Source organism: Paraburkholderia fungorum, assembly GCF_003610895.1.
In the GTDB taxonomy this organism is placed as follows: domain Bacteria; phylum Pseudomonadota; class Gammaproteobacteria; order Burkholderiales; family Burkholderiaceae; genus Paraburkholderia; species Paraburkholderia fungorum_B.
The window spans coordinates 1-230,686 of the sequence record NZ_MCAS01000069.1 but is presented as its reverse complement, the minus strand read 5'-3'; the positions used below and the strand labels follow the sequence as shown (position 1 = coordinate 230,686).

General features: G+C 62.9%; 202 protein-coding genes, 1 tRNA gene, 1 other RNA gene, 1 pseudogene and 1 riboswitch (1 of these 206 cut by a window edge). Of the genes and pseudogenes, 114 read left to right on the top strand and 91 right to left on the bottom strand.

Annotation, left to right across the window (positions count from 1 at the left end; genetic code table 11):
• Positions 1-5,025: the 3' portion of a YadA-like family protein gene (locus BCY88_RS39290; RefSeq protein ID WP_120349444.1), read on the top strand. 894 nt of this gene lie to the left of the window's left edge; the window shows 5,025 of its 5,919 coding nt (coding positions 895-5,919); the start codon falls outside the window, past its left edge; the stop codon is at positions 5,023-5,025.
• 275 nt (positions 5,026-5,300) lie between these two features.
• Here BCY88_RS39290 and BCY88_RS39285 read toward each other — a convergent pair whose 3' ends face one another.
• The gene (locus tag BCY88_RS39285; protein ID WP_120349443.1) at positions 5,301-6,146 is read right to left on the bottom strand and encodes a MurR/RpiR family transcriptional regulator; all 846 of its coding nucleotides are present in this window, start codon (positions 6,144-6,146) and stop codon (positions 5,301-5,303) included.
• A gap of 294 nt (positions 6,147-6,440) precedes the next feature.
• Here BCY88_RS39285 and edd point away from each other — a divergent pair, with 294 nt between their 5' ends.
• From edd to BCY88_RS39265, 4 genes are all read left to right on the top strand, one after another.
• Positions 6,441-8,303 carry a phosphogluconate dehydratase gene (gene edd / locus BCY88_RS39280; protein ID WP_120349442.1) on the top strand — a complete coding sequence of 621 codons (1,863 nt, stop codon included), beginning with the start codon at positions 6,441-6,443 and terminating at the stop codon, positions 8,301-8,303.
• An 11-nt stretch (positions 8,304-8,314) separates the two neighbouring features.
• Complete coding sequence (gene eda, locus BCY88_RS39275) at positions 8,315-8,956, top strand: bifunctional 4-hydroxy-2-oxoglutarate aldolase/2-dehydro-3-deoxy-phosphogluconate aldolase (protein ID WP_120349441.1); 642 nt, start codon at positions 8,315-8,317, stop codon at positions 8,954-8,956.
• Positions 8,957-9,208: 252 nt separating this feature from the next.
• Positions 9,209-10,573, top strand: coding sequence for a GntP family permease (locus BCY88_RS39270; RefSeq protein ID WP_120349440.1), 1,365 nt, complete (start codon positions 9,209-9,211; stop codon positions 10,571-10,573).
• 10 nt (positions 10,574-10,583) lie between these two features.
• The gene (locus BCY88_RS39265) at positions 10,584-11,087 is read left to right on the top strand and encodes a gluconokinase (RefSeq protein WP_120349439.1); all 504 of its coding nucleotides are present in this window, start codon (positions 10,584-10,586) and stop codon (positions 11,085-11,087) included.
• 141 nt (positions 11,088-11,228) lie between these two features.
• On the opposite strand, the gene purB is transcribed toward BCY88_RS39265, so the two are convergent.
• The gene (gene purB / locus BCY88_RS39260; RefSeq protein WP_120349438.1) at positions 11,229-12,617 is read right to left on the bottom strand and encodes an adenylosuccinate lyase; all 1,389 of its coding nucleotides are present in this window, start codon (positions 12,615-12,617) and stop codon (positions 11,229-11,231) included.
• A 129-nt stretch (positions 12,618-12,746) separates the two neighbouring features.
• Between purB and BCY88_RS39255 the strand changes: the two genes are divergently transcribed.
• The 6 genes from BCY88_RS39255 (at position 12,747) to BCY88_RS39230 (ending at position 18,574) form a co-directional block, all read left to right on the top strand.
• Positions 12,747-13,709, top strand: a complete 963-nt coding sequence (locus BCY88_RS39255; RefSeq protein WP_120349437.1) for a LysR family transcriptional regulator — start codon at positions 12,747-12,749, stop codon at positions 13,707-13,709.
• Positions 13,710-13,847: 138 nt separating this feature from the next.
• Positions 13,848-15,161, top strand: coding sequence for a Glu/Leu/Phe/Val family dehydrogenase (locus BCY88_RS39250; RefSeq protein ID WP_120349436.1), 1,314 nt, complete (start codon positions 13,848-13,850; stop codon positions 15,159-15,161).
• A gap of 297 nt (positions 15,162-15,458) precedes the next feature.
• The gene (locus BCY88_RS39245) at positions 15,459-16,352 is read left to right on the top strand and encodes a glutamate/aspartate ABC transporter substrate-binding protein (RefSeq protein ID WP_120349435.1); all 894 of its coding nucleotides are present in this window, start codon (positions 15,459-15,461) and stop codon (positions 16,350-16,352) included.
• An 82-nt stretch (positions 16,353-16,434) separates the two neighbouring features.
• Positions 16,435-17,175, top strand: a complete 741-nt coding sequence (locus tag BCY88_RS39240; RefSeq protein WP_120349434.1) for an amino acid ABC transporter permease — start codon at positions 16,435-16,437, stop codon at positions 17,173-17,175.
• The gene (gene gltK, locus BCY88_RS39235) at positions 17,175-17,852 is read left to right on the top strand and encodes a glutamate/aspartate ABC transporter permease GltK (RefSeq protein WP_120349433.1); all 678 of its coding nucleotides are present in this window, start codon (positions 17,175-17,177) and stop codon (positions 17,850-17,852) included. The genes BCY88_RS39240 and gltK overlap by 1 nt, the downstream gene beginning before the upstream one ends.
• Positions 17,849-18,574, top strand: coding sequence for an amino acid ABC transporter ATP-binding protein (locus BCY88_RS39230; RefSeq protein ID WP_074282222.1), 726 nt, complete (start codon positions 17,849-17,851; stop codon positions 18,572-18,574). The genes gltK and BCY88_RS39230 overlap by 4 nt, the downstream gene beginning before the upstream one ends.
• A 123-nt stretch (positions 18,575-18,697) precedes the next feature.
• On the opposite strand, the gene BCY88_RS39225 is transcribed toward BCY88_RS39230, so the two are convergent.
• Positions 18,698-19,624, bottom strand: a complete 927-nt coding sequence (locus BCY88_RS39225; RefSeq protein ID WP_120349432.1) for a class II glutamine amidotransferase — start codon at positions 19,622-19,624, stop codon at positions 18,698-18,700.
• Positions 19,625-19,813: 189 nt separating this feature from the next.
• Here BCY88_RS39225 and pyrC point away from each other — a divergent pair, with 189 nt between their 5' ends.
• The 3 genes from pyrC (at position 19,814) to rnpB (ending at position 22,193) form a co-directional block, all read left to right on the top strand.
• The gene (gene pyrC, locus BCY88_RS39220; protein WP_120349431.1) at positions 19,814-20,893 is read left to right on the top strand and encodes a dihydroorotase; all 1,080 of its coding nucleotides are present in this window, start codon (positions 19,814-19,816) and stop codon (positions 20,891-20,893) included.
• 35 nt (positions 20,894-20,928) lie between these two features.
• Entirely contained in the window at positions 20,929-21,738 is an 810-nt protein-coding gene (locus BCY88_RS39215) for a DUF3025 domain-containing protein (protein ID WP_259461683.1), read from the top strand.
• Positions 21,739-21,779: 41 nt separating this feature from the next.
• Positions 21,780-22,193: RNase P RNA component class A (gene rnpB, locus BCY88_RS39210), an RNA gene on the top strand.
• A gap of 91 nt (positions 22,194-22,284) precedes the next feature.
• On the opposite strand, the gene BCY88_RS39205 is transcribed toward rnpB, so the two are convergent.
• Positions 22,285-22,707, bottom strand: coding sequence for an OsmC family protein (locus tag BCY88_RS39205; RefSeq protein ID WP_120349429.1), 423 nt, complete (start codon positions 22,705-22,707; stop codon positions 22,285-22,287).
• Positions 22,708-23,392: 685 nt separating this feature from the next.
• Here BCY88_RS39205 and rplM point away from each other — a divergent pair.
• The 3 genes from rplM to erpA all read left to right on the top strand — a co-directional run bounded on the left by rplM (position 23,393) and on the right by erpA (position 24,860).
• A complete protein-coding gene (gene rplM, locus BCY88_RS39200) occupies positions 23,393-23,821 on the top strand; it encodes a 50S ribosomal protein L13 (protein ID WP_007180422.1) in 429 nt (142 codons plus the stop codon).
• An 11-nt stretch (positions 23,822-23,832) separates the two neighbouring features.
• Positions 23,833-24,225, top strand: coding sequence for a 30S ribosomal protein S9 (gene rpsI, locus BCY88_RS39195; RefSeq protein ID WP_007180423.1), 393 nt, complete (start codon positions 23,833-23,835; stop codon positions 24,223-24,225).
• Between the two features lie 269 nt (positions 24,226-24,494).
• On the top strand, positions 24,495-24,860 hold the full coding sequence (erpA, locus tag BCY88_RS39190; RefSeq protein ID WP_007180424.1) for an iron-sulfur cluster insertion protein ErpA: 366 nt from the start codon (positions 24,495-24,497) through the stop codon (positions 24,858-24,860).
• Between the two features lie 95 nt (positions 24,861-24,955).
• Here the strand turns inward: erpA and BCY88_RS39185 are convergent, their stop codons facing one another.
• On the bottom strand, positions 24,956-26,086 hold the full coding sequence (locus tag BCY88_RS39185; protein WP_120349428.1) for an anhydro-N-acetylmuramic acid kinase: 1,131 nt from the start codon (positions 26,084-26,086) through the stop codon (positions 24,956-24,958).
• A gap of 206 nt (positions 26,087-26,292) precedes the next feature.
• Between BCY88_RS39185 and tyrS the strand changes: the two genes are divergently transcribed.
• The 3 genes from tyrS (at position 26,293) to BCY88_RS39170 (ending at position 28,844) form a co-directional block, all read left to right on the top strand.
• Positions 26,293-27,537, top strand: a complete 1,245-nt coding sequence (tyrS, locus tag BCY88_RS39180; protein ID WP_120349427.1) for a tyrosine--tRNA ligase — start codon at positions 26,293-26,295, stop codon at positions 27,535-27,537.
• A gap of 61 nt (positions 27,538-27,598) precedes the next feature.
• Positions 27,599-28,057 (top strand): D-aminoacyl-tRNA deacylase, encoded by a 459-nt coding sequence (gene dtd / locus BCY88_RS39175; protein WP_120349426.1) that lies wholly within the window; start codon positions 27,599-27,601, stop codon positions 28,055-28,057.
• A gap of 109 nt (positions 28,058-28,166) precedes the next feature.
• A complete protein-coding gene (locus BCY88_RS39170; protein WP_120349425.1) occupies positions 28,167-28,844 on the top strand; it encodes a histidine phosphatase family protein in 678 nt (225 codons plus the stop codon).
• A gap of 58 nt (positions 28,845-28,902) precedes the next feature.
• On the opposite strand, the gene ruvB is transcribed toward BCY88_RS39170, so the two are convergent.
• Positions 28,903-29,967, bottom strand: a complete 1,065-nt coding sequence (ruvB, locus tag BCY88_RS39165; RefSeq protein ID WP_120349493.1) for a Holliday junction branch migration DNA helicase RuvB — start codon at positions 29,965-29,967, stop codon at positions 28,903-28,905.
• Between the two features lie 121 nt (positions 29,968-30,088).
• A complete protein-coding gene (gene ruvA, locus BCY88_RS39160; protein WP_120349424.1) occupies positions 30,089-30,670 on the bottom strand; it encodes a Holliday junction branch migration protein RuvA in 582 nt (193 codons plus the stop codon).
• A 158-nt stretch (positions 30,671-30,828) separates the two neighbouring features.
• Here ruvA and BCY88_RS39155 point away from each other — a divergent pair, with 158 nt between their 5' ends.
• On the top strand, positions 30,829-31,461 hold the full coding sequence (locus BCY88_RS39155) for a LysE family translocator (RefSeq protein ID WP_120349423.1): 633 nt from the start codon (positions 30,829-30,831) through the stop codon (positions 31,459-31,461).
• A 123-nt stretch (positions 31,462-31,584) separates the two neighbouring features.
• Here BCY88_RS39155 and ruvC read toward each other — a convergent pair whose 3' ends face one another.
• The 6 genes from ruvC to BCY88_RS39125 form a co-directional block, all read right to left on the bottom strand.
• Positions 31,585-32,127 (bottom strand): crossover junction endodeoxyribonuclease RuvC, encoded by a 543-nt coding sequence (gene ruvC / locus BCY88_RS39150; protein ID WP_120349422.1) that lies wholly within the window; start codon positions 32,125-32,127, stop codon positions 31,585-31,587.
• Between the two features lie 239 nt (positions 32,128-32,366).
• Positions 32,367-33,932 carry a bifunctional phosphoribosylaminoimidazolecarboxamide formyltransferase/IMP cyclohydrolase gene (gene purH, locus BCY88_RS39145; RefSeq protein WP_120349421.1) on the bottom strand — a complete coding sequence of 522 codons (1,566 nt, stop codon included), beginning with the start codon at positions 33,930-33,932 and terminating at the stop codon, positions 32,367-32,369.
• A gap of 67 nt (positions 33,933-33,999) precedes the next feature.
• Positions 34,000-34,233, bottom strand: a complete 234-nt coding sequence (locus BCY88_RS39140) for a Fis family transcriptional regulator (RefSeq protein ID WP_006049915.1) — start codon at positions 34,231-34,233, stop codon at positions 34,000-34,002.
• Complete coding sequence (gene dusB / locus BCY88_RS39135; protein WP_120349420.1) at positions 34,230-35,297, bottom strand: tRNA dihydrouridine synthase DusB; 1,068 nt, start codon at positions 35,295-35,297, stop codon at positions 34,230-34,232. The genes BCY88_RS39140 and dusB overlap by 4 nt, the downstream gene beginning before the upstream one ends.
• Positions 35,298-35,547: 250 nt before the next feature.
• Positions 35,548-36,783: a UbiH/UbiF/VisC/COQ6 family ubiquinone biosynthesis hydroxylase gene (locus BCY88_RS39130; protein WP_120349419.1), complete on the bottom strand. Its 1,236-nt coding sequence runs from the start codon at positions 36,781-36,783 to the stop codon at positions 35,548-35,550.
• Between the two features lie 22 nt (positions 36,784-36,805).
• Complete coding sequence (locus BCY88_RS39125) at positions 36,806-38,221, bottom strand: aminopeptidase P N-terminal domain-containing protein (protein WP_120349418.1); 1,416 nt, start codon at positions 38,219-38,221, stop codon at positions 36,806-36,808.
• Positions 38,222-38,455: 234 nt separating this feature from the next.
• On the opposite strand from BCY88_RS39125, the gene BCY88_RS39120 reads away from it, so the two are divergent.
• Complete coding sequence (locus BCY88_RS39120) at positions 38,456-39,070, top strand: glutathione S-transferase C-terminal domain-containing protein (protein WP_183081555.1); 615 nt, start codon at positions 38,456-38,458, stop codon at positions 39,068-39,070.
• A gap of 156 nt (positions 39,071-39,226) precedes the next feature.
• Here BCY88_RS39120 and lnt read toward each other — a convergent pair whose 3' ends face one another.
• From lnt to BCY88_RS39085, 7 genes are all read right to left on the bottom strand, one after another.
• Positions 39,227-40,939 carry an apolipoprotein N-acyltransferase gene (gene lnt / locus BCY88_RS39115; RefSeq protein ID WP_120349416.1) on the bottom strand — a complete coding sequence of 571 codons (1,713 nt, stop codon included), beginning with the start codon at positions 40,937-40,939 and terminating at the stop codon, positions 39,227-39,229.
• Positions 40,940-40,998: 59 nt separating this feature from the next.
• Complete coding sequence (locus BCY88_RS39110; RefSeq protein ID WP_120349415.1) at positions 40,999-41,892, bottom strand: HlyC/CorC family transporter; 894 nt, start codon at positions 41,890-41,892, stop codon at positions 40,999-41,001.
• Positions 41,893-42,097: 205 nt separating this feature from the next.
• Positions 42,098-42,778, bottom strand: coding sequence for a gamma-glutamylcyclotransferase (locus tag BCY88_RS39105; RefSeq protein WP_120349414.1), 681 nt, complete (start codon positions 42,776-42,778; stop codon positions 42,098-42,100).
• Positions 42,779-42,805: 27 nt separating this feature from the next.
• Positions 42,806-43,267 (bottom strand): rRNA maturation RNase YbeY, encoded by a 462-nt coding sequence (ybeY, locus tag BCY88_RS39100; protein ID WP_120349492.1) that lies wholly within the window; start codon positions 43,265-43,267, stop codon positions 42,806-42,808.
• Between the two features lie 120 nt (positions 43,268-43,387).
• Positions 43,388-44,461 carry a PhoH family protein gene (locus BCY88_RS39095; RefSeq protein ID WP_120349413.1) on the bottom strand — a complete coding sequence of 358 codons (1,074 nt, stop codon included), beginning with the start codon at positions 44,459-44,461 and terminating at the stop codon, positions 43,388-43,390.
• Positions 44,462-44,507: 46 nt separating this feature from the next.
• Positions 44,508-45,881, bottom strand: a complete 1,374-nt coding sequence (miaB, locus tag BCY88_RS39090) for a tRNA (N6-isopentenyl adenosine(37)-C2)-methylthiotransferase MiaB (protein WP_120349412.1) — start codon at positions 45,879-45,881, stop codon at positions 44,508-44,510.
• A gap of 207 nt (positions 45,882-46,088) precedes the next feature.
• Positions 46,089-47,072 carry a LysR family transcriptional regulator gene (locus tag BCY88_RS39085; RefSeq protein WP_120349411.1) on the bottom strand — a complete coding sequence of 328 codons (984 nt, stop codon included), beginning with the start codon at positions 47,070-47,072 and terminating at the stop codon, positions 46,089-46,091.
• A gap of 116 nt (positions 47,073-47,188) precedes the next feature.
• Between BCY88_RS39085 and BCY88_RS39080 the strand changes: the two genes are divergently transcribed.
• The 4 genes from BCY88_RS39080 (at position 47,189) to ribB (ending at position 50,896) form a co-directional block, all read left to right on the top strand.
• Entirely contained in the window at positions 47,189-47,590 is a 402-nt protein-coding gene (locus tag BCY88_RS39080) for a VOC family protein (RefSeq protein ID WP_120349410.1), read from the top strand.
• A gap of 31 nt (positions 47,591-47,621) precedes the next feature.
• Positions 47,622-48,788 carry an MFS transporter gene (locus tag BCY88_RS39075; protein ID WP_120349409.1) on the top strand — a complete coding sequence of 389 codons (1,167 nt, stop codon included), beginning with the start codon at positions 47,622-47,624 and terminating at the stop codon, positions 48,786-48,788.
• 223 nt (positions 48,789-49,011) lie between these two features.
• The gene (locus BCY88_RS39070) at positions 49,012-49,701 is read left to right on the top strand and encodes a helix-turn-helix domain-containing protein (protein WP_120349408.1); all 690 of its coding nucleotides are present in this window, start codon (positions 49,012-49,014) and stop codon (positions 49,699-49,701) included.
• A gap of 146 nt (positions 49,702-49,847) precedes the next feature.
• Positions 49,848-50,030: riboswitch (FMN riboswitch) on the top strand.
• 146 nt (positions 50,031-50,176) lie between these two features.
• On the top strand, positions 50,177-50,896 hold the full coding sequence (gene ribB / locus BCY88_RS39065; RefSeq protein ID WP_120349407.1) for a 3,4-dihydroxy-2-butanone-4-phosphate synthase: 720 nt from the start codon (positions 50,177-50,179) through the stop codon (positions 50,894-50,896).
• 115 nt (positions 50,897-51,011) lie between these two features.
• On the opposite strand, the gene BCY88_RS39060 is transcribed toward ribB, so the two are convergent.
• The 4 genes from BCY88_RS39060 to glpD all read right to left on the bottom strand — a co-directional run bounded on the left by BCY88_RS39060 (position 51,012) and on the right by glpD (position 55,989).
• Positions 51,012-51,698, bottom strand: a complete 687-nt coding sequence (locus BCY88_RS39060; protein ID WP_120349406.1) for an HAD family hydrolase — start codon at positions 51,696-51,698, stop codon at positions 51,012-51,014.
• A 221-nt stretch (positions 51,699-51,919) separates the two neighbouring features.
• Positions 51,920-52,633: an MIP/aquaporin family protein gene (locus tag BCY88_RS39055; protein ID WP_120349405.1), complete on the bottom strand. Its 714-nt coding sequence runs from the start codon at positions 52,631-52,633 to the stop codon at positions 51,920-51,922.
• Between the two features lie 85 nt (positions 52,634-52,718).
• Positions 52,719-54,218, bottom strand: coding sequence for a glycerol kinase GlpK (glpK, locus tag BCY88_RS39050; RefSeq protein WP_120349404.1), 1,500 nt, complete (start codon positions 54,216-54,218; stop codon positions 52,719-52,721).
• Positions 54,219-54,459: 241 nt separating this feature from the next.
• On the bottom strand, positions 54,460-55,989 hold the full coding sequence (gene glpD / locus BCY88_RS39045; protein ID WP_120349403.1) for a glycerol-3-phosphate dehydrogenase: 1,530 nt from the start codon (positions 55,987-55,989) through the stop codon (positions 54,460-54,462).
• 202 nt (positions 55,990-56,191) lie between these two features.
• On the opposite strand from glpD, the gene BCY88_RS39040 reads away from it, so the two are divergent.
• Positions 56,192-56,566, top strand: a complete 375-nt coding sequence (locus tag BCY88_RS39040) for a hypothetical protein (protein ID WP_120349402.1) — start codon at positions 56,192-56,194, stop codon at positions 56,564-56,566.
• An 88-nt stretch (positions 56,567-56,654) separates the two neighbouring features.
• On the opposite strand, the gene BCY88_RS39035 is transcribed toward BCY88_RS39040, so the two are convergent.
• The 3 genes from BCY88_RS39035 to BCY88_RS39025 form a co-directional block, all read right to left on the bottom strand.
• Positions 56,655-57,281, bottom strand: a complete 627-nt coding sequence (locus tag BCY88_RS39035; protein WP_120349401.1) for a TetR/AcrR family transcriptional regulator — start codon at positions 57,279-57,281, stop codon at positions 56,655-56,657.
• Between the two features lie 96 nt (positions 57,282-57,377).
• The gene (locus BCY88_RS39030) at positions 57,378-57,575 is read right to left on the bottom strand and encodes a hypothetical protein (RefSeq protein ID WP_054034465.1); all 198 of its coding nucleotides are present in this window, start codon (positions 57,573-57,575) and stop codon (positions 57,378-57,380) included.
• Positions 57,576-57,883: 308 nt separating this feature from the next.
• Entirely contained in the window at positions 57,884-58,663 is a 780-nt protein-coding gene (locus tag BCY88_RS39025) for a DeoR/GlpR family DNA-binding transcription regulator (protein WP_120349400.1), read from the bottom strand.
• Positions 58,664-59,016: 353 nt separating this feature from the next.
• Here BCY88_RS39025 and BCY88_RS39020 point away from each other — a divergent pair, with 353 nt between their 5' ends.
• The 4 genes from BCY88_RS39020 to BCY88_RS39005 all read left to right on the top strand — a co-directional run bounded on the left by BCY88_RS39020 (position 59,017) and on the right by BCY88_RS39005 (position 64,097).
• Positions 59,017-60,654, top strand: a complete 1,638-nt coding sequence (locus tag BCY88_RS39020; RefSeq protein WP_120349399.1) for a gamma-glutamyltransferase family protein — start codon at positions 59,017-59,019, stop codon at positions 60,652-60,654.
• Between the two features lie 210 nt (positions 60,655-60,864).
• Complete coding sequence (locus BCY88_RS39015) at positions 60,865-62,250, top strand: MFS transporter (protein WP_120349398.1); 1,386 nt, start codon at positions 60,865-60,867, stop codon at positions 62,248-62,250.
• Positions 62,251-62,592: 342 nt separating this feature from the next.
• Positions 62,593-63,420: a ferritin-like domain-containing protein gene (locus BCY88_RS39010; protein WP_120349397.1), complete on the top strand. Its 828-nt coding sequence runs from the start codon at positions 62,593-62,595 to the stop codon at positions 63,418-63,420.
• A gap of 152 nt (positions 63,421-63,572) precedes the next feature.
• Positions 63,573-64,097, top strand: a complete 525-nt coding sequence (locus tag BCY88_RS39005) for a hypothetical protein (protein ID WP_120349396.1) — start codon at positions 63,573-63,575, stop codon at positions 64,095-64,097.
• Between the two features lie 41 nt (positions 64,098-64,138).
• Here BCY88_RS39005 and BCY88_RS39000 read toward each other — a convergent pair whose 3' ends face one another.
• The 4 genes from BCY88_RS39000 to BCY88_RS38985 all read right to left on the bottom strand — a co-directional run bounded on the left by BCY88_RS39000 (position 64,139) and on the right by BCY88_RS38985 (position 68,711).
• Entirely contained in the window at positions 64,139-65,686 is a 1,548-nt protein-coding gene (locus tag BCY88_RS39000) for a DEAD/DEAH box helicase (RefSeq protein WP_120349395.1), read from the bottom strand.
• 234 nt (positions 65,687-65,920) lie between these two features.
• Entirely contained in the window at positions 65,921-66,541 is a 621-nt protein-coding gene (trhA, locus tag BCY88_RS38995) for a PAQR family membrane homeostasis protein TrhA (protein WP_093635539.1), read from the bottom strand.
• Positions 66,542-66,659: 118 nt separating this feature from the next.
• On the bottom strand, positions 66,660-67,958 hold the full coding sequence (locus tag BCY88_RS38990) for a c-type cytochrome (RefSeq protein WP_120349394.1): 1,299 nt from the start codon (positions 67,956-67,958) through the stop codon (positions 66,660-66,662).
• A gap of 21 nt (positions 67,959-67,979) precedes the next feature.
• Positions 67,980-68,711 carry a c-type cytochrome gene (locus BCY88_RS38985; RefSeq protein WP_120349393.1) on the bottom strand — a complete coding sequence of 244 codons (732 nt, stop codon included), beginning with the start codon at positions 68,709-68,711 and terminating at the stop codon, positions 67,980-67,982.
• A gap of 372 nt (positions 68,712-69,083) precedes the next feature.
• Here BCY88_RS38985 and copC point away from each other — a divergent pair, with 372 nt between their 5' ends.
• A complete protein-coding gene (gene copC, locus BCY88_RS38980) occupies positions 69,084-69,461 on the top strand; it encodes a copper homeostasis periplasmic binding protein CopC (protein ID WP_120349491.1) in 378 nt (125 codons plus the stop codon).
• Positions 69,458-70,387 (top strand): CopD family protein, encoded by a 930-nt coding sequence (locus BCY88_RS38975; RefSeq protein WP_120349392.1) that lies wholly within the window; start codon positions 69,458-69,460, stop codon positions 70,385-70,387. The genes copC and BCY88_RS38975 overlap by 4 nt, the downstream gene beginning before the upstream one ends.
• A gap of 106 nt (positions 70,388-70,493) precedes the next feature.
• On the opposite strand, the gene BCY88_RS38970 is transcribed toward BCY88_RS38975, so the two are convergent.
• The 4 genes from BCY88_RS38970 to dgoD all read right to left on the bottom strand — a co-directional run bounded on the left by BCY88_RS38970 (position 70,494) and on the right by dgoD (position 73,840).
• Positions 70,494-70,733, bottom strand: coding sequence for a YodC family protein (locus tag BCY88_RS38970; protein WP_120349490.1), 240 nt, complete (start codon positions 70,731-70,733; stop codon positions 70,494-70,496).
• Between the two features lie 26 nt (positions 70,734-70,759).
• Positions 70,760-71,062: a hypothetical protein gene (locus BCY88_RS38965; RefSeq protein ID WP_120349391.1), complete on the bottom strand. Its 303-nt coding sequence runs from the start codon at positions 71,060-71,062 to the stop codon at positions 70,760-70,762.
• A 253-nt stretch (positions 71,063-71,315) separates the two neighbouring features.
• Positions 71,316-72,605 (bottom strand): MFS transporter, encoded by a 1,290-nt coding sequence (locus BCY88_RS38960; protein WP_404935766.1) that lies wholly within the window; start codon positions 72,603-72,605, stop codon positions 71,316-71,318.
• 86 nt (positions 72,606-72,691) lie between these two features.
• Positions 72,692-73,840: a galactonate dehydratase gene (dgoD, locus tag BCY88_RS38955; RefSeq protein WP_074765636.1), complete on the bottom strand. Its 1,149-nt coding sequence runs from the start codon at positions 73,838-73,840 to the stop codon at positions 72,692-72,694.
• Positions 73,841-74,030: 190 nt separating this feature from the next.
• Between dgoD and BCY88_RS38950 the strand changes: the two genes are divergently transcribed.
• A complete protein-coding gene (locus BCY88_RS38950) occupies positions 74,031-74,738 on the top strand; it encodes a FadR/GntR family transcriptional regulator (protein WP_183081558.1) in 708 nt (235 codons plus the stop codon).
• Between the two features lie 44 nt (positions 74,739-74,782).
• Here BCY88_RS38950 and BCY88_RS38945 read toward each other — a convergent pair whose 3' ends face one another.
• Complete coding sequence (locus BCY88_RS38945; RefSeq protein ID WP_120349389.1) at positions 74,783-76,321, bottom strand: DHA2 family efflux MFS transporter permease subunit; 1,539 nt, start codon at positions 76,319-76,321, stop codon at positions 74,783-74,785.
• 169 nt (positions 76,322-76,490) lie between these two features.
• Here BCY88_RS38945 and BCY88_RS38940 point away from each other — a divergent pair, with 169 nt between their 5' ends.
• The 5 genes from BCY88_RS38940 (at position 76,491) to BCY88_RS38920 (ending at position 82,777) form a co-directional block, all read left to right on the top strand.
• Positions 76,491-76,934, top strand: a complete 444-nt coding sequence (locus BCY88_RS38940; RefSeq protein ID WP_120349488.1) for a MarR family winged helix-turn-helix transcriptional regulator — start codon at positions 76,491-76,493, stop codon at positions 76,932-76,934.
• A gap of 122 nt (positions 76,935-77,056) precedes the next feature.
• Entirely contained in the window at positions 77,057-77,920 is an 864-nt protein-coding gene (locus tag BCY88_RS38935; protein WP_120349388.1) for a LysR substrate-binding domain-containing protein, read from the top strand.
• A gap of 161 nt (positions 77,921-78,081) precedes the next feature.
• The gene (locus BCY88_RS38930) at positions 78,082-80,178 is read left to right on the top strand and encodes a LamG-like jellyroll fold domain-containing protein (protein ID WP_120349387.1); all 2,097 of its coding nucleotides are present in this window, start codon (positions 78,082-78,084) and stop codon (positions 80,176-80,178) included.
• Between the two features lie 13 nt (positions 80,179-80,191).
• Positions 80,192-80,539 carry a hypothetical protein gene (locus BCY88_RS38925; protein WP_259461675.1) on the top strand — a complete coding sequence of 116 codons (348 nt, stop codon included), beginning with the start codon at positions 80,192-80,194 and terminating at the stop codon, positions 80,537-80,539.
• 99 nt (positions 80,540-80,638) lie between these two features.
• Complete coding sequence (locus tag BCY88_RS38920) at positions 80,639-82,777, top strand: phosphocholine-specific phospholipase C (RefSeq protein ID WP_120349386.1); 2,139 nt, start codon at positions 80,639-80,641, stop codon at positions 82,775-82,777.
• 72 nt (positions 82,778-82,849) lie between these two features.
• Here the strand turns inward: BCY88_RS38920 and BCY88_RS38915 are convergent, their stop codons facing one another.
• The 5 genes from BCY88_RS38915 to BCY88_RS38895 form a co-directional block, all read right to left on the bottom strand.
• Positions 82,850-83,182: a hypothetical protein gene (locus BCY88_RS38915; protein ID WP_120349385.1), complete on the bottom strand. Its 333-nt coding sequence runs from the start codon at positions 83,180-83,182 to the stop codon at positions 82,850-82,852.
• 96 nt (positions 83,183-83,278) lie between these two features.
• A tRNA-Met gene (locus tag BCY88_RS38910) sits at positions 83,279-83,355 on the bottom strand.
• An 86-nt stretch (positions 83,356-83,441) separates the two neighbouring features.
• A complete protein-coding gene (locus BCY88_RS38905) occupies positions 83,442-85,100 on the bottom strand; it encodes an MFS transporter (RefSeq protein WP_120349384.1) in 1,659 nt (552 codons plus the stop codon).
• Positions 85,101-85,330: 230 nt separating this feature from the next.
• Entirely contained in the window at positions 85,331-86,869 is a 1,539-nt protein-coding gene (locus BCY88_RS38900; protein ID WP_120349383.1) for a sensor histidine kinase, read from the bottom strand.
• A 9-nt stretch (positions 86,870-86,878) separates the two neighbouring features.
• Positions 86,879-87,655, bottom strand: coding sequence for a response regulator transcription factor (locus tag BCY88_RS38895; protein WP_120349382.1), 777 nt, complete (start codon positions 87,653-87,655; stop codon positions 86,879-86,881).
• A 257-nt stretch (positions 87,656-87,912) separates the two neighbouring features.
• On the opposite strand from BCY88_RS38895, the gene recA reads away from it, so the two are divergent.
• The 8 genes from recA to BCY88_RS38855 all read left to right on the top strand — a co-directional run bounded on the left by recA (position 87,913) and on the right by BCY88_RS38855 (position 96,313).
• Positions 87,913-88,989 (top strand): recombinase RecA, encoded by a 1,077-nt coding sequence (gene recA / locus BCY88_RS38890; RefSeq protein WP_120349381.1) that lies wholly within the window; start codon positions 87,913-87,915, stop codon positions 88,987-88,989.
• A 7-nt stretch (positions 88,990-88,996) separates the two neighbouring features.
• Positions 88,997-89,692: a recombination regulator RecX gene (recX, locus tag BCY88_RS38885; RefSeq protein ID WP_120349380.1), complete on the top strand. Its 696-nt coding sequence runs from the start codon at positions 88,997-88,999 to the stop codon at positions 89,690-89,692.
• Positions 89,693-89,882: 190 nt separating this feature from the next.
• Positions 89,883-90,620, top strand: coding sequence for a DUF2889 domain-containing protein (locus tag BCY88_RS38880; protein ID WP_120349379.1), 738 nt, complete (start codon positions 89,883-89,885; stop codon positions 90,618-90,620).
• Complete coding sequence (gene sucC / locus BCY88_RS38875; RefSeq protein WP_054034438.1) at positions 90,617-91,786, top strand: ADP-forming succinate--CoA ligase subunit beta; 1,170 nt, start codon at positions 90,617-90,619, stop codon at positions 91,784-91,786. The genes BCY88_RS38880 and sucC overlap by 4 nt, the downstream gene beginning before the upstream one ends.
• A gap of 116 nt (positions 91,787-91,902) precedes the next feature.
• Positions 91,903-92,784 carry a succinate--CoA ligase subunit alpha gene (gene sucD, locus BCY88_RS38870; protein WP_030101039.1) on the top strand — a complete coding sequence of 294 codons (882 nt, stop codon included), beginning with the start codon at positions 91,903-91,905 and terminating at the stop codon, positions 92,782-92,784.
• A 146-nt stretch (positions 92,785-92,930) separates the two neighbouring features.
• The gene (locus BCY88_RS38865) at positions 92,931-93,635 is read left to right on the top strand and encodes a TerC family protein (protein WP_120349378.1); all 705 of its coding nucleotides are present in this window, start codon (positions 92,931-92,933) and stop codon (positions 93,633-93,635) included.
• A gap of 134 nt (positions 93,636-93,769) precedes the next feature.
• Positions 93,770-94,393, top strand: a complete 624-nt coding sequence (locus tag BCY88_RS38860; RefSeq protein ID WP_120349377.1) for a pilin — start codon at positions 93,770-93,772, stop codon at positions 94,391-94,393.
• A gap of 135 nt (positions 94,394-94,528) precedes the next feature.
• Complete coding sequence (locus BCY88_RS38855; RefSeq protein ID WP_120349486.1) at positions 94,529-96,313, top strand: PglL family O-oligosaccharyltransferase; 1,785 nt, start codon at positions 94,529-94,531, stop codon at positions 96,311-96,313.
• A 104-nt stretch (positions 96,314-96,417) separates the two neighbouring features.
• Here BCY88_RS38855 and moaC read toward each other — a convergent pair whose 3' ends face one another.
• A complete protein-coding gene (gene moaC / locus BCY88_RS38850) occupies positions 96,418-96,894 on the bottom strand; it encodes a cyclic pyranopterin monophosphate synthase MoaC (RefSeq protein WP_028196257.1) in 477 nt (158 codons plus the stop codon).
• Positions 96,895-97,028: 134 nt separating this feature from the next.
• On the opposite strand from moaC, the gene BCY88_RS38845 reads away from it, so the two are divergent.
• Positions 97,029-98,762 (top strand): M48 family metalloprotease, encoded by a 1,734-nt coding sequence (locus tag BCY88_RS38845; protein WP_120349485.1) that lies wholly within the window; start codon positions 97,029-97,031, stop codon positions 98,760-98,762.
• A 78-nt stretch (positions 98,763-98,840) separates the two neighbouring features.
• Here the strand turns inward: BCY88_RS38845 and BCY88_RS38840 are convergent, their stop codons facing one another.
• The 6 genes from BCY88_RS38840 to BCY88_RS38815 all read right to left on the bottom strand — a co-directional run bounded on the left by BCY88_RS38840 (position 98,841) and on the right by BCY88_RS38815 (position 103,621).
• Entirely contained in the window at positions 98,841-99,413 is a 573-nt protein-coding gene (locus BCY88_RS38840; protein ID WP_120349376.1) for a DUF2946 family protein, read from the bottom strand.
• Positions 99,406-100,548 carry a YheT family hydrolase gene (locus tag BCY88_RS38835; protein ID WP_120349375.1) on the bottom strand — a complete coding sequence of 381 codons (1,143 nt, stop codon included), beginning with the start codon at positions 100,546-100,548 and terminating at the stop codon, positions 99,406-99,408. The genes BCY88_RS38840 and BCY88_RS38835 overlap by 8 nt, the downstream gene beginning before the upstream one ends.
• A gap of 60 nt (positions 100,549-100,608) precedes the next feature.
• On the bottom strand, positions 100,609-101,055 hold the full coding sequence (locus BCY88_RS38830) for a nuclear transport factor 2 family protein (RefSeq protein ID WP_120349374.1): 447 nt from the start codon (positions 101,053-101,055) through the stop codon (positions 100,609-100,611).
• A gap of 179 nt (positions 101,056-101,234) precedes the next feature.
• Positions 101,235-102,260, bottom strand: a complete 1,026-nt coding sequence (waaF, locus tag BCY88_RS38825; protein ID WP_120349373.1) for a lipopolysaccharide heptosyltransferase II — start codon at positions 102,258-102,260, stop codon at positions 101,235-101,237.
• A gap of 170 nt (positions 102,261-102,430) precedes the next feature.
• Positions 102,431-102,625, bottom strand: coding sequence for a zinc-finger domain-containing protein (locus BCY88_RS38820; RefSeq protein ID WP_042321180.1), 195 nt, complete (start codon positions 102,623-102,625; stop codon positions 102,431-102,433).
• A gap of 72 nt (positions 102,626-102,697) precedes the next feature.
• Positions 102,698-103,621, bottom strand: coding sequence for a branched-chain amino acid transaminase (locus BCY88_RS38815; RefSeq protein WP_120349372.1), 924 nt, complete (start codon positions 103,619-103,621; stop codon positions 102,698-102,700).
• A gap of 193 nt (positions 103,622-103,814) precedes the next feature.
• On the opposite strand from BCY88_RS38815, the gene BCY88_RS38810 reads away from it, so the two are divergent.
• The 9 genes from BCY88_RS38810 (at position 103,815) to BCY88_RS38770 (ending at position 113,602) form a co-directional block, all read left to right on the top strand.
• On the top strand, positions 103,815-104,561 hold the full coding sequence (locus BCY88_RS38810; RefSeq protein WP_120349371.1) for an AzlC family ABC transporter permease: 747 nt from the start codon (positions 103,815-103,817) through the stop codon (positions 104,559-104,561).
• A complete protein-coding gene (locus BCY88_RS38805; protein WP_120349370.1) occupies positions 104,558-104,881 on the top strand; it encodes an AzlD domain-containing protein in 324 nt (107 codons plus the stop codon). Before BCY88_RS38810 ends, BCY88_RS38805 begins: the two co-directional genes overlap by 4 nt.
• Positions 104,882-105,153: 272 nt before the next feature.
• Entirely contained in the window at positions 105,154-106,347 is a 1,194-nt protein-coding gene (locus tag BCY88_RS38800) for a phosphoglycerate kinase (protein WP_120349369.1), read from the top strand.
• 427 nt (positions 106,348-106,774) lie between these two features.
• The gene (gene pyk / locus BCY88_RS38795) at positions 106,775-108,211 is read left to right on the top strand and encodes a pyruvate kinase (RefSeq protein WP_120349368.1); all 1,437 of its coding nucleotides are present in this window, start codon (positions 106,775-106,777) and stop codon (positions 108,209-108,211) included.
• A gap of 267 nt (positions 108,212-108,478) precedes the next feature.
• On the top strand, positions 108,479-109,543 hold the full coding sequence (fba, locus tag BCY88_RS38790) for a class II fructose-bisphosphate aldolase (RefSeq protein WP_120349367.1): 1,065 nt from the start codon (positions 108,479-108,481) through the stop codon (positions 109,541-109,543).
• Between the two features lie 132 nt (positions 109,544-109,675).
• Positions 109,676-110,566 carry a phosphoribosylaminoimidazolesuccinocarboxamide synthase gene (locus BCY88_RS38785; protein WP_028196245.1) on the top strand — a complete coding sequence of 297 codons (891 nt, stop codon included), beginning with the start codon at positions 109,676-109,678 and terminating at the stop codon, positions 110,564-110,566.
• A gap of 156 nt (positions 110,567-110,722) precedes the next feature.
• Positions 110,723-111,241, top strand: coding sequence for a 5-(carboxyamino)imidazole ribonucleotide mutase (gene purE / locus BCY88_RS38780; RefSeq protein WP_120349366.1), 519 nt, complete (start codon positions 110,723-110,725; stop codon positions 111,239-111,241).
• Positions 111,242-111,342: 101 nt separating this feature from the next.
• Positions 111,343-112,539, top strand: coding sequence for a 5-(carboxyamino)imidazole ribonucleotide synthase (locus BCY88_RS38775; RefSeq protein ID WP_120349365.1), 1,197 nt, complete (start codon positions 111,343-111,345; stop codon positions 112,537-112,539).
• Between the two features lie 10 nt (positions 112,540-112,549).
• Entirely contained in the window at positions 112,550-113,602 is a 1,053-nt protein-coding gene (locus tag BCY88_RS38770) for an L-threonylcarbamoyladenylate synthase (RefSeq protein WP_120349364.1), read from the top strand.
• 889 nt (positions 113,603-114,491) lie between these two features.
• Here the strand turns inward: BCY88_RS38770 and BCY88_RS38765 are convergent.
• The 3 genes from BCY88_RS38765 to dacB form a co-directional block, all read right to left on the bottom strand.
• A complete protein-coding gene (locus BCY88_RS38765) occupies positions 114,492-115,730 on the bottom strand; it encodes an SGNH/GDSL hydrolase family protein (protein WP_120349363.1) in 1,239 nt (412 codons plus the stop codon).
• Positions 115,731-115,824: 94 nt separating this feature from the next.
• On the bottom strand, positions 115,825-116,778 hold the full coding sequence (locus BCY88_RS38760) for a sterol desaturase family protein (RefSeq protein ID WP_120349362.1): 954 nt from the start codon (positions 116,776-116,778) through the stop codon (positions 115,825-115,827).
• Between the two features lie 195 nt (positions 116,779-116,973).
• Positions 116,974-118,599 (bottom strand): D-alanyl-D-alanine carboxypeptidase/D-alanyl-D-alanine endopeptidase, encoded by a 1,626-nt coding sequence (gene dacB / locus BCY88_RS38755; protein WP_259461672.1) that lies wholly within the window; start codon positions 118,597-118,599, stop codon positions 116,974-116,976.
• 276 nt (positions 118,600-118,875) lie between these two features.
• Here dacB and BCY88_RS38750 point away from each other — a divergent pair, with 276 nt between their 5' ends.
• The 6 genes from BCY88_RS38750 to BCY88_RS38725 all read left to right on the top strand — a co-directional run bounded on the left by BCY88_RS38750 (position 118,876) and on the right by BCY88_RS38725 (position 124,601).
• A complete protein-coding gene (locus BCY88_RS38750; RefSeq protein ID WP_120349360.1) occupies positions 118,876-119,538 on the top strand; it encodes a response regulator in 663 nt (220 codons plus the stop codon).
• A 4-nt stretch (positions 119,539-119,542) separates the two neighbouring features.
• Positions 119,543-120,844: an ATP-binding protein gene (locus BCY88_RS38745; RefSeq protein WP_120349359.1), complete on the top strand. Its 1,302-nt coding sequence runs from the start codon at positions 119,543-119,545 to the stop codon at positions 120,842-120,844.
• A gap of 156 nt (positions 120,845-121,000) precedes the next feature.
• Entirely contained in the window at positions 121,001-122,518 is a 1,518-nt protein-coding gene (locus tag BCY88_RS38740) for a DegQ family serine endoprotease (RefSeq protein WP_120349358.1), read from the top strand.
• 235 nt (positions 122,519-122,753) lie between these two features.
• Entirely contained in the window at positions 122,754-123,248 is a 495-nt protein-coding gene (locus BCY88_RS38735; protein WP_120349357.1) for a peptidase associated/transthyretin-like domain-containing protein, read from the top strand.
• Positions 123,249-123,414: 166 nt separating this feature from the next.
• On the top strand, positions 123,415-123,807 hold the full coding sequence (locus BCY88_RS38730; RefSeq protein WP_120349356.1) for a DUF427 domain-containing protein: 393 nt from the start codon (positions 123,415-123,417) through the stop codon (positions 123,805-123,807).
• A 32-nt stretch (positions 123,808-123,839) separates the two neighbouring features.
• On the top strand, positions 123,840-124,601 hold the full coding sequence (locus BCY88_RS38725; RefSeq protein ID WP_120349355.1) for an SRPBCC family protein: 762 nt from the start codon (positions 123,840-123,842) through the stop codon (positions 124,599-124,601).
• Positions 124,602-124,688: 87 nt separating this feature from the next.
• Here the strand turns inward: BCY88_RS38725 and BCY88_RS38720 are convergent, their stop codons facing one another.
• Complete coding sequence (locus BCY88_RS38720) at positions 124,689-125,681, bottom strand: helix-turn-helix domain-containing protein (protein ID WP_120349354.1); 993 nt, start codon at positions 125,679-125,681, stop codon at positions 124,689-124,691.
• Between the two features lie 178 nt (positions 125,682-125,859).
• On the opposite strand from BCY88_RS38720, the gene BCY88_RS38715 reads away from it, so the two are divergent.
• Positions 125,860-126,492, top strand: coding sequence for a cysteine hydrolase family protein (locus tag BCY88_RS38715; protein WP_120349353.1), 633 nt, complete (start codon positions 125,860-125,862; stop codon positions 126,490-126,492).
• Between the two features lie 26 nt (positions 126,493-126,518).
• Here BCY88_RS38715 and BCY88_RS38710 read toward each other — a convergent pair whose 3' ends face one another.
• Positions 126,519-127,178, bottom strand: coding sequence for a TetR family transcriptional regulator (locus BCY88_RS38710; protein WP_120349352.1), 660 nt, complete (start codon positions 127,176-127,178; stop codon positions 126,519-126,521).
• Between the two features lie 429 nt (positions 127,179-127,607).
• Here BCY88_RS38710 and BCY88_RS38705 point away from each other — a divergent pair, with 429 nt between their 5' ends.
• Genes BCY88_RS38705 through BCY88_RS38695 form a run of 3 tightly spaced genes read left to right on the top strand, consistent with a single transcriptional unit; the run spans position 127,608 to position 133,617 of the window.
• Positions 127,608-128,840 carry an efflux RND transporter periplasmic adaptor subunit gene (locus BCY88_RS38705; protein WP_120349351.1) on the top strand — a complete coding sequence of 411 codons (1,233 nt, stop codon included), beginning with the start codon at positions 127,608-127,610 and terminating at the stop codon, positions 128,838-128,840.
• Positions 128,841-128,858: 18 nt separating this feature from the next.
• Positions 128,859-132,068: an efflux RND transporter permease subunit gene (locus BCY88_RS38700; protein ID WP_120349350.1), complete on the top strand. Its 3,210-nt coding sequence runs from the start codon at positions 128,859-128,861 to the stop codon at positions 132,066-132,068.
• A gap of 1 nt (position 132,069) precedes the next feature.
• Positions 132,070-133,617: an efflux transporter outer membrane subunit gene (locus tag BCY88_RS38695; RefSeq protein ID WP_120349349.1), complete on the top strand. Its 1,548-nt coding sequence runs from the start codon at positions 132,070-132,072 to the stop codon at positions 133,615-133,617.
• 187 nt (positions 133,618-133,804) lie between these two features.
• On the opposite strand, the gene BCY88_RS38690 is transcribed toward BCY88_RS38695, so the two are convergent.
• Positions 133,805-135,217 (bottom strand): nucleobase:cation symporter-2 family protein, encoded by a 1,413-nt coding sequence (locus BCY88_RS38690; RefSeq protein ID WP_183081554.1) that lies wholly within the window; start codon positions 135,215-135,217, stop codon positions 133,805-133,807.
• Positions 135,218-135,643: 426 nt separating this feature from the next.
• On the opposite strand from BCY88_RS38690, the gene BCY88_RS38685 reads away from it, so the two are divergent.
• The 4 genes and pseudogenes from BCY88_RS38685 to fghA all read left to right on the top strand — a co-directional run bounded on the left by BCY88_RS38685 (position 135,644) and on the right by fghA (position 139,340).
• Complete coding sequence (locus tag BCY88_RS38685) at positions 135,644-137,095, top strand: xylulokinase (RefSeq protein ID WP_120349347.1); 1,452 nt, start codon at positions 135,644-135,646, stop codon at positions 137,093-137,095.
• A gap of 138 nt (positions 137,096-137,233) precedes the next feature.
• A pseudogene (locus BCY88_RS40855) lies at positions 137,234-137,290 on the top strand (pentapeptide repeat-containing protein); the annotation flags it as partial.
• Between the two features lie 76 nt (positions 137,291-137,366).
• Positions 137,367-138,473 (top strand): S-(hydroxymethyl)glutathione dehydrogenase/class III alcohol dehydrogenase, encoded by a 1,107-nt coding sequence (locus tag BCY88_RS38675; RefSeq protein WP_093635627.1) that lies wholly within the window; start codon positions 137,367-137,369, stop codon positions 138,471-138,473.
• A 15-nt stretch (positions 138,474-138,488) separates the two neighbouring features.
• The gene (fghA, locus tag BCY88_RS38670) at positions 138,489-139,340 is read left to right on the top strand and encodes an S-formylglutathione hydrolase (RefSeq protein WP_120349484.1); all 852 of its coding nucleotides are present in this window, start codon (positions 138,489-138,491) and stop codon (positions 139,338-139,340) included.
• Positions 139,341-139,556: 216 nt separating this feature from the next.
• On the opposite strand, the gene BCY88_RS38665 is transcribed toward fghA, so the two are convergent.
• Genes BCY88_RS38665 through BCY88_RS38655 form a run of 3 tightly spaced genes read right to left on the bottom strand, consistent with a single transcriptional unit; the run spans position 139,557 to position 142,262 of the window.
• Positions 139,557-140,339 (bottom strand): metal ABC transporter permease, encoded by a 783-nt coding sequence (locus tag BCY88_RS38665; RefSeq protein ID WP_120349346.1) that lies wholly within the window; start codon positions 140,337-140,339, stop codon positions 139,557-139,559.
• Positions 140,332-141,291, bottom strand: coding sequence for an ABC transporter ATP-binding protein (locus tag BCY88_RS38660; protein ID WP_120349345.1), 960 nt, complete (start codon positions 141,289-141,291; stop codon positions 140,332-140,334). Before BCY88_RS38660 ends, BCY88_RS38665 begins: the two co-directional genes overlap by 8 nt.
• Positions 141,288-142,262 carry a metal ABC transporter solute-binding protein gene (locus BCY88_RS38655; protein WP_120349344.1) on the bottom strand — a complete coding sequence of 325 codons (975 nt, stop codon included), beginning with the start codon at positions 142,260-142,262 and terminating at the stop codon, positions 141,288-141,290. Before BCY88_RS38655 ends, BCY88_RS38660 begins: the two co-directional genes overlap by 4 nt.
• Before the next feature lie 444 nt (positions 142,263-142,706).
• Here BCY88_RS38655 and BCY88_RS38650 point away from each other — a divergent pair, with 444 nt between their 5' ends.
• The 6 genes from BCY88_RS38650 (at position 142,707) to BCY88_RS38625 (ending at position 148,871) form a co-directional block, all read left to right on the top strand.
• Complete coding sequence (locus BCY88_RS38650; RefSeq protein WP_120349343.1) at positions 142,707-143,489, top strand: L-iditol 2-dehydrogenase; 783 nt, start codon at positions 142,707-142,709, stop codon at positions 143,487-143,489.
• 110 nt (positions 143,490-143,599) lie between these two features.
• Positions 143,600-144,922 (top strand): ABC transporter substrate-binding protein, encoded by a 1,323-nt coding sequence (locus BCY88_RS38645; protein WP_120349342.1) that lies wholly within the window; start codon positions 143,600-143,602, stop codon positions 144,920-144,922.
• A 232-nt stretch (positions 144,923-145,154) separates the two neighbouring features.
• Complete coding sequence (locus BCY88_RS38640; RefSeq protein ID WP_030101074.1) at positions 145,155-146,090, top strand: carbohydrate ABC transporter permease; 936 nt, start codon at positions 145,155-145,157, stop codon at positions 146,088-146,090.
• Entirely contained in the window at positions 146,087-146,971 is an 885-nt protein-coding gene (locus BCY88_RS38635; protein ID WP_120349341.1) for a carbohydrate ABC transporter permease, read from the top strand. Before BCY88_RS38640 ends, BCY88_RS38635 begins: the two co-directional genes overlap by 4 nt.
• Positions 146,968-147,669 (top strand): HAD family hydrolase, encoded by a 702-nt coding sequence (locus BCY88_RS38630; RefSeq protein WP_120349340.1) that lies wholly within the window; start codon positions 146,968-146,970, stop codon positions 147,667-147,669. Before BCY88_RS38635 ends, BCY88_RS38630 begins: the two co-directional genes overlap by 4 nt.
• Before the next feature lie 92 nt (positions 147,670-147,761).
• Positions 147,762-148,871, top strand: coding sequence for an ABC transporter ATP-binding protein (locus tag BCY88_RS38625; protein WP_120349339.1), 1,110 nt, complete (start codon positions 147,762-147,764; stop codon positions 148,869-148,871).
• A 90-nt stretch (positions 148,872-148,961) separates the two neighbouring features.
• Here BCY88_RS38625 and BCY88_RS38620 read toward each other — a convergent pair whose 3' ends face one another.
• The 3 genes from BCY88_RS38620 to dalD form a co-directional block, all read right to left on the bottom strand.
• Positions 148,962-149,909, bottom strand: coding sequence for a sugar-binding transcriptional regulator (locus BCY88_RS38620; RefSeq protein WP_120349338.1), 948 nt, complete (start codon positions 149,907-149,909; stop codon positions 148,962-148,964).
• 78 nt (positions 149,910-149,987) lie between these two features.
• The gene (xylB, locus tag BCY88_RS38615) at positions 149,988-151,469 is read right to left on the bottom strand and encodes a xylulokinase (RefSeq protein WP_120349337.1); all 1,482 of its coding nucleotides are present in this window, start codon (positions 151,467-151,469) and stop codon (positions 149,988-149,990) included.
• 113 nt (positions 151,470-151,582) lie between these two features.
• Positions 151,583-152,995, bottom strand: a complete 1,413-nt coding sequence (gene dalD, locus BCY88_RS38610; protein WP_120349336.1) for a D-arabinitol 4-dehydrogenase — start codon at positions 152,993-152,995, stop codon at positions 151,583-151,585.
• A 387-nt stretch (positions 152,996-153,382) separates the two neighbouring features.
• Here dalD and BCY88_RS38605 point away from each other — a divergent pair, with 387 nt between their 5' ends.
• From BCY88_RS38605 to BCY88_RS38560, 10 genes are all read left to right on the top strand, one after another.
• Complete coding sequence (locus BCY88_RS38605) at positions 153,383-154,366, top strand: AraC family transcriptional regulator (RefSeq protein WP_120349335.1); 984 nt, start codon at positions 153,383-153,385, stop codon at positions 154,364-154,366.
• Between the two features lie 126 nt (positions 154,367-154,492).
• Positions 154,493-155,446, top strand: a complete 954-nt coding sequence (locus BCY88_RS38600; RefSeq protein WP_120349334.1) for an ABC transporter substrate-binding protein — start codon at positions 154,493-154,495, stop codon at positions 155,444-155,446.
• 70 nt (positions 155,447-155,516) lie between these two features.
• Complete coding sequence (locus tag BCY88_RS38595; RefSeq protein WP_120349333.1) at positions 155,517-157,037, top strand: sugar ABC transporter ATP-binding protein; 1,521 nt, start codon at positions 155,517-155,519, stop codon at positions 157,035-157,037.
• Entirely contained in the window at positions 157,024-158,031 is a 1,008-nt protein-coding gene (locus tag BCY88_RS38590; protein ID WP_120349332.1) for an ABC transporter permease, read from the top strand. Before BCY88_RS38595 ends, BCY88_RS38590 begins: the two co-directional genes overlap by 14 nt.
• Before the next feature lie 38 nt (positions 158,032-158,069).
• Positions 158,070-159,164, top strand: a complete 1,095-nt coding sequence (locus BCY88_RS38585; RefSeq protein ID WP_120349331.1) for an alcohol dehydrogenase catalytic domain-containing protein — start codon at positions 158,070-158,072, stop codon at positions 159,162-159,164.
• A 51-nt stretch (positions 159,165-159,215) separates the two neighbouring features.
• Positions 159,216-160,760: an FGGY-family carbohydrate kinase gene (locus BCY88_RS38580; protein WP_120349330.1), complete on the top strand. Its 1,545-nt coding sequence runs from the start codon at positions 159,216-159,218 to the stop codon at positions 160,758-160,760.
• Complete coding sequence (locus BCY88_RS38575) at positions 160,757-161,494, top strand: SDR family oxidoreductase (RefSeq protein ID WP_120349329.1); 738 nt, start codon at positions 160,757-160,759, stop codon at positions 161,492-161,494. The genes BCY88_RS38580 and BCY88_RS38575 overlap by 4 nt, the downstream gene beginning before the upstream one ends.
• 523 nt (positions 161,495-162,017) lie before the next feature.
• The gene (locus BCY88_RS38570) at positions 162,018-164,378 is read left to right on the top strand and encodes a DUF6531 domain-containing protein (protein ID WP_120349328.1); all 2,361 of its coding nucleotides are present in this window, start codon (positions 162,018-162,020) and stop codon (positions 164,376-164,378) included.
• 11 nt (positions 164,379-164,389) lie between these two features.
• Positions 164,390-164,644 (top strand): hypothetical protein, encoded by a 255-nt coding sequence (locus BCY88_RS38565; RefSeq protein WP_120349327.1) that lies wholly within the window; start codon positions 164,390-164,392, stop codon positions 164,642-164,644.
• A gap of 507 nt (positions 164,645-165,151) precedes the next feature.
• Positions 165,152-165,406, top strand: a complete 255-nt coding sequence (locus BCY88_RS38560) for a hypothetical protein (protein ID WP_120349326.1) — start codon at positions 165,152-165,154, stop codon at positions 165,404-165,406.
• Positions 165,407-165,613: 207 nt separating this feature from the next.
• Here BCY88_RS38560 and kynA read toward each other — a convergent pair whose 3' ends face one another.
• The 3 genes from kynA to kynB are packed head-to-tail and all read right to left on the bottom strand — an operon-like array spanning position 165,614 to position 168,531.
• Positions 165,614-166,567 (bottom strand): tryptophan 2,3-dioxygenase, encoded by a 954-nt coding sequence (gene kynA, locus BCY88_RS38555; RefSeq protein WP_120349325.1) that lies wholly within the window; start codon positions 166,565-166,567, stop codon positions 165,614-165,616.
• Between the two features lie 10 nt (positions 166,568-166,577).
• On the bottom strand, positions 166,578-167,828 hold the full coding sequence (kynU, locus tag BCY88_RS38550; RefSeq protein WP_120349324.1) for a kynureninase: 1,251 nt from the start codon (positions 167,826-167,828) through the stop codon (positions 166,578-166,580).
• 58 nt (positions 167,829-167,886) lie between these two features.
• Positions 167,887-168,531 carry an arylformamidase gene (gene kynB / locus BCY88_RS38545; RefSeq protein WP_120349323.1) on the bottom strand — a complete coding sequence of 215 codons (645 nt, stop codon included), beginning with the start codon at positions 168,529-168,531 and terminating at the stop codon, positions 167,887-167,889.
• 130 nt (positions 168,532-168,661) lie between these two features.
• On the opposite strand from kynB, the gene BCY88_RS38540 reads away from it, so the two are divergent.
• Positions 168,662-169,171, top strand: coding sequence for an Lrp/AsnC family transcriptional regulator (locus BCY88_RS38540; RefSeq protein WP_120349322.1), 510 nt, complete (start codon positions 168,662-168,664; stop codon positions 169,169-169,171).
• Positions 169,172-169,245: 74 nt separating this feature from the next.
• Here BCY88_RS38540 and BCY88_RS38535 read toward each other — a convergent pair whose 3' ends face one another.
• Positions 169,246-169,755 carry a flavin reductase family protein gene (locus tag BCY88_RS38535; RefSeq protein WP_120349321.1) on the bottom strand — a complete coding sequence of 170 codons (510 nt, stop codon included), beginning with the start codon at positions 169,753-169,755 and terminating at the stop codon, positions 169,246-169,248.
• A 256-nt stretch (positions 169,756-170,011) separates the two neighbouring features.
• Between BCY88_RS38535 and msrA the strand changes: the two genes are divergently transcribed.
• On the top strand, positions 170,012-170,560 hold the full coding sequence (gene msrA / locus BCY88_RS38530) for a peptide-methionine (S)-S-oxide reductase MsrA (RefSeq protein ID WP_120349320.1): 549 nt from the start codon (positions 170,012-170,014) through the stop codon (positions 170,558-170,560).
• Between the two features lie 48 nt (positions 170,561-170,608).
• Here the strand turns inward: msrA and BCY88_RS38525 are convergent, their stop codons facing one another.
• The 3 genes from BCY88_RS38525 to pdxH all read right to left on the bottom strand — a co-directional run bounded on the left by BCY88_RS38525 (position 170,609) and on the right by pdxH (position 173,983).
• Positions 170,609-171,880, bottom strand: coding sequence for a DUF72 domain-containing protein (locus tag BCY88_RS38525; RefSeq protein ID WP_120349319.1), 1,272 nt, complete (start codon positions 171,878-171,880; stop codon positions 170,609-170,611).
• Positions 171,881-171,985: 105 nt separating this feature from the next.
• A complete protein-coding gene (locus tag BCY88_RS38520) occupies positions 171,986-173,200 on the bottom strand; it encodes an SAM-dependent methyltransferase (RefSeq protein ID WP_120349318.1) in 1,215 nt (404 codons plus the stop codon).
• A 141-nt stretch (positions 173,201-173,341) separates the two neighbouring features.
• Positions 173,342-173,983, bottom strand: a complete 642-nt coding sequence (gene pdxH / locus BCY88_RS38515; protein ID WP_120349317.1) for a pyridoxamine 5'-phosphate oxidase — start codon at positions 173,981-173,983, stop codon at positions 173,342-173,344.
• 245 nt (positions 173,984-174,228) lie between these two features.
• On the opposite strand from pdxH, the gene tcdA reads away from it, so the two are divergent.
• A complete protein-coding gene (gene tcdA / locus BCY88_RS38510) occupies positions 174,229-175,086 on the top strand; it encodes a tRNA cyclic N6-threonylcarbamoyladenosine(37) synthase TcdA (protein WP_120349316.1) in 858 nt (285 codons plus the stop codon).
• A 97-nt stretch (positions 175,087-175,183) separates the two neighbouring features.
• On the opposite strand, the gene trxA is transcribed toward tcdA, so the two are convergent.
• A complete protein-coding gene (gene trxA / locus BCY88_RS38505) occupies positions 175,184-176,032 on the bottom strand; it encodes a thioredoxin (RefSeq protein ID WP_120349315.1) in 849 nt (282 codons plus the stop codon).
• Between the two features lie 96 nt (positions 176,033-176,128).
• Positions 176,129-177,004 (bottom strand): pirin family protein, encoded by an 876-nt coding sequence (locus BCY88_RS38500; protein WP_120349314.1) that lies wholly within the window; start codon positions 177,002-177,004, stop codon positions 176,129-176,131.
• Between the two features lie 177 nt (positions 177,005-177,181).
• On the opposite strand from BCY88_RS38500, the gene BCY88_RS38495 reads away from it, so the two are divergent.
• Positions 177,182-178,063: an EamA family transporter gene (locus BCY88_RS38495; protein ID WP_120349313.1), complete on the top strand. Its 882-nt coding sequence runs from the start codon at positions 177,182-177,184 to the stop codon at positions 178,061-178,063.
• A gap of 86 nt (positions 178,064-178,149) precedes the next feature.
• Here BCY88_RS38495 and BCY88_RS38490 read toward each other — a convergent pair whose 3' ends face one another.
• Positions 178,150-179,727: an N-acetylmuramoyl-L-alanine amidase gene (locus tag BCY88_RS38490; RefSeq protein WP_120349312.1), complete on the bottom strand. Its 1,578-nt coding sequence runs from the start codon at positions 179,725-179,727 to the stop codon at positions 178,150-178,152.
• Positions 179,709-180,305, bottom strand: a complete 597-nt coding sequence (gene tsaE / locus BCY88_RS38485; RefSeq protein ID WP_120349311.1) for a tRNA (adenosine(37)-N6)-threonylcarbamoyltransferase complex ATPase subunit type 1 TsaE — start codon at positions 180,303-180,305, stop codon at positions 179,709-179,711. The genes BCY88_RS38490 and tsaE overlap by 19 nt, the downstream gene beginning before the upstream one ends.
• Before the next feature lie 17 nt (positions 180,306-180,322).
• Between tsaE and queG the strand changes: the two genes are divergently transcribed.
• From queG to xerD, 3 genes are all read left to right on the top strand, one after another.
• Positions 180,323-181,564: a tRNA epoxyqueuosine(34) reductase QueG gene (queG, locus tag BCY88_RS38480; RefSeq protein ID WP_120349310.1), complete on the top strand. Its 1,242-nt coding sequence runs from the start codon at positions 180,323-180,325 to the stop codon at positions 181,562-181,564.
• A 110-nt stretch (positions 181,565-181,674) separates the two neighbouring features.
• Positions 181,675-182,145 carry a methylated-DNA--[protein]-cysteine S-methyltransferase gene (locus tag BCY88_RS38475; protein ID WP_120349309.1) on the top strand — a complete coding sequence of 157 codons (471 nt, stop codon included), beginning with the start codon at positions 181,675-181,677 and terminating at the stop codon, positions 182,143-182,145.
• A complete protein-coding gene (gene xerD / locus BCY88_RS38470; RefSeq protein ID WP_120349308.1) occupies positions 182,142-183,077 on the top strand; it encodes a site-specific tyrosine recombinase XerD in 936 nt (311 codons plus the stop codon). Before BCY88_RS38475 ends, xerD begins: the two co-directional genes overlap by 4 nt.
• Positions 183,078-183,192: 115 nt before the next feature.
• On the opposite strand, the gene BCY88_RS38465 is transcribed toward xerD, so the two are convergent.
• Positions 183,193-184,755, bottom strand: coding sequence for a class I adenylate-forming enzyme family protein (locus BCY88_RS38465; protein WP_120349483.1), 1,563 nt, complete (start codon positions 184,753-184,755; stop codon positions 183,193-183,195).
• Between the two features lie 139 nt (positions 184,756-184,894).
• On the opposite strand from BCY88_RS38465, the gene ybaK reads away from it, so the two are divergent.
• Complete coding sequence (ybaK, locus tag BCY88_RS38460; RefSeq protein ID WP_120349482.1) at positions 184,895-185,386, top strand: Cys-tRNA(Pro) deacylase; 492 nt, start codon at positions 184,895-184,897, stop codon at positions 185,384-185,386.
• A gap of 114 nt (positions 185,387-185,500) precedes the next feature.
• Entirely contained in the window at positions 185,501-186,145 is a 645-nt protein-coding gene (plsY, locus tag BCY88_RS38455; RefSeq protein WP_120349307.1) for a glycerol-3-phosphate 1-O-acyltransferase PlsY, read from the top strand.
• 247 nt (positions 186,146-186,392) lie between these two features.
• On the opposite strand, the gene BCY88_RS38450 is transcribed toward plsY, so the two are convergent.
• Positions 186,393-186,878, bottom strand: coding sequence for a YajQ family cyclic di-GMP-binding protein (locus BCY88_RS38450; RefSeq protein WP_120349306.1), 486 nt, complete (start codon positions 186,876-186,878; stop codon positions 186,393-186,395).
• 185 nt (positions 186,879-187,063) lie between these two features.
• On the opposite strand from BCY88_RS38450, the gene murB reads away from it, so the two are divergent.
• On the top strand, positions 187,064-188,104 hold the full coding sequence (gene murB, locus BCY88_RS38445; protein WP_120349305.1) for a UDP-N-acetylmuramate dehydrogenase: 1,041 nt from the start codon (positions 187,064-187,066) through the stop codon (positions 188,102-188,104).
• Between the two features lie 173 nt (positions 188,105-188,277).
• On the opposite strand, the gene BCY88_RS38440 is transcribed toward murB, so the two are convergent.
• Positions 188,278-189,504 carry an argininosuccinate synthase gene (locus tag BCY88_RS38440; protein WP_120349304.1) on the bottom strand — a complete coding sequence of 409 codons (1,227 nt, stop codon included), beginning with the start codon at positions 189,502-189,504 and terminating at the stop codon, positions 188,278-188,280.
• A gap of 250 nt (positions 189,505-189,754) precedes the next feature.
• The gene (gene argF, locus BCY88_RS38435; protein ID WP_120349303.1) at positions 189,755-190,684 is read right to left on the bottom strand and encodes an ornithine carbamoyltransferase; all 930 of its coding nucleotides are present in this window, start codon (positions 190,682-190,684) and stop codon (positions 189,755-189,757) included.
• A 424-nt stretch (positions 190,685-191,108) separates the two neighbouring features.
• On the opposite strand from argF, the gene BCY88_RS38430 reads away from it, so the two are divergent.
• Positions 191,109-191,456: a DUF3579 domain-containing protein gene (locus BCY88_RS38430; protein WP_120349302.1), complete on the top strand. Its 348-nt coding sequence runs from the start codon at positions 191,109-191,111 to the stop codon at positions 191,454-191,456.
• A gap of 258 nt (positions 191,457-191,714) precedes the next feature.
• Here the strand turns inward: BCY88_RS38430 and rpsT are convergent, their stop codons facing one another.
• Positions 191,715-191,993 carry a 30S ribosomal protein S20 gene (gene rpsT, locus BCY88_RS38425; protein ID WP_054034306.1) on the bottom strand — a complete coding sequence of 93 codons (279 nt, stop codon included), beginning with the start codon at positions 191,991-191,993 and terminating at the stop codon, positions 191,715-191,717.
• Between the two features lie 545 nt (positions 191,994-192,538).
• Here rpsT and murJ point away from each other — a divergent pair.
• Together murJ and BCY88_RS38415 are read left to right on the top strand one after the other, a co-directional pair.
• Entirely contained in the window at positions 192,539-194,089 is a 1,551-nt protein-coding gene (gene murJ / locus BCY88_RS38420; RefSeq protein ID WP_120349301.1) for a murein biosynthesis integral membrane protein MurJ, read from the top strand.
• Between the two features lie 5 nt (positions 194,090-194,094).
• Positions 194,095-194,937, top strand: a complete 843-nt coding sequence (locus tag BCY88_RS38415; RefSeq protein ID WP_120349481.1) for a SirB1 family protein — start codon at positions 194,095-194,097, stop codon at positions 194,935-194,937.
• A 108-nt stretch (positions 194,938-195,045) separates the two neighbouring features.
• Here BCY88_RS38415 and BCY88_RS38410 read toward each other — a convergent pair whose 3' ends face one another.
• The 5 genes from BCY88_RS38410 to lpxK form a co-directional block, all read right to left on the bottom strand.
• The gene (locus tag BCY88_RS38410) at positions 195,046-195,804 is read right to left on the bottom strand and encodes a 3-hydroxyacyl-CoA dehydrogenase (protein WP_120349300.1); all 759 of its coding nucleotides are present in this window, start codon (positions 195,802-195,804) and stop codon (positions 195,046-195,048) included.
• A gap of 275 nt (positions 195,805-196,079) precedes the next feature.
• The gene (adk, locus tag BCY88_RS38405; RefSeq protein ID WP_120349299.1) at positions 196,080-196,745 is read right to left on the bottom strand and encodes an adenylate kinase; all 666 of its coding nucleotides are present in this window, start codon (positions 196,743-196,745) and stop codon (positions 196,080-196,082) included.
• 214 nt (positions 196,746-196,959) lie between these two features.
• Positions 196,960-197,760 carry a 3-deoxy-manno-octulosonate cytidylyltransferase gene (kdsB, locus tag BCY88_RS38400; protein WP_120349298.1) on the bottom strand — a complete coding sequence of 267 codons (801 nt, stop codon included), beginning with the start codon at positions 197,758-197,760 and terminating at the stop codon, positions 196,960-196,962.
• Positions 197,761-197,947: 187 nt separating this feature from the next.
• A complete protein-coding gene (locus BCY88_RS38395; RefSeq protein WP_007180583.1) occupies positions 197,948-198,151 on the bottom strand; it encodes a Trm112 family protein in 204 nt (67 codons plus the stop codon).
• Positions 198,132-199,148, bottom strand: coding sequence for a tetraacyldisaccharide 4'-kinase (gene lpxK, locus BCY88_RS38390; RefSeq protein WP_120349297.1), 1,017 nt, complete (start codon positions 199,146-199,148; stop codon positions 198,132-198,134). The genes BCY88_RS38395 and lpxK overlap by 20 nt, the downstream gene beginning before the upstream one ends.
• A 602-nt stretch (positions 199,149-199,750) precedes the next feature.
• Here lpxK and xseA point away from each other — a divergent pair.
• The 7 genes from xseA (at position 199,751) to BCY88_RS38355 (ending at position 208,866) form a co-directional block, all read left to right on the top strand.
• Positions 199,751-201,130 (top strand): exodeoxyribonuclease VII large subunit, encoded by a 1,380-nt coding sequence (gene xseA, locus BCY88_RS38385; RefSeq protein ID WP_120349296.1) that lies wholly within the window; start codon positions 199,751-199,753, stop codon positions 201,128-201,130.
• 220 nt (positions 201,131-201,350) lie between these two features.
• Positions 201,351-201,929: a superoxide dismutase [Fe] gene (gene sodB / locus BCY88_RS38380; protein WP_120349295.1), complete on the top strand. Its 579-nt coding sequence runs from the start codon at positions 201,351-201,353 to the stop codon at positions 201,927-201,929.
• 339 nt (positions 201,930-202,268) lie between these two features.
• The gene (tetH, locus tag BCY88_RS38375) at positions 202,269-203,060 is read left to right on the top strand and encodes a thiosulfate dehydrogenase (protein WP_120349294.1); all 792 of its coding nucleotides are present in this window, start codon (positions 202,269-202,271) and stop codon (positions 203,058-203,060) included.
• 9 nt (positions 203,061-203,069) lie between these two features.
• Positions 203,070-204,125 carry a substrate-binding domain-containing protein gene (locus BCY88_RS38370; protein ID WP_183081553.1) on the top strand — a complete coding sequence of 352 codons (1,056 nt, stop codon included), beginning with the start codon at positions 203,070-203,072 and terminating at the stop codon, positions 204,123-204,125.
• A 144-nt stretch (positions 204,126-204,269) separates the two neighbouring features.
• Positions 204,270-204,938: a c-type cytochrome gene (locus tag BCY88_RS38365; protein WP_259461692.1), complete on the top strand. Its 669-nt coding sequence runs from the start codon at positions 204,270-204,272 to the stop codon at positions 204,936-204,938.
• A gap of 38 nt (positions 204,939-204,976) precedes the next feature.
• Complete coding sequence (locus BCY88_RS38360; protein WP_310796149.1) at positions 204,977-205,879, top strand: c-type cytochrome; 903 nt, start codon at positions 204,977-204,979, stop codon at positions 205,877-205,879.
• Positions 205,880-206,457: 578 nt separating this feature from the next.
• Positions 206,458-208,866, top strand: coding sequence for a tetratricopeptide repeat protein (locus BCY88_RS38355; RefSeq protein ID WP_259461669.1), 2,409 nt, complete (start codon positions 206,458-206,460; stop codon positions 208,864-208,866).
• Here BCY88_RS38355 and BCY88_RS38350 read toward each other — a convergent pair.
• Complete coding sequence (locus tag BCY88_RS38350; RefSeq protein WP_120349291.1) at positions 208,850-212,437, bottom strand: efflux RND transporter permease subunit; 3,588 nt, start codon at positions 212,435-212,437, stop codon at positions 208,850-208,852. The two genes, BCY88_RS38355 and BCY88_RS38350, sit on opposite strands and share 17 nt — an antisense overlap.
• 231 nt (positions 212,438-212,668) lie before the next feature.
• The gene (locus BCY88_RS38345) at positions 212,669-212,944 is read right to left on the bottom strand and encodes a hypothetical protein (RefSeq protein WP_120349290.1); all 276 of its coding nucleotides are present in this window, start codon (positions 212,942-212,944) and stop codon (positions 212,669-212,671) included.
• A 357-nt stretch (positions 212,945-213,301) separates the two neighbouring features.
• On the opposite strand from BCY88_RS38345, the gene BCY88_RS38340 reads away from it, so the two are divergent.
• Together BCY88_RS38340 and BCY88_RS38335 are read left to right on the top strand one after the other, a co-directional pair.
• A complete protein-coding gene (locus BCY88_RS38340) occupies positions 213,302-213,883 on the top strand; it encodes a glycine zipper family protein (protein WP_120349478.1) in 582 nt (193 codons plus the stop codon).
• A gap of 324 nt (positions 213,884-214,207) precedes the next feature.
• Positions 214,208-215,956 (top strand): pyrrolo-quinoline quinone, encoded by a 1,749-nt coding sequence (locus tag BCY88_RS38335; RefSeq protein ID WP_120349289.1) that lies wholly within the window; start codon positions 214,208-214,210, stop codon positions 215,954-215,956.
• A 169-nt stretch (positions 215,957-216,125) separates the two neighbouring features.
• On the opposite strand, the gene BCY88_RS38330 is transcribed toward BCY88_RS38335, so the two are convergent.
• Both BCY88_RS38330 and clpP read right to left on the bottom strand, forming a co-directional pair.
• On the bottom strand, positions 216,126-217,550 hold the full coding sequence (locus tag BCY88_RS38330) for an NYN domain-containing protein (protein ID WP_120349288.1): 1,425 nt from the start codon (positions 217,548-217,550) through the stop codon (positions 216,126-216,128).
• 350 nt (positions 217,551-217,900) lie between these two features.
• Positions 217,901-218,557: an ATP-dependent Clp endopeptidase proteolytic subunit ClpP gene (gene clpP, locus BCY88_RS38325; RefSeq protein WP_120349287.1), complete on the bottom strand. Its 657-nt coding sequence runs from the start codon at positions 218,555-218,557 to the stop codon at positions 217,901-217,903.
• A 222-nt stretch (positions 218,558-218,779) separates the two neighbouring features.
• Between clpP and BCY88_RS38320 the strand changes: the two genes are divergently transcribed.
• Entirely contained in the window at positions 218,780-219,754 is a 975-nt protein-coding gene (locus BCY88_RS38320; RefSeq protein WP_120349286.1) for a sigma-70 family RNA polymerase sigma factor, read from the top strand.
• Here BCY88_RS38320 and BCY88_RS38315 read toward each other — a convergent pair.
• The 3 genes from BCY88_RS38315 to BCY88_RS38305 all read right to left on the bottom strand — a co-directional run bounded on the left by BCY88_RS38315 (position 219,710) and on the right by BCY88_RS38305 (position 224,247).
• Positions 219,710-220,984, bottom strand: a complete 1,275-nt coding sequence (locus BCY88_RS38315) for an EAL domain-containing protein (RefSeq protein ID WP_120349477.1) — start codon at positions 220,982-220,984, stop codon at positions 219,710-219,712. The genes BCY88_RS38320 and BCY88_RS38315 overlap by 45 nt on opposite strands.
• 272 nt (positions 220,985-221,256) lie before the next feature.
• On the bottom strand, positions 221,257-222,720 hold the full coding sequence (gene mdtD, locus BCY88_RS38310; protein ID WP_120349285.1) for a multidrug transporter subunit MdtD: 1,464 nt from the start codon (positions 222,718-222,720) through the stop codon (positions 221,257-221,259).
• 99 nt (positions 222,721-222,819) lie between these two features.
• Positions 222,820-224,247, bottom strand: a complete 1,428-nt coding sequence (locus tag BCY88_RS38305; RefSeq protein WP_120349284.1) for an aminotransferase-like domain-containing protein — start codon at positions 224,245-224,247, stop codon at positions 222,820-222,822.
• 205 nt (positions 224,248-224,452) lie between these two features.
• On the opposite strand from BCY88_RS38305, the gene BCY88_RS38300 reads away from it, so the two are divergent.
• The gene (locus BCY88_RS38300) at positions 224,453-224,758 is read left to right on the top strand and encodes a DUF2917 domain-containing protein (protein ID WP_120349283.1); all 306 of its coding nucleotides are present in this window, start codon (positions 224,453-224,455) and stop codon (positions 224,756-224,758) included.
• Positions 224,759-224,824: 66 nt separating this feature from the next.
• On the opposite strand, the gene BCY88_RS38295 is transcribed toward BCY88_RS38300, so the two are convergent.
• A complete protein-coding gene (locus BCY88_RS38295) occupies positions 224,825-226,063 on the bottom strand; it encodes a citrate/2-methylcitrate synthase (RefSeq protein ID WP_120349282.1) in 1,239 nt (412 codons plus the stop codon).
• Between the two features lie 134 nt (positions 226,064-226,197).
• On the opposite strand from BCY88_RS38295, the gene BCY88_RS38290 reads away from it, so the two are divergent.
• Entirely contained in the window at positions 226,198-227,589 is a 1,392-nt protein-coding gene (locus BCY88_RS38290; RefSeq protein ID WP_120349281.1) for a CoA transferase, read from the top strand.
• A gap of 106 nt (positions 227,590-227,695) precedes the next feature.
• On the opposite strand, the gene BCY88_RS38285 is transcribed toward BCY88_RS38290, so the two are convergent.
• A complete protein-coding gene (locus tag BCY88_RS38285) occupies positions 227,696-228,442 on the bottom strand; it encodes a GntR family transcriptional regulator (RefSeq protein WP_120349280.1) in 747 nt (248 codons plus the stop codon).
• A 234-nt stretch (positions 228,443-228,676) separates the two neighbouring features.
• Between BCY88_RS38285 and BCY88_RS38280 the strand changes: the two genes are divergently transcribed.
• Positions 228,677-229,522, top strand: a complete 846-nt coding sequence (locus BCY88_RS38280; RefSeq protein WP_120349279.1) for an aldo/keto reductase — start codon at positions 228,677-228,679, stop codon at positions 229,520-229,522.
• A 110-nt stretch (positions 229,523-229,632) separates the two neighbouring features.
• On the opposite strand, the gene BCY88_RS38275 is transcribed toward BCY88_RS38280, so the two are convergent.
• Positions 229,633-230,127 (bottom strand): hypothetical protein, encoded by a 495-nt coding sequence (locus tag BCY88_RS38275; RefSeq protein WP_120349278.1) that lies wholly within the window; start codon positions 230,125-230,127, stop codon positions 229,633-229,635.
• A 324-nt stretch (positions 230,128-230,451) separates the two neighbouring features.
• Between BCY88_RS38275 and BCY88_RS40060 the strand changes: the two genes are divergently transcribed.
• Positions 230,452-230,686 (top strand): hypothetical protein (locus BCY88_RS40060; RefSeq protein ID WP_183081552.1); only part of this gene is annotated, 235 nt, incomplete at its 3' end.

Genomic DNA, 230,686 nt, shown 5'->3' with positions numbered 1-230,686 from the left:
GCCAACGGGGTTAACGCCATAGGCATGGGCTATTCCGTTACCGCCGCGGGAGCGTCTTCGGTCGGCATTGGCGTTCGCGCGAACGTTGGGAGCAATGGCGTCAGTTCAACCGCATTGGGCTACGGAGCGAGCGTCAATGTATCGAACGCAGTCGCGCTAGGTGCCAATTCGGTGGCGACCCGCGCCAACACCGTCTCCGTGGGTGCGGTTGGCTCGGAACGGCAAGTTGTCAACGTAACGGCGGGTACGCAATCGACCGATGCGGTCAACTATGGTCAGTTGCAAGCAGCGGGTTTGAAGGTCGATTCAAGCGGTATCGCAACGAATGCGTTCGTCGCCTACGACGACACGACCAAAGCCACGGCGACCTTGGGCGGTGCGTCGGGCACGACGCTGAAGAATGTGGGGGCAGGCACGCTGTCCGCCTTGAGCACTGACGCGGTGAACGGTTCGCAGTTGTACGCGACGAACCAGAGCGTGGCGCAGAACACCAGTGACATCGCAACGAATGCGGGCAATATCGCCCAAAACACCAGTGATATTGCCCAGAACACGAGTGACATCGCGAAGAACACAGGCGACATTACGACGAACGCAAGCGACATCGCCCAGAACACGAGCGATATCGCAAAGAACGCAGGCGACATCACGAATATCGATTCGCGCATGACGGACGTTGAAGGCTCGGTGAGCACTATTACGAACCAGATCAACAGCGGCGAACTGGGTCTGGTGCAACAGGACCAGGTCTCACGCAACCTGACGGTTGGTGCGGCGACGGACGGCGTGCAGATCAGCATGGCGGGCACGGCGGGCAACCGCGTGGTGACGGGTGTGGCAGCGGGTGCGGTGAACGCGTCGAGTGTCGATGCGGTGAATGGTTCACAGTTGTATGCGACGAACCAGAGCGTGGTGCAGAACACCAGCGACATCAGCTCGATCAACTCGCAGATCGCGGGCCTGGGCGGTGGCGTGTCAGGTGCGGTGGCGTATGACTCGTCCGCGCACGACAAGGTGACGTTCGCCGGCATTTCGGGCACGACGCTGACCAACGTAGCGGCCGGTGACGTATCCGCATCAAGCATGGACGCGGTGAACGGTTCGCAGCTCTACACGACGAACCAGAATGTGGCGCAGAACACCGGTGACATTGCGAAGAGCGCGAGCGACATCGCCCAGAACACCAGTGACATTGCAACGAACGCCGGCAACATCGCCCAGAACACGAGCGATATTGCGAAGAACGCAGGCGACATCACGAATATCGATTCGCGCGTGACGGACGTTGAGGGCTCGGTGAGCACTATCACGAGCCAGATCAGCAACGGCGAACTGGGTCTGGTGCAACAGGATCAGGGCTCACGCAATCTGACGGTTGGCGCGGCGACGGACGGCGTGCAGATCAGCATGGCGGGCACGGCGGGCAACCGCGTGGTGACGGGTGTGGCAGCGGGTGCGGTGAGCGCATCGAGCGTCGACGCGGTGAACGGCTCACAACTGTATGCAACGAACCAGAGCGTGGCGCAGAACACCAGCGACATCGCAACGAACGCCGGCAATATCACCCAGAACACGAGCGATATCGCGAAGAATACCAGCGACATCAGCACGATTAACTCGCAGATCGCGGGCCTGGGCGGTGGTGTGTCAGGTGCGGTGGCATATGACTCGTCCGCGCACGACAAGGTGACGTTGGCCGGTACTTCGGGCACCACGCTGACCAACGTGGCGGCCGGCGACGTATCCGTATCAAGCATGGATGCGGTGAACGGTTCACAACTGTACGCGACGAACCAGAGCGTGACGCAGAACACTAGCGACATTGCGAAGAGCGCGAGCGACATCGCCCAGAACACCAGTGACATTGCAACGAACGCTGGCAATATCGCCCAGAACACAAGCGATATTGCAAAGAACGCTGGCGACATCACGAATATCGATTCGCGCGTGACGGACGTTGAAGGCTCGGTGAGCACTATCACGAACCAGATCAACAGCGGCGAACTGGGCCTGGTGCAACAGGACCAGGTCTCACGCAACCTGACGGTTGGCGCGGCGACGGACGGCGTGCAGATCAGCATGGCGGGCACGGCGGGCAACCGCGTGGTGACGGGTGTGGCAGCGGGTGCAGTGAACGCGTCGAGCGTCGATGCGGTGAACGGCTCACAACTGTATGCAACGAACCAGAGCGTGGCGCAGAACACCAGCGACATCGCAACGAACACCGGCAATATCGCCCAGAACACGAGCGACATCGCGAAGAACGCAGGTGACATCGCTCACAACACGAGCGATATCGCGAAGAACACCAGCGACATCAGCACAATCAACTCGCAGATCGCGAGCCTGGGCGGTGGTGTGTCAGGTGCCGTGGCATATGACTCGTCTGCGCACGACAAGGTGACGTTGGCCGGCATTTCGGGCACGACGCTGACCAACGTGGCGGCGGGTGATGTATCCGCATCAAGCGCGGACGCGGTGAACGGTTCACAACTGTATGCGACGAACCAGAGCGTGGCGCAGAACACTAGCGACATTGCGAAGAGCGCGAGCGACATCGCCCAGAACACCAGTGACATCGCAACGAACGCCGGCAACATCGCCCAGAACATGAGCGATATTGCGAAGAACGCAGGCGACATCACGAATATCGATTCGCGAGTGACGAACGTTGAGGGCTCGGTGAGCACTATCACGAACCAGATCAACAGCGGCGAACTGGGCCTGGTGCAACAGGACCAGGTCTCACGCAACCTGACGGTTGGCGCGGCGACGGACGGCGTGCAGATCAGCATGGCGGGCACGGCGGGCAACCGCGTGGTGACGGGTGTGGCAGCGGGTGCGGTGAGCGCATCGAGCGTCGACGCGGTGAATGGTTCACAGTTGTATGCGACGAACCAGAACGTGGCGCAGAACACCAGTGACATTGCAACGAACGCCGGCAACATCGCCCAGAACACCAGCGATATTGCGCAGAACACGAGCGACATCGCGAAGAGCGCGGGTGACATCGCCCAGAACACGAGCGATATTGCAAAGAACGCAGGCGACATCACGGATATCGATTCACGTGTGACGAACGTTGAAGGCTCGGTGAGCAATATCACGAACCAGATCAACAACGGCGAACTGGGCCTGGTGCAGCAGGACCAAAGCTCGCGCAACCTGACGGTTGGTGCGGCGACGGACGGCGTGCAGATCAGCATGGCGGGCACGGCGGGCAACCGCGTGGTGACGGGTGTGGCAGCGGGTGCGGTGAGCGCATCGAGCGTCGACGCGGTGAACGGCTCACAACTGTATGCAACGAACCAGAGCGTGGCGCAGAACACCAGCGACATCGCAACGAACGCCGGCAATATCGCGCAGAACACGAGCGACATCGCACAGAACACCGGCGATATTGCGAAGAACGCGAGCGACATCGCGACGAACGCTGGCGACATTGCGAAGAACACGAGTGACATCGCCCAGAACACGAGCGACATCGCGCAAAACACCAGCGACATCGCGCAAAACACCAGCGACATCGCCCAAAACACGACCAACATTACGAACCTCGACACGCGTGTCACGAATGTCGAAGGCTCCGTAACCGATCTGACGAACCAGATCAACTCGGGCGTCGTGGGTCTGGTGCAGCAGGATCAGACAACGGGTGCCGTAACGGTCGCCAGCAACACGGGCGGCTTGAGCGTCGACTTCACGGGTACCGCGGGTGCGCGTGAACTGCTCGGTGTGGCGGCAGGCACGACGAACACCTCGGCGGTCAACCTTGGCCAGTTGAGCCCGGTCGTGTCGTCGCTTGGCGGCGGCGCGCAGGTCAACGCCGACGGCTCGGTCACCGGTCCGACCTACCACGTGCAGGGCGGCACGCAGAATACGGTCGGCGGTGCGCTCGATACGCTCGACACCGGTCTGACGTCGCTGCAGACGCAGATCAGCAACGGCTCTATCGGGATCGTCACGCAGGATGCGACTTCGCGCGACCTGCTGGTCGGCGGTGCGACGGACGGGGTGCGGGTCAACATGGCAGGCACGGCGGGCAATCGTGTCGTGACGGGTGTCGCGGCGGGTGCGGTTGGTGCAGCGAGCGTCGACGCGGTGAACGGTTCGCAGTTGTACGCGAACGCAGCCAGCACGGCGGCAGCGCTCGGCGGCGGTTCGAGCGTCAACGCGGACGGCACGGTCTCGGCGCCTAGCTACAGTGTGGGCGGTACGACCGTAAACAACGTCGGCGCGGCCATCACCAATATCGACGGCCGGGTCACGCAGAACACCTCGGACATCGCCAGCTTGCAGAGCACGGTCGGCACCATGAGCGGTTCGGTGGCCAATGCGGTGTCGTATGACTCGTCGGCGCACAATCAGGTAACCCTCGGAGGCTCGACGGGTGCACCGGCTGTCAAGCTGACCAACCTTCAGGATGGCGAACTGTCGGCAACCAGCACCGATGCAGTGACCGGCGCGCAGTTGTGGAATACCAACCAGCAACTGTCCGATCTCACACAGTCGGTGCAGAACCAGCAGCAGACCGGCAACGCCTCAATGTCGATCAACACGGGCGGTCAGCCGGCGGCAGCAGCGACGGGCAACAACGCGGTCGCAATGGGTGGCGGCTCGCAGGCGAGCGGCGATAACTCGGTGGCGATCGGTTCGGGTTCGGTGGCGGATCAGGCGAATACCGTGTCGGTCGGCTCGCAAGGCAACGAGCGCCGGATCACCAACGTCGCGAACGGCACGGCGCCGACAGATGCGGTGAACGTCAGGCAGATGCAGTCGGCCATTGGCGAGACCGCGCGTGCTGCTTACAGCGGTGTCGCAGCCGCCACCGCGCTGACGATGATTCCGGAAGTCGATCCGGGCAAGACGCTGGCAATCGGCGTGGCCGGTGGCAGCTACAAGGGCTACCAAGCCGCCGCGGTGGGCGCATCCGCTCGTATCACGCAGAACCTGAAGGTCAAGATCGGGGCGGGTATCAGCGGCAGCGAAACGACTGTCGGTGCCGGTGCGTCGTATCAGTGGTAAGTGTTTGATGTGGTGACAGGCGGCGCAGTTTGGCCGCTTTCTGTGAGCTGGGTCTAGGCAGTTAGCAGTGCAAGTGGAACGGGCTCCCTTCGGTGAACTGAAGGGAGCCCGTTTCGTTTGTGCCTTTACGCCTGGATCTTTAGGAATACAGTCGCGCCTGATGCGCACCGTTTCAGATTCGGCGAGCCGAGCTTCGACGTTTCGCCAGGGCACGCGGCAAGCCGCGCGGCGCTGACCAGGCCGCATCCCCCTTGCTGGTTGCCGCACCACTAGCATCACCCGCGCGGATCGATCCTTCGTCGGTTGAGGATATCTTTCGCCTGCGCCAGCTTCTCAACCAGTTCCGGCCCGCGGCTCAGCGCCACGCCTACCGCCAGAATGTCGCCAATCGCCAGATGCGATACGCGCGAGGTCATCGGCGAAAAGATGTCCGTATCCTCATCCACGTTTGCAAACAGCCCTACCGTCGCGAGGCGCGCGAGCGGCGAATTGCCGTGCGTAATCGCGATCACGCTGGCGCCCGCGGCAAGCGCCGACTTCACCGCATCGACGATGTCGCGGGTGCGCCCCGTGTTCGATATCGCCACCACGACGTCGCCTTCGCCCAGCAGCGCTGCCGACATCAGAAACGTATGCGGGTCGGAATACGCAACACTCGGCATGCCGAGGCGAAAGAACTTGTGCTGCACATCGAGCGCGGCGATGCCGGACCCGCCCGCGCCGTAGAACTCAATCCGCTTTGCCTGCGTAAGCAGTGTGATGGCTGCCGCCACACTGTCCGATGACAGGTTGTTGCGCACCTGGATCAGCGCGCCGATCGTCCGGTCGAGCACCTTGGCGGCGACGCCTGGCGTCGGTTCGTCCGGCCGCACGTCACGATAGACGGCCGGCACTTCGGCGGCGATCCCCTGCGCGAGCCGGATCTTGAACTCGCGGAAACCGGAAAACCCCAAAGCATGGCAAAAGCGCGCGATGGTCGGCTGGCTCACCCCTGCGCGCGCGGCCATCTCGTTCATCGACAGATCGAGCACCTCGCGCGGCGCCTCGATCACGTAGTCGGCCAGCTTGCGCTCGGAGGGGCGCAACTGGTCGCGCATCTCTTCGACCTGGGACAGCATCATCGGAAAACTCGCACTATGCTGAAGAATGCGTGGACTATAGCTGATTGCTGGAGATGTACAAAAACTACATATCGTGCAGTAGGTGTATTCCCTAGGTGCGGCCAGTTTTCGGTTGAGACGACGCCAGGTGGTGCGCTGCGACGAATGATGAATGGTGCGGGTGCTGAAATTATCTGCGTTGCGATCGTGTAGTTTTTCTACTAAACTCTCGTGGTCGGCTTGAGTCCGACTTCCCCGCGACCCCCACCTGGCCCTGCGCGCCTGTTCGCCTCCGCCAGCGACGAAGGAGCTTCGATGGTTTCCCCGCATTCGCAATTGCTTAAAGTCACGCAACGCGTGATCGAGCGCAGCAAGCCCACTCGCGCCGCCTATCTGGCCCGCATCGATAAGGCTCAAGGCAAGTTTCCGGTGCGCGGCGCGCTGTCGTGCGCGAACCTCGCCCACGGCTTCGCCGGCCTCGAAGGCAACGACAAGCTGGTGATCAAGCAGATCCGCGAGCCGAATATCGGCATCGTGTCCTCGTACAACGAGATGCTGTCCGCGCACGCGCCGTTCAAGAATTACCCCGACATCATCAAGCAGGCCGCCCGCGAAAACGGCGGCGTGGCGCAGTTCGCCGGCGGCGTGCCGGCCATGTGCGACGGTGTCACGCAAGGCAATGCGGGCATGGAACTGTCGCTGTTTTCGCGCGAAACCATCGCCATGAGCACGGCGGTCGCGCTCACCCACAACATGTTCGACGCGGCGTTGTGCCTCGGTATCTGCGACAAGATCGTGCCGGGTCTCCTGATTGGCGCGCTGCAATTCGGCCACATCCCGACTATTTTCGTCCCGGCTGGGCCGATGGGCAGTGGTCTCTCGAACGACGACAAAGCCAAGACGCGTCAGCTCTTCGCCACCGGCCAATGCGGCCGCGACGCGCTGCTCGAAGCGGAAGCCGCGGCGTACCACAGCCAGGGCACCTGCACCTTCTACGGCACCGCGAACAGCAACCAGATGCTGATGGAAGTGATGGGCCTGCATCTGCCAGGCTCGGCCTTCGTGCATCCGCACACGCAGTTGCGCGACGCGCTCACCGCGCAAGCCGCGCGCCGCGTGCTCGATCTGACGGTGGAGCGCGGCAACTACACGCCGATCGGCCATGTGGTCGACGAGAAGGCGATCATCAACGGCATCGTCGCGCTGCTGGCGACGGGCGGCTCGACCAATCACACGCTCCACCTCGTGGCGATTGCGCGTGCCGCGGGCATCGTGATCGACTGGGACGACTTCGACCAGTTGTCGCAAAGCGTGCCGCTGCTCGCGAAGATCTATCCGAATGGCAAGGCCGACGTGAACCACTTCCACGCCGCGGGCGGCGTTGCATTCCTGGTCCGCAATCTGCTGGAAGGCGGCTTGCTGCACGAAGACGTCAACACGGTGGCGGGTAAGGGCCTGCACCACTACACCGAAGAACCCAAGCTGCTCGACGGTAAGCTGACCTGGGTGCCGGGCGCCACCGAGAGCCATGAAACGGCCGTGCTGCGCGGCATCAAGGAACCGTTCCAGCCGGACGGCGGCTTGCGGTTGATGCAGGGCAAGCTGGGACGCGGGGTCATCAAGATTTCGGCGGTTGCGGCGCAACATCGCAAGGTGAAGGCGCCGGCCATCGTGTTCGATTCGCAGGAAGCGGTGCAGGAAGCCTTCGACAAGGGCGAGCTGAAGCGCGATTTTGTCGCGGTGGTGCGCTTCCAGGGCGCCCGCGCAAACGGCATGCCTGAGCTTCACCGTTTGACGCCGTTGCTCGGCGTGTTGCAGGATCAAGGTTTCCACGTTGCGCTCGTTACCGACGGGCGCATGTCGGGCGCCTCCGGCAAGGTGCCGGCGGTGATCCACGTCTCGCCTGAAGCGCTGCTGCAAGGGCCGATTGGCAAGGTGGTCACAGGCGACATGCTGGTGATCGATGCTGAAGCCGGCGTGCTCGACGTCGAAATCGATGCGGCCGAATGGGCGGCGCGGCCGGAAGCCGTGCCGCAGCATCAGGCGGAAAACGAGGTCGGTTTCGGCCGGGAACTGTTTGGCGTCTTCCGTGCGGCGGCTGCGCCCGCGGAACTGGGCGCTTCGGTATTTGGCCCGATGGTGGGTGAAGTTCACGCAAGCCACGCGCTGCAGAATTAAGGAGTCTGACTATGACGGCAAAGAAAGTAAGCGACATCGTGCGCCTCGGCCCGGTGATTCCGGTGTTGGCGTTCGACTCGGCGGAGCAGGGCGAGAATGTCTCGCGCGCGTTGCATGCCGGCGGCGTGAAGGTGCTCGAAATCACGTTGCGCACCGCAGCAGGTCTCGAAGCGATTGAGCGCGCGAGTCATCTGGCGGAAGACATCGTCGTCGGCGTCGGCACCATCACGAAGCCGGAACACTGCGCGCAGGCTAAGAAGGCGGGTGCGCAGTTCGGCGTTTCGCCGGGTCTCACGAAGGACATGCACAAGGCCGCACAGGACGCCGGTCTGCCGCTGCTGCCGGGTGTGATGACGCCGAGCGACATCATCACGGCGCTGGAACTCGGCTACGAGATCGTCAAGTTCTTCCCGGCGCAGCAAGCCGGCGGTATTCCGATGCTACAGGCGTTTTACGGCCCGTTCCCGACGCTGAAATTCTGCCCGACCGGCGGCATCACGGCCGAAAGCGCCATCAATTTCCTCGCGCAACCGAACGTCGTGTGCGTCGGCGGTTCGTGGCTTACGCCGAAAGCCGCGCTCGCCGCGCAAAACTGGGACGAAGTTACGCGCCTCGCACGTGCCGCCAGCGAACTGGCCGCGCCTGCTCATTAAGTTGAAACGGCACGCTTTTTAACCGGCCAGCAGGGTCCGACATCAGGAGCCCCGTCGACACAGTCTTCCCGGCTGTCACGACGGGGCTCTTTTTTCGGCAGGCGCGCCGGTTTCGCGCGCCTTGAATGACGACAAACAGTAGAATTCAACGTCCGTGCGGTTGGCCGGGTTTTCAGGTCGCCGCAGGCCGCCTGGAGACAGGGTGCCAGCCGCCTTCCGCACCTAGAATCAATAACGCAAAGGAGGAGCTTCATGGAAGCTGTCCACGGCAGTACGCTGCTGGTCTTCGCGGTGATCGCCATCGCACTTCTGATCCTGCTGATCACCCGCTACAAGGTCTATCCGTTCCTCGTCCTGATTATCGTCTCGCTGCTGCTGGGTCTCGTATCCGGCATGCCGATCGGCACGATCGTCAAATCGTTCGAAACCGGTAACGGCAATACGCTCGGCCACATTGCGATCGTGGTCGGCCTCGGCACGATGCTCGGCAAGATGATGGCCGAATCGGGCGGCGCGGAGCGCATCGCGACTACGTTGATCGACAAGTTCGGCGAGAAGCACATTCACTGGGCGATGATGGTGGTGGCGATCATCGTCGGTTTGCCGGTGTTTTTTGAAGTCGGCTTCGTGTTGCTGATTCCGATCGCGTTCAACGTTGCCAAGCGCACCAACAAGTCGCTGCTGCTGATCGGCTTGCCGATGATCGCGGGTCTGTCCGTCGTGCACGGTTTGATTCCGCCGCATCCGGCCGCGATGCTCGCGGTGCAGGCGTATCACGCCGACATCGGCAAGACGATTGCATATGGGCTGATCGTGGGTGTGCCGACAGCAATCGTTGCCGGTCCGCTGTTCGCGCTGTTGATCAGCCGCTACATCAAGCTGCCGGAGAACAATCCGCTCGCTGCGCAGTTTCTCGGCGCAGCTGAAGAGAAAAAGGAACAACGCGAACTGCCGGGCTTCGGCATCACGCTGTTCACGATTCTGCTGCCGGTGATCCTGATGCTGATCGGCAGTTGGGCCGACCTCGTGTTTACGCCGAAGACGCTCGCGAACGATCTGCTGCGTTTCGTCGGCAATTCCGACGTTGCGCTGTTGATCGCCGTGCTGGTCAGTTTCTGGACCTTCGGCGCGAGCCGCGGCTTCAGTCGTGAGCAGATCCAGAAGTTCTGCGGCGACTGTCTGGCGCCGATCGCGGGCATCACGCTGATCGTGGGCGCGGGCGGCGGTTTCGGACGGGTGCTGATGGATAGCGGCATCTCGAAGGAAATCGTCGGGGTGGCAACGGCGATGCATCTGTCGCCGCTGCTGTTCGGCTGGCTGGTGGCCGCGCTGATTCGTCTGGCTACGGGATCGGCGACAGTGGCGATGACCACCGCCTGCGGTATCGTCGCGCCGATTGCCTCGGCGAGCGGGGTGCAGGTCACGCCGGAATTGCTGGTGCTTGCCACCGGTTCGGGTTCACTGATTTTTTCGCATGTGAACGACGGTGGTTTCTGGCTGGTGAAGGAATACTTCGGTATGACGGTGGGGCAGACCTTCAAGACATGGTCGCTCCTCGAAACCATCATTTCACTGATGGGCTTGGGTTTGACTTTCGCGCTCGCGACGGTCGTGTAAGGAGTTTTTGATGATTCTGATCGCAATGGGCGTGTCGGGCGCCGGCAAAACGAGGATTGGCGAGATGCTGGCGGAACGCCTGCACTGCGCGTTCACCGACGGCGACGCGTTTCACAGCGCCGCCAACAAGGAAAAAATGCACCACGGCATTCCGCTCACCGACGAAGACCGTTGGCCGTGGCTGCAAACCATCCGTGTGGCGATCGAAGAAAAGCAGAGGGCGGGCGAGAAGGCGGTGTTCACGTGTTCTTCGCTGAAACGCTCGTACCGCGACGTTCTGCGCGGCGGTAGCAACGGTGACAAGGACGTGTGCTTTGTCTATCTGAAGGGTTCGTTCGAGGTGCTGCGCGAGCGGCTGACCACGCGCACCGGTCACTTCTTCGACCCGTCGCTGCTGCAAAGCCAGCTCGATACGCTCGAAGAACCGGGTCCAGACGAGGCGATCACGGTGAGTATCGAACTGTCGCCGGAAGAAATCGTGGATGAGGTGTTGAAGCAGATGAAGCTGCGGTGAATTCCTGGCTCACGCCTTGGTGACGAAACATAGTGACGAAAATAGTGACGAAACCGAAGGCCGCAACCTAAAGACGAAAAAAAAGGCGCTCCACGTGAGCGCCTTTTTCATGCCTGAAGCCAGCCAGGCAATCAGCGAACGTCAAGCAATCCGCTTGGCCAACTCTACCGCGAGGCCGATATACGAGCCCGGCGTCATGGCGAGCAAACGATCCTTCGCATCTTGCGGAATCGCGAGGCCGCTCACGAACGTTTGCAGTGCTTCACGCGTGATGCCCTTGCCGCGCGTGAGTTCCTTCAACTGCTCGTACGGGTTCTCGATGCCGTAACGGCGCATCACCGTTTGCACCGGCTCGGCCAGCACTTCCCAGCAGTTGTCGAGGTCTTCGTTCAGACGTTGCGCATTCACTTCGAGCTTGTCCAGACCGCGGATCAGCGAGTCGTACGCGAGCAGCGAATAGCCGAACGCAACGCCCATGTTGCGCAGCACCGTCGAGTCGGTCAGGTCGCGCTGCCAGCGCGAAACCGGCAGCTTGTCGGCGAGGTGGCGCAGCGTGGCGTTGGCGAGACCGAGATTGCCTTCCGAGTTTTCGAAATCGATCGGATTGACCTTGTGCGGCATCGTGGACGAACCGATTTCGCCGGCCTTCGTGCGCTGCTTGAAGTAGCCGACCGAGATGTAGCCCCACACGTCGCGGTCCAGATCCAGCAGGATCGTGTTGGCGCGCGAGATGGCGTCGAACAGTTCGGCCATGTAGTCGTGCGGCTCGATCTGGATCGTGTACGGGTTGAAGGTGAGTTTCAGGCGCTGTTCGACCACTTCGCGCGAAAACGCTTCCCAGTCGAATTCCGGATACGCGGACAGGTGCGCATTGAAGTTGCCGACCGCGCCGTTCATCTTGCCCAGCAGTTCGACCTTCGCGATACGGTCGATCGCGCGTTCCAGACGCGCGGCGACGTTGGCGATTTCCTTGCCGAGCGTGGTGGGGCTGGCCGGCTGGCCGTGCGTGCGCGACAGCATCGGCTGTGCGGCGTGGGCATGAGCTAGCGCGACGAGACGCTGATGCACCGAGCGCAGCGCCGGCAGAATCACGTGTTCACGTGCGCCGGCGAGCATCAGACCGTGCGACGTGTTGTTGATGTCTTCCGAGGTGCACGCAAAGTGGATGAACTCGCTCGCGCGTTCCAGTTCTTCCTGACCCTTCACCGATTCTTTCAGCCAGTACTCGACCGCTTTCACGTCGTGATTCGTCACACGTTCGATGTCCTTGATGCGCGCGGCGTCGTGCGCGGTGAAGCGCTCGGCCAGTTGCAGCAGGAACTGCTCGGCCGCGTCGGAAAAGCGCGGCACTTCGGCGAAACCGGCGCGCGACAAGGCGATCAGCCAATGGATTTCAACGGTCACGCGATTGCGCATGAAAGCGGCTTCCGAGAGCCAGTCGCGCAGGGCTTCGGTTTTCGAGGCGTAACGGCCGTCGAGCGGGGAGAGCGCGTTCAGCGCGAACAGGGTGTCGGGGCGGGTGTCGGACATGATGGGGGCGTGAGCGCTCGGGGGCGGATCGGGAACGGAGGGAACCGCGAATTTTACCACTCAACCCCGTGCGCGAGCCGCGCCGCTAGAATGCTGACTCTTTCCCTCCCGCCGGCGGCAGGCTTTCGCATGGAACTGAAATGGCTCGAAGACTTCGTTTCGCTCGCGGAGACGCGTAGTTTCAGCCGTTCGGCCGAATCGCGCCACGTCACGCAACCGGCGTTTTCGCGGCGGATTCAGGCACTGGAAGCGTGGCTCGGCACGGAATTGATCGATCGTTCGGTTTACCCGACGCGTCTGACGGCGGCAGGCCAGGTGTTTTACGAGCAGGCGCTCGCCATGCTGTCGCAGTTCCACGAGGCGCGTGCCCTGCTGCGCGGACACACGGCGACACCGCAGGCGACCATCGAATTCGCGGTGCCGCACACGCTGTCGCTCACGTACTTCCCGCGCTGGTTGCAGCGCATCGAAGCGCAAATGGGCCCGATCCACACCCGGCTGCGCGCGTTGAACGTGCACGACGCGGCGCTGGCGCTGGTGGAAGGCGGCTGCGATCTGATGATGGCCTATCACCATCCGAGCCATCCCATCGCGCTCGATCCGGCGCGCTACGACATGCTCACGCTCGGCAATGAGCCAATCAGTCCGTTTTCGGCGCCGGGCCGTGCCGGTCGGCCGCGGCACACGCTGCCGGGCACGGCGCAGACCACCACGCCTTATCTGACCTACACGCCCAACGCGTACCTGGGCCGGATGACCGAGGTGATTCTCGCCAACGCGCCGGAGCGCCTCTACCTCGACCGGCTGTACGAAACCGACATGGCCGAAGGGCTCAAGGCGATGGCGCTGGCCGGCCACGGCATCGCCTTCCTGCCCTACAGCGCGGTGGAGGACGCGGTTGCCGACGGCAAGCTGATCCGCCTCGATCGCGCCACGCGTGGCACGCCCGAGGGGCAGCTCACGCTGACCATGGAAATTCGCCTCTATCGCGACAAGCTCGCCGCAAAAGGCGACGACGCGCGGCAGATACTCGTGCGGCAGTTGTGGGATGTGGTGGCGGAGGAGTTGGCGCAAGGCACGGGCGCTGCCTGAAAACCTGCGCCCCCACGACGCAAATTTGCGGCTTCTTGATGGTTATGCAAAAAAAACATAATCGGATAAGGAAACGGCATTGGATTTCAAAACGGCGTTTTTCGACAATGCTGTCATTCGATCAACGCCGGAGCGTTCATGTCATCCCAGCAACAAGCCGCACAATCCGCATCAACGTTGCAGTCCGTTCCTTCCTACCTCAATAAAGACGATCTCGGCCCGTGGGGCAACTACCTGCGCCAGGTCGACCGTGTCGCACCGTACCTCGGCTCCCTGTCCCGCTGGCTCGAAACCCTGAAGCGCCCGAAGCGCATTCTGATCGTCGATGTGCCTATCGAACTCGATAACGGCACGGTCGCGCACTTCGAAGGCTATCGCGTGCAGCACAACGTGTCGCGCGGTCCGGGTAAGGGCGGTGTGCGCTATCACCAGGACGTGACGCTCTCGGAAGTGATGGCGTTGTCGGCGTGGATGTCGGTGAAGAACGCGGCTGTGAACGTGCCGTACGGCGGCGCGAAGGGCGGTATCCGTGTCGACCCGCGCACCTTGTCGCGTGGCGAGCTGGAGCGCGTGACGCGCCGCTATACCAGCGAAATCGGCATCATCATCGGACCGAATACCGACATCCCCGCGCCGGACGTGAACACGAACGAGCAGATCATGGCGTGGATGATGGACACGTACTCCATGAACCAGGGCCAAACGGCAACGGGCGTGGTGACCGGCAAGCCGATCGCGCTGGGCGGTTCGCTGGGCCGCCGTGAAGCAACCGGCCGCGGCGTGTTCGTGGTTGCCTCGGAAGCCGCACGCCGCATCGGCGTCGACATCGAAGGCGCGCGCATCGCCGTGCAGGGCTTCGGCAACGTGGGCGGCATTGCAGCACGCCTGTTCCAGGAAGCGGGTTCGAAGCTGGTCGCGGTGCAGGATCACACCGGCTCGCTGTACAAGTCGACCGGTATCGACGCGGTTGCATTGGCGGATTACGTGGCGAAGAACGGCGGCGTGGGCGGCTTCCCGGAAGCCGATACAATCGCCAACGACGAATTCTGGAAGGTCGAATCGGACATCCTGATCCCGGCTGCGCTGGAAAACCAGATCACCGAAAAGAACGCGGGCAGCATCAAGACGAAGATCGTCGTGGAAGGCGCCAACGGCCCGACCACCACGGCGGCGGACGACATTCTGCACGACCGCGGCATTCTCGTGATTCCGGACGTGGTGGCTAACGCCGGCGGCGTGACGGTCTCGTACTTCGAGTGGGTGCAGGACTTCTCGAGCTTCTTCTGGACTGAAGACGAAATCAATCAACGCCTCGAACGCGTGATGCGCGAAGCATTTGCCGCTGTGTGGCAAGTGTCGAGCGAGCAGAAAGTGTCCGTGCGGACCGCGGCGTTTATCGTCGCGTGTAAGCGGATCCTGGAAGCGCGCGAACTGCGCGGCCTGTATCCCTGATCTGATTGCGTGAAACGGCGGGTCCGCTACCTCGCGGACCTCGCCGATCCTTGCTTCGACGCGGTTCAAAAGACCGCGTGTCTGACCCGGCGGGCGGCATCGTATCGATGCCGCCCGCCTTCGTATGTCCGGAAAGCCGACCGGCCGTCCCGCAAGCGCCGCCTGCAGCGACAACCCGCGTGGCGAGGCCGCCGGGGAGGCCACCTTCGGGCACATACGACAAACATGGTTTATAGCGATACTTTCAGAATAATTACTTTGCTAAACTGGCGCCGGTTCTTGCCAAGGAGATCACACATGAAGGTTAAAAAAGCTGCGCTGCTGCTCGCGACTCTCGGACTGTTCACGGTCGGCGCGCACGCGCAAGACGCTGGTACGCTGAAAAAGATCAAGGACACAGGCGTCATTTCGCTGGGTCACCGGGAATCGTCGATCCCGTTCTCGTATTACGACGACAAGCAGAATGTCATCGGCTACTCGCAAGAATTCGCGCTGAAGGTGGTTGAGGCGGTCAAGCAGAAGCTGAACATGCCGAACCTGAAGGTCAAGCTCACGCCGGTCACGTCGCAAAACCGGATTCCGCTGGTGCAGAACGGCACCGTCGACATGGAATGCGGCTCGACCACGAATAACGCCGAGCGTCAGCAACAGGCTGCCTTCTCGAACACGATCTTCGTGATCGGCACGCGCCTGATGACCAAGAAAGACTCCGGCATCAAGGATTGGGCCGACCTGAAGGGCAAGACGGTCGTCACAACGGCCGGCACGACGTCCGAGCGCCTGCTTCGCAAGATGAATCAGGACAAGAGCATGGGCATGAACATCATCAGCGCGAAAGACCACGGCGAGTCGTTCCTGACGCTCTCCACCGGCCGCGCTGCCGCGTTCATGATGGACGACGCACTGCTGGCAGGCGAGCGCGCCAAGTCGAACAACCCGGGCGATTTCGTGATCGTCGGCACGCCGCAATCGCATGAAGCGTACGGCTGCATGATTCGCAAGAACGATCCGGAATTCAAGAAGGTCGTGGACGACGCGATTGCGAAGGTCGAAACCTCGGGCGAAGCCGATGCGATCTACAAGAAGTGGTTCGAATCGCCGATTCCGCCGAAGGGCCTGAACCTGAACTTCCCGGAAAGCGATGACATGAAGGCGCTCTTCAAGAGCCCGAATGACAAGGCAATCGATTAAACCTTAGCCGTTTTTTTGAAACGCTGAACGAAACGGAAGGGGCCACGCGCTTCTTCCGTTTCTTTTTGCTGGAGTCTTGGTCATGTCATATCACTGGAACTGGGGCATTCTGCTGAGTCCGGTCTCCACCGGCGAGCCGACCACCTACCTGGGCTGGCTGCTGTCGGGCTTCTGGGTGACGATTACCGTGTCGCTGTCGGCATGGGTGATCGCGCTGATCGTCGGTTCGTTTTTCGGCGTGCTGCGCACGGTGCCGAACAAATGGGCGTCGGGCATCGGCACGTTGTACGTCGCGATTTTCCGCAATATTCCACTGATCGTGCAGTTCTTCATCTGGTATCTGGTGATACCGGAGTTGCTGCCGGCGTCGATCGGCAACTGGTTCAAGCAACTGCCGCCGGGCGCGCAGTTCTTCTCGTCGTCGATCCTCTGTCTCGGGCTCTTCACTGCCGCGCGCGTGTGCGAGCAGGTGCGCTCGGGCATCAACGCGTTGCCGAAGGGTCAGCGCGCCGCGGGTCTGGCCATGGGTTTCACGCAATGGCAGACGTATCGCTACGTGCTGCTGCCGGTGGCGTACCGGATCATCGTGCCGCCGCTGACGTCCGAGTTTCTGAACATCTTCAAGAACTCGGCGGTCGCGTCGACCATTGGTCTGCTGGACCTGTCGGCTCAGGCGCGGCAGCTCGTCGACTATACGTCGCAGACGTATGAGTCGTTCATCGCGGTCACGCTGGCGTATGTGCTGATCAACCTGGTCGTGATGCAATTGATGCGCTGGGTCGAACACAAAACCCGGTTGCCCGGCTATATCGGAGGTAAGTGATGCATCATTTCGACTGGAGCGGTATTCCGGGCGCACTGCCTACGCTATGGACCGGCGCTATCGTCACCATCAAGATCACACTGATCGCGATCGTGATCGGCATTATCTGGGGCACCATTCTCGCGATCATGCGGCTTTCGCCGTTCAAGCCGTTCGAATGGTTCGCGAAGGGTTATGTCACGATCTTCCGTTCGATCCCGCTCGTGATGGTGCTGCTGTGGTTCTTCCTGATCGTGCCGCAGGTGCTGCAAAACGTGCTGGGCCTGTCGCCGGATATCGACATTCGGCTGGCTTCGGCGATGGTCGCTTTCTCGCTGTTCGAGGCCGCGTATTATTCGGAAATCATCCGCGCCGGCATTCAGGCGGTGCCGCGCGGGCAGGTCAATGCAGCGTTCGCGCTCGGTATGAGCTACCCGCAGGCAATGCGTCTCATCGTGCTGCCGCAGGCGTTCCGCGCGATGGTGCCGCTGTTGCTTACCCAAGGTATCGTGCTGTTTCAGGATACGTCGCTCGTCTACGTGATCAGCCTCGCCGACTTCTTCCGCACCGCCACGAATATTGGCGACCGTGACGGCACGAATGTCGAAATGGTACTGTTCGCGGGCGCGTGTTATTTCGTGGTCTGCGTGATCGCGTCGAGCCTCGTCAAAGGTCTTCAGAAAAAGGTCGCAAGATGATCTCTATCAAGAATGTTTCGAAGTGGTACGGTCAGTTTCAAGTGCTGACCGACTGCACGACGGAAGTCAAAAAAGGTGAAGTGGTGGTGGTGTGCGGGCCGTCGGGTTCGGGCAAGTCCACGCTGATCAAAACCGTCAACGGCCTCGAGCCGTTCCAGAAGGGTGAGATCGTTATCAACGGCCAGTCGCTGACCGACAAGAAAACCAATCTGTCGAAGCTGCGTGCGAAGGTCGGCATGGTGTTCCAGCACTTCGAACTGTTCCCGCATCTGTCGATCGTGCAGAACCTGACGCTCGCGCAGATCAAGGTGCTTGGCCGCTCGAAGGACGAAGCCACCACCAAGGGCTACAAGCTGCTCGATCGCGTCGGTCTGCGCGCACATGCGGATAAGTTTCCGGGGCAATTGTCGGGCGGCCAGCAGCAGCGTGTGGCGATTGCGCGCGCGCTGTCGATGGACCCGATCGCGATGCTGTTCGACGAGCCGACTTCCGCGCTCGATCCGGAAATGATCAATGAAGTGCTCGACGTCATGGTCGAACTCGCGCAGGAAGGCATGACGATGATGTGCGTCACGCACGAAATGGGCTTTGCCAAGAAGGTCGCGCACCGCGTGATTTTCATGGACAAGGGCCTGATCGTTGAAGACGACAGGAAGGAAGATTTCTTCGCGAATCCGAAGTCGGATCGCGCGAAGGACTTTCTGGCGAAAATCCTGCATTGAGCTTGTTGCCGGGCCGCACGGGTTAGTGGCTGTGGCTCGGGCAGAAAAAAAGCCGCTTCGAAAGAAGCGGCTTTTTTGTATCTGATGACGTTTCAGGTTTTCGCGCAAGCCGCGCGGAGCGGATCAGGATTCGAAGGCCGCAGTGTCGTCCGCGGCCTCAAGGTCGACCTCGGCCGTGGCCATTGCCTCAACCGAAGCCGCGATCGTGGTTGCCGAAGCCGATGCGTCCAACGCCGGATTGCGCAGCTTCTCCAGCACCGAAGCCGGCACCGGCACGTTGACCCGGCCGATCACTTCGCCGTGCTGGAACATCAGCAGATCGCCGGGTTTGAAGGCGGACCACACCTCGTTATCGGTGAGCGGCTTGGTTGCGATCACGGCGACGCGGTCTTCAGGCGTCGTGTACTTGGCGAAATCGATCGATACATCCGCGTCGACCAGATGGGCAGTCGAGAACGGCCAGCGCCGCACGATGTAATGCAGATGCGTCGAGCAATGCGCGAACAGCGCCTGACCGTTCGACATCAGAAAATTGAATACGCCGAACTGCGTGATTTCGCGCGTGAGCGTTTCGAGTGCCGCGAACAGTTCGTCGAGCGGCGGCTGCGTGCCCGGGAAAGCCTTGCGCAAACCTTGCAGCAACGCGCAGAACGCGAGTTCGCTATCGGTCGTGCCGACCGGCTGATAGACGCCGGTCAGCGCCGGTGAATAGTCTTTCAGGTCGCCGTTGTGCGCGAAGATCCAGTGGCGTCCCCATAATTCGCGCATGAACGGATGGCAGTTTTCGAGCAGGATGTGCCCTTGCGTCGCCTTGCGAATATGCGCGATCGTGTTCTTCGATTTGATCGGGTAGCGCTTGACCATCTCGGCGATCGGCGAGGTGGCCGACGATTGATGGTCGATGAACAGGCGGCAGGCTTTGTCTTCGAAGAAGGCGATGCCCCAACCGTCCGCGTGGTGATCGGTGACGCCGCCGCGCGCCGCAAAGCCGGTGAACGAGAACGTGACGTCCGTTGGCGCGGCGCAGTTCATTCCGAGAAGTTGGCACATGTTGCAGGTAAGCCTGTGAACGGGGCGAGCCGTTACAATGATGATTTTCCAAGCATATCACCGAGCCAGAAGCGCCAAATAGCAAAATTGACGTGTGTTTAGGCTCTAGCGTTGCGATTTGCTGTGATTTGTACCGCTTTCACCACGCCGATCCGATTTATTGCCGCCGAATCTCGTTCCCCTCTCGCCATGACCGCCTCCAACGCCTCCCCCGATTCCGTCGCCTCCATCGACTCCGTCACGCTCGCCCGCCCGGACGACTGGCACCTGCACGTTCGCGACGGCGAGATGCTCGCCGCCGTGCTGCCGGATACCGCGCGCCAGTTTGGCCGCGCGATCATCATGCCTAACCTGAAGCCGCCGGTCACCACGACCGCCATGGCGCAGGCGTACCGCGAGCGCATCGTCGCCGCGATCCCGGCCGGCGCGAAGTTCGAACCGCTGATGACGCTGTACCTGACCGACAACACGCCGCCCGACGAAATCCGCCGCGCGCGTGAAAGCGGCTTCGTACATGGCGTGAAGCTGTACCCGGCGGGCGCGACGACCAACTCGGACGCGGGCGTCACCGACATCATGAAGTGCGCCAAAACGCTCGAGGTGATGCAGGAAACCGGTATGCCGCTGCTGGTGCACGGCGAAGTGACGGATTCGTCGATCGACCTGTTCGACCGCGAGAAGGTGTTCATCGACCGCGTGATGACGCCGCTGCGCCGTGCATTTCCGGCGCTGAAGGTGGTGTTCGAGCACATCACCACGAAAGACGCGGTCGACTACATCCGCGAGGCCGGTGTGGCGCCGGGGCTGCTGGGCGCGACGATTACCGCGCACCATCTGCTGTACAACCGCAATGCCATCTTCCAGGGCGGCATTCGTCCGCATTACTACTGCCTGCCGGTACTGAAGCGTGAGACGCATCGCGTGGCGCTGGTCGAGGCGGCGACTTCGGGCAATCCGCGTTTCTTCCTCGGCACCGATAGCGCGCCGCATCCGAAGGGTTTGAAAGAACACGCCTGCGGCTGCGCAGGGTGCTACACGGCGCTGCATGCGCTCGAACTCTATACGGAAGCATTCGACAAAGCCGGCGCGCTGGACAAGCTCGAAGGCTTCGCCAGCTTCTTCGGCGCGGACTTCTATGGCCTGCCGCGCAGCGAAGAGAAAGTCACGCTGCGTCGCGAGGAATGGACGCTGCCGGCGGAATTGCCGGTCGGCGACACGCCTGTTGTGCCGCTGCGTGGCGGTGAGTCGATTGGTTGGCGCCTCATCTGAGGTAGCGCCAGATGCAGGCGCAGGAGGCGGCGCGCGTGAGCCCTGGCTTTGCCGATATCGATTGGTCGAAGCCGTGGTTCGCGCAGTTCGCGGCACGCGGCGAGCGCTGGCAGCAGGCCGCGCTTCAAGGCTATGCGCCCTTGCTCGCCGAGATGAATGCGGATGCGGGTGCGATGCAGCAGCGTACTGGCCGCGGCCGGCGTCTCGCGTTCATCGCGCAGGACGATCTGCCGCCTGGCGCGGCTTACGAGGCGCACATCGCGTCGACCGGCTGCGTGCCGACGCGTCATAACCTGCATGACTTCTTCAACGGGTCGATGTGGTTCGCGTTTCCGCGCATCAAGGCGGCGCTGAACGCGCGGCAGTCGGCGGCGATCGAGGTGTTGGGCGTCGGGCCGACCCGTGGCGGCGTGCGTGACACCTTGACCTTATTCGACGAAAACGCGCTGCTGTTCGCCTGCGCCGACCCGGCATTGAGCGCGGCATTGCGTGGGTTCGATTGGCAGACACTGCTGCTTGCTCAGCGCGATGCCTGGGGCACGCGCTGCGAAGTGCGCTCTTTCGGTCACGCACTGCTGGAAAAACTGATCGTGCCGTTCAAGGCCTGCACGGGCCACGCGTGGATTGTCGACGTGCCACCCGAATACTTTGGCTGGAGTGCGGCGGCGCGCGATGCATGGCTCGACGAATCCGTCAGCGCGGCGCTGCTCGGCACCGATGCTTTGACGAGCCGCATGTTTGCGCCGCTGCCCGTGCTGGGCATTCCGGGCTGGTGCGCGGAGAACGAATCCCCGGCGTTTTACGACGACACGTCCGTCTTCCGTGCCGGCCGGCGTTCGCGTTAAAGCCGTTCTCGCGCAGTTGCAGTGTTAAAATGCGCCCCAGCAAAGCAGGCCAGGCAGTCGCGGCCTCTGCGGCTTCGGCTAAAGAGGGCGAGGAAAGTCCGGACTCCATAGGGCAGGGTGATGGCTAACGGCCATCCGTGGCGACACGCGGAACAGGGCAACAGAAAGCAAACCGCCGATGGCCCGGCGCAAGCCGGGATCAGGTAAGGGTGAAACGGTGCGGTAAGAGCGCACCGCGGCTGCTGCAAGGCAGACCGGCACGGTAACCTCCACCCGGAGCAATTCCAAGTAGGCAGGCTAGCATCTTCGAGATGCAGGACGGGGCCCCCGTCACGTCTGCGGGTAGGAAGCTTGAGCTCGTCAGTAATGGCGTGCCTAGAGGAATGACTGCTACGCGCGTCGCGTTTTCGGACGCGGCGCGTGCACAGAATCCGGCTTATCGGCCTGCTTTGCCACCCGATAAAAAAATGCCGGCGTTCATACGGACGCCGGCATTTTGTTTTTGTGCGCGCCTCGGCTACCTGCGCCGCAGCCGCGGTGCCACGCTCAGCCCGCGACGATATCGAACGAGTGCGACAGTTCGGCGGTTTTCGCGATCATGATCGACGCCGAGCAGTATTTGTCGTGCGACAGATTGATCGCACGCTCCACGGTCGCCGGATTCAGATTCTTGCCGGTCACGGTGAAGTGGAAGTGGATCTTGGTGAATACCTTGGGATCTTCGCTGGCGCGCTCGGCCTTCAGCGTCACCGAGCAGCCGGCCACTTCCTGGCGGCTTTTCTTCAGGATCATCACGACGTCGTAGGCCGTGCAGCCGCCCGTGCCGAGCAGAACCATTTCCATCGGACGCGGCGCCAGATTGCGGCCGCCGCCTTCCGGCGCGCCGTCCATCATGACCAGATGGCCGCTGCCAGTTTCTGCGGCGAACGCCATTCCGTCTTGCCCCATCCAGCTAACTTTGCATTCCATGCTGTGCTCCACCGCGCTGTGCTTGTATCGAAACGGCATTGTAGCCCGGTGTTTGAGTGTCCGCCCGGAGGGACTTTCGCTGGAACTTATGCGCGATGGCTGCTTGCGTGTTGCGGTGCGGCATGTTTCGCCGATTCGGGAATGTCCTGACTGCTTTAGGGGTTTTACTCTAGCCGATGTCCACTTCCGGGGTGGTTTGTAAAAGGCTTTGCTTTTGATTTTAAAGGGAATTTTCAGATTTTTGATCTGAAGGATGTGCTACTGCATTGTGAAATTCGATTTCACAATGCAAATGTTCTTGCGTCGCACAAGGGTGCCTCATATAATCAGTCCCATCGGTTGCAACAGTTCTGCAACCTCCGCTGTCTCCTCCACCTCCTCCTTTGGTGGATTAAACCCGAACCGCTCGTTCGGGTTTTTTTTCGCCCGCGCATAGGGCCCGTACCGATGCCGTTCGGCGGGTCACGCGAAACGGCAAACGGTGTGATTTGGCCGTCGCCGCACACGTCTTGCCGTCCAAAAGCCCGCAAGCTTTGACTTGGCGCGACAAATTCCTTTATAATTCAGAGCTTTTCCGCATCCGCGCCCGCGGAGGAAGAACCAGGGAGAGCCTGCACGCGCCTCGATGCGCACACTACAAGCAGGAAAAAAACACATTGGGCGCAGCATTTTTTTTGGATCGATCATGAAGACGTTTTCCGCAAAAGCCCATGAGGTTACGCGTGAATGGTACGTGATTGACGCGACGGATAAGGTTCTCGGGCGTGTCGCCAGCGAAGTGGCACACCGTCTTCGCGGCAAGCACAAGCCTGAATTCACTCCGCACGTCGACACCGGTGATTTCATCATCGTTATCAACGCCGGCAAGTTGCGCGTCACGGGTAACAAGGCTACTGACAAGAAGTACTACCGTCACTCGGGTTACCCGGGCGGTATCTATGAAACGACGTTCGGCAAGATGCAAGAACGCTTCCCGGGCCGTGCGCTCGAGAAAGCGGTCAAGGGCATGCTGCCGAAGGGCCCGCTCGGCTACGCGATGATCAAGAAGCTGAAGGTCTACGCTGAAGCAACGCATCCGCATTCGGCACAACAGCCGAAAGCGCTCGAGATCTAAGGGGAGCCCACATGATCGGTAACTGGAATTACGGCACGGGCCGCCGCAAGAGCGCCGTCGCACGCGTCTTCATCAAGGCTGGCAAGGGTGAGATCATTGTAAACGGCAAGCCTATCGCCGATTACTTCTCGCGCGAAACGTCGCTGATGATCGTGCGTCAGCCGCTGGAACTCACGAACCACGGCGTTACGTTCGACATCAAAGTCAACGTGAACGGTGGCGGTGAAACGGGTCAAGCCGGTGCGGTTCGCCACGGCATCACCCGCGCGCTGATGGACTACGACGCAACGCTGAAGCCGGAACTGTCGAAGGCAGGCTTCGTTACGCGTGACGCTCGTGAAGTCGAACGTAAGAAGGTCGGCTTCCACAAGGCACGTCGCCGGAAGCAATTCTCGAAGCGTTAATCGCTTCGTGTGCGATCCAGCTTTCGGGCTGGAACGCTGCAAAAGCCGCCAACGCTTTCGCGAAGGCGGCTTTTTTTATGGTTTATCCGTGTAGGCTGGCGGCAGCGGTTTACTCGCCACGGCGGCGATTTGGTCCGTTCAGGCAGGCTGACGGCGGCTAACGTGCCGGTCGATAGCATTTCCTGGAAGAACCCATTGATTTTGTGGGCTTCAGCACGATATTGAGATCAGCCCTACAATAGCGGTTAGAAGCTTTTTGGAGAGTTCGAATGAACGCAGTCACCGATACACCCGTGACCGAGATGCCCGCCCCCTTCGTTTTTACCGACGCAGCGGCTGACAAGGTCAAGCAACTGATCGAAGAAGAAGGCAATGCGGACCTCAAACTGCGCGTTTTCGTGCAGGGCGGCGGCTGCTCGGGCTTTCAGTATGGTTTTACGTTCGACGAAGCCGTCAACGAAGACGACACCGTCATGAACAAGAGCGGCGTCCAGCTGCTGATCGATTCGATGAGCTACCAGTATCTGGTCGGCGCTGAGATCGACTACAAAGACGACATCAACGGCGCGCAGTTCGTCATCAAGAACCCGAATGCCACGACCACATGTGGTTGCGGCTCGTCGTTCTCGGTTTGATGGCTGGCCGGTTGGGCGGCAGGTTGTAAAAGGAAACGGGGCTTCGGCCCCGTTTTTTATTGCCTGAGCTGAGCCAAAAAACCTGGCCGCTTCGTTCAGCGCGGGTAGATCGCCCCCAGCACGCGCTCAGCCGCCGCGCCAGTGACTGCCGGCAAATTGCCCGGCAGGCGCGCCACGCAGCGCATGGCCAGCCAGGCGAACGCCAGCGGCTCGACCTGGCTCGGCGGTACGCCTAGCGCATCGGTCGTCATCACGGGCACGCCGCTTACGCCGCTGTCCTCCAGGGCCTGTTGCAGGGCCTTCATGATCTCAGGATTGCGCGCACCGCCGCCGCACACGTAGACCGCCTTGGCGTCCGACGCATGCCGTTCGATTTCGCGAGCAACCGTTATCGCGGTCAGCGCGACCAGCGTGGCCTGTACGTCGGCGGGGGCGAGCGTGGCGAACGGCTGAAGCTTTGCATCCAGCCACTGCGCATTGAACAAGTCGCGGCCGGTGCTTTTGGGCGGTTGTTGCGAGAAGAAGGGCTCGTCGAGCAGCGCATTCAGCAACGTGCGGTCTACCTGCCCGCTCGCGGCGAAATGGCCGTTTTCGTCGAAAGGCTTGCCGAGATGGCGCTGCGCCCATTCGTCGAGCAGCGCGTTCGCCGGCCCGCAGTCGAAGCCGCGCACGCCGCCCGTCGCGTTCAATATCGTGATATTGCTGATGCCGCCGAGATTGCAGACCACCCGCGTTGCGTCTTTTGCGCCGAACACTGTGGCGTGAAACGCCGGTACGAGCGGCGCGCCCTGGCCGCCGGCCGCGACGTCGCGGCTGCGGAAGTCGGCAACCACGTCGATATTCAACATTTCCGCGAGCAGCGCGGGGTTGTTGATCTGCCGCGTGTAACCCTTTTCCGGTCTATGCCGCACCGTCTGGCCGTGGACGCCGATCGCACGCACCTCCGAAGCCGGCACGCGGCTGGCTTGCAGCAATTCGTGGCAGCACACCGTGTAGCGCGTGGCGAGCGCATTGGCGGCTAGCGCCTCGCGCTCGATTTCGTTCTCGCCCGGTTGTTGAAGCGCGAACAGCGCCTCGCGCAAACCTGCCGCGAAGCCGACAAACGCTTCGGCCAGCACCACTGGCGGCTTCCCATGGGCAAATCGGACGGCCACGCCATCGACACCGTCCATGCTCGTGCCGGACATGAGTCCAAAGTAGACGCCGTCTGCGGGGTCTTGCGCCACGTTGCTGCTCCTCTCAATGATTCGTTGCGATCTGTTTTAGCAGATTATCCGCGCAAGCGCGGTCGAATATGAAGTCCCGTGAAGCCAATTGCGCGGCCCGGCACGCCGAAATCGTGCGTCGGCAGGGTGCGTATGGCCGAGTCAGTGGGCGCGGCGGCGCGCATCTATGGGACAATCTCCTTTTTTCGCGACTTCACGTTTCCAGCATGAGCACCGAGTCCACCAAGCCCAGCCCCGCCTTCCCGATCACCGACGAAGTCCGTCACGCGCTCGCAGTCACCAAGCGCGGCGTCGACGAACTGCTGATCGAAGACGAATTCGCGCAAAAGCTCGCGAAAAGCGCCGCGACAGGCACGCCGCTGCGTATCAAGCTCGGCCTCGATCCGACGGCGCCTGACATCCATATCGGCCACACGGTCGTGCTGAACAAGATGCGCCAGTTGCAGGATCTGGGGCACACGGTGATTTTCCTGATCGGCGACTTCACCTCGCTGATTGGCGATCCGTCGGGCCGCAACGCCACGCGCCCGCCGCTCACGCGCGAGCAGATCGAATCAAACGCGAAGACGTATTTCGAGCAGGCAGCGCTGGTGCTCGATCGCGAAAAGACCGAAATCCGCTACAACAGCGAATGGTCGATGCCGCTCGGCGCCGACGGCATGATCAAGCTCGCATCGCGCTACACGGTGGCGCGGATTCTCGAGCGCGAAGATTTCACCAAACGCTTCCAGGGCGGCGTGCCGATCTCGATCCACGAATTCCTGTACCCGCTGATGCAAGGCTACGACTCGGTCGCGCTCAATGCCGACCTCGAGCTCGGCGGCACGGACCAGAAGTTCAACCTGCTGGTGGGCCGCGAACTGCAGAAGCAGTATGGTCAGGAGCAGCAGTGCATCTTGACGATGCCCTTGCTGGAAGGTCTGGACGGCGTCGAGAAGATGTCGAAGTCGAAGAACAACTACATCGGCATCAGCGAAAAGCCGACGGACATGTTCGGCAAGCTGATGAGCATCTCCGACGTCCTGATGTGGCGTTATTTCGAGCTGCTGTCGTTCCGCCCGATGGACGAGATCGCCGGCTTCAAACAAGAGATTGAAGCGGGCCGCAATCCGCGCGATTTCAAGGTGATGCTCGGTCAGGAAATCGTCGCGCGTTTCCACTCGCAAGCCGACGCCGAGCGCGCGCTCGAAGACTTCAATCATCGCGCGAAAGGCGGTGTGCCGGACGATATCCCTGCCGTGACGCTCGCGGGCGCACCGCTTGCCATCGGCCAGTTGCTCAAGCAGGCCAACCTCGTGCCGTCGACCAGCGAGGCGCTGCGCAACATCGAGCAGGGCGGCGTGAAGATCGATGGCGTGACCGTGTCCGACAAGGGCTTGAAGGTCGAGGCCGGCGAGTACGTCGTGCAGGTCGGCAAGCGCCGTTTTGCGCGCGTCACGCTGACGGCTTGACGGCCAGCTAGCGCAGCGATGAAGCGATGATGATTCGGAGCATGCACCCGGATTCGCGCCCATGATCGCGCTCATCCAGCGCGTGCGGCGCGCGGAAGTGCGCGTGGGCGAGCGCGTGACTGGCGCGATCGAGGCGGGCCTGCTTGCGCTTGTCTGCGCCGAACGCGGCGATACGGAGGCGGCCGCCGACCGTTTGCTGGCCAAGGTGCTCGGCTACCGCGTCTTTAGCGACGCGGCCGGCAAGATGAATCTTTCCGTGCAGAATCTCGACGGCGCCGGGCGTGCAGGCGGCCTGCTGCTCGTTTCGCAGTTCACACTGGCCGCGGATACCAACAGCGGCCTGCGCCCTAGCTTCACGCCCGCCGCACCGCCCGACGAGGGCAAGCGGCTATTCGACTACTTCGTCTCGGCCGCCCGCACCAGGCACCCAATCGTCGAGACCGGTGAATTCGGCGCCGATATGCAGGTGTCGCTCGTCAATGACGGGCCGGTGACGTTCTGGCTGCAGACGAACGCCTGAGCTTCAACGGGCGGCGCTTCCCACATGCGGTGGCGCGCATCCACTTCTCCAGCCGCTTTTTGCGACAATAGCGGCTCGGCATAACCGGCTACTGGCGCCCACTTATCCCATGACCACGCAGATTCTGTTCATTCGCCACGGCGAGACCGACTGGAACCAGATCAAGCGCATTCAAGGCCACATCGATATCCCGCTCGCGACGACCGGTCTCGCGCAGGCACAACGCCTTGCGCGCCGCATCGCGAATGAAGTGAAAGAGGGCGCGCGGCTCGATGCGATTTATTCGAGCGATCTGCAACGCGCGCAGCAGACCGCGCAGCCGATCGCCGACGCGCTCGGCCTGCCGCTGCAACTGCGTGAAGGCTTGCGCGAGCGCTCATACGGTGCATTCCAGGGGCATGACAGCGACGAGATCGCCGTTCGTTTCCCCGACGAATACGCGCACTGGCAAACCCGCGATCCGGGTTTTGCGCCGCCCGAGGGCGAATCGCAGCGCGTGTTTTACCATCGCGTGCTGCATGCGATCGAACCTCTGGTGGCAGCACATCCGGGCGCGCGGATCGCTGTCGTCGCACATGGGGGCGTGCTCGACTGCGTGCGTCGTTTTGCGTGTGGTTTGTCGCTCGAAGCGCCGCGTGATTATGCGTTGCTGAACACGAGCGTCAACGTGGTGGATTATGCCGACGACGGCAGCAAGGCAACGATCGCCTCGTGGGCGGATGTGGCGCATCTCGATGCGCCCAGCGCGGACGATAGCTTCAAGCGGGTGCCGGAACCGGGCCGTTAGGGCGCTCGACGACGCTACCGCGTGGGCTCGCTGCCGCCGGTTGTCGGATACGTGACGCTCAGCTCGCGGCCGAATCCCACAGGCCGGGTATGGGGCTCGAAGCGTCCGGTGCGGCGAGGCCGAAATGCCGGTAGGTGAGCAGCGTGGCGACGCGGCCGCGTGGCGTGCGCTGCAGGAAGCCTTGCTGGATCAGATACGGTTCGAGCACGTCTTCGATCGTGTCGCGTTCCTCGCCGATTGCGGCCGCCAGATTGTCGACGCCGACCGGGCCGCCGTCGAACTTGTGCAGGATCGCTTCGAGTAGCTTGCGGTCCATCAGATCGAAGCCGACCGCGTCCACGTCGAGCATTTTGAGCGCCGCGTCGGCCACCTGCGCGGTAATGTTGCCGTCGGCTTTCACCTCGGCGAAATCGCGCACACGGCGTAGCAGCCGGTTCGCGATCCGCGGTGTGCCGCGTGCGCGCTTGGCGATTTCAAACGCGCCGTCCGGGTGGATCTGCGCATTCAGCAGCGACGCCGAACGGGTCACGATGCGCGCCAGTTCTTCAGCGTTATAAAACTCGAGCCGCGCGACGATCCCGAAGCGATCGCGCAGCGGATTGGTCAGCATGCCCGCACGCGTAGTGGCGCCGACCAGCGTGAAAGGCTGCAGATCCAGCTTCACGCTGCGCGCGGCCGGGCCTTCGCCGATCATGATGTCGATCTGATAATCCTCCAACGCCGGATACAGAATTTCTTCGACAACCGGCGAGAGCCGGTGGATTTCGTCGATGAACAGGACGTCGTTGGCTTCGAGGTTGGTGAGCAGCGCGGCGAGGTCGCCGGCGCGTTCGAGCACCGGGCCGGAGGTTTGCCGCAGATTGACACCCATTTCCCGCGCGATGATGTGCGCGAGCGTGGTTTTGCCGAGACCCGGCGGGCCGAACAGCAGCACGTGGTCGAGCGATTCCTTGCGGCGCTTGGCGGCCTCGATGAAAATTTCCAACTGACCGCGTACTTTTTCCTGGCCGACATATTCGTCGAGCTGGCGCGGGCGCAACGCGCGCTCGAACGCTTCTTCGTTCGGCGAGACGGGCGTGGCCGCGATAATGCGTTCGGCGGCGAGTTTGTCGGTTTCGATCATGCGGTCATTGTACCGCGCGCCGCCCGTTGCGAAACTCGGCCGAACGGCCAGGGTGTGCATCGCGCCGCCGTATGCGAAGCTCTACTTGTCGCACGTGGCGTCGCTGTCACCGCGTGAGCGATCAGCCCTTGGACAACGCCTTCAGCGCGAGCTTGATCCCTTCGGAAACGCCGGTGCCCGCCGGCACGTTCTTGATGGCTGCCAACGCTTCTTTTTCGGAGTAGCCCAAGGCGATCAGCGCGTTCAGGATGTCGGAGGCGTGGTCGGATGCCGAAGCCGCGCCGGCCAGCGCACCCAGGTCGGCGCCGATCTTGCCCTTCAGTTCGAGGAGCAGCCGTTCCGCTGTTTTCTTGCCGATGCCAGGCACGCGCGTCAGGCGCGCTGCGTCCTGCATGGTGACGGTCTGCGCCAGTTCATGCACGCTCATGCCGGAGAGGACGGCAAGCGCCATACGCGCACCGATGCCGGTGATCTTCAGCAACTCGCGGAAGGTCGAGCGTTCCTCGGCGGTGCCGAAGCCGTAGAGCAGATGCGCATCTTCACGCACGATCATTTGCGTGAGCAGCACAACGCGCTCGCCGTTCGAGGGCAGGTTGTAGAAGGTGCTCATCGGCACATCGACTTCGTAACCGACGCCGTTGCAGTCGACGAGCAGATGCGGCGGGTTTTTTTCCAGCAGAACGCCGGCAATGCGACCGATCATGGCGGATTCAATCTCGAGAGAAAGGGCGAGTGTAGCGCAGCGAGTGCGCGACGGGAGGGGCGGGTTACGGGCAATCGCGGTTGACCGGCGTGTTCAAGCCCCCTAGACTGAGATCCCTTTTGGCGGGTTCTTGCCCGGCACAACCAGAAGGAGCTTCCATGCTGAGCCTCACCACTCTCGCGCTGTTTGCCGGCGCGTGTCTCGCATTGACCGCCACGCCCGGCCCCGACATGTTGCTGATTGCTTCGCGCAGCGTGAGCCAGGGGCGTCCCGCCGGGTTCGCCTCGCTGGCGGGCATTCTGGTCGGCACTTACTGTCATGCGCTGGCTGCCGCATTCGGTTTGTCGCAGCTGTTTCTGGCTGTGCCGATGGCCTACGACGTCGTGCGTTTCGCCGGCGCTGCCTACCTGCTGTACCTCGCCTGGAAAACGTTCCGCACGCAAGGCACGGTGCTCTCGCCGAATGCTTCGATGAGCCGTTATCCGGTTGGCCGCATTTTCCGCCAGGGTCTCTTCACCAATTTGCTGAATCCCAAAGTCGCGTTGTTCGTGCTCGCGCTATTTCCGCAATTCGTGCGGCCCGAGGCCGGCTCGGTGGCGTTGCAGATCATGGTGCTCGCGACCGTGCTGAATGTGATCGGCTTCTGTGTGAACGGCGCGGTGATTCTGATGGCGAGCAAGCTGAGCCGTAAGCTGTCGGCGGGGCGCCGGCCGTCGCGCGTGCCGCAGTATCTGCTGGGCACGGTGTTCGCCGGGCTGGCTTGCCGGCTGGCGCTGGCCAGCCGCAACTGAGCGGAACTGAATGGAACCGAGCGCTGCGGGAGAGCGGCGCATGCGTCCGCGTTTGAGCGGCGGTTGCCTGCAAGCGCTAGCGATTACGGGGCTGTGCCGCTAGCGTCGACGTCGTGCATTCTCTTACCCCACCAACCGCCCGCGCCGCACACGCAAGCCTTTCTTGGCCAAGGACGGAGCAATTCCACCAAGGGTGCTCAGCGTCGAGCCGCCATGCGCGTGGCAAATCGCCATGCCCAGGGCGTCGGCGGCGTCCGTGCTGGGCACGCCCGAGAGGTTGAGCAGCCGCACCACCATCTGCTGCATCTGCTCTTTGGTCGCGCGGCCGTAGCCGACCACCGCCTGCTTCAACTGCAAGGCCGTGTATTCGGCGACCGGCACACCGCCCGCCACCAGTCCACAGATTGCCGCGCCACGCGCCTGACCGAGCAGCAGGGTGGATTGCGGATTGACGTTGACGAACACCTTTTCGATCGCCGACTGATCCGGCGAGTGCTGACGGATCAGCGTCGAAATGCCTTCGAAAATGGTGCCGAGACGCGACGGCAGATCGGCGTCGGCGGTTTTGATCACGCCGCTTGCGACGTAGCTGAGCGTGTGTCCGGTTTGATCGATGACGCCAAAGCCGGTGACGCGCAAGCCGGGGTCGATGCCGAGAATTCTCATGAGGTGCCGCAGATGCGGTAAAAACCAAGTGCTTGCGATACTACAACGAACGCGTGGTAAGGCGGTCGGCGTGCGGCGACGCTGGCGGAATAAAAACTGCTGTCGCATGCGTTGTAAGGGCAGTGCACCCAGACGCACAAAAAAACGGCCCGGCGGAAATCTCCGCTGGGCCGTTTCGCTGAAGCTACGTTTGCGACTACCGCCTCACAAAGAATCAGGCGGTGTACGCGAAGCCGGAATCAATGCCGGAAGTGACGCACGCCGGTCAACACCATCGCGATGTTGTGCTCGTCTGCCGCGCCGACCACTTCGTCGTCGCGCATCGAGCCGCCCGGTTGAATCACGCAGGTCGCGCCTGCCGCAACCACCACATCCAGACCGTCACGGAACGGGAAGAACGCATCCGACGCCACGGCCGAACCCGTCAGCGTCAGACCGGCGTTTTGCGCCTTGATGCTGGCGATACGCGCCGAGTCCACGCGGCTCATCTGACCGGCGCCGACGCCGAGCGTCATGCCGTTGCCGCAGAACACGATGGCGTTCGACTTCACGTACTTCGCAACACGCCATGCGAACAGCAGGTCGTCCATTTCCTTCGGCGTGGGGTGACGCTTCGTGACGACGCGCAATTCGCGCGGCTGCACATTCTTCGAATCGAGCGACTGCACCAGCAGGCCGCCGCCGACGCGCTTCAGATCGAACGCGTTATGGCCTTCGCCCAAGGCGATTTCCAGCAGACGCACGTTCTGTTTTGCCGCAAACACCTGGCGAGCCGCCGCGCTGAACGACGGAGCAATCAGCACTTCGACGAACTGCTTGGCCACCGCCTGGGCAGCCGTTTCGTCGACTTCACGGTTGAACGCGATGATGCCGCCAAACGCCGAGGTCGGATCGGTCTGGAACGCCTTTGCATACGCTTCGTTCGCGTCGGCACCCACGGCCACGCCGCACGGATTCGCGTGCTTGACGATCACGCAAGCGGGCACGTCGAACGTCTTCACGCATTCCCACGCGGCGTCGGAATCGGCGATGTTGTTGTACGACAGTTCCTTGCCCTGCAACTGGTTGTAGTTCGCGAGCGCCCCCGGCTGCACCGCCAGGTCGCGATAGAACGCAGCGCTCTGATGCGGGTTTTCGCCGTAACGCAGGTCCTGCACCTTGTTGAACGCCAGGTTGAACGTAGCCGGGTAAGCGTTGCGCGACGAATGTTGCAGCTCGTCGGTCAGGCTCGTCAGGTAGTTCGTGATTGCGCCGTCGTACTGGGCGGTGTGCGCGAATACCTTGGTGGCCAGACGGAAGTTTGTCTTGTACGAGACAGCGTTGCTGTTCGCGCGCATTTCGTCGAGCACGGTCACGTAATCCGCCGGATCGACCACCACCGTCACGTCGCGATGATTCTTCGCGGCCGAGCGCAGCATGGTCGGGCCGCCGATGTCGATGTTCTCGATCGCGTCTTCCAGCGAGCACTCTTCTTTCGATACGGTCTGCACGAACGGATACAGATTCACGACCAGCAGGTCGATGGTCGGGATGTCGTGCTTTTCAAGCGCTGCCATGTGTTCCGGCAGGTCGCGGCGCGCCAGGATGCCGCCGTGCACCTTCGGATGCAGCGTTTTCACGCGCCCGTCCAGCATTTCCGGGAAGCCCGTGTAGTCGGCGACCTCGGTGACGGGAAGGCCAGCGTCCGCGAGCAGTTTCGCGGTGCCGCCGGTCGACAGGATCTTGACGCCGAGGTCCGACAGCGACTTGGCGAAGTCGACGATGCCGGACTTGTCGGAAACGGAGATGAGCGCTTGCTTGATCATGATGAAGACGAAAAGCCGAAGGGAAACGTGGCAGGGCGCGAAAGAAACTAAAACCAGCTACAACGAGCTACAGGAGACCGTGCTGTTGCAGTTTCTTGCGCAACGTATTGCGGTTGATGCCGAGATACTCGGCGGCCAGCGACTGATTGCCGCCGGCCTGCTCGAGCACCACTTCGAGCAAGGGTTTTTCCACGCATGAAATAACCATGTCGTAGACGTCGTGCGGATTGGAGCCGTCGAGATCCTGGAAATAGATGCCCAGGCTGTCGCGGACAGATTGTTCGATATTGTTCTTGCTCATGCTGCTAGTCGGTCGGTATGGTCCGGCTCGCCGTCGTTCTTGCTGAGCGTCTCGTCGACGTAGACGAGGCGCTCGGAGATCGCCTTTTGGGCGTCGAAGAATTCGTTGACGGCGAGGAGTTGTTCGCGCGTGGTGTCCAGCGTATTCATGCGGTGCCGGAACACGTTGGCGCCAGAAAGGCCGCGAGTGTACCAGCCGATATGCTTACGCGCAGTGCGCACGCCGGTAAACTCTCCGTAGAACGCGTAGTGATCTTCGAGATGCTCGTTCATCACCTGCTGGATTTCGTCGATGCGCGGCGGCAGCATCAACTCGCCCGTTTGCAGGAAATGTTCGATCTCGCGGAACAGCCACGGCCGCCCCTGTGCGGCGCGGCCGATCATGATGGCGTCGGCGCCGGTGGCGGCCAGCACCTCGCGGGCTTTTTGCGGCGACGTAATGTCGCCGTTGGCAACCACCGGAATGCGCACCGCCGCTTTGACGGCAGCGATGGTCTCGTATTCGGCGTCGCCGTGATACAGGTCGGCGCGCGTACGGCCGTGCACGGTCAGCATGGAAATGCCGGCGGCTTCGGCCAGACGCGCGACCGTCAAAGCGTTTTTATTCTGGCGATCCCAGCCGGTGCGGATCTTCAGCGTGACGGGCACCGCGTCAGGCCCGACGCCCACTGCGCCCACCACCGCCTCGACGATGCGCTGTACCAGCGGTTCGTTCTGCAACAACGCAGAACCCGCGGCCACGTTGCACACCTTCTTGGCCGGGCAGCCCATGTTGATGTCGATGATCTGCGCGCCGTTCGCCACGTTATAGCGCGCGGCTTCGGCCATCATGGCCGGATCGGCGCCGGCGATCTGCACGGCAATCGGCTCGACCTCGCCCCTGTGGTTGGCACGGCGCATGGTCTTTTCGCTTTTCCACAGCTGCGCATTCGACGCGACCATTTCCGACACCGCATAGCCCGCGCCCAGCCGTTTGCACAATTGCCGGAACGGACGGTCCGTCACGCCGGCCATGGGGGCGACGAACAGGTTATTACGCAGATTGTGGGAGCCGAGAATGGGCATGACTTGGACGCGCCTGCGGCCGATTGCTTCAGTTTCTTTTCAGAATCTGTCAATCGGAGCGTTCGCGAAATGCGAGGGAAAACCACCATTTTAGCGTTAACGGATAGCCGGCACCCGACTTGAGTCCGCCGTAACTCATTAAATCTTCTATGAAAGTGGTCCGGTTCATAGAATCGGCAGCGCTCGCGCCGTGCCGTGCGAGCTGCCTGAAAAGGCTGCAACGGCTGTGGGGCGCGAGCGGGCGGCGTGCCTAGCGGCGCTGGCCGAACATCATTTGCCGCGCCAGCGCGGTTTTTACCGGCGGGACGAATTCGAGCGCGGTAAGGGCGAGGCCGCGCAAGGCGGCGAGCGGCGGAAAGTCGACGGTAAAAAGCCGGGCGAGCGTGTCGGTCGCGCCGATCGTCAGGCGCCGGTCGAGCGCGCGGCGCTGCGCGAACGTCGCAAGAGCGAGTGGCGTAGGACCTTCCGCCGACAAGGCATCGGCCAGCGCGTGCGCGTCGCGCAAGCCCAGATTCAGCCCCTGGCCTGCCACCGGATGCAGCGTCTGCGCCGCATTGCCAATGGCGACGACATGGCCCTTTACGAGCGTGTCGACCGCGTTCAGCCCGAGCGGAAACGACGCACGCCCCTTGATGTGCGTAAAGCTACCCATGCGGCTGCCGAAGGCGGCGCCGAGTTCGCGCAGGAATTCGTCGTCCGGCAGCTGCGCGCGCCGCGCGGCTTCTTCGGGCGCGCAGCACCAGACCAGCGCGTAATTGGCGCCGCGCACGCCGCCCATCGGCAGCAGCGCGATCGGCCCTTGCGAGGTGAAGCGCTCCCACGCCACATGCGGCTGTGGCGCCGATACGGTGACCGTGCCGACCAGCGCGGTTTGGCCGTAATCGCGCGTACCGCCACCCGCGTTGTTGCCCGTGCCTGCGGCGGTCTTCTGGTCGCCGAACAGCCCCCCCTCGGCATTGACCAGAATCCGTGTGCGCAGATTGCGTGTGACGCCCGCGGTTTCGATCGGCAGCGTGACGCCGTCCAGTTCCTGGGTCGGCGCCGCGGCCGAGGTGGAGCGGAACCAGTGCACGGGACTCGAGTGAACCGCTTCGGCGAGACCATGCACGATTGCACCGTAACGCAGCACGTAGCCGAGCGCCGGCAAGCCGTGCTCGCTGTGGTCGATCAAGGTGCGGCCGAAATGGCCGCGCTGCGATACGTGGATGCGGTGGATCGCGGTGGCGTCGGCGGGCCAGCGCAGCGGTTCGAGAATCATCCGGCTGCCCTGCGATACGGCAATTGCGCGCGGATCGGCAATCGAATCTTCCGGCTCGCGCGCGTCGATCAGCGCGATTTTCAACGCGTGAGTCGCGCTGCGGCGTGCCAGCCAGCCGGCCAGCGCGAGTCCGACCGGCCCGGCGCCGACTATCGTCACGTCAAAATCGAAGGCGCGGTCGGCCGCGGCGGGTTTCAGAATCACCGTCGACTGGGAAACGTCGTTCATTGCGGGTTGCTTCCTTCGCTTACTACCTGAATGACTGCCCGGTTGGCTGGGCCGCGCGGGCTTCCTGCATCAGCGCCTCGATCTCGTCGGCGGCCACCGGCACGTCGCGCGTGATCAGCTCGCAACCGGCTGTGGTGACGATCGCGTCGTCCTCGATGCGGATGCCGATGTTCCAGTAGTGCTCGGGCACGCCTTCGGTCGGGCGAATGTACAGGCCGGGCTCGATGGTCAGCGTCATCCCCGCCTGCAGCGTGCGCCACGGCAGCGCGCCCGCTTCGTCGCGCGGTGCGCCGCGTTCGCGGTAGTCGCCGACATCATGCACGTCCATGCCGAGCCAGTGGCCGGTACGGTGCATATAGAACGGCGCGTAGGCGCGCTCGGCGATCACGTCGTCGAGCGAGGCGAACTTCGTACGCTCGAGGATGCCGGTGTCGAGCAGGCCTTGCGACAGCACGCGCACGGCGGCCTGGTGCGGATCGTCGAACGTGGCGCCGATGCGCGTAGCGTCGACGGCAGCCTGCTGCGCGGCCAGCACGATGTCATACAGCTCGCGTTGCGCCGGCGTGAAGCGGCCGCTCGCCGGGAAGGTGCGGGTGATGTCGGATGCATAGCCGTCGAGTTCGCAGGCGGCGTCGATCAGGATCAGGTCGCCGTCCTGTGCGATTGCGTTGCCGGCGGGGTAGTGCAGTACGCAGGCGTTGGCGCCCGCCGCGACGATCGACGTGTAAGCCGGCGCCTGCGCACCGAACTTGCGGAATGTGTAGAGCAATTCGGCTTCGAGTTCGTACTCGCGCACGCCGGGATGGCAGACGGCCATCGCGCGGCGATGTGCCTGCGCCGAAATCTGTCCGGCGCGGCGCATGATGGCAAGTTCGTGATGATCCTTGACGAGCCGCATGTCGTCGAGCAAGGGGATCAGATCGCCCGCCACGGTGGGCGCGGCCACACCGCTGCGGCCTTGCGCACGCACGCTGTCGAGCCAGCCGCGCACCTGCCCGTCCAGTTCCGCCGAGGTGCCGAGCGCGTAGTGCAGCGACGGCTTGTCAGCGAGAAGACGCGGCAGTTGCGTATCGAGTTCGCTCACGGCGAACGCGGCGTCGAAGCCGAACGCCTCGCGCGCGCCATCCGGCCCGAAACGGAAGCCTTCCCACGTCTCGCGCTCGATATTCTTCTCGCGGCAGAACAGGATCGACGCCGGCTCGCCGGGTGCGGCGCTCGCATCGAGCACCAGCCAGGCCTCGGGCTCGGTGAAACCGGTCAGATAGTAGAAGTAGCTATCGTGCCGGTAGGGGTAGTCGGCGTCCCGGTTGCGCAGCTTTTCCGGCGCGGTGGGGACGATGGCGACGCCCCCGCCCGCTGCGCGCAGCGCAGCGAGTACGCGCTCGCGGCGCGCGCGGTAGACGTCGACGGCGATGGTGAGTTCGGTCGGCTGGTTCATGTCGCGATTGTAGCGCCCAATGCGCAGACTTATTTTGCGCGGATACTGACGGCGAGAGGGCGGTCGTCCCGGCCGCGTTAGCCGTTTGGCCGGGTAGACGGCGCGCGAGCCTTGCGGCAATGTTGCAATCCATCCACAGCGAGCACCCGCGCGGCTTGTGAAGCAACCTCGCCATGCTCGTGAAGGCCGCCGACCACTTATACTTTCGCCGAATTCAAGAAAAGGCAGATGGTCATGATGAAACTCATCGGTTCGCTCGCCAGCCCGTTCGTGCGCAAAGCGCGGATCGTTCTGGCCGACAAGAAGATCGACTACGAACTCGTGCCCGAGAACGTCTGGGCGCCGCAGACCACGATTCACACCTTCAATCCGCTCGGCAAGGTGCCGTGCCTCGTGATGGAAGACGGCGAAGCGGTGTTCGATTCGCGGGTGATCTGCGAATACGTGGATACGCTCTCGCCGGTCGGCAAGCTGATTCCGCCGTCAGGTCGCGAGCGCGTCGAGGTGCGGTGCTGGGAGGCGCTCGCCGACGGGATTCAGGACGCGGCAGTGCTGATTCGCCTCGAAAGCACGCAGCGCACGCCCGAGCAGCGCGTGGATGCTTGGGTTGCCCGCCAGCAACGCAAGATCGACGAAGGCCTGATCGCCATGTCGCAAGGCCTTGGCAGCAAGCCGTGGTGCACGGGCAATCACTACACGCTCGCGGACATCGCGGTGGGTTGCGCGCTGGGTTACCTCGATTTCCGCATGCCTGAGCTGAACTGGCGCGAAGGCTATCCGAATCTGGATAAGCACTTCCAGAAGCTCTCGCTGCGTCAGTCGTTTATCGATACGGTGCCGGCGGACTGAGTCTGGCTCGGTAACACAGGACTTTCCTTGCAAAACGCGCGCGCCGGGCATTCCGGAGCGCGCGTTTTTTCATGGGATGGAGTTGGTCGCCGGGACCCAGCGGCCGCATGGGGACATGCGGCCGGGTTACTTTCTGCCCAGCCGTCCGGTTGAGGCTTACTGCTTGCCGTTGCGGCGCCGCGTAATTGCCGGTCCGAACGCAAACCCGAACGCCAGCAGCAATAGCGAAATCGCCAGCACGGTGTTATTGCCGCTCGTCACATAAGGCGTGCTGCCCGAGGTCCCTTGCACCGTCACGTCAAGCGAGCCGATCGTGTAGGGCATCAGGCGCCCGATGACCCGGCCGTTGGCGTCGATCGCGGCGGTCATGCCGGTGTTGGTGGCGCGCAGCATCGGCCGGCCGGTTTCGAGAGAACGCATGCGCGCGATCTGCAGGTGCTGGTCCAGCGCGATGGTGTCGCCGAACCAGGCGAGGTTGGTCGAGTTGACCAGCACGCCCGCCGGTGTGGCGCTTTCACGAATGTTCCGCGCAATCTCCTCGCCGAAAATATCCTCGTAGCAGATGTCGACCGAGACCGGCTGGTTATGCACGATGAATGGTTTTTGCACCGGCGCGCCACGCGCGAAATCGCCAAGCGGAATGCGCATCAGATTTACGAACCAGCGGAAGCCCCATGGCACGAATTCGCCAAACGGCACGAGGTGGTGTTTGTCGTAGCGATACACCTCGCGCGTGCCCGGCGTGACGCCGAACAGGCTGTTCGTATAGTCGATTACCTGGCCTTCCGGCGTGATCGTGCCGCCAATCGCACCGAACACGATCGCGGTGCCCGTCGTATCGGCGAAGTTGCGCACCGCCGAGGCGAACTGCGGCGGCAATTGCTGCGCGAGCACCGGAATGGCGGTTTCCGGCGTGACGACCAGGTCGGCCGCCTTCGACGTGATCATCTGCTGATACATGTCGATCGCGGCGCGCATGCCGGATTCTTCGAACTTCATTTCCTGTTTGACGTTGCCTTGCAGCAGGCGCACCTTTAGCGGCGCGTTGGCAGGCAGGGTCCATTGCACGAGCGGCAACAGCAGGCCGGCCGCGATCAGCGCGATTGCGATTCCCGCGGGTACCGCCACGCGCGCGACGCCACGCTTCGCCGCGCCGGCGTTTGCGCCGGTTTCGGCATCACGTCGTCCGCGCGAGGACAGCAGTGCCAACAGCGCCTGTACGATCAACGCCGCCACCAGTGCCAGCATCCAGCCGACGCCATACACGCCCGCTACCGGCGCAAACCCGGCGAACGGCCCATCTACTTGCGCATAACCGCTCGCAAGCCACGGAAAGCCGGTGAACACCGTGCCGCGCAACCATTCACCGATTGCCCACGCGCTCGCAAAAGCCAGCGCGCCGTGCCAGGTCGGCAAGAATGGCTGGTCGCCGGCCGCGCCGTTGCGCGCGTGCCCCGCGCAAAACGACCAGATGCCGGCAGCGAGCGCCGGATACACGGCCAGATACAGAGAGAACAGCGCGACGGCAGCGCCCGCGAGCGGCGCGGCCATGCCGCCGTAGTCGTGCATGCTGACGTATAGCCACCACACACCGGTCACGTAGTTACCGAAGCCGAAAGCGCCGCCCGTCAGCGCGGCGCTCCTCCAGCTGGTGGTACGCGTCAGCCACGCAAAAAAGAAGACGAAGATCACGAGTTCGAGCCAGCCGCCGTGCGGCGTCGGGGCGAACGACAGCGTATTCGCCGCACCGGCGGCCAACGCGACGAGGTAATGCCAGCGGGGCAGTGCCCGGCCGCGCGCTTCCCGGGTGGCGGGGGCGGCAGGGGCACTCACGCCGGGGCGCGAACGGGATGTAATCGGGTCGGCCATTGTTGCGCGGTCGGCGTGAGGAGTTGAGGAAGCGAAGAGGTACGCAGGTTAGCGGCGGATCAGGTCTGCACGTGCTGCGCTTCGCGCTCACGCTGGCCGGCCAGCGGGTCGCGGCGCACCAGCAGCATGTGAATCTGGCGGGCATCGCCGCGCAGAATCTCGAAGATCAGATCGTCGAGCCGGACTTTCTCGCCGCGATGCGGCACCCGTCCGAAATGATGCGTGACGAGTCCGCCGATCGTATCGACTTCGTCGTCTGAGTAATGCGTGCCGAAGGCCTCGTTGAACTGCTCGATTTCGGTGAGGGCGCGCACGCGGAAGCGTCCGTCTGGCGAGGCGATGATGTTGCCGCTTTCCTCGTCGAAATCGTACTCGTCCTCGATATCGCCGACGATCTGTTCCAGCACGTCCTCGATCGTGATCAGGCCGGCCACGCCGCCGTATTCGTCGACCACCACCGCGAGGTGATTGCGGTTCACGCGGAAGTCGTGCAGCAGCACGTTCAGGCGCTTGGACTCAGGGATGAAAACGGCGGGGCGCAGCATGCCGCGCACGTCGAATTCCTCTTCGGCGTAATAGCGCAGCAGGTCTTTGGCGAGCAGCACGCCGATGATGTTGTCGCGATTGCCCTCGAAGACCGGATAGCGCGAGTGCGCTTTTTCCAGCACGTAAGGGATGAATTCGGCGGGATTGTCCGCGATGTTGATCGCGTCCATTTGTGCACGCGGCACCATGATGTCGCGCGCGCTGAGCTCGGATACCTGGAATACACCCTCGATCATCGACAGCGAGTCGGCGTCGATCAGGTTGCGCTCGTGGGCGTCCTGCAGGATTTCCAGAAGTTCCGCGCGAGAGTCGGGCTCAGGCGAGATGAAGTCGGTCAGACGCTCAAGGAGTGAGCGTTTTTCTTGCGTTTTGTCGGTTTGTCGTCGACTGGGATACGTGTCGTTCATGGTAGTGCGCCCGGCGAGTCTGGGCGCGCTGTTGCAGAGCATTAAGGATACACCAGGCACATGGCAGGACCGTGTCCCGCCTGGCTGGGCGAGTGAAGCGGCGATGAAACCGCCTGGCCGCGTGCGGCCGGGCGTGGGTCAATCCTAACTGATTACACGGGAAAAAGCGTTTTCGAGCAAAAAAGCGTGGTTGACCACGTTTGCGTCATTCCTGCCCGGCTTCGCGGCTTTCTGCACGGCAGCGCTCGAGCAGCGCTTCGAGCGCGCGGTCGGGCATGCCGCTTTCGCGCAGTGCGTGGACCGTGCGGCTGACATAGTCGAGCGTTGTGCCGTAGCGGCCGCTCGCGCAGCCGAACACGGTTTTGACGATCTCGTCGCGCAGCTTGCCGGTATAGGTCGGCACGTCACGGCGCATCACGAAAGCGAGCGCGTCGACGCGCCGGCCGTCGGCGAGCACGCAGGGCAGCCACGCCGGGCGGTACGAACCCATCGGCATTTCGCGGCGCCACAAGGCTTCCAGATGCGGCATCGCCCCCTCGGCGGCAAGGCGGAAGGCGATGCCGGAGCACGAGCCGCCGCGATCGAGCGCGAGCACGAGGCCCGGCTGTTCGGGCGTACCGCGATTCACGCGCGACCACAGATACAGTCCGCGATGATAGCCATGCACTTTCGAACGGGCCGCTTCGACGGTAGGCAGACCGGGGTTCCAGATCAGCGAACCATAGCCGAACAGCCACAGATCGCGCTTGCGATCCCAGTCGCGCAACGTGCATTCGAGCGACGCGCGCAATTCCTCGTCCGTCAGCAGCCGCGATTCACCTAGCGCGGGCGGATAGTCCGGGCAGGGCGTGTTGCGCAGATCGGCTTCAGGGGAGGACGTGCTCACGGTAATTTTTAGCGGTAATGGCAAAGGCTATTGATAAGGATCCGGGAAACCGAGCTTGCCGAGGATTTCAGTCTCGATCGCTTCCATCTCCTCGGCCTCTTCCTCGACCTCGTGGTCGTAGCCTTGCGCGTGGAGGGTGCCGTGCACCAGCAGATGCGCGTAATGAGCGATCAGCGGTTTGCCCTGTTCGGCGGCTTCCTTCTCCACCACGGGGCAGCACAGGATCAGGTCGCCGGTTACCGGATCGTCTTCCGATTCGGCGTACGCGAAGGTCAGCACGTTGGTCGAATAGTCTTTGCCGCGATAGGTGCGGTTGAGCGTGCGGCCTTCTTCGGCGTCGACGAAACGCACGGTCAGCTCCCCGTCCGCGAAGAGCGCCGCCTTGATCCAGCCGGCCACGGTGGCGCGCGGCAGCAGCGCCTTGTGTTCCGGCCAGGCCTTGGCGGCGGGGAATTGCAGATTCAACGTCAGTTTCGGTGCGCGGCTCATGCAGTATTGACTATGTGTTGCCTGGATTGCTGTGGCGTATTCAGTGAAATTCGGCGCCAGGTATTTGTATTCGGCGCAAATCAGCGGCGCCAAAGCAGCGCCGCAAATCAGCGCCGCAAATCAGCGTGAAACCACCGGATCGGCGGCTTTCTGCGAATGCGCATCGTACGCCTCCACAATTCGCGCGACCAGCGGATGGCGCACCACGTCCGCACTCGTGAAGCGCGTGAGCGCAATACCGCGCACGTCCGACAGCACCTGCTGCGCTTCGATCAGCCCGCTCTTCGCGCCGCGCGGCAGGTCGACCTGAGTCGTGTCGCCGGTGACCACCGCCTTCGAGCCGAAGCCGATCCGCGTGAGGAACATCTTCATCTGTTCGGGTGTGGTGTTCTGCGCCTCGTCGAGAATGATGAACGCGTGATTCAGCGTGCGGCCGCGCATGTAGGCGAGCGGTGCGATTTCGATCATCTGCCGTTCGAACATCTTGGCGGTTTTGTCGAAGCCGAGCAGGTCGTACAGCGCGTCGTACAGCGGACGCAGATACGGATCGACCTTCTGCGCCAGATCGCCCGGCAGGAAGCCGAGACGTTCGCCCGCTTCGACGGCCGGACGCGTCAGCACAATGCGTTTGACCTGATCGCGCTCCAGCGCGTCCACCGCGCAGGCCACCGCGAGATAAGTCTTGCCGGTACCCGCCGGACCGACACCGAAGGTTACGTCGTGCGAAATGATCTGCTTCAGATACTCGCGTTGCATCGGCGTGCGGCCGCGCAGATCGGCGCGCCGCGTGTACAGCTTCGGGCCGAGTTCTTCGAGGTCTTCATCGCCGCTGTCGGCCGGCTGGTCGAACGGATGATCCGGGTTGCCAGGAAAGCGCCCGTCGGCCGATTCCGCGCCATGACCGTTGCCGTTCGCTCGATGACGCGCCGGGTGCCGCACTTCGACGAGCGCGAGCTGGATGTCGTCGACCGACAGCGGCTCGCGCGCGTTGTTGTAGAAGTTTTCGAGCGCGGTGAGCGCGAGTTTCGCGCCGCGCCCGCGAATCGTGATGCGGTGGCCGCGGCGTTGCAGTGTGACGTCGAGCGCCTGCTCGATCTGCCGCAGATTTTCGTCGAGCGGTCCGCAGAGGTTGGCGAGCCGCGCGTTGTCGTCGCGCGGTGCGGTGAATTCCAGATGCTGCTGAGTGGTCTTCAAGGCGGAGGATCGATCCTGTCGGGTTCGTGACGCGGGGTGGCGTCGCTCAGTGAGTGGTTGCAGGTGCTTCGTCGTGCACCAGCACGAGTTCGCCACGCAGCGAATGGGGGTACGCATGAACGATTTTCACGTCCACCATCTGGCCGATCAGGCGCGCGTGCGAGGCGATCGGCGCCGGGAAATTCACCACGCGGTTGTTCTCGGTGCGGCCCGCGAGCTCGTTCGGGTCCTTGCGCGCCGGGCGCTCGACCAGAATCCGCTCGACCTTGCCGACCATCGAGTCGCTGATGCGTTGCACGTTTTCTTCGATCGTAGCCTGCAGATGGTACAGACGCTTGAGCTTAACTTCGTGCGGCGTGTCATCGTGCAGATTCGCGGCCGGCGTGCCGGGACGCGGGCTGTAGATGAACGAGAAGCTGGTGTCGTACTTCATCTCGTGGATCAACGCCATCATCTTGTCGAAGTCTTCTTCCGTCTCGCCTGGGAAGCCGACGATCATGTCGGTCGACAACGACAGGTCCGGGCGGATCGCGCGCAGTTTGCGGATCACCGACTTGTACTCGAGCACCGTGTAGCCGCGCTTCATCGCCATCAGGATGCGGTCGGAGCCGTGCTGCACCGGCAGATGCAAGTGGCTGACGAGCTTCGGTACCTTGGCGTAGGTGTCGATCAGGCGTTGCGTGAATTCCTTCGGATGCGACGTGGTATAGCGAATCCGTTCGATGCCCGGAATATCCGCGACATATTCGATCAACTGGGCGAAGTCGGCGATTTCCGACGAGCCGAGCGTGATGCCGGCACGGTAAGCATTCACGTTCTGGCCTAGCAGCGTGACTTCGCGCACGCCCTGGTCGGCGAGGCCGGCGATTTCGGTCAGCACGTCGTCCAGCGGACGCGACACTTCTTCGCCGCGCGTGTACGGTACGACGCAGTAGCTGCAGTACTTGCTGCAACCTTCCATGATCGACACGAACGCGCTCGCGCCTTCGACGCGCGCCGGTGGCAGGTGATCGAACTTTTCGATTTCAGGGAACGAGATGTCGACCTGAGCGCGGCCGCTTTCGCGGCGCTTGTCGATCATTTGCGGCAGACGGTGCAGCGTTTGCGGTCCGAACACCAGATCCACATACGGCGCGCGCGCCACGATCGACGCGCCTTCCTGACTCGCCACGCAGCCGCCCACGCCGATGATCAGATTCGGGTTCGCTTCTTTCAGCTCGCGCACACGGCCGAGTTCGGAGAAGACTTTCTCCTGCGCCTTTTCGCGCACTGAGCAGGTATTGAAGAGAATGACGTCCGCGTCTTCCGGGGTGTCGGTTTTGACGAGGCCTTCGGCCGCGCCGAGTACGTCGACCATCTTGTCGGAGTCGTACTCGTTCATCTGGCAGCCGTAGGTCTTTACATAAACTTTCTTGGTCATCGATTTTCGCCGGTCGCAGTGGTTAACCTGGGGGCGTCGTTTAAAAGGTGTAGAGGGGTCGAACGTGCGGGTAGTGTGCGGGACGGGCCACGGGGCGGTGCTTGAGCCCGCTTGAGTCCGCCTGAACCCGTTTAAGCCTGCCTGGAACCCGCTGGGGGCCAGTTTCGATCCACGTTCAATGATGCACGTTCGCAACGTAGCTCAATATTATAGCCCTTCATCGGCTGCGATTTCTGCCGCGGCCATGCCCTGCGGCTGCTCCGGCGGCAAGCCCAGCAGGGCTTCCAGTTCGTGCGACACCTGCGCGAAGCGCTCGCTCAGGAAATCGAGCAGCACCCGCACGCGCGGCGCCATGAAACGGTTGCGGTGGTAGAGCGCGTGCAGCGGCGCGTCCGGATAGCGCCATTCGGGCAGCAGGATTTTCAGGCAGTCGCCCCGCAAGTCCGCTTCCACGTCCCACATCGACTTGATGACGATCCCGTAGCCGCGCCGCGCCCATTCACGGGCCACGGCGCCGTCGTTGGTTTCCCGGGAGGTCTCGAACGGCACGGTGTAGGTCTGTACTTCGTCGCCGCGCGTAAAGCGCCATTCGTTGACGGGGCCTGACGCGGTGCCGAGCACGATGCAATCGAAATTCGCCAGATCCTGCGGGTCTTTCGGCTCGCCCTTGCGCGCAATGTAATCCGGCGACGCGCACAGCACACGCCGGTTCGGCGCCAGCCTGCGGGCTACCAGCGAGCTGTCGGGCGGCACGCCGAAGCGGATGGCCAGATCGATGTCTTCCTGCACCAGATTCGACAGGGAGTCCGACAGCGTCAGCGCGAACGTGACTTCCGGGTAGAGCGCGTTGAACTCGTCGAGCCAGTGCATCAACAGATTGCGGCCGAAGTCTGAAGTGGCCGAGATGCGGACTTTGCCGCGCACCACGCCCTGGCCGGCTTGCAGCGCGGCCTCGGCGTCGTCGAGCGATTGCAGTGCCTGGCGGCAGCAGTTCAGGTACAGCCGGCCCTCGTCCGTGAGCCTGAGCTGGCGGGTGGTGCGCTCGAACAGGCGTGCTTTCAGGCCGGCTTCGAGCTTGGCGAGGCGCGCGCTGGCGGCAGCCGGCGTCAGACCCATCTTGCGACCTGCGGCAGAGAGGCTGCCCTGCTGTGCTGCTTCGACGAACAGTCGGATGTCGCCAAGGTTATCCATTGCGATCTTTCAGCAGAATTTGAAAATGCTTCAAATGCTACGCCAATTATCAAATTGCCGTGGCGCGCTCAGAATTCACTCCTCGTAAACCCTTTGTGCTCCGCGCAGCCCACGCCATGCAACTCGATCACGCAACGATCGTCACTGCTGATCTCGACACGGCCCGACGGTTCTTCGTCGACGTCGCCGGACTGGTACAGGGGGCGCGTCCGCCGTTTTCGGTCGATGGCTACTGGCTGTACGCCAACGGCCGGCCGCTGATTCACCTGATCGGTGCGACGGTGCCCGCTCAGGCGGGAAGGGCCGCGCCGCGCATCGACCATATCGCCTTCCGGCTGGAGAGCGCCGACGAATGGCAGGCGCTATTGCAACGCCTGCATGCGGCAGACACGCCTTATCAGCTCGCCGATGTACCGCAGATCGGTCCGCAGCAAGCCGAAGTGCAACTGTTCGTCGCGCTCGCGCCGGGCGTGGTCATCGAATTTGTGACCGCGCAACGGCGCGCTCGCCGTAGCTAATACGCTTAACTTGAGAACCTGGAGTAGAAAAATGCCCATTCCATTACTGGCGCTAGCAATTAGCGCTTTTGCGATCGGTACGACCGAGTTCGTGATCATGGGTCTGCTGCCCGAGGTCGCGCGCGATCTGGCGGTATCGATTCCGTCGGCCGGTTTGCTGGTGAGCGGCTATGCGCTCGGCGTCGCGGTCGGCGCGCCGCTGCTCGCGGTGGTCACCAGCAAGATGCCGCGCAAGCTGGCGTTGCAGTTGCTGATGGGCGTGTTCATCGTCGGCAATACGCTGTGCGCGATCGCGTCGAGCTATTCCGTGCTGATGATCGCGCGCGTGGTGACGTCGTTCGCGCATGGGTCGTTCTTTGGGATCGGCGCGGTGGTGGCGGCTTCGCTGGTGCCGGCTGAAAAGCGGGCGAGCGCGATTGCGCTGATGTTCACCGGCTTGACGCTCGCGAATGTGCTCGGCGTGCCGTTTGGCACCTTTATCGGTCAGCAATTCGGTTGGCGCGCGGCGTTCTGGATCGTCAGCGCGTTTGGGGTATTGTCGCTGGCGGGTGTGTCGCTGCTGGTGCCGAATCGTCACGATTCAGGTCCGGTCGGATTGGGTCATGAAGTGCGTGTGCTGAAAGACCCGCAAGTCTGGACCGCGCTCGCCATGACGGTGCTCGGCTTCGGCGGCGTGTTCGTCGTGTTCACCTATATCGCGCCGATTCTGGAGCAGGTCAGCGGTTTCTCGCCGCGTGGCGTGACGCTGATTCTGGTGCTGTTCGGCATTGGCCTGACCATCGGCAATACGGTGGGCGGCAAACTCGCGGACCGCGCGCTGATGCCTTCGCTGATGGGCATTCTGGTGGCGCTCGCGATCGTGATGGCGATCTTCGCGCGCACCAGTCATTCGCAGGTGGCCGCGGCGATTACCATTTTCGTGTGGGGCATTGCTGCGTTCGCCACCGTGCCGCCTTTGCAGATGCGTGTGGTCGAGAAGGCCGCCGCGGCACCGAATCTGGCTTCGACGCTGAACATCGGTGCGTTCAACGTGGGCAATGCGGGCGGCGCGTGGTTAGGCGGTCTGGTGATCAATCACGGTTATGCGCTCGATACGCTGCCTTGGGTCGCGGCGGCGGTCAGCGTGGTGGCGTTGCTGCTCACGTGGTTCGCGGCGCGGATGGACGCGCCGACGGCGGCCGTTGCGCAGCGGGCGTGAATCTGCGGGGTGCGCTTGATGTCTTCAGATGGGTTTGAGTGCGCTCGAGCGCATCCGGGCCCGGCCGCGCCCATATGAAAAATTCGCACAAGCTTTGCGAGAATCGTCCTCCGCAATGCTGATAACAGTGTGAAGATAACTTCGTTGGGCGCGGCCGGTCGCGATGCTATCTTGCTTCCACTAACCGCTTGCCCGCCGTCCGGCGGCGCTTCTGGAGGCAATCATGCATTCCCCGCTTGCGCTGGTTCGCGATCCCACGGCTGACACCGATGCGTCGCCGCGTACCGCTGAACCTTTCGATGCTCTTGAACATCTGGTCGGCGTAAACCTCGCCCGTTTGCGCGCCGAGCGCCAGCTTTCGCTTGACGCGCTCGCCCGCGCTTCCGGCGTCTCGCGAGCGATGCTCGCGCAGATCGAGTCGGCGCGCAGCGTGCCGTCGATCAAGGTGCTATGCAAGGTGGCATCGGCTTTGAAGGTATCCGTGGCGGCGTTTTTGCGGCGCCATGCGACCAACGGCTTCGAGCATTTGCCGGCGGAGCGCTCGTCGCGTCTCGTCAGTTCGAATGGGCGCTACTCGGCCCGGCCGCTCTATCCCGACGCCGAGCCGACCGCCGCCGAGTTTCACGAGTTGCGTATCGCGCCCTTGCATACCGAGGCCGGCACGCGCCGCGCGCCGGGCACCACCGTGAATCTGGTGGTGAGCGAAGGCACGCTGGAAGTCAGCGTGCATGACCAGCGCCAATTGCTGGCAACGGGCGACGCGATTGTGTTCGACGCCGACCAGCCGCACAGCCTGCGCAATCCCGGCGACACCGAAGCGCGCGCGTTTCGCGTGACGCTAAAGGCGGAGACGCCGCCGCGCTGGGATGTGCCGGCATCGCACGATTTGCCGCGGCAGGCCGCGCCGGTCTGACGAACACCGTTTTCAGGCGGATGGTCTGCGAGGGTCGGCCGTGAAGCTCGGCTGTAAAGCAGAGATGTCCGTCTAATCAGTAGGGGTTGCGCTGCAGGTCTGGCGCGACTGTTGTATCCTTTGCCAGCCGGTTGATCCGGTAATCAGTGCGTCTTCAGGGCGGGGCGAAATTCCCCACCGGCGGTATGCCGGCAGCGCGAAAGCGTGAGCCGGTGAGCCCGCGAGCGCCCGTGTCGTTCAGCTTTCAGCGTATCGAAAGCGCAGCGGGGTCAGCAGATCTGGTGAGAAGCCAGAGCCGACGGTTAGAGTCCGGATGGAAGAAGATGTGCAGATAGTCATGTTCGTTTCCGTGGCGCCGCTAGCAGTTGGAGCGGAGCGCGAGCGCCGCTTTGCGCGGCGTTCAACGGCGCGTCTTTGTCTGTTTGCAATGCCCTGAAACGTTTTTCGCCCAACTTTTGCGATGAGCGTTTCAACTATGTCCTTTACTACTTTTCCTGCTCCCTCGGTGATTGCGGATAACGCGTCACTTGATCTCCCGCTGCTCGCCACCGAACCCGTTCCCCCGCGTATCGCCGCCGCCTTGCAAGCTATGCGCGATGGCCGTGCCGTCGTTTTGCAAGACGATCACGACCGTGAGAACGAAGCTGATCTGATCGTCTCCGCCGAACGTCTTTCCGTCGAAACCATGGCCTTGCTGATCCGCGAATGCAGCGGCATCGTCTGCCTGTGCCTGCCCGACGAAAAAATCCGCGCGCTCGAACTGCCGCCGATGGCCGTCAATAACGAAAGCCGTCATGGCACGGCCTTCACGGTCTCGATCGAAGCACGCGATGGCGTGACCACCGGCGTCTCCGCACTCGATCGCGTGACGACGATCCGCGCGGCGATCAACGATACGGCGAAGCCCGCCGATATCGTGCGCCCGGGCCACGTGTTCCCGCTGCGTGCGCAACCGGGCGGCGTGCTCGCGCGTCGCGGCCACACGGAAGGCACGGTCGACCTGGCGATCCTCGCCGGTCTGAAGCCGGCCGGCGTGCTTTGCGAGCTGATGAACGCGGACGGCACCATGACGCGCGGCGCGGACGTGGAGCGCTTTGCAGCGCAACACAATCTGCCGATGTTGACGATTGCCGAATTGGTGGAGTTCCGCCAGGCACTCGCGACCGCGCGCGAATGCGTGGCCGACGAGGCTTGATGGCTGAGAAAATAACCCCACGCCCGGAACGACGTGGGGTGAGTCGGTAGTTTGAGGCTCGAAGCCGGCCATTGCAGCCGGCTTTTTTATGGCCTTAGCCTTAGCCGCGCGCGCGTTAAGACTGCACGTCGCCAAACTCGCCGCGCACGCCGGCTTCGACCAGTGCGGGCAGCTCGTCCATATGCTTCATGATGCGCGTCATGCCCATCTTGCGCAGCGCATCCGCATAGCCGTCGGGAATATGGCTCGCGCCCACGAAGGCAATTGTTTTCATACCCGCCGCACGCGCCGCATTCAACCCTGCCACGCTGTCTTCGACGACCACGCACCGCGAAGGCTCCACGCCAAGCGCTTTCGCCGCGAACAGATAGACATCCGGAAACGGCTTCGGCCGCGCGACCTGCTCGGCGCTGTAAATCCGTTCGCCGAAAATTTGCTGCAAGCCGGCGCGCCGCACGGACGCATTGACGCGAGCGAGGCGGCTGTTCGACACCACCGCGGCCGGCAACGTCACGCGCTGCAACGCGTCGCGTACGCCATTGATCGGGCTGAGCGACGCGGCGAGGGCGAGCTCGACGTTGTGTTCGATCGTATTGAAGAAATCGGGCGGCAGCGTGATGTCGAACGACTTCTCGATGCTTTCGAGAAAGCGCGAGGTCTGCTGGCCGAACGCCGTTTTGACGATGGGCTCGAAATCGAGGCCAGGGAAGGTGGCGGACAGCGTTTCGAGCATTACGTGGTCAGCGATGATTTCGCTGTCGACGAGGACGCCGTCGCAGTCACAGATGAGGTGGTCGATCATGCTTTAAGACGGGAAGCGAGAGGCGCGCGAGCGAGGCACTTGCAAGCTCATGCGCGGAGATTGAAAGCATCATGATACGTGCTTTGGCGCCGCGTGCGCGGCGCCATCGCTTTCCGTCCGTGTTTGATTGCGTCTTGAGCGTGCGTTCAGGGCGCTTGCTGCGCCGCCCTGTCTGCACCTATGCGAGCCTTATGGACGGCACAGGATCGGACGCCGCCGGATCAATGCGCGTGCAGGTACAGATACAGCCCGGTTGCCAGCGCGCCGCCCAGCAGCGGACCGCACACTGGAATCCACGAGTAACGCCAGTCGCTGTCGCGCTTGCCCGGAATCGGCAGCAGCGCGTGCATCAAACGCGGCGACAGGTCGCGAGCCGGGCTCATCGCATAGCCGGTCGGGCCACCGAGCGAAATGCCGATGCCGAGCACGAGCAGGCCGACCGGCAGTGCGTCGAGCGCGCCGAGACCAACTTGCGGCGAAGCCAGATACAGCACGCCGAGAATCAGCACGAAAGTCGCGATCATTTCGGTGAGCAGGTTATGCGGCACGCTGCGAATGGCGGGCGACGTGCAGAACACGCCGAGTTTCACGTCGGCATCGCCTTCTTTCGCAAAGTGCTGACGATACGCGATCCACACGAGCAGGGCGCCGGCCATGCCGCCGAGCATCTGTGCGGCGACGTAGCCAGGTACCTTGGCCCAGGCGAATTTGCCGGCCAGCGCGAGGCTGACTGTCACGACAGGGTTCAGATGCGCACCGCTATACGACGCCGTGACATATACGGCGATGAACACGGCCATCGCCCAGCCCATCACGATCACGATCAGATCCGCGCCTTTGCCTTTGGTGCGGGCAAGCAGCACGTTGGCGACCGCGCCGTTACCGAGCAGCACCAGCAGCGCGGTGCCAATGAATTCCGCAATGTAAGGAGACATCGTTGGTTATCCGAAATATAGTTGTTAGGGAAGCCGCGGGATAAGCGGCTTCGTTATGTCGAGAACGTGTGTGTGAAAACCGGGATCAGGGCGTGTCGGCCCAGGCTTTCGCGGCGCGAATCGCGCGTTGCCAGCCGTCGAGGCATTCCTTGACGTCGGCGTGCGGCAGGGCAGGCGTGAAGCGGCGATCGAGCGCCCATTGGCTTTGCAGCTCGTTCACGTCTTTCCAGTAGCCAACCGCGAGACCGGCCAGATACGCCGCGCCCAATGCGGTGGTTTCCGATACCTTCGGCCGTACGGCGTCGACGCCGAGAATGTCCGCCTGGAATTGCATCAGCAGATTGTTCGCACAAGCGCCGCCGTCCACGCGCAATTCGCCGATGCGAATGCCGGAGTCGGCTTCCATCGCCTTTAGCACGTCGAGCGATTGATAGGCGATCGAGTCGAGCGCGGCGCGGGCGATATGCGCCGAACTCGTGCCGCGCGTCACGCCGAACAGCGTGCCGCGCGCACGGGCATTCCAGTGCGGGGCGCCGAGGCCGGCAAACGCGGGTACCAGATACACGCCGTCACTATGCGGCACGCTGCGCGCCATCGTTTCGATTTCGGCGGCGTTCTTGATGATGCCCAGACCGTCGCGCAGCCATTGCACCACCGCGCCGCCGATGAAGATGCTGCCTTCAAGCGCATAGTTGATCTGATCGCCGATTTGCCAGGCAATCGTGGTGACGAGATTGTTCTTCGATTCGATCGGCTTGTCGCCGGTGTTCATCACGAGGAAGCAGCCCGTGCCGTAGGTGTTCTTCACCATGCCCGACTGCGTGCACATCTGGCCGAACAGCGCCGCGTGCTGGTCGCCGGCGATGCCCGCGAGCGGAATCTTGGAGGCGAACACGGTGGTCTTGGTCGGCCCGTACACTTCCGACGACGCACGTACTTCCGGCAGCATGTTGCGCGGAATGTCGAGCGCTTCGAGCAGTTCGTCGTCCCACTTCAGCGTGTGGATGTTGAACAGCATCGTGCGCGATGCGTTGGTCACGTCGGTGACGTGCAGGCCACCCTTGGTGAAATTCCACACCAGCCAGCTATCCACTGTGCCGAAGGCGAGGCGGCCCTGTTTGGCCTTTTCGCGTGCGCCTTCGACGTTGTCGAGAATCCAGCGGATCTTGGTTGCTGAGAAGTACGAATCGATCGGCAGGCCAGTTTTCGCGCGGACTTTTTCTTCAAGCCCTTGCTCTTTGAGCTGATCGCAGAAGTCGGCAGTGCGGCGGTCTTGCCAGACGATCGCGTTGTAGATCGGATGGCCGGTTTCGCGGTCCCACACAATGGTGGTCTCACGTTGATTGGTTATGCCGATTGCGGCGATCGACGTGCCGTTCATGCCGGCGCGCGTGACCGCTTCGGCGGCGACGCCGGCCTGGGTCGACCAGATTTCCTGCGGGTCGTGCTCGACCCAGCCCGGACGCGGATAGATTTGCTGGAATTCTTTCTGAGCGGTCGACACGACATTGCCGAGCCGGTCGAACAGCATCGCGCGCGAGCTGGTGGTGCCTTGGTCAAGCGCGAGGACGTACTGATCCTGCATTGTCTCTTCTCCATGCGTTTTATGAATCGCCGGACTGCTGACCGGCGACGGGAACGGCTTGTTGTTTTAAGCGGGTTGCAACAGTTTGAGCTTGTGCGTCCCGGTTTGGTCAGTAGCCGAGGGGTGAAAATCGATTCGGTTCAAATGAGGTCGTTCACATCGCCAGGCGGTGATTCCATCGCCTCGCCAGGTGGTTTGACCCGGTAGCCCAACTCAGTAATAAATGTCCTGGATCGCCAGATCAGGCGCTCTGCCGGGCCGGCTCGAGGGCGAACCAGGCGTCGATGTCGCGTGTGATCGAATCGAGTGTGCCGGGTTCGACGTGCAGGCCGAGTTTCGAGCGGCGCCACAGTACGTCTTGTGCGCTACGTGCCCATTCGGTGTCGCGCAAATAAGTGAGTTCGGCTTCGTAGAGGCCAGGCGCGAAGGCGCGGCCGAGGTCCGCCACCGAGCGCGCATTGCCGAGGACATGCTTAACGCGCGTGCCGTACGCACGCGCGAGACGGTGCGCCAGATCGGCAGGCAGCCACGGATTCTGCTGCTTGAAACCGGTGAGGAAGCGCTCGAAGTTGGCTTGCGGGATATCGCCGCCGGGCAACGGCACACCGGCCGTCCACGAAGGCGTGCCGTTTTGCAGCGCGTGCGCGAGTTTGTCGACGGCTTCTTCCGCCAGCTTGCGGAACGTCGTGATCTTGCCGCCGAACACGGACAGAAGCGGCGCTTCGCCCGCGGGCGCGTCGAGTTCGAGCGAGTAATCGCGCGTGACCGCCGACGGATTGTCCGCACCTTCTTCCTCGAGCAGCGGGCGCACGCCCGAGTAAGTCCAACGCACGTCTTGCGGCGAGATCTTCTGCTTGAAGTAGCGGTTGATCGAGTCGCACAGGTACTGCGTTTCTTCGGCGTTGATCGCGACTTGCGACGGGTCGCCGCGATACTCGAGGTCGGTCGTGCCGATCAGCGTGTAATCGTGTTCGTACGGAATCGCGAAGATGATTCGCTTGTCGGGATTCTGGAAAATGTACGCGTGATCGTGTTCGAACAGGCGGCGCGTGACGATATGGCTGCCTTTCACGAGGCGCACGCTGTGCGTCGCTTCCCGGCCGAGCGCGCCGTGCAGCAATTCACCCACCCACGGTCCGGCCGCATTCGCAATCGAGCCGGCGCGCACGTCGAGGATCGTGCCGTCCGCGCGTTTGAGTTGCGCGCGCCATTCGCCACCGGCGCGCACCGCGCTCAGCAGTTTGGTACGCGTGAGCACCTTGGCACCCCGTTCCTGTGCATCCAGCGCGTTCAACACGACGAGACGCGCGTCATTCACCCAGCCATCCGAATACACGAATCCGCGTTTGATCGAATCGACCAGCGGTGCGCCGGCAGGGTGATTGCGCATGACGATGCCGCGCGAACCGGGCAGCAGTTCGCGCTTCGCGAGGTGATCGTAAAGGAACAGGCCGGCGCGGATCAGCCAGGCCGGACGCAGATCGGGCATGTGCGGCATCACGAAGCGCAGCGGCCACATGATGTGCGGTGCGGCGCGCAGCAGCGTTTCGCGCTCCTGCAGCGCTTTGCGCACCAGTCCGAACTCGCGGTATTCGAGGTAGCGCAGGCCGCCGTGGATCAGCTTGGTGCTGGCCGACGACGTATGGGCCGCCAGATCGTCCTGTTCGCAGAGCAGCACCGACAGGCCGCGGCCCGCCGCATCGCGTGCGATGCCTGCGCCGTTGATCCCGCCGCCCACGACGAGCAAATCGTATCTCGAGCCTTGCGTCACCTGCTGTGTCCTCTGCGTCGTATCCGGAACTGGTTTAGAAAAACTATCGAACCGATAGTGTTCGTTTGCGAACTTTAATGAACATATTCGAAAAAGTAAAGTTCGGTTTTCTTAGGTGTTCCTCTAGTGCCAGGGCCAAGGTGGTGGCGCAACGCGCGGCCACGGACGATACTCTCGAAAGTAGCCATTTCGAGGTGAATTCATGCGTGGACTTTGGATGATCGGCGGCGTTGCACTCCTGACAGGCTGCATCAGCTCGCCGAGCCTGAACGGGACGATGGGCGCACCCTCGTTCGCATCGTTGCAACAGATGTGCAGCGCCCAGACGGTCGACTACGGCAACGACGCGCAAAACGTCTACGCGACGCTGTTCGATGCGTATGTAGCGAACCGGCGCGGCAAATTATCGAAGGACGATTACTGCGCATTCCAGACGTCGCTTGCGCAGCGCTATGCGAGCCAAGGGGCGAGTACCGATCCGCAGGTGCGAAATCAGTGGGTGACGTTCTTCACCGACCAGCGAGCCAGGGCGTTGAGCTGGCGTGCGGCGGCCGATCCGACCTTGCGCGCGGGCTGAGCGCCGCCTCTGGTTCTCTTTGTCCCGTTCTTGTCATCGGGATACCGGCGTTCACTGTGTGCGGGGCTGGTTCGAGGCCCACATAGGGCTAGCCGCGTTGCGGCTGCGCGCCGCGCCACAGCATCCGGCGAATCTGCGCGAACACGGCTTCACGCGTCAGCGCGCTGCTCGCAGCGGCTTGCTGCGCTTGTGGCAACGGCAACTGATTGGCCAGCGCCAGCATGGTGAACCCGTGCAGACTCGCCCAGTATGCATAGCCGATCAAGTGTGGATCGCCCTCCAGAATGCCGGCGGCGACCAGCTTCTCGAAGTGCGTCCCAAGCATCTGCCAGGCGCGTTGCGAGGCGGCGGCGAGTTCCGGGTAGGCATCGTCCCGCTGGGCCAGGTCGAACATCAGGCGGTAGGCGTGCGGCTCGTCGAGCGCGAACGCCACATAGGCGTCACTGAGGGCGTAGCGGTCGGTCGAGGAGGCCTGCTTCGCCACGGCTTCGAGCCGCGCCGCAAAGCGATTGAACGCCGCCGTGCGGACCATCGCCAGAATCTCGTCCTTGTCGCGGAAATAGCGGTAGGGCGTCATCGCGCTGCAACCCAGTTCCTTCGCCAGTTCGCGCATCGTCACGCCTTGCGCGCCGCGGGTGGCGAACGCATTTTCGGCCACGCGCCGCATGGCTTCGCGAAACTGCTGGATGTCGTCGGAGGAGAGTGTTTTGGGCATGCGCGAGGGCAGGAAGTCCGTCGCGTAAATTTACAGTGTAAATGAATTGGACACAACAAAGCGGCCGTTCAGGCGGCCGCTTCAAAGTCCAACGTACTACGAGAAACGCTTGATGGCACGAAGTGCGCTGTCGCCGGTTTCGGTCACGCGCCATTGTTCGTTGCCCGACGCGAGCCGCTCGAGTTGCACCAACTGGCGTTCCAGCAGGGCATCGAGTTCTTCTCGCTCCATGTCGACTTGATTGGGGGCGTCCTTGACGAGCAACAACGTGGCGAATTCATGCGGACTCAGCATCGTTCTCTCCATGTCAAGCTAACGCGGACGGCCTTGCCGGCGACTGGCACGATGCCAGTGAAGTCCGCTAGAGGATCAGGCGGGAGGTACGGCTCATACACACAGGTTCACACTGCCAGCGCGCCGCGTAGCGCGGAACGGACGCTGGGGAACTGGAGTGTAGTCAACCGCCAGATAAACACCAAAGGGGTTCCAGTAAATTTTCCCTTTGACAATTGGCTCGTTCAGAGGCGGTTTGGGGCGGCGGCCAAATCCTTGATTTCACTCGAAGTATTGCGTGCACTGCAACATGGCCGAAGACACCTGGACTACTCGGCGATATACACCTGGCAGTTGGCGGCAGTGAGCGTTTCGTTCATCTCGACGGGCGGCGCGGCGTCGGTGAAAAGCGCGTCGATCTGGTCGAGATGACCTTGGCGCACGAGCGCCGGGCGACCGAACTTGGAGTTGTCGGCGGCGAGAAACACGGTGCGCGCATGCTGGATGATCGCCTCGGCCACCCGCACTTCGCGGGTGTCGAAATCGCGCAGCGTGCCGTCAGTTTCAATGCTCGACGTACCGATGATCGCGAAGTCCACCTTGAACTGCCGGATAAAGTCGATCGCCAGTTCGCCGACGATGCCCTTGTCCCACGGCCGCACGATGCCGCCCGTCACCAGTACTTCGCAATCCGGATAGCCGCTCATCATGCTGGCGACGTTCAGATTATTGGTGATTACGCGCAAACCGCGATGCCGGTTGAGCGCCCGTGCGACTTCCTCAGTGGTAGTGCCGAGGTTGATGAAGAGGGAGGCCTGATCGGGAATGTGAGTGGCCACTAGCGCCGCAATTCGCCGCTTCTCTTCATGGAACATCCGCTGACGCGCCGTGTACGAGACGTTCTCCGAGCTGGTCGGCAGACTGGCGCCGCCGTGATAGCGGCGCAGCAGGTTCATGTCGGCGAGCCAGTTGACGTCGCGGCGGATCGTCTGCGGCGTCACGTCGAAGTGGGCCGCGAGGTCGTCCACGGTCACGAAGCCGTCGCGTTGCACCCACTCCAGCAGTTCCTGTTGCCGGGCGTTGAGAGTCAGGCGGGGGTCTCGGGTCATGTGTCTCGGGTCGTGGGTTTTTATCGGCGCTGCCCGCCGCCGGCGCGAAAAGCCTGGCCGGAAAACGGGTGATGCGTGAACGAGGGTGAGCGTATTGTAAGACCATCGTGCGTCTTGTCTGCCAACTCGTGCGTCAGCGTTCGGACTCCGGGCGACATCGGTGCGGCCTATTCAGATCATTTGTGCATTTATTCATTTGATAAATGAATTTGTTTTTTGTGCCGGATCGCGCTGCAATCCATGGTTCCGCGTATGACCCCGCGTGTTACCTGAGCCTTACCCGAGTTTCACCCGTTTCCCTTGGTTTCCGGCGTTCAAGAACGCGCCGGGCCGCGCTTTCGAGAGTGTTCGACATGACTGGCTTCAACTGGCAAAACCCCTACCCGACGCCGCGTCTGCCTGTATTCGCGCGCAACATCGTTTCGACTTCGCATCCGCTCGCCGCGCAAGCCGGCCTGCGGATGTTGTGGAAAGGCGGTAATGCCGTCGACGCGGCAATCGCAGCGGCCGCCGCGATCACGGTGGTCGAGCCGGTGTCGTGCGGGCTTGGCGGTGACGCTTTCGCACTGGTGTGGGACGGCAGCAAACTGCATGGCCTGAATGCGTCGGGTGTCTCGCCGGCGGCCTGGAATGTCGACTATTTCAAGCGCAAGTACGGTGAGGAAAATGGTCTCGCGAAGCAACCCAAGCGCGGCTGGGACGCGGTCACGGTGCCGGGCGTGATCGCCGGCTGGGAAGCGCTGCATCAGAAGTTCGGCTCGCTGCCGTTCGCCGATCTGATGGAACCGGCAATCGAAATCGCCGAGCGCGGTCATGCGGTGGCGAGCATCGTCGCCTACAAATGGGCGGCGGCCGTGCCGGAACTGAAGGACCTGCCGGGCTTCGCGCAGACCTTCATGCCGCGCGGCCGCGCGCCGGAAGTGAGCGAACTGGTGCGCTTTCCCGGTCACGCGAAGACGCTGCGCAAGCTGGCTGAACAAGGTCCGCGTGCGTACTACGAAGGCGAGATCGCCGAACAGATCGCGGCGTTTGCGCGCGAAGGCGGCGGCGCGTTGACGCTCGACGATTTGCGCAACTACCGCGCGGATTGGGTCGAGCCGATCGGCAAGGACTATCGCGGCTACACCGTGCATGAAATTCCGCCGAACGGCCAGGGCATCGCGGCGCTGATCGCGCTGGGTATCCTCGAAAAGTTCGACGTGAAGGGACTCGCTGTCGACAACGTCGAGTCGCAGCATCTGCAGATCGAAGCCATGAAGCTGGCGTTCGCCGACGTCTACCGCTACGTCGCCGATCCGCGGTCGATGGACGTTACGCCTGAGCAGATGCTCGACGACGCATACCTCACGTCGCGCGCGAAGCTGATCGATCACAAGCGCGCCACGCAGTTCGACTTCGGCATGCCGAAGGCCGGCGGCACCATCTATATGTCGGTGGCTGACGAGCGCGGCATGATGGTCAGCTTCATCCAGTCGAACTACATGGGCTTCGGGTCGGGCATCGTGGTGCCGGACAGCGGCATCGCCATGCAGAACCGCGGCTGCGGCTTCTCGATGGACCCGAAGTCGCCGAACGTGGTGGAGGGCGGCAAGCGGCCGTTCCATACCATCATTCCGTCGTTCCTCACGCAGCAGGTGGACGGCAAGCAGGAGGCGGTGATGAGCTTCGGCGTGATGGGCGGCGATATGCAGCCACAAGGCCACTTGCAGTCGATCGTGCGGATGCTCGACTACGGTCAGCAGCCGCAGGCCGCGTGCGACGCGCCGCGCTGGAAGGTCAATCGCGACTTCACCATCGACATCGAATCGACGCTCGATACGAAGACCGCCGAGGCATTGCAGAAGCTGGGTCACACGATCAAGTCGGTCGACGATCCCTACATGGACTTCGGTTCCGGCCAGTACATCTGGAAGCTCGACCGTAACGATCCGGACCGTGGCTACGTGGCGGCGAGCGACAGTCGTCGCGACGGGTTGGCAGCCGGGTTCTGAACGTTTTCGAGTGGAGCGCGGCGTTGCATGTGCAGCGCCGCGCCTCGCTGCATCCGTTGACGATGCATGACGCATTGTCGAGCAGCAAACTCGTCCAGCTATTAAAGCAACGCGTCACGCGCAAACCGTAATGGACGGCGCGCGGCAGCCGGGCATCGAGCGCCTCAGGCGCTTGCAGCGTGTCAAATATCAGGCAGGGCAGGAGACATCATGAACATCCCCACGTCGCAAACCGCGACAGCTTCTTCCCATTCCACGTCCGCGCCGCTTTCCAAAGCGATGGTGCGGCGTATCGTGTTTTCGTCGTCGGTCGGCAATGCGCTCGAGTGGTTCGACTTTCTGGTCTATGGCTACTTCGCGACGATCATCGCGAAACAGTTTTTCCCGATGCAGGACGAGTGGCTCTCCACATTGCTCGCCATTGCCACCTTCGGCATTTCATTCCTGATGCGGCCGTTGGGCGCGATCGTGCTGGGTGTCTATGGTGACCGCAAGGGCCGCAAAGCGGCGCTTACGCTTGCCATCGCGCTGATGATGGTCGGCACGGTCACGATGGCGGTGATGCCGCCGTATGCGTCGATCGGTATCGCGGCGCCTGTCCTGATTCTGCTTGCGCGGCTCGTGCAAGGTTTCGCGGTGGGCGGTGAGTTTGGCAGCGCGACGGCGTTCATGGTCGAGCATAGCGCCTCGCGGCGTGGCTATTACGCGAGTTGGCAGTTCGCGAGCCAGGGCCTCGCGGCCATCACCGCGGCGGCCTTCGGTTCGCTTCTGACCGCGTGGATGCCGCCCGAGCAGCTCAATAGCTGGGGCTGGCGCCTGCCGTTCATCTTCGGCTTGCTGGTGGGACCGGTGGGCTATTACATCCGTTCGCATCTCGACGAGACGCCGGAGTTTCTCGCGCTGCGTCAAGCGCGTGAAGTACGTGAAGCGGCGCAGGAAACCGCGGGCAAGCGTCAGGCGTTGCCTCAGGAAAAGAGCGCGTCGTTCAGCAATCAATGGGTGAACCTGCTGCTCGCGGTGGGCATCGTCGCGCAGTCGACGGTCGGTGTGTACGTGCTGCAGCTCTACATGCCGATGTACGCGGTCAAGCAGCTGCACATGCCGGCTGCGGCGTCGTTCGGCGTCGTGGTGCTCAACGGCGGCTTGCAGTTCCTGCTCTCGCCGGTGATGGGCGCATTGTCCGACCGCATCGGCCGGATCCGCATCATGCTGACGACGTCGATTCTGATGGGGGTGTTGATCTATCCGATGTTTGCCTTGCTGCAATCGCACCCGACGATCGGCTGGCTGCTTCTTCTGCAAGGCACGGCCGGTATTTTCAAGGCGGCGTACTCCGGACCGATGCCCGCATTGATGTCCGAGATTTTCCCGACCCAGGTGCGCTCCACCGGTCTTTCAATCGGTTACAGCATTGGCGTGACGATTTTTGGCGGCTTCGCACCGACGATCGTGGAGACCTTCATTCACTTGACCGGCGACAAGCTTGCGCCAAGTTACTACGTCCTGATTGCCGCAGTGCTGTCGGGTTTGTCGCTTGTCGTGGTTGCGTGGCGCATGCGGCGTGTCCGGCACCTCGAAAGCGTTCAGCTCGCGTGACGGCTCGGCCGGCGCCCGTTGTGCTTCGCAAGAGGCCTTGCCGCGCTTGAAGTGCACCTGATTCAAACTCAAAGCCAGCTCCTCGAAGCTGGCTTTTTTTTGCCTTGCCTGCCTCGTCTGTAATCAACCGAAGCATTCGACTACCGTGAAATTGGAACTGCGGCGGCACGGCATGGTCTGTGCTGGGTTATCTGCAGAGTTGCTAAACACCGGCTAAGATGCAAGATACAAGGGGTTAACTCTAATCAAGGCGCTGTATCTGGCACGGCGGACCGTCCTTGCAATAGCGGGCGGTTCCGGGCGCGCTCCACGAGTCGATACAGCTTTCGGAGCAAAAACACAATGCACACTGAGCTGAACCATGTGATGCCCTGGCGGATCGAGGATATCGACCTCACCCGCATAGATCGACAGAAGGCAGTGGCTAACGAAGATCTGCTGCTTCTGCTGTGCGCCGCTTCGTTTATTGAAAGCGGTACCGATCTTTACACCAGTAATCTGAGTACCTTTTTCGACGGCGACCCGGAAGTTTCGGCCTGGCTCAACCAGGAATGGGAGCCGGAAGAAATGCAGCACGGCCGGGCCCTCAAGACGTATATCGCCTACGTCTGGCCGGAGTTCGATTGGGACACCGCGTTCAGCCATTTCATGGAAGAGTATTCGCTGACCTGCTCGGTCGAAGACTTCGAAAAGACCCGTGCGCTCGAAATGGTCGCGCGTTGTGTGGTGGAAACGGGCACGGCCACGCTCTATCGCGCGATCGGCGAATGTTCGGACGAGCCGGTGCTCAAACAGATCACCGACAACATTCGCACTGACGAAGTCCGTCACTACAAGCACTTTTTCAAGTTCTTCAAGAAGTACAACAAGATCGAGGGCAATGGGCGTCTTGCGGTTCTGGGCGCGTTGATGCGTCGCGTGATGGAAATCAAGAACGAAGACTCGGAGATCGCGTTGCGCCATGTCTTTGCGATTCGTTATCCGGAGCGCGTGCACGATTCGGTCTATAACCGCGAACGCGCGGCGCGCATCAATGCACTGGTGCGGCGTAATCTGTCGGCGGACATGTGTGTGAAGATGCTGCTCAAGCCGCTCGATATTCCGGCCAGGATTCAGCCGGGGGTGCATTACCCGCTCGCCAAGATCACGCAACACGTGTTCTTTCGCTGATGTTTTTTTGCTGAACGCACGGCGTACGGAAGAAGATGAATGGCCCGCGCGAGCGGGCCATTCGTTTTTCGAGGCATGATTGATCGTGATAACGCTGGCGATGCTGACAACGCACGCAACCCCCGCAACCTGTTTCTGACCGGATCGATACGATGAGCGATTTTCCTTCACCCGAACGTCCGCTCGAACAGAACGTGTTCGACGAATGGCCTGACGCGGTCCGCACGTTATTCGACGGTTCGTCGCTGGCGAGCAAGGCGGGGTTCACCGCGTCGCTGCTCACCGTCGATGCGAATGGCCATGTGCGCACGTCGTTGCTCGGCGTCGGCGAGTTGTATGCGCCTGATTCGCGCTCGCTATGCATCGCTTTGTGGCCACAGGCTCGGGCGGCGGGTGTGATCGCGCAAAGCGGACAGGCCGCGCTGACCTTTGTCTGCAACGAGGCGTTCTATCAGGTGCAGTTGCGTTTGGCGCCGTTAGCGGCCGTGACAGCCGACAGCAGTGGCCTCGTGTACCTCAGCGGCTCGATCGACACGGCAGAGGCACAGAGCGTGCGTTATGCGCGCCTGACAAGCGGCATTACGTTTGAGCTGGAAGGGCAAGGGGAGGCGGTGCTCGATCGATGGGAACGGCAGATCGAGCACCTGAAGCAAGCTGCCGCTGCGGCCAGCCGTTAGTCTGTGGGACCCACGGCTAGCATGCAGGCAGTGCGGGGAACTTAACGGCCGCGTTGGCCGCTGCGCGTCGGCTGGCCGCCACGCGGCGCGTCGTTGCGCGGCTTGGCGCCACCCAGCAACGCACCCGGATTGCCGCCTTGCGGCTTTGCGCCCTGCGGCTTGCGCGGCGCATGTTGGGCGGCACTGCCTTCGTGCGCCGCTGCACGCGGTTGACCGTCGTGACGCTGGCCGTCGCGGCGCGGTTGGCCACCGTTGCCGGCCGGCTTCGCACCGTGCGGCTTCGGCTGCTGCTGCCCATTTGCCGGACGCTGGCCCGAACGCTGCGCCGGTTTGGCAGACGAGGCGCCGTCGCGTTTCGGCGCACCTTGACCCTGACGCGGCGAACGGCCACCGCCGCCGCCACCACCCTGGCCACGACGCAGAATCGGCTCCGGCTTGGCAGTCGGGTCCGGTTCGAAACCGGCGATCACTTCCTGCGGCACCGGACGCTTGATCAGCTTCTCAATGTCCTTCAGCAGTTGCAGTTCGTCCACGCACACCAGCGAGATCGCTTCGCCCGTCGCGCCTGCACGGCCCGTGCGGCCGATACGGTGCACGTAGTCTTCGGGCACGTTCGGCAGATCGTAATTGACCACGTGCGGCAGTTGATCGATATCGATGCCGCGCGCCGCGATGTCGGTTGCGACCAGCACTTGCAGCGTGCCGTCCTTGAACTCGGCGAGCGCGCGAGTACGGGCCGACTGGCTCTTGTTGCCGTGAATCGCCAGCGCGCTGATGCTGTCTTTGGTCAGCTGTTCGGCGAGGCGGTTCGCGCCGTGCTTGGTGCGTGTGAACACCAGCACCTGGAACCAGTTGTGTTGCTTGATGAGGTGCGTGAGCAACTCGCGCTTCTTGTCGCGGTCGACCGGGTGAATCTTCTGCGCGACCGTCTCCGCTGTTGTGTTGCGGCGGGCGACTTCGATCAGCGCCGGGGAGTCGAGCAGGTTGTCGGCGAGTGTCTTGATCTCGTCGGAGAAAGTGGCCGAGAACAGCAGGTTCTGACGCTTCGGCGGCAACTTCGCGAGCACGCGCTTGATGTCGTGGATGAAGCCCATGTCGAGCATGCGGTCGGCTTCGTCCAGCACGAGAATCTCGAGATGCGACAGATCGATGGTCTTTTGCTGCATGTGGTCGAGCAAGCGGCCCGGCGTCGCGACGACGATGTCCACGCCGCTACGCAGCGCGCCGATTTGCGGATTGATGCCGACGCCGCCGAACATCACGGTCGACTTCAGCTTCAGATATTTGCCGTAGGCGCGCACGCTTTCTTCGACCTGTGCGGCCAGCTCGCGCGTCGGCGTGAGGATCAGCGCGCGGACGGCGCGCTTGCCCGACGCCGTGGTGACGGCCGGCATGGTGTTCAGGCGCTGCAGGATCGGCAGCGTGAAGCCGGCGGTCTTGCCAGTGCCGGTCTGCGCGCCGGCCAGCAGGTCGCCGCCGTTGAGCACGGCGGGGATCGCTTGCGTCTGGATAGGAGTCGGGGTGGTATAGCCGAGTTCGTGGACAGCGCGGACCAGCGGTTCGGACAAGCCGAGGGAATCAAAAGACATAAATGCTCTTTGCAATGCAGTTTCGCGAACGGCACCAGGTGGCACCAAATGGGCACGAGGCAGGTACAAGCTGGTACAAGCACGGCATGAACACGCCCGTATGGCGCATTCGAGGCCGAAGCCCGGTTCCGGTCGCAGAGAAATCGGCGGCACGCTCAAATGCGTGCCGAATGCTTCAACGCGCTATGCAGACACGTTGACTGGCCTTAAGTTGCATTTCGCCGCCGTGGGATGTCACGCGACGTAGCGCGCGACACTGACGAATTGACACAGACTGCCCGCCAGTACGAACAGGTGCCAGATACCATGTCCATGCCGGATGCGCTCGTCGTTGATGAAGAAGTAGATGCCGGCGCTATAGATGACCCCGCCGGCCACGAGCCAGGCGGTACCCGCTGCCGGTAAAGCTTGAACCAGCGGGCGGACGGCAACGAGCGCGAGCCATCCCATCAAGACATACAGCACCATCGAAACGCTGCGGGTGCGTCGCCCGAGCGTCAGTTCCTGCACGATGCCGAGAGCGGCAAGCCCCCAGCTTACGCCGAATAGCGACCAGCCCCATGGTCCACGCAAGGTAACAAGTGTGAACGGGGTGTAACTGCCGGCGATCAACAGGTAGATCGCCGAATGGTCGCATTTCTGCAGAACCGCTTTGACACGCGGGTTGCGCACGCTGTGGTAAAGCGTCGAGATAGCATACAGCACGAACAGCATTGCACCGTAGACACTGAAACTCACCACCTTGTACGCGTCGCCGTCGAGCGCGCCCATTGTCACGAGCGTAGCCAGCCCCGCCACCGACAGCACGGCGCCGACGAGATGGGTAATGCTGTTGAAACGCTCACCGACATGCACGACTCTTTCCTCCCGCACGGTTTCATCAGGGTTTAGCCCTACATGATACCGGTCCTGAAAAAACGAAGGGCGCGGCCGCGTGATTCGCAGGCCGCGCCCCAGGTGCGTCACACGCTGCTTAGTCGAGCGGCGCCGAACGCAGATCAGACACTTGCTGCGGCGACACAGCCGTACCGTGGTTGCCCCACGACATACGAATGTACGTCACGACGGCGGCCACTTCCGTGTTCGACAGTGCCTGTGCGAACGGCGGCATGCCATACGGATGCGGGTTGCCTGCCGTGCTCGGGGGGTAACCGCCGTTCAGCACCATACGGATCGGATTGACCGCCGACGGCATCTGGATCGACTGGTTGTTCGCGAGCGGCGGGAAGTTCGGCGGCATGCCGAGGCCGTTGTCCGCGTGGCACTTCGCGCAGTTGTCAGCGTAGATCTTCTGACCTTGCTTCAACAGTTCGCCACCGAACTTTTCCGACGTTTCGAGCTGCAGCGGTTCCGGCGCCTCGCTCTTCTGCGGAATCGTCTTCAGGTACGTGGCCATCGCGTTGATGTCTTCGTCCGACATGTACTGCAGGCTGTTGTGAACCACTTCAGCCATCGGACCAAACACCGCGCCGCGGTTCGACACACCGGTCTTCAGCAGATCGGCGATGTCTTTCTGGTCCCAGTCGCCGAGGCCGGCTTCCTTGTTCGACGTCAACGACGGTGCATACCAGTTCTGCAGCGGGATCAGGCCGCCGGCGAATGCCGCCGAGCTGACCGGGCCACCCATGGCGTTGATCGACGTGTGGCACATGCCGCAGTGACCGAGACCTTCGATCAGGTACGCGCCGCGGTTCCATTCGACCGACTTGGTCGGATCAGCTTTGTACTCGCCTTCGCGGAAGAACAGCGTGCGCCAGCCGATCAGCATGTTGCGCTGGTTGAACGGGAATTTCAGTTCGTGCGGACGGCTCGGCACGTTGACCGGCGTAACCGAGCGCAGGTACGCGTAGATCGCGTCCGAGTCGGCGCGCGTGACCTTCGTGTAGCTCGTGAACGGGAAGCCCGGGTACAGCAGGCTGCCGTCTTTCGAACGGCCGGTGTGCATGGCGCGGTAGAAGTCGTCCTGCGTCCACTTGCCGATACCGTACTGGTCGTCAGGCGTGATGTTCGGCGTGAACATCGTGCCGAACGGCGTAGCCATCGGCAGGCCGCCGGCGAACTGCTTGCCGCCGCGCACCGTGTGGCAGGCGATACAGTCGCCGGCGCGGGCGAGATACTCGCCCTTCTTGATCAGCGCGGCCTGGTCTGCGGGCGTTGCCGCCATAGCCGAGCCGTTATGCAGGTTGTCGCCGCCCGACCACAGGACGGGAACGAGTGCGGCAGCCGCAACGACGACGACTGCCGAGAGGGCGAACAAAGACTTGCGTTTCATTTGAGTGTCTCTCCCGGTGCCTTATTGCGGTTCGCTGCCGCAGGCAAGCGGAGTCTTCATCGAGCGGGCCGGAGCCGGCACGGGGTTTTGTGGGGCCGTTTGCGTGGAAAGCCAAGCTGCGACGGCGTTCACGTCGTCATCGGTCAGACGGGTGGCGATGGTGTGCATGCAATCAGGTGCGATGGCATGACGCGAGCCCGAACGCCATGCGCCCAGCTGCGCGCTGATGTAGTCCGAATGCAGGCCGACCAGACCCGGAATAGCGGGTTCCATACCGGTCAGCGCCTTGCCGTGGCAGGCCGCGCAGGCCGGAATCTGTTTGGATGCGTCGCCGTGCAGCACGATCTGCTGGCCGCGCGCGACGATAGCCGCCGACACGGTCGGCTTGGCCGGCGCCGGGTACGGCGGACGCTGCTGCGAGAAGTAGGTGGCGATCTGATGAAGGTAGTCGTCCGAGAGATACGTGACGAGGTAGTTCATGGGCGGGTACTTGCGGCGCCCTTCACGGAAGTTCTGCAGCTGGTTGTACAGATATTCGGCCGGCTTGCCCGCCAGACGCGGGAAGTAGTCGTTGTCGGTACCTTGGCCATGCGAGCCGTGACAGGCCGTGCAACCCTGCACGCGCGCTTCCATCGTATCGGGGGCCTTCGGTTGAGTCTGCGCTTTCGCAGCGCTATAGACACCCGCGGAGCCGATCAGCAGAAGGGCAAGCAACGGGCGGAAAATGCGTCTTGAAGACACGCGTAACTCCATCAAAATCGGGGACCTGACCGAACTTCGAGCGGCTCGGTGTGAAGGGCAGCCGGCGCTGCGGCGACGCAGCATTCTATCATCGAAGGGTGATGGTGACTATTTGCCACATTAGAGAAGGTTCCTGGTGTCACAGCTATGCGACAGTTTGCCGCGCGGCCGTGCCACTGCGCGGCAAGTGGGCCAGCCGTCTCGATTTTGTCCGAACGGCTGCGGGTGCGGGCGCCGCTCATCTCGATCTGGATGGCAAAACAGGTTGAACCGACGCGCGCGCCGGCCATCGAAGCGTACACTTCCGGGCGCCGGCGTCCGTCCGACACCCACGCCTGCGGCTCAACCTCCACCGTTTTACTTTCCAGAAGCTATCGGCCTTACATGAAGCTATTCAATTTTTCCCGCCCGGCGCTGCGTGCGTTGATGTCAGGCGCCGCCGCGCTGGTCGTGACGTCGACGGCTTTCGCGCATGCCCATCTGATGTCGAGCGAGCCGGCCGCGAACGCCCAGGTGGACGCGCCCACTGAAGTGACGATCCATTTCACGGAGCCGCTCGAGCCGGCTTTCAGCAAAATCGAACTGAGCGACGCGAGCGGCAAGCCCGCCGCGCCGGCTGCCTCGCAAGTCGACAAAAGTGATGCAAAGGTGATGCACCTGGCGCTGCCGCAACTGACGGCCGGCCGCTACGCAGTGCAATGGACCGCGGTTGCCACGGACGGCCACCGTACGCAAGGCAACTTCGCTTTCATCGTCAAATGAGTATGGACGGATTGTGGATCGGGCAGGTCGCCATGGCCGCGCTCATGAATGTCGCGTTTGCATTTGCCGTCGGTTCGGCGTTGCTCGGCGCGTGGCTCGCGAAAGACGCGCAGGTCAAGATCGCGCCGGCGCGGCCCGCCTGGTTGCGCGCGCAACGGTCGATGCTGACGGCCACCGTCGTGCTGGTGCTCGCGGATCTCGGCTGGCTGTTGTATCAGGCGGCGTCGATGAGCGGCGTCGCGTTGCCGTCAGCCATCGGCGTGGTGCCGACCGTGTTGACGCAAACCCATGTCGGCTATGGCTGGAGCGTGGCGTTCGCCGGCGCGCTGGTGTTGCTGGGCACGGCCATGGCCGGTCATACGGGCATGCTGCGCAATGCGCTGTTGTGGCTCGCGGTGATCGCGATCGCGGCGGGCAAGGCGTCGCTCGGGCATGCAGCCGATGCCGGGCCGCTCTCGGCGGCGATCGCCATGCAGACGCTGCATGTGCTGGTCACCAGCGTGTGGGGCGGGCTGGCAATGGCGGCGGGGCTTTCGGTATTGCCCGCGCTCGGCACGTCGACCGCCCGTGGGATGCTGATCCGCACGGCGACGCAGGTGTCGAGCGTCTCGGTGGTGGCGGTCGGACTGGTGCTGCTCACCGGCATCTTCAATGCCGTGCGCGGTTCGGGCGGCTCGTTCGAAGCGATCCAGATGAGCACGTGGGGCCACGTGCTGACGCTGAAGCTGACGCTGGTCGCGCTCGCGCTGGTGCTCGGCGGACTCAACCGCTTTCTCGCGCTGCCGCGCTTGCGCCGCACGGCCTCGACGATGGACGCGCATACCTTCGTCAATGTGCTGTATCTGGAAGCGCTGGCGATGATCGGCGTGTTCGTCGCCGCGGCCGCGTTGTCGCACAGCGTGCCGGCATTCGCCGCGTTGGGCTGAGAGCAAAAAAAAGCGCCGCACGGAAACTGTGTGCGGCGCAATACACACGGTCGCCCGGCGGTGGCCGGCTGATCCGTTACTGCCCTGGTGCTGTCCTACCGCCCTTTCAGGCAGTGAGCGCGTTGTCCGCCCGTTCCAGCGTCTCTTCCGGAAACATCTCCTGCTGCAGTTCGCCGTCGTCGCCGAACCACTGGCAGATCAGCCAGTTGCCCGGCGCGAACAGCACCGGCCCGGTCCAGGTGGCCGTCATTGGGCGTCCACCGGACTTGAGCGTCAGGACGTCACCAGTGCGGTAGAGGGGGCTCGCGGGTTTCGTGGACCTTGCAGATCGCTTTCCCAGTCGCATGGTGAGCATCCGTTCGATCAGCACGATTATTCGAGGCCGAGCCGATGTCCAACAATTGGCGCGCAGAAGAGTGCGATCGCGCAGCCCGCGGCCTTGCCTTCCAGTTCAGCGCCTGCGGCACGCGAGCCGTACATATGCGTCAGCAGATCGAAGAGCTGCGGCAGGCAGTACAGCACCGCGGCGGCGATAAAGCATTTTTCGACCACGGAAATGCGCCAGCCGCGTTCGTAGGCGAGCATCGCGCCGATGATGCGAAGCACGCCGAACACCACCAGCGCGCCGACGGCGGCCTGTTCTCGGATCAGATAGTCTGGAAGGAATTCGCCCATGATGTTCCCCGCTGCATGTGTTGTTTGAACACATTTGAGCAAGGAGCGGGCCATGTGTATGTCCGGTGCCGGACATATGGCGGCAAAGCCTTTCTGGATAAGGCTTTGCGCAATGCGGGGAAACGGCCCGGAGAGGCTGGGAAGTGCGGTTTCAAGCCGTTGCGGTCCGTGATGTTACGTAACTGCGACGGCCCGCGCGTCACGCCGCCGTAACGCGCGGGCGAGGCGCCGGGAAAGCGCTTTGAAAGGCGGGCTAGCGGATCCGTTCGATTCGCCCAACGAGGAACAGATAAGACAGCGCGCCGAGCAGGCCGACGGCGCTCATGAACACCAGCGCGGGTTTGAAGTCGTCGTTTCGGACGATGAGGCCGATCACGATCGGCACGCAGATCGACGACAGATTGCCCATCAGGTTGAACACGCCGCCGGTGAGGCCGAGCAACTCCTTCTTCGCCATCGACGACACCAGCACCCACGTAATCGACGAAAAGCCGCTGCCGAAGAAGGCGATCGCCATGAAGAGGATCACCATGGCAGGCGTCTCGACATAGTTTGCGCCGACGATCGCCGTTGACAACAGCAAGCCGGTCACGATCGGCACCTTGCGCGCGACGGTGACCGACACGCCACGCTTGACCATCCAGTCCGACAGCAGCCCCGAACTCAGAATGCCGACGAACGCGGCGAGAAACGGCACGGCCGCCATGAAGCCGGCCTTCAGGAAATCCATGTGCCGGTATTTGACGAGGTAGGTGGGAAACCACGTCAGGAAAAACCACAGCGTCGAGGTCACCGCGATCTGGCCGATATACACGCCCCACAGCTTGCGGTTGCCGAGAACCGCGCGCCAGTCGGCGGCCGTGTAGCGTGCGCGGGCGCGGCGCGCGTCGCCCAGTTCGACAAGGCCGCCGCCGGCGCGGATCGCTTCGAGTTCGGCTTCATTCACGTCCGAGGCTTCGGCCGGCTCGCGATACAGGGCATACCAGACGCCACCCCACACGACCCCGAGCGCGCCGGTCAGAAAAAATACGCCCTGCCAGCCGAAATGCGCCTGCGTGAGAACGAGCGCGGGTGTGAGAAACGCGAGCCCGACATATTGACCGGACGTGTACGTGGCAATCGCGCGAGCTCGTTCGCTGTCGGGAAACCAGGTGGTGACGACGCGATTCAACGTCGGATAGGCCGGCGCCTCCAGCGCGCCGAGCAGCACGCGCAGCGACAGCAGGATCGCGAAGGTGCCGGCGAAGCCTTGCAGAATCGTCGCCAGCGACCACAGCCCGATGACGAGCGCCAGCAGCAGCCGCGGCCGCGTGCGGTCGACCAGGATGCCGCCGGGAATCTGCAGCAAGGCGTACGACCAGCCGAATGCGGAAAACACCAGACCCATATGGGCCGGATCGAGTTGCAGGTCGCGGGCGATCGCGGTTGCCGCGATCGACAGATTGCTGCGATCGAGATAGGTGATGACGACGGTGACGAACAGCATTGCAAGCAAACGGTGGCGCTTGCCGGTGGCTTGCGTTCGAAGGTGAGTTGTCTCCACTGAGGGGGTCCTCTTGCTGGTTTTTCTGCAGGTGCGGCGGGCGAGCCAAAGAAAACGCCGCCCGCAGGCGGCGTTCAACTACGCCATCACCATTCCGCGACGCTGCCATCCTCGTGGCGCCATACCGGATTGCGCCAGCGGTGGCCAACCTTCGCCATCTCGCGCACTTTCTCTTCGTTCACTTCGATACCGAGGCCCGGGCCTTGCGGAATCGACACGAAGCCGTCTTCGTATTTGAAGACTTCGGGGTTCTTGATGTAGTCGAGCAGGTCGTTGCCCTGGTTGTAGTGAATGCCCAGGCTCTGTTCCTGGATGAACGCGTTGTAGCTCACCGCGTCGATCTGCAGACAGGTAGCCAAAGCGATCGGACCGAGCGGGCAGTGCAGCGCGAGCGCGACGTCGTACGCCTCGGCCATCGACGCGATCTTGCGGCACTCGGTAATCCCGCCCGCGTGCGACGCGTCCGGCTGAATGATGTCGACGTAGCCGCCCGACAGGATGTGCTTGAAGTCCCAGCGCGAATACAGGCGCTCGCCCAAAGCGATCGGCGTGTTGGTCTGATTGACGATGTCGCGCAAGGCTTCCGCGTTTTCCGACAGTACCGGCTCTTCGATGAAGAGCAGCTTGTACGGGTCGAGTTCCTTGGCCAGCACCTTCGCCATGGGCTTATGCACGCGGCCGTGGAAGTCCACGCCGATGCCGATGTTCGGCCCAACCGCTTCGCGCACGGCGGCGACGTTGTTGATGACGCCTTGCACCTTGTCGAAGGTGTCGATGATCTGCAACTCTTCCGAGCCGTTCATCTTCACCGCCTTGAAGCCGCGTTCGACCACGGCGCGCGCGTTGTTCGCGACGTCGCTCGGACGGTCGCCGCCGATCCACGAATAGACCTTGATCTTGTCGCGCACCTGGCCGCCCAGCAGCGCGTGAATCGGCACGCCATGATGCTTGCCCTTGATGTCCCACAGCGCCTGGTCGACGCCGGCGATCGCGCTCATCGTGATCGGACCGCCGCGGTAGAAGCCCGCGCGATACATCACCTGCCAGTGGTCTTCGATCAGGAGCGGGTCTTTGCCGATCAGATAGTCGGACAGCTCCTCGACGGCAGCCGCCACCGTATGCGCGCGGCCTTCGACCACGGGTTCGCCCCAGCCGACGATGCCTTCGTCCGTCTCGATCTTCAGGAAGCACCAGCGCGGCGGAACGATGAAGGTTTCGAGCTTGGTGATTTTCATGGTGTGCGTCTCCTTGCGGCCTGGGCGTCTGCGTATGCGGACAATTTCGAGGATTCACATGCTACAACAAAAGCATGTTTAAGTACTATTAATAGTACTATTGGCCAAATATTGGCAATATACCGAAGGAGAGGCTGGCTGGCCGGGATGCCGGATAATCGCGGTCGTTCTGGGCTCAGGCCCGATATCAATAGCGCCGAAAGGCTGCGGGGAGAAAGCTATTCAGCACGATCTGCATGGGCGTGTCGCCCATCTGCTGGCGACCGCGATATTGCGTGGCGACTATGCGCCCGACTCGATCCTGCCGCGCGAGGCCGAGTTAATGGACACCTTCGGCGTGAGCCGGACGGTGTTGCGCGAGGCGCTGCGCACGCTGACGTCGAAAGGGCTGATCGAGTCGCGTCCGCGGGTGGGCACGCGGGTGCGGCCGAAACACGCGTGGAATCTGCTCGATGCCGATGTGCTCGACTGGTATTCGCGCGTCGCCGAGCCGATGGCCTTCGCGCTCAAGCTGCAGGAAATGCGCGAGATGATCGAGCCGTACGCGGCGAGTCTCGCGGCGGCTTCGCATACGGGTGACACCTTTGGCGCGCTGACCGCCGCGCATGCGTCGATGGTCGCGGCGCGTAACGTCGACGAATGGGTCCGTGCCGATCTGCAGTTTCATCTGAGCGTGTTGAGCGCATGCAGCAACGAATTACTGATTCCGCTCGGCACGCTGATCGAGCGCACGCTCGAAGCGCAGCTACGTCTGAATGCAAAACGCGCGGACGTGTTCAACGCGTCGCTGGCCGAACACACGGCGGTGTTCGAAGCGATTCGCGACCGTGATGCGACGGCCGCGCGAGCGGCGATGGCGGGATTGCTGGGCGTGACGCGCGGAAGAATCGAAGGGTGAGTGCGCTGCTTCGGCATTGCTTAGGCCTGCTGCGAGGCCCGCGCTCAATCCATCGCCGCATGCGCAACTGAAGCATCCGGCGCCTGGCGCGCCGGCCGGATCAACAGCAGTAGCGGAATGACCAGCAGCGTGGCCATGAACATCAGTTTGAAGTCGTTCAGATAGGCGATCATCGACGCTTGCTGCGTAATCGACGCATTCAACACCGCCAGGTCGTAGTTCGAACCGCTGTTGAGCATCGGCTGGATCGCCGGATTGAACGGCGTGATATTCGCGGCGAGGTCCGCGTGCGAGACCTGTGTGTTGCGCGTCATCAGCGTCTGCACAATCGAAATACCGATACTGCTGCCGATATTGCGCATCAGGCTGTACGTCGCGGTGCCGTCCGCGCGCAGTTCGGGTGTCAGCGTCGAGAAGGTCAGCGCGCTCAGCGGCACGAACACGAGACCGAGGCCAAAACCCTGGATCACGCCAGGCCAGACGATGTCCGAGGCCGATAGCACGATCGTGTAATGCATCATCTGCCAGAGCGCGAACGCGGAGATCAGGAAGCCCGCGAGCAGCAACAGCCGCGCATCGATCCGTTTCAGCAGCCGCCCGGCGAACAGCATGGCGACCATGGTGCCCGCGCCGCTCGGCGCTGTGACGAGACCCGTGGTCGCGACCGGGTAGTTCATGAGGTTCTGCAGCATCGGCGGCAGCAACGCGCGCGTCGCGTACATCACCGCGCCGATCACGAAGATAAAGAACGTGCCGGTCGCGAAGTTCGGGTCCTTCAATAGCTCGTACTTGAAGAAGGATTTCTTGCCCACCGTCGCCGTATGCACGAGGAAGAAGGCGAAGCTGATCGCCGCGACCAGCGCCTCGATGACGATCTCGTGCGAGCCGAACCAGTCGAGCTGCTCGCCGCGGTCGAGCATTGCCTGCAGCCCGCCGATGGCCAGACCCAGGGTGGCAAAGCCGAACGCGTCGAACTTCGCGTCGTGCTTCGGTTCACGCGCGGGCAGGAAAGTGGCCACGCCGAACAGCGCGAACGCGCCAATCGGCACGTTGATGAAAAACACCCAGCGCCAGTTGTAGCTATCGGTGAGCCAGCCGCCGAGCGTGGGCCCGAGAATCGGTCCGACCATCACGCCCATGCCCCACACCGCCATCGCCTGGCCCTGCTTTTCGCGTGGATTGATGTCGAGCAGAATCGACTGCGACAGCGGCACCAGCGAGGCCCCGAAAATCCCCTGCAGCAAGCGCGCCGCGACGATCTGCGTCAGCGATTCCGATAACCCGCACAGCGCCGAGGCCACCGTGAAGCCGCCGATTGCGAACAGCAGCAACCGCTTGACGCTCAGCCGGTCGGACAGCCAGCCCGTCAACGGCGTGGCGATCGCCGCCGCGACGATATACGAAGTCAGCACCCATGTGATCTCATCCTGCGACGCGGACAGCGTGCCCTGCATGTGCGGCAGCGCGACGTTGGCGATCGTGCTGTCGAGCGTCTGGATCAGCGTCGCGAGCATGATCGAGACCGTGATCATCGGCCGGTTGAGCGGTGCGGCGGCGCTCGTCGGCGTGGAATCGGAGGGCATGGGGGAGGGAGGTCTTCGATATAGTAAGCATGCTTAGTATATCGGCCGCGAACCCGGGCGCCCACCAGGAATTATGCGGAGCCTGAATTGCGCCCGTTGCGTTCCCCTTGCGTACGCATTCGGCACGCATTTCGATGATGACAAACGAAAGCCTTCGTATAATCCGCCCATGACCATCCAACTCGAAGAACGCTTCGGCTTTCTGATTTCCGACGTCGGACGCCTGACAGGCAAGCGTTTCGACGACCTCGCGAAGTCATCGGTCGATCTGACACGCGCGCAGTGCCGCGTGCTGGCCAACCTCGCCCACTATGGCGACGTCAACCAGGCGCGGCTCGCCGACCTGCTCGAAGTCGCGCCGATTTCGGCGGGACGCCTGCTGGACCGTATGGAAGAGGGCGGCTGGATCGAGCGCACCGCCAATCCCCAGGATCGCCGCGAGCGTCAGGTGCGGATGACACCGAAGGCCGAGCGCACGCTCGGCAAGGCCCGCAAGGTGGGCGACAAAGTCGCGCTCGAAGCACTGAACGGTTTTAGCGACGAAGAAGCGAAGCAGCTCATCGCGCTGCTGCAGCGAGTGCGCGGCAACCTCAGCAGCCTCGTGGACCGCTGACCTCACGCGTAGGCTGCCGCGCCGGCGCGGTGGCGCTTGCAATTCATTACAAAATCAAAAGCTGTTCGTAACGCCATTGTCACATCGCGGTAATACGTTGGAAGCTTTGCCTTTGGCCTTCCATGCTTGCTCCGCTACTGGTTGCCTTTTATGAAACCGTCCGGCAGGGCAGTGTCACCGCCGCCGCAAAGCGGCTCGAAGTCAGTCAACCGACCATCACGGCACGCATCCAGCAACTGGAAAAGCAATACGGCGTCGAGCTATTTCACCGGCGCGGCAGCCGTTTCGACCTGACCGACGCCGGTGCTGCGTTGATGCCGCTGATCGATCGCATGCAGCAAACCGAGAGCGATATCGATTTCACGCTGCGCAACGAGCGCGAACTGGCCGCCGGCAACTTGCGGGTCGGCGCGACCGGGCCGTACTACATTCTGCCGGCCATCGCGGCGTTTCATCGGCAGTATCCGGCGGTCAAGATCTGTGTCGAGATCGGCAACTCGCAGCAGATTCTCGATGCGTTGCTCGATTTTCGCGTCGATTTGGCGGTGTCGTCGCAACGGGTCGACGATCCACGTTTCGCACGCCGTACGATTGCCGACGACCCGCTCGTCGTCGTCGCACATTGCCGGCATCCGCTGGCCGCGCAGAAAGTGGTCAAACTCGCCGACGTCGCCGCGCATACGCTGCTGCTGCGCGAACCCGGTTCGCGGACCCGCGAGGCCACCGAAACCGCGCTCAAACGTCTTGGTGTGGTGCCGGCCAAGCTGATCGAAATCGGCAGTCGCGAGGCGATCTACGAAGCGATTCGCCACAACATGGGCTGCACGCTGATGCCGCTTGGCGAAGCGCCGGCGCACCCCGATCTGCGACAACTGCCGTTGGATGCCGACGCACCGGTCCTGCAGGAATATCTGTATTACCTCGAAGCGCGGGCCGGTTCGCGTCTCATCACCGCCTTCATGGCGAACGTCGGCATGCCCGCATAACGGTCTCTAAACGACGGCCTCCAAATAACGGCCTCTAAAAAATGCTGATGCCGGTATCGGCCAGCTTGCGCAAAACGACATAGCCGCGTCGCCCGCGTTCCCTATCGTTGCAACGACTCGCCGGATGGTCCGGCGCATATCGGCATCGAGAGGGGACATACATGAGACGGCACACCGTCGTGCAATTCGCATGCGGCCTGGCGCTGCTCGGCGCGCTGGGCGCAACGGCTGCGCTGAGTGGCTGCGGCGGCACATCGCAAACCGGCGCCAGCAGTTCCGGCAACGGCGCGGGCAACACGCAAGCCAGCGCGGGTACGCCGGCTACGCCTGGCGCGCCGGCAGCGAAAAAGATGCTGCTCGTTGAACTCGACGGCGTGACGTATAGCGCGCTGAGCGCGGGTATCGCCGGCGGCAAACTGCCCAATCTGGCGAAGCTGACCGTGGCGCCCGCATATAGCGGCGGCGTGAACGGCACGCTGTCGCAGCAACCGAATCTCGATACCCCGGGCTGGGCGACTGTTCTGACCGGCACCTGGGCCGACCGTCACCAGATCAATTCCGACGCGCCCAACCAGGCCTCGCACAGCAGCACCGTATTCCAGATGCTCAAGACCGCGGGCGCCGGCACGGTGGGCGCAGCCGTCGATTCGAGCGGTCTCGCGGCCTTGCTGACGCCGGATCAGAATGCTGGCAATCTCGATACGCTGGTGAACTGCGCATCGGTCGACGCTTGCGTCACGCAGAACAGCGTGAACCTGATCGACAACGGCTACTCGCTGGTGTTCGCGCAGTATCACTCCGCGCAGGACGCCGCGCTGAACGACGGCTTGTCGTCAGCGAACTATGCAAGCACGCTGGGGCAACTGGATGCCGCGCTCGGCACGCTCGTTGCCGAAACCGCGAAACGCAGCAACGAGAACTGGCTCGTCGTCGTGACCAGCAGTCACGGTCTGAACGCGGCCGGCGGCACCGACGGCTTGCCGTTGCCGCCTGAATCGACCAGCTTCATCGCGCTGAACCAGGCGCCGAATGCGCGCCTCGGCAACACCACGGCGCCGACCACGATGGCCGCGCTTTACACGCGCGCGAGCATCGCGGACATCACGCCGACGCTGCTCGCCTACAAGGGCCTGCTGCCCGATCCCACCACCTATGCGCTCGACGGCGGCCAGTTCGTCGGCGCCACGCCCGTATCGCAACTGCTCGGCACCACCGGCAGCGACAACGCCAGCCTCGTCCTCACGTGGAGCGCGCCTGCTACCGGTGCGATCAGCGTGCTGCGCAACGGCACCTTGATCGCGAGTCTGCCCGCGGGCACCGCGACCTATACCGACAGCCAGCTCGGCCTGACGGCGACCGGCGTCTATCCGTTCAACTACACGGTGGTGGCCGGCAGCGCGCCGCTCGCGACGATCACCCAGGTCGTGTACGTGCAACCGCCGCCGCCTCCGCCCCCGCCGCCGCCGCTCGCAACCACGCTGACCAACGGCCTCTCCAGCTACTACCCGTTCGGCGCGCTGCCGCCAGTCGATCGCCTGAGCGCCAGCACGATGGGACCGTGGGCCGCGGACGCCGACGGCGGCTCGCTGGTCGCCGATCCGTTCGGCGGCAAGGGCTTGCAGATCGACACGCATACGGTCGACAGCAATGGTTTCGATGGCTACAAGCTCACGCAGACCAACGACGTCACGACCCACGCGCAATTCACCATCGGTTTCTGGTTCTACACCTCGTGCGCGAATCTCACGGGCAACGGCACGCCGGTGTTCTCCAACAAAAACTATTACTCGGGCGGCAATCCCGGCATCGCCATCGGCCTGTTTCCCGGGTCGAGCGCGAGCTGCAACATCCGCTTCAATCTCGGCGACGGCAGCACGCGCAACGACGTCAACAGCCTGAACGTCAGCGCCAACAAGTGGACCTATCTTGCGCTGACGATCGATACCGCCGCGAAGAAGATCAACGCTTACGTCTTCGATCCGGTGCTTGGCGAGCAGAAAGTGCTGGGCCAATCGTTGAGCGTCAACATCGCCAAGCTGCCGGGACTCGGCGTGTTCGGTCTGAACGAAGACGGCACCGGCCGCTACTACATGAACGCCTGTAACTACACGCCGCCGTACACCGTCGGCAAGTGCGCCGCGACGCCGCCGGACGTGCAGGCGTTCAGCGACCTCGCGCTGTGGACCCGTGTCGTCACCGAAACCGAATTGCAGTCGATCTTCGGTTCGGGCCAGCCGCTGTCCACGCTTACCCACTGACCGGAGTCCAGCGATGAATCCAACGGCTTCCTTTTCGAAAACGCTCGGGACGAATGCGGCGTTTGACGCGCGCGAGGCGCATCAAACGCAACCCAGCAACCGCCGGGGACCGGTGCGCGTCCTGCTGACGGCTGCCGCCCTCTGTGCGCTGTGCGCATCGATGGCCGGCTGCGGCGACGGTTCGAGCAGCAACGCGAGCAACGGCGGCTCCAGCAGCGCCGCGAACAACGCTGCGGCCGGCGCGGGCGGCGCAAGCGCGCCGGTGCCGATCGTCGCGGCGCCGGCTTCCGGTGCGTGCGCCGCATCGGGCGCTAGCGCCGCGCAGCCCTTGCAGAACACGCAACTCGTCTGCGCGCCCTGACGTGCTGTTTGCCGCGTGCGCTTTGCCGTCTGACCGCCGAGCCATTGGTTGCGGCGGCCCGGCAAGCGCACAGATTCTGACGACCCCAACACGCCCAACATGACCTCATTGGACCGCCGTACCTTCTTGCGCAGCGCCGCGGGCGCTGCCGCGCTCGGCCTGTTTCCGCCCGCGATCCGCCGCGCGCTTGCGATTCCCGCGAACAACACGACCGGCACCATCAACGACGTCCAGCACGTCGTCATCTTCATGCAGGAGAACCGCTCGTTCGATCACTACTTCGGCACGCTGCCGGGTGTGCGCGGCTTTAGCGACCGCTTCACGATTCCGCAGCCGGGCGGCACGACGGTGTTCCAGCAAAACGACGGCACGCGCACCGTGCTGCCGTTTTACCTCGACAGCACCAAGGGCAACGCGCTGCTGGCCGGTGGCCCGCATTCGTGGAGCGACGCGCATCAGGCGTGGGACAACGGCCGCATGACGCAGTGGCCGAAGGCGAAGGGCGACGTGTCGATGGGCTATCTGAAGCAGGCCGATCTGCCGTTTCATGTCGCGCTGGCGAACGCCTTCACGATCTGCGACGCCTATCACTGCTCGCTGCATGGCGGCACCAACTCGAACCGCATCTTCCTGTGGACCGGCACCAACGGCGCGAGCGCGGGCTCTAACCCGGTCGTCAACAACGACGGCTGGGACGGTCTTGGCGCGTCGGCGACCGGTCTCACATGGACGACCTATCCGGAGCGTCTGCAGGCCGCGGGCGTGAGCTGGAAGGTCTACCAGAACATGCCGGACAACTACACGGACAACTCGCTCGCCGGCTTTGCGACCTACCGCAAGGTCAACGAGACGCTGCCGGGTTCGCCGTTGTTGCCGTACACGCAGTCGCTGGAAGCCGTCGCGCCGTTGTACAAGGGCATCGGCAATACGATGCCCGACGGCGGCTTCCTGCAGGCGTTGAAAGATGACATCGCGGCCGGGCAGATGCCGCAGGTGAGCTGGATCGTGTCGCCGCAGGCCTACTGCGAGCACCCGGGCGCGTCGACGCCGGGGCAGGGCGGCTACTACCTGCAACTGCTGCTCGATACGCTGACGGCCAACCCGGACGTGTGGAGCAAGACCGTGCTGTTCGTCAATTACGACGAGAACGATTGCTTCTTCGATCACATGCCGCCGCCTGATGCGCCGAGCAAGAATGCCGACGGGACCTTCGCTGGCAAATCGACTGTCAATGCGCAGTACGAATATTTTACGAAGGCCAACCCGCCCGGCGATTCGTCGCCGATCGTGCCGGACGGAAATTGCTTCGGACCGGGCCCGCGTGTGCCGATGTTCGTCGTGTCGCCGTGGAGCACCGGTGGCTGGGTGAATTCGCAGGTGTTCGACCATACCTCGGTGCTGCGTTTTCTGGAGCAGCGTTTCGGCGTGATCGAAACCAACATCAGCGCGTGGCGGCGCGCGGTGTGTGGCGATCTCACGTCGGCATTCAACTTTCGCAATCCGAACGATGCGCCGGTGGCGGCGCTGCCCGCGCCGACCAAGGCCCAGGCCGATGCGCAGCACACGCAGCAGAGCGCCTTGGGCGCGGTGCCGGTCCCGCCGGCGGCGAGTCAGCAGATGCCGCAACAGGCGCTGATGTCGCGGCCCTCGCGCGCGTTGCCGTACCTGCTGCATGTGAGCGCCAACGCCGACGTGCAGGACGGCCTGATCTGGCTGATTTTCAGCAACACCGGCACGGCGGGGGCGGTGTTCCATGTGTACGACCAGTTGCATCTCGACCGGCCGCCGCGCCGCTATACCGTGGAAGCCGGCAAGGAGCTATCGGATTCGTGGGCCGCGCTCGCCGACGATCAGGGTAACTACAGCCTGTGGGTGCTCGGGCCGAACGGCTTTCATCGATCGTTCCAGGGCAGCGTCGCGACGGTCGCGAGCGGGCCGAATCCGGAGGTACGGGTCTGTTACGACGTCGTCAACAACGCGGTCTATCTGACGATCATGAACACGGGTAACGCGACGGCCAACGTGACCGTGACCTCGAACGCGTATCGCAGCGATGGCCCGTGGACCTACGCGGTGCCCGCGGGAATGCAGGTCGAGCCGTACTGGGCAGTGAACGCTGTGGGCGGCTGGTACGACTTCACGCTGGCCGCTGCGGGCGGTTTCACGCGGCGTTTTGCGGGCCGCGTCGAAACCGGCAAGGACAGCGTCAGCGATCCCGCGATGGGTGTGTCGAGTTAGGGCAATAGCAGTGTCGCGCTGAATGCGCGAGGAGTGGCCTTGGAGGGAGTCGGCTTCGGCTGACTCCTTTTTTTATGGCTGTCTGGTTTCGGAGGCCGCAGTTGTACCGGATGGCTGGACCAGTTCGAAGCAGGCCGGTGCCTTCGTTTTCGCGTCTGGTTGCTGCGGGTCGATGCATTTGAAGGCGCTCTGATCGCGCTGAACGAAAATCGTATCGGCCGAGCCGCCGTTGACATAGGCGCCGTTCACCACGGCGGCGATTTTGTAGCCATCCTGCAGCAACGCCGACAGCGTGATTGGACTGGCGCGCCACTGATTGCCGGGCGGCGTTTGGGCGTTGGCGGTGAGCGGTGCGGCGGCGAGAAGCGCGACGCTTGTGGCAAGCACGGCGGTGCGGAACGTCATCAAGAAACCTCCTTGAAGTTGCTGTTTGGAAGACCGGACGGAAGACCAAAACAAAAAAGCCGCTGATCTTGTGGATCAGCGGCTTTTTCTTGCAACTGGTGGCGAATCAGGGACTCGAACCCCGGACCTGCGGATTATGATTCCGTCGCTCTAACCAACTGAGCTAATTCGCCGAAAGAAGCGAGATTATGAGGATAGGGCCGGGGGCTGTCAACCCCCATCGTGCAACTTTTTTAAATCGCCCCTTCCGTCAGGCGTTTCAGTCCTTCGCGTAGATATCCGAGTCCTTGGTTTCCTTGACGAACAGCAAGCCGATCACAAGCGTGATGAGCGCCACCACAATCGGATACCACAGCCCCGAGTAGATGTTGCCCTTGGCCGCCACGATCGCGAAGGCGGTCGCCGGCAGGAAGCCGCCGAACCAGCCATTGCCGATGTGATACGGCAGCGACATCGAGGTATAGCGGATGCGCGTTGGGAACATCTCCACCAGCATCGCCGCAATCGGCCCGTAGACCATCGTCACGTAGATCATCATGATCGTCAAGATCACCACGCTCATCGGCCAGTTGATCTGCGACGGATCGGCCTTCGGCGGATAGCCTGCGGTCTTCAGCGTGGTCGCGAGCGTCTTGTCGAACGCCTTGCCTTGATCCTTGGCGTCGGCGGCCTTGCCGTCATACGTGTTGATGACCGTATCGCCAACCTTGATCTCCGCGAGCGTCCCCGCCGGCGCTGCGACGTTCTCGTAGTTCAAGCCGGCTTTCGAGAGCGCGCTCTTGGCGATGTCGCAGGAACTCGTGAACTTTGCCGTACCGACCGGATTGAACTGGAACGAGCACTCGTCCGGGTTCGCGATCACGACGATCGGCGACTTCGCGGTAGCCGCTTCGAGTGCCGGGTTGGTGTAGTGAGTCAACGCCTTGAACAGCGGGAAGTACGTGCAGGCGGCAATCAGCAGGCCGGCCATGATGATCGGCTTGCGGCCGATGCGGTCCGACAGCGAGCCGAAGAACAGGAAGAACGGCGTGCCGATCAGGAGCGCGATCGCGATCAGGATGTTGGCCGTTGCGCCATCCACCTTCAACGTCTGCGTCAGGAAGAACAGCGTGTAGAACTGACCCGTGTACCAGACCACGGCCTGGCCGGCGGTCAGGCCGATCAGCGCGAGGATCACGATCTTCAGGTTCTTCCACTGGCCGAATGCTTCGGTCAGCGGCGCCTTCGAGGTCTTGCCTTCAGCCTTGATGCGCGCGAACACCGGCGATTCGTTCAGTTGCAGGCGAATCCACACCGACACGCCGAGCAGGATGATCGACGCGAGGAACGGAATACGCCAGCCCCAGGCGCCGAACGCGTCTTCGCCCATGGCCGTGCGCACGCCGAGAATCACCAGCAGCGAGAGGAACAGGCCAAGTGTGGCGGTGGTCTGGATCCACGCGGTGTAGAAACCGCGGCGTCCCGGCGGCGCATGTTCCGCGACGTAGGTTGCCGCACCGCCGTATTCGCCGCCGAGCGCAAGACCTTGCAGCATGCGCATGACGATGAAGATCACCGGCGACGCGATGCCGAGCGATGCATAGCCGGGCAGGAAGCCGACCAGGAAGGTCGACAGCCCCATGATCACGATCGTGACGAGGAACGTGTATTTGCGCCCGACCAGATCGCCGAGCCGCCCGAACACGATTGCGCCGAACGGCCGCACGGCGAAGCCGGCAGCAAAGCTGAGGAGCGTGAAGATGAAGGCGGCAGTCGGATTGACGCCGGAGAAGAAGCTCTTGCTGATGTAGAGCGCAAGTGAGCCGGCCAGATAGAAGTCGTACCACTCGAAAACCGTACCCAGCGACGATGCGAAGATCACCCGCTTCTCTTCGTGCGTCATCGGCGCCTGGGAGAGTTGCCCGCCAACGGTAGCCATATGTCGTCTCCAATATTGATATGTACACGTGGTCCGCCGGCAAAGGCGTTCCCGTGGAACCGATTATTGGAGTGGAAACTTACGGTGTACTGACGTGGAAGGGTCAAATGCCGGCGTTGGGTATATGTGGGAAAATCCTGTCAAAACTCGGTAACTACGAGCTAAGTTCGCGCAAAATTCAATAACAGCATCTCAATATGGCGGCGCTCGTTGCCGGTGTTCAGGCGTCCCTAGGGTAAGTCCTGTGCCCGTTTGCGCACGTGCAAGCTGACACGCACGAGCGTTCCGGCAAGCCGGGGGGAGGTTTGATAGACGTTGTCGTCGATCGTCATGTCCCCGCCGTGCATGGTCGTGATCTCGCGCACGATCGCAAGGCCGAGGCCGCTGCCGTCGCCCTCGCGGCCGAGAATCCGGTAAAACCGCTCGACCACCCGCGCACGCTCAGCCACCGGAATGCCGAGCCCGGTATCTTCCACCTCCAGATGCACGCGCCGCGCCGCCACGTCGTGCCGCACCCGCACGGTGATCCGCCCGCCGGCCGGCGTATAGCGGATCGCGTTGTCGATCAGATTCGACAGCATTTCGCGCAGCATGACCGGATTGCCGTCGACTTCGACCGGGTCCTCGGGCGCTTCGTAGCCGAGGTCCATCTGCTTGGCGAGCGCGGCCTGTACCCAGTCGCGCACCGCGCTACGGGCGACTTCCGTTACCTCGACGGGCGTGAAAATCTGGCCGGACATACGGTTTTCCGCGCGCGCCAGTGCCAGCAACTGGGTGACGAGACGCGCCGCATGCTCCGAGCTGGTGGCGATCTGTTCGAGCGAACGATGGACTTCCGCGGAGGCGTCCTGACGCAGCGCAAGCTCAGCCTGGGTGCGCAGGCCGGCCAGCGGCGTTTTCATCTGATGCGCGGCGTCGGCGATAAAGCGCTTTTGCAACTCCATGTTTTGTTCGAGACGCGTCAGCAGATCGTTGAACGACGTCACCAACGGCTCGATTTCCGGCGGCGCGCGGCGCGCTTCGAGCGGCGACAGATCGTCCGGGCGGCGCGCGCGGATGTGCGCCTGCAGCGCATGCAGCGGCGCGAGCCCGCGCGACAGGCCAAACCACACCAGCACGATCGCCAGCGGCAGGATCACGAACTGCGGCAGGATCACGCCTTTGATGATGTCGTTGGCGAGCTGGCTGCGCTTGTCGAGCGTTTCGGCGACCTGCACCAGCACCGGCTGGGCGCCGGGAGTTTGCGGAAACTCAACGGTCGTATAGGCGACGCGGATATCGTTGCCGCGCAGCACGTCGTCGCGGAATTCGACGAGACCCGGCTGCGGGCGGTCTTCCTCGTGTGGCAGCGGCATGTCGCGCTCGCCGCCCACCAGTTCGCCGCGCGTGCCGAGCACCTGATAGAACACGCTGTCGACATTGTCGGCGCGCAGAAAATCACGGGTTGAGTCGGGCAGCGAAAGCTCCGCCACGCCGTTGATCGGATGAATCTGGCGGGCGAGCACGTAGGCGTCGGTTTCGAGCGCGCGGTCGAACGGGCCGTTGGCGATCGATTTGGCGACCAGGTACGTGACTGCGAGGCTCATCGGCCACAGCAGCAGGAGCGGCGCCAGCATCCAGTCGAGAATTTCGCCGAACAGCGAGCGCGGGCGTGCTTCCGCGGCGGCTTCGGTCTCGTCGGGCGGGGCGAACGGATTGGCGTAGCGCTCGTCGCGCGCCTCGTCGAGGTCCGCCGCGTGCGCCGTAGCGCGATCTGCGCGTGCGGACATGGGCGTTCTCTATTTGTAGTGATGGCTCGCCGGCATCGCGGCCGACGGCGGCGTTGCCGGGGTCGTCGATTCGGGCGCGGCGGAGCCGGGCGGCGCGAGCGCGCTGGTGCTGGCGGGCTGGGCGGCTTTCTCGAGGCAATACCCAAGGCCCCGCACGGTGATGATGCGCACCCCGCTTGGCTCGATCTTCTTGCGCAGCCGGTGCACGTAGACTTCGATCGCGTTATTGCTGACTTCTTCGCCCCATTCGCACAGATGGTCGACCAGCTGTTCCTTCGATACGAGCCGCCCGATCCGCTGCAGCAGCACTTCGAGCAGGCCGAGTTCGCGTGCCGAGAGCTCGATCACCAGTTCGTTGATGTAGGCGATCCGGCCCACCTGATCGAACGAGAGCGAACCATGCCGCACCACCGTCGGGCCGCCGCCCGCGCCGCGCCGGGTCAGCGCGCGCACGCGTGCTTCGAGCTCGTTCAGGGCGAAGGGTTTGGCCATGTAGTCGTCGGCGCCGAGATCGAGGCCTTTGACGCGTTCGTCGACGCTGTCAGCGGCGGTGAGGATGAGCACCGGCAGGTTCGAATTGCGGGCGCGCAGGCGGCGCAGCACCTCGAGCCCGGACATGCGCGGCAAGCCGAGATCGAGGATCAGCAGGTCGAAAGTTTGCATCGACAGGGCGGTGTCGGCCTCGACGCCGTTCTTCACGTGATCGACGGCATAGGCCGATTGGCGGAGTGATCGAACCAGACCGTCCGCGAGTATGCTGTCGTCTTCGGCAATCAGAATTCGCATGGTGCGCCAACCTGGCCTTGCCGGCACCGTGGGGTGTCTCCCCGGCGCACAGCGGTCTCCGAAAATTATTGTGGGTAGTTGGGCGGCGCGACGGTAAAAATGCGCGTTCGCATGAGAATCGCGCTTGCCAAAACTACTGTTTTTTTATACAGTGTCTGGGTTTCGTGTGCTGTCCTTTGCGGACAAACCAAACTCGGGTTGAAACTCGGGGCCGCACATGTGCCTCAGACGCCGTTCATCATAGCAAAGGACGATTCATGGAAGAAAGCAAGAAAGGCTCGGCTGGACTGACTGCTGAAAAGAGCAAGGCACTTGCTGCCGCACTCGCGCAGATCGAAAAACAGTTTGGCAAGGGGTCGGTCATGCGGCTCGGCGCAGGTGAGGCGGTCGAAGATATCCAGGTGGTCTCAACCGGATCGCTTGGCCTCGACATCGCGCTGGGCGTTGGTGGTTTGCCGCGTGGTCGTGTGGTCGAAATTTATGGTCCGGAATCGTCCGGTAAAACCACGCTGACGTTGCAAGTCGTCGCCGAAATGCAGAAGCTCGGCGGCACGGCAGCGTTTATCGACGCGGAACACGCGCTGGACATCCAGTACGCGGGCAAGCTCGGCGTCAATGTAAATGAGCTGCTGGTTTCGCAGCCGGATACCGGCGAACAGGCGCTCGAAATCGCCGACGCACTGGTGCGCTCGGGCTCGATCGACATGATCGTGATCGACTCGGTCGCGGCACTCGTGCCGAAGGCCGAAATCGAAGGCGAAATGGGCGACTCGCTGCCGGGTCTGCAAGCGCGTCTGATGTCGCAAGCGCTGCGCAAGCTCACCGGCACGATCAAGCGCACGAACTGCCTCGTGATCTTCATCAACCAGATCCGCATGAAGATCGGTGTGATGTTCGGCAACCCGGAAACCACCACGGGTGGTAACGCGCTGAAGTTCTACGCGTCGGTGCGTCTGGACATTCGCCGGATCGGTTCGATCAAGAAGAACGACGAAGTGATCGGTAACGAAACGCGCGTGAAGGTGGTGAAGAACAAGGTTGCGCCGCCGTTCCGTGAAGCAATTTTCGACATCCTGTACGGCGAGGGCATTTCCCGTCAGGGCGAAGTCATCGACCTCGGCGTGCAAGCGAAGATCGTCGACAAGGCTGGCGCCTGGTACAGCTACAACGGCGAACGCATCGGTCAGGGCAAGGACAACGCGCGCGAATTCCTGCGCGAAAATCCAGACATCGCCCGTGAGATCGAAAACCGCATCCGTGAATCGCTGGGCGTGAATGCCATGGCGGAAGCGGTGACCGGCGCAGGCGCTGAAGTCGCAGACGAAGAAGAGTAACCCGCACGTGATACGCAAGGGCCGGCCGCTGTCGAAGGCTATTAACGCTGGACGCAACGCGGACGGCCCGCGTATCGGTGAGGATGATTCGTTCGATCCCTTCGAGTCGTTCGACGCGCACGATCGCGCCGAAGGCCGCCAGTCGCAGTCCGACTCTTCCGCTCAAGCTGCAGCGGACCCGTCCGAAACCACCTACACCCGCTCGCGCCGCACACCCGGCGAGGCGAAGCCAGGTGAGGACGACGCAAAAAAATCCCAACGCCCAGCCCGTTCGCTAAAAGGACGCGCGCTTGGCTATTTGTCCCGGCGTGAATACAGCCGGGCCGAACTGGCGCGCAAGCTCAAGCCGTTCGTCGAAGAAACCGATTCGCTCGATACCTTGCTCGATTCGCTGGAAGCCGAAAACTGGCTGTCCGATTCGCGCTTTGCTGAGAGTCTGATCCACCGGCGCTCGTCGCGCCTGGGCGCGAGCCGGATTGTCGGCGAATTGAAGCAGCACGCGGTGGATCAAACGCTGGTCGAAGAAGCCAGTGCGCAACTGCGCGAAACAGAGCTCGCGCGCGCTCAAGCCGTTTGGCGCAAAAAATTCGATCGGCTTCCCGAAACGGCCGCCGAGCGGGCCAAGCAGGCGCGTTTCCTGGCCTCGCGTGGTTTCTCGGGCGCCACCATCGGCAAGATCCTCAAAGGATTCGACGAGGAATAGAGCGGCGATTAGCCCGGCGCCGCACCGGTCCCGGCGCGAAAACCCCCTGCGCTTCTCCCCCGCGCCCCCACTTTGAGATAGCGTCTGCCGCGCGCCCCGGCCCGCCGGGCGGCCCTGCGCATTCCGGACTGTCTCAAATACCCAGTATGCTAAAATTCGGGGGTTTTCCAATCCAGCCTTTCCTTTCCGCATGCCGCTCTCTCCACCAGTGTCCCGTCAGTTGCGCCATCGCCGCGCAATCAGGGCGGAAGCCTATGAGCGAGCCGATGGCCTGTGGGATGTGGAAGCGTGCTTGACCGACGAAAAGCCGCGCGATGTGGTGCTTGCGTCGGGCGTCCGGCCCAATGGTCAGCCGATCCATGAACTCTGGCTTCGCATCACCATCGATCGCAAGCTCAATGTCGTCGACGCCGAAGCGTCGTCCGACTGGGTGCCCTATCCAGGGTTGTGCCAGGCCAGCAATCCCGCCTACCGTGCCCTCATCGGGCTCAATCTGTTCAACAACTTCCGTCGCGATGCTGCCCGTTTGCTGGCCGGCACGGCTGGCTGCACGCATCTCACCGAGTTGTGCGCGCTTTTGCCGACCGCCGCAATCCAGGCGTTCGCCGGCGACGTGTGGAACACCAATGGCGGCACGCCGGGCGCGGCGACGAGTTCAGGGAACGACTCGTCACAAAGTACAGACGAGCATTCCAACGACAAACCGCCATTCCAGCTGGGACGCTGCCACGCGCTGCGTTTCGACGGCGAGGCGGTGCAGCAGTTTTATCCGCGCTGGTATGGCCGCGCTCCGTATACAGCGGATCGCACGGCATCGTCAGGCAACGCGGCAGCCCGCCAGACAGGTGAGGGCGGCAACGCGTCCGGCATGAACGGCAGCGGAAACGATGTTCAATCCAACTCTCAGACTGAAGGGAATCACGCATGAAGATTCACGAGTACCAGGGTAAGGAAATCCTGCGGAAATTCGGCGTCGCGGTACCGCGCGGCAAGCCGGTCTTCTCGGTGGATGATGCGGTCAAGGCCGCGGAAGAGCTCGGCGGCCCGGTATGGGTCGTGAAGGCTCAGATCCACGCGGGTGGCCGTGGCAAGGGCGGCGGCGTGAAGGTCGCCAAGTCGCTGGAACAGGTTCGTGAATACTCGAACCAGATCCTCGGCATGCAGCTCGTCACGCACCAGACCGGTCCGGAAGGCCAGAAGGTGAATCGCCTGCTGATCGAAGAAGGCGCTGACATCAAGAAGGAACTGTATGTCGGTCTCGTGATCGATCGCGTTTCGCAGAAGATCGTCGTGATGGCATCGAGCGAAGGCGGCATGGACGTCGAAGAAGTCGCGGAAAAGACGCCTGAGCTGATCCACAAGATCGCTGTCGACCCGTCGACCGGTCTGAAAGACGCCGAAGCCGACGAGCTCGCAACGAAGATCGGCGTACCCGCCGCTTCGCTGCCGCAAGCACGCGCGATCCTGCAAGGCCTGTACAAGGCATTCTGGGAAACCGACGCATCGCTGGCCGAAATCAACCCGCTGATCCTGACCGGCGACGGCAAGGTCATCGCGCTGGACGCCAAGTTCAACTTCGATTCGAACGCACTGTTCCGTCACCCGGAAATCGTCGCGTATCGCGATCTGGACGAAGAAGATCCGGCTGAAGTCGAAGCATCGAAGTTCGACCTCGCCTACATCTCGCTCGACGGCAACATCGGCTGCCTCGTGAACGGCGCTGGCCTCGCAATGGCAACGATGGACACCATCAAGCTGTTCGGCGGCGAACCGGCGAACTTCCTGGACGTGGGCGGTGGCGCCACGACCGAGAAGGTCACGGAAGCGTTCAAGATCATGCTGAAGAACCCGAACCTGACCGCGATTCTCGTGAACATCTTCGGCGGCATCATGCGCTGCGACGTGATCGCGGAAGGCGTGATCGCTGCGTCGAAGGCCGTGTCGCTGAAGGTGCCGCTCGTGGTGCGCATGAAGGGCACGAACGAAGACCTGGGCAAGAAGATGCTCGCTGAATCCGGCCTGCCGATCATTGCGGCAGACAGCATGGAAGAAGCGGCTCAGAAGGTCGTCGCGGCCGCTGCGGGCAAGGCGTAAGCCAAAACCCCAAGCGCGTTTACCAGGATTACGAATGGCGCCGTGCAAGCGACGCGGGCGAGAACATTCCGCCTCGCGGCGCCACCGCATGACGCCAAACGAACAGAGGTCAATACATGTCGATTCTGATTAACAAAGACACCAAGGTCATCACGCAGGGCATTACCGGCAAGACCGGTCAGTTCCATACGCGTGCTTGCCGTGAATATGCAAACGGCCGCGAAGCGTACGTTGCAGGCGTGAACCCGAAGAAGGCCGGCGAAGATTTCGAAGGCATTCCTATCTACGCTAGCGTCGCTGAAGCCAAGGCTGAAACGGGCGCGACCGTGTCGGTGATTTACGTTCCGCCGGCAGGCGCTGCTGCTGCGATCTGGGAAGCCGTCGAAGCTGACCTGGATCTCGCAATCTGTATCACGGAAGGCATTCCTGTCCGTGACATGATTGAGCTCAAGGCACGCATGCGCGCAAAGAACAGCAAGACGCTGCTGCTCGGACCGAACTGCCCGGGCACGATCACGCCGGACGAACTGAAGATCGGCATCATGCCGGGTCACATCCACCGCAAGGGCCGTATCGGCGTCGTGTCGCGTTCGGGCACGCTGACGTATGAAGCAGTCGGTCAATTGACGGCGATCGGTCTCGGCCAATCGTCGGCAGTCGGTATCGGCGGCGACCCGATCAACGGTCTGAAGCACATCGACGTGATGAAGATGTTCAACGACGATCCGGAAACGGACGCCGTCATCATGATCGGCGAAATCGGTGGTCCGGACGAGGCGAATGCTGCTGAGTGGATCAAGGACAACATGAAGAAGCCGGTGGTTGGCTTTATCGCCGGTGTCACGGCGCCTCCGGGCAAGCGCATGGGCCACGCCGGCGCGCTGATCTCGGGCGGTGCGGACACGGCTGAAGCCAAGCTGGAAATCATGGACGCTTGCGGCATCAAGGTCACGAAGAACCCGTCGGAAATGGCGCGTCTTCTGAAGGCGATGCTGTAAAAACGAAATTTGCGGCTCGTACAGCGCATTTTTTGATACGCTTACGAAACCCTTTCGTAAGCGTGCAGTCCTAAAAAGCGGGGGAGTTTTCAACTCCCCCGCTTTTTTGTTGGCTGCGCGTCCGATTCCTTCTTATTCTTCCTCTCATGCTCGAGTTCTTCGCCACCCTCCATTGGGGCGCAGTCATCCAGATCATCGTCATCGACATCCTGCTGGGTGGCGATAACGCCGTTGTGATCGCGCTTGCCTGCCGCAATCTGCCGCCGGCGCAGCGTACCAAGGGCGTGCTGTGGGGCACCGCCGGCGCGATTGTGCTGCGCGTGGCGCTGATCGCGTTCGCGGTTGCGCTGCTCGACGTGCCGTTGCTGAAATTCGCGGGTGGCCTGCTGCTGCTGTGGATCGGTGTACGCCTGATGGCGCCCGCGCATGATGCCCACGAGAACGTGAAGCCGGCCGACAAGCTCATCTCGGCAATCAAGACCATCATCATCGCGGATGCGGTGATGAGTCTCGACAACGTGATCGCGATCGCGGGCGCGGCTGAGGCGGCAGACCCTGAGCACCGTCTCGCGCTGGTGATTTTCGGGCTGCTGGTGAGTATTCCGCTGATCGTGTGGGGCAGCCAGCTGGTGCTGAAACTGCTCGACCGTTTTCCGATCGTCATCACGCTCGGCGCCGCGCTGCTCGGCTGGATCGCCGGTGGCCTGATCATCAACGATCCGGCCGGCGACCGTTGGCCGATCCTCGATACGCCGGTGGCTGAGTACGGCATGAGCATTGCCGGCGCGCTGTTCGTCGTGATCCTCGGTTATCTGCTCAAGCGCCGCAACGCGAAGCGTGCGGCCGCCTGATCACCGAACCATGGCACGACGCTAGCGCAACGTTAGCCATCTGGCTGACTGTGTGGAACGAGCGCTGCTGGCTACGATTGAAACGCCTGTCCCCGATTCGAGGGGCAGGCGTTTTTCGTTTCAGGAGCCTGCCGATGATCGTTACTTTGCCGTACTCCCCTTATTCACAGTCCACGCTGTCCCCGCGGCGCGCGTTCGAACGAGCGCGCTGGAGCGCGCCGCTCGCACGCGCGTGCCGCTGCTTCCGTTCTGGCTTCACGCTGATCGAACTGATGATCGTGCTCGCGATTGTTGGCGTCATCGCGGCCTATGCGATTCCTGCGTATCAGGACTATCTGGCCCGCAGCCGCGTGGGGGAGGGACTCTCGCTCGCCTCATCCGCGCGCCTCGCGGTGTCCGAAAACGCGGCCAGTGGCAATGCGTTCGGCGGCGGTTACGCGTCGCCGCCTGCCACACGCAACGTCGAATCCGTTCATGTCGACGACGACACCGGTCAGATCACCGTCGCCTTCACGGCACGCGTCGCGCCCGCCGGTTCGAACACGCTGACGCTCGTGCCCTCGGTGCCGGACAACGCCGACGCGCCGACTGCCCGGATCGCGTTGAGCAAGGGCGTGGTGCAGGCGGGGGCGGTGACCTGGGAGTGTTTCACCGGCGGTAAAACGGCCTCCTCGTTGCCGGCGCCAGGCGCTGGGCCCACACCTGTCGATGCGCCGTCCTTGCCGTCCAATCTTGCACCGCCGGAGTGCCGCTCCTAAGCAATTGGGTGGGCGATCGGGGAGTTGTTATCCGAACGTAAAACACTGATTTTCGGGATATTTCAGCCCGGCCGGCGCACAGCACGAGAATTTTTTTGTATAGTGCGCCGGTTGCTGACGCCCACCGGTTACTCGATGCCCACCCCATTTGCGCGCTACCTGTCTCTCATCCTGTTGGCTCTTGCGTTGGTGCTGCCTTATGCAGTCGTCGGCCATACCTATCCGATTCCGACCTTCTACGCTGAATTCACGGCGCTCGCACTGTATCTGCTGACGGGCGCCGGTGTCGTACTGCTGGTGTGGACGGCGAGGCCAGGCGTGAGCTTCGCGTCGCCGGTTGTCGCACTGGTGCCGTTACTGTTCGGCCTGGTGCTGGTGGCGCAGTCGGTGCTGCTGCCGGTCTCGCAGCCGTCGATGAACTGGCTGGGCGGCGCTTACCTGCTTGCGGCGTTGATGGCCACGCACGCCGGCTACGGTTTCACGCGCATCAAGCTGAATGAGACAGTACTGCGCTGGGCTGCCGGAGCGTTGATTGTCGGCGGCCTGTTTGCAGTGTTCTGTCAGGTGATCCAGCTGTTTCACCTCGAAACGCGCGTGTCGCCGCTGGTCGTCGCCTATAACGTGACCATCGATCGCCGGCCGTTCGGCAACATGGCGCAGGCGAATCACCTCGCCACCTATATCGCGTTCGCGATGGCGAGTGCGCTGTTCCTCGTGCAGACACGCCGCATTGCCATCAGTATCTGGCTGCTTGTGTCGACGATTTTTGCCGTTGGTCTCGCGCTGACCGTGTCGCGCGGCCCCTGGCTGCAAATGGGCGTGATCGTGGTGGCCGGTTTCTGGATGGCTCTCGCGCAGACGCGCAGCCAGCCGCTTCTGCGTCGCAGTAATCGCGAATGGCTGATTCCGATCGCGCTGGCAGTGCTGTTCTTCGTCGTCAATGCGCTGATCCGCTGGGCCAATTTGCACTATCACCTGGAGCTTGCGCAGTCGGCGGCCGAGCGCTTCAAGGACGCTGGCCAGATCGCGCCACGTCTCGCACTCTGGAAATACGGCTGGACGATGTTCAAGACGCATCCGCTGCTGGGTGTCGGCTGGGGCGAGTTTCCGAGCTATCAGTTCGAGTATGTGAGGTCGTTGGGCGGGGTCGAGATTGCCAATAATTCGCACGACATCTTCATCGACCTGCTCGCGAAAACCGGTCTGATCGGTCTTGGGATCGTGCTGTTCGGCCTGATTACATGGCTCGTGCGCGTGGTTCGCGCGCCGCAGAGTGCCGCGCGCGTGTTCGGTATCGCGTTGATCGGCGTGCTGGTCATGCATGCGCTGGTCGAGTATCCGCAGCAGTACATGTTCTTCCTGCTGCCGGCCATGTTCGTGTTCGGCTTGCTCGAGACACGGCCGTTGCGCCTCGTGCCTGGGCGCCTGTCCTTCGGTGCGTTTGTCGTGGTCGTGTTCGGCGGGCTGGCCGCGTTGTATCCGGTGTATCGCGACTACGCACGCGCCGAGGTGCTGTATTACGGTTCGCGTCCGGCTGAACAGTACCGCGCGGATCCGTCGTTCCTGTTCCGGGCGTGGGGCGAGTACGGCATGGCGACGTTGGAGCCGATGAATTCGATGAATCTGCAATACAAGCTCGCCGCACATAAGCAGGCGATCGCGCTATTGCCGGGTGAAACCGTATTGCGCCGGTATGCCGTGCTGCAGGCACTGAGCGGTGATACGGCGGGCGCATTCGACACTGTCGAGCGCCTGAAGATCTTTGCTCAGGAATTGAAGGACTGGCCGTCGCAGTTGGCCTATGTGTACGAGCTGTGCGACGAGCAGAAGACGCTGACCGGTTTCAAGGCGGAACTGATGAAGCGCTACGGGATGCCGCCTGCCGACATCAATCAGGACGATGACAGCGACGACGATTGAGCCGCGCTGCCGTTTTGTAGCCGTGCCGTAGCCGTAGCCGTGGTCGCGGCCATACCCGTAACTTGAACTTCAGAGGTGAAGCGGGGCGATGACCTTAGCCGTCGTCAACCCGCCACCCAATCCCCCGATTTCCCGCCGTGCTTCTCCAGCACGCGCACATCGGTGATCGTCATCCCGCGATCCACCGCCTTGCACATGTCGTACACCGTCAGCAGTCCGACCTGCACGGCGGTTAGCGCTTCCATTTCCACGCCTGTACGCCCCAACGTCTCCACTTGCACCGTGCAATGCACGCCGGGTAGTTTTTCGTCGAGATCGAAGTCCACTTTGACGCGTGTGAGCGCGAGCGGATGACACAGCGGAATCAGGTCGGCGGTGCGCTTCGAACCTTGAATCGCGGCGATGCGTGCGATGCCGATCACGTCGCCCTTCTTGGCGTTGCCGTCACGGATCAGCGCGAAGGTTTCCGGCAGCATGCGAATCGAGCCACGCGCAACCGCAATGCGTTTGGTCTCCTGCTTGCCGCCGACGTCCACCATATGCGCCTGGCCGGCGGCGTCGAAGTGAGTGAGTTCAGGCATGGTTGGGCTCCTTCAGAGGGCGCCTATCATAGCAGTGTGGTCGGGCGGGCCGGGATGATTACAATTACCCTGTGCCTGCTATCTTAGTCCGAGTGGCGGGCGTCGCTTTTCGACTTCGTCATATCGACCTCGCAATGCGTTCGAAACCGTTTCTTGTGGTGCTGTTGTCCGTCACGCTCGCGGTTCCGTCGGGCGCGTTTGCGCAATCGCGCACTACGTCCGACACGAACCTCGCGCTCAACACGCAGTCGGCAGAACCGCCGTTGGTGAGCGGTCCGGTCGAGACTTTCGCCGATCCTATCGTGCCGCCCGACATCGCCCAAGGCGTATTCGGCGTGTATGGCGGCGCGCAGAGCCGCTTCTCCGGCAATAGCGGCGCGGCCACCGGCTGGCGCGCGCCGATCGTCACGCAGCAACTGCCCGACCTCGGCAACGGCGGTTCCGGCTCATTGACGCCACAAGCCGAGCGCAAGCTCGGCGAGCGCGTGATGCGCGAGCTGCGCCGCGACCCCGACTATCTCGACGACTGGCTGGTGCGCGACTACCTGAACTCGGTCGCGGCAAAACTTTCGGCGGCCGCGAGCGCGCTATACATCGGCGGCTATCGTCCGGCCTTCGAGCTGTTCGCGGTCCGCGACGCGCAGATCAACGCGTTCTCGTTGCCGGGTGGTTTTATTGGCGTGAACACGGGTTTGATCGTGACGACGCAAACCGAGTCCGAACTCGCCTCCGTGCTCGGTCACGAGATGGGGCACGTCCTGCAGCGGCACATTTCGCGGATGATCACCACCGGCGAGCGCAGCTCCTATGCTGCGCTCGCCGGCTTGCTGTTCGGCATCCTGGCGGGCGTGCTCGCGCACAGCGGCGACCTCGGCAGCGCGATCGCGATTGGCGGGCAGGCTTATGCGGTCGACAACCAGTTGCGCTTCTCACGCTCCGCCGAGCATGAAGCGGATCGCGTCGGCTTTTTGCTGCTGGCGGGCGCCGGCTACGACCCCTACGCGATGACGACGTTTTTCGGCCGTCTCGATCGCGCGGCCATGAGCGACACGGGTATCCCGGCCTACGCTCGCACGCATCCGCTGACTGGCGAACGGATTGCGGACATGGAGGACCGTGCGCGCCGCGCGCCTTACCGGCAACCGCATCAGACGTCCGAATATGGTTTTGTGCGCGCACGGGCGCGCTTGCTGCAGGACCGCTCGCGCAGCGAATACGCCGATGAGATTTCGCGTCTGCGCTCCGAAATCGAGGACCGCACGGCGGTGAACGTGGCCGCCAACTGGTACGGGATTGCCTATGGGCAGATGCTGCTCGAACGTTACGACGATGCGGTGGCGTCGCTGGCTGCGTCGCGCACGGCGTTTGCAGCCGGGGAGCGCGGTGAGGGCGGTGAAGGTGGCATGGGCGAACTCATGCGCAGCTCGCCGAGTCTCGATGTGCTGGCGGCCGACATCGCGCGCCGCGCGGGGCGTAATGACGATGCGGTGCGTCTTGCCGAATTCGCGCAGAAGCGCTGGCCGCAGTCGAACGCCGCGATCGACATGCATATCCAGACCTTGCTGACCTTGAAGCGATTTGCCGACGCGCAGGCGCTGGCTTTGCAGGAAACGCGCGTGCAACCCGATCAGCCTGCGTGGTGGATGTATCTCGCGCAGGCCAGTGCCGGCAGTGGCGATACGTTGACGCGGCATCGGGCACTGGCCGAGAAATTCGCCCTCGAAGGGGCCTGGCCGTCGGCCATCCGGCAATTGAAGGAAGCGCGGGACATGAAGGAAATCGGCTACTACGATCTCGCAACCGTCGATGCCCGCCTGCATGAAATGGAGAGCCGTTACAAAGAGGAACGGCTTGACGAGAAGAGCTAGCGGTAACGGGCCTTCGCTATCGGGTCAGAAAATGCCCTACGCAACGCAATGTGACCCTGCGGCAGGCGTGCAAAAGATCTAGGCACTCGCAGCCGGACTCTCGACGAACCCGAACCGCGCGGCCACCTCATGTCGCTGCACACCCTGCAAGGGCAACGCCACCCCGTTGTTCCAGCGAAACACGCCGCTCATCGAGTCATCGCCCAACGTTGCGTGATCGGAGAAAACCTCGAGGTCGTGATCGTGCAGAGCAGCGACCCGCGTTGGCGTGGAGCCATCGACAAACAGAATTCCACCTTCATCGTCGACAAACACAGCAGCAGGCTCGAAAGTCCCACCAGCCTGGTCGGTCAAGGAAAGCAATCCGGCGGCATCGGCCGACAACCTCACCACCCAAGGCGTGTAACCCAGCTCGATGTACACCCGCTGCGGCCCATTCTGGAAAAACCACTGCCCGTGTTCGTCGACGTCGTAGTTCCGGTTGATGAATCCGAGCAGCGCCTCATGCCGAATCGGCGTACCAGGCGCGCCGCTGGCCTGAGCGGCCTCATCGCGCATGCGCCAGTTACCGCGCCGGTCGAGCATCAACCAGCCGGTGCAACTCGGCACGTTCGGCCATTTGGCGAGAGCCTGCCTGACGATGTCATCCATGATCGACGTACCGCTCCAGATAGCCGAGCACGCGCCGCGATAACCAGTCGATACGGCCCGGGAACGGTCCGGTCATAAAGCCGGCGTGGCCGCCATGCCGGGGTTGATCGAGTTCTACCGAAGCCGACACCTCGTGCTGCGCCGGTAACGCTTCGGCCGGCAAGAACGGGTCGTTGCGCGCGTTCAGCACGAGGGTCGGCACAGCGATGCCTGGCAGCAGCGGGCGCGTGGTCGCGCTGCTCCAATAGTGGTTGGTATCGCGAAAGCCATGCAGCGGCGCTGTCACCACGTTGTCGAAGTCGTACATCGTGCGGCTCGCCAGCATCGTGTCGCGGTCGAACAGCCCCGGAAATTGGGCTAGTTTCTGTTCGGCTTTCTGCTTCAGTGTCTTCAGGAAACTGCGCGTGTAGACCATGTTGAAGCCTTGCGACAACGCCCGGCCGCCGGCATGCACGTCGATCGGCGTCGAAATCGCCGCGGCGGCCGAGAGTACCGGTGACGCGTCTTCGCGCCGTTCGCCGAGCCAGCGCAGCAGCACATTGCCGCCGAGCGACACGCCCGCCGCGACGATCGGCCCGCGATGCGCGGCGCGCAGGCGGCGCAGGATCCAGTCGACTTCGTTGCTGTCGGCGAGATGATAGAAGCGCGGCAGGAGGTTCAGCGCGCCGCTGCAACTGCGAAAGTGCGGCACGACGCCATGCCAGCCGTACTCGCGCGCGGCCGCCATCAGCGTGGCCGCATAGTGCGAGGTGGAACTGCCTTCGAGGCCGTGAAACAGGACGAGCAACGGCGCGTCCTGTGCCGGAACGTGCGGTGGGGAGGGCGGCAGCGAGGGGAGCGACGGCGTAAGTGCCGAAACTGCCTGGCCGTCATGCACGACCCAATCGAGATCGATGAAATCACCGTCCGGCGTATCCCAGCGCTCGCGCCGGAACGTGATGGCCGGACGCCGTCCAAACAGCGACGGGACAATGGTTTGCACATGCCGGTTCGGCAGCCAGAGCGGCGCGCGGTAGAGCAGATCGACGGTGTGCCCGGCGGTGCGCTCAACTGCGCCCGCGACGCGTGTGGCGCCGGAAGAAACGGATTGATCGTGCGTCGTCCCCCAGGGGGACTTTCTGCGAGGCGTGCTCATGCCAGCGTCGAAGCCAAAAGGTAAAACCGGTGAAACAGGCGAAAAAACACCTGCCAGGCGTCAGTGCAGCGACCCCTGGCCATGCCGCATCTTGGTGGCGAACTGGCTGGCGGCCTCATTCGGCATCGGGCTCGCGTGAATGTGCGCGATTCGCCACTCGCCGCGTTCGTGGACCATCACATAGGTGGTGAATACCATGGCCGGCGCCGCTTTCGGATCAGCCGGGCGATGCGCCTCGGCAATGGCGTAGACGACGGTGCCGAGGCTGTCGTAGACGCGAATATCGAGCGGTTCGATCGCAACGGGCGCGGTTTCGAGCTGGATCTGCAAGCCGGCGCGAATGCTGTCGAGGCCGTGCAGGTGGGAGCCGTCGGCGCAGATGCAACTCACGAACTCCTCATCGATCCACAGGCCCATCAGACTGTCGATATTCATCTCCGCGACGGCCTGGTAATAGGCGTTCAGCGTATCGGCGGCGGCTTCGAAGATATGGGCAAAACGTGGCATGGCTCGTCAGTCTCTTGTGCGCGGCGCGCGGTTGCGGGGCAGCGGTCAGCGGGACAGTCCGGAGCACCGGACAATCGCACCCAAGCGCGAGAATGCCCGCGCCTCAAGGCGCGAACATGACGCGACGCGCTCTGGGGCGTGCGGTGTTGCGTGCAAGTATCAGCCGAATCAGTCTGCTTTCAACGTTGCGCAAGCAACATGCCGCGCAAATCGCCGAATACCTGCTCGGCGCTCAACTGTTTGAGGCAGTTCAGATGCCCGAGCGGACACTCGCGCTGGAAACAGGGGCTGCATTCGAGATGAAGCCATTGTACCTTCGCAAGCTCGGACAAGGGCGGCGTGTGGCGCGGATCGGTCGAACCGTACACGGCCACCAGCGGTCGGCGCAGCGCGGCGGCCACGTGCATCAGCCCGGAATCGTTGGTGACGACGGCGCTGGCCCGCGAGATCAGCGCGCAAGCCTCGCCCAGCGCGGTCTGGCCGCACAGGTTGCGGACGTTCGGCGCTTTATCCGCAATCGCCTGGGCAAGCGGGGCGTCTTTGGGCGAGCCGAGCGCGATGATCTGCGTGTACGGGAACGACTGGCCGACGATCTGCGCAAGCGCGGCGAAATGCTCGGGTGGCCAGCGCTTGGCCGGGCCGTACTCGGCGCCCGGGCAGAACACCAGCAGCGGCACGCGCGTATCCAGATTGAAGCGCGCCGAGACTCGCGACGCCTCGTTCAGGTCCGCGTCGAGCCGCGGCATGGGCAGGTCGTCGGGGATTTTGGCGCCCGGCGCGTAGGCGAGGGCAGCGTAGTGGCCGACCATGGGCGGACGCTCGTCCTTGCGCGGATTCGCGTGGCGCACGTTCAGCAGGCCGTAGCGGCTTTCGCCGGTGTAGCCGATGCGCAGCCCAATGCCCGCCATCCACGGAATCAGTGCCGATTTAAGCGAGTTCGGCAGGACATAGGCCGCGTCGTAGCCGACATCGCGCAAGTCGCTCGCCAGTTGCCAGCGGCGCAGCATCTGCAGCTTGCCGTGCGCCAGGTCGGTTGCGTAGACGTCGCGGATCTCGGGCATCCGTTCGAGCACGGGCGCGACCCACGAGGGCGCGACTGCGTCGATCACGATGCGCGGATGCAATTTCACGAGGCGCGCAAACAGCGGCTGCGCCATCAATGCGTCACCGATCCAGTTCGGTGCGATAACCAACGCGCGACGCATCAGAGTGGGTGTCCGGTGTCGAAACGAAGCGCCGCGCGCGTCAGGCGCGTGGCGTTCGATTGTGTCAAAGGGAAAAGGCCGCGCGCTGCGAGGCGCGAGCCCGGCAAAGCCGGACGCGCCGCAGCGGCGGCAAGCGTTTGGCGCTCAGTGTTCGGGCTCAGTGGCCAGGTTCAGTGACCCCTGACCACTTCGCCGTCACGCAGCTTGTAGCGCGTGCTGCAGTACGGGCATTTGGCTTCGCCGTGCGTAACGTCGATAAAGACGCGCGGGTGCGCGCTCCAGCGCGGCATTGCAGGATTCGGGCAATACGCCGGCAGGTCTTTTGCCGACAGTTCGACCAGCGGCATTTCCTTGATTTCGCTCATAGGGACTTTCTCGTTGTATGCAGGGTGCGTGCGTTGCGCCGGCAAAAAAGCCGAGGGCCGGCGCAGCGCGCGTTAGATCTTGGTGAGCCAGTGCGCGTACTTTTCGCTCTTGCCGTTCACGATGTCGAAGAAGCCCGACTGCAGTTTCTCCGTGATCGGGCCGCGTGCACCCGAGCCGATCGTGCGGTTGTCGAGTTCGCGGATCGGCGTGACTTCCGCGGCAGTGCCGGTGAAGAACGCTTCGTCGCAGGTATAGACTTCGTCGCGCGTGATGCGTTTCTCGATGACCTGGATGCCCGCGTCGCGCGCCAGCGTGATGACCGTGTCGCGCGTGATGCCGTCGAGGCACGACGACAGATCCGGCGTGTACAGCTTGCCGTTGTTCACGAGGAAGAAGTTCTCGCCGGAGCCTTCCGACACATAGCCGTCCACGTCCAGCAGCAGTGCTTCGTCGTAACCGTCGGCAATCGCTTCCTGATTGGCGAGGATCGAGTTCACGTACCAGCCCGACGCCTTGGCGCGGACCATCGACACGTTCACGTGATGGCGCGTGAACGACGACGTCTTGACGCGAATGCCCTTGGCAATGCCGTCTTCACCGAGGTAGGCGCCCCACGGCCACGCGGCGATCGCCACATGGATCGTGTTGCCTTTGGCCGACACGCCGAGCTTTTCCGAGCCGACCCAGATGATCGGGCGCAGATAGCAGGATTCCAGCTTGTTTTCGCGGACCACTTCGCGCTGCGCGGCGGCCAGTGTTTCGTGGTCGAACGGCACGTCCATCTGGAAGATCTTGGCCGAGTTCAGCAGGCGCTTGGTGTGCTCCTGGAGGCGAAAAATCGCCGTGCCGCCGTCCGCCGTCTTGTAGGCGCGTACGCCTTCGAAAACGCCCATGCCGTAATGCAGCGTGTGGGTAAGCACGTGGATCTTGGCGTCGCGCCAGTCGATGAGCTTGCCATCCATCCAGATCTTGCCGTCGCGGTCGGCCATTGACATAAGATTCTCCAGCGGGTGCGGTGAAAGAGCGTCATTTTAGCGTCTTTTGCACACGAAACGGGCATTTGGCCGCATGCCGGGCGCTATAATTCGGCGCACGCATAATTCAAATCCGGATGCGCCAGCGGGTGCTTGACGACCTGGCGCCGACTTCCCTTCGTTGTGGCGCCGCCTCGCGTCCGCGTTTCGCCTCATGCTCGCTTGCCTGTCAGATACCGATCGCCGCGCCTTCCGTGAGGGCGTGCGCGCCTATTCGCCCACGCTGATGGCGATTTTCTCCTGGGGTCTCGTCACCGGCATTGCAATGAGCAAGTCCGTGCTCACGGTGCCGCAAGCGCTCGCCATGTCGCTGCTGTGCTACGCCGGTTCGTCGCAACTGGCGGTGCTGCCCCTGCTGGCCGCCAAGCTGCCGATCTGGACCGTGCTGCTCACCGCCGCCATGGTCAATACGCGTTTTGTGATCTTCAGCGCCGGTCTTGCGCCGCATTTTTCCTATCTGCCGATGTGGCGGCGCATCGTGCTGGGCTACTTCAACGGCGACGTGATCTATCTGCTGTTCCAGAAGAAGAGCTTCCAGACCGGTTACGTGCCGGGCAAGGAGGCATATTTCTGGGGCATGGCGGTATGCAGCTGGCTGTCGTGGCAGGTTTCGTCGATTGTCGGCATCCTGCTGGCGAGCCTGATTCCGGACAACTGGGGCCTCGCGCTCGCGGGCACGCTGGCGCTGCTGCCCATCATGGTCTCGGCGATCGCCACGCGTTCCACGCTGGTCGCCGTCAGCATTGCCGGCGTGGTGTCGCTGCTGGCGTTCGACCTGCCTTACCGGCTCGCGTTGCCGCTGGCGGTGATCGCGGCGATTGTCGCGGGCAGTGCCGCCGACCTGATGGTCGAGCGCGCCGACTTGCGCCGCATCCGCAACAGCGCCGGAGATTCCCAATGACATCCACGCAGATCTGGCTGGCCATTATCGGTATGACCTTCGTCACCGCGGTGACACGCGCCATGTTTCTAATCGGCGGCGAGCGTACGGTTTTGCCGGAGCGCGTGCAGCGGATGCTGCGCTATGCGCCGGCCGCGGCGCTGGCCGCCGTCGTGCTGCCCGATGTGCTGGCCACGCCGGAGGGGCTCTCCTTCGCGCCGTCGAACCATGAGTTTTACGCGACGCTGTCGGGTCTGGCGTGGTTTATGTGGCGGCGCACCATGCTCGGTACCATTGTGGTGGGAATGGTCGTGTTCACGCTCTTGCGCCTCTTCATGTAATTGATCGGGATGGAAATGTTGCGTTGCGGCATGCGGGGCGCATTCTCCAAATACGGGACATTCGCCTGGTCGCGGGTCAGAAGGCTGTGGGGATCAGTTAAAATGCTCGTTTCCGGGATAAGCGCGCCGCTGCATGGCGCGACAGCCGCGGCCAGGCCGCCGGCGCCCGATCTGGTGGAGCCGCTGCCGTGCCGAAGCGCTGGAGTTTGCCGCGCCAGGTTCCTGGCGCGTCGTCCGCTACCGCCTTCCCATCAACTCGCACATACACGCCCATGAACAAGGTATTGCGTCTCTCCGATCTGATCGCCGAAGGCAAACTATCCGGCAAACGCGTGTTCATCCGCGCCGATCTGAACGTGCCGCAGGACGATCAAGGCAACATCACCGAAGACACCCGCGTGCGCGCCTCCGTGCCGGCGATCAGGGCCGCGCTGGACGCAGGCGCCGCCGTCATGGTCACGTCGCATTTGGGCCGCCCGACCGAAGGCGAATTCAAGCCGGAAGACTCGCTTGCGCCGGTCGCGAAGCGCCTCGCCGAATTGCTCGGCCGCGACGTGCCGCTCGTTGCCAACTGGGTCGAAAACGGCGTGAATGTCGCGCCGGGTCAGGTGGTGCTGCTGGAAAACTGCCGCGTCAACAAGGGCGAGAAGAAGGATTCCGACGAGCTCGCGCAGAAAATGGCGAAGCTCTGCGACATCTACGTGAACGACGCGTTCGGCACCGCGCACCGTGCGGAAGCCACCACGCACGGCATCGCGAAGTACGCGCCGGTCGCCTGCGCGGGCCCGCTGCTCGCGGCTGAGCTCGAAGCGCTCGGCAAGGCGCTGGGCGCGCCGAAGCGCCCGCTGGTGGCGATCGTCGCCGGCTCGAAGGTGTCCACCAAGCTCACCATTCTGAAATCGCTCGCCGACAAGGTCGATCAGCTGATCGTCGGCGGCGGCATCGCCAATACGTTCATGCTGGCGGCCGGCCTGAAGATCGGCAAGTCGCTTGCCGAAGCCGATCTGGTCGCCGAAGCCAAAACCATCATCGACGCTGCGAAAGCCCGTGGCGCCTCGGTGCCGATCCCGACCGACGTGGTGACGGCGAAAGAATTCTCGCCGACCGCCAAGGCTGAGGTGAAGGCCGTCGCGGACGTGCAGGACGACGATCTGATCCTCGACATCGGACCGGAAACCGCCAGGGTGCTCGCCACACAACTGGAAAAAGCCGGCACGATCGTGTGGAATGGGCCGGTCGGCGTGTTCGAGTTCGATCAGTTCGGCAACGGCACCAAAACCCTGGCTGAAGCGATCGCCAAATCGTCGGCGTTCTCGATTGCCGGCGGTGGCGATACGCTGGCGGCCATTGCCAAGTACGGCATCCACGACAAGGTCAGCTACATTTCAACAGGCGGTGGCGCCTTCCTTGAGTTCCTCGAGGGCAAGACGCTGCCGGCGGTCGCTGTTCTGGAATCGCGGGCTTAACGTGGCGACGCGCTCCCCCTCAGCGAAGTCTGCAAAAGCGCGCGGCGGCAAGCCGCGCAATACCGCAGCAGCAACGGCAGGGGAGCGCGAAGCGCGCTCCACCGCTGTGTCACAAGCGGTACCGGCTGTCATGGCCGGGCAGGAAGAATCCGGGTCGCCCCTCGCGCTCGCGGAGTTGACCACTGTCAGCGAGGCAGCGGAATTGTCCAGCGGACAAACCGCCCACTCGCCGGCAGAACTCCCGGACGTAGAAGTCGCGCCCGCACCCCCGCCAGCGTCCCCCGCGCTGGTGTCGAATACCGCTTCACCCCATAAAGCGACGCTGGTTTCAACCGGCGCGCAGCCCCCAGCAGCACCCTTCGGTGCGCAGCCTCCGCATCCGACTCGCAGCGCTCATTCCAGCGATCCCATCCAGACGAGGAGACTCATGCATCGCGCTACCAAGATTGTCGCTACCATCGGACCGGCTTCCAGCACGCCGGAAATCCTGCTGCAAATGATTCAGGCAGGCGCCGACGTGGTGCGGCTCAATTTCTCGCACGGCACTGCCGACGACCACCGCCAGCGCGCCGAATTCGTGCGCGAGGCGGCCCGCCAGGCCGGCCGTGAAGTTGCCATCATGGCTGACCTGCAAGGCCCGAAGATTCGGGTCGGCAAGTTCGAAAACGGCAAGACCACGCTCGTTCCCGGCCATCCGTTCATCCTCGACGCCCAGTGCGAACTCGGCAACGACGACCGTGTCGGTCTCGACTACAAGGATCTGCCGCGCGACCTGAAGCCGGGCGACGTGCTGTTGCTCAACGACGGCCTGATCGTGCTCGACGTCGTGCGCGTGCTCGGCAGCGAGATCCACACCACCGTGAAGGTGGGCGGCGATCTGTCGAACAACAAGGGCATCAACCGCCAGGGCGGCGGCCTGACGGCGCCGGCCCTCACGGCCAAAGACATGGAAGACATCCGCACGGCGATGTCGCTCGGCGTGGATTACGTCGCGGTATCGTTCCCCAAGAACGCCACCGACATGGAAATGGCCCGCCAGCTCGCGAACATCGCGGGCGCGCCCTACGGCATCAAGCCGAAGATGATCGCGAAGATCGAGCGGGCGGAAGCGATTCCGGCGCTGCAGGGCATCCTCGACGCATCGGACGGCATCATGGTCGCGCGCGGCGACTTGGCCGTGGAAGTGGGGAATGCCGCAGTTCCGGCGCTGCAAAAGCGCATGATTCGTATGGCGCGTGAATCGAACAAGTTCGTGATCACCGCGACCCAGATGATGGAATCGATGATCTACGCACCGGTGCCGACCCGCGCCGAAGTGTCGGACGTCGCCAACGCGGTGCTCGACGGCACCGACGCGGTGATGCTGTCGGCCGAATCCGCAGCGGGCAAGTATCCGGTTCAGACCATCGAGACGATGGCGGCGATCTGCGTGGAAGCCGAGAAGTCGGAACAGTCGGAACTGGACAAGGATTTCCTCGACCGCACGTTCACGCGGATCGACCAGTCCATCGCCATGGGCGCGCTGTTCACGGCGTTCCACCTGGGTGCGAAGGCGATCGTTGCGTTGACCGAGTCTGGGTCGACCGCGCTGTGGATGTCGCGTCACTGGACGCATGTGCCGATTTTCGCGCTCACGCCGCGTGTCGGCAGCGAACGGGCAATGGCGATCTACCGCAATGTCACGTCGCTGCATCTGGACACCAGCAGCGACCGCGACACGGCGTTGCAGCAGGCGCTGGAAACCGTGGTCAGCAAGGGTTACGCGTCGCGCGGCGACATGGTGGTGCTGACCGTCGGCGAGCCGATGGGTCAGGCAGGCGGCACGAACACGCTGAAGATCGTGCGCGTCGGCGAGCCGTATTGATCGGCTGACTGCTCGATCGGCACGCGTTGCATGGGGCCGGAGTAAGGGCTTTGGCGCTAACTCTGGCCGCGACAAGGCTTGATTGAGCGAAGCAGGCTGTCATGCCCCGCGAGAGGCGGCGCACAGACTCCAATCGCGCGTGCGGTAAAGGTCCGCAAGTGATGCGCTTTAGGGAATGTGTGAACGGGTATGCAGCTTGCTTCGCGATAAAATCGCCATAAAAGATGCCGACGGCACAAGAATTCGTTTCAATCTAAGGAGTTAAGCATGCCTCTCGTATCAATGCGTCAATTGCTCGACCATGCCGCCGAAAACGGTTATGGCATTCCGGCATTCAACGTGAACAATCTGGAGCAGGTGCAGGCCATCATGGCCGCGGCCGACAAGGTCAATGCTCCCGTCATCATGCAGGCGTCGGCCGGCGCGCGTAAGTATGCGGGCGAACCGTTCCTGCGCCACCTGATCGAAGCCGCGGTCGAATCGTATCCGCATATTCCGGTCGTGATGCACCAGGATCACGGCCAATCGCCGGCGGTTTGCATGGCGGCGATCCGCAGCGGTTTCACCAGCGTGATGATGGACGGTTCGCTCGAAGCCGACGGCAAGACGGTCGCATCGTACGAATACAATGTCGAAGTGTCGCGCAAGGTGGTCGAAGCGGCGCACTCGATCGGCATCACGGTGGAAGCGGAACTGGGCGTGCTCGGTTCGCTGGAAACCATGAAGGGCGACAAGGAAGACGGCCACGGCGCGGAAGGCACGATGACCCGCGAGCAACTGCTGACCGACCCGGAACAGGCGGCCGACTTCGTCAAGCAGACGCAGTGCGACGCGCTGGCGATCGCGATCGGCACTTCGCACGGTGCGTACAAGTTCAGCAAGAAGCCCACGGGCGACATCCTGTCGATCCAGCGCATCAAGGAAATTCACCAGCGCATTCCGAATACGCACCTGGTGATGCACGGTTCGTCGTCGGTGCCGCAGGAACTGCTCGCGGAAATCCGCGAATTCGGCGGCGACATGAAGGAAACCTACGGCGTGCCGGTCGAGGAAATTCAGGAAGGCATCAAGCACGGCGTGCGCAAGGTCAACATCGATACCGACCTGCGTCTGGCGATTACCGGCGCGATCCGCCGCTACATGGCGACCAATCCGGGCAAGTTCGATCCGCGCGATTACCTGAAGCCGGCGCGCGAAGCCGCGATGAAGATCTGTCTCGAACGCTTCACGCAATTCGGCTGCGAAGGCCAGGCTGGCAAGATCAAGCCGGTTTCGCTTGATAAAATCGCGGAGAAGTACAAATCTGGCGACCTCGCGCAAGTCGTCCGCTAAGCTATAACCAGGCTCTGCACCTGGCTGATTGGCCAGGTTGTCGTTCGATCGCCGTTCCCGCATCATCCGGGGAACGGCGTTTCCCTTTTGTTCCGGTCACACTTTTTGCCCCACTTTTAGCGAACCACGACGATGTCTACCCTTTACGAATCCACGCTCCACTCGCTGCCGCTACTCGGCCGCGGTAAAGTCCGCGACAACTATGCGGTGGGCAACGACCAGTTGCTGATCGTCACGACCGACCGTCTGTCGGCGTTCGACGTCATCATGGGCGAGCCGATTCCGAATAAGGGCCGTGTGCTCAACGAAATGGCGAACTTCTGGTTCGAGAAGCTCAAGCATGTGGTGCCGAATCACCTTACGGGCGTGGCGCCCGAATCCGTGGTGGCGGCTGACGAAGTCGAACAGGTCAAGGGCCGCGCGGTGGTGGTGAAGCGCCTCGAGCCGATCCTCGTCGAAGCGGTGGTGCGCGGCTATCTGGCCGGCAGCGGCTGGAAAGACTACCAGGCAACCGGCTCCGTGTGCGGCGTCGAACTGCCGCCGGGCCTGCAAAACGCGCAAAAGCTGCCTGAGCCGATTTTCACGCCCGCCGCCAAGGCCGAAATGGGCCATCACGACGAAAACATCACGTACAACGAGATGGAACGCCGCATCGGCACCGAACTGTCGGCCACGATCCGCGACATCTCGATCAAGCTGTACAAGGAAGCCGCTGACTACGCCGCCACGCGCGGCATCATCATCGCGGATACGAAGTTCGAATTCGGTCTGGACAACCACGGCCAGCTGTACCTGATGGACGAGGCACTGACCGCCGATTCGTCACGCTTCTGGCCGGCTGACCAGTATCAGGTCGGCACCAACCCGCCGTCGTTCGACAAGCAGTTCGTGCGCGATTGGCTCGAAACCCAACCGTGGAAGAAAGAGCCGCCCGCGCCGAAGCTGCCGGACGACGTGGTCACGAAGACGGGCGAGAAGTATCAGGAAGCGCTCGAACGCCTGACTGGGCACAAGCTCGCCTGATTACGCGCAGCTCGTTGAATCCGCGCAGCGTGTGACCACGCCGGGCCGCCCCAAATAGTCCGCCCCGAAGGAAGTCCCCTTGGGGAATCACCCCTCGGGGGCCTGACGCGAAGCGACAGGGCTGGGGGCGCTCTCAAGAAACAAGGAAGTCGTAAGATGAGTGAAGTCCAGACTGCCCATACGCATGACGCGCCCGTTGTTGGCGTGCTGATGGGCTCCAGCTCCGACTGGGAAGTAATGAAGAACGCCGTCGCGATTCTGCAGGAATTCGGCGTACCGTATGAAGCCAAGGTTGTATCCGCGCATCGGATGCCCGACGAGATGTTCGAATACGCCGAGCGCGCGCGTGAGCGCGGCATTCGCGCGATCATCGCGGGTGCGGGCGGCGCGGCGCATCTGCCGGGCATGCTGGCTGCCAAGACCACGGTGCCGGTGCTTGGCGTGCCGGTGGCAAGCAAGTATCTGAAGGGTGTCGATTCATTGCACTCCATCGTGCAGATGCCCAAGGGCGTGCCGGTCGCCACGTTTGCAATCGGCGAGGCGGGCGCGGCGAATGCGGCGCTGTTCGCGGTGTCGATTCTGAGCGGTACGAGTGCCGATTATGCGGAGAAACTGGCTGCGTTCCGCGTGCGCCAGAACGAAGCGGCCCACGCTATGGTGCTGCCGGCGCTGTAAGCGCCAAGGCTGATTGCTTTTAGACGTCCCCATGTCTACCCCCGGCCGGGTGCCGCTATTGCACGTTTTGCATGCGCATCCGGCCGTGACCGACCACTAAGATGAACCCAGACAACACACCGGTTTCACCGATTCTGCCCGGCGCATGGCTTGGCATGGTTGGTGGCGGCCAGCTCGGCCGCATGTTCTGCTTTGCCGCCCAGGCGATGGGCTATCGTGTTGCCGTGCTCGACCCGGACGAAAACAGTCCCGCGGGCGCGGTGGCCGACCGCCATATCCGCGCGCCTTACGACGACGAAGCGTCGCTCACCGAACTCGCGCGGTTGTGCGCGGCGGTGTCGACCGAGTTCGAGAATGTGCCGGCGGCGAGCCTCGACTTTCTCGCGAAAACCACGTTTGTGAGCCCGGCCGGCCGTTGCGTTGCCGTGGCGCAGGACCGGATCGCCGAGAAGCGTTTTATCGCGTCGTCGGGCGTGACGGTGGCGCCGCACGTGGTGATCGAATCATCGGACGCGCTCGCCGCACTAGACGATGCGAAGCTCGAAGCGGTCCTGCCCGGCATTCTCAAGACCGCGCGCATGGGCTACGACGGCAAAGGCCAGATTCGCGTGCGCAACGCCGAGGAAGTGCGTGAGGCGCATGCGTCGCTGGCGGGTGTTCCGTGTGTGCTGGAAAAGCGCTTGCCGTTGAAGTTCGAAGTGTCCGCGCTGATCGCGCGTGCGGCGAGCGGCGCGTCGGTGGTGTATCCGCTGGCGCAGAACACGCATCGCGACGGCGTGCTGTCGCACACGATCGTGCCCGCACCGGATGCAAGCTCGACGCTGGTCGAGCAAGCGCAGCAGGCCGCGCTGCAGATCGCGGACAAGCTCGGCTATGTCGGCGTGCTGTGCGTCGAGTTCTTCATTCTCGAAGACGGCACGCTTGTCGCCAACGAAATGGCGCCGCGTCCGCACAATTCCGGCCATTACACCGTCGACGCCTGCGCGACCAGCCAGTTCGAACAGCAGGTTCGGGCGATGACCGGCATGCCGCTTGGCGACACGCGCCAGCACTCGCCGGCAGTGATGCTGAACATTCTCGGCGATGTCTGGTTTCCGGGCGGTCCTAAGGGCGCGGCGGTCACGCCGCCATGGCACGAAGTCGCCGCGATGCCGGCGGCGCGCCTGCATCTGTACGGCAAGGAAGAGGCACGTTGCGGCCGCAAGATGGGTCACGTGAACTTCACGGCCGCGACGCTTGAAGAAGCCCGCACGGCGGCGCGCGATTGCGCGCGGCTCCTGCACATCATCACGAGCTGACGCGAACGCCATGCCGGATCAAAGCAAACCTGCCGAAGGCGGCGCCGCGAGCGTCTTGCCGGTGAGCGCCGCGCAGATCGAGCACGCCGCCGCGTTACTTGACGCGGGCGGCCTCGTTGCGTTCCCGACGGAGACGGTCTACGGACTCGGCGGCGACGCTGAAAATCCGGATGCGGTCGCGCGCATTTATGCGGCAAAGGGCAGGCCGTTGAATCATCCGGTGATCGTGCATCTGGCGCCGCAGGGCGATCCGAACTATTGGGTCGAGCATTTACCTGCGGAGGCGCAGCGTTTGATCGACGCGTTCTGGCCGGGCCCGCTTACCTTGATCCTGAAGCGCGCGGCACGAATTGATGCGGCGGTGAGCGGTGGGCAGGATTCGGTGGGTTTGCGCTGCCCGTCACATCCGGTCGCCCAGGCTTTGCTGGAGGCATTCAGTGCGTTGCGCGGCGGGCATGGCGGGGTAGCTGCGCCGTCGGCGAACCGTTTTGGTCATGTGAGTCCGACCACGGCGCAGCATGTGCGCGACGAGTTTGGCGGCGCGATTCATGTGCTGGACGGGGGTGCATCGGATGTCGGGATCGAATCGACGATTCTGGATCTGTCGCGGGGGTTTCCGGCGTTGTTGAGGCCGGGCCGCGTAACGCCGCAGGATATCGCCGATGTGCTCGGCGAGGCACCGCGTCTGGCCGATGGGTCGGATGCGACGGCTCCGCGCGCGTCCGGTACGTTGAAGGCGCACTATGCGCCGCGTACGCCGTTGGCTTTGTTGCCGTTTGGCGCGCTCGAGCCTTTGCTTGCTGCGCGTGAAGCGGGCGAGCGTGTCGCCCTGGTCGCGCGTGCGTCACGTGCCGGGCATTGGGCGGATGCGGAGGGGGTGCATTTCATCGCTGCGCCTGAGGATCCGCACGTGTATGCGCGTGAGTTGTATGGCTTGTTAAGGGCGCTGGATCGCGCGAATGTGTCGCGGATTCTTATTGAGAAGTTGCCGGATACGATTGAGTGGATTGCTGTTAATGATCGGTTAGGGCGGGCTGCGGCTGCTTTTGAGGCGCAAGAGTGATGGTTTTTTTTTGCCTGCGCGGCGCTTGGTTGTGTGTCTGCGGCTTTGGCCTTTCCTTGTTGTGTTAGTGGTTTATTAGTGTTGCCCCTGTGCGGGGCGGCACCTACTTTTCTTTGCCTGCCGCAAAGAAAAGATAGGCAAAAGAAAGCGGCTCAAACCGCCAGCTCTTAAGCGGGTCCCCCGCACAGCCACGGTAGTGGTGCATCTGGAATCTGTGTCCTCGCACACTCCGCGCAAGTGACAAAGCATTCATTCGCTCCCACTCCGCACTGCGTGCGTCGCGGACGGGTCTGCATGGGAAACCAGAGGCTTCGTTTCGCGTAGCGGGGGCCATCGGCTTCGCCTCGGCGAAGCGCTCTCGCCGCTATTGGCAAACCCCACCTCAAATGAAATGTCGACGCGTTGCATTCGCTGCGGCGGCTGCATTTATGCCCGCGACACCGACACCGACACCGACACAACGGAGCGATGGAGCAGTGACGCGCCGACAAATCGGGGAACTGGGTGAACCGCGGGAGGGAGAGTTCAGCGGGTGGTTTTATGAAGTACGGTTCGGCGCGCGCAGCGCCGCCGGAAGAATGAGTGCCTTGTCACCAGGGCGGAATGTGCGAGAGCACAGATTCCAGATGCACCACTACCGTGGCTGTGCGGGGGACCCGCTTAAGAGCTGGCGGTTTGAGCCGCTTTCTTTTGCCTATCTTTTCTTTGCGGCAGGCAAAGAAAAGTAGGTGCCGCCCCGCACAGGGGCAACGCTAATAATCCAATAACAAAGCAAGGAAAGGCCAACACCGCAGACAAACAGATCAAGAAAAAGCCAAAGAAGCCAGATCAAGAAAAGGCCACCGCCGCAGGCAAAAAAACCCCGCCCACACAGTGGCCCCGCCTCAACTCATTTCCCCAAACCCGTCGCCGCAATCTGCTGCTGCACAAATTGCGCGAACAACGCGTGCGTATGCGTACTCGGGTGCACCAGGTCCGCGAACATATACGTCTGATCGGCGCCAGCCGCCGTATAAGTCTGCGGCGAGCAGAACAACGACGAGCCGAACTGGGCGCCATACTGGGCAGGAGTCAACCCGTTCGTAGCGCTCGGATTGGCCGTAGCGTACGCGGTTGCGTTAGCCACCATCGACGTCAGATTACACGCCGTGCCAGTGTTGGACACCGTGAAACCCAGCGCCTGGTAGTTCGGCAATTGCTGATCGAGCCACGTGAACGCATCGGCCACAATGACCTTGCCCGTACCCAGCAGGCCGAGCGTGGTCATCTGCTGAACCAGCATGTAGTTATACGCCGCGGTAATCCCCGTCAGCAGCGCAGCCGCGCCCGGCGAGGCCACGTTGGCCTGGACGCCCTGCGGCGTGTTGCCGATGTCAGGCACCGTCGACACCACCACGTGGGTCGCCCCCGAACTGACCATGGTCTGGACCTGCGCGGCCAACTGGGCGGCGGCCTGAGCGATCTGCGGGTTCGGCTGCTGCTGCAGGTAGGCGACGATGAACCCGACCTGGCCCGCTTGCGTGTTGGGCACCTGGCCCTTCAACAAGGCTGTCTGCAGCGCGGTACCGAGCGCCGTCAGATTGGCAGCGGTCGAGAACTGGAAGATGTCGTTCGCGCCGCCGTTCACCAGCACGAGCTGGTTCCCGTTGAAGCTCGTATGCGCGCTCAGGTAGTTTGCCACCTGAGTCACCACCGGCACCGTCGTCGCCGCCATGTTGTTCGGCGCCCAACCTTCACCTTGCGGGTTGACGACGTCCGAGCCGCCTTGCGCGTAGCCAAGCCCGCCCGTCGCGACCAGCGGTTGGCCGAAGCCGCCCACGTAGGCGGCAGTCAACGTGCCGCCGTAGTACTCGGCGACCTTCTGGGTCCACACTTCGCCCGGGTTGGTCGTGAAGCGGCCGCCGCCGAAGCTCGACTGAATCACCGGCGCATACGTGCCGACATCCGACAGGCTGTCGCCGAACGACACGACCTGCAATTTCACGCCGCCCGCCGGCGTGCTGCCGCTGTTCGAATTGTTGTTATCGCTGCCGCCCCCGCAAGCCGCGAGTAGCGCAAACGCAGCACTGGCGATGGCGATCTGCGTGACGCGGACGAATTTGCGTTGCTTCGATGCTGTTTGTTTCATGTTGACTACATCTCCTCGTATGTGTGGCCCTGATGCCATGTGTTGCAGGCAGCGCCCACCGCGTCGGCGGCGTGACGACAGCTTACAGAATCTTCTACGGCCTGCGCGGGGTTTGCAGCGCGGCCGTATGCTTGTCTTCGATATTCGAACTGCCGCCGCCTGACGACGCGACGTGGGTACCCGCACCGGCCGTGCGGCCTGCGTGATAATCCGCGGCCCATGCAGGCGGTGCGAACAGCGCGCGCAACTTGTTGCGCCAGCCGCGCACGCTCACGAAATCGGCGGCCATCGAGGCCCATTCGTGAAACGTCGCCTTCAGCGGGTTATACGTGTGAAGCGGCTCGACGATGCCGTAGACCGGCGCCTCGTGCGGATCTTCCTCGACATAGCTGCCGAACAGGCGATCCCAGATCACCAGTACGCCCGCATAGTTGCGGTCGATGTAGCGGTCGTTGCGCGCGTGATGCACGCGGTGAATCGACGGCGTGTTGAACACGTATTCGAGCCAGCCGAGCTTGCCGATCGCCTGGGTATGCACGAAGAACTGGAAGCCGAGGTTGATCAGCACGATGGCGACGATCTGCTTCGGCGGAAAGCCAAGCACGGCGAGCGGAATCCAGAACAGCCACATACCGGCGATCGGATACATCAGGCTCTGGCGGAATGCGGTCGAGAAATTCATCCGCTCCGACGAGTGATGCACGACATGCGCGGCCCACAGCCAGCGCACCCGATGGCTGCAGCGGTGGAACACGTAATAAAGCAGATCCTGAGCGACGAACAGCACGACGAACGACACCCAGGTCGCGGGCCACGTGGTGACGCGATAGTGATCGTAGAAGAACGCGTAGACGGGGATGATAGCGAGCCACGCGAGCTTGTCGGCGGCTTGCTGCATCAACGCGAGCGCGGCGTTGCAGAGCGTGTCGCGCCAGCTATAGAGCTGCGCGCCGGGGCGCGTACGCCGCAGGTGCCACGCCTCCCAGCCAATGCATGCGAGAAAGACTGGCGCCATGGCGAGCAGCAGCAATTCGGCATCGAATTGCATGGTGTCTTCCTCCGTGGTCCCTGGCCGCTGCGTTTGCCGCAGCGGACGTTGTCGTTTTCGTTTGATCGGGCCACGTCACCGTAACGGTTGCGCGGCTCGTGCGCGACGCGTTGCGTTTCACGCGCGCCTCAAACACTGCCCGACAGCGTACACGCTTGGGCGCGTTGCGGCGCGCGGGTTCTATAGAAGGAATCCTCAATGGGCCGCGCGCTTGTGCGGGTTTTTCCTGGGCTTGCTGCCGCGCGGCTCGGCGACGGTGTCGGAGACCTTGGTGAATCCCTGGGACGGACCCTGATAGACCCATTCGAGCAAGGCGTCGTGCGCAGCGCGCGCGGCCTCCGAATGCGGGTCGTTGATCAGGCTCACCACCACGTAGCTATTGCCGTCCGCGGAGGCCACGTAGCCGGCGATCGCCCGCACGTCGCGCAGGGTGCCGGTCTTGATATGCGCATTGCCGCCCGCGCCCTGGTTGGTCAGTCGGTTGCGCATCGTACCGTCGACGCCGGCAATCGGCAGGGACTCCACGAACACCTGGGCAACCGGGCTCGCATTGGCCCGCTGCAGCAGATCGGCGAGCGAGAGCGCGGTCACGTGCTCGTCGCGCGACAGGCCCGAGCCGTTGTCGAGCGTCAGGTATTGCATGTCGACGCTGTCGCGGCGTAGAAACGCCTCGATCGCGCGCGCCGATTTGGCGGGCGTGGCGGGCGGCTTTTCTTCGGCCGCGCCGATCGTCAGGAACAGGTTGCGCGCCATCGTGTTGTTGCTGAACTTGTTGATGTCGCGAACGATGTCGGACAGCACCGGCCCCTGATGCGTAGCGACGAGGCGCGCACCGACCGGCACGGCGCCCTCGCGGGTCGCGCCGTTGAAGGTGCCGCCGGTTTGCTGCCACAGCGCGAGGAAGCCGCCCGCGAAGAACGCGGTGTGGTCGAGCACTGCGACATTGATCGTGCGCGGACCGCATCGTACCGAGTATTCGCCATCGAACGACGCCACTACGGTGCCGTTGGGCTGGGGCGTCACGGTGGGCGAGACAGAGGCGGTGTCGCCGCGGCACGGGCCGTTGACGGCGTGCATCTGATTGTCGATCTGCAACTGCGAGAGCGCGGGCAGCACGTCGATTGCGACGCTGCCGTCCGGGGAGGGCGTCAACGTGAACGACAGCGATTTGAAGGCGTACAGCAGCGGGTCGGGGCCGACGTTGTATGGCGCGGTGGCGTCGTCGTCGAACGGCGGCAGATCGCGCGTGGAGGTGTCGAAGTAACGTTTGTCGAGCACCAGCGCGCCGTCGACGCCGGTGATGCCCGCCTTGTGGATCTTCTGCACGAGATCGATCAGTTCTTCGGGCACGAGTTTCGGATCGCCCGTGCCCTGAATGTACAGATTGCCGTGCAGCACGCCGTTGGCGTCGAGCGTGCCGTCTGCATAGGCGCTCGTGCGCCAGCGATAGTCGGGACCGAGGATCGACAGGCCGGAGTAGGTGGTGACCAGCTTCATCGTCGAGGCGGGCATCATCGGCTTGCCGGCATTCAGCGCGACGATCGGCGTGCGGTCACCGACTTTTTCGACCACCACGCTGATCGACGATAACGGCACGTGCGCGCGCTGCAGTCCGACCATGACTGCTTGCGGCAGCACTGTGGTGACGTTGACGCTCGGATGGGCGGCCTTGATGCGCGCCTGCGCGGCAAGCGGCAGCGCCGCGCCGCTGCCGAGCGCGGCGCAGGCGAGCAGCCACGCCGCTGTGCGCGGCGCGAAGCGGCGTGACGGGGAGGCGGCAGAAGCAACGGCAGAAGCAGAAGAGCGAGAACGCAGCGCCATACGGCGTGCGGCGGAAGGTAAAAGGGCGGGCAAAAAAGCAGAGAAAAAAGCGTGCGTCATGGACAGGCGAAGAAGCAGGATTTCGGGGCGCGGCGGCGCGCGGCAAGCCAGAGTGTGTCGAAGCGTCGCGTAACGTGCGGAAAACCGCGGCGCCACGCAAAGCGCTCATTGTAGAGACATGCCGCGAAGCTGCGGTGAAAAAGCGTTGCGTGGCGCGCACGCCGGGGCCGGGCGCTAGAATGCGGCATCATCAAATGTTTCGGGACCGACCTAACCATGCGCATATTGCTAGTCGAAGACGACCGGATGATCGCCGAAGGCGTGCGCAAGGCGCTACGCGGTGAAGGCTTCGCAGTCGACTGGGTGGAAGACGGCGACGCGGCGCTCAGCGCGGCGACCGGCCAACCTTACGATCTGGTGCTGCTCGATCTCGGCCTGCCAAAACGCGACGGGCTCGACGTGCTGCGCACCTTGCGCGCGAAGGGCCACGCCACGCCGGTGCTGATCCTCACCGCGCGCGACGCGGTCGCCGATCGCGTCAAAGGCCTCGACGCCGGCGCCGACGATTACCTTGTCAAACCTTTCGATCTCGACGAGCTCGGCGCCCGCATGCGCGCGCTGATCCGCCGTCAATCGGGCCGCAGCGATTCGACGATTCGCCACGGCAACCTCACGCTCGATCCCGCCTCGCATCAGGTCACGCTCGACGGCGCGCCAGTGGCCCTGTCGGCACGCGAATTCGCGCTGCTCGAAGCGTTGATCGCGCGGCCCGGTGCGGTGCTCTCCAAGAGCCAGCTCGAAGAAAAAATGTACGGATGGGGCGAGGAGATCGGCAGCAATACCGTCGAGGTCTACATTCATGCGCTGCGCAAAAAGCTCGGCGCGGAGCTGATCCGCAACGTGCGCGGTCTTGGCTACATGATCGCCAAGGACGCCTGAGCCGATGCGTTCGATCCGCCGTCAATTGTTGTTCTGGCTGCTGGCGCTGGTGTTGCTCGGCGTGGGCATTGCGGGTTGGCTGATCTACCGGCAAGCGCTTGCCGAAGCCAACGAACTGTTCGATTACCAGTTGGAGCAGATTGCCGCGGCGCTGCCGTCGGAACCGTTCTCGCAGGTGCTCGGTTCGCGCGATACCGGCGACGAAGGCATCGTGCTGCAGATCTGGAATCGCAACGGCGTGTTGATGTACTACTCGCGCCCGCGCGCGCCGCTCGCGCCGCGCGCCGAGCTCGGCTTCTCGACTGAGCGTACGGAACGCGGCGACTGGCGGGTGTACGGCGCGATCGTCGGCGATAACGTCGTGCAGCTGGCGCAGCCCGTTTCAGTGCGCAACCGGCTCGCGGCGAACGTCGCGTTGCGAACCCTGTGGCCGTTGATCGTGCTGTTGCCGCTGTTGGGGCTGGCGGTGTGGGTGACCGTCGGACGCGGACTGCGGCCTCTGCGGCGGGTGACCAGCGCGCTCGACGCGCGTCACCCCGAGGCGCTCGACCCGCTGCCCGATCAGCGTCTGCCGCTCGAAGTGCAGCCGCTCGTGCGCGCGTTGAACGGCCTGCTCGAACGCCTCGCCACCGCGCTCGATATCCAGAAGGCATTTGTCGCCGACGCCGCGCACGAATTGCGCACGCCGCTCGCCGCCGTGCAGATTCAGACGCAACTGGTGGCTCGCGCGAAAGACGACGCCGCGCGCAGCGAGGCGCTGGCCGATCTGCAGGCGGGCGTCACGCGCGCCACGCGTCTTGCCGAGCAACTGCTGGCGCTCGCCCGGTCGGAACCGGACGGCCTCGCCGCCACCAATGCAATCGATTTGCGCGCGCTGCTGCAGGACTGCGTGGTGGCCTACGCGCCGCTTGCGCAGAATCGCGGCGTCGATCTCGGTATCGAGGCAAGCGAACCCGCGACGGTGACGGGCGACGCCGACGCGTTGCGCGTCATGTTCAACAATCTCGTTGATAACGCAACCAAATACACGCCGCGAGGCGGCCGCGTCGACGTCAGTCTGTCTGTCGAAGAAGGGCGTCCGGTGGTGCGGATTGCCGACAGCGGGCCAGGCATCGAGCCTGCCGAGCGCGAGCGCGTGTTCGATCGCTTCTACCGCGCCGGCGCCGGCGCGAACCGCGCGCGCACCGATGTGGCGGGCAGCGGTCTGGGCCTCGCGATCGTGCGCCGCATCGCGACGCAGCACCACGCGGCGGTAACGCTCGACGAGTCCGGTGCGGGTGGTCTGCAGGTCGAGGTGCGCTTCTGAAGGAGAGGCTTTCTGTTCGTAAAGTGATTCGAACGGGTCTTAAGCGAGGCTTAAAAACGGGCTCGACGCGATCTGGCGCTGCTTAAGACTCTTTTAAGCGATGCCACGTACGCTTCATCTCATTCCAGAGCCTCTTTCTCCAGTCAGGAGTACACGATGAACGCGAAAACCTTGTCCCGCAGCGCTGTTGCAGTGGCTGTCGCCGTGGCGCTCTCCGCCGGCTATGTGGCGGGGCATCGCGACGTGCCCGCGCCGCAGGTGATCTCGCCGGCGCAGGCCGCGATGATGCCTGCTGAAGCGGCCGCGAAAACCGGCATCCCCGATTTCTCGGGCCTCGTTGAAACCTACGGCCCGGCCGTCGTCAACATCAGCGCGAAGCATGTGGTCAAGCAGGCGGCATTGCGCGGCAACGGCGGCATGGCCGGCAGTAGCGGCAACCAGTTGCCGATCGATCCGAGCGATCCCTTCTATCAGTTCTACAAGCACTTCTTCGGCGGCATGCCGGGCATGCAAGGCGGCGACGGCGGCGATGCACCCGATCAGCCGAGCGCGAGCCTCGGCTCGGGATTCATCGTCAGCAGCGACGGCTACATCCTGACCAATGCGCACGTGGTGGATGGCGCGAACGTCGTCACGGTCAAGCTCACCGACAAGCGTGAATTCAAGGCGAAAGTGGTCGGCGCCGACAAGCAGTCGGACGTCGCCGTGCTGAAGATCGACGCGAGCAATCTGCCGACCGTGAAGATCGGCGATCCGCGTCAGAGCAAGGTCGGCCAATGGGTGGTCGCGATCGGCTCGCCCTACGGTTTCGACAACACGGTGACCTCGGGCATCATCAGCGCGAAGTCGCGCTCGCTGCCGAACGAAAACTACACGCCGTTCATCCAGACCGACGTGCCGGTGAACCCGGGTAATTCGGGTGGCCCGCTGTTCAATCTGCAAGGGGAAGTGATCGGCATCAACTCGATGATCTATTCGCAGACGGGCGGCTTCCAGGGCCTTTCGTTCGCGATCCCGATCAACGAGGCGATCAAGGTCAAGGACGACCTCGTCAAGACCGGCCACGTGAGCCGCGGACGCCTCGGCGTCGCGGTGCAGGGCATGAACCAGACGCTGGCCGATTCGTTCGGCATGCAGAAGCCGCAAGGCGCGCTCGTCAGCTCGGTCGATCCGGGCGGTCCGGCCGCCAAGGGCGGTTTGCAGCCGGGTGACGTGATTCTGTCGGTGAACGGTGAGCCGGTCAGCGACTCGTCGGATCTGCCGTCGCAGGTCGCGAGTCTGGCGCCGGGCAGCAAGGCGACCGTGCAGGTGTGGCGCGACAAGGCCACCAAGGACCTGACGGTGACGATCGGTTCGCTCTCGGATGCGAAGGTGGCCTCGGACAAGGCCGATCAGCCGACCCAGTTGCAAGGCCGCCTCGGCGTGGCGGTGCGGCCGCTGACGCCGGAAGAGAAGAGCAGCGCGTCGGTATCGCACGGTTTGCTGGTGCAGCAATCGGGCGGCGCGGCTGAAAATGCAGGTATCCAGCCGGGCGACGTGATTCTCGCGGTCAACGGCCGGCCGGTTGCGAGCGTCGATCAGTTGAAGCAGATGATCGCCAGCGCGGGCAACAGCATCGCGTTGCTGATCCAGCGCGATAACGCGCAGATCTTCGTGCCGGTCGATCTCGGCTAAGCGGGGATTGAGGTAACGTGTGCCGGTCCTTTTGCACTTACTGCCGACGGACCGGCATTTTTTTACCCAATCCGTCATGCCGCAGCCGTGAAGAAGGGTGCTCTGCGCCGCATGGCGTGGCGCAGCAGCAGTTTTCCGACGACGCAAACCGATGCCTGGCATGCAGGTTGCGTCTACCTTGATCCGGACCCACGGGGGACCCCGGACGACAAGGCCTTAAAAAAGGAGCGAACCGATGAAAACCCAACGCAATCAGCGAAGGATCGTAGCCGCCGCGGTGTGCGCGGCGCTCACGCTCGGTCTGGCGGGCGGCGCTTATGCACAGGCGAGTGACGTAGCGGGCGGCACGACCACGGACAACGGCAGCGCGGGCAACGCCAATGGCGGCGGCATGCCGCAAATCCAGCATAAGGGCGGTATCTCGTTCGTGTCGGGCGGCGTCGGGCTCGACGAATCCACCGCGTTGCGGCACGCAGAAAGCCAGTGGCCGCTGTCGCTGCGCTTCACGGGCCCCGGCTCCGATTTTCTCGCCGACGTTCGCGTGCGAATCGTCGACGCCCACGACGGCGATGTGCTGAGCGCCACCTCGCGCGGACCGTACATGCTGGTCAAGCTGCGTCCCGGCCGCTACACCGTGCATGCGCAGTACGAAAGCCACGAGCAGACCCAGGCGGTGACGGTTCCGGCCAAGGGCACGGCCAAGGCGGCGTTCTACTGGAAGACGCAATAAGACGCGCCTCGCCTTCCTGAGCCGCGCCGGGCGAGACGCCCAGCGGCATGCATGAAGGCCGCGCATTCGGCAGAAGTTTGGCCGATAATGAAGCCACGGGCATACCCCGTGGCTTTTCTTTTCGTGCGGCCGCACAGCGAGCCTGATACCACCCCGGAGCCGGGACATGAGCGATGCCTTGACACCCCACGGAAGTCCCGGTGCAAACACGGGCGCGCACGCCATTGCGATCAGCGCCAATGGCCACCGGGTGCGGGTGATTCATGGCGGCGTGACGATGGCCGACACCCAGGCGGGCCTGACGCTCAAGGAAACCGGTCTGCCGGACGTGTTCTATTTTCCGCGCGGCGACGTGAATATGGCGCGCCTCGAGCGCTCGACGCATACTTCGCACTGCCCGTTCAAGGGCGAGGCGTCCTACTTCCATCTGCGCACCGAAGACGGGTTGATCGAAAACGCCGTGTGGAGCTATGAAACGCCGCTCGAAAAAGCGGCGCAGATAAAAGGGTATCTCGCGTTTTACGCATCGCGCGTCGACCGCATCGATCAGACGTCCTGACCGGCTGTCGCGCGTTCATCGGGGAGGCTGCCATGGAACTGAACGACGCGTTACGGATTCCGCTTGCGCCGTCCGACGTTTGGGACGCGTTGCAGGACCTCGCCTTGTTGCGTGCCAGCCTCGACAATTGCGAGTCGTTCACGCGGCTTGGTCACGGCGAATTCGCACTTACCATGACCGTGCCGCTCGGGCCGTTGCGCGCACGCTACGAAGCGCGGGCCCACGTGGCCGGTCAGGATTTCGGGCCGGCGGAGGCACAGCGCCGCACCATCAATTTCAAGGCACGTGCCGAGGGCATCGGCGCGTTGCGCGGACAGATCGAAGTGAAATTGCGCGCCGACGACACCTCGCATGGCATCGGCAGGGAGCGGGGCACACGGATCGATTACACGATCTGGGCAACCTCGTCCGGGCCGCTCGCCGAACTGCCCACGCGCCAGCTTGAACACGCGCTGCATCAACTGGCCGACGATTTCTTCGACGAGTTCGGCGCGGTGGTTCGCGCCAAGCACGGGCAAGGGCCCAACCGCGCGCGGGGTTCCGCGGCGCGGCGGCAGCATGTGTTTCTGCGGCCCATCGCACTCAGCGGCATCGCGCGGCGGGCCCGCATGGATCATGGCCACACGCTGACCGGACGGGCGGCGAGCGCGTCACATGGGGGATCCCACGGGGTCACGCATGGGGTTTCGCATCATGATTCCAGTCCGCACGCGCTGCCGAACTGGGCATGGGCGGCGATGATTTTTCTGGTCGCGCTGCTGCTGTATGTGGCGCGCTGGTTCAGCGAACGCTGACGGCGCGCGCAGGCTGGGCAGCGCCGGGGCGAAGTCGCCCCCGTTCGCGGCTTTGGCTGCGCGGCCCTCATAGGCGCTCATAGACCCTCACACACCGCGAAACTCCCTCCGCCATGCGGAAGGCGAAGTGCGGAACGCCTCCGCGAAATGTTGCCGCAGCGAGGCGGTCGAGCCGAAACCGGCTATTCCCGCGATCGTTTCCACGGACTCATCTGTGCTTTCCAGCAGTTGCTGCGCGCGGGCGAGCCGTTGCGCCAGCAGCCATGCGCCGACGGTCGTGCCGGTGGCGAGCCGGAAGCGTCGCGTGAAGGTGCGGCGGCTCATCAAGGCGCGCTCGGCGAGCGTGTCGAGCGTATGCGGGGCATCGAGATTTCCGCCTACCCAGTCGAGCAGACCGGACAAGCGGTCGCCGCGCACATTCGGCGGCACAGGCTGGTCGATGAATTGCGCCTGGCCGCCCTGGCGGTGCGGCGACACGACCAGCCGGCGCGCGACATAGTTCGCCGCCTGCGCGCCGCACATCTTGCGCAGCACGTGCAGACAGCAGTCGAGGCCGGCGGCAGTGCCGGCCGAGGTCAGTACGTTGCCGTCGTCCACGTACAGCACGTCGGGATCGAGCCGCACGCGCGGATAGCGGCGCGCGAAGTCGTCCGCGCACGCCCAATGGGTGGAAGCCGGCCGGCCGTCGAGAATGCCGGCGGCGGCCAGCACGAATGCGCCCAGACACAACCCGACCAGTTGCGCGCCACGTGCGTGGGCGGCGCGCAGCGCATCGAGCAGCGCGTCGGACGGCGTCTCGTCCGGGTCGCGCCAGCTCGGCACGATGATCGTATCCGCGTCGGCGAGTGCTTCGAGTCCATGCGTGACGGCGATCGAGAAACCGGCGGTGGTGCTCAGCGGGCCGGTTTCGGCGGCGCAGACACGAAAGTCGAACTCGGGCAGGCCTGGGCCCGCACGATCCTCTCCGAACACCACACACGGCACCGAAAGATGGAACGGGCTGATGCGATCGAACGCGATCACCGCGACGACGTGGCGGGGCGTGTCGCCGCGCGCCACGATGGGTGAGGAGGTAGTCATGGGTTGCCGCGCCCTGAGAAATTCAACGATGGCCCGATTCTAGCGAATATTGTCATTCGGGTCGCTGTCGGGAAAATGGCGCCGGGCGAACAATGCAGTCATCGCCGCTGCCTGCCTAACACCCATCCCGGGCCGCGCGGCGCGAATCCTAACTGTTCAACCAATAAGGAGTCTTGCCATGACCGCATCCCGCCGCGCGCTGATCGTCATCGATGTGCAGAACGAATACGTCACCGGCGATCTGCCGATCGAGTATCCGGAGGTGCAAACCTCGCTCGCCAACATTGGCCGGGCGATCGACGCGGCGCATGCCGCCGGCGTGCCGGTGGTGGTGGTGCAACATTTCTCGTCGGCCGGCTCGCCGGTGTTCGCGCGCGGCAGCGAAGGCGCCGAGCTGCATCCGGTGGTGGGTACGCGGGCGCGCGATCACTATATTGAGAAGTCGATGGCGAGCGCCTTTACCGGCACGGATCTGGCCGACTGGCTGGCTGCGCGGCAGATCGATACCCTGACGATCGTCGGCTACATGACACACAACTGCGACGCATCGACGATCAATCACGCCACGCACGCGGGCTTCGCGGTCGAGTTTCTGCACGACGCAACCGGCTCGTTGCCGTATGAGAACAGCGCGGGCTTTGCGAGCGCGCAGGAGATCCACCAGGTTTTCAGCGTGGTCCTGCAGTCGAACTTCGCGGCGGTGGCGAGCACGCAGCAGTGGATCGAGGCGGTGCAGGGCGGGGCGAAGCTCGAGCGCGGCAACATCTACACCTCCAACCAGAAAGCGCGCGCCCGCCGGATTGCCGCCTAGATCGCCATCTGGCTAGTCTGACCAGGTCACCGGGTGGCCGGCGCCGCCCGATTCCCTTGGCGCAAGGCCGGACTCAGCAGCAGCGCATCGAACATGCCGGCGACCATCTGCTCGGCATGTTTGCCGAAATCGGTCGCGTCCGGTAGGAACAGCATGTCGCGCAGCGAGCCGCTGACAAACGCATGCACCATCGCCGCCGCGATCCCGGTGTCGAGATCGGCCGGCAGTTGCCCTTTGGAGATCGCATTGCGCAGACCGCCTTCGATCTTCTGCAGCCCTTCCCGCATGTTCGTCTGATAGCGGATCATCACCGGTCCCATCTCTTCGACCAGTTCGCACTTCAGAAAGAGGATGTCGAATACCCGGCGGCGGCGCGGGTCGTTAGCCGTGTCGCGCAGGCAGACCGTACAGATTTCCGTAAGACGGCCAAGCGGATCGGGCTCATTGGGGTCTTGCGAAGCAGCCTTGAGCTCGTCCAGCGGCAGCAGCACGCGGTCGAACATCTCGGTAAAGAGATCGCTTTTATGCGCGAAATGCCAGTAGATCGCGCCACGCGTGACGCCGGCGGCCTGTGCGATGTCGGCGAGCGAGGTGCGCGACACGCCTTTCTCGAAGAAAACCCGTTCGGCCGCGTCGAGAATGCTATTACGTGTCTCCTGCGCCTCTTCTTTCGTTCTTCTGACCATATAGGTGTGACCTGCCCTGATTGTGGGGTTTTCCCGGGCGCTTTTAAGCACGCTCGATGACAATCTGTCTGGGGTTAAGCGATTTGCGAATCGATCTTTGCAAGCCTCCCGCCTGCAAAGATGAAAACGCACTTTTACATCCATTCGTGGATGTATATATAATAGCACCCCACGATCGGATAGCCCAAGCTGTGACGACCGGTTAATATCCGTCACTGTTGCCTTTCAAAACGCTCTTGCGTCGTGCCCGGATGGGCGGCGCCGTGCGGCATTTCCCCGGTATGGCGCATTTCGCTCAGGATGCCCTTGCAGGTGTGTTTGCATCCTCGGGCTTCCGGTCAGGCGTCGCAAGACGCATGTGTGCGCTGTCGTCCCCGGGGTAGGGATGCGCGCACTTTTTCATTCTCAGTCATTGACAGAGGTCGCTCCATGCGCGTCGAACGGGTTCCATTCCGCTTAATCAGTGCCGCGACGGCTGCCGTATTGCTGGCAGCGTGCGGACCAAAACAATCTGCCCCGCCGCAACAAACGCCCGAAGTGGGTGTGGTCACCATCCAGCCGACGGCTGTGCCCGTCGTCACCGAATTGCCCGGCCGCACCAGTGCCTTCCTCGTCGCGCAAGTGCGCGCACGGGTCGACGGCATCGTGCTGCGCCGTGAATTCACGGAAGGCGGCGAGGTCAAGGCGGGTCAGCGGCTGTACAAGATCGACCCGGCGCCTTACATCGCGGCGTTGAACAACGCGAAGGCAACGCTGGCGAAGGCCCAGGCCAACCTCGTGTCGACCACCGCGCAAGCCAATCGCTACAAGGTGCTGGTTGCCGCCAACGCGGTCAGCAAGCAGGACTACGACAACGCGGTGGCCGCTGAAGGCCAGGCCGCGGCTGACGTGGCGGCCGGCAAGGCCGCGGTCGACACGGCGCAGATCAACCTCGGCTACACCGACGTAGTCTCGCCGGTGACCGGCCAGGTCGGCGTGTCGCAAGTCACGCCGGGCGCCTATGTGCAGGCGAGCGCCGCCACGCTGATGGCAACCGTCCAGCAACTCGACCCGGTCTACGTGGACCTGACGCAATCGAGCCTCGACGGTCTGAAGCTGCGCCGTGAAGTGCAGGAAGGCCGCTTGAAGACGAGCGGCCCGGGCGCTGCCAAGGTCTCGCTGATTCTCGAAGACGGCCGCACCTATTCGGAGCAGGGCAAGCTGCAGTTCACCGACGTGACGGTCGACCAGAGCACCGGCTCGGTGACGGTCCGCGCGATCTTCAAGAACACCGACAAGGTGCTGCTGCCGGGCATGTTTGTGCGCGCGAAGATCGAAGAAGGCGTCAACGAGAACGCGCTCGTCGTGCCGCAAGTCGGCATCACGCATGACCAGAAGGGCACGCCTACGGCGCTCGTGGTCAATAGCGCGAACAAGGTCGAATTGCGCCAGCTCGTTACGTCGGGCACGTACGGTTCGAACTGGGTGGTGGAAAGCGGCCTGAAGGCCGGCGACCGCGTGATTGTTCAGGGCACCGACAAGGCGCATCCGGGACAGGACGTGAAGGCCGTTGCCGCGCAACTTCCCGCCACACCCGCTTCCGACGCATCCGCTCAGGGTGCGCCGGCCGCCAGCGGTGCTACGCAGACGGCTCAACCCGCTTCTGCTGCATCGGGCGCGTAATAACAGGGAGCCCGCCACATGGCAAAGTTCTTTATTGATCGCCCAATTTTTGCGTGGGTGATCGCCATTATTCTGATGCTCGCGGGTATCGCGTCGGTGTTCACGCTGCCGATCGCGCAATATCCGACCATCGCGCCGCCGGCCGTGCAGATCAGCGCAACGTACCCGGGCGCCTCGGCGAAGACGGTGGAAAACACCGTCACGCAGGTGATCGAGCAGCAGATGAGTGGTCTCGACCACTTGCTGTATCTGTCGTCCACCTCGGACGACTCGGGTACGGCAACCATCACGCTGACGTTCGCAGCCGGCACCAATCCTGACATCGCGCAGGTGCAGGTGCAGAACAAGCTGCAGCTCGCCACGCCGCTGTTGCCGCAAGCCGTGCAGCAACTCGGGACGAAGGTCACCAAATCGAGCAGCAGCTTCCTGCTCGTGATGGCCTTCAATTCCGAAGATGGCAGCATGAGCAAGTACGACCTGGCGAACTATGTCGCGTCGAACGTCGAAGACCCCATCAGCCGGATCGACGGCGTGGGTACGGTGACGCTGTTCGGCTCGCAGTACGCAATGCGGATCTGGCTGGACGCCAACAAGCTGACCAACTTCGGCCTCACGCCGGTGGATGTGCAGACCGCCTTGCAGGCGCAGAACGTGCAGGTCGCGGGCGGCTCGCTCGGCGGCACGCCGTCGGTGCCGGGCCAGGTGCTGCAGGCCACCATCACGGAAGCCACGCTGCTGAATACGCCTGAACAGTTCGGCAACGTGCTGCTGAAGGTGAACCCGGATGGTTCGCGGGTCCGTATCAAGGACGTGGGGCGCGTCGAGCTCGGTGGCGAAAACTATAACTTCGACACCAAGTACAACGGTCAGCCTACGGCCGGTTTCGGTATTCAGCTCGCCACGGGTGCTAACGCATTGGCTACCGCCAAGGCAGTACGCGCGAAGATCGACGAGCTGTCGAAGTACTTCCCGCACGGTCTCGTCGTGAAGTATCCGTACGACACCACGCCGTTCGTGCGCCTGTCGATCGAAGAAGTGGTCAAGACGCTGCTCGAAGGTATCGTGCTGGTGTTCCTGGTCATGTACCTGTTCCTGCAGAACCTGCGCGCCACGCTGATCCCGACGATCGCCGTGCCGGTGGTGCTGCTGGGCACGTTCGCGATCATGGGTCTGGTGGGCTTCTCGATCAACACGCTGTCCATGTTCGGGCTCGTGCTGGCGATCGGCTTGCTGGTAGACGATGCGATCGTGGTGGTGGAAAACGTCGAGCGGGTGATGGCCGAGGAGGGCTTGTCGCCTCGGGAAGCCACCCGCAAGGCAATGGACCAGATTACCGGCGCGCTGATCGGCGTGGCGCTCGTGCTGTCGGCGGTGTTCGTGCCGGTGGCGTTCTCGGGCGGTTCGGTCGGGGCGATTTACCGGCAGTTCTCGCTGACGATCGTGGCGGCGATGGTGCTGTCCGTGCTGGTCGCGTTGATTCTGACGCCGGCGCTGTGCGCGACGATTCTCAAGCCGATTCCGAAGGGTCATCACGAAGTCAAGAAGGGTTTCTTCGGCTGGTTCAACCGGACCTTCGAAACGAGCCGCGACAAGTACCACTCGGGCGTTCACCACGTGATCAAGCGCTCGGGCCGTTGGCTGATCATCTACATGGTGGTGATCTTCGCGGTCGGTTTGCTGTTCGTGAAGTTGCCGAAATCGTTCCTGCCCGATGAAGATCAGGGCACGATGTTCGTTCTGGTGCAAACGCCGTCTGGCTCGACGCAGGAAACCACGGCGCGCGCGCTGAAGGATGTCTCCGACTACCTGCTCAACACTGAAAAGAGTATCGTCGAATCGACCTTCACCGTGAACGGCTTCAGCTTCGCCGGTCGCGGTCAGAACGCGGGTCTCGTGTTCGTGCGGATGAAGGACTACGCGGAACGTCAGCACTCGGATCAGAAGGTGCAGGCGCTGGTTGGCCGCCTCTTCATGCATTTCTCGAGCTACAAGACCGCGCTGGTGTATCCGGTGAATCCGCCGTCGATTCCTGAGCTCGGCACGGCCGCGGGCTTCGACTTCGAGTTGCAGGATCGTGCGGGTGTCGGTCACGAGAAGCTCATGCAAGCGCGCAACATGCTGCTTGGCATGGCCTCGAAAGATCCGACGCTGGCGCAGGTGCGTCCGAACGGCCTGAACGATACGCCGCAGTTCAAGGTGGATATCGACCACGAGAAGGCTTCCGCGCTCGGCGTGTCGCTGTCGGCGATCGACCAGACGTTCTCGATCGCATGGGCGTCGCAGTACGTGAACAACTTCCTCGACATCGACGGCCGGATCAAGAAGGTGTATCTGCAAGGCGACGCACCGTTCCGGATGAACCCGGAAGACCTGAACGCCTGGTACGTGCGCAATTCGGCGGGCACCATGGTGCCGTTCTCGTCGTTCGCGAGCGGTTCGTGGACCTACGGGTCGCCGAAGCTCGAGCGCTACAACGGCATCTCCGCGGTGGAAATCCAGGGCGCGGCTGCACCGGGCAAGTCGACCGGCCAGGCCATGACGGCCATGGAAGCACTCGTGGCGAAGCTGCCGGCGGGTATCGGCTACGAATGGACGGGCTTGTCGCTGCAGGAACGCCAGTCCGGTTCGCAGGCGCCGATTCTGTACGGCATCTCGATCCTGGTGGTGTTCCTCTGTCTCGCGGCGCTGTATGAAAGCTGGTCGATCCCGTTCTCGGTGATCATGGTGGTGCCGCTCGGCGTGATCGGCGCACTGCTAGCCGCTACGCTGCGTGGGCTCGAGAACGACGTGTTCTTCCAGGTGGGTCTGTTGACCACGGTGGGGCTGTCGGCGAAGAACGCGATTCTGATCGTGGAATTCGCCCGAGAGTTGCAGCAGGGGCAGGGGATGGGGCCGGTCGAGGCCGCGCTCGAAGCAGCGCGTCTGCGGTTGCGCCCGATTCTGATGACCTCGCTCGCGTTCATTCTCGGCGTGATGCCGCTCGCGATCAGTAACGGCGCGGGTTCGGCCAGCCAGCACGCAATCGGTACCGGCGTGATCGGCGGGATGTTGACGGCGACCTTCCTCGCGATTTTCATGATCCCGATGTTCTTCGTCGTGATCCGCGCGAAGTTCGGTGGTGAGACGGAAGACCCGGATGCAGCGTTCGAACATTCCAACCAGCTCCATCCGCACGATCCGCAAGGTGGTGCGTCGGGCGGTAACGGCTCGGGCAAGGACGGACATTGAGATGCAAAAACACTCTTTGATTGCAGTGGCGGTTGCGCTGTTCGCCGCGGGTTGCACGATGGCGCCGAAGTACCATCGCCCCGCCGAACCCGTGACGGCAACTTTCCCGACCGGTGGCGTGTACGACACGCAGCCGGGCGCGACCCAACCGGGCGCGTCGCAAGCGGGTAACTCGACTGCCGCGCGCACCGCGAATGGTCAGGCGGCGGCCGATATCGGCTGGCGTGATTTCTTCGCCGACGCGCGTTTGCAGCGGCTGATCGACATCGCGCTGAAGAACAACCGCGATCTGCGCGTGTCGGTGCTGAATATCCAGGCATCGCAGGCGCAGTACCAGATCGCTCGCGCGGCGCTGTTCCCGACGTTGAACGCGGCGGCGTCGCAAAGCAAGCAGCGCACGCCGAAGGACTTGTCGTCCACCCCGTCGACGATCACGAACACGTATTCGGTCGGCTTGAATGCTTCGTGGGAAATCGACTTCTTCGGGCGGATTCAAAGCCTGAAGGATCAGGCGTTGGCGCAGTACCTGGCCACCGCTCAGGCGCGTAAGGCAGCGGAAATCGCGTTGGTCTCGCAAGTGGCCAATCAGTACATGACGGTGCTCGAACTGGACGATCTGCTGAAGGTCACGCAGAACACGCTGAAGACCGCCCAGGAGTCGTACCGGATCACCAAGCTGCAGTTCGACAACGGCACGGGTTCGGAACTGGATCTGCGTCAGTCGGAAACGGTGGTCGAGCAGGCGAACGCCAACCTGCAGTCGCAGGCGCGTTTGCGGGCACAGGCGGACAACGCGCTCGTGCTGCTGGTCGGCGAGCCGTTGCCGGATGATTTGCCGCCGGGCATGACGCTGGATAACCAGAATCTCCTGACGGATATTCCGGCGGGCTTGCCCTCCGATCTGCTGACGCGTCGTCCGGACATCATGGAGGCCGAGGAGAATCTGCTCGCGGCCAACGCGAACATCGGCGCGGCGCGCGCAGCCTTCTTCCCGAAGGTTTCGCTGACCGGCAGTTTCGGCACGCTGAGCCCGTCGCTCGGTGGTCTGTTCAAGCCGGGTTCGGCGGCATGGAGTTTCGCGCCGTCGATCACGCTGCCGATTTTCGAAGGCGGCCAGAACAAGGCCAATCTCGATCTCGCCACCGTGCAGAAGAACATCCAGATCGCGACGTATGAAAAGGCGATCCAGACGGCCTTCCGCGAAGTGGCGGACGCACTGGCGGCACGCGGCACGTACGATCAGCAGATCCAGGCGCTGGAGCGCAATACCTTTGCTGAACAGCGCCGGCTGGATCTGTCGGACCTGCGTTATAAGAACGGTGTGGACAGCTACCTGTCGGTGCTGACCGCGCAGACCGATCTGTATTCGGCGCAGCAGTTGCTGGTGACCGCGCGCATGCAGCGCCTGCAGAACCTGGTCACGCTGTATCAGGCACTCGGCGGCGGCTGGATCGAACGGGCCGGCGATCAGCCGCGTCCGGCCGACGCACCGGTCGATTACGGTGCGGCGAGCGCGCCGGTGGCGGCTTCGGCGGCGACCGCGGGTTGAGGTCTATCGTTTTGCAGTAGCGGGTGCGCTGGGCGGTTTTCGGTTGTATCGGGAAAGCCGTCTTGCGCAGCCGGCAATAAAAAAGCCACGGCATGCCGTGGCTTTTTTATTGATGCCTGGTTCGAATCGAATTCGACCCGGCGCTTAGCGCGATCTTTGCCGCGCGGCGCCGGTTCCAGTCAGATGCTTAGTGCGCATCCGCAGCACGCAACAGCTCGTCGCCTGCCGGCGGCTCATTACCACCGCGTCCGTCGAAATCATGGCCGGCCCGGCGAATTTCGCACTGTGCCTTCTTCTCGCTCTTCACACCGTTGAAGATCAGGTTCAGCACCACCGCCGATACCGATGCCAGCAAGATCCCGCTATGCAGCAGCGGCGAGAGCGCCGGCGGCAGCTTCGAGAAGAATTGCGGCGACACCACCGGCACCAGACCCATGCCGATACTGACCGCGACGATGAACAGGTTGTGATGGTTCTTCACGAAGTCGACCTTGGCCAGCACCTTGATGCCGTTTGCCGCCACCATGCCGAACATCACGATGCCCGCGCCGCCCAGCACGAAGGCCGGCACTGAAGCCACCACTTGTGCCATCTTCGGGAACAGACCCAGCAGCACCAGGATCACGCCGCCCATCGCGCAGACGAAGCGGCTCTTCACGCCAGTCACGCCGATCAGGCCGACGTTCTGCGAGAACGAGGTATGCGGAAACGAATTGAAGATGCCGCCGATCAGCGTGCCCAGACCGTCGACACGCAGACCGCGCACCAGCGTCTTCTGATCCACCGGACGATCCACCATGTCGCCGACCGCGAGGAACATGCCGGTCGATTCGATGAAGGTGACGAACATCACGGTGACCATCGTCGCGATTGCGAGCGGATCGAAATGCGGCAGGCCGAAGTGGAACGGCATGACGAAACCGACCCACGGAGCGTGCGTGACGCCGTCCATGTTGACGCGGCCGAGCGCCAGCGCGATCACGAAGCCCGCGATGATGCCGAGCAGCACCGAGATATTCGCCATGAAGCCCTTGGCGAACTTGTTGATCAGCAGAATCAGCATCAGTACGAGCAGCGACAGGCCGAGGTAGACCGGGTTGCCGTAATCAGGATTGCCTACGCCGCCGGCCGCCCAGTTGATGCCCACTTCCATCAGCGAGAGGCCGATCACCGAGATCACCACGCCGATCACCACCGGTGGGAAGAAGCGCAGCAGCTTGCCGACCATCGGCGCGAGAAGGATGCCGATGACGCCGGCCGCGATCGTCGAGCCGAAGATGTCGAGGATACCAAGCGATGGATTCGTGCCGATCGCGACCATCGGACCGACAGCTGCGAAAGTGCAACCCATGATGACCGGCAGACGAATGCCGAAGATCCACAGACCGAGCGTCTGAATCAGCGTAGCGATGCCACAGGAAAACAGATCGGCGCTGATCAGGAACGCGATCTGGTCTTTCGGCAATTTCAACGCGGCGCCAATGATGAGCGGCACCGCAACTGCGCCTGCGTACATCACCAAAACGTGCTGAATGCCGAGCGTCAGCAACTGGCCCGCGGGCAGTCGCTCGTCGCACGGGTGAACCGTGTTCGATTGCATTTTGTCTCTCTCCACCATCTCGTTTTGGGATGGCTCCAAGGTATGCGGAACGAAAAAGTGCAACAAGACCACTGGGGCCTATTCCGGCATTCCCGGTGACGATATGCATGAGACTCGTTTGTAAGCCAAAAGAAATACCCGCACCGCACAAATCGGCCGTCAGCCCCCTGCAGTGGCGATGGGCGCTCAAGCGCCGCGCGCGCCCGCCTCAACGTGATATGTGTGAGAATCAATGAGGTGTATCTCGCTCGACGCATAGTGCTGTTTTGGCGCAGCGCGCGGCGTGACGGGGTTAACCCGCGATTTACGGGTTTTCACTATGTGTTCGGGCACGCTTCCGAAGCCGCGCTGCGGTGACGGAAAATACCCCGCTCCAGGCACCTCTCGTGTGCTGATCTCCACGCTCAAATTGACGTTCTATCGCCCATGAGTTTTCTTGGCATTGACCTCGGCACCGGCTCGCTCAAAGTAGCAATCGTCGACGTAAGCGGCCGCGAGCTGGCCGCGGCAAGTGTCGCGTATGCGCTCGAAACGCCGCATCCCGGATGGGCTGAAATCTCGGTACAAACCTGGTGGCGCGCGCTTTGCGAAGCGGCGGCGCGCTTGCCTGCGGATTTGCGCCGTGAGGTGCAGGCAATTGGCTTTTCCGGGCAAATGCATGGGGTCGTTCTGATCGACGCCGATGGCGCGGCCGTGCGCCCCGCGATGCTCTGGCCCGACACACGCGCGTTGAGTTTGCTCGAGCAGTGGCCCGAGCCACAGCCGAATCCGGTTGCGCCCGGCATGGCCGGTCCTTTGCTGCGCTGGATCGTGCAGAACGAACCGCAAACCGCGCGCAAGACGCGCTGGGCGCTGCAACCGAAAGACTGGCTGCGCGTCGCGCTGGGCGGCGTGGTCGCAACCGATCCATCGGACGCCTGCGCGACCGCGCTTGCCGATCCTGCGGGTGTGTGGGATCTGGCGCTGCTCGAGCGGCTCGCGTTGCCGCATGAATGGTTTGCGCCGCTTGCGCCCTCCTATGCGGCGGGTGGCGTTCTGTCGCGAGAGGCCGCGCAGGAACTGGGCCTGCGCGCCGGCATCGTGCTCGCGATCGGCGCGGCCGATACACCGTGCGCCGCGCTCGGCAGCGGTCTCGCGAACGACGGCGATGCGTTGCTGACCACCGGCACCGGCGGACAAATCGTCGTGCTCGCCGAGCACGCACCGCAGGCCGTGAGGGGCTTGCATCGCTATCGGGCCGCGAGCGATCACTGGTACCGGATGGCGGCGATGCAAAACGTCGGGGTCGCACTCGAACGCGTGCGGGGCTGGCTGTCGTATGAATGGGCCGATGCCTATCGAGACGCGTTCGGCGATGCGTCCGGCGCGACTGTGAGCGCCGCAACGGCTGCCGGCCTTACCTTCCTGCCGTACCTCACCGGCGAGCGCACCCCTTGGCTCAACCCCGCGGCGCGTGGCGGCTGGCTCGGCCTCGCGCTCGATCACACGCGCGGCGCGATGATGCGCGCGGCGTTCGAAGGCGTTGCGTTCTCGTTGCGCGCGGGGCTCGACGCGATCCGCGCGAGCGGGGCGACGGTGACGGCGCTGAAGCTCGCGGGCGGCGGTTCCGTCGATGCACGTTGGCGGCAGTTGCTTGCCGACGCGCTGGACGTCGAACTCGATGCCGTGGATTGCCCCAATGCGGCGCCGCGCGGCGCGGCGATTCTCGGCGGCCTCGCGAGCGGGCATTGGCACGCGAGCGATCTCGCCGCGTTGGCCCCGGGCGCGACGCGGGTTGCCGTGCCGCAAGGCGATGCGGCGCTCGCCGAACGCTACGCACGTTTTCTCGATCTGTATGGCCGCGTCGAATCATGGTTCGACGGGCCGTCGCTTCGCTAAACGGCACGATGTCAGCTACAGACAATGCCGCGACGTACTTTGCAATACCATTACGGCTTTCTCGCGCTAAGGTATAGGCTGGCCCATGATGCCGGACGGGAGCAGCATGGTCCGTCCGCAGGCCGGCACATGAATTAACTGCGGCAGGCGAACCTGCGGCAGGCGAACCTGCGGCAGGCGAACCTGCGGCAGGCGAACCGCGACTCCGGCACGCCGCGCGATATCCCACCGCGACGCGCCACGCATTCACAGACTCACAGGAGCATTCACGATGAAGACCAAAGCAGCAATCGCATGGAAAGCCGGCGCCCCGTTGACGATCGAGGAAGTGGATCTGGAAGGCCCGCGCGCCGGCGAAGTCCTGATCGAAGTGAAGGCCACCGGAATCTGCCACACCGATTACTACACGCTCTCGGGCGCCGATCCGGAAGGCATCTTCCCGGCGATTCTCGGCCATGAAGGCGCGGGCGTGATCGTCGACGTGGGTCCGGGCGTCGGCACCCTGAAGAAGGGCGACCACGTGATTCCGCTCTACACGCCGGAATGCCGCCAGTGCAAATTCTGCCTGTCGCGCAAGACCAATCTTTGCCAGGCCATCCGCTCGACGCAAGGCAAGGGCCTGATGCCCGACGCCACATCGCGCTTCTCGCTCGACGGCAAGCCGCTGTTTCACTACATGGGCACGTCCACGTTCTCGAACTACATCGTCGTGCCGGAAATCGCGGTGGCGAAGGTGCGCGAAGATGCGCCGTTCGACAAGATCTGCTACATCGGCTGCGGTGTGACAACGGGCGTGGGCGCGGTCGTGTATTCGGCGAAGGTCGAAGCGGGCGCGAATGTGGTGGTGTTCGGTCTCGGCGGCATCGGGCTGAATGTGATCCAGGGCGCGAAGATGGTTGGGGCGGACAAGATTATCGGCGTCGATATCAATCCGGGCCGTATTGAACTGGCGAAGAAGTTCGGCATGACGCACTTCATCAACCCGAACGAAGTCGAGAACGTGGTCGATCACATCGTGCAACTGACCGATGGCGGCGCGGACTATTCGTTCGAATGCATCGGCAACACGAAGGTGATGCGTCAGGCGCTGGAGTGCACGCACAAGGGCTGGGGGCAGTCGTTCATCATCGGCGTGGCGGCAGCGGGCGAAGAGATCAGCACGCGGCCGTTCCAGCTGGTGACGGGCCGCGAGTGGAAGGGCTCGGCGTTCGGCGGCGCGCGTGGGCGCACCGACGTGCCGAAGATCGTCGACTGGTACATGGAAGGCAAGATCAATATCGACGACCTGATCACACACCGTCTGCCGCTCGAACGCATCAACGAAGGCTTCGACCTGATGAAGAAGGGCGAGTCGATCCGCTCGGTCGTGCTGTACTAACGCGGGAGCATGTCGATGCTTGAACTCCTGTCGTCGCATGCCTGCCATGGTGGCGAGCAGCGCATCTACCGTCACGACTCGCAGACGGTCGGTCTGCCGATGCGCTTCTCGGTCTATCTGCCGCCGCAGGCCCTGCAGGCCAATGCGAACGTGCCCGCATTGTTCTATCTCGCGGGCCTGACCTGCACGGAAGAAACCTTTCCGGTCAAGGCGGGCGCGCAGCGCTTCGCGGCGCAGCATGGCATTGCGCTGATCGCGCCGGACACCAGTCCGCGCGGTGCGGGTGTGCCGGGCGAAAGCGCGGCGTGGGACTTTGGCGTGGGTGCGGGCTTCTACGTCGACGCGACCCAGCAGCCGTGGGCGCAGCATTACCGGATGTACTCGTACGTGCGCGACGAACTGCGCGAAACGGTGCTCGCGAATCTGCCGTTGGACGGGGCGCGTCTGGGCATCTTCGGGCATTCGATGGGCGGGCACGGCGCGCTGATGCTGGCGCTGCGCAACCCGGAGATCTACCGGTCGGTGTCGGCGTTCGCGCCGATCGCCGCGCCCTCACAGTGCCCGTGGGGCGTGAAAGCGTTTAGCGGGTATCTGGGTGAGGACCGTGAAACGTGGCGCAGGTATGACGCGAGTGAACTGGTCGCGCGTGCAGCGCGCAAGTTCAAGGAAGGGATCCTGGTCGATCAGGGACTGGCGGACCAGTTCCTCGCCGAGCAGTTGAATCCGGATGTGTTCGAAGCGGCCTGCAAGGCCGCGGGACAGCCGCTGACCCTGCGCCGTCATACGGGCTACGACCACGGCTACTACTTCATCTCGACGTTCATCGAAGATCACATCGCGCATCACGCGAAGGTGCTGCTGGGTTGACATTCCTCGGGGCGATGGCGGCGGTATGTGGATGTGTCGCCGCCATTGCTGCGTTGTTGCCAACGGCGAATGCTGCAAGGTGACTATCCAGCCGATACGCTCGGTTAGCCGCTCAGCCGCTCAGCCGCTCAGCCGCTCAGCCGCTCAGCCGCTCAGCCGCTCAGCTATCTGGCGACTCGGCGAAACAGCAAACCGCCGCTCAACGCACCAACCGCCTCAACGCCGCTTCAACAAACTCCCGCCATATACCACTGCCGACAGCACGGTGATCCAGAAGCTCGTCGGCCAATCGGTATAGAACGCCAGCGTCAGACCCAGCCACGCTTGCACCAGTGCGAATACGGCGGCGAGCACGAGACCGGTTGAAAGCCGCGTCGTCATGTTCTGCGCCGCGGCAGCCGGTCCGACCATCAGCGTGAACACCAGCAGCACGCCGACAATCTGCGTGCACGCCGCCACCGCCAGCGCGGCAATCGACAGAAACAGCACCGACACCTTGCGCAACGACACGCCCTTGGCCTCGGCCAGTTCCGGTTGCAGCGAAGCAAACAGCAACGGCCGCATGATCGCCGCGAGCGCCAGCAGACTGACGACACCCAGGCCCGCCAGCACGCCGAGCGTCGACGCATTCACGCCCAGCACGTTGCCGAACAGCAGCGCGGTGACCTGCGTCGCGTACGCGGTGAAGAAGTGCAGGAACAGCAAGCCGAAGCCGAGCGACAGCGACAGGATCACCCCGATCGCGACATCGCGTCCGGCGAGCCGCTCGCCGAGCGCGCCCATGCCGACACCCGCGGCAAGCGTGAAGCCGATCATTCCCCAGATCGGCGAAATGCCGATCAGCACCGCGCCGGTCGCACCCGTGAAGCCGACGTGCGAGAGCGCGTGGCCAGCAAAGGTCTGCCCGCGCATCACCAGAAAATAGCCCACCACGCCTGCCAGCACCGCGACGATCCCCGACGCCGCGAACGCGTTCACCATGAAATCGTATTCAAACATCGTGCGTGTGTCCGTCGCGTGAGTCGTGCTGGTGTGAATGGCCGTGATCGTGAGAATGCCCGTGCGAGTGGCTATGGCCGCCGTTCTCGTCGTGTTCGTGCTCGTGATCGTGTTTTTCGACTTCGACGTCGCCCGACATCACGAAGATGCGCCCGTTCACGCGCATCACGTCGATCGGCGAGCCGTAGAGACGCGACAGCACTGGTCGCGTAATGACTTCATCGACCGTGCCGAGCGCGGCGACGCCGCTGCCGAGATACAGCACGCGATCGAGTGCGTGCAGAAGCGGATTCAATTCATGCGCCGAAAACAGCACAGCGATGCCGAGTTCCTGCTGCACGCGCCGCACCAGTTCGACCACGCTCTTCTGATGATGCGGGTCGAGACTGATCAACGGTTCATCGAGTAGCAGCAGTTTGGGGTTGCCGAGCAGGCACTGCGCGAGCAGCAGGCGTTGACGCTCGCCACCCGACAGCTCCGATAACGGCCGTTCCGCCAGTTGGCGGCCGCCCACCAGATCGAGCACCCGCTCGACGTCCGCGCGGGTTTTACGGTCCGCGTGGGGCAGGCCCCAGCGGTGTCCGTCGGCCGCCATCGCGACGAAATCGCGGCCACGCACGCGGCGCCCGGCCAGCGCGCTGCGCGTTTGCGGCATATAACCGATCGACGCGTTGCCGCGCTCGACCGGCTGTCCCAGCACGCGGATCGCGCCGCTCGCGGCCGGCACGAGACCGAGCACGGCGCGCATCAGCGTGGTTTTGCCCGCGCCGTTCGGCCCGAGCACGCCAATGAATTCGCCCTGATTCACGACGAAGCCGGTGTCGCGCAGAATCGTGCGGCCACCGAGTTCGAGTGTCACGCGCTCGAGTTCGAGCACGGGCGTGGTGCTGCGTCCGCTGGTTGATGCGCTGGTTGATGCATTAGCTGGCGTGCTGCGGCCAGTCTCGGTCATTGGGTTTTTCCTTTGGGCGGGGTGGCCGCCGCATTTGCTGCGCTCGCGTCGCCCGCGGCCAGTGCCGTGGAGAGCGCGTCAAGCTGCGTCAGCATCCACGTCTGATAGGTCTTGCCGGCCGGTTCGGTTTCGGTGACGCTCATGGTCGGCACCTTCGATTGCTGCGCGAGCTTCAACATGCGTTTGGTCAGGGCCTCGGTTGCCTGGCTGTTATAGATCAGAACGCGTACGCGCTTTTCGCGCAGATCGCGTTCGAACGCGGCGATATCGGCCGCGCTTGCTTCAGTGTCGTTCATCGTCGCCAACTGGAAGCGCAAATTGCGCATCGAGAGGCCGATTGCGTCCGACATATAGCCGAACACCGGCTCAGTCGCCGTGACCGGCACGCCGGCATAGCGGCCATGCAGATCGGCGACCTTGGCGTCGATGGGTTTCAGCGAATCGAGAAACTTCGCGAGGTTCGCATCGTACGCCGACTTGTGCGCCGGGTCAGCCGCGACGAGCGCCTCGCTCACCGCGCGCGCCACTTTCGGCATGGTCGCCGGGTCGTACCAGAGATGCGGATTATCGCCGCCTTTCTTGCCGACCAGATCCGCGGCGACGATCGTGGTGCGCTTCGCGCTCTTCGAAGCGGCCAGCAATTTCGCCATCCACGGATCGTAATCGGCGCCGTTGTAGACCACAAGGCTCGCATGCTGCAAGGCGCGCGCCGTCTTCGGGCTGGCTTCGAACAGATGCGGGTCCTGATCCGGATTGCTCAGGATGCTCGTGACGTCGACGCGGTCGCCGCCGAGTTGCTGCACGACGTCACCGTAAAAATTTTCCGCTGCCACCACCGGGATTTTCGCATCCGCGGCAAACGCGCCTTGGCTGAGCGTGAAAGCAGCAGCGGCCGTCGCGCCCATGGCCACGGTTTTCGACAGCGTCAGCGCACGGCGCGCCCCGTTCAACATCGAGCCGAATTTCTTCATTGTCGTTTCCTGCTGCGTGAGAGTTGAATGAATGACAAACGTAGGGAGCGGCACGCTCCGGTGTTCTTGCCGTTGCTCGTGCGCTTATGCCGTCGGCCCGCGGCCGGGACAAACGGCACAACGCAGCACGACGCGGCACCGCGAGGAGCGAGTTCGAAATGATATAACGTATCTCGATTTTTTGGCAGCGGCTTGAACAGAACGCAGCCCCGCCGGTTCGATTTCCCGTTGGCGCAAGCGTGTTGACTAAGGCGGGAAGCGCGTGCGCGACGCATACATAAGCGCTGCAAGCGAGTCCTGCCGCGCTGCACCATCGAAATCTGGTCGAGCGCCTTGACATGACCCGGTCCGTATCCGATCATTCGATCACAAACAGAGCAATTGTTCGCGCAATGAGCGTTCGCTCACCGCGCCTCAAGAAGCGAAACGAACCGGAGACAGGCAGTGGCGGCACGATTGCAGGACAAGGTGGCCATTCTGACGGGCGCGGCAAGCGGAATCGGTGAAGCCGTGGCCCGGCGCTATCTGGACGAAGGCGCGCGTTGCGTGCTGGTCGATGTGAAACCGGCGGACAGTTTTGGCGACGCGCTCGTCGCCGGGTACGGCGACCGTGTGCTGACCGTTAGCGCAGACGTGACGCGCCGTGAGGACATCGAGCGCATTCTTGCGAGCACGCTGGAGCGTTTCGGCCGTGTCGATATTCTGTTCAACAACGCGGCGCTCTTCGATATGCGCCCGCTTCTCGACGAATCCTGGGACGTGTTCGACCGCCTCTTCTCGGTCAACGTGAAGGGCATGTTCTTCCTGATGCAAACCGTCGCGCGGGAAATGGTCGAGCAAGGGCGCGGCGGCAAGATCATCAATATGTCGTCGCAAGCCGGCCGTCGCGGCGAGGCGCTGGTGTCGCACTACTGCGCAACCAAAGCCGCCGTACTCAGCTATACGCAATCCGCAGCGCTCGCGCTCGCGCCGCATAAGATCAATGTGAACGGCATCGCGCCGGGCGTCGTCGACACGCCGATGTGGAAAGAGGTCGACGCGCTCTTCGCCCGCTATGAAAACCGGCCGCTCGGCGAAAAGAAGCGCCTTGTCGGTGAAGCGGTGCCGCTCGGCCGTATGGGTGTGCCGGACGATCTGACCGGCGCTGCCCTGTTTCTCGCGTCGGCGGATGCCGACTACATCACCGCGCAAACCCTGAACGTGGACGGTGGGAACTGGATGAGCTGAGCGGATAGTAGTGCGGATGAGCCGAACCGGCTTGACCGACCCGCTTCACCCTTCGTCATTTTCGTAGAACAAACGCAGCACTACATAACGTACGAGAAAGGAGACAACACATGAAACCAGCTACTCAATCCGCGCTGAAGGCGCTCACTGCCGGCGCTCTGGCGTGCTTTGCGTTGAGCGCCACGGCGGCGACGGTGACCATTGCCACGTTGAACAATCCGGACATGATTGAGCTGAAAAAGCTCTCGCCCGCTTTCGAGCAGGCCAATCCGGACATCAAGCTCAACTGGGTGATTCTCGAAGAAAACGTGCTGCGCCAACGCGCCACTACCGACATCACGACCGGCAGCGGCCAGTTCGACGTGATGACAATCGGCGCGTACGAAACGCCGCAATGGGGCAAGCGCGGCTGGCTCACGCCGCTCACCGGCCTGCCTGCCGATTACGATCTGAACGACGTGGTGAAGACGGCCCGTGACGGCCTCTCGAGCGGCGGCCAGTTGTACGCGCTGCCGTTCTACGTCGAAAGCTCGATGACGTATTACCGCAAGGATCTGTTCGCGGCCAAGGGCCTGAAAATGCCCGATCAGCCGACCTATGAGCAGATTGCGCAATTCGCCGACAAGCTCACGGACAAAGCCAACGGCATGTACGGTATCTGCCTGCGCGGCAAAGCCGGTTGGGGCGAAAACATGGCGTACGCGACGACGGTGGTGAACACCTTCGGCGGCCGCTGGTTCGACGAGAAGTGGCAAGCGCAACTGACCTCGCCGGAATGGAAGAAGGCCATCACGTTCTACGTCGATCTGCTGAAGAAGGACGGCCCTCCGGGAGCGAGCTCGAACGGCTTCAACGAAAACCTCACGCTGATGTCCTCGGGCAAGTGCGCGATGTGGATCGACGCAACGGTGGCCGCCGGCATGCTCTACAACAAGCAGCAGTCGCAGATCGCCGACAAGGTGGGCTTTGCGGCAGCGCCGATCGCCGTTACGCCGAAGGGCTCGCATTGGCTGTGGGCGTGGGCGCTGGCGATTCCGAAGTCGTCGAAGCAGACTGAAGCGGCGAAGAAATTCATCGCGTGGGCCACGTCGAAGCAGTACATCGAACTGGTCGCGAAGGATGAAGGCTGGGCCTCGGTGCCGCCGGGAACGCGTCAATCGACTTACGCGCGTCCTGAGTACAAGCAGGCAGCGCCGTTCGGCGAGTTCGTGCTGAAGGCAATCGAAACGGCGGATCCGGATCATCCGACGCTCAAGCCGGTGCCGTACACCGGTGTGCAGTTCGTCGGCATCCCTGAGTTCCAGTCGTTCGGCACGGTGGTCGGTCAGAGCATCTCCGGCGCGGTGGCCGGTCAGATGACGGTCGATCAGGCACTGGCAGCCGGGCAGGCAACGGCGAATCGCGCCGTGCAACAGGCCGGCTATCAGAAGTAAGCAGGAACATCAGTACCGAAGCCAGGTACTGCGACGTAATGTGAAACGCGCCGGCTGACGCCCGTCAGCCGGCTCACGCAGCACAGCGGGTCGTCCTCGTCATTTATCGCCGCTTATTTACCGGCTATTTGCCACTCACGCGCCGCGACATCGCCTGGCGTCGCGGTGAGTGATGCAGCCAAGGCGGTGTCTTCGCTGGACAGCCCGCGCTTTACCGAACAGGTGGTCAATCATGCGTCCTCTGCGCCTACCTCTCATGCATGCCCATCCTCAGACAGAAAAAGAACGCGAAACCCGCAAAGCCAATTCCGCCCGTTGGCTAGTGTCGCCCTCGGTCGCGGTGCTCGTGCTGTGGATGGCCATTCCGCTCGCGATGACGATCTGGTTTTCGTTCTCGCGCTACAACCTGCTCAATCCGGATCTCAAAGGCTTTGCCGGCTTCGACAACTATAAGTACCTTGCTACCGATCCATCATTCGGGCCGTCGATCGGGCACACGCTCGAACTGATTATCTCGGTACTGGTGATCACGGTGGTAGGCGGTGTGTTGATGGCGATCCTGTTCGACCGCAAGTTCTACGGCCAGGGCGTTGCGCGGCTGCTGGCGATCGCGCCGTTCTTCGTGATGCCTACGGTCAGCGCGCTGATCTGGAAGAACATGATCCTGCATCCCGTGTACGGCCTGATCGCCCAGGGCATGCGCGCGATCGGCATGCAACCGATCGACTGGTTCGCCGATTATCCGCTCACCGCGGTGATCATGATCGTCGCGTGGCAGTGGCTGCCGTTCGCATTCCTGATTCTGTTCACCGCGATCCAGTCGCTCGATCAGGAGCAGAAGGAAGCGGCGCGCATTGACGGTGCGGGTCCGTTTTCGATGTTTTTCTACATCACGCTGCCTCACCTGAAACGGGCGATCGCGGTGGTGGTGATGATGGAGACGATTTTCCTGCTGTCGATCTTCGCCGAAATCTATACGACCACGGGCGGCGGTCCGGGCACCGCGACCACCAATCTGTCGTACCTGATCTATTCGCTGGGCCTGCAACAGTTCGACGTCGGTCTCGCTTCGGCAGGCGGCATTCTGGCTGTGGTGCTGGCTAATATCGTGTCGTTCTTCCTCGTGCGGATGCTCGCGAAGAACCTGAAAGGGGAGTACGAAAAATGAGCCACGTTACCTCTACACCGGCGTCCACCACGACGGCCGCAGTATCCGCCCACGTGTCGGCCAAGTCGCCCTTCGACGCGATTCGCCGTGGCATTCCCGGCGTGATTGCATGGCTGGTCGCGCTGCTGCTGTTCTTCCCGATCTTCTGGATGACGATCACCGCATTCAAGACGGAGCAGCAGGCGTATTCGTCGTCGCTGTTTTTCATCCCGACGCTCGACAGCTTCCGTGAGGTGTTCGCGCGCAGCAACTACTTTTCGTTCGCGTGGAATTCGATTCTGATCTCGCTGGGTGTCACGGTGCTGTGCCTGCTGCTTGCCGTGCCGGCCGCGTACGCGATGGCCTTCTTTCCGACGCGCCGCACGCAGAAAGTTCTGCTGTGGATGCTGTCGACCAAGATGATGCCGTCGGTCGGCGTGCTGGTACCGATCTATCTGCTGTGGAAGAACAGCGGACTGCTCGATACCGTGTCGGGCCTGGTGATCGTCTATACGCTGATTAACCTGCCGATAGCGGTATGGATGTCGTTCACGTACTTCGCTGAGATTCCGCGCGACATTCTTGAAGCCGGACGGATCGACGGCGCGGCCACGTGGCAGGAAATCGTCTATCTGCTGATGCCGATGTCGTTGCCGGGGCTCGCCTCCACCGCGCTGCTGCTGGTGATCCTGTCGTGGAACGAAGCGTTCTGGAGCATCAACCTGTCGAGTTCGAACGCCGCGCCGCTAACTGTGTTCATCGCGTCGTATTCGAGTCCTGAAGGTCTGTTCTGGGCGAAGCTCTCCGCGGCGTCGCTGCTTGCGGTCGCACCGATCCTGATCGTCGGCTGGCTGTCGCAGAAGCAACTGGTACGCGGCCTTACCTTCGGGGCGGTCAAATGACGGAAAGCACGAATGTAGGTCAGTTTGCCTTGATCTGCGATTGCGACGGCGTGCTGATCGACAGCGAAGCCGTGGCGGCGGGCATGCTGGTTCACGAGCTCGAAGCGCGCTGGCCCGATGCCGATGTTAAACCGGTGGTGCTGCCGCTGCTCGGTTTGCGCATCGAAACGGTGCTGCAAGGCACGGCCACGCAACTGGGCAGGAGCCTTGACGCTGAGGATGTCGAATCGATTCGCCACGCCGTGGAAGCGGCGGCCATGCAGGCGCCGGCTGTGCCTGGAATCGAGGCCGCGCTGGCGCAGGTGCCGCTCACCAAGGCCTGCGCGAGCAATAGCTTCCGGCCTTATGTGGAGAACGTGCTGGCGCGCACTGGCCTCGTGAAGTTCTTCGGCGATCGGCTGTTTTGCGCCGATGCGGTGCCGAATCCGAAGCCCGCACCGGATGTCTATCTCGCTGCTGCGCGTGGTCTCGGCCTCGCACCGTCCGCCTGCCTGGTGGTGGAAGACAGCGTGACGGGCGTGACGGCGGCCAATGCAGCGGGTATGACGGTGCTGGGTTTTATCGGCGGCGGTCATGCGAGTGACGCGCAGATCGACGCCTTGCACGCGGCAGGCGCGCGCCACGTTTTCGACGACATGCTGCAGTTGCCGGAACTGGTCGCGCAATGGACGCTGAGCGCGACAGCAGCGGCGCCGTAAGCGCTCGCGTTGGCAGCGAGCGTGGCACTGAGCCTGGCACAGCATCTGGATAAACGAATTAACGCAGTAAGAGCAATACACGGAGACACATCATGGCAAGCGTAACTCTGCGCAACATCAGAAAAGCCTACGACGACAACGAGGTCATGCGTGACATCAACCTCGACATTCTGGATGGCGAATTCGTTGTGTTCGTGGGTCCGAGCGGTTGCGGTAAATCGACGCTGATGCGGATGATCGCCGGCCTCGAGGACATCACCGACGGCGATCTGACCATCGACAACGCACGCGTGAACGACGTGCCGCCCGCCAAGCGCGGCATCGCGATGGTGTTTCAGTCGTACGCGCTGTATCCGCACATGACGCTGTACGACAACATGGCGTTCGGCCTGAAACTGGCCGGCACCAAGAAGCCGGAGATCGACGCCGCCGTGCGCAACGCGGCGAAGATTCTGCACATCGACCATCTGCTCGATCGCAAGCCGAAGCAGCTTTCGGGTGGCCAGCGCCAGCGTGTTGCAATCGGCCGCGCGATTACGCGTAAGCCGAAAGTGTTCCTGTTCGACGAACCGCTGTCGAACCTGGACGCCGCGTTACGCGTGAAGATGCGCCTCGAGTTCGCGCGTTTGCACGACGAACTGAAGACCACGATGATCTACGTGACGCACGATCAGGTCGAAGCCATGACGCTGGCCGACAAGATCGTCGTGTTGTCGGCGGGCAATGTGGAGCAGGTCGGCAGCCCGACCATGCTGTATCACGCGCCGGCCAATCGCTTCGTCGCCGGCTTTATCGGTTCGCCGAAGATGAATTTCATGGAAGGAGTCGTGCAGTCGGTGACGCATGACGGCGTCACGGTGCGCTACGAAACCGGCGAGACGCAGCGCGTCGCGGTGGAGCCGGGCGCGGTGAAGCAGGGCGACAAGGTCACCGTCGGCATTCGTCCGGAGCATCTGCACGTGGGCATGGCCGACGACGGCGTGTCGGCGAAAACCATGGCGGTCGAATCGCTCGGCGATGCGGCGTATCTGTATGCCGAATCGAGCGTGGCGCCAGACGGTCTGATTGCGCGGATTCCGCCGCTCGAACGCCATAGCAAGGGCGAAACGCAACGGCTCGGCGCTACGCCTGAGCATTGCCATCTGTTCGACAGCGAAGGGAAAGCCTTCCAGCGGAAGATCGTCGAAGTGCTGGCTGCTTAAGTTAGTGAAATGAGTCAGTGAAATAAGTCAGTGAAGTAAGTCAGTGAATTGAGGAAGGCGGCCAGTGTGCCGCTTTCCTCGAACTGAAGATCATGCTTCGAGCGCCGCTCGCGCGCACAACTCGTCGGTCACCAGTCCCGACAGCCAGCCGCCTTTGAGCACGGCGATCAGCGCCTCGCGCTTGCGCTCGCCGCCGGCAAAACCGATGGTGGGTCGGCGCGGTGGAGAATCGAGCGCGATACTGGTGACGCGACGGCCCATCGGCGATTCGACGTGCGCACCGGCCGCATCGATCGGCAGGCCGAGCATTTCGGCTATCGCACGGTTCTGCATCAACTCCTTCACCTCCGCGGAGGTGATGAAACCGTCTTCGTGCAACGGACATTTCGGCCCGATATTGCCGATGCCGACGAACGCGACATCCGCCTTGGCCAATAGCGATTCGACGATCCGGTAAAGCCGGTGATTGCACCACTGTGCGCGTTCGGCCTCGCTATCGGCGAGCAACGGCGCGGGCAGCAGAAAATGCTTGCCGCCGGTCTTCTCCGATATGTGCAGCGCGACGTCGTAGCGGTTCGAGGAGCCGTCCGAAGCGATCGCCCCGACCATCGATACCAGCCGGTGCTGCGGACGCTCCAGCTGCGCGATCTGATCGACCGCGGCCTTCAGCGTACGGCCGCTACCTACAGCGACCACCATCGGTTTTTCTTCGACGAGATAGCGTTCCATGACCTGGGCGCCGGCCACCGCCAGCTTGCGGTCGACTTCTTCCGAGGTGTCGCTGTCGATCGGTACGACTTCGCACATGCTCAGACCGTAACGCTTCGAGAGTTGATCGGCGAGCGCGAGGCAATCAGCCAGTTTGTGATCGACGCGTACGCGAATCAGGTTCTTTTCCACCGCGAAGGCGACCAGCCGCTGCGCAACCGGGCGTGACACCTGGAGTTTCTCGGCGATCTCGTTCTGGGTGTTGCCTGCGACGTAGTAAAGCCATGCGGCGCGGGTAGCAAGATCTAATTTTTCTGTGGACTTGGGCACGGTGACGGTCCGCTTGAGGTGCGCCGATGATAACAGCCGGTGCCTGCGTCTCGACGGGACCCGGCTGCGGTTTGCCGGTTAGGCGAGCGGCTGCCGCGCGGAGTCGAACAGCGGCCGCACGTGGCGGTAGAGCGCGCGATACGCTTCGAGCCGGTTGCGCAGATCGGCGTGGCGCTGCGGGTTCGGCGTGAACTCCTTTTCGATCGGCGGCTTGGTCAGCACCTTGGCCGGGTCGCCGCCCGCGGCCAGCCAGCCGAGGCGTGCGGCGCCGAGCGCCGCGCCCGTTTCACCGCCGCCGTGCTTGCGGGTGGCGGTATCGAGCGCGTCCGCGAGCAGTTGTGCCCAGTAGTCGCTGCGCGCACCGCCGCCGAGCAGGGACAACGCCTTCGCTTCGGTGCCGGCCGCGCGCAATGCGTCGAGGCCGTCGGTGAGGGCGAGCGTCACGCCTTCGAGCACCGCGTAGCCGAGCAATGCGCGGTCGGTCGCGTGATTCATGCCGAAGAACACGCCTTGCGCGTACGGGTCGTTGTGCGGCGTACGTTCACCGGAGAGATAGGGCAGAAAGAGCGGCGCGGTGGTCAAGGCCGCTGCCGGCAGTGCTTCGATCTCGGCGAGCAGGGTCGGCTCGTCGGTCGAGGTGAGCTTGCAGACCCAGCGCAAACAACTCGCCGCCGACAGCACGACGCTCATCTGATGCCAGCGGTCCGGAATCGCATGACAGAACGCGTGCACGGCGGAAGCGGGGTTCGGACGGAAGCTGTCGCCGACTACGCACAACACGCCCGACGTGCCGAGCGAAACGAAGCCATCGCCCGGTTGCGTGGCGCCGATGCCGATCGCGCTCGTCGCGTTGTCGCCACCGCCGGCCGCGACGATCACGCCGTCGCTCAGGCCGAACTCGCGCGCCACCGCAGGCAGCAGGGTGCCGGACGGCGCGCTGCCTTCGCACAAGCTGGGCATCTGCGCGCGCGTCATGTTGCAGGCGGCGAGCAGTGAATCGGACCAGTCGCGTTTCGCGACGTCGAGCCACAGCGTGCCCGCCGCATCCGATGGATCGGACACCTTGCCGCCCGTCAGTTGCAGGCGCAGGTAGTCCTTCGGCAGCAGCACGCAGGCCGTCTGCGCGAAGATCTCGGGCTCGTGGCGCGCTACCCACAGCAACTTGGGCGCGGTGAAACCGGGCATCGCGAGATTGCCGGCCACGGTATGCAATTCCGGCGCGCGCTCGGTCAGCTCCGCGCATTCCTTATCGCTGCGCATGTCGTTCCACAGAATCGCGGGCCGCAACACGCGATTCTCCGCGTCCAGCAGCACGGCCCCGTGCATCTGCCCCGAGAGACCGATGCCGCGAATCTGCGCGAACTCGTCCGGATGTCTGGCGCGCAATGCGGCCAGCGCCGCGCGCGTGCCGGCCCACCAGTCTGCGGGATTCTGTTCGGCCCAGCGCTGATGCGGGCGCGAAACGGTAAAGGGTGAGCCTGCGGTGCCGATCACGCGTCCGTCGGAGGCGAGCAGCAGGACTTTCACTTCGGACGTGCCGAGGTCGATGCCGAGATACATGGGCGCGAAACCTTCGTCGTTAGGGATGCGCTACTTTAGCCGCATAGGGCGAGCGGTGCCATGCGCATTAAGCCTGGCACCGGCGTGGTTCGTGTCGTTCGATAGAGCGCGGCTCAGGCGGCGCCGCGCTTCGCCAGCCATACGTCGACACGCGCCAGCGCACCCGCCAACGCCGATTCGAGCGCCGGCGTCTGCGCCATGCTGCCCCACAGCAGACGGTCGGCGGCGAATGCCCGCAATGGATCGGGCGCGCTGAAGAAGCCGCGCGCGACGCGCTCGTCCATCACGCCATCCTGGTACGCATACGGCAAGGTACCGGCGTTCCACCGTTCGAGGAAGCGGAAGAATAGCGCCGGCAACATCGCCGTCGCCGCAGGCGTGACGCCACGCTCGAAGCATTCGACGAGCGTCGGCGCGATAAAGCCAGGCAGCTTGGAAAAGCCATCGGCCGCGACACGCTGGTTGGTATCCTGGATGTAGGGATTGCCGAAGCGGTCGAGCACCACGTCGCGATAGCGTTCGAGATCGAGCGGACTCGGCGTGAGACACGGAATCACGTCTTCGGTCACGTAGTCGAAGGCGAACTTGTTGATGTCCGGGTCGAGCGTGCCTTCGTGAATGTAGTTCAGTCCGACCAGCGTGCCCGCCCACGCAATGCAGCTATGTGTTGCGTTGAGAATGCGGATCTTCGCTTCCTCGTACGGCAGCACCGAGTCGACCAGTTCCGCGCCGACCTTTTCCCACGCGGGGCGTCCGGCGCTGAAACGGTCTTCGATTACCCACTGGATGAAGGCCTCACCCATCACCGGGCAGGCGTCGTCGACACCGGTCGCGGCTTTGACGCGTTCGCGCACGTCGGGTGTTGGGCGCGGCGTAATGCGATCGACCATCGAACTCGGGCACGCGGTGTTGTCGTCGAACCATTGCGCCAGTTCGTTTGCGCCGCGCCGTTCGAGAAACTCGCTCATCCCCGCATGAAAACGCTCGCCATTGCTGCGCAGGTTATCGCAGGTCTGCAGCGTGACAGGGCCGCCGCCACGCTTCATGCGGGCGTCGAGAATGGCCGCGAGCGCGCCGTAAATCGTGACGTGGCCGCCGTTCAGATCGACCGCGAGATCCGCATTGGCCGTGTCGAGTTCGTCCTGTTCGTCGAGGTAGTAGCCGCCTTCGGTGACGGTGAACGCAATGATCTTGCAGGCCGGATCGGCGCCCGCTTCGATCAGCGCATCGAGACTCTCGGTCCACGGCAGGACGCGGTCAATCGAGCGAATCGTCTCGTACGCGCGCTCGCCCTGCGGCGTGACGGTCTCGAGCGTATAGACGCCGTTTTGCGCGGCAAGCGCGTCGAGCACCGCGTTCATATCGTTGCGGATATTGCCGACCGTCAGCGACCAGTGCGGCTCGCCCGCCACCTTCGCCTCGTTCAACCGATGGAGATACCACGCCTGATGCGCGCGATGAAACGATCCCGCGCCGATGTGCAGGATCACGTGTGCGGCCGCGCCGCTGCCTTGTCCGCTATTCATGTGCGTCTCCTGAATGTCTTCGCTCGCACGGCTCGAAGCCTGCGTTTTTTCTTGGGTTGGAGCATTTGCTCTGTCTGTGAGCGAATGATCGTACCCGGCGAATCGAATGTCAAGGCGGCATCAGCGGCTTTTCGTGGCGCAGCGCGGCGCGGCGGGACTTTCGGCGCGATTCGCGAGGTACCTGCGCGTTGCGGGACGTGTCTTACGGTGCGTATTGCATTGCATCAAATTTGACTCTCGCGGCGTCCGGATTAACCCGAATGCAAAAAAGTATCGGTCCGCGGTTTGATTTTTAGTGGTGGATCAGGCTTTTGAGCGCTACTTTTCGCTATACAAGATGAAGTTCAGCGGCACGTGCAACACGCCGCTTCATGGAGGAAGACGCGAATGCAACCCGATCTGGAAGTCGTCGCCGTCAGGCGCGATGAATCCTTCAAAGTGTGGTCGCACGGCTATCCGTATCGCACGGTGCGCTGGCACTTTCATCCGGAATACGAAATCCATCTGATCGTGGCGACGACCGGCAAGATGTTCGTCGGCGACCATATCAGCAGCTTTGTGCCCGGCAACCTCGTGTTGATGGGACCGAACCTGCCGCACAACTGGGTCAGCGACGTGCCGCAAGGCGAGACCATTGCGCAGCGCAATCTGGTCGTGCAATTCGGCCAGGAGTTCGTGTCGGGTTGCATGGGCAGTTTTCCGGAGTGGCACCAGGTCGAGGCGCTGCTTGCCGATTCGCGCCGCGGTGTGTCGTTCGGTCCGCAAACGAGCGCGGCGATCCAGCCGTTGTTCCTCGAATTGCTGGCGGCGCGCGGACTGCGCCGTCTTGTGCTGTTCATGTCGATGCTCGAGATCCTGATGAACGCCGAGGATCGCGAGACGCTCGCGAGTCCCGCCTATCAGGCCGACCCGACCGGTTTCGCGTCGACGCGCATCAATCACGCGCTCTCGTATATCGGCAAGAACCTGTCCAACGATCTGCGCGAATCGGATCTCGCGCAACTGGCCGGCCAAAGCGTGAGTGCGTTCTCGCGTTACTTTCGCCGTCATACGGGGCTGCCGTTCGTGCAGTACGTGAACCGCATGCGTATCAATCTCGCCTGCCAACTGCTGACGGACGATGAACTGAGCGTCACCGATATCTGCTTCAAGGCGGGCTTCAACAACCTGTCGAACTTCAACCGGCAGTTTCTCGCGGTCAAAGGCATGGCGCCTTCAAAATTCCGTCGCTATCAGCAACTGAACGACGCGAGCCGCGACGCTTCCGAAGAAGCCGCCGCGCGCGGCGCGGGCATCGACAATGCGCCCGCGATCGTGCTCGCGCCAGATTTGCCACGCACCGCCGCAGCGGCGGCCTATCCGCCGACGTAGTCCCAGGCAACGCTTCACCCCGAAGCGTTTCAATTCACCCCCGCGTTTCAACACCTATCGCGCAGTCCCTGGACAGCGTGAGGGACGTGCTCACTTCATCGACTAGTTTTAATAACGGAGACAACCATGACCCAATCCATTTCGAAGCAGGCATCGCTGAAAACCTTCGTGCGCAGCACGGCTGCTCTTGCGACGCTCGCGTTCGGTCTTTCGTTCATCGTCGCCCCGGCAGCCCAGGCCGCGCCGCTGAAGATCGGCATGACGTTTCAGGAACTCAACAACCCGTACTTCGTGACGATGCAAAAGGCGCTCAACGATGCGGCAGCGTCGATCGGTGCGACGGTGGTCGTGACCGACGCGCATCACGACGTCAGCAAACAGGTCAGCGACGTTGAAGACATGCTGCAAAAGAAGATCGACATCCTGCTTGTGAATCCGACCGATTCGACCGGCATTCAATCGGCGGTGACGTCGGCGAAGAAAGCGGGCGTGGTGGTGGTCGCCGTCGATGCGAATGCGAACGGCCCGGTCGACTCTTTCGTCGGTTCCAAGAATTTCGACGCAGGTGAGATGGCCTGTGACTATCTTGCCAAGGCAATTGGCGGCAGCGGCGAAGTTGCGATTCTCGACGGTATTCCGGTGGTGCCGATTCTCGAACGCGTGCGCGGCTGCAAGGCGGCGCTTGCGAAAGTGCCGGGCATCAAACTCGTGGACACGCAGAACGGCAAGCAGGAGCGCGCGACGGCGTTGTCCGTGACCGAGAACATGATTCAGGCCCATCCGAATCTGAAGGGCGTGTTCAGCGTGAACGACGGCGGCTCGATGGGCGCGCTCTCGGCGATCGAATCGTCGGGCAAGGACATCAAGCTGACCAGCGTCGACGGCGCGCCGGAGGCGATTGCCGCGATCCAGAAACCGAATTCGAAGTTCATCGAAACGTCGGCGCAATTCCCGGCCGACCAGGTGCGGATCGCGCTCGGCATTGCGCTCGCGAAGAAGTGGGGCGCCAATGTGCCGAAAACCATTCCGGTCGACGTGAAGATGATCGACAAGAGCAATGCCAAGGGTTTCAGCTGGTAAGCCAAGTGCTCGCCGCCGTGTGCATGTGCTGCTTCGATGAACGTGGCGGCGAGCAGCAGAGGAGGACCCGATGGACACGATACTCAAGCTCGACAACATCACCAAAAGCTTTCCCGGCGTGAAGGCGTTGCAAGGCATTCACCTTGAGATTGCGCGCGGTGAGATTCACGCCTTGCTCGGCGAAAACGGCGCAGGCAAGTCGACGTTGATGAAGATCCTGTGCGGCATCTATCAACCGGATGAAGGCACGATCACGATCGCGGGTGAGGCGCGCCACTTCACGAATTACCACGACGCGGTTGCTGCGGGCGTCGGTATCGTGTTTCAGGAGTTCAGCCTGATTCCGTATCTGAACGCGGTGGAGAACATGTTTCTCGGCCGTGAATTGAAGAACGGTTTGGGTCTGCTCGAACGCGGCAAGATGCGGCGCGCGGCCACCGCCATTTTTCAGCGGCTGGGCGTGGCGATCGATCTATCGGTGCCGATTCGCGAATTGTCGGTCGCGCAGCAGCAGTTTGTCGAAATCGGCAAGGCGTTGTCGCTGGAGGCGCGCATTCTGATTCTGGATGAACCGACCGCCACGCTAACGCCCGCGGAAGCCGAGCATCTGTTCACGATCATGCGCGATCTGAAGAAGCAGGGTGTTGCGATGATTTTTATCTCGCACCATCTGGAAGAGATCTTTGAGGTGTGCGACCGAATTACGGTGTTGCGCGATGGTCAGTACGTCGGCATGACAGAAGTTGCGCAGTCCGATGTGAACCACCTGGTGGAAATGATGGTAGGGCGCCGCATCGAAAACAGCTTTCCGCCCAAGCCGCCGCTGCGCACCGACGCGAAGATCGTGCTCGACGTCGAGAAGCTGCAGCTGCTCAAAGACAGCCCGATGCTGCGCTTCACGCTGCGCGAAGGTGAGATTCTCGGTTTCGCAGGACTGGTCGGTTCGGGCCGCACGGAAACCGCGCTGGCCGTGATCGGCGCGGACCCGGCTTATGTGAAAGAGATCCGTATCAACGGCGCGACGGCGAAACTGTCCGATCCCGCCGATGCGTTGCGCGCCGGTGTCGGAATCTTGCCCGAGAGCCGTAAGACCGAAGGTCTGATCACCGATTTCTCGATCAAGCAGAACATCTCGATCAACAACCTTGGCAAATACCGCTCGCTGCGTTTCTTTATCGACCAGCGCAGCGAAGCGCGAGCCACTGCGGACATCATGAAACGCGTTGGCGTGAAAGCCCCGACGATGCATACCGAAGTCGCAACGCTCTCCGGCGGCAATCAGCAGAAGGTGGTGATCGCGCGCTGGCTGAATCACCACACCAACATTCTCATCTTCGACGAACCGACGCGCGGCATCGACGTCGGCGCTAAAGCCGAAATCTATCTGCTGATGCGCGAACTCACCGCGCGCGGCTACTCGATCATCATGATCTCGTCCGAACTGCCGGAGATTGTCGGCATGTGCGACCGCGTCGCCGTGTTCCGGCAGGGCCGTATCGAAGCCATGCTCGAAGGCGATCAGATCGACTCGAACGCCGTGATGACCTACGCCACAGCCGGCACACGTGGAGCAACTCATGAACACGCCTAATCCCTCTTCATCGCCGAAAACATCGACCGTTAGTGGCGACACGCCGGGTGCGCCGGTGCGCTTTACATGGGCAGCGTTGAAGCGCTCGACGCTGTTCTATCCGTTCATCGGCCTCTTGGTGGTGTGCGTCGTGATGGTGTTTGCGAGCGACAGCTTCCTCTCCGCCGCGAACATCGAGAACGTGCTGCGCCAGGTGTCGATCAACGCGATCATCGCCGTTGGGATGACCTGCGTGATCCTGACTGGCGGCATCGACCTGTCGGTTGGTTCGGTGATGGCTTTGTCGGGCACGCTTGCCGCGGGTCTGATGGTCGCCGGTATGAATGCGGTGGCCGCGCTGGCGATCGGCATAGCGGTCGGTTTGGGCTTTGGCGCCGCGAACGGCTTCTTCGTCGCGTTCGCCGGCATGCCGCCGATCATCGTCACGCTTGCGACCATGGGGATCGCGCGCGGCCTTGCGCTGATCTATACGGGCGGCTATCCGATCGACGGTCTGCCCGACTGGGTCAGCTTCTTCGGCAGCGGCAAGATTCTTGGTGTCCAGGCGCCTGTCGTGATCATGGTGGTGATCTATGCCATTGCCTGGGTGTTGCTCGAACGCATGCCGTTTGGCCGCTACGTGTATGCGATTGGCGGCAACGAGCAGGCGACGCGTCTTTCGGGCGTGCGCGTGGCGCGCGTGAAACTGATTGTCTACACGCTCGCCGGTTTGACCTCCGCTTTCGCCGCCATTGTGTTGACTGCGCGCTTGATGAGCGGCCAGCCGAACGCCGGCGTCGGCTTCGAGCTCGACGCCATTGCCGCCGTGGTGATGGGTGGTACGTCGATCTCAGGTGGACGTGGTTCGATCATCGGCACTTTGATCGGTGCGTTGCTGCTGGGTGTGCTGAACAACGGGCTGAACATGGTCGGCGTGAATCCGTATGTGCAGAACGTCATCAAGGGCGGAATTATTTTGCTGGCGATCTACATCAGCCGCGACCGTAGAAAGTAATTTTCCACTGACTTATCCATTTTTAGCAGGACCATGCAATGACTCAATCCACGCAATCTGATAAGCAGGACATGACCGCGATCGTCTGCCACGCGCCGAAAGACTATCGCGTCGAACAGGTGTCCAAACCAAAGGCGCGCGCGCATGAACTGGTGATTCGCATCGCCGCGTGCGGCATTTGCGCGAGCGACTGCAAATGCCATTCGGGCGCGAAGATGTTCTGGGGCGGCCCGAGCCCGTGGGTCAAAGCGCCGGTGATTCCGGGGCACGAGTTCTTCGGTTTCGTCGAAGAAATCGGCGAGGGCGCGGCCGATCACTTCGACGTCAAGCTCGGCGATCGCGTGATCGCCGAACAGATCGTGCCGTGCGGCAAGTGCCGCTATTGCAAATCCGGCCAGTACTGGATGTGCGAAGTGCACAACATCTTCGGTTTTCAGCGCGAAGTTGCGGACGGCGGCATGGCCGAATACATGCGTATTCCGCCGACGGCGATCGTCCATAAGATTCCCGACGGCATCTCGCTCGAAGATGCGGCGATCATCGAGCCGCTCGCATGCGCGATCCACACGGTGAACCGCGGCGACCTGCAACTCGACGACGTGGTCGTGATCGCGGGCGCGGGTCCGCTGGGTTTGATGATGACGCAAGTTGCGCATCTGAAAACGCCGAAGAAGCTCGTCGTGATCGACCTGGTTGAGGAGCGTCTGGCACTTGCGCGTGAGTACGGAGCGGACGTGACGATCAATCCGAAACAGGACGACGCGCTGGCGATCATTCATTCGCTGACGGACGGCTACGGTTGCGACGTCTACATTGAAACGACCGGTGCGCCGGTCGGTGTCAACCAGGGCATGGAGATGATCCGCAAGCTTGGGCGCTTTGTCGAGTTTTCGGTGTTTGGCGCGGAGACGACGCTGGACTGGTCGGTGATCGGCGACCGTAAGGAGCTCGATGTACGCGGCGCTCATCTCGGCCCATACTGTTATCCGATTGCGATCGATTTGCTGGCGCGCGGGCTTGTTACGTCGAAGGGTATTGTCACGCACGGCTTTTCGCTGGAAGAATGGGACGAAGCAATCAAGGTTGCCAACTCGCTCGACTCGATCAAGGTGTTGTTGAAGCCGCGAGCCTGAAGCTCGGGCGTAACGCTAGTCATGGGCGAGCGGCACATAAACGGAGACTGTATGGACTACGTCATCGGCGTCGATATCGGCACGCAGAGCACGAAGGCGCTGCTGGTCGATCAGCACGGCGCGATCGTCGCGCAGCATGCATCGAGCTATCAGCCGGATACGCCCAAGCCGCTATGGGCCGAGCAATGGCCGGCTGTGTGGTTGAAGGCGGTGGTGGAGTGCATCGCCGCATGCGTAGACAAAGGGAAGGCGGCCGGCGTCGCGGCGAAGTCGATCAAGGCGCTATGCGTGAGCAGCCTGTATGGCGGCTCGGGGATTCCTGTCGACAGCGAAATGCGGCCGCTTTATCCCTGTCTGATCTGGATGGACCGGCGCGCGACCGATCAGGTCGAATGGGTGCGTGAAAACATCGATCTCGAGCGCTTATATGCCATCACGGGCAATGGCGTGGACAGCTATTACGGCTACACGAAGATGTTGTGGCTGCGCGATCACGAGCCGGATGTGTGGGCGCATACGCGTTACTTCCTGCCGCCGAATGCTTATGTGATTTATATGCTGACCGGTGAGGTCGCCGTCGATCATAGTTCGGCGGGGAATATCGGCGGCATTTACGACATCGGCAAGCGCGACTGGTCGGATGAGGCGCTCGACATGCTCGGCATTCCGGCGACGATGATGCCGGAGCGCTTGGTGGAATCGTCGGACGTGGTCGGAGGATTGTTGTCGCAGTGGACCGGGCAGCTTGGATTGGAGGCGGGCACGGCGATCGTGGCGGGTGGTGTGGATGCCGCGGTGGCGACGTTTGCCGCGGGCGTCACGCGCGCGGGGCAGCACGTTGCCATGATCGGCACGAGTATGTGCTGGGGATATATCAATCAGACCGTGGATGCGCGGCATGGACTGATCAGCATGCCGCATGTGTTCAACGGTCAGCGCGATATTTACGTGTTTGGCGGTGCGATTACGGCGGGTGCTTCAGTGACGTGGTATCGCGAGCAGTTTTGTCACGCGGAGACTGAGGCGGCGCGCGCGCTACCGGATGGGGATCCGCACCGGTTGCTTGAGGAAAGTGCGTCACAGGTCCCGGCGGGTTCCGACGGCGTGATGTTCCTGCCGTATTTGATGGGCGAACGAAGCCCCGTGTGGGATGCGAAGGCGAGCGGGGCGTTTGTTGGACTAAGCCTGTTTCATACACGAGCGCATCTGTATCGCGCGGTGTTGGAAGGCGTGTCGTTTGCGTTGAAGCACAACATCGAAGCGGGACGTAAAGGTGCGCAGTCGCTCGATGACAAGTTGATCGTGGTGGGCGGTGCCGCGCATTCCGATCTCTGGATGCAGATCATCGCGGATATTACCGGCTACCCGGTCTATACGATCGAGCAGGACGTGGAGGCGGCGATGGGTGCGGCGTTGCTGGCCGGTGTCGGTATAGGCATAGTGTCGCGTGAAGAGGCGCAGAGCGGATGGGTCACGCTGATTGAACGTGCGGAGCCGAACGCGCAGCGGATGGCGATGTACGAGCAGCGGTTCGGTGTTTATACGGATTTGTATCCGGCGTTGAAGCCGGTCATGCATCGGTTGCAATCATCATGAATGCTACGTTTGATTTTTCTGGTCGCTCGATTCTTGTGACGGGTGCGTCGAGTGGAATTGGTCGCGCGACGGTTGAGGCGTTGTGCGCGTCCGGTGCGAATGTGGTCGCGGCAGCACGGAATGTGAACGAACTCGCGCGATTAGCCGAGGAAACGGGCTGCGAGCCGCTGATGCTGGATGTGAGCGATGAAACCGCTATCGACGAAGCGCTAGGTTCACTCGACGTGTTCGACGGACTCGTGAACTGTGCGGGGATTGCGCTGCTTGAACGGGCGGTGGACACGACCGGGGCGAGTTTCGATCGCGTGATGGGAGTGAATGCGCGTGGCGCGGTATTGGTTGCGAAGCATGTGGCACGTGGGATGATCGAAGCGAAGCGCGCCGGCAGTATCGTGAACGTTTCCAGTCAAGCCGCGCTTGTGGCGCTGGATGATCATCTGAGTTATTCGGCTTCCAAGGCAGCGCTGGATGCTGTTACGCGTGCATTGTGTGTCGAGTTGGGGCCGTTCGGTATTCGGGTGAATAGCGTCAATCCGACCGTGACGCTGACGCCGATGGCGGTGCAGGCGTGGAGTGATCCTGCGAAGCGGGATCCGGCTTTGAAGGCGATTCCGTTGCACCGCTTCGCGGAGTCCGCAGAGGTTGCCGCACCGATCATGTTTTTGTTGAGCGATGCGGCGTCGATGATTAGCGGGGTTTGCTTGCCGGTTGATGGGGGGTATACGGCGAGGTGAGGGGCTTGGTTGCTACGGATTAATGTCGGTGCGCGCACGGTGTAACGGCGAATCGCGTCTAGGATTTCACTACACTCGCACGGCCGCCAGGTCACGAATGACGTTTAAGGGCCCGCATACGAGCGGGCCTTTTTTATTGGCCATGGGCTATGACGTTTGCACTCCGACTGCGGAAATTTCCAGCTCTCGCAGGTCGGTGGGGCCGTCGGGTGGATCGACTCCGACTGTCGCGCTCGCGCCAATGGACGATTGGATGACGGGTCGATGACTGTGCACATAGCAGGTCCCGCCATCTTGGGTAGTCAATTTGGTGCTTTTCAATTTCCTTGAACACCTCCACGTGGGGTTTGTTGGCACATCCGTTTGTGGCTGATCCTGCGTCGACGCCTCCTATTTCAGCTAGTTCGTGAAAATCTGTCACGTGATCGGCATTTTCAGAGTGTTCCCATTCTGGTTTCAGTTCTCATTCATGCAACGTCGAATTATTACGAATTTCTAACGACGTATTGCAAGAAGGAGATGTATGAGAACAAAAATCCCGTCGGGCCGGTTTGGAGGAAAGCTGGCCCGACTAATGACTGCATGTGCCTTGCTAATAGTGGCATCCTCCGCGCGTGCAGACGACTGCTGGACGCTCTATTCGAAATCCGGTGCGACGCCAGGTACAGCGAGTTGCAGGCTGGACGTTGCAAGCAATACGCCGAGCGGCACTGGTAGTTACGGATGTCGAAACGACATAGCTGCAATTGACGAGTGGTGCGCCACGCCTACGGACCCTGACGAATCGTGTCCGGTTGCCGATCCGGTATATCCGGCGAACGGCAAGGTGACGCTCTCGGAAAATGACTTCCGTAGCGGCGATGGAATGCCACTGACGTTTACTCGAAGCTACCTATCCTCACCATTTCTCAAATTGGCCACCGCCATGGGACCGGTATGGATGAATAACTGGCAACGACAACTCAACGTCGCTGGAGCGAGCGGTGGCTTACCTAAGGTCGTCGCCTATCGTGCCAGCGGTCAACCGCTCACGTTCCTACTGACCAACGGGCAGTGGAGAACGTCCAGCTTCAGTGGACTCGCTCTCACCCAGAATGACGCTGGCTGGGCCCTGACGGACCTGACGACTGATACCGTCGAATCTTATTCCGCGCAAGGCGTCCTGCTATCGGAAACAACACATACAGGATTCACTCGAACGCTCACCTATGACGGCGCGGGACGCCTCACGGCCATCAACCAGCGTGCAGCAGGTGCAGTTCCCAAATATGACTTGCTGTCAATCAAGCTTGAGTACGACTCGTTAGGTCGTATCTACCGCATGACGGACCCGGGCGGCGGGCTTACGCAATACGGTTATGACGGAAGCAGTAACCTAATATCGGTCACATGGCCCGATGGCTACGTGCGCCGTTACGTCTACGACGACTCGCGTTTCAAGAACGCACTGACAGGTGTGATTGACGAATCCGGTTCTCGGATCGCAACGTGGACATATGATGCAATGGGCCGCGCTACCTCGGTAACGCACCCGGATACGACGCAGAACGTTCAGTTCGCCTACAACAACGGCTCAACGACCATGTCCTGGGCGGATGGTTCGGGCACGGTTAACTTTGCGTCAATTGCGGGCATGTTACGCATGACCGGTGGCAGTACGGCGGATGGCACCGAGAGCCGGACGCTGGACACGAGCGGGAACCTGTTGCAAAAAACGGCGCCGGATGGAAGCGCGGCATATTCGTACGACGCTGCGGGCCGACCGGTTCGAGCTGCGGTGACTAGTTCGAGTGGCACGGTAATAACGTCGGTGCGTTATGCCGATTCTGCGAGCCTGCATCCGTCGCTTGTTGCAACCCCTGGCAAGATGCGTGCGTTCGTTTACGACGGAGGTGGCAACGTCACTGGATACAGTGAGCTCGACACGTCCGACACAACTGGCGCGAGCGGCTTCGACGCTACTGGTACAGGCAACAAGTTGACCGTCGGTGCACGCTACGATGCTGATAACCGTTTGGCGCAAGCAACGGTATACCTCAATGGAGTAAAAACCGAAGACTGGTATTACTTTTCGGACTCCACCGGCAACATAAACACCGCTCAGGACATTGTTTCGGGATGGCTCTTTGGTACGGTGCACCGCGACGCTGCAAACCGTGCTACGGAAGTGAATGGGAATTATCGTCAAGCACGCTTTACATATGACAAACGTGGACGCGTAAGCAAATTCACGTATGACGAACAGGCACGGCCGTCGAACGGCGGACTGCATCGTTTTCTGACCGTCGACTACTCATACGCACCGGACGGCCGCGTTGTTAGCCGAACCGGCACGGTTGCCAGGAACGGCGGCGCTCCTCAATCGATAGCCAGTGATGAAATTGACAAGTGGATTAGTAACTATGAAACCGGTGCTGATCCAGTCGGGCCACCTGCCAATCTCTTGGGCTCACGTAAAGCACTGAAAGGCAGCGGTACGACGGTGATTGCGCCTGTATGCGCTGAGTGCTACGTGTTCACAAAGGCGAAGCTAGCCTGGAAGCTCTTCTACCGTGGACTGACCGTCACGCAGTCAGGTCAGCCGGTGCAGGGTAATGTGCCTGAACTGCAAATAGCGGCTCAGGAACAGGTGCCATTTCCCATTTTGATGCCTGACCAGAACGGGCAATCAAAACGTGCCGTGCTATATGCTCAACTGTTCCGGAACAACGATGACTCCGATTCGGGCTTCGTTAAGTGCGCTTACGGAAAACCTATAACGAGGCGCTGCGCCCAGGTTCTTGAACGATGTATCGACAAATGTCATGTGTTGTTTCAGACCCCCGACTATGGAGTTACATTCTTCAGGTGCAAGAATGCATGTATGGCAGACAACGGATGTTGAGGAGCAGTGTGATGATTGAGGACAAAGACCTCGCGGCGGAAGTCAATGAGAAATTACTGTCGGCGCACCGCTCGATTGTTGACGCTTTGAAGCTTGTCGAGGAGCATGGCTCAGAGCTCGAACTTCGAGCGTTTCGCGCTGGAGCGGTGAATGTGGCGGGCCATTTGTTTGGTCTTCTCTTAAGGCCGCTGTGGCAAGCACGCCCCGAACTTGCTCCGGAAGGACTGGATATGAGTCCCCCGTTGAAGAAGAAGGGCAAGCGATAAAGAAGGTTCGATCAACGAACCTCGCCCCGGAAGCATGGAGAGGTGTCCAACTTAAGGGAGACGGTTAACTCCGAGGTTGAGCGTCAGGTGGAGCCATTCCATCTGCGCGACTCGGATTTAAATCGTATCAACACTGAGAAGGAGTAGTTGGTGATCGATAGGGATGTGTCCAAGGATGTTGCTTGCGAGCTAAGTAGGGAGTTATTGGCCTCGTTCCATTCGTTGGAGAATGCGACAAGGTTGGTTCAAGAACGCTGCTCAAACGAGGAATTCAAGGCGTTCCGTTCTGAAGCGGGAAGAGTTGCTGGGGGTTTGTATCTGCTTCTCGAACCATTGTGGAGGGCATATCCAGACCTCGCTCCAGAAGGTCTGGTCATGATTTCACCGAGAAAAAAATAAGCGACAGGGCGCATGCGAGGAGCAAGTGATTGCGCTTTTCTATGTGCAGGCAGGCTGACCCAGGTTGGAAACAGATAATGCAGACAACGATCGTTAAGGGAGGGGATCTTGATTGGTGACAAAGATGTCGCTGCAGAGATCAGCGACCGCCTACTGACGGTGACGCGCCTGATGGACGAATCTATCGCGCTAGTTCAACAGCGCTGCCCCGATGACGAATTCAAGGCGTTCCGCGCTGGAACCGGTAAGGCTATGGGTTATCTATTTGTGGATGTACTCCGGGAACTGTGGTTGGAGCATCCACGTCTGGCTCCGGAAGGGCTGGATATAAGCCCTTCGCCGAGGAAGAAAGTTAAGCGATAACAACAAGGCGCGAGCAACGAACCGCACCTCGAAGCAATGGACAGGTGTCCGGCTTAAGAGGCTGTTCGCTGCTCACGCCTTTTCATTTCCAGCAGCATGGTGGTCACTACTTCATCTGGATGCTCTATTCCCGTTTGCGTCGCATTCGCCCGCACACGCGCGGCAGTCTTTACGCGTTATCGCCTATCGCCGACAACACAAAACCCCTCAAAGCATCGTCCTAACATGCCAAAGCTCGGGAAACAAAACCACATCCAGCATCTTGCGCAGATAAGGCGCACCACTCGTGCCGCCCGTGCCCTGCTTGAACCCGATAATCCGCTCGACTGTCGTCACATGCCTGAACCGCCACTGCCGGAAAGCGTCCTCGAGATCGACAAGCTCCTCCGCCATCTCGTACAACTCCCAATGTTGCGAAGGATTCCGATAGACCTCCAGCCAGGCCGCCTCGACCGAAGTGTCATGCACAGTAGGCTGGGTCCAATCGCGCTCCAACCTGGAAGGTGAAATCGCAAACCCGCGCCGCGCCAGCAGTCGAACTACTTCATCGTAGAACGAAGGCGCTTCCAGCGAAGCCGTCACCTCGGCAAGCACATCCGCCCGGTGCGCATGAGGCTTCAGCATCTGCTCATTCTTATTGCCAAGCAGAAATTCGATCTGCCGATACTGATAAGACTGGAACCCGGAAGAGCTGCCCAGATAAGGCCGCATCGCCGTGTATTCGGACGGCGTCATCGTCGCGAGAACACTCCATGCCTGCACCAGTTGCTCCATGATCCGCGACACGCGCGCGAGCATCTTGAACGCAGGCGGCAGTTCATCGCGATGCACCGCTTTCAACGCCGCACGCAACTCGTACAGCGCGAGCTTCATCCACAACTCGCTCGTCTGATGCTGAATGATGAACAGCATTTCGTTGTGGTCTGGCGACAGCGGATGCTGCGCATCCAGCACCGTCCCCAGGGAGAGATAGTCGCCGTAACTCATCGACTCGGAAAAATCGAGCTGCGCGTCATGCCAGCCATCGCCTGAGTCGGAATCCACGGAGGCAGCGGAAGCCGGGCGGGCCGCCTGAGCAACCCCACTGCCATGTCCAAACGGACACCCTTGCGCCGGTTTTTCTTCCGGCAATCCCGGCGTTTGCATGTGATCGGTGGTCATCGCGCGCTCCTCAGGTCACTGCGCCGCGAGCGGCAAATTCAGGTGCTCGCCAGGACTCTTGCGTGAGCACATCGCGCAGCGTCTCCACCGCATCCCACACATCGACAAAGCGCGTGTACAGCGGCGTGAAGCCAAACCGCAACACGTGCGGCTCGCGATAGTCGCCGATTACGCCACGCGCGATCAACGCCTGCATCACTTCATAACCATGCGGATGCTCGAAGCTCGCATGCGAACCGCGCTGTGCATGTTCGCGCGGCGTCACGAGCTTCAAGGGAAACTCGCCGCAACGCGCTTCGACCAGTTCGATGAACAGATCGGTCAGCGCGAGCGATTTTGCGCGGATGGTCTGCATATCCGTTTGCAGGAACACATCGAGTCCACATTCGACCAGCGACATCGACACCATCGGCTGTGTGCCGCACAAGAAGCGGCCGATGCCGTCATCGGGCTGATACGCCGGGTCCATCTTGAACGGCGCGCGATGGCCCCACCAGCCGGACAGCGGCTGCGCGAAGTCGTTCTGATGCCGCTTCGGCACCCACACGAATGCCGGCGAACCCGGGCCGCCGTTCAGATACTTATACGTGCAACCCACAGCGTAATCCGCGCCAACGCCGTTCAGATCGACGGGCACCGCGCCCGCCGAGTGCGCGAGGTCCCACAGCGCGAGCGCGCCTTTGTCATGGATCAGCTTCGTGAGTGCGGCCATGTCGTGCATGTAGCCGGTGCGGTAGTTCACGTGCGTGATCATCGCGATTGCGGTGTCGTCGCCGATCGCGGCGGGCAACTCGGAGGGGTCGTCCACAAGGCGCAATTCATAACCGCGGTCGAGCTGTTCGATCAGGCCTTGTGCGATGTACAGATCGGTCGGGAAATTCGAACGCTCGGAAACGATCACGCGACGCTTCGGGTCGCGTGCGTTCGCCAACCGCACGGCAGCCGACAAAAGCTTGAACAGATTGATGGAAATCGTATCGGTGACGACCACTTCGTTGTCAGCTGCGCCGATCAGCGGCGCGAGCTTGTTGCCGAGGCGGCGCGGCAACTCGAACCAACCCGCGGTGTTCCAGCTGCGGATCAGACCTTCGCCCCATTCGGCGCCGATCACGGTCTGCGCGCGCTGGGCGGCGGCGGCCGGCGGCACACCGAGCGAGTTGCCGTCGAGGTAGATGGTGCTCGGCGAGAGCGCGAACTGGTCGCGCAGCGGCGCGAGCGGGTCGGCGCTATCGAGCGCCAGTGCTTCGTCACGGTTGTTCATGATGGTCCAGTCAAAGAAATTTGGGAGTACGTGATTCGGTTTTGCAGATCGCGGGCGATCAGGCAGATTCGGATTCGGGCAGCGCCCGCAACACGGCGCGCACGGGGCTCGCGTCGAGCGTGGTCAGCTTGAGCGGCAGCGCGATCAACTCGTAGTCGCCGGGTGCGACGGCATCCAGCACGATGCCTTCGAGGATCGCCATGCGGTGCGTGCGAATCCGGTGGTGCGCGTCCATCGTCTTCGATTCCTGCGGATCGAGCGACGGCGTGTCGATGCCGATCAGCTTCACCCCCCTCGCTGCCAGCAGATCGATCGTTTCCGGCGCGACCGCGCAGAAGGCGCTGTCCCAGACCGCCGTCGGCGCGTTTTTGTAAGTGCGTAGTAAGACTCGCGGCGGCAGGTTGTCGAGCGAGCCGCTCAGGTGTTGTGGCGTCACAACAGGCGAAGCGCCGATGCAATGAATTACGCGGCAGCGTCCAAGGTACGCATCGAGCGCGACCTCGCCGATCGCCGCGCCTTCGGCGTCGTAGTGAAGCGGGGCGTCGGTGTGGGCGCCGGTGTGCGGCGACAGCGTCAGGCGCGCAACGTTGACGGGCGAGCCCGCCTCCATGCGCCACACGCGTTCGATGCCGACCGGCGTATCGCCGGGCCAGACGGGTGTCGCGGTATCGACGGCGGGGGTGATGTCCCAGAGTGTGTCCATGTCTCCATCAGCGGATTGTGTCTATCCAGGAATGATAGGTGGCTTGTCGCGAAATGTGATTGCGAAAAAATCTCCTTCTGAGCCCTGTCTTGGAACATAATTTGAGACAAATGGGAAAGGGAGACCGAATATGAACGCGATCTCGCTCGACGCCACCGATTGCCGTATCTTGACGGTGCTTCAGCAGGAAGGACGGATCAGCAATCTCGACCTGGCGGAGCGCATTTCGCTGTCGCCATCGGCCTGTCTACGACGCCTGCGCCTGCTGGAAGAGCAGGGCGTCATCGAACATTACCGCGCGTGCCTGAACCGCGAAGTGCTGGGTTTCGAACTGGAAGCGTTTGTGCAGGTGTCGATGCGCAACGACCAGGAGAACTGGCACGAGCGTTTTGCGGAGGCGGTGCGGGATTGGCCGGAGGTGGTCGGCGCGTTTGTCGTGACCGGCGAAACCCATTATCTGTTGCGGGTGCTCGCCCACAATCTCAAGCACTATTCGGATTTCGTTCTGCAACGCCTCTACAAGGCGCCGGGCGTGATGGATATTCGTTCGAATATCGTGCTGCAGACGCTGAAAGAAGATTCCGGCGTGCCGGTGTCGCTCGTGACGAAAACCAGCGGGCACAGCGCGTCGCATAGCTGAATGCGAGCGGCGGGGCTGCTCGCCCCGGCGTGCATGGGTTCGCAGCAGCCGCCAGGCCGAAAGCGGCGCCGCATTCAGAGCGACTTGAGTCCGTGAAACTGGCCGTTCTGGAACACCAGCGGCGCAATCTCCGCCGCATTCTCGTGGACGCCGCAGCGCTCCACCTCGCCGACGAAAATCACGTGGTCGCCCTCTTCGTAGCGGCTGCGGTTATGGCATTCGAACCAGGCGAGCGCGCCGTCGAGCACCGGCATGCCGGTGTCGCCTTCGGCGTGCGACACACCTTCGAAACGATCGCCCTTCACCGTCGCAAAGCGCTTGCACAGATCGAGCTGCGACGCGGCCAGCACGTTGACCACGTAGTGGCTGTTCGCCTGGAACACCGGCATCGACGCCGAGCGCGTGGCGAGGCTCCACAGCACCAGCGGCGGATTGAGCGAAACCGAATTGAACGAGCTGGCCGTGATACCGATCAATTGGCCGGACGCTGCGCGTGTCGTAATGACCGTGACGCCGGTGGCGAACTGGCCGAGCGCCTGTTTAAAGGCGGACTGGTCGAAGTTGGGCGGGCTGGCGCGCTTCATCGGGCGGAAGCCCTTGTGCCGAGCCGGGTGAAACCCGTGCCGGACCCATCGGGTGTGCGGCCGGAAACAAATGATTCAAAAGTCATAGTGAAAATCGTCGATTTATCCCAATTTTAACTGCAATCGCGGTGGACCGGCCGCGAGCTCTGCCGGTTGGTGGAAAAACCGCTAAGCTGGAAAGTCTTGGCGGTGGCATGAGCGTTGCGGCTAACTGGGACCGGCATCGGCCGGCTATGTGTATCAAGGAGCAAGCAGCATGAGTCAGACAGGCGAAGTCGCCACCCTCGGTGGCGGGTGTTTCTGGTGTCTCGAAGCGGTGTATCTGGGCGTCGAAGGGGTGAACTCGGTGGAGTCCGGCTATGCGGGCGGCCAGACCCAGCGGCCGACCTATGAACAGGTGTGCGACGGCGTGACCGGCCACGCGGAAGTCGTGAACGTCGACTTCGATCCGGCGAAGATCAGCTATCGCGAGATTCTCGATATTTTCTTCGCGATCCACGACCCGACCCAATTGAACCGGCAAGGCAACGACGTCGGCACGCAATACCGCTCGGTGATTTTTACCCACTCCGACGCGCAGCGTGAAACGGCATTGCAGGCGATCCGCGAAATCGGCGAGCAGGGTATCTACGACAGCCAGATCGTCACCCAGGTGCTGCCGCTCGACGGCAACTACTGGCCGGCCGAGGCGTATCACCAGAACTATTTCGCGCAGCATCCGAATCAGGGCTACTGCTCGTTCGTGGTGGCGCCGAAGGTCGCGAAATTCCGTCAGAAGTTCGCGCATCGGATCAAGGCGAGCTGAGTCTTGGGTGGTGGCGCGTTGACGGCTTCGTTTTCCCGCGGCGGTAGCTCAGCGTTCGCCGCCGGACTCGCCGTCCTCGCGCCGCTCAGCTTGATCGGCATGCAGGTCCGCTTCGGACTCCGCCTGCGTGCCGTCTTGCTCATGTTCATGCTCATGAGCGAGGCGTGCATACGCCTCGATAATCTCCCGGGCCAGTTCCACGCAGCTTAACGGCGCCGACCCTTCCGCCTTGTTGTTCACAGCGATCACCACCGGCTGGCCGGCCAGCGCGTAGCGCGCGGCCAGTTCGGCGAGCGCGGCGCGGGTGCCCGGGTCCTGGTCGACCAGTTGGTTGAACGGCTCGTACTTGGCTTTTGCCTGCTCGTATTTGAAGCCGCCGTGCAAACTCCAGCGCACGATCAGTGGGCCGGCCGGCTCGCCGTCCAGCAGCGCGAGCGCCGCCGCCTGACGCAGCGGGTCCGGCATCCGCGCATGAATCCCCACGCAATACCGCACGCCCGCCGCTTTCAGCGTGCGGATGAAGCGCGGCGTGAGCAGACTCGCGTCGCGGATTTCTATCGCGTAGCAGGTGCCTTCAGGCAGCGTCGGCAAGGCGGCCAGGAACTCCGCGAGCCGCTCGATGAATACCGCGGGCTGCGCGAGCATCTGGTCGGGCAGCGGCGAGAGCTGGAACACCAGCGCACCGGCTTTTGCCCCGAGGCCTTCAAGGCACGGCGTGACGAATTCGTCGATCGCCATTTGCGCGTTCAGAAAGCACGGGTTCAGCGAGACCGGTTCGCCGCGTTCGGCGCGCACGGTGGCGTCCGTGATGGTCATCGGCGCTTTGACGATGAAGCGGAAGTGCTCCGGTACCTGCTGTGCGTAGCGCAAGTATTCAGTGACGGTGAGCGCCTGATAAAACGACCGGTCGATGCTGACGGTCTTTAAGAGTGGATGCGCACCATAAGCCGTCAGACCTTCGCGCGAAAGTTTGCTATTGCTGTATTCGTCGCCGTAGACGATGCCGTGCCAACCCGGAAACGACCATGTCGATGTGCCGAGGTGGACCTGCGGTGGCAGTTCGGCAGCGAGCGCGAGGAGTTCGGGTGAGGGCGGGGCGGCGAGAACGTCGCGTGAGCGGCGTTTCTTCGGCGTGTCGGCGGTGGCTGGCGCTGCTTTGGCTTCTGTAGTCGTGCGCGGCGGTTTTGCTCCCGCGTCGGCCTTCGGCGCCGGCGTCTGTTCCACCGGTAATCCGAACAGATCGAACTGCACGGCGTCGGCCTGTGCGTCATCCCCGTCGCTCACCGGCTGTTCAACTTCGCTTGTCCCGCTCTGATCCATCTATGTTCGACCTGCTGTTGTTTAGGGTTTGCGCCGCGCCGGCCCGGTCGCACATGCACGTAGCGCCGGCGCGCGGCGACAGCAAATCGCCGCGGCGCAACCGTATCACAACGTTTTGTCGTACATATAGCGACGCGACCACGGTAAGGTCTTGGCGCTCCGTCCGGCTCTACGGCATACCACCTGGTAGATCGAGACGTCGTCGTTTTCGAACGCATACGCGCAACCGGCGAGGTACACGCGCCAGATGCGGAATTTTTCGTCGTCGACCAGCTTGCGGGCTTCGTCCGCATGCGTCTCGAAGTTTTCCGCCCAGATGTTCAGCGTGTGCGCATAGTGACGGCGCAGGCTTTCGACGTCAACCGCTTCAAGCCCGCCGCGCTGCATCGATTCGAGCGCAAGGCTGATGTGCGGCAGTTCACCGTCCGGAAAGACATAACGATCGATGAATTCGCCGCCGCCCAACGCCGTTTCGCCGCTGTCCGAATCGCTCGACGTAATGCCGTGATTCATGGCGATGCCGTCTTCGACCAGCAGGTCGTGGACTTTCTGAAAGTAGCCCGGCAGATTCTTGCGGCCGACGTGCTCGAACATGCCGACGCTGGTAATGCGGTCGAACTGGCCTTCGACGTCGCGATAATCCTGCAGACGAATCTCGATCTGGTTTTCGAGGCCCGCGGCTTTCACTCGTGCGGTAGCGAGATCGAACTGGTTCTGCGACAGCGTCACGCCGACACATTTGGCGCCGAATTTCTGCGCGGCACGCAGAACGAGCGCACCCCAGCCGCAGCCGATATCGAGCAGGCGCTGCCCGGGTTGCAACTGGATCTTGGTGAGAATGTGGTCGATTTTCTTGACCTGGGCGGCGGCGAGATCTTCATTGCCATTCTCGAAGTACGCACACGAGTACACCATGTTCTCGTCGAGCCACAGCTTGTAGAACTCGTTCGAGACGTCGTAGTGATACTGAATGGCCTTCTTGTCCGACGACTTCGAGTGATGGAAGTAGCGCCGTACGCGCGCCAGCTTGCTCGCGCTGGTGACGGTATTGCGCGCCAGCTGATAGCTGACGTTGATGATGTCCGACAGCTTGCCTTCGATATCGATCTTGCCCTTCACATACGCCTCGCCCAGATTGTCGAGGCTCGGTTCGAGCAGATAAGGCAGCGCCGTGGCGCTTTTGACATGTAGCGTGACCTGAGGCGCGGCGAACTGCCCGAAGTCATGTTGCTGACCGTCCCACAGCACAAGGCGTGCTGGCAGGTTAGCCTTGGTTTTTACTTCTTCCACCCACTGCGCCAGCTTTTTCTCCCAGAACATGTGATCTCTCCGTGTCCGTTGAATTAAAGCAAAGCCTGTGTGGATTGCGGCTCCATGCGGCGCAGCTCCCATGCCGCGAGTCGCAGTCCTACCGGCGCGCGCTGCTGCGTTGGCAACGCGCGTACGGTGCTGTATTCCGATTCAAGGCGAAAGGCGGGAGATTTGCCAGTCGCTGTTTTCGCTTGAACGTGTGTAGCGCAAGCGGTCGTGCAGACGCGACGGCCGGCCTTGCCAGAATTCAATTGCTTCGGGTACCAAACGATAGCCGCCCCAGTGCGGTGGGCGCGGCGGTTGGTCGCCGTATTGCAGGCTGATTTCGCGTTCGCGTGTTTCGAGCTGCGAACGGCTTTCAATTACCTGACTTTGATTGGATGCCCACGCACCAATGCGTGAACCGAGCGGGCGCGACGCAAAATACGTATCGCTTTCTTCCGCGCTGGTTTTGATAATGCGGCCTTCTATGCGCACCTGGCGTTCGAGTTCGATCCAGTAGAACAGCAGGCTTGCGTAGGGATTAACGGCCAGTTCGCGGCCCTTGCGGCTTTCGTAGTTGGTGAAGAACACAAAGCCGCGCTCGTCGACCCCTTTGATCAGCACGATGCGCGCCGACGGCCGGCCGCGCGAGTCAACCGTGGCCAGCGTCATCGTATTCGGCTCGGGCAACTGGGCGTCTACCGCTTGCTGAAACCACGTGTCGAATTGACGAAACGGGTTGCGGTCGATATCGGCCACGTCCAAAGAACCGAGCGAATAGTTTTTTCGAAGTTCGGCGAGTGAGGTCATATTCTTATGCGAACGCTTCAGTCTAATCAGTATAGCCAGGGCGTGAATTTTTTGCCCGCGACCAGATCAAGGCCCGCCGCGCTGTGTGGATATGCACGTTACAACGTTGGCCGCCATTCGTGCCTCCAGGTTGGCGTGGTCATGCGAGGCGCCGCGATCAGGCAAAATACGGGCTGGAAACGCTTGGCTGTGCCTCGGCGTTTTCATCACTTTGTGTTTTGCCTGCTTTGAACGAGCCTGCCACCATGTCCAGCACCACCGCGCCTTCCGATCTTACTACCAGCCTCGAAGGGAGTGAAACCGCCGACCGCGCGCGCCGCTTCGGCGGTGTTGCCCGCCTGTACGGGGCGCCGGCGCTCGCTGCGTTCGAAGGGGCACACGTCGCCGTGATCGGCATCGGCGGGGTGGGTTCATGGGTGGCGGAGGCGCTGGCGCGCAGCGCGGTCGGCACGCTGACCTTGATCGATCTGGACAACGTCGCCGAGAGCAACACTAACCGCCAGATCCATGCGCTGGATGGCAACTACGGAAAACCGAAAGTCGAAGCGATGGCCGAACGCATCGCGGCAATCAATCCGTTCTGCGACGTACGGCTCGTGGAAGACTTCGTCGAGCCGGACAATTTCGCGGCCACGCTTGGCGGTGGTTTTGACTACGTGATCGATGCGATCGACAGCGTACGCACCAAGACCGCGTTGATTGCTTGGTGCGTCGAGCAGAAGCAGCCGTTGATCACGGTGGGCGGCGCGGGTGGCCAACTGGATCCCACTCGCATCCGTATCGACGATCTCGCATTGACGATCCAGGACCCATTGCTATCGAAAGTGCGCGGGCAGTTGCGCAAACAGCATGGTTTCCCGCGCGGACCAAAGGCGAAGTTCAAGGTGAGCGCGGTGTATTCCGATGAACCGCTGATCTACCCGGAAGCCGCCGTGTGCGATATCGACGAGGAAGCGGAACACGTCACCACGTCGCCGGGGCATACGGGACCGGTGGGTTTGAACTGTGCGGGATTTGGATCGAGCGTGTGCGTGACCGCGAGCTTCGGTTTCGCCGCGGCCGCGCATGTGTTGCGGGCCCTGGCGAGGCAGGCTGCGGGTTGATGCGGTAGGGCGCTTTATGCCGTGTATGCCGTGTACGTCGTGTACGCGGCAACGCATTCAGACGCGGCTCGCACGCCGCGCCTGAACACAGTACAGATCAGAACAACAGCGCGCTCAGCTTGCGCCGCCAGTGCGACACCAGTTCCGGCTGGTGCGCCGCGAGATCGAACACCGACAGCATGGTTTTACGGCCGATGTCTTCGCGGAACGCACGGTCGCGCTGCACGATGGCCAGCAGATGTTCGAGTGCGCCTTCGTATTTGCGGCGTGCAATGAATGCGCTAGCCAGATCGAAGCGAGCTTCGAGATCGTCGGGGTTCGCCGCGACTTTGGCTTCGAGCGCATCCGTAGGCGGCAGATCGGCCGCCGCGTCTACCGCATCGAGCCGGGTCTTGATCGCGTTGAAGCGGGCGTCGATCCCTTGCGTGGTTTTCGGCGACAACAGGTCGACTTCATTGCGCGCTTCGTCGATGCGGTGATCTTCGAGCAGCATCTCGATACGGTCCATGCGTGCTTCGTCGAAGCCCGGGTCGTAGGCGAGCGCCGCTTGCAGCGCATCGTAGGCATCCTCGCGGCGGCCTTCAGCCAACGCGGCTTGCGCTTCAAGACGTGACGCATCCGCGCCTTGCGGAACGAGCCGTTCGATGAACTCGCGCAACTGGCCTTCCGGCAACACGCCGACGAACTGATCGACCGGTTGGCCGTCGGCAAACGCCATCACATGCGGAATGCTGCGCACCTGGAAGTGCGCGGCCAGTTCCTGGTTCTCATCCACGTTCACCTTCACCAGCTTCCATTTGCCGGCGGCTTCGGCTTCGAGCTTTTCCAGCATCGGGCCGAGCGTCTTGCAGGGCCCGCACCATGGCGCCCAGAAATCGACCAGCACAGGGGCCAGTGTCGACGCCGTGATGACGTCCCGTTCGAAAGTGGCCAGCGTGGTGTCCATTACGTCCTCGTCGATAAAACAGTGGTTGCTCAGGTGGGGCCGGGCGCGACGAATTCAATGCGTGCCGCGCGCACTTTTACTTGCAGCCAGACGCGCTTACTTTTTGACCGGCAGCGGAATCCATTCGGTTTCCCCCGGCACCTTGCCCATCTCCTGATGGGTCCACGCCAGCTTCGCGGCTTCGATTTTCTCGCGCGAACTGGCGACGAAATTCCATTCGATAAAGCGCTCGCCGTCCAGTTTCTCGCCACCGAGCAGCATTGCGCGCGCGCCGTGGGTACTGGCAAGCGTGACGGTTTCGTCGAGTGCGAGCACGGCCATCTGACCTACTTCGAGCGGCGTGCCATCGATCTCCAGATCGCCGTCCACCAGATAGACACCCCGTTCCTCGTGCTCCGGTTCGAGTGCGAAGGCGCCGCCCGGGGCAAACTCCGCGGCCACATAAAGCGTGCCGGAAAAGGTCTCGACCGGCGAGGTTTCGCCGAATGCGGTGCCCGCGATCACGCGCAGCGTGACGCCGTTGCGCTCGACCACCGGCAGCGTACTGGCCGCGTGATGCGAGAAGGACGGCTCGATGTCTTCGTCTTCGAGCGGCAGCGCGACCCAGGTCTGGATGCCGTGCATGGTCTGGCCGCTCGCGCGGTCTTCGGCCGGTGAGCGCTCGGAATGGACGATGCCGCGGCCCGCGGTCATCCAGTTGACGTCGCCCGGGACGATCTTCTGCTCGGAGCCGAGGCTGTCGCGATGCATGATCGCGCCTTCGAACAGATACGTGACGGTTGCAAGGCCGATATGCGGATGCGGCCGCACGTCGAGTCCGATGCCGGGATCGAGCGTGGCGGGGCCCATGTGGTCGAAAAAGATGAACGGGCCGATCAGGCGCGCCGCCATGGCCGGCAGCACGCGCCGCACGGTGAGGCTGCCGACGTCGCGTAAATGTGGTTTGAGAACGGCTTTGATCGAGGAAGACATGGGCAGGCTCGGTGAAAAGGGGGAGTCGGGTTTTTGCTCGATAGACGATTCTACTGCGGAGGGCGAAATGCTGACGTTTTGCGCCGCTTGGCCGCGTCGGGATTCCGTAATGCGCGCCACCCCTGACACGGCCGGCTCCGCTAAACTGGCAGATCAGACAATGACATGGAGACTGGGATGTCGCCCAGGGACTTACTGCTCGCGCTGGTGGTCGTGGTGGCGTGGGGCGTCAATTTCGTCGTGATCAAGGTGGGCCTGCACGGCGTGCCGCCGATGCTGCTCGGCGCGCTGCGGTTCACGCTCGCCGCGGTGCCGGCGGTGTTCTTCGTCAAACGGCCGCAGATGCCGTGGCGCTGGCTGTTCGCTTATGGCGCGACGATTTCGTTCGGGCAATTCGCGTTTCTGTTCTCGGCGATGTATGTCGGCATGCCGGCGGGGCTCGCTTCGCTCGTTTTGCAGGCACAGGCGTTCTTCACGCTGATTTTCGCGGCCCTGTTCCTGCATGAGCGCTTTCGCGTGCCGAACGTCGTCGGTTTGTTGATCGCGGCGGCTGGTCTCGCGGTTATCGGCATGCAAGGCGGTCATGCGATGACGCTGGCCGGGTTCGTCCTCACGCTGTGCGCCGCGTGTTCGTGGGCGTTCGGCAACATCGTCACGAAGAAGGTCGGCAAGGTCGATCTGGTCGGGCTGGTGGTGTGGGGCAGTCTGATTCCACCGTTGCCGTTTTTCGCGCTGTCGTACGCATTCGAGGGGCCGCAGAAGATCGTCGCGGCGCTGTCCGGGATCAGCGCGATGTCGATTTTCGCCGTCGTGTACCTGGCTTTTATCGCAACCCTGGTCGGCTACGGGCTGTGGAGCCGGCTGCTGTCGCGCTATCCGGCCAGCCAGGTGGCGCCGTTCTCGCTGCTGGTGCCGATTGTCGGGCTGGCGTCGGCGTCCCTGTTTCTCGACGAGCGCTTGTCTACCGCGCAGATCCTGGGCGCCTTGTTGGTGATGGCGGGGTTGGCGGTGAATGTGTTCGGCGGGTGGGTCGTGCAGCGGTTTTCACCCGCGCGTTGATTGCCGCTTAAGCGCGGCGCAGAAAAAAGGGTCCATGCGGACCCTTTTTTCGCTTCTGCATGAAACCGCGTGATGCCACGAACTCATCAGGTCATGCGGTTTTTCGCCAACGGCGGATTCGCCGCGAAATAGCGCTTGATGCCGGTCATGATCGCATCGGCCATCTTGTCGCGATACGCGTCGTCGTTCAGGCGGCGCTCCTCGTCCGGATTGCTGATGAAGGCCGTTTCCACAAGAATCGACGGAATGTCCGGCGCCTTGAGCACGGCAAACCCGGCTTGTTCAACCGAACCCTTATGCAGCTTGTTGATGCCGCCGATCTCGTTCAGCACGAAGTTGCCGTAGCGCATCGAATCGCGGATCTGCGCGGTGGTCGACATGTCGAACAGCGCGCGATTGACCGTGGCGTCGGCTGACTTGATGTTGATCCCGCCGATCTGATCCGACGAGTTCTCCTTGTTCGCCATCCAGCGCGCCGCGGCGCTCGAGGCGCCATGCTCCGACAAGGCGAACACCGACGAGCCTTTCGCCTCGGGCGTGGTGAACGCATCCGCATGGATCGACACGAACAGGTCCGCGCCGACGCGGCGCGCCTTCTGCACACGCACGTTCAGCGGCACGAAGAAGTCGGCGTCGCGCGTCATCATGGAGCGCATGTTCGGCTGTGCGTCGATCTTCGCGCGCAGCTTCTTTGCGATGTCGAGTGCGACGTGCTTCTCGTAGGTGCCTGAGCCGCCGATCGCGCCCGGATCTTCGCCGCCGTGACCCGGATCGATCGCAACGGTGAGCAGGCGCACCGTGTTGCTCTTGCCGGTTTTCGGGTTGGTGAAGGCGTAGCTATCGTCGCTGTCGCTGTCATTGGCACCGAGGTTGCCCGCCGTATTGCCGCCCTTGTTGCGGGCGATGGCAGTGGGCGGCGCGAGCGGCGCCGTCGGCGCAGCGGGCTTGCCGAGGATGGGCGGAACGGGCGTCGGCGCGAGATGCGCCGGCGGACGCGGCACGCCCGACGCCGTCCCGCCGCTGCCGTTCTGTGCATAACGCTCGAAGAAGGCTTCGCTGTTGTCGGCGGTGGGCGGCGTGGTGCCCGGTCCGCTGAGCGTGGCGGGCGGCGCGTTGTTTTCCTCCAGCGTTTGCTGCTTGCGTTCGGTTTGCGCGAGCAGATCCATCAGCGGATCGGGTGCGACCGCGGGGTACAGGTCGAACACCAGCCGGTATTTGTACGCGCCGACCGGCGGCAGCGTGAACACCTGCGGCTTCACCGAACCCTTCAGATCGAACACCATGCGCACGACGTGCGGCTGATATTGGCCGACGCGTACCGACTGAATCTGCGGATCGTTCGGCGTGATCTTCGATACCAGATCCTTCAGCGCCTGGTCCAGATCGAGACCGCTCAGATCGACCACCAGCCGGTCCGGACCCTGCAGCAACTGCTGTGCGTTCTGCAGCGGCTGATCCGACTCGATCGTCACGCGCGTGTAATCGCGCGCCGGCCAGACCCGCACGCCCAACACCGAACTTGCCCATGCGAGACGCGGAGCGACCAGCCCGAGCACCAGCGTGGAGGCGCCTGCGCGCAGAATCTGCCGGCGCCGCCAGTTATGCGTTGCGGTGGCCGCCGATTCGATCGAACGGAACGGTTTGATTAACATCTTTCGAGACATGCCTTTCCTGATTCGCTGTATGCCCGTGCAACGAGTACCCGGCCTTCGCCCGCGTGATCCAGGTCGAGCGCGAAGACGAGATCCGGTACGCCAAGCAGACGCCCGGCGCGCTGTGGCCATTCGACGAGGCAGATTGCGCCGCTGTCGAAGTACTCGCGAAAGCCGGCGTCGGCCCATTCGGCCGGGTCGGTGAATCTATACAGATCGAAGTGATAGAGCGCGAGTTCCCCAGCGGGCCGCTCGAGCACGTAGGGTTCGACAAGTGTGTAAGTGGGACTGCGCACGCGGCCGGTGTGGCCGAGGCCGCGCAAGGTCGCGCGCACGAGGGTGGTTTTGCCGGCGCCGAGGTCGCCGACGAGCTGCACTTGCAGGCCCTGGAATGCCTGACGAGCTTCGGTGCCTGGCGTGGCTTGCGGCGTTTTCGGTTGCGGGTCTTGCAGCAACTCGCGCGTGCTTTCGATTGCCCGTGCAAAGCGCTCACCGAATGCGTTGCTGGCGGCCTCATCCGCGAGCGCGAAGGAGCGTTCGAGCAGGACATTGGCGAGCGGTTGGATCGCGAGATCGGGATTGACGGGCATTCTCGTAAAATGGCGTGATGAACCGAAGTCCGGAGTCCCCTGTTTCCAGTACGCCTGCGTCTAACGACGATGCGCGTGCCGAGCGTCATTTCGATGAAGCGGCGCTGAAGGCGCTCGCGCTCAACATCAAAACGTGGGGCCGTGAACTGGGTTTCGGGGCAATCGGTATCAGCGACACCGATCTCTCCGCTGCCGAAGCGCCGCTTGCTGCATGGCTGGACGCGGGTTGCCACGGCGAGATGGATTATATGGCGAAACACGGCATGAAACGCGCGCGTCCCGCCGAGCTTGTGGCCGGCACGCGACGTGTGATTACCGCGCGCATCGCCTATTTGCCCGCTCAGACACTAAGTGGAAAGGCGCACGAAAGCGCTTTGCAGGACTCGCCGCAGGCACCGCAAGACTGGCGCGCGGCAGAGCATGCGCGGCTCGCGGACCCGTCGGCGGCAGTGGTCTCGATCTACGCGCGGGGCCGCGATTATCACAAGGTGATGCGTAACCGTCTGCAACATCTGGCCGAGAAAATCGAGGCGGAGATCGGCGCGTTCGGCTACCGCGTATTTACCGATTCGGCGCCGGTGCTCGAAGTGGAGCTTGCCCAGAAGGCCGGGATCGGCTGGCGCGGCAAGCACACATTGCTGCTGCAGCGTGATGCGGGTTCGCTGTTTTTTCTCGGCGAGATTTACGTCGACGTGCCCTTGCCCACCGATGCCGAGACATTGCCCGACAATGCGCCCGAAACGCCGGGCGCGCATTGCGGCAGTTGCACGCGCTGCATCGGCGCATGCCCGACGGGGGCGATCGTGGCGCCTTACAAGGTCGATGCGCGCCTCTGTATTTCGTATCTGACGATCGAACTGAAGGGCAGGATTCCCCTGGAAATGCGGCCGCTGATCGGTAATCGTGTGTATGGCTGCGACGATTGTCAGCTCGTCTGTCCGTGGAACAAGTTCGCGCAGGCCGCGCCGGTCGCCGACTTCGATGTGCGCCATGGGCTCGATCGCGCAACCCTGGTCGAGTTGTTTGCCTGGAGCGCGAAAGAGTTCGATACACGCATGCAGGGCAGTGCGATTCGCCGCATCGGCTATGAAAGCTGGCTGCGCAATCTGGCCGTGGGCATGGGTAATGCGCTGCGGGTCCCTGCGGAAAATCTGAATGCGGAAGCGCGCGAGGCGATTGTCGGCGCGCTGAGATTGCGCGCCGAAGATCCCTCGGCCGTGGTGCGCGAGCATGTGGAATGGGCGTTGGAAGCGGCGTAAAGTAGCGGCAATCCGGTGGGACGGTTTTCCTGGGCGAGGCGCCTGCACCCCATGCAGGTACGCTAGCGTGACGAGTAAAAAGCATCGGTCCAGTCATGAGGCAAGCAATCATGTTCAACGCAGTAATCGACGCACCCTTCGGTAAAGTCGGCATCCGCATCGAGGGTGAGGCTGTGCGCGAAATCGTCTACCTGCCGGAGTCGACGCGCAGCGTCGCACCGGACACGCCACTGGCAAGGCGGGCTGCCGGACAGATCGAGGCTTATTTCGAACGTGCATCCACGAAGTTCGAATTGCCGCTGGCAAAGGTTGGCACCGCGTTCCAGCAGCGCGTGTGGCAAGCGATCTGCGATATCCCGCCAGGTGTCGTATTGACCTATGGGCAACTGGCAAAACAGGTCGGCAGCGTGCCGCGCGCAGTCGGTCAGGCGTGCGGGTCGAATTACTTTCCGATTGTGATCCCGTGTCACCGGGTGGTCAGTTCGAGCGGCATCGGCGGATTCGCGCATCATGCCGGCGATGGCTTCTTTCGCAACGTCAAGCGCTGGCTTCTCGCGCATGAAGGCATTCCCTACGCATGAGCGACACCGTGACTGAAGATGCGCTCGTCGCGTCCCCTTTGTTTGTGGCGAGCTCGGCCTCGATCGATGCGTTCTGCGACGCGCTGTGGCTCGAGCACGGCTTGTCGCGCAACACGCTGGACGCGTACCGGCGCGATCTGCGGCTCTTCTGCGAATGGCTCGCGCAGACCCGCAACACCTCGCTCGACACCGCCAGCGAAGCCGATCTCAACGCCTATAGCGCGGCGCGCCAGAAGGACAAATCCACCTCGGCGAACCGTCGGCTTTCAGTGTTTCGCCGCTACTACGGCTGGGCGGTGCGCGAGCATCGCGCAACGGCCGATCCGACGGTACGCATCCGTTCGGCCAAGCAGGCGCCGCGTTTCCCGTCGACGCTTACCGAAGCGCAGGTCGAAGCGCTGCTAGGTGCGCCGGACATCGACACGCCTCTCGGCCTGCGCGACCGCACCATGCTGGAGTTGATGTACGCGAGCGGTTTGCGTGTCACTGAACTCGTCACGCTGAAGACGGTGGAAGTGGGCCTGAACGAAGGCGTGGTGCGTGTGATGGGCAAGGGCTCGAAAGAGCGCCTGATTCCGTTCGGCGAAGAGGCGCACGGCTGGATCGAGCGCTATCTGCGCGAGGCGCGTCCTGCACTGCTGGGCGCGCGCGCGACGGATGCGCTGTTCGTCACCAGCCGCGCGGAGGGCATGACCCGCCAGCAGTTCTGGAACATCATCAAGCGCCACGCGGCGGCGGCCGATGTGCACGCGCCGCTCTCGCCGCACACGTTGCGGCACGCATTCGCGACGCACCTGCTGAACCATGGCGCCGATCTGCGCGTCGTGCAACTGCTGCTCGGTCATACGGATATCTCGACCACGCAAATCTACACGCACGTGGCCCGTGAACGGCTGAAGTCGTTGCATGCGCAGCATCATCCGCGCGGGTGACGCGCGCTTGCACGGACATTCGCATTTGCCGGTGTCCTCATGCGCGTGATTGAAATTGCCGCCGTCATAATTGGTTATCCCACAAGGCCAAGGCGAAGCCGTTGCGGGCGCTGCGTTACATGAACTCGCGCAAGCGGTGTTTGAGAATCTTGCCGGTCGACGCGGCCGGCAGCGCGGCGAGCACTTTTACTTCGGCAGGGCGCTTGTAGGGTGCGAGACGCTCGCCGCACCACGCGATCAGCTCGGCCGGCGACACCTGCGCCCCCGCGATCAATTCGACGAACGCGACCACCTCCTCGTTACCCTCCACCGCGCGCCCGATCACCGCTGACTGCACCACCTGCGGATGCGCGTTCAACACGTGCTCGACTTCCGACGGATACACGTTGAAGCCCGAGCGGATGATCAGTTCCTTGCTGCGCCCGACGATATGCAGCGCACCGTCCGGGTCTTGCCGCGCGAGATCGCCGGTCTTGAGCCAACCGTCTTCGGTCACGGCGGTGCGGGTCTGCTCCGGGCTGCGGTAGTAGCCGAGCATCACGTTCGGGCCGCGCACCCACAGTTCGCCGATTTCACCCGGTGCGGCATCCACGCCGTCGGGTCCGACGAACCGCACATCGACGCCAGGAATGACCTCGCCAACCGAGCAATCGCTGCGCGGCGCATCGAGCATGGTGTGAGAGACGGTCGGGCTGCTCTCGGTCATGCCGTAACCGTTGTGCAGCGGGAGACCGTAGACGTTTTCGACGCGCGCCTTGAGCGCGGCGTCCAGCGGCGAGCCGCCCGAATAGGCGAAGCGCAGGTGCGGCGCGGACCACGTATGGCCGTGCGTTTGCAAATGTTCGAGCAGTTTGGCGTGCATGGCCGGCACACCCTGGAAGATCGACACGCGTTCTTCGGCGAGCGCGCGCCGCACAGCTTCCGGCGCAAAACGCGGCGCGAGGCGCAAGGTCGCGCCGGCGTGCAGGCTGCCGAGACAAACCGAGGCAAAGCCATACACGTGTGAGATGGGCAGAACGGCGTACACCACGTCGTCCGGACCGACTTTACGCAAGCGGCTCGACACGGCCGCGATGAAGAGCAGGTTGCGATGCGACAGCATCACGCCTTTCGGTGTGCCGGTGGTCCCGGTGGTGTAGATCAGCGCGGCGCATTGACGGTGATTGGGGGCTTCGACCGGTTCGGCCTTTGCGTTGGCGTCGATCGTGTACGACCAGACGCCGATATCCGGCGTGACGGCAGGCGCGGTGACGGCTTGATGCCGCTCTGCATGCCGTTGGGCATCCACGGAGCTTTCGACCGCATACGCGACCACGCGAGGCTGCGCGTGAGCACGGATCGCGTCGAGTTCGGCCGCCGACAGGCGTGCGTTCGACACCAGCGCCCACGCGTCGAGCTTTGCGGTCGCGAACAGCAGCACGATCTGCACGATGCTGTTTTCGGCCACGATCATCACGCGATCGCCGCCACGCACGCCCCATTGGTGCAGCAGCGCGGCGGCAGCATCGACGGCTGCCAGAAGTTGCGCATTGGTGAGGCGGCGCGCGTCTTCGATCAGGGCGAGGTGCTGCGGATCGCGCGCGGCGGCGAGCACCGGAATTTCAGCGATACGCGCGGGCAGGCCGGCCAGCAGCGCGGGAATGTCAATCGTGGAACGGGTGGATGAATCGAGGCTCAACGTTGTCTCCAGAAGCAATTCGGTACCCGGCGTGCCGTGCGCCGGAATATTTGCGAACGATCGTGCCACAATCGCGGGGCCCGCACAATTGGCCGTTCGGCAAATAGCCGTTGTGCAAACTCGCTATTACAATGCGCCGATGAGCAAATCCAGACACGTTTCCGAAACGCCCGCGACGCAGTTTCTGCGCCGCCATGGCGTCACTTTCGGCGAACACCCTTACGATTACGTAGAGCACGGCGGCACTGAGGAATCGGCGCGCCAGCTCGGCGTGGACGAACATCATGTCGTCAAGACGCTGGTGATGGAAGACGAGCACGCCAAGCCGCTGATCGTACTGATGCACGGCGACCGCACGGTCAGCACCAAAAATCTGGCGCGGCAGATCGGCGCGAAGCGCGTCGAGCCGTGCAAGCCCGAGGTGGCGAACCGGCATTCGGGCTATCTGATCGGCGGCACGTCGCCGTTCGGGACGCGCAAGCAGATGCCGGTGTACGTCGAGTCGAGCATTCTCGAGATGGACACGATCTGGCTGAACGGTGGCCGGCGCGGTTTTCTGGTCAGCATCGAGCCCAGGATTCTGACCGACCTGGTGGCGGCGAAGCCGGTTCAGTGCGCGAGCGTCGATTGACGTTTGCCTGAATGTTTCCCGGGCAGGTGGGTTCTGTAGAATGTGCGCCGCCTTGTTCCCTGTTGCGGTTGGAGCATCGAGTTTCAGACCGCCGATCCTTATAAGAGTCCCCAGATGCAAAACCTGATCGTTGCTGTCGTTGCCTACCTGATCGGCTCGGTGTCGTTTGCCGTGATCGTGAGCGCCGCGATGGGGCTGGACGACCCGCGCTCGTACGGCTCGGGCAACCCGGGCGCCACCAATGTGCTGCGCAGCGGCAGCAAGAAAGCGGCGATTCTCACCCTGATCGGCGACGCCTTCAAAGGCTGGCTGCCGGTGTGGTTCGTGGTGCATTTCGGTGCGCGTTACGGCCTCGACGATACGTCGGTTGCGATTGCGTCCGTCGCGGTGTTTCTCGGTCACCTGTATCCGGTCTTCTTCCGCTTCAAAGGCGGCAAGGGTGTGGCGACCGCAGCGGGCGTGCTGCTCGCGATCAACCCGATCCTCGGCATCGCCACCTTGCTGACATGGCTGATCGTGGCGTTCTTTACGCGCTACTCTTCGCTGGCGGCCTTGGCCGCGGCGGTGTTCGCGCCGCTCTTCGACGGCTTTCTGTTCGGGCCGCATGTCATCGCGCTGGCGATTGTGGTGATGAGTTCGCTGCTGGTATGGCGTCACCGCGGCAACATCGCCAAGCTGATGCGCGGGCAGGAAAGCCGCATCGGCGACAAGAAGAAAACTGACGCGGCGGGTAGTGCGGCGGGCGGTAACGAATCTTGAGCGTGGGCGTGAGCGGGGCCCGTCCGGCAGGGCGTTAGCCGGCGGCGCGTGCTGGTTCGCTCACGGCGTGTGCACTGGAGCGGGTCGGGGCACTTCCTGTGCGCCGGTCGATCGATACGCGCCGGGTGCTGAGTCTCAATGCAGCCAGGTGCTCCGCGGTGAGCCCTAACGCAGCGCGTTGCCGGGCGTTCAACCTGCGCCCAGCGCCGAGACACAAAGCGCGTCCGCTACCGGGCGTGAGGCGTGGTCAGTCGCGGAAGTTGTTGAAGTCTAGCGGCGTATCGGTCACGTCCTTGCGCAGCATCGCGATGACACTTTGCAGGTCGTCGCGCTTGCCACCGGTGATACGCACCGCGTCGCCCTGAATGCTCGCCTGGACCTTGATCTTGCTGTCCTTCACGAGACGCACGATTTTCTTCGACAGATCGCCGGACACGCCCTTCTTGATCTTGATGACCTGCTTGACCTTGTCGCCGCCGATCTTCTCGATCTTGCCGTAGTCGAGAAAGCGCGCGTCCACATTGCGCTTGGCCATTTTCGACAGCAGGACGTCTGTTACCTGGCCGAGCTTGAAATCGTCGTCGGCGTAGGCCGTGATTTCACTTTCCTTGTGCTCGACCCGCGCGTCCGACCCTTTGAAGTCGAAGCGGGTTGAAATTTCCTTGTTGGACTGTTCGATCGCGTTCTTGACTTCGACCATGTCCGCTTCGCAGACGACGTCAAACGATGGCATTGTGTTCTCCCAATAGTGCTGCGGTGCGTGGCGCGGCCGGTCGGCTGCTCACGGGGCACTCGCTATAATCACGAAGCTGGCGTCATTTTACCGATGCCACTCCCTTTTGCCTAAGGCCACCGCGCATTGTCGCGCGGCCGGGGGCCAGATGCCCTTTCGGCCGTTGTTCGATTCTTCTCATTCCGATGTCCCTATCCGACTCCGCCGCGCTCATTGCCGGCTACCCGCTGAAGGCGCACAACACCTTCGGTTTCGATGTTCGCGCGCAGTTCGCGTGCCGGATCGAGCACGAAGCGCAACTGATGGCTGCCGTGCGCGATCCGCGCGTCGCCGGTTTGCCGCGGCTGGTGCTGGGCGGCGGCAGCAATGTCGTCTTGACCGACAACTTCGCCGGATTGGTGCTGCTGGTCGCACTGCAAGGTCGCCGCGTGGTGCGCGAGGATAGCGATGCATGGTACGTCGAAGCAGCTGCCGGCGAACCGTGGCATGAGTTTGTCGGATGGACGTTGTCGCAAGGGCTGCCAGGGCTCGAGAACCTCGCGCTGATTCCGGGCACCGTGGGCGCGGCGCCGATTCAGAACATTGGCGCGTATGGGCTGGAGATGTGCGAGCGATTTGCGTCGCTGCGGGCAGTCGAGCTCGAAACGGGCGCCGTGGTCGAGCTCGAGGCCGATGCATGCCGATTCGGCTACCGCGACAGTTTTTTCAAGCGGGAAGGGCGCGACCGTTTCGTGATTACCTCGGTCACTTTCCGTTTGCCGAAGGTTTGGCAGCCGCGCGCCGGCTACGCGGATATCGCGCGTGAACTGGCGGCGGGCGGCCATGCCGATGCCGCGCCCAGCGCACAGGCGATTTTCGACGCCGTAGTCGCGGTGCGGCGCGCCAAGCTGCCTGATCCGCTTCAGCTTGGTAACGCCGGGAGCTTCTTCAAGAATCCGGTCGTGGAGGCGGCGCAGTTCGAGGCGCTGAAGCTTAAGGAGCCCGATGTCGTGTCTTATCTGCAATCAGACGGCCGCGTGAAGCTCGCGGCGGGCTGGTTGATCGATCAGTGCGGCTGGAAGGGCCGCGCGATGGGCGCCGCGGCCGTGCATCAGCGGCAGGCGCTGGTACTCGTGAATCTCGGCGGAGCGAGCGGAGCGGAGGTATTGGCGCTCGCACGGGCGGTGCAGCGGGATGTGCTGGCACGGTTTGGAGTGGAGCTGGAAGCGGAGCCGGTTTGTTTGTGATCGCGTAAAGAACCTGCTGCAAAGGGATTCACCGCAAAGAGATTTACCCCAAAGAAAAAGGCGCCGGGAGAAAACTCCCGGCGCCTTTTTTGCATCTGCGCTTTGGTGTCAGCTGCGTTTCGCGGCGTTTAACTTCGCTTACGCAAGCTTAGCCTGCGCCGAAACGCATGCGCTTAACCGCGCTGACGGCGCGCGTTCTCAGCAATCCGCATACGCAGCGCGTTCAGCTTGATGAACCCGCCAGCGTCAGCCTGATTGTACGCACCGCCGTCGTCGTCGAACGTGGCGATGGTCTTGTCGAACAGCGTTTCCTTCGAATCGCGCGCGACAACCGACACGCTGCCCTTGTACAGCTTCACACGTACCCAGCCGTTGACCTTTTCCTGCGTGTGGTCGATCAGCACCTGGATGGCGCGGCGCTCCGGGCTCCACCAGTAGCCGTTGTAAATCAGCGAAGCGTAACGGGCCATCAGATCGTCTTTCAGGTGAGCCACTTCGCGATCGAGCGTAATCGACTCGATGCCGCGGTGCGCCTTCAGCATGATCGTGCCGCCCGGCGTTTCATAGCAGCCGCGCGACTTCATGCCGACGTAGCGGTTTTCGACCAGATCCAGACGGCCGATGCCATGCTTGCCGCCCAAACGGTTCAACTCGGTCAGCATTTCAGCCGGCGACAGGCGCTTGCCGTTGATTGCAACCGGATCGCCGTGTTCGTATTCGATGTCGAGGTACTCAGCCTGGTCGGGCGCCTGTTCCGGCGACACCGTCCAACGCCACATTTCGGCTTCGGCCTCGGCCTTCGGGTCTTCCAGGTGACGGCCTTCGAACGAAATGTGCAGCAGGTTCGCGTCCATCGAATACGGCGCGCCGCCTTGCTTATGCTTCATTTCGATCGGAATACCGGCCTTTTCGGCGTATGCGAGCAGTTTTTCGCGCGACAGCAGATCCCATTCGCGCCACGGTGCGATCACCTTGATGCCCGGTTCCAGCGCGTAGTAACCGAGTTCGAAGCGAACCTGGTCGTTGCCCTTGCCGGTTGCGCCGTGCGAGACCGCTTGTGCGCCGGTGGCGCGGGCGATTTCGATCTGACGCTTGGCGATCAGCGGACGCGCGATCGACGTGCCCAGCAGGTACTCGCCTTCATAGATCGTGTTGGCGCGGAACATCGGGAACACGTAGTCGCGCACGAATTCTTCACGCAGGTCTTCAATGAAGATGTTGTCCTGCTTGATGCCGAGTTGCAGGGCTTTTTTGCGCGCCGGTTCCAGCTCTTCGCCCTGGCCGATGTCGGCCGTAAACGTGACGACTTCGGCGTCGTAGTTGTCCTGCAACCACTTCAGGATGACGGAGGTGTCGAGGCCGCCCGAATAGGCGAGCACGACTTTGTTGATATCGCTCATGGTGAACTCGTAGCTGGAGAAAGCTGGAAAACAAGGCGCGCCGGCGGTTCCGGAGCGCGGAAAACCACTATTTTGACACTAAACCGCCGCTTGTCCGTGTTTTCGGAACAGCGCGGCGGGTGAACCGGGTCTGCTTGCAACCGTGGACGCGGGCACGATGCGTGGCGCTAAACGTGGATGCCTTGCCTCGTATTCAAGGCCCCGTCGCGCTTCACGCAGGTGCTGCTTAAGGTGCTGAACAGCGGCTCGCTCAGTGATTGAGCTTGCCGAGCAGCAGGTATTCCATCAACGCCTTTTGCACGTGCAGACGATTTTCCGCTTCGTCCCACACGACGCTTTGCGGGCCGTCGATCACTTCCGCGCTGACTTCCTCGCCACGATGGGCGGGCAGGCAGTGCATGAACAATGCATCGGCATTGGCGCGCGCCATCATGTCGGCGTCTACGCACCAGTCTGCGAAGGCTTTCTTGCGCGCTTCGTTTTCTGCTTCGAAGCCCATGCTGGTCCACACGTCGGTGGTAACCAGATCGGCGCCGGTGCAGGCTTCGTTCGGATCGTCGAATTCCTGATAGAACGGGGCGCTTTCAGCGGCGACCATGGCGGGGTCGAGCTTGTAGCCCGGCGGGGTGGACAGGCGCAGCTTGAAGCCGAGAATCTGGGCGGCTTCGATCCACGTGTACAGCATGTTGTTCGCGTCACCGACCCACGCGACCGTCTTGTTGCGAATCGGACCGCGATGCTCGAAGTACGTGAAGATGTCCGCTAGCACCTGGCACGGGTGATATTCGTTGGTCAGCCCGTTGATCACCGGCACGCGCGAATTTTCGGCGAAGCGCTGGAGGATGTCCTGGCCGAACGTGCGGATCATGATGATGTCGACCATGCGCGAGATCACTTGCGCTGCGTCTTCGATCGGTTCGCCGCGGCCGAGTTGCGTGTCGCGCGTGCTCATGAAGACGGCGTGACCGCCCAGCTGGAAGATGCCGGCTTCGAACGACAGGCGCGTGCGTGTCGAATTTTTCTCGAAGATCATCGCCAGCGTGCGGTCGTGCAGCGGGTGGTAGGTCTCGTAGTTCTTGAACTTGCGTTTCAGAATGCGCGCGCGTTCCAGCACGTACTCGTAGTCGTCCAGCGAGAAATCCTTGAACTGCAGATAGTGGCGAATTTTCTTGGCGGTCATGAAACAAATACGGCGGTCTCACCCGGCAGGATTGCCGGACGGCGCCGCCGTCGTTTGTGGTAACTCTATGCAGCATAAAGGATTTCGCCCCGTTTGACGAGTCGGCCAAAAGGCCGGGCAAGCTGCCCGAAAGCCTTTTGCAACCCTCAAACGGGGCTTGTGTGCGCTGCGGAAAAAGGTCCACTGCGCTATAATCTACCGGTTATCCCTAAGCCCAGCAGGCCGGTATTCAGCTTGCGGGACACGGCACGCGCGCTCCGGAAAGTTTCCTCGCGGTGCGCCGTCATGATGAGCGCCAAGGCGGCTTATCCGGTCCTTCGTTGTGTCTGGCGGCGCAGCTCGCCAATCAGGCGTGGCCACGTGTTCAGGCATCCCAAAGCCGCTTTGCCGTCATCCCGCTGGGCAGTCACACAGGTATTCCTACATGGCCGAAGCAGCTCCAACCGAATATTTCATTCAGGGCATCACGTCGACCGGGAAAAAGTTTCGGCCGAGCGACTGGTCGGAGCGGCTCGCAGGCGTCATGGCATGCTTTGGTCCCAGCCCGGGCGGCAAGGGGCCGAACGCTTACCTGCAATATTCGCTGTACGTGCGGCCCACCATGATCGGCGACCTCAAATGCGTGATTCTCGATTCGCGCTTGCGCGATATTGAGCCGATGGCCTTCGATTTTGTTCTGAACTTCGCGAAAGACAACGATCTCGTCGTGACTGAGGCGTGCGAGTTGCAACTCGAGCACCCCGCGCCGCAAGAAAAAAGGCATGTGATCTAGCAGGTGTCTGCCGGATCGGCAAAAAAAGCAAAAACCCGCCGTAGCGGGTTTTTTTGCGTCTGAAGCAGGGGATTCGAGGTGGGTGACCTCAATGCGGCGGCTTCGACATAATGCCGCCTCGCTCGCGAGCGAACGTAATCGCGAGCGAGCGTAAGTCAGTATCCGGTTGAGTCGGTACAAAGCAAAAAAGCCCGCCGAAGCGAGCCTTTCCGTTGCAGCGGAAACAGGAGGTAGCCCACCGAAGCGAGCTGACCGAATTTACTGCGCTGCAGGCGCTTGCAGACCCTTCAGGGCTGCAGCCAGACGGCTCTTGTTACGAGCTGCCTTGTTCTTGTGAACGATTTTCTTGTCGGCGATGATGTCGATGGTCTTCGACGATGCCTGGAAGATCTCGACGGCCTTGGCCTTGTCGCCGGCTTCGATTGCCTTGCGGACAGCCTTGATAGCCGTGCGGAACTTCGAGCGCAGTGCCGAGTTATGCGAGTTTGCCTTGGCGGCCTGGCGGGCGCGCTTGCGTGCTTGTGCGGAGTTAGCCATGACGGTTCCTTATCCTGTTCCTGTTTCCAGTACCTGACCTTCAAGTGGTGAGGTGCTGCTTTTAGATCGAACTCTTGGAAGCGATTGCCCAAGAGCGCAAAAAGTGTCGAAAAAATCGATCGGACTACGCGAAGGCGGGCCCGTGTTCCGGTGTGTTTCGAGGATAGGAGAGGCGGTTTGGCGCCGACCTGAACCCCGGCCGAAAATTGAGCGAGCTTCGAAACCGGCGATTATAGCAACAAAATCAGACACGTGGCAACGGGGAATCGTCAATTCCGGTGTGTCGAGCCGCTGGGCGAGGTCCGGGATTCTATCGACCCTGACAGGGGGCGGGTGGCCTGCGGGCGTGCCGGCGAACGTGCTGCAACGGATAAGCGGAAGGCTGACTCGCCACGCAAGGCGCGCAGCGGGCAGCAAAAAACAAACGAAAAACAAACAAAACCGGTCCAATTCGCCAATCCGAACGAACGTCTGCGGCGCAAATCGGTCCGATTCGCGTTCTGGCTCGTCGTTCGCCCCTGCGGCACCCGTATAATAAGCGCCCCATGAATCTATTCCGAGCCCTGCTGACGGTCAGCGGCTTCACGCTGCTGTCGCGCGTGACCGGACTGGCCCGCGAAACGCTGATCGCCCGTGCGTTCGGTGCCAGTCAATATACTGACGCGTTCTACGTCGCCTTCCGCATTCCGAACCTGTTGCGCCGCATCTCCGCTGAGGGTGCGTTCTCGCAGGCCTTCGTGCCGATTCTCGCCGAGTTCAAGAACCAGCAAGGACACGATGCCACCAAGGCGCTCGTCGACGCCACGTCGACCGTGCTTGCCTGGGCGCTCGCGATTCTCTCGCTGATCGGCGTGGTGGGGGCCTCGGGTGTCGTGTTCATCGTCGCATCAGGGCTCGCGCACGAAGGCCAGGCCTATGCGCTCGCGGTCACGATGACGCGCATCATGTTCCCGTACATCATTTTCATCTCGCTGACGTCGCTGGCGTCCGGCGTGCTGAATACGTACAAGAACTTTTCGCTGCCCGCCTTCGCCCCGGTCCTGCTGAACGTCGCGTTCATCTTCGCGGCGGTGGTTGTCGCGCCGCGCCTGCATACGCCGGTTTATGCGCTCGCGTGGGCGGTGATCGCCGGCGGCGTGCTGCAATTCGTCGTGCAACTGCCCGGTCTGAAGAAGATCGACATGCTGCCGCGCATCGGCCTGAATCCGCTGAAAGCGCTCGCGCATCGCGGCGTGAAGCGGGTCCTCTCGAAGATGGTGCCGGCGATGTTCGCCGTGTCGGTCGCGCAGATCAGCCTGATCATCAACACCAATATTGCATCACGCATCGGTCCGGGCGCCGTTTCCTGGATCAATTACGCTGACCGGTTGATGGAGTTTCCGACCGCGCTGCTCGGCGTCGCGCTCGGCACGATCCTGTTGCCGAGTCTGTCGAAGGCGCACGTGGATGCCGATTCGCACGAATATTCGTCGCTGCTCGACTGGGGGTTGCGCGTTACCTTTCTGCTGGCCGCACCGAGCGCCGTCGCCCTGTTCTTCTTTGCGCAGCCGCTCACCGCAACGCTGTTCCACTACGGTAAGTTTGACGGCAATTCGGTGGTGATGGTCAGCCGCGCGCTGTCTGCGTACGGCATCGGCCTGATCGGCCTGATTCTCATCAAGATTCTCGCGCCCGGTTTCTACGCGAAGCAGGACATCAAGACGCCGGTGAAGATCGGCGTCGGCGTGCTGATCGTCACGCAGTTAAGCAATTATCTGTTCGTGCCGATTTTCGCGCATGCGGGCCTGACGCTGAGCGTTGGGCTGGGTGCTTGCGTCAACGCGCTGTTCCTGTTCCTCGGGTTGCGCAAGCGCGGCATCTATACGCCGTCCAAAGGCTGGCTGAAGTTCTTCGTGCAGTTGCTCGGTGCCTGTCTGGTGCTGGCCGGTGCGATGCATTGGCTCGCGATCAGCTTCGACTGGATCGGTCTGCATAGCCGGCCGGTCGATCGAATCGTGTTGCTGGGGGCGTGCCTCGTTCTGTTCGCCGCGCTATATTTCGGTATGCTTTGGCTGATGGGCTTCAAGTACGCGTATTTCAAAAGGCGAGTGAAGTGATCACGATGACGCGAGTTCTCGACTATTTCAGTACGCTGGTTGCCGAAGATGACAGCCTGCCGCTGACCGAGGCGGCGCTCTCGCTCGCGCAGGACGCTTATCCCGATCTCGATTTGCAAGGCACGCTGGCCGAGATCGACGAGCTGGTCGTGCGTTTGCAGCGCCGCATGCCGGACGACGCCGACATCCGGCAAAAGGTTGGCATTCTGAACCGGTTCTTCTTCCGCGAGCTGGGTTTCGCCAGCAATCTCAACGATTATTACGACCCCGACAACAGTCATCTGAATGTCGTGCTGAAACGCCGCCGCGGCATTCCGATTTCGCTGGCGGTGCTCTATCTGGAGATGGCCGAGCAGTTGGGTATTCCGGCGCGCGGCGTGTCGTTTCCGGGCCACTTTCTGTTGCGCGTGACAACGCCGGATGGCGACGTGATGCTCGACCCGACCAGCGGGCATTCGCTGTCCGAATCGCAGATGGTGGATATGCTGGAGCCGTATGTGGCGTCGGCGGGCGAGTCGGTGAGCCGGGCGCTGCGTATGTTGCTGCAACCGGCCACGCGCCGCGAGATCATCGCCCGCATGCTGCGCAATCTGAAGTCGACTTATCTTCAGACGGAACGCTGGCAGCGTCTGCTGGCGGTGCAGCAGCGTCTCGTGATCCTGTTGCCGGAAAGTATCGAGGAAGTACGCGATCGCGGTTTTGCCTATGCGCGGCTCGATTATCTGCGCCCTGCGCTCGAGGATCTCGAACGCTATCTGGGCGACCGGCCGGACGCGGAAGACGCAACCGTGGTGGAGTCGCAGTTGCACGAACTGCGTCAACGCACCCAGTACGACGATCACGACTAAAAACGTTTCAATCGTTCAAAACAGAACGCCTGCGCATGAGTCATGTTGATTCAAGCGCAGGCGTTTTTTATTACCGCAGCCGCGTAAAGCGGCCGGCTGGAAGCCGGGTTACTTTGGCTGCATCCGGATCGCGCCATCCAGACGAATCACTTCGCCGTTGAGCATCGGATTGTCGAAGATCTGCTTGGCCAGCATCGCGTACTCTGCCGGTTTGCCGAGACGCGGCGGGAACGGCACCATGGCGCCGAGCGCGTCCTGCACTTCCTGCGGCATGCCGAGCAGCATGGGCGTTTCGAAGATGCCCGGTGCAATCGTCATGACACGAATTGCATTGCGCGACAGGTCGCGGGCAATCGGCAAGGTCATGCCGACCACGCCGCTCTTGGACGCCGCGTAAGCAGCCTGGCCGATCTGACCGTCGTAAGCCGCGACCGACGCCGTGTTGATGATCACGCCACGCTCGCCATTTGCATTCGGTTCGTTCTTCGACATGGCCGCGGCGGCGAGCCGGATCATGTTGAAGGTGCCGATCAGATTGATGGAGATGGTGCGGGAAAACGACTCGAGCGGATGCGGGCCGTCTTTGCCGACTGTCTTGATGGCGGGCGCAACGCCCGCGCAATTCACGAGGCCGCGCAGCGTGCCGAGTTTGGTGGCGGCTTCGACCGCTTGCGTGGCGTCGTCTTCGCGGCTCACATCGCATTTGACGAACACGCCGCCGAGTTCCTTCGCGAGCGCCTCGCCTGCGTCCACATTCAGATCGGCGAGCACCACCTTGCCGCCGTTTTCGACGAAAAGGCGCGCCGTGGCCGCGCCCAGACCTGATGCACCACCCGTGATCAGGAATACGTTGTCACGAATCTCCATGTCTTCTCCTTTGCTTCGGTTCAGTAATGTCTCGATCGAATATTTTTTCGATGATCGATTGTAACGGCTATGCTGCAATGCGGAAAGTGAAGTGGGTACTAACCGGCAGGAGTCCGTGCGGGCGGCCCGGCAGTGCCATCAAACTGGTACGGAGGGCTAATTAACTCTGGACATGGCGAACCAGCTGGTTGCGGCTACACGCCGCGTCTGTCGCAAGCAATAAAAAAACCCGCCGGCATGGGCGGGTTTTTCGTACGACAGCGCCAGATGCGGCATTACTTCAACGCATCAAACGCGCGGTTGCGAATTTCTTCGACCGTGCCGAGGCCCGAAATGCGGCGATATTGCGGCGCCGTCAATGGGGTTGCCGGGTCGCCGTTCTGCGCCCAGTTGTTGTAGTACTCGATCAACGGCTTGGTTTGCGCAACGTACACGTCGAGGCGCTTCTTGACCGTTTCTTCCTTGTCGTCGTCGCGCTGGATCAGCGGTTCGCCCGTCACGTCATCCACGCCTTCAACCTTGGGCGGGTTGAACTTGACGTGATACGTACGGCCCGACGCCGCATGCGAGCGGCGGCCGCTCATCCGCACGATGATCTCGTCGAACGGCACGTCGATCTCCAGCACGTAATCGATCGCGACGCCGGCCTGCTTCATGGCTTCTGCTTGCGGAATGGTGCGCGGAAAACCGTCGAACAGATAACCGTTCGCGCAGTCCGGCTGCTGCAGGCGTTCCTTGACCAGATTGATGATCAGCTCGTCTGTGACCAGCTCGCCAGCGTCCATGAAGCGCTTGGCTTCGAGACCGAGCGGCGTGCCTGCCTTAACGGCTGCGCGCAGCATGTCACCGGTGGAAATTTGCGGAATGCCGAACTTTTCCTTGATGAAGTTTGCCTGAGTGCCCTTGCCCGCGCCGGGCGCACCCAAAAGGATCAAACGCATGTGATATCTCCAGATCTATGTGAATTCTTTGGTAGCGCTGCAGCCATCCCACGATTCGCCGAGGGACCCGCGTCGGCTGCCGTTTCGTGTCTCGCGCTGCACGTCGACAATGACGGCGCTGCAAGACGACAACGGCGCGACCGGGGCAAACCCTGGCTCTCGCATTAAACGGGAGGCGCGCATAACCGTCCGATTATGCCATGGGTTTTTACGCTCACGCCCCGAATAAAGCCTGCACGCGCGCGAGATCGGCGGGCGTGTCGACGCCGGGCAGCGGCGCGTCCTGAGTGACGAGCACCGCGATCCGCTCGCCGTGCCACATCGCGCGCAGCTGTTCGAGCGCTTCGACCTGTTCGATCGGCGAAATAGCGAGACCCGGATACGTGCGCAGGAATTGGGCGCGATACGCGTACAGGCCGATATGCCGGTAGACGACCGCGGGTGCCGGCGGCGTGGGCATCGACGCCACATCGGGCCAATGCGGCTGATACGCGTCGCGTGCCCATGGAATCGGCGCGCGCGAGAAGTACAGCGCGACGCCGCGCGCGTCGAGCACGACCTTGACGACGTTCGGGTTGAAAATTTCCGCGGGATCGGTGATCGGGTGCGCGGCGGTGGCGATCGCGCAACCATGACTCGACGCCAGGTGCGACGCCACGCCGCGCACAAGCGCCGGATCGATCAGCGGCTCGTCGCCCTGTACGTTCACCACGATCGTCTCGTCGCTCCAACCGAACTGCGCGGCCACTTCCGCGAGGCGGTCGGTGCCCGACGGATGATCGGCGCGCGTCAGCACGGCTTCGAAGCCGTGTTCGCGGGCCACATCCAGCACCGCTTGTGCGTCGGAGGCGATCAGCACCTGTTGCGCGCCCGATTCGCGTGCGCGTTCGGCAACCCGCACCACCATGGGCTTGCCGCCGATGTCGGCGAGCGGTTTGTTGGGCAGGCGCGTCGAGGCGAGCCGGGCCGGCACGACGGCGACGAACGGAGGAGCGGTGACGTTAGCGTTGGTCATCGGAAGAGCGAGCGGCGATGAAACCGGAAGGAAGCGCTTACAAGTAGTGCACTGCGAGCGCTGATGGGAAAAATGGCAAATGAGATGACGGACGGGGCAAGCAGGACAGGCAATCGCGGATCAGGGAGGCGGCACGCACCGGATCTCGCTGCCGCGCACCTATGCCCCGCGCCGGGCCAATGCCCGTTCAGGCAACCGAGCCCGGATTCAGATCGACCGGCGTGCCTTCGACAGTTTGGCGCGCTTCGTCGACCAGCATCACGGGAATACCGTCGCGGATCGGATAGGCAAGCTTGTCCGCGTTGCAGATCAGTTCCTGCGCAGCGCGATCGTAGCTAAGCGGGCCCTTGCAGATCGGGCAGACGAGAATTTCAAGCAGGCGAGCGTCCACGGACTTTCTCCACAACTAGTGCAATGAGGCGATGATCGAGCGCGGCTTCGACAGGGACAACCCAGATGCGCGCGTCGTGCCAGGACCCCAATTTTACCGCATCCTTTTCGGTTATCAGGATGGTGTCGGCGTCGACGTCCGTAAAGGGATTGCGCTCGAACGCGTAGTGATCCGGCAGCGCCCGGGTGGTGGGCGTGAGACCGGCCGCGCGCAGCGTGGCGAAAAAACGCTCCGGCGCGCCGATGCCGGCCGCGGCCAGCACGCGATCGCCGCTGAATTGAGCGAGCGGGCGGCGCAAGGCGGGGTTGTCGAGATGCCAGGCGTCGGCGGGTGCGAGTCGCAGCGCGAACGTGTTCGGCCACGGGGGCAGCGTGCGGGCGTAAGGATCGTTGACCAGCGTCGCATCGCGGCGGCGCGACAGCGGCTCGCGCAGCGGGCCGGCCGGCAGCAGAAAACCGTTGCCGCCGAGCCGGTGATCGAAGACCACCAGTTCGGCGTCGCGCTCGAGGCGATAGTGCTGCAGGCCGTCGTCGCTGACGATGACGTCGATGTCACGGTGCGCGGCGCACAGCGCCTGCGCGGCCGCGACGCGATCCGGGCAGACCCAGACCGGTGCGCCGGTGCGGCGCGCGATCAGCAGCGGTTCGTCGCCGCCGACGCTCGCCGCCGAGCTGGCGAGAACCGGCGTCGGCGCCTTGACGCGCGCGCCATAGCCACGCGACACCACGCCAGGCTTGAAGCCGGCGGCGCGCAAGGCTTCGACCAGCGCGATGACGGTCGGCGTCTTGCCGGTGCCGCCGACCGTCACGTTGCCGACCACGACCACCGGCACGCCAATGCGCACGGATTTCAGCCAGCCGAACGAGAAAGCGGCACGGCGCGCGGCGGCAATCGCACCGAACACACACGCAAAAGGCGTCAGGGCCCACGCGAGGGGGCCACGCTGCTGCCATTCACGCGCAAGGCGTGCTTCGAAACGATCGTTCAGGCCACTCATTGGCGAGCCGCAAGGACGGGCGATGCACCGCACGCCCGAAGAGGGCGGGGCGGCGGCATGGAAGCGCCAGGTGTGCCAGGTGCAATACGCGGGGCAAGCATCAACGCGGTTCTCCGGACAATCGAAAAGTGCAGCAAAAAGATGAGGCGAGGGCAGCCGGCCGCAGCGGCCAATGGACTCGCGCAGGGTGCCGCCAGTCTGCAGCAATCGCGAGCCCCCGTGGGGCTTTCGGCATGCTGTCGAACCCGTCACTCTAGCGCGCTGGCGTCGTGCCCGGCAAGTCACGCGCGCGGCGTCGCGCGGCAAGCCGCAGCTGCGGGCGAGGCCCACAGCCTGTGGATAACTTTGTGGAGAACCGCCCCGTCGATCGGCTGGAAAGGCCGTGGCGAGCGCTCCGTATCGGTAATCGTTCTCTTTAATGAGATGTAAATCCCATATAAATCAACGATATGCTTCCAATTCGTGCGGCCTGGCGGGCGATCTGGGCGGCATTTGTCTAACGGGTCCCGGCATGTGGACACTTTTAACAATTCATCCGCCGGGCTGGACGCCGATGGCCACTCGGTCTATCGTCTGTCCGGCCAGTCACAGACATTCCTCGCATGAATCCCGAAAGCCCTTTTGCTTCGCCGGCTACGCCCGGCGGTGAAGTTGTCGTCCCCGTTTCCGCGCTCAACCGGGCGATCGGCTCGATGCTCGAACGCTCGTTTCCGCTCGTCTGGGTGGCGGGGGAGGTGTCGAACTTCACGCGTGCCGCAAGCGGTCACTGGTATTTCTCGATCAAGGACGCGCAGGCGCAGATGCGCTGTGTGATGTTCCGCGGCCGCGCGCAGCATGCCGAGTTCACGCCGCGCGAAGGCGACCGCATCGAAGTGCGCGCGCTGGTGACGATGTATGAGCCGCGCGGCGAGTTGCAACTGAATGTGGAGGCTGTGCGCCGTACCGGGCAAGGGCGGCTTTACGAAGCCTTTCTCAAGCTGAAAGCGCAACTCGAGGCCGAAGGTCTCTTTGCCGCCGAACGCAAACGTGCTTTGCCGGCCCATCCGCGCGCGATCGGCATCGTGACGTCGCTCCAGGCGGCTGCATTGCGCGACGTCCTGACTACCTTGTCGCGTCGCGCGCCGCATATTCCGGTGATCGTCTATCCGGCGCCGGTGCAGGGCGTGGGCGCGAGCGTCAAGCTGGCCGACATGGTCGACGCCGCCAACGCGCGGCGCGAAGTCGATGTGCTGATCGTGTGCCGCGGCGGCGGTTCGATTGAAGACCTGTGGGCGTTCAACGAAGAGGTGCTGGCGCGCGCGATCGCTGAGAGCGCAATACCGGTGGTGAGCGGCGTGGGGCACGAAACCGATTTCACGATCGCCGATTTTGCCGCCGACGTGCGCGCACCCACGCCCACCGGCGCCGCCGAACTCGTCAGCCCGCAGCGCGTGCTGTTGCTGCGCGAGCTCGATCATCGGCATGCAACGCTTGCCCGCGGTTTCGGCCGCATGATGGAGCGGCGCGCCCAGCAACTCGACTGGCTCGCGCGCCGGCTGGTGTCGCCGGCCGAGCGGCTTGCGCGGCAGCGCACGCATTTGCAGCAATTGAGCGCGCGCCTCGCATCGGCGGGCGCGCGTCCCGTGCGTGACGCCCGAGCGCGATTTTCTCTGCTGCAGATGCGCTGGCAGCGCTGGCGCCCCGATCTCGCCGCGCATCAGGCGAAGCTCGGCACGCTCTCGCAACGTCTGGACGCTGCATTGTTACGCCAGCATGAACGTCAGTCCGCGCGTATCGGCACGCTGGCCGCGCGGCTCGAAGTGCTGAGTCCGCAGCGCACGCTGGAGCGTGGCTATGCCGCCGTGCTCGATGCGCAGAGCGGCCGCGCGGTGCGCGCGCCGTCGGCGCTGAAGCCGGGCCGGCGCCTGACGGTGCATCTCGCCGAAGGGGCCGCGGACATTGCCCTCGCCGATGTGCAGCCGCGCCTGACCGACGGTTTCTAACGTGTCGCCGGTAGCGGCCCGAAGGCGAATTTTCGGCAGCCGCGCAGGGCAGGCACAACTCATGCGAAAGCACTAATTACGCTATGTGTGCGGCATGTTCGCCGATGCCGGACATAAAGTCCGTTGGTTTGCGGGGTTATTCCAACTCGCCTACAATCGAGTGCTCACTAGCGTTATCCGCAGACTCCCCCACAACAGATACAGACTGAAGGAAAGCACCATGGAACATACGCTCCCGCCGCTGCCGTTCGCCAGAAACGCACTCGTTCCGAACATGTCGGAAGAGACGCTCGATTATCACTACGGCAAGCACCATCAGACCTATGTGACCAACCTGAACAATCTGATCAAGGGCACGGAGTTCGAGAACCTGTCGCTCGAAGAGATCGTCAAGAAGGCATCGGGCGGCGTCTTCAATAACGCTGCGCAAGTGTGGAACCACACGTTCTTCTGGAACAGCCTGTCGCCGCAAGGTGGCGGTGCGCCGAGCGGCGCGCTGGCTGATGCGATCAACGCCAAGTGGGGTTCGTTCGAGAAGTTCAAGGAAGAATTCGCCAAGACCGCAGTCGGCACGTTCGGTTCGGGTTGGGCATGGCTGGTGAAGAAGGCCGACGGTTCGCTCGACCTGGTGTCGACGAGCAACGCCGCTACGCCGCTGACCACGGACGCGAAGGCGCTGCTGACGATCGACGTGTGGGAACACGCGTACTACATCGACTACCGCAATGCGCGTCCGAAGTTCGTTGAAGCGTACTGGAACATCGTCAACTGGGAATTCGCGTCGAAGAATTTCGCGTGAGATTGCCGGATGCAGCGTGACAGGATAGTTCGGATTTCCAGGTAAATTGAAAATCCGCATAGTTCGCTGCAATGAAGTCTGGAACAGGTAGTAAAACGGAAAGCCCTCCTTCGCGAGGGCTTTCTGCTTTTTGGGCGTCTGGAGCGTTGGCGCGGCCAGCCGCCGGTTGAATCATCGGCCACGCAAATACATTAAATCTGAATTCACGATTTCTTTTATCGCTCAGATATCCCTAGACTTGCCAAACGTTAATACGATTGCCGCCATGCCGGTTGAATCACTCGTGCGCGCGCATTCTCGCGGCATCGACTGTTCGAACAACAACAAGGAGAGACAGGCATGACTAACCAGACTACCCGCCGCAATGCGTTAAAGACGTTTGGCCTTGCTGCCGGCACGGCGCTCTTGGGCGCCACCGGCCAATCGCAGGCAATTGCCGCCGACGCGGCGTCGTTGCTGCCCGGCGGGGCCAACAATCTGACCGAATTGACTCAACGGCTGGCCGCGGCGCCCAGGCGGCGTGACTTCAAAACGGTACCCATGATTCTCGAGCGTCCCGACCAATGGGATCATGAGGCGCTGTCTGCCGTTATCGGGTATCGAGGCGGGCCAAAACAGGTGTGGGACAACACCGAGCTTGGCGGACCGTGGCTGAATCTGATGCGCAATTCCCTCAATGCACAGATCTGGTCGTACAGGCATCCGGATTTTCTCGTGGTGTCGGCCACGCATGGGTCGGCCCATTTGTCCCTGTTCGACCAGGCGGCGTGGGACAAGTACGGCCTCGCGAAAATGAGCGGCAACAAGCTTGCAACCAACACACTGCTCGACAGCAAGCCGGCTGAGGCAATGGGTAACGGCGATCATGAAAGCGCCGAAGGCGCCTTTTCATCGCACGACAACAGCATTTCGGCGTTGCTGAAACGAGGTGCGGTCTTTCTGTCGTGTCATAACGCCATCTGGGAGCTGGCGGAGCGATTGCTCGTCGCCAACGTGAATCCGGACAAGTTGGCGCTGGATGCGCTTGCAGCCGATCTGACCAACCATGTCATCCCGAGCGCGATCGTGACACCCGGCGCGGTGGCGACCCTGGTCGAACTCCAGCAAGCCGGTTTTTACTACGCAAGTTAAGGACCCTCCATGGCATTCACTCGCGCTCATAAGCCATTGCATGGGGCCCGGCGGTTCTTGCGGCTAACGCTTGCGGCCTCGCTGTGCTCGCTCTGCTGTACCGTTGGAATCGCATCTGCATCTGCATCTGCATCTGCGTCCGCGGCTTCGGCTTCGGCAGAGGCCGACGTTTTCCCGCCGTGGCAGCATGGAGAAAACAACGATTCGCTCGATCGGGGACTCGAATTCACAGTCCCGCAGGTCGACGTGCTGGCCGATTTTCACGGCAACCTGTCATCGCCAAAGCTTGTGCTGTTCGTGGGAGGCAACTATTTCTTTGCGATGGCGCCGCTCGTCGCGCAGTTCGAGAAAGACAATCCCGACTATCGCGGGCGGATTTTCTGGGAAACAATTCCTCCCGGTTTGCTGGTCAAGCAGATGAAAGCAGGCGGCACGATCACGGTCGGCAATATGACGTGGACGATCAAACCCGATGCCTATTTCGCCGGTTTGGCGAAGGTTAAAGAGCTCATAGCGGACGGCACGCTAACGGGTCCCGCGGTTCCCTACGTAACGAATCAGTTGACGATCATGGTTCGTCGGGACAATCCTCAGCACGTCACGTCGCTCAAGGATCTGGCAAGGCCCGAGTTGCGGCTCGCCATGCCCAACCCGGAATTTGAAGGCGTGACGCGGCAGATCAAGGCGTCGCTGGTGAAAGCGGGCGGCGACGCACTCGCCAAGGCCGTCTATGAGGACAAGGTGCGCGACGGATCGACCATACTGACGCAGATACATCACCGGCAAACGGCGCTGTTCCTGATGCAGGATCGCGCTGACGCGGGTGTGCTCTGGAAGTCCGAAGCCTTGTTCCAGGAACAGATCGGGCATCCTCTTGCTCATGTCGACATTCCCGCCGATGAAAACACGACCGCGATCTACGCCGGCGCGCAGGTCAACGGCGCACCGCACCCGCAGGCGGCGCGCCGGTGGCTCAGCTTCATACAATCGCCTGCCGCATTCCGGATCTTCCAGCGATACGGCTTCGGCAAGTACGAACCGGCGTCCAGTTCGGCCACGCAGTGAAGCGCCGTGGCGATTCGACGAAAACAGCCGAACGCTAGCTGGCCGGCGACCAATAAAAGACCAGGAGCGGGTTGCAACTGGCGACAATCTGAAGGAGACGATGTGAACTATTCGGTCATGAGAGCGCGGCGCAGAGGGTTGATCATGCACCTGGCGTTGGCGAGCACGGTATTGACGATGTCCGGTGCTCACGCCGGGAACACGAGTAGCGGGCAAGCCATCGCGATGCATGGCACGGCGAGCGGTGTCGCCGCGTGCATCAGTTGTCATGGTGCGAAGGGCGAGGGCAACGCTGCGGCCGGCTTCCCGCGTCTCGCTGGCGTCAGTGCGGCCTATCTGTCGGCCCAGTTGACGGCGTTTGCCGACGGGAGCCGCCAGAACCCGATCATGCAGCCGATGGCGAAATTGCTGTCCGCAGGCGAGCGTGACGCGGTTGCGCAGTACTTTGCCGGACTGCCGCCGCCTGCCGGCATAAAGGCGAGCGAGAACGGGGCGGTCAAGCCCTCTGACGTTGGCGCATGGATCGCCACGCGCGGACGCTGGGACGTCGGTCTGCCTGCCTGTGTGCAATGCCATGGGCCGGGTGGAGTCGGTGTGGGTGCCACGTTCCCGCCGCTGGCCGGCCAGCCCGCGTCCTATATAGCGAGCCAGTTGAACAGCTGGAAGAGCGGCACCCGGCCGCCTGGGCCCATGGCACTGATGCCGGCTGTCGCGAGCAAGCTTTCCAGCACGGATATCACCGCGGTCGCCGCCTACTACAGCGGAACTGGCGCTCCGGCCGAAGCAACGTCCGCGAACGGGAGCAAGCAATGATCGATCGAATCGGGTTGTATCGCGGCGTGGCCGCTGGCATGTTGAGTGTCATGGCCGGTTCGTGCCTTGCTGCGAGCGGCGAGACGCTGGCGTTGTCCGCTTCTTCGGCGCAAGCTCCGGCAGCGTCGCCGGTCAAGCCCGTCAAGCCGTTCACGCCTCCAGCAGAATCGAGCATGCCGACGGACGGTTTCGGCGAATCGGCCAAACTGGGCGAGCAGATATTCACGCATACCCAAACGTTCGCCGGGAAGTACGTCGGCAATACGCTGAACTGCGCCAGTTGCCACCTCGATGCGGGCCGCAAGGCGAATTCGAGTCCGCTATGGGGCGCCTATCCCCTGTATCCGGCTTACCGGAGCAAGAACGGTCATGTGAACTCGTTCGCTGAGCGTCTTCAGGGATGCTTCATGTACAGCATGAACGGTAAGGCGCCACCGCTGGGCGATCCAGTGCTGGTGGCATTGGAGTCGTACGCGTACTGGCTCGCGAAAGGTGCGCCCATCGGTGAAAAGCTGCCGGGACAGGGCTATCCCAAACTTCCCGCACCTGCCCAGAAGGCTGACTACGCGAGAGGGAGCGCCGTTTATGCGCAGCACTGCGCTTTATGTCACGGTGCCGATGGGCGAGGCCAGTCGAGTGGCGGACAAACCGTCTTCCCACCGCTATGGGGCGCTCAGTCGTTCAATTGGGGCGCGGGCATGGGCGACATTCAGAACGCAGCCGGTTTCATCAAGGCGAATATGCCGCTCGGCGTGGCGGGAACGCTGACGGACCAGCAGGCGTGGGACGTGGCAACGTTTATGGATAGCCATGAACGTCCGCAGGATCCGCGTTTCAAGGGCTCAGTCGCAGCGACGCGCGCAAAATTCCACGACTCGCCGTACTCGATGTACGGTCAAACCGTGAACGGGCAGGTTCTAGGCGCGTCCGGATCGCGATGATGGAGTGCGTGGCCGCCGCCACAAGCTCGTGCGCGGCGGCTAGGTGGATAGCCAGACGCGGACCCAGGCACGACCAGGCGCGGGCGTTTGCAGGGCTCTACTGTGTCGCTTTCGCGCGTCAAATCTTTCTCGATTCACGCGCATTGTTACTGACGGATTACTGAATATTTCTTGCAGTTGGCAAGCTTCGTCGGCATTCCGAATTAAGGACTGGGTCTTGTCGAAAGCTTACGGTCTCAGCATCGAAAGAATCGTCCTCCCGGTTCTCATCGTATAAGCATGGCGTGCACCGTGCTGGGTATGCCCAGCGCGCCTGCCGTGCTCGCTTACAGCCTCGCACTTCCGCGGTTTCCACGCTGTTTCTCCGCCCGGCTGGGCGCGGGATCACTGCATCGCAAGATGTTTCAGCGGGTGAGTACCGGTAAACATCGGTAAGAACTGGCTAGCTATCGTTCGCTGGCGTTCATTCCCCTTCGCGCAGCCTGCAGCCTGCCTCGCGAGGGCATCACATCCACATGATGCGGACAAGCGGTCCGGGGCAGCGTGACATCGACGAATCAGCAGTTCACCCGCGGGGCATGATGGACACCACTCAGATTCTGGAACGCGCGACGGCACATCATCTCGCGGGAGAGTTCGGTCATGCGCGCACGCTGTACAAAGATGCGCTGGCGATTGCACCCGACGACGCGAATGTGATGTTCCGTCTCGGCGTGCTCGACATGCAAGGCGGCGCATACGACGCGGCGCTTGCCTGGCTCGATAACGCGCTGACTCGCTCGCCTGCGAACGCGCGATATCACTTCGTTCGCGGGCAAGTGTTCGCCGCTGCTGAGCGTTTCGCCGACGCGATCGACGCCTATCTGCAAGCGCTGTCATTCGAAGCCGATTCCATCGACGCGTTGTTCGCACTGGCCGCAGCGCTGCAATCGGTCGGCGAAGCTGCCGCCGCGATCGAGACCTACGGATCGCTGCTCGCGCTTGAGCCTAACCACGTCGACGCGCTGAACAACCTGGGCAATTGCTACAGGCAACAGGGCGACTTGAGTGCAGCCGAAGCCACTTACCGTCGCGCGATTGCGGCGCAACCCGGCGACGCCAATGCGCTGACGAATCTCGGCACGCTGCTGGAGTCGGCCGGCCATCTGGACGAAGCCGTGAGCTTGCTCGAGGCAGCGGTGCGCGTGGCGCCCGATTCGCCGTGCGGTCTCGTGAACCTCGGCGTTGCGCGTCACCGGCGCGGCGAATTCGAGCCGAGCGCTGCGTTGCTGGCGCGCGCACTCGAACTCGACCCCGCGTTCCCCGAAGCCGCCTATAACCTGGCCAATGCGCTGCACGCGCTAGGCCGGCGTCGCGAAGCGGCGCTCGCCTATCAGCGGGCCATCGAGCAGGCGCCCACCCACGCCGATGCATACAACAACCTGGGTATCGTCTTCCAGGAGTCGGGTGCACGCGAGGCGGCGGCACAGGCGTTCGACGCGGCGATCCGCCTGCGCCCCGGTTTCGTGGCCGCGCTCAACAACGCCGCTACGCTGATGCGCATGCTTGGCCGTTTCGCCGAGGCGGAATCGTATTTGCGCGAAGCGCTCGCCGTCGACCCACGTCACGCCGTCACGCACAACAATCTGGGCAACGTGCTCAAAGATCAGGGCCGCCTCGACGATGGCATCGACTGCTATCGCCACGCCCTCGCGTGCGATCCGTCGAACGTCGTCGCGCACAGCAACCTGGCTTATGCGTTGAGCTTTCAGGCCGAGCAACCCCAGCCGCCGCTGGACGAATGCCGCCGCTGGTCGGTACAACATGAAGCGCGCTATCGCTACACGCGCAAACCGCACTCGAACGATGCGACACCGTCGCGCCGTTTGCGTATCGGCTACGTGTCGCCGGACTTTCGCGAGCACTGCCAGTCGCTCTTCACGCTGCCGCTGCTGTCGCATCACGACCATGAGCAGTTCGAAGTGTTCTGTTATGCGAGCGTCACCCGTGCCGACGATGTGACGCAGCGCGTGGCGCGACATGCCGACGTATGGCGCGACGTGCGCGAACTCAACGACGAGCGGCTCGCGCACGTGATCCGTGAGGATCGCATCGACATTCTGATCGACCTGACCATGCACATGGCGGACGGCCGGCCGCTGCTGTTCGCGCGCAAGCCCGCGCCGGTGCAGATTGCGTGGCTGGCCTATCCGGGGACCACCGGCATCGACGCGATCGATTACCGGTTGACCGATCCATGGCTCGACCCGGCCGGCACCGATGCGCAGTACAGCGAACAGTCGATCCGTCTGCCGGATTCATTCTGGTGCTACGACCCATTGACCGACACGCCGGAGGTCAATGCGTTGCCCACGTTATCGAACGGCTATCCGACGTTCGGCTGTCTGAACAACCCGTGCAAGCTGAGCGATGCGACGTTCCGGCTGTGGGGCGGCGTGATGCGCGAGGTGGCGGACGCCCGGCTCCTGCTGATGGCCCCGGAGGGCGCGGCCCGTGCGAGCCTGCTCGAACGGCTCGGGCATCATGGGATTGGCGCAGAGCGCGTTTCCTTCACTTCGTTCCGCCCGCGCGCGGACTATCTGCGTACGTATCACCAGATCGACGTTGGGCTCGATACGTTTCCGTACAACGGCCATACAACGAGCCTCGACTCGTACTGGATGGGTGTTCCGGTCGTTACGCGGGTGGGCGCTACGTCGGTGGGGCGCGCGGGGCTGAGCCAGCTGGAGAACCTGGGTTTGCGCGAACTCGCGGCGCACAGCGACGCGCGGTTCGTCGAGACCGCGGTTCAGCTGGTGCGCGATCTGCCGCGCCTGCGTGAAATGCGCGGGAGTCTGCGCGCACGGCTTGCCGCCTCGCCATTGATGGACGGCGCGCGTTTCGCACAGCACGTCGAGGCTGTTTATCGCAGCGTCTGGCTCGCGTGGTGTGAGCAGGCTCACCGTAGAGTGCCAGACAGAAGCGGGAGCGCTATCGCTGTGCACTGATGCGCGAGCGCTCGCCGGCCGCGCCCAGTCTCAGGCGCAAACGGTCCACGTAGAGATAAATTACCGGCGTCGTGTAAAGCGTCAGCAACTGACTCACGAGCAAGCCGCCCACAATCGAAATGCCCAGCGGCCGGCGCAGATCCGCGCCTTCGCCGCTGCCAAGCGCGAGCGGCAGCGCGCCAAGAAGTGCCGCGCAGGTCGTCATCATGATGGGCCGGAAGCGCATCAGGCTCGCCTTGTAAATCGCCTCGCGCGAGGACATGCCTTCACGCGTCGCCACGATGGCGAAGTCCACCATCATGATCGCGTTTTTCTTAACGATGCCAATCAGCAGGATCACGCCGATCAGGGCCATGACCGTGAATTCGACGTGGAAAAGCATCAGCGCGAGCAATGCGCCGACACCGGCCGAGGGCAGCGTCGACAGGATCGTCAGCGGATGCGCGTAACTTTCGTAAAGCACGCCGAGCACGATATACACCGCGATCAAGGCAGCGAGGATCAGCAAGGGTTCGTCGCGCAGCGATTGCTGATAGGTGCGTGCCGTGCCCTCGAAACTCCCGTGAATCGAGGGTGGCATGCCGATTTCGGCCATGGTCCGGTCGATGGCGGCCACCGCGCTCGATAGCGGCTCGCCAGGCGGCAGATTGAACGAGATCGTGGTGGCAACGAAGTTGCCCTGATGATTGACGCCGAGCGGCGTATGTCCTGGGCCAAAGCGTGCGAACGCGCTGAACGGGATCATCGTTTCGATCGAGGTACTGACCGATGCGCCGGCGGATGCGCTCGAATGGCCGCTGGCCGCGATCGAGTTGATCGCGAGATTGCGCGCGGAATCGGCGGCGACCGTGGCCGCGGTTGTAGCAGCCGCCGTGCTTGAAGCGGTGCCGGTGCTGCCTGTGGACGACCCGATCGTCGCAAACGGCATTGCGCCGATAGACGGTGCCGTTGCTGTCGCCGTCGTGCTCGTGCTCGTGCCCGCGCTGCCGGCCGTCGATGCATCGAGCACGCTCGCTGTGCTACTGGCCGGCGTGACGGTCGACACCGGCGGTTGCGTGGGGATCGCCGTTCCGCCGGCGCTCACCACCGGCCCCGCGCTGGTCGGCGGCATGGCGGGGTTCGACGGACCGCCTGTACCCGCGTTCAGGTTCGTCGCACTTGCCACCGTGATGGTGCCCGCCACCGCGTTGGTGGATTGCGTGCCACTCGGGCTGCCGGCCGAGGTGCTCACGTACAGATCGTTGAGGGTTTGCGGCTGCTGCCAGTAACGCGGCGCGACCTCCATCACGACGTAGTACTGATTCAAGGGGTTGTAGATGGTTGAGACGAGGCGCTGGCCATAGGCGTCGTAGAGCGTGTTGTCGAGCTGGGCCGGCGTGACGCCGAGCCTTGCGGCCGTCGCCCGGTCGATATCGATGTCGGCTTCCAGTCCGCCTTGCTGCTGGTCGGAGTTGACGTCTTCCAGTTCGGGCAGCCCCTGCAGTGCCCGCGTCAGCTGCGGCGCCCACGCGTACAGTTCCTTGCTCGAATCGCCGAGCAGGGTGAACTGGTATTGCGCATTGCTTTGCCGTCCGCCGACGCGAATATCCTGCACCGATTGAAGATAGAGCCGTCCTCCCGGCACCGCGTTGAGCTGCGGACGCAGACGCGCAATCACCTGGTCCGCTGTTTCGTGACGTTTGGACAAGGGCTTGAGCGCGACATAGACCGAACCGGTATTGGTCTGCCTTCCGCCGGTAAAGCCGACTACGCTGTCCACCGCCGGGTCGCCGCCGATGATCTTCATGATTTGTCTGAGCTTCGGCTCCATCGCCTGAAAGGAAATGCTCTGATCGGCCTGAATGCCGCCGATCAGGCGGCCGGTATCCTCCTGCGGAAAGAAACCCTTCGGGATCACGATGTACAGATAGACGTTCAGGCCAATCGTGGCCGCGAGGATGGCGAGCAACAGCAAGGGATGACGCAACGACCATTCTAGTGAGCGTGCGTAGCCGCCGTGCAGCGCTCGCAGCGGCCCGCCGAGAAAGCGCAGCCAGCCATCGCGCTGACCGCCGTTGTTTGCTTCGCCGCGATCGGCGGTTGCGTCCTCGCGTGTGCGCAGCAGAAGCGAACACATGACGGGCGTGGTGGTCAGCGAAACCACCAGCGATACCAGAATCGCCAGCGACAGCGTGATCGCAAACTCGCGAAACAGCCGTCCGACAATACCGCCCATCAACAGAATCGGCGTAAACACCGCGATCAGCGAGATCGAAATCGACAGCACCGTGAAGCCGACTTCGCGCGCGCCGACCAACGCGGCCTGCATGCGCGTCATGCCGTTTTCCATGTGACGCGAGATGTTTTCCAGCACGACGATCGCATCGTCGACCACGAAACCCGTCGCGATCGTGAGCGCCATCAGCGAGAGGTTGTCGATCGAGTAACCGAGCAGGTACATGAAGCTGAACGTGCCGATGATCGAGACCGGCACGGCTGCGCTCGGAATCAGCGCTGCGCGGCCGCTGCCGAGAAACGCGAAGACCACCAGAATTACCAGCGCAACCGCGATCAGCAGCGTGGCTTCGGTGTCGTGCAGGGAGGCCCGGATGGTGGTCGAGCGGTCGGAGGCTTCGAGCACGTCGACGTCGGCCGGCAACGCGGGCTTCAGTTGCCTGATCAGCGCGCGCACGCTGTCCACGGTGCGAAGAATGTTGGCGCCCGGCTGCCGGTAGAGCATGACCAGTACGGACGGCTGATTGTCGCGCGAGAGGCCGAGGTTGCGCAGGTCTTCGACGGAGTCGTCGATCTCGGCGACATCGGAGAGTTTGACGCCCGCACCGTTGCGGTACGCGATGATCAGATCCTTGTACTGATCGGCGACACGCGCCTGGTCGTTGGCGTAAAGCTGATAGCGCGCACCTTCGCTTTCGATGATGCCTTTCGGGCTATTGGCATTGGCGGAAGCCAGCGCGGCACGCACGTCTTCAAGGCCGATGCCGTAGTGATAGAGCGCGGTGGGATTGAGCTCGACCCGCACGGCGGGGTTCGCCGAGCCGTTCACGTCGACTTCGCCGATGCCGGGCAACTGCGAGAGCGCCTGCGAGAGGATGGTCGAGGCGAGATCGTAGAGTTTCGCGCGCGGCAAGGTGTGCGAGGTCAACGCCAGTATCAGGATCGGAGCGTCGGCGGGATTGACCTTGTGATAGGTAGGATTGCTTTTCAGACTGGAAGGCAGATCGGCGCGCGCGGCATTGATGGCCGCCTGGACGTCGCGCGCCGCGCCGTTGATATCGCGATCGAGGTCGAACTGCAAGGTGACACGGGCTGCGCCGACCGAGCTTTGCGAGGTCATTTCGGTCACGTCGGCAATCTGCCCCAAGTGCCGTTCCAGCGGACTCGCCACGCTGTTGGCGACGGTTTCCGGACTGGCGCCGGGCAGGCTCGCCTGCACGGAGATGGTGGGGAAGTCCACCTGGGGCAGCGGTGCGACCGGCAGGCGGACGAACGCGAACATACCGGCGAGCGCGAGACCGAGCGAAAGCAGGGTGGTGGCGACGGGGCGGTCGATAAAGGGACGCGAAGGGTTCATCAGCGATCGTCAGCGCGACAACAGGCGGGGAGTAACGACGATGCTAGGGAAGGCCTTCGGAGGGCGGGTTACGGATGTTTTTCCGGTGCTTACCCGGTAACGGGATGGGAAACAATTGTCAGGTCAGCGCCTGCCGGGCTGGCGACGAGTGCAAGCTTTGTCACAGATGGTAACTGCGGCGAGGTCGGCGGACCCGTGTTCGGCGCCGATTCAGAGCTTGTGCGCGTTCAATCAGGGTTGCGTGGATGCGGCGCCGGTCGAATCGGAATCCGCCGACATCTGCCGGCGCCGATGGCCGCGAGTGCCGCCCGTGGACGCAACCGTGCTCGCCGGCGCGGGCGGCGGCGGATGATTGATGTACTGGAAATTCTGCGCGATCGAGGCGCTGGGAAACGTGCTTGCCGGCGCGACGAGCACGCTGCTCTGCAACGGCGCGTCCGACTGTGCAAAGACGGGCGATATGCAGCCTGCGCAAGCCGCTGCAACTGCGAAAACGAGCCGGTTCATCGAATGATCCTCTTTCTCTACGGTATTGATTGGTGCGGCTCCAACCAATGTGGGCGCGCAAGCCGGATGACGCCGCCATGCAATCCGGGCCTGCGCGTTCTGGTGGCTGGATCGCGCGGCGTTGGCGTCAGCCAGTTTAGGCCGCGCGGTGTGAAATCGGATTGCCGTGGCGCTTACAAGCGTTACTTCATATGACGCCGCCCGGCCGGCGATATATGCGCTATTTCTGCGCGACACAAGACAGTGCGGGCGCCGCGGCCCGAATGTAAGCGAAAAACTTTCTGTAACGATCTCGTAACCAAGGATGGTAGGGATTGGCCTAACGTTTGAATTCCAATGTCTCTGAAGCGTACCAACATGATCTCCAGCACCAAGTCGATAAGCATCGCCATACCTGCTGCGGCCGTCGCGCTCGCGCTCGGTGGTTGCGCGGTGATGCCGCCGAGCGGTCCGAGCGTGGTTGCCCTGCCGCGCAGCGGCGAGCCGCTCGGCCAGTTCCAGCAGGACGACTATGCATGCCGCGACTACGCGAATCGCTCGACGGATCCGAACGGGACCGCCGCACAGGCGGCAACCACCAACAGTGTGAATAGCGCGGCGCTGGGCACGCTCGGCGGCGCGGCTGTCGGCGCGCTGATCGGCGCGGCGGCGGGCAATGCCGGCGCGGGCGCGGCAATCGGCGCGGGCAGCGGCTTGTTGCTCGGCGGCGCGAACGGCGCGAATGGTGCGCAGTATTCCGCCGCGGGATTGCAGGCGCGCTACGACACGGCCTACGCGCAGTGCATGACCTCGAAAGGCAACACGATCTCACAGCCGCCGCAGCCCGCCTATTACGCACCTCAGCCGGCCTATTACGCACCGCAACCGTACTACTACGCGCCCCCGCCGAGGTACGTCGCGCCGCCTCCGGTGATGTACGCGCCTTACCCTTATTACTGAGCGTGAATGACTGAGCGTGAATTACGGAACGTGACGCCGATCGGCTGCCTCGCCGCGTGAGGCCGCACCGTTCGCGCCAGATACCAGGCAGGCTTGTTGCTGTAAAGCGCTTGTCATGTCTGGCGGAAAGACGCGAAAGGATGGCGGCTAGCCGCGCGGCAAAGGGCGTACGTTTGCACCGAGGGCCAGCACGCCACCTGTCTGGCGGTGTGATACGGCCCGCGAATGCCAGTCTGTTCCTGCCCGCGCACACCGCTTCTGACTTCGCTGTGCGAAGTCGCCCGACGTACGGAGTTGGCCGGACACCGTGCAAACGAGGCGACCATGCAGCGACCGCAAACCGGCACGTTCAACCCGAGTGTGTGGTCCCGCGTGTGCGAGTGGCTGGCGATTGCTTTCGTGGCCGCCTGCTTCCTTTCTTGCGGCGGTGGCTCGGGCGGCGGGTCGGGTACGCCCTCGGGCTCGGCGAGCGGCAGCGGCACCCCCAGCGGCTCGAGTTCCGGCGGCACGGGAGGGACCGGCTCCACCGGCTCGGCCAGTCCGGGCGGCATGTCCATGGGCACGGCGGCCTACGCCACCGACGTGCTGATGCATCACAACGATCTCGCCCGCACGGGCCAGATGCTCGCCGAAACTACGCTGACGCCCGCGAACGTCAATTCGGCGAGCTTCGGTAAAGTCGCGTTTCTCGCAGCGGACGGCAAGGTCGACGCCCAGCCTCTGTTCGTCACCAGTCTTTCTATCGGCGGCACGCCACACGACGTGGTCTACGTCGCGACCGAACACGACAGCGTGTACGCCTACGACGCCACGAGCTTCGCGCAATTGTGGAAGGTCTCGTTGATCGGCAACGGCGAAACGCCCAGTGATGACTTTAGTTGTCCAGACTTCACGCCGGAAATCGGCATTACGTCGACGCCGGTCATCGACCGTAGTCGCGGCGCGAACGGTGTCCTGTACGCGGTGGCGATGACAAAGGACAGCAGCGGTGCATACCATCACCGTCTGCACGCGCTCGATCTGACGACCGGCGCGGACGTGCTGGGCGGCCCGACCGAGATCGCCGCAAGCTATCCGGGCAACGGCGCGGGCAGCGTCAACGGTGTGATTACCTTCAATCCTTCGCTGCATACCGAGCGCGCGGCGCTCACGCTGGTCGGCGGCAACATCTATATGGGCTGGACCTCGCATTGCATGGGCGGCGCGTACACCGGATGGCTAATGGCCTATAGCGCCGCCACGCTGCAACAGACCAGCGTGCTCAACATCACGCCGAACGGCAGTCAGGGCTCGATCTGGATGGCCGGCTCGGGCATGGCGTCGGACGGCACGTCGCTCTACGTCGTGGACGGCAACGGCACGTTCGATACCACGCTGAACGCGCAGGGTTTCCCTATCAACGGCGACTTCGGCGACTCGCTGATGAAGCTGTCGCTGGGGAACCTGCAGGTTACCGATTACTTCGCGATGTACGACGTCGTGGCGCAGTCCGCCGCCGACAACGACTTCGGCTCGGGCGGCGTCATGCTGTTGCCGGACCAGACGACCGCGGCCGGCGTAGTCAAACATCTGGCGGTAGCCGCAGGCAAGGACAACAACATCTATGTCGTCGATCGCGACTCGATGGGCGAATTCAGTCCCACCGCGAACAATATCTGGCAGGAGTTGACCGGCACGCTTGCGGGCGGCATCTGGGGATCGCCGGCGTACTACAACGGTGTCGTCTATTACGGCGGCTTAAGCGATAACCTGAAGGCGCTGCCGGTCTCGGGGGCATATCTCGCGACCACCGCGGCGTCGAAGAGTCCCACCGCGTTTGCCTACCCTGGCGCGACACCGGCCGTGTCGGCCAATGGCACGAGCAACGGCATCGTCTGGGCCGCGGAAAACGGCACGACGGGCGCCTTGCATGCGTACAACGCAAGCAATCTCGCGAACGAGCTATACAACAGCAATCAGGCGGGTACGCGTGACCAATGGGGCGCGGGCAACAAGTTCATCACGCCGATGATCGCGCGCGGCAAGGTGTATGTCGGCGCGACGAACGGAGTGGCGGTGTTTGGTTTGCTATAGGCGGTGGTGTGGCAGTTTCTGCCTTCGCTTGTGTTTTCGATTGATCGACGCGTCGCGGGCCGGCAATGAAAAAGCCCCTGTTCCTTGCGAGCAGGGGCTTTCTGTTTGCCGTGGTGTAAGTGCCGCGGCACTCACATTTCACCAGTACGTATCACGCGACGTGAGACGCTTACTCCGCGTCGCTCGTTGCCGCGGTCTTACGTGGGCGGCGGCTGCGCGGAGCTGTTTTGCGCGCTGCCTTCTTTGCGGCAGGCGCCTTTTCTTCGGCGACCGATGCAGCCGGTGCTTCGGCCGGCGCTGCGATCTCAGGCACGTCATCGATCTTTCGCGGCGTTGCCTTCTTCGTTTTCTTCGCGGCGGTCTTGCGCGGTGCGCGTTCCTTGCGGCGCTTGGCGGGCGTGCCGTTCGTTTCCTGCGCTTGGTCGCCGGCTTGCGCGACGGGTTCAGCCGCAAGAGCCTCTGGTTCTGCCCAGGTCACTTCCGGCTGTTCGAAAACAGGCTCGGCGGCCGATGGCGTGTGCGTATGCAGCGCTTCGGCTTGCGCGTGATCTTGTGCGTGGCTGCCGTGTTCGACTGCCGCGCGTTCTTCGTGCGCCGTGTCCTGCTGGCCACGGCCGGGCTTGCGATTGCCACGGCTGCGGCGGCGCGAGTCGTGCTTGCCGCCCGACTCGGCGACGGCTGTTTCGGCAAACTGCGCCTCAACTATCTGTTCCGCCGATTCACCCGGCTCGCTCACATTCTCGGAGACCACATTTGCAGCCGTGCCCCGATAAACGTACGCGCCTGACTTTTCGTCGCGGCCGAACTCGAGCAGCCCGCGCGCCTGGGCCTCTTCCAGCAGATTGCCGAAGGCACGAAAACCATAGTACGTCTCGTTGAAATCCGGCTTGCGGCGCTTGATCGCGTTTTTCAGTACCGACGCCCAGATCTTGCCGCTATCGCCACGTTCGGAGGCCAGCGCGTCGAACGTCTGCACCGCGATCTCGACCGCTTTGGTGCGGCGCTTTTCGAGGTCTTCCTTGTTGCGCGACTTTTCTTCGTCGGGCGCGCGTTTGGCGGTTTGCTGCGCGTTCTGTTGCGGACGCGACGACTCGCGTTTGGCGACCGTGCGCTGACTCTCGCGCACGAGGTCGTCATAGAAGAAGAATTCGTCGCAGTTCGCGATCAGCAGATCGGAGGTGGATTGCTGCACGCCGACGCCGATCACCTGCTTGGCGTTCTCGCGCAGCTTCGATACGAGCGGCGAGAAGTCCGAGTCGCCACTGATGATGACGAAGGTATTGACGTGCGATTTCGTGTAGCACAGGTCGAGCGCGTCGACCACGAGCCGGATGTCGGCCGAATTCTTGCCTGATTGGCGTACGTGCGGAATTTCGATCAGTTCGAAATTCGCCTCGTGCATCGCGCCTTTGAAACTCTTGTAGCGGTCCCAGTCGCAATACGCTTTCTTCACGACAATGCTGCCCTTGAGCAGCAGACGTTCGAGCACCAGCTTGATGTCGAATTTGTCGTACTTCGCGTCGCGCACACCGAGCGCAACGTTTTCGAAGTCGCAGAATAGCGCCATGCTGACGGTTTCGTTGGATGACGCCATGAATATCTCCATTGAAGCGATCGTCGAATTCGACGAATCGCGACCATGATAGCGATTCCTGCGACGGTGATCAGCTTTTGTGTTCCGCGCGCACCGATACGGCGGGCGAAAGTTGTCCGGGGCGCGGCGTTCGCGAGGTGCGCAGGGGGCGGCGGCGCGCCCGCTACGGAGAGGAGACCGGCGTGCGCTTGCGGATTCAGCGGGATGGGCGCAACGAGACGGACCAGCGGGATGGACCCGACGGGATGGACCCAGCGGAACGGCCCCAACGGGATCGACCCGACGGAACGGACCCGACGGGACGGACCTAGCGGAACGGACGCGCAAGCGCTCAGTGCTGCATTGCCGCGCTACATATCGCGGTGACGAACCAGGTCGCCCGGATCGCTCAGCGCCGCGCGCGTTTCCAGCACCTCGTCGACGAGGCCATACGTCTTTGCCTCGTGGGATGACATGAAATTGTCGCGATCGGTGTCGCGGACAATCTCCTCGATACTGCGCCCGGTGTGCCTCGCCATCATCGCGTTGAGGCGTTCGCGCTGGTAGAGCACCTCTTTCGCCTGGATTTCAATGTCCGCCGCGGTGCCCTGGCTGCCCCCCGACGGCTGGTGAATCATGATGCGCGCGTTCGGCAGCGCGAACCGTTTGCCGCGCTGGCCCGCGGTCAGCAAAAACGTGCCCATGCTGGCGGCAAAGCCGGTGCACAGGGTTGACACTTCAGGCTTGATGAATTGCATCGTGTCGTAGATGGCGAGGCCGTCGTACACTGAGCCGCCCGGCGAATTGATGTAAAAAGAAATATCCTTGTCGGGATTCTCGGATTCCAGAAACAGCAATTGGGCGACGATCAGACTCGCCGACTGTTCATTCACCGGACCGACCAGAAAAACGATCCGCTCGCGCAGCAGACGCGAGTAAATGTCATAGGCGCGCTCGCCGCGGCCGGACTGCTCGATCACGGTGGGCACGAGACCCAGACCGGTGACGGAAGAATAGCTGGAATGCATGTTTGCCTCGTTTTGGGCGCTCAGTTTGGGTGCTCAGTTGCCGATAGCCGATATCTGATTGGTGGCGGCGGATTGGAACAACCGCATGCGCGATGCGCGGGTTGTTGTCCCTATGACGAGGGGGCGGGCGGCGGCGTGACAGGAATATTTTTTCGTAGCGCTGTCACATCGGCGAGGGCTCGAGCGTCAAGGTAAAACGGGTGCAGATCTGGAGGTGTACGCATGACAGAACAAGGAATCGACAAGGCATCCAGCTTCGAGGCCGTGCGCGCCCGGCTGATCGCGCTGGCGTACCGGATGCTCGGCAGCCGCGCCGAAGCGGAAGACGTGGTGCAGGACGTCTGGCTCAAATGGCATCTTGCTGAGACACAAGCTGTGCAGACACCGGCCGCGTGGCTCACCACGATCACCACGCGCGCGGCTATCGACCGGCTGCGTCACGTGCAGCGCGAGCGCGCGTCACAGGCCGCCGGCTGGTTGCCGGAGCCATGGCTCGACGAGGTGGCGCCATCGGCGGAGGAGCTGGCTTTGCGCGCCGCGGAGATGTCGTACGGCGTGATGCTGCTGTTGGAGCGCCTGAAACCCGACGAGCGGGCCGCATTCGTGCTGCACGAGGCTTTCGATTGCGATTACGCGGAGATTGCGAAAATCCTTGACCGTACGCCGGCCGGTTGCCGTCAGATCGTCCACCGGGCCAGGGCGCGTTTGCAGCGTGCGGGCGCACCGTTGGAGCGGCCCGATCCGGCCGCGCATGCGCGGACCGTGGAGCGCCTGCGCACGGCGCTGGAGGCGCAGGATCGAGTGGGCTTGCTGCGCCTCTTTAGCGACGCGCCGGAAGTGGTCAGCGACGCGCCGGTGTGCACACAGGAACTGGCGCCGGTGGCCTGGATGGAGACGGTGACCGCGCTCGCGCACCAGGCGAGCCATGCAGAAGTGGTGTCGGTCGAAGGCGCCATGGGTATTGCGCTGCTCTTCGAAGGCGAGGTCATCGGGCTGATCGACGTGTCCACGCAAGCTCTGGCGGACGGTTCGGTGAAGATCGTCGCATTGCGCGCGGTCACCAGCGCGGCGCGTTTGCGAGCCGCCAACCGCATGCTGGGGCGCGCGGCCGTCATGAAGCTGCTCGCGCGAATCCAGCAGAACGCCATTGCATCAATTACGATGCGCAGCGACTTCCCAGTTGATATCGACGCATAGCACCTGCGTGCCGTGCGGCGTGTGGGCGGCGATCGAGGCTGTCACGCACAAGTGCGCCTCGTTGATCGACAGGTAGGGCGGCGTGAGGTGTACCTGGCCGGGCACACGCATGGCCTGAATGAAGTACGGCCGGCGTTCCCAGCTCGCGCCTTCCGAATGCAGCAGCGGCCGGAAGCGCTTGGCACGTTGCGAAGTGCGCCCAGGTGGCAGCACGTTGTCGCCAATCTGCCGGCCCGAACCGTCGAGCACGAAGCAGCGTGCCGTTTCGCCGAGCGCGAGCAGCGGCGCGGTCGCCTGGGTAACCGATTCCCCGGCCACGAGTTGGGCAGCCGCCGTTTCCAGCGCCGTGACGTAGGGCGCGAGCCGCGCGGACTGTGCGCGTTCGCGCGTGGCGACCCGTTCGCGCAGCGCCGCAGAGAGCGAGTCCATCAAGCCGGCCGCCGCTTGCGGTTTCACCGGCTCGACGCTCGGGCCCGCGAAGAACGCGCCCTGTACGAAGTCGACGTTGCATTCGAGTGCGATCAGCGCGTCGCGCTCGGTGCTCAGGCCGCCCATCAGCACGAGTTGGCCGGATTCGTGCAGCAGCGAGACGAGGCCCGGCAGCACGCGTTCGATATGCGAGTGCTCACTGGCTTGCGCGAGGATGCAGCGGTCGAGTGTGACAATGTCCGGGCGCAGATTCCACACGCGATCAATGTTCGAATGCTTCGCGCCGAAGCCGTCCAGCGCGATCAGGAAGCCGGATTTGCGCAACGCGTCAATGATGTCGGCGAAGCGCGTGGTTTCACCGCCCGCCTGCTCGGACACTTCCAGCACCACCCGTTGCGGCGGCAGGCCCAGCGCCTTGAGGCCGGCGAGCAGCGCATCGCCATAACTGGTGTCCATCAGCGCCGCCGGGTGCAAGCTCAGAAAAAGCCATTCGTCGTGGCTGTCGAATGCATTGAAATTGCCCAGATGCAGCGATTCGGCGAGCCGCCCGAGTTCCAGCAGGTCGCCGCGCCGTGCCGCCTGCGTGAAAACCTCGTGCGAAGGCACTTGCAGCGCGTGTTCGTCGTGCGCGCGCAATGAAGCGTGATAACCGATCGCGCGCCGGTGCGACACCGAGAAAACCGGCTGAAACACGCTGAAAACGGTGTAGCCGCCGTACAGAACGGTGCGCCGGGAGCCTTCGTCGCCCGCCATCGGGCGCGGTGGCTGGAAACCGGGAGGATCGAGTTCGATCATGCTCATCATGTCATTCGTCTGGAGGTGGCGGCGCGCCTCTATGCTCGGCACGAGTCCGCACGCGCAAATTGTGAGTTTACAGGATAGGCGAGCAAGAACTATGCGCGAGCGGAAACACACTGTGCGCGTTCAGTTACCACGGCTGGTACGCCGATTGTGCGCCAGCGCGGCTGCGAAAGCGATGCTTCGCACTTCACTGGTGCGCCCCGCGCCCCGTTGCGGGTCGGCGCCGGGTAACGGCGAGTGAGCGCAACGTCATCTTGGCCCGGCGCAAAAACTCAGGTCCGCTCCGAAGGATCGGTTTTTTTCGCGGGCGTGCGCACGTCCGGCGACAGTTGCGCGAAGATCCACGCCGAGCCGGCGGTGATGATGCCGACACACAGGAACGTCGCGTGGAACGCGGGTAGCGAGTTGGCGGCCGTCACACGCGGCAGGAGGCCGGTGAAGGTCGCGAGCAATGCGCCGGCAACCGTCACACCGAGACTCATCGAGAGCATTTGCACCAGCGAGAACAGGCTGTTGCCGCTGCTTGCGCCGCCGGTGCCGAGGTCTTTGAGCGTCAGCGTGTTCATCGCGGTGAACTGCATCGAGTTGACGCCGCCGAAGAACGCCAGCTGCACGAGCCGCAGCCACAGCGGCTGTCCGGCGTCCGTCAGCGCGAAGCTCGCCATGGTCAGGCCCACCAGCACCGTGTTGACGATCAGCACGCGCCGGTAGCTGTATCTGACGATCAGCGTCGTGACGAGGCGTTTGGCCGCCATGCCCGCCGCGGCCACCGGCAGCATCATCATGCCGGCCTCGAAGGCGCTATAACCAAGACTCACCTGCAATAGCAGAGGAATCAGATACGGCATCGCGCCGCTGCCGATCCGCGCGAACAGATTGCCGAGCAGACCGACGCTGAAGGTGTGGATCTTGAACAGATCGAGCGGGAAGATCGGCGCGGGCTCGCGCACGGCGTGCAAGCCATAGGCGACGAAGCAGGCGAGGCTCAGGATCAGCAGCACCAGCACGGTGGCATGCTGGATGCCGAATTCCGTGCGGCCGTCGAGCGCGAATGAAATGGCCACCATGCCGAAAATCAGCAGCAGATAGCCTTTCAGATCGAACTTGCCGGTGTGCTCGTTGCGGCTATCCGGCATGAAGATGAACGTGGCGATGCACCCCACGATGCCCACCGGCACGTTGATCAGAAAGATCCAGTGCCACGAAGCGATTTTCACCAGCCAGCCGCCGAGCGTCGGGCCAATCAGCGGCCCGATCAGCCCCGGAATCGCCACGAACGACAAGGCCGGCAAATAGCGTTCCGCCGGGAAGGTGCGCAGCACCGCGAGCCGCCCAACGGGCAGCAGCATCGCCCCGCCCACGCCCTGCACGATGCGGTAGATCACCAGCTGATTCAGGGTATGCGCGTTGGCGCACAGCAGCGAGCCGACCGCGAACACGAGGATCGCGCTGAAGAACACGCGCCGCGTGCCGAGTTTGTCCGCGAGCCAGCCGGACACCGGGATCATCACCGCCATCGTCAGCGAATACGCGATCACCACGGATTGCATGCGCAACGGCAGCTCGCCCAGGCTCGTCGCCATCGCGGGGAGCGCGGTGTTGACGATAGTCGAGTCGAGCGTCTGCATGAAGAAGCCGGTGGCGACGAGCCACAGCATCACGGTGAGCGAACGGGGCGAGGGGGCCGAAGCAGCGCGGGCGGGGGCGGAGGCGGGCAGGGTCGGCGGCGTGGACATGGGAGGGCGGCGGGGCGCGCAGGGACGGGCTGTGGGACTCGCTATTCTAGGGAAAAGCGTGACCCGGCGCAGCGGATAGACGCGCGACCCGAGGGCGGGTCAAGCCGCGCGGGCCGCCGCGGGCAACGCCACGGCAGCATGGAAAAACGCCTGTGCGCGTGGCTCGTTGCCGAATGCGACATGAATCCTGATCCACGGGCTGGCGGCCGTGTTCGGCCGGAAATAACTGCCGGGAATGACCGTCACGCCGAGCGGCGCGGCGCATGCCAGGAACCGTTCGGAGTTGTCGACGTGCGGTACACGTGCCCAGACGAACTTGCCGCCGAGAGGTTTTTCGAACACCTCCCAGCCGGCGTCTTCGAGTGTCTGGATGGTCGAGCCGAGCGCGTCGCGCATGCGGCGGCGCAGCCGCTCCAGATACTTGCGGTACGCGCCGCGTTCCAGCAGCGACACGGCGACCGCCTCGGCAAAGCGCGAACCGCCGATGCTCGTCAGCATCTTGATGTCGACCAGATCCTTGATGATCGCGTGGCTCGCCACGACGCAGCCGATACGCAACGAGGACGATAGCGTCTTCGACAGGCCGCCCACGTAGATCACATGTTCGAGCTGGTCGAGGGTCGCAAGACGGTCGGTGGCGTCGGTCTGGAAGTCGGCGTAGATGTCGTCTTCGATGATCTTGAAGCCGTGTTCGCGCGCCAGCTGCAGGAGCCGGAACGCCACCGGCGGCGCGACCGTGGTGCCGGTCGGATTGTGGAACACCGTGTTGATGAACATCAACTTCGGCCGGTGCAGTTTCAATTGCGCCTGCAACACGTCGAGATCGGGGCCGTTGCGGGTACGCGGAATGCCGATCAGCTTCACACCGTGCAGCTTCAGCAGGCCGTACAGGTTGTAGTAGCCGGGGTCCTCGACGAACATCGTGTCACCGGCTTTGAGCAGGTAGCGCATCAGCAGATCGAGCGCCTGGCTCGCGCCGTTCGTGATCAGAATCTGCGAGGCGTCTGCCTGAATCCCCAGCTGGCCGATGCGGCTTTGCAGATGTTCGCGCAAGGTCAGATTGCCGAGCGGCGTGGCGTAATCGACCATGGCCGCGGCGTCGGTGCGCGACACGTGGCGGATCGCCTGAGCGAGGCTATCCATGTCGCGCCAGGCATCGGGGATGAAGCCGCTGCAAAGTTTCAGCGTCTCACCCGGGTGGTTGAACTGCTGCAGAAGGTGCCCCGATTCGTCCTCGGCGCGGCGCGGGTCGGAGGTGCCCTGACACTGCGTGCTGGCCGGCTGGCGGTCGGAGATATAGAAGCCCGAACCATGGCGCGAGTCGACATAGCCGAGCGATACCAGCCGGTCGTAAGCCTCGATCACGGGGAAGCGGCTCACGTTGTAGTCGGCGGCGAACTGGCGGATCGACGGCAGCTTTGCGCCCGGGTGAACGGTACGCGACCGGATCCAGGCCGTGATGCTGGCGACGATCTGCTCGGTGAGCGGTACACCGCTGTCCCGATCGAGTTGGATTTCGAGTTTCATGCGGTTCTTTCCTCCAGCGGAGAGCTGGTGCGCCAGAGGCCTTCACGGCATGCGCCGCACGGGCGCGCCAGAGGCGCGTTTACCCCAACTGTCCGTTTTTTCGACTGAACAGTTCCGATGGAAGTGTTCGGAACTGTGCATGGGTATCTGATGATCGCACGTCAATAATCCATACAACAGGAAAGTTCTTTGAAGGAGAACAGCGATGCGTGAAGTCCGTATTTTCGAAATGGAACATGACGAGCCCGCGGCGGCCTGGCGTGTCGCGCGTCCGTCGGTCTTCAAGGTGATCTCGGGCGAGATCTGGCTGACCGTCGAAGGCGAACACGGCGATCACTGGCTGGCAACCGGGCAATCGATCGAGTTGCCGCGCGGCTCGATGGCATGGGTTAGCGCAGGGCGCGCCGGTGCGCGTTTCGCGATGGCCAGCGGGTCCGAGCACACGGTGATGCGGCCATTGGGCGGATTGTCGGTGCTGAACCGGCTGCCGCGCTGGTTGGGCGTGGCGTAATCTTCGCCCGCGTTTCAGCCTCAACCGGCCGCTTCAACCACGCCGCGGGTCCACACCACCCGCGCTTCAGCCTTCCCGCGCTTCAACGTCCCCGATATAGCGCGCGCGTGGCCGGATCAACCGGCCATCGCGCGTCTGCTCCATGGCGTGGGCGATCCAGCCGACCACCCGGCCCAGCGCGAACAGCGTGAATGCGGCGCCGGCCGGCAGGCCAAGCACCCGTTCGATCGCCGCGAGCGCAAAGTCGACGTTCGGCTCCACGCCGGTCGTGTCGCGTACCGTACGCGCGAGCTTCTCTACGTCGCCCAGCGGCGAGCGGGCGGGCGCGCAGTCGGCCAGCATCCCGAGCAGCAGACGTCCGCGCGGGTCACCTTCCGGATACAGCAGATGCCCGAAACCCGACAGCACCGGCCGATGTGCGTTGTGTTCGTGGCGCGCGAGCCGGTTCGCCAGATAGCGATCGAGATCGGGGGCGCGCGAGGCTTCATCGAGAAGCGCGGCGACGCGTACCGTCTCGCCGCCGTGGCGCGGTCCGGCCAGCGCTGCCAGACCGCCGGCCACCGCACCGAACAGATGCGTCCCGGTCGACGTGATGCAGCGAACCGTGAAGGTCGACGCGTTCAGTTCATGATCCGCGCATGCCACCAGTGCCGCGCGCAGCAGCCCTGCCTGCTGACGGTTGCGTACGTTCCAGGCTGACGCCAGCTGCTTGTGCAGCGGTTCGTTCGACGGCGCCGCCGAGACCATGGCCGCCGCCAGCAAGCGCATGACCGAGCACGCGGTATCGAGTTGCGCGTCGCGACCGAGCGCCCATACCCGCGGCATTTGCGCCGCGGCGGCCGGCAGCAGCACGAGCGCGCGATCGAGCGGCGTGCTGTCGCTCCAGAGCTTGAGCCACGCCGCCCACTGCGCGGCGGCGAACGGCACAGCCGGCGCCTCGGCGATACGCCTCGCACTGCACTCCCACAGCAACGCCGCGATATCCTCGAGTGATGCCGTGCGCGCCAGTTCCATCGCATCATGCCCGCGATACAACAGGCGGCCCTCGGCCACCAGCGTAATCGACGACTCAAGCACCGGCACGCCCCAGTCCAGCACCTTTTGCGCGACCTTGCCGGCGCGCTTGCCGTCCTCCTTGCGCCGCGCGAGCCGCCGCACTTCGTCGGCGTCGTAAAGGCGGTGCTTGCCATGCGCGTCCGGCGACGAACTCAGCATGCCGCGGCTGACATACGCGTACAGGGTAGGCAGGCTGATGCCGAGCGCGGCGGCGGCTTCGGCAGCGGTCAGGGTAGAGGAGGGTGGCATGGAAACACGTGGAAACCGAAGAAATCAATATATATTGATTATCATAATCAAGATTGATTGAGGCAAGGCGAAATTCTAGACTCGGTTCACTTTCTTCCTGTTCTGACACCCACAACCTGAACGAGATGACCGCCATGACGCCTGAACTCGCGCTCAAACATATCTGGACGACAGCGGAATGCGACCCGACTGCGCTGAGGTCCGTTTCACTCGCCGGCACCGATCCGGGGCTGCCGTCGGTCTACCGGATCGGCACGCTGGCCTCGGCGACCATCGCCGCGGCCGGTCTTGCCGCAGCTGAATATCAGCGCTTGCGCACGGGGCGCCGGCAACACGTCACCGTGGAGATGCGGCGCGCGTTGGCCGCGTTTCGCAGCGAGCGCTATCTGCGCATCGACGATGGCCCGCCGCCCGCTTTGCGCGATCCGGTGATGGGCTTCTACGCAACGCGAGACGATCGCTGGATTCAACTGCACACAAACTTTCCGCATCATCTCGCCGGCGTGCTGAAGGTGCTTGGTTGCACGAACGATCGCGCGGCGGTGGCCGAGGCGATTCGCGGCTGGGATGGTGCGGCGCTTGATCAGACGCTCGCCGACGCCGGCTTGTGCGCGGCCCTGATTCGCTCGCCCGACGAGTGGGCCGCGCTCGATCAGGCGAAAGCGATTGCGGCGCTGCCTCTGTTCGAGATCGAGCGCATTGGCGACGCGCCGGTCGAGCCGCCGCGTCGCGACGATGCAATGCGGCCGCTGGCGGGTGTGCGGGTGCTGGACCTGTCGCGCATCATCGCCGGGCCGGTGGCGGGGCGCGCGCTCGCGCAGCACGGCGCGGACGTGTTGATGATCAACGGTCCGCACTTGCCGAATATTGCGCCGCTGGTGATCGACAACGGGCGCGGCAAGCGCTCGGCTGTTGTCGATCTGCGCGATGCCGCCGGGCGGGAGACCTTGCGCGGCCTTGCCGGCAGCGCCGATGTGTTTCTGCAGGCGTATCGGCCAGGCGCCCTGACGGCGCGCGGCTTTGGTGCCGAGGAGTTGGCGCGGGTGCGGCCCGGCATCGTCTATGTGTCGGTTTGCGCTTATGGGCACACGGGACCGTGGGCCGGGCGGCGCGGTTTCGACAGCCTGGTGCAGTCGGCGAGCGGGATTGCTGTGACTGAGCGCGACGCGGCGGGATGGACTGAACCCAAGCATTTACCCTGTCAGGCGCTGGATCACGCGACGGGGTATCTGGCGGCTTTCGGTGCAATGGCCGCATTGGCGCGGCGTGCCACCGAAGGTGGGAGCTGGCACGTGCGCGTGTCGCTCGCGCAGACCGGACGGTGGCTGCAGTCGTTTGGATTGCTACCGGACGGCTGGAAAGCGCCCGATGTTTCGAGCGATGACGTGAGGGATTGCCTCGAGACCGTTCAGTCCGAGTTCGGGCGTGTTCTAGGGGTGCTGCCCGCCGAGCAGCTGGACGAGACGCCCGCCCGTTTCGCGTTGCCGCCGGCTCGGATAGGGGCGCACGAGGCGACCTGGGCGTGAAGACTGTTCGCGGGTCCGGCGCCTGTTTTTCGTTGCGCGGGGCCGGGTTCTTTGCGTACGGCGCCCGACCACGGGCGCCGCGAAAAGCCGCCGCGTGGTCGACAGACTACTTCCTCAACTCCGCCACGAAATCATAGTAATCGTTGCGGCAGTAGGTGTCAGTCAGTTCGATCGCCCGTTGATCCGCTGTATAGCCGACGCGGGTGATCAGCAATAGCGCTTCGTTATGAGCAATGCTCATCTGCTGCGCAATCTCTTCATTCGCGTTCACCGCGCGAAAATGCTGCAGCGCGCGCACAATCGTCAGTCCGCGATTTTCAAGGTACGAGTACAGCGAATCGCCAATTGCCTGCGGATCGGGAATCACCGCAGCAGGGAAGGTGGAATTCTCCACGGCCATCACAATGCCGTCGGCGAGGCGCAAGCGGCGCAGCCGGGTCACCGCCGCGGCCGGCGACAAGCCCAGCTGGATCACCTCGTCGCGGTTGGCCGGCGAAATTTCCCGCGACAGCCATTTTGAACTCGGCGTAAAACCGCGTCGCCGCAGCATTTCGCTGAAACTCGACAGGCGTGACAGCGGATCTTCATAGCGTGGCGTGATGAAGCTGCCGGCACCTTGAGTGCGGCGGATCAATCCCTGTTCGACCAGCAGGGCGATGGCTTTGCGCGACGTGATCCGCGACACGCCGAGCGCTTCGGACAGTACGCGCTCGGAGGGCAGCGCCTCGCCCGCGTTCCAGCGGTTTTCGTGAATCGCAGTGCCGAGCTTGCGCGCGAGTTGCAGATACAGCGGCGTGTCGTTTTCCGGGTCCGGGCGCAGGTCGCGCCAGCGGTCTTCCGAGGCAGAGGTCATGGGGCTCACGCAAGAAGGGCAAGCGGCAATTCTAAGACATCGGCGCGCTCCGTTATAGCGGGCTTTTGCCTGGGACCCGATCCGATGCCCGGGCAACCGCTAAACTCGTCCCTGTAATTCGGTAGCGTGCGCCCACGCACTCGCCTGCACGGCCGCATCGGCGAGCTCGCGTTGCCTCGCGCGCGGCGATCCGCTTAGCCAGCTTTGCCACTTTAGCCACTTCGAGGAGAAAGCATGACGACCGATATCGCAAGCGTGAGCCTGCCCGACGGCGAGCGTATTCCGAAACTGGGGCAGGGCACCTGGGAGATGGGCGAGCAGCCGGCGCGGCGCGCCGCGGAAATCGCCGCGCTGCGCTGCGGTATCGAATTGGGCATGACGCTGATCGACACGGCGGAAATGTATGGCGACGGCGCCACCGAATCGCTGCTGGGCGAAGCACTGGCCGGCCTGCGCGAGCAGGTATTTCTGGTCAGCAAGGTCTATCCGCACAACGCGAGCCGCCGCGGCGTGATCGCCGCCTGCGAGCAGAGCCTCAAGCGCCTGAAGACAGATCGGCTCGATCTGTATCTGCTGCACTGGCGTGGCTCGGTGCCGCTCGCGCAAACCGTCGAGGCATTCGAGGCGTTACGTCGCGCGGGCAAGATTCGTCACTGGGGCGTCAGCAACTTCGATACGGACGATATGGAAGAGCTCGTCGCCACGCCCGGTGGCGAGGCATGCGCGACCAACCAGATTCTCTACAACGTCGCGCGCCGTGGCGCGGAATTTGACCTGCTGCCGTGGCTTGCCGCGCGCAATATGCCGGCGATGGCGTACAGCCCGGTCGATCACGCGCGCTTGCCGAAGCGCTCGCCGCTCGACGACATTGCCGACGCACGCGGCGTGTCGATATTTCAGGTTGCGCTAGCGTGGGTGTTGCAGAAACCCGGCGTGTTCGCGATTCCGAAAACGGGGCGCGTCGAGCACGTGCGCGACAACCACCGGGCTTCGCAACTGGCGCTGGCCGCTGATGAACTCGCGGCCATCGACACGTACTTCAAACCGCCACGCAGCAAGCGGCCGCTCGAAATGCTCTAAGCGCCGTGGCGGCTGTTGGCGGGCCGCTATCAGGTCGTGAATGGGCCGCTAACGAATCGCAGCGGGGCACGCTTGCGCGACCGGAGCTGCGGCTCGCCGCGCCGGCGTTATCAATTGCAGCTGTGATGCAGGTGCACGGAACCCAGAACGGCAACTTCAGCGGGTGTGTGCCTGAGCGAATCTTCGTTGACCTGGGCGGCGTCGGCGATGAATTCGTCGATGATCGACGACACCGGCGTGTTGTGCAAACAGAGCGATACCCGCTGCGTTTCGTTGGCCGGCAGCGACGCGCGCTGGCCGAGGAACAGCACACCGTACTGATAGCCGTGGATGATGCCGCGGATCGCGCCGACGCACTGACCTTCTGCGACGTTGTCGTTTTTCCGTTTGCAGGTTTGCGCGAGTGAATACGCGGAGAAGGTGGGGTCGACGGGCGGGGCAGCTTGCGACAGGGTTTGTGGCTGCGGCTCGGCCGACATGGCAGGAGCCTGCGCCGGGTTTTGGGCCGGGTTTTGGGCATGAGCGAGCGATGCGAGGCCGAGCGCGGTGACCATCAGCAGGCCGGCGGCCGTGCGCGCCATGTGGTGGGGGACGTTTCGTTGCATGTTGTGGTGCCCTCATATCGAACGTTGAATCTGATATGAGGCAATCGTTTCGGTTTGGTTCCGGTCACGGGTGACGCGATCGATTGTTTGGGTTTCAAACGTGTGCACGAGCGGCTTGTTCGCTTGTCGGCTTGCGGGGGTTCGTGCCCATTGTCAGCCGCGCTGCGAGCGCCGTCGGATCAAACCGGCCTCGGGCGGTGACGCTCGACCGGGGGATCGAGACATCACCGCCGTTGCCGGGGGACTGCGGGCGGGATACGGAAGGTTGTCGTTAGGGACGGGTAGGGCGCGGGGGCCCCCTACCCGGGATCCGGGCGACTGCTAGTGCCCGTTTCCTCCGCCATTGCCACCGCCACCACCGTTGCCGCCGCTACCCTTGCCTCCGTGACCGCCGCCGAAGCCTCCGCCAAAGCCGCCGCCGAACCCGCCACCGAAGCCACCGCCAAAACCACCACCGGGGCCGCTACCGCAACCGCAGCCGCCGCTCCCGCTGCTGCCGCCGCTGCTGCCACCGCCGCTGCTGCCACCGCCGCTGCTGCCACCGCCGCTGCTGCCACCG

Coding starts and splice junctions, on each gene's coding strand:
- msrA (WP_120349320.1), top strand. CDS start 170,012: ATGAGTCAGACAGGCGAAGTCGCCACCCTCGGTGGCGGGTGTTTCTGG.
- BCY88_RS38700 (WP_120349350.1), top strand. CDS start 128,859: ATGGCAAAGTTCTTTATTGATCGCCCAATTTTTGCGTGGGTGATCGCC.
- BCY88_RS38805 (WP_120349370.1), top strand. CDS start 104,558: ATGACATCCACGCAGATCTGGCTGGCCATTATCGGTATGACCTTCGTC.
- dusB (WP_120349420.1), bottom strand. CDS start 35,297: ATGCCCATTCTCGGCTCCCACAATCTGCGTAATAACCTGTTCGTCGCC.
- murJ (WP_120349301.1), top strand. CDS start 192,539: ATGAATCTATTCCGAGCCCTGCTGACGGTCAGCGGCTTCACGCTGCTG.
- ruvA (WP_120349424.1), bottom strand. CDS start 30,670: ATGATCGGTCGCATTGCCGGCGTTCTGCTGGAAAAAAACCCGCCGCAT.
- BCY88_RS38730 (WP_120349356.1), top strand. CDS start 123,415: ATGAGCGATGCCTTGACACCCCACGGAAGTCCCGGTGCAAACACGGGC.
- fba (WP_120349367.1), top strand. CDS start 108,479: ATGCCTCTCGTATCAATGCGTCAATTGCTCGACCATGCCGCCGAAAAC.
- BCY88_RS38360 (WP_310796149.1), top strand. CDS start 204,977: ATGTTGAGTGTCATGGCCGGTTCGTGCCTTGCTGCGAGCGGCGAGACG.
- BCY88_RS39270 (WP_120349440.1), top strand. CDS start 9,209: ATGGAAGCTGTCCACGGCAGTACGCTGCTGGTCTTCGCGGTGATCGCC.
- purB (WP_120349438.1), bottom strand. CDS start 12,617: ATGTCCGACACCCGCCCCGACACCCTGTTCGCGCTGAACGCGCTCTCC.
- BCY88_RS39025 (WP_120349400.1), bottom strand. CDS start 58,663: ATGACCCGAGACCCCCGCCTGACTCTCAACGCCCGGCAACAGGAACTG.
- BCY88_RS38365 (WP_259461692.1), top strand. CDS start 204,270: ATGCACCTGGCGTTGGCGAGCACGGTATTGACGATGTCCGGTGCTCAC.
- mdtD (WP_120349285.1), bottom strand. CDS start 222,720: ATGTCCACGCCGCCGACCCTGCCCGCCTCCGCCCCCGCCCGCGCTGCT.
- BCY88_RS39080 (WP_120349410.1), top strand. CDS start 47,189: ATGCAACTCGATCACGCAACGATCGTCACTGCTGATCTCGACACGGCC.
- BCY88_RS38570 (WP_120349328.1), top strand. CDS start 162,018: ATGAGAACAAAAATCCCGTCGGGCCGGTTTGGAGGAAAGCTGGCCCGA.
- BCY88_RS38645 (WP_120349342.1), top strand. CDS start 143,600: ATGAAACCAGCTACTCAATCCGCGCTGAAGGCGCTCACTGCCGGCGCT.
- BCY88_RS38285 (WP_120349280.1), bottom strand. CDS start 228,442: ATGACCTCTGCCTCGGAAGACCGCTGGCGCGACCTGCGCCCGGACCCG.
- BCY88_RS39005 (WP_120349396.1), top strand. CDS start 63,573: ATGAGCGATTTTCCTTCACCCGAACGTCCGCTCGAACAGAACGTGTTC.
- BCY88_RS38715 (WP_120349353.1), top strand. CDS start 125,860: ATGACCGCATCCCGCCGCGCGCTGATCGTCATCGATGTGCAGAACGAA.
- BCY88_RS39205 (WP_120349429.1), bottom strand. CDS start 22,707: ATGGAATGCAAAGTTAGCTGGATGGGGCAAGACGGAATGGCGTTCGCC.
- BCY88_RS38990 (WP_120349394.1), bottom strand. CDS start 67,958: ATGAAACGCAAGTCTTTGTTCGCCCTCTCGGCAGTCGTCGTCGTTGCG.
- sucD (WP_030101039.1), top strand. CDS start 91,903: ATGTCGATTCTGATTAACAAAGACACCAAGGTCATCACGCAGGGCATT.
- BCY88_RS38520 (WP_120349318.1), bottom strand. CDS start 173,200: ATGTTCTGGGAGAAAAAGCTGGCGCAGTGGGTGGAAGAAGTAAAAACC.
- rplM (WP_007180422.1), top strand. CDS start 23,393: ATGAAGACGTTTTCCGCAAAAGCCCATGAGGTTACGCGTGAATGGTAC.
- dtd (WP_120349426.1), top strand. CDS start 27,599: ATGATCGCGCTCATCCAGCGCGTGCGGCGCGCGGAAGTGCGCGTGGGC.
- argF (WP_120349303.1), bottom strand. CDS start 190,684: ATGACCGCCAAGAAAATTCGCCACTATCTGCAGTTCAAGGATTTCTCG.
- BCY88_RS38695 (WP_120349349.1), top strand. CDS start 132,070: ATGCAAAAACACTCTTTGATTGCAGTGGCGGTTGCGCTGTTCGCCGCG.
- waaF (WP_120349373.1), bottom strand. CDS start 102,260: ATGCGTCGCGCGTTGGTTATCGCACCGAACTGGATCGGTGACGCATTG.
- BCY88_RS38925 (WP_259461675.1), top strand. CDS start 80,192: ATGAATCCAACGGCTTCCTTTTCGAAAACGCTCGGGACGAATGCGGCG.
- lpxK (WP_120349297.1), bottom strand. CDS start 199,148: ATGAGTGGCCTGAACGATCGTTTCGAAGCACGCCTTGCGCGTGAATGG.
- BCY88_RS38855 (WP_120349486.1), top strand. CDS start 94,529: ATGCCCACCCCATTTGCGCGCTACCTGTCTCTCATCCTGTTGGCTCTT.
- dalD (WP_120349336.1), bottom strand. CDS start 152,995: ATGAATAGCGGACAAGGCAGCGGCGCGGCCGCACACGTGATCCTGCAC.
- recA (WP_120349381.1), top strand. CDS start 87,913: ATGGAAGAAAGCAAGAAAGGCTCGGCTGGACTGACTGCTGAAAAGAGC.
- tetH (WP_120349294.1), top strand. CDS start 202,269: ATGACTAACCAGACTACCCGCCGCAATGCGTTAAAGACGTTTGGCCTT.
- BCY88_RS39255 (WP_120349437.1), top strand. CDS start 12,747: ATGGAACTGAAATGGCTCGAAGACTTCGTTTCGCTCGCGGAGACGCGT.
- tsaE (WP_120349311.1), bottom strand. CDS start 180,305: ATGCCCGTCAATCCCGATCTCGCGATCCAACCGCTCGCCAATGTCCTG.
- BCY88_RS39285 (WP_120349443.1), bottom strand. CDS start 6,146: ATGATGCTGTCCCAGGTCGAAGAGATGCGCGACCAGTTGCGCCCCTCC.
- BCY88_RS38275 (WP_120349278.1), bottom strand. CDS start 230,127: ATGCAACGAAACGTCCCCCACCACATGGCGCGCACGGCCGCCGGCCTG.
- rpsI (WP_007180423.1), top strand. CDS start 23,833: ATGATCGGTAACTGGAATTACGGCACGGGCCGCCGCAAGAGCGCCGTC.
- queG (WP_120349310.1), top strand. CDS start 180,323: ATGAACCGAAGTCCGGAGTCCCCTGTTTCCAGTACGCCTGCGTCTAAC.
- BCY88_RS38490 (WP_120349312.1), bottom strand. CDS start 179,727: ATGTCTCGAAAGATGTTAATCAAACCGTTCCGTTCGATCGAATCGGCG.
- BCY88_RS38450 (WP_120349306.1), bottom strand. CDS start 186,878: ATGCCATCGTTTGACGTCGTCTGCGAAGCGGACATGGTCGAAGTCAAG.
- BCY88_RS38750 (WP_120349360.1), top strand. CDS start 118,876: ATGCGCATATTGCTAGTCGAAGACGACCGGATGATCGCCGAAGGCGTG.
- BCY88_RS38760 (WP_120349362.1), bottom strand. CDS start 116,778: ATGCAATTCGATGCCGAATTGCTGCTGCTCGCCATGGCGCCAGTCTTT.
- BCY88_RS39265 (WP_120349439.1), top strand. CDS start 10,584: ATGATTCTGATCGCAATGGGCGTGTCGGGCGCCGGCAAAACGAGGATT.
- dgoD (WP_074765636.1), bottom strand. CDS start 73,840: ATGAAAATCACCAAGCTCGAAACCTTCATCGTTCCGCCGCGCTGGTGC.
- BCY88_RS38725 (WP_120349355.1), top strand. CDS start 123,840: ATGGAACTGAACGACGCGTTACGGATTCCGCTTGCGCCGTCCGACGTT.
- BCY88_RS39040 (WP_120349402.1), top strand. CDS start 56,192: ATGCGTGGACTTTGGATGATCGGCGGCGTTGCACTCCTGACAGGCTGC.
- BCY88_RS38685 (WP_120349347.1), top strand. CDS start 135,644: ATGAGTTTTCTTGGCATTGACCTCGGCACCGGCTCGCTCAAAGTAGCA.
- BCY88_RS38835 (WP_120349375.1), bottom strand. CDS start 100,548: ATGAGCACGCCTCGCAGAAAGTCCCCCTGGGGGACGACGCACGATCAA.
- BCY88_RS38350 (WP_120349291.1), bottom strand. CDS start 212,437: ATGAACCCTTCGCGTCCCTTTATCGACCGCCCCGTCGCCACCACCCTG.
- ruvC (WP_120349422.1), bottom strand. CDS start 32,127: ATGAGAATTCTCGGCATCGACCCCGGCTTGCGCGTCACCGGCTTTGGC.
- BCY88_RS38585 (WP_120349331.1), top strand. CDS start 158,070: ATGACTCAATCCACGCAATCTGATAAGCAGGACATGACCGCGATCGTC.
- BCY88_RS38635 (WP_120349341.1), top strand. CDS start 146,087: ATGAGCCACGTTACCTCTACACCGGCGTCCACCACGACGGCCGCAGTA.
- BCY88_RS38800 (WP_120349369.1), top strand. CDS start 105,154: ATGAACAAGGTATTGCGTCTCTCCGATCTGATCGCCGAAGGCAAACTA.
- BCY88_RS38300 (WP_120349283.1), top strand. CDS start 224,453: ATGCGTGAAGTCCGTATTTTCGAAATGGAACATGACGAGCCCGCGGCG.
- BCY88_RS38920 (WP_120349386.1), top strand. CDS start 80,639: ATGACCTCATTGGACCGCCGTACCTTCTTGCGCAGCGCCGCGGGCGCT.
- BCY88_RS39120 (WP_183081555.1), top strand. CDS start 38,456: ATGATGAAACTCATCGGTTCGCTCGCCAGCCCGTTCGTGCGCAAAGCG.
- BCY88_RS38475 (WP_120349309.1), top strand. CDS start 181,675: ATGTTCAACGCAGTAATCGACGCACCCTTCGGTAAAGTCGGCATCCGC.
- BCY88_RS38970 (WP_120349490.1), bottom strand. CDS start 70,733: ATGCGACTGGGAAAGCGATCTGCAAGGTCCACGAAACCCGCGAGCCCC.
- BCY88_RS38785 (WP_028196245.1), top strand. CDS start 109,676: ATGTCTACCCTTTACGAATCCACGCTCCACTCGCTGCCGCTACTCGGC.
- BCY88_RS38820 (WP_042321180.1), bottom strand. CDS start 102,625: ATGAGCGAAATCAAGGAAATGCCGCTGGTCGAACTGTCGGCAAAAGAC.
- BCY88_RS38985 (WP_120349393.1), bottom strand. CDS start 68,711: ATGGAGTTACGCGTGTCTTCAAGACGCATTTTCCGCCCGTTGCTTGCC.
- BCY88_RS39000 (WP_120349395.1), bottom strand. CDS start 65,686: ATGTCTTTTGATTCCCTCGGCTTGTCCGAACCGCTGGTCCGCGCTGTC.
- BCY88_RS38675 (WP_093635627.1), top strand. CDS start 137,367: ATGAAGACCAAAGCAGCAATCGCATGGAAAGCCGGCGCCCCGTTGACG.
- kynU (WP_120349324.1), bottom strand. CDS start 167,828: ATGAACAACCGTGACGAAGCACTGGCGCTCGATAGCGCCGACCCGCTC.
- BCY88_RS38565 (WP_120349327.1), top strand. CDS start 164,390: ATGATTGAGGACAAAGACCTCGCGGCGGAAGTCAATGAGAAATTACTG.
- BCY88_RS38335 (WP_120349289.1), top strand. CDS start 214,208: ATGCAGCGACCGCAAACCGGCACGTTCAACCCGAGTGTGTGGTCCCGC.
- purE (WP_120349366.1), top strand. CDS start 110,723: ATGAGTGAAGTCCAGACTGCCCATACGCATGACGCGCCCGTTGTTGGC.
- gltK (WP_120349433.1), top strand. CDS start 17,175: ATGCATCATTTCGACTGGAGCGGTATTCCGGGCGCACTGCCTACGCTA.
- BCY88_RS39230 (WP_074282222.1), top strand. CDS start 17,849: ATGATCTCTATCAAGAATGTTTCGAAGTGGTACGGTCAGTTTCAAGTG.
- BCY88_RS38895 (WP_120349382.1), bottom strand. CDS start 87,655: ATGCGAATTCTGATTGCCGAAGACGACAGCATACTCGCGGACGGTCTG.
- glpK (WP_120349404.1), bottom strand. CDS start 54,218: ATGCAGGATCAGTACGTCCTCGCGCTTGACCAAGGCACCACCAGCTCG.
- BCY88_RS38525 (WP_120349319.1), bottom strand. CDS start 171,880: ATGGATCAGAGCGGGACAAGCGAAGTTGAACAGCCGGTGAGCGACGGG.
- lnt (WP_120349416.1), bottom strand. CDS start 40,939: ATGGCCGACCCGATTACATCCCGTTCGCGCCCCGGCGTGAGTGCCCCT.
- BCY88_RS38655 (WP_120349344.1), bottom strand. CDS start 142,262: ATGAAGAAATTCGGCTCGATGTTGAACGGGGCGCGCCGTGCGCTGACG.
- BCY88_RS39245 (WP_120349435.1), top strand. CDS start 15,459: ATGAAGGTTAAAAAAGCTGCGCTGCTGCTCGCGACTCTCGGACTGTTC.
- BCY88_RS38940 (WP_120349488.1), top strand. CDS start 76,491: ATGACCATCCAACTCGAAGAACGCTTCGGCTTTCTGATTTCCGACGTC.
- tcdA (WP_120349316.1), top strand. CDS start 174,229: ATGTCCAGCACCACCGCGCCTTCCGATCTTACTACCAGCCTCGAAGGG.
- BCY88_RS38775 (WP_120349365.1), top strand. CDS start 111,343: ATGAACCCAGACAACACACCGGTTTCACCGATTCTGCCCGGCGCATGG.
- BCY88_RS38770 (WP_120349364.1), top strand. CDS start 112,550: ATGCCGGATCAAAGCAAACCTGCCGAAGGCGGCGCCGCGAGCGTCTTG.
- BCY88_RS38410 (WP_120349300.1), bottom strand. CDS start 195,804: ATGGAGATTCGTGACAACGTATTCCTGATCACGGGTGGTGCATCAGGT.
- BCY88_RS39055 (WP_120349405.1), bottom strand. CDS start 52,633: ATGTCTCCTTACATTGCGGAATTCATTGGCACCGCGCTGCTGGTGCTG.
- BCY88_RS38815 (WP_120349372.1), bottom strand. CDS start 103,621: ATGTCAATGGCCGACCGCGACGGCAAGATCTGGATGGATGGCAAGCTC.
- BCY88_RS39085 (WP_120349411.1), bottom strand. CDS start 47,072: ATGGATAACCTTGGCGACATCCGACTGTTCGTCGAAGCAGCACAGCAG.
- BCY88_RS38705 (WP_120349351.1), top strand. CDS start 127,608: ATGCGCGTCGAACGGGTTCCATTCCGCTTAATCAGTGCCGCGACGGCT.
- xseA (WP_120349296.1), top strand. CDS start 199,751: ATGAATCCCGAAAGCCCTTTTGCTTCGCCGGCTACGCCCGGCGGTGAA.
- BCY88_RS38690 (WP_183081554.1), bottom strand. CDS start 135,217: ATGCAATCGAACACGGTTCACCCGTGCGACGAGCGACTGCCCGCGGGC.
- BCY88_RS39170 (WP_120349425.1), top strand. CDS start 28,167: ATGACCACGCAGATTCTGTTCATTCGCCACGGCGAGACCGACTGGAAC.
- BCY88_RS38735 (WP_120349357.1), top strand. CDS start 122,754: ATGAAAACCCAACGCAATCAGCGAAGGATCGTAGCCGCCGCGGTGTGC.
- BCY88_RS38370 (WP_183081553.1), top strand. CDS start 203,070: ATGGCATTCACTCGCGCTCATAAGCCATTGCATGGGGCCCGGCGGTTC.
- BCY88_RS38710 (WP_120349352.1), bottom strand. CDS start 127,178: ATGGTCAGAAGAACGAAAGAAGAGGCGCAGGAGACACGTAATAGCATT.
- sucC (WP_054034438.1), top strand. CDS start 90,617: ATGAAGATTCACGAGTACCAGGGTAAGGAAATCCTGCGGAAATTCGGC.
- BCY88_RS38630 (WP_120349340.1), top strand. CDS start 146,968: ATGACGGAAAGCACGAATGTAGGTCAGTTTGCCTTGATCTGCGATTGC.
- kdsB (WP_120349298.1), bottom strand. CDS start 197,760: ATGACCAACGCTAACGTCACCGCTCCTCCGTTCGTCGCCGTCGTGCCG.
- BCY88_RS38590 (WP_120349332.1), top strand. CDS start 157,024: ATGAACACGCCTAATCCCTCTTCATCGCCGAAAACATCGACCGTTAGT.
- BCY88_RS39020 (WP_120349399.1), top strand. CDS start 59,017: ATGACTGGCTTCAACTGGCAAAACCCCTACCCGACGCCGCGTCTGCCT.
- BCY88_RS39035 (WP_120349401.1), bottom strand. CDS start 57,281: ATGCCCAAAACACTCTCCTCCGACGACATCCAGCAGTTTCGCGAAGCC.
- plsY (WP_120349307.1), top strand. CDS start 185,501: ATGCAAAACCTGATCGTTGCTGTCGTTGCCTACCTGATCGGCTCGGTG.
- BCY88_RS38495 (WP_120349313.1), top strand. CDS start 177,182: ATGTCGCCCAGGGACTTACTGCTCGCGCTGGTGGTCGTGGTGGCGTGG.
- trxA (WP_120349315.1), bottom strand. CDS start 176,032: ATGGACACCACGCTGGCCACTTTCGAACGGGACGTCATCACGGCGTCG.
- BCY88_RS39030 (WP_054034465.1), bottom strand. CDS start 57,575: ATGCTGAGTCCGCATGAATTCGCCACGTTGTTGCTCGTCAAGGACGCC.
- BCY88_RS39125 (WP_120349418.1), bottom strand. CDS start 38,221: ATGAACCAGCCGACCGAACTCACCATCGCCGTCGACGTCTACCGCGCG.
- BCY88_RS38905 (WP_120349384.1), bottom strand. CDS start 85,100: ATGGCTACCGTTGGCGGGCAACTCTCCCAGGCGCCGATGACGCACGAA.
- xylB (WP_120349337.1), bottom strand. CDS start 151,469: ATGTATCTCGGCATCGACCTCGGCACGTCCGAAGTGAAAGTCCTGCTG.
- BCY88_RS39250 (WP_120349436.1), top strand. CDS start 13,848: ATGTCATCCCAGCAACAAGCCGCACAATCCGCATCAACGTTGCAGTCC.
- BCY88_RS38430 (WP_120349302.1), top strand. CDS start 191,109: ATGGCCGAAGCAGCTCCAACCGAATATTTCATTCAGGGCATCACGTCG.
- BCY88_RS39060 (WP_120349406.1), bottom strand. CDS start 51,698: ATGATCGACCACCTCATCTGTGACTGCGACGGCGTCCTCGTCGACAGC.
- BCY88_RS38540 (WP_120349322.1), top strand. CDS start 168,662: ATGAACGCGATCTCGCTCGACGCCACCGATTGCCGTATCTTGACGGTG.
- BCY88_RS38840 (WP_120349376.1), bottom strand. CDS start 99,413: ATGGATGACATCGTCAGGCAGGCTCTCGCCAAATGGCCGAACGTGCCG.
- BCY88_RS38625 (WP_120349339.1), top strand. CDS start 147,762: ATGGCAAGCGTAACTCTGCGCAACATCAGAAAAGCCTACGACGACAAC.
- BCY88_RS39140 (WP_006049915.1), bottom strand. CDS start 34,233: ATGAGCAAGAACAATATCGAACAATCTGTCCGCGACAGCCTGGGCATC.
- eda (WP_120349441.1), top strand. CDS start 8,315: ATGACGGCAAAGAAAGTAAGCGACATCGTGCGCCTCGGCCCGGTGATT.
- BCY88_RS38880 (WP_120349379.1), top strand. CDS start 89,883: ATGCCGCTCTCTCCACCAGTGTCCCGTCAGTTGCGCCATCGCCGCGCA.
- BCY88_RS39225 (WP_120349432.1), bottom strand. CDS start 19,624: ATGTGCCAACTTCTCGGAATGAACTGCGCCGCGCCAACGGACGTCACG.
- murB (WP_120349305.1), top strand. CDS start 187,064: ATGTCCCTATCCGACTCCGCCGCGCTCATTGCCGGCTACCCGCTGAAG.
- BCY88_RS38915 (WP_120349385.1), bottom strand. CDS start 83,182: ATGACGTTCCGCACCGCCGTGCTTGCCACAAGCGTCGCGCTTCTCGCC.
- BCY88_RS38330 (WP_120349288.1), bottom strand. CDS start 217,550: ATGGCGTCATCCAACGAAACCGTCAGCATGGCGCTATTCTGCGACTTC.
- BCY88_RS38280 (WP_120349279.1), top strand. CDS start 228,677: ATGACGACCGATATCGCAAGCGTGAGCCTGCCCGACGGCGAGCGTATT.
- adk (WP_120349299.1), bottom strand. CDS start 196,745: ATGCGTTTGATCCTTTTGGGTGCGCCCGGCGCGGGCAAGGGCACTCAG.
- copC (WP_120349491.1), top strand. CDS start 69,084: ATGAAGCTATTCAATTTTTCCCGCCCGGCGCTGCGTGCGTTGATGTCA.
- BCY88_RS38500 (WP_120349314.1), bottom strand. CDS start 177,004: ATGTCTTCCTCGATCAAAGCCGTTCTCAAACCACATTTACGCGACGTC.
- BCY88_RS38355 (WP_259461669.1), top strand. CDS start 206,458: ATGATGGACACCACTCAGATTCTGGAACGCGCGACGGCACATCATCTC.
- xerD (WP_120349308.1), top strand. CDS start 182,142: ATGAGCGACACCGTGACTGAAGATGCGCTCGTCGCGTCCCCTTTGTTT.
- BCY88_RS38810 (WP_120349371.1), top strand. CDS start 103,815: ATGCTCGCTTGCCTGTCAGATACCGATCGCCGCGCCTTCCGTGAGGGC.
- miaB (WP_120349412.1), bottom strand. CDS start 45,881: ATGACCAAGAAAGTTTATGTAAAGACCTACGGCTGCCAGATGAACGAG.
- kynB (WP_120349323.1), bottom strand. CDS start 168,531: ATGGACACACTCTGGGACATCACCCCCGCCGTCGATACCGCGACACCC.
- BCY88_RS38845 (WP_120349485.1), top strand. CDS start 97,029: ATGCGTTCGAAACCGTTTCTTGTGGTGCTGTTGTCCGTCACGCTCGCG.
- BCY88_RS38290 (WP_120349281.1), top strand. CDS start 226,198: ATGACGCCTGAACTCGCGCTCAAACATATCTGGACGACAGCGGAATGC.
- BCY88_RS38415 (WP_120349481.1), top strand. CDS start 194,095: ATGACGCGAGTTCTCGACTATTTCAGTACGCTGGTTGCCGAAGATGAC.
- ybaK (WP_120349482.1), top strand. CDS start 184,895: ATGAGCAAATCCAGACACGTTTCCGAAACGCCCGCGACGCAGTTTCTG.
- BCY88_RS39130 (WP_120349419.1), bottom strand. CDS start 36,783: ATGAACGACGTTTCCCAGTCGACGGTGATTCTGAAACCCGCCGCGGCC.
- BCY88_RS38745 (WP_120349359.1), top strand. CDS start 119,543: ATGCGTTCGATCCGCCGTCAATTGTTGTTCTGGCTGCTGGCGCTGGTG.
- BCY88_RS38315 (WP_120349477.1), bottom strand. CDS start 220,984: ATGAGCATGATCGAACTCGATCCTCCCGGTTTCCAGCCACCGCGCCCG.
- BCY88_RS38575 (WP_120349329.1), top strand. CDS start 160,757: ATGAATGCTACGTTTGATTTTTCTGGTCGCTCGATTCTTGTGACGGGT.
- moaC (WP_028196257.1), bottom strand. CDS start 96,894: ATGCCTGAACTCACTCACTTCGACGCCGCCGGCCAGGCGCATATGGTG.
- BCY88_RS38340 (WP_120349478.1), top strand. CDS start 213,302: ATGATCTCCAGCACCAAGTCGATAAGCATCGCCATACCTGCTGCGGCC.
- BCY88_RS39075 (WP_120349409.1), top strand. CDS start 47,622: ATGCCCATTCCATTACTGGCGCTAGCAATTAGCGCTTTTGCGATCGGT.
- tyrS (WP_120349427.1), top strand. CDS start 26,293: ATGAGCACCGAGTCCACCAAGCCCAGCCCCGCCTTCCCGATCACCGAC.
- BCY88_RS38605 (WP_120349335.1), top strand. CDS start 153,383: ATGCAACCCGATCTGGAAGTCGTCGCCGTCAGGCGCGATGAATCCTTC.
- pyk (WP_120349368.1), top strand. CDS start 106,775: ATGCATCGCGCTACCAAGATTGTCGCTACCATCGGACCGGCTTCCAGC.
- BCY88_RS39240 (WP_120349434.1), top strand. CDS start 16,435: ATGTCATATCACTGGAACTGGGGCATTCTGCTGAGTCCGGTCTCCACC.
- edd (WP_120349442.1), top strand. CDS start 6,441: ATGGTTTCCCCGCATTCGCAATTGCTTAAAGTCACGCAACGCGTGATC.
- BCY88_RS38930 (WP_120349387.1), top strand. CDS start 78,082: ATGAGACGGCACACCGTCGTGCAATTCGCATGCGGCCTGGCGCTGCTC.
- BCY88_RS38440 (WP_120349304.1), bottom strand. CDS start 189,504: ATGAGCGATATCAACAAAGTCGTGCTCGCCTATTCGGGCGGCCTCGAC.
- BCY88_RS38580 (WP_120349330.1), top strand. CDS start 159,216: ATGGACTACGTCATCGGCGTCGATATCGGCACGCAGAGCACGAAGGCG.
- BCY88_RS38720 (WP_120349354.1), bottom strand. CDS start 125,681: ATGACTACCTCCTCACCCATCGTGGCGCGCGGCGACACGCCCCGCCAC.
- ruvB (WP_120349493.1), bottom strand. CDS start 29,967: ATGATCGAAACCGACAAACTCGCCGCCGAACGCATTATCGCGGCCACG.
- BCY88_RS38535 (WP_120349321.1), bottom strand. CDS start 169,755: ATGAAGCGCGCCAGCCCGCCCAACTTCGACCAGTCCGCCTTTAAACAG.
- BCY88_RS38965 (WP_120349391.1), bottom strand. CDS start 71,062: ATGGGCGAATTCCTTCCAGACTATCTGATCCGAGAACAGGCCGCCGTC.
- BCY88_RS38975 (WP_120349392.1), top strand. CDS start 69,458: ATGAGTATGGACGGATTGTGGATCGGGCAGGTCGCCATGGCCGCGCTC.
- clpP (WP_120349287.1), bottom strand. CDS start 218,557: ATGCATTCCAGCTATTCTTCCGTCACCGGTCTGGGTCTCGTGCCCACC.
- BCY88_RS38640 (WP_030101074.1), top strand. CDS start 145,155: ATGCGTCCTCTGCGCCTACCTCTCATGCATGCCCATCCTCAGACAGAA.
- BCY88_RS38600 (WP_120349334.1), top strand. CDS start 154,493: ATGACCCAATCCATTTCGAAGCAGGCATCGCTGAAAACCTTCGTGCGC.
- ribB (WP_120349407.1), top strand. CDS start 50,177: ATGTCCTTTACTACTTTTCCTGCTCCCTCGGTGATTGCGGATAACGCG.
- BCY88_RS38320 (WP_120349286.1), top strand. CDS start 218,780: ATGACAGAACAAGGAATCGACAAGGCATCCAGCTTCGAGGCCGTGCGC.
- erpA (WP_007180424.1), top strand. CDS start 24,495: ATGAACGCAGTCACCGATACACCCGTGACCGAGATGCCCGCCCCCTTC.
- BCY88_RS38740 (WP_120349358.1), top strand. CDS start 121,001: ATGAACGCGAAAACCTTGTCCCGCAGCGCTGTTGCAGTGGCTGTCGCC.
- ybeY (WP_120349492.1), bottom strand. CDS start 43,267: ATGAGCCGCGCACCGAAACTGACGTTGAATCTGCAATTCCCCGCCGCC.
- BCY88_RS38295 (WP_120349282.1), bottom strand. CDS start 226,063: ATGCCACCCTCCTCTACCCTGACCGCTGCCGAAGCCGCCGCCGCGCTC.
- rpsT (WP_054034306.1), bottom strand. CDS start 191,993: ATGGCTAACTCCGCACAAGCACGCAAGCGCGCCCGCCAGGCCGCCAAG.
- BCY88_RS39070 (WP_120349408.1), top strand. CDS start 49,012: ATGCATTCCCCGCTTGCGCTGGTTCGCGATCCCACGGCTGACACCGAT.
- BCY88_RS38595 (WP_120349333.1), top strand. CDS start 155,517: ATGGACACGATACTCAAGCTCGACAACATCACCAAAAGCTTTCCCGGC.
- BCY88_RS38830 (WP_120349374.1), bottom strand. CDS start 101,055: ATGCCACGTTTTGCCCATATCTTCGAAGCCGCCGCCGATACGCTGAAC.
- BCY88_RS38345 (WP_120349290.1), bottom strand. CDS start 212,944: ATGAACCGGCTCGTTTTCGCAGTTGCAGCGGCTTGCGCAGGCTGCATA.
- BCY88_RS38865 (WP_120349378.1), top strand. CDS start 92,931: ATGCTCGAGTTCTTCGCCACCCTCCATTGGGGCGCAGTCATCCAGATC.
- BCY88_RS39110 (WP_120349415.1), bottom strand. CDS start 41,892: ATGAACGACACGTATCCCAGTCGACGACAAACCGACAAAACGCAAGAA.
- BCY88_RS39015 (WP_120349398.1), top strand. CDS start 60,865: ATGAACATCCCCACGTCGCAAACCGCGACAGCTTCTTCCCATTCCACG.
- pyrC (WP_120349431.1), top strand. CDS start 19,814: ATGACCGCCTCCAACGCCTCCCCCGATTCCGTCGCCTCCATCGACTCC.
- BCY88_RS38900 (WP_120349383.1), bottom strand. CDS start 86,869: ATGTCCGCACGCGCAGATCGCGCTACGGCGCACGCGGCGGACCTCGAC.
- dacB (WP_259461672.1), bottom strand. CDS start 118,599: ATGGCGCTGCGTTCTCGCTCTTCTGCTTCTGCCGTTGCTTCTGCCGCC.
- BCY88_RS39155 (WP_120349423.1), top strand. CDS start 30,829: ATGCTGAGCCTCACCACTCTCGCGCTGTTTGCCGGCGCGTGTCTCGCA.
- BCY88_RS39010 (WP_120349397.1), top strand. CDS start 62,593: ATGCACACTGAGCTGAACCATGTGATGCCCTGGCGGATCGAGGATATC.
- BCY88_RS38660 (WP_120349345.1), bottom strand. CDS start 141,291: ATGACCGAGACTGGCCGCAGCACGCCAGCTAATGCATCAACCAGCGCA.
- BCY88_RS38860 (WP_120349377.1), top strand. CDS start 93,770: ATGATCGTTACTTTGCCGTACTCCCCTTATTCACAGTCCACGCTGTCC.
- purH (WP_120349421.1), bottom strand. CDS start 33,932: ATGATCAAGCAAGCGCTCATCTCCGTTTCCGACAAGTCCGGCATCGTC.
- fghA (WP_120349484.1), top strand. CDS start 138,489: ATGCTTGAACTCCTGTCGTCGCATGCCTGCCATGGTGGCGAGCAGCGC.
- BCY88_RS38765 (WP_120349363.1), bottom strand. CDS start 115,730: ATGAAACAAACAGCATCGAAGCAACGCAAATTCGTCCGCGTCACGCAG.
- BCY88_RS38305 (WP_120349284.1), bottom strand. CDS start 224,247: ATGAAACTCGAAATCCAACTCGATCGGGACAGCGGTGTACCGCTCACC.
- BCY88_RS38935 (WP_120349388.1), top strand. CDS start 77,057: ATGCTTGCTCCGCTACTGGTTGCCTTTTATGAAACCGTCCGGCAGGGC.
- sodB (WP_120349295.1), top strand. CDS start 201,351: ATGGAACATACGCTCCCGCCGCTGCCGTTCGCCAGAAACGCACTCGTT.
- BCY88_RS38665 (WP_120349346.1), bottom strand. CDS start 140,339: ATGTTTGAATACGATTTCATGGTGAACGCGTTCGCGGCGTCGGGGATC.
- pdxH (WP_120349317.1), bottom strand. CDS start 173,983: ATGACCTCACTCGCCGAACTTCGAAAAAACTATTCGCTCGGTTCTTTG.
- BCY88_RS38945 (WP_120349389.1), bottom strand. CDS start 76,321: ATGCCCTCCGATTCCACGCCGACGAGCGCCGCCGCACCGCTCAACCGG.
- kynA (WP_120349325.1), bottom strand. CDS start 166,567: ATGACCACCGATCACATGCAAACGCCGGGATTGCCGGAAGAAAAACCG.